The organism is Paraburkholderia fynbosensis, assembly GCF_902859935.1.
GTDB lineage: Bacteria > Pseudomonadota > Gammaproteobacteria > Burkholderiales > Burkholderiaceae > Paraburkholderia > Paraburkholderia fynbosensis.
Genome location: NZ_CADIKI010000007.1, coordinates 114,851 through 345,536 on the forward strand (window position 1 = coordinate 114,851; position 230,686 = coordinate 345,536).

The 230,686-nt window shown below is 62.3% G+C and carries 201 protein-coding genes, 3 tRNA genes and 5 pseudogenes (2 of these 209 cut by a window edge); 101 read left to right on the forward strand and 108 right to left on the reverse strand.

What is annotated here, in order from left to right:
* The 4 genes from HV770_RS13640 to araH all read left to right on the forward strand — a co-directional run.
* On the forward strand, positions 1–414 hold the end of the coding sequence (locus tag HV770_RS13640) for an aldehyde dehydrogenase family protein (protein ID WP_175160334.1). 1,035 nt of this gene lie to the left of the window's left edge; only the last 414 of its 1,449 coding nucleotides appear in the window; its start codon lies beyond the left edge, outside the window; it ends in the stop codon at positions 412–414.
* A gap of 168 nt (positions 415–582) precedes the next feature.
* The gene (locus HV770_RS13645) at positions 583–1,587 is read left to right on the forward strand and encodes an arabinose ABC transporter substrate-binding protein (RefSeq protein ID WP_121316137.1); all 1,005 of its coding nucleotides are present in this window, start codon (positions 583–585) and stop codon (positions 1,585–1,587) included.
* Between the two features lie 107 nt (positions 1,588–1,694).
* Positions 1,695–3,266 (forward strand): L-arabinose ABC transporter ATP-binding protein AraG, encoded by a 1,572-nt coding sequence (araG, locus tag HV770_RS13650; RefSeq protein ID WP_175160336.1) that lies wholly within the window; start codon positions 1,695–1,697, stop codon positions 3,264–3,266.
* A gap of 73 nt (positions 3,267–3,339) precedes the next feature.
* Positions 3,340–4,344, forward strand: coding sequence for an L-arabinose ABC transporter permease AraH (gene araH / locus HV770_RS13655; protein WP_175160338.1), 1,005 nt, complete (start codon positions 3,340–3,342; stop codon positions 4,342–4,344).
* Between the two features lie 285 nt (positions 4,345–4,629).
* On the opposite strand, the gene sap1 is transcribed toward araH, so the two are convergent.
* Positions 4,630–4,968, reverse strand: coding sequence for a surface attachment protein Sap1 (sap1, locus tag HV770_RS13660; protein WP_175160340.1), 339 nt, complete (start codon positions 4,966–4,968; stop codon positions 4,630–4,632).
* Between the two features lie 450 nt (positions 4,969–5,418).
* Positions 5,419–5,961 carry a spermidine N1-acetyltransferase gene (speG, locus tag HV770_RS13665; protein ID WP_175160342.1) on the reverse strand — a complete coding sequence of 181 codons (543 nt, stop codon included), beginning with the start codon at positions 5,959–5,961 and terminating at the stop codon, positions 5,419–5,421.
* Positions 5,962–6,217: 256 nt separating this feature from the next.
* Here speG and HV770_RS13670 point away from each other — a divergent pair, with 256 nt between their 5' ends.
* Positions 6,218–6,397 (forward strand): hypothetical protein, encoded by a 180-nt coding sequence (locus tag HV770_RS13670; protein ID WP_175160344.1) that lies wholly within the window; start codon positions 6,218–6,220, stop codon positions 6,395–6,397.
* Positions 6,398–6,813: 416 nt separating this feature from the next.
* Here HV770_RS13670 and HV770_RS13675 read toward each other — a convergent pair whose 3' ends face one another.
* Both HV770_RS13675 and HV770_RS13680 read right to left on the reverse strand, forming a co-directional pair.
* Positions 6,814–7,239 (reverse strand): HIT family protein, encoded by a 426-nt coding sequence (locus HV770_RS13675; protein WP_175160346.1) that lies wholly within the window; start codon positions 7,237–7,239, stop codon positions 6,814–6,816.
* 71 nt (positions 7,240–7,310) lie between these two features.
* Positions 7,311–8,246, reverse strand: coding sequence for a GlxA family transcriptional regulator (locus HV770_RS13680; protein ID WP_175160348.1), 936 nt, complete (start codon positions 8,244–8,246; stop codon positions 7,311–7,313).
* A gap of 177 nt (positions 8,247–8,423) precedes the next feature.
* On the opposite strand from HV770_RS13680, the gene HV770_RS13685 reads away from it, so the two are divergent.
* Positions 8,424–9,245: an SDR family NAD(P)-dependent oxidoreductase gene (locus HV770_RS13685; RefSeq protein ID WP_175160350.1), complete on the forward strand. Its 822-nt coding sequence runs from the start codon at positions 8,424–8,426 to the stop codon at positions 9,243–9,245.
* 23 nt (positions 9,246–9,268) lie between these two features.
* Here HV770_RS13685 and HV770_RS13690 read toward each other — a convergent pair whose 3' ends face one another.
* A complete protein-coding gene (locus HV770_RS13690) occupies positions 9,269–9,796 on the reverse strand; it encodes an Lrp/AsnC family transcriptional regulator (protein WP_175160352.1) in 528 nt (175 codons plus the stop codon).
* A 152-nt stretch (positions 9,797–9,948) separates the two neighbouring features.
* Here HV770_RS13690 and mdeB point away from each other — a divergent pair, with 152 nt between their 5' ends.
* On the forward strand, positions 9,949–12,681 hold the full coding sequence (gene mdeB / locus HV770_RS13695; RefSeq protein WP_175160353.1) for an alpha-ketoglutarate dehydrogenase: 2,733 nt from the start codon (positions 9,949–9,951) through the stop codon (positions 12,679–12,681).
* Between the two features lie 54 nt (positions 12,682–12,735).
* Here the strand turns inward: mdeB and HV770_RS38610 are convergent.
* The 3 genes and pseudogenes from HV770_RS38610 to HV770_RS38620 all read right to left on the reverse strand — a co-directional run.
* Positions 12,736–13,057: pseudogene (locus HV770_RS38610) on the reverse strand (methyl-accepting chemotaxis protein); the annotation flags it as partial.
* A gap of 111 nt (positions 13,058–13,168) precedes the next feature.
* Positions 13,169–13,492: pseudogene (locus tag HV770_RS39565) on the reverse strand (hypothetical protein); the annotation flags it as partial.
* Positions 13,465–13,668: a hypothetical protein gene (locus HV770_RS38620; RefSeq protein WP_246290899.1), complete on the reverse strand. Its 204-nt coding sequence runs from the start codon at positions 13,666–13,668 to the stop codon at positions 13,465–13,467. The pseudogene HV770_RS39565 and the gene HV770_RS38620, both read right to left, overlap by 28 nt.
* A gap of 57 nt (positions 13,669–13,725) precedes the next feature.
* Here HV770_RS38620 and HV770_RS13705 point away from each other — a divergent pair, with 57 nt between their 5' ends.
* Positions 13,726–14,052, forward strand: a complete 327-nt coding sequence (locus HV770_RS13705; protein ID WP_175160355.1) for an ecotin precursor — start codon at positions 13,726–13,728, stop codon at positions 14,050–14,052.
* Positions 14,053–14,145: 93 nt separating this feature from the next.
* On the opposite strand, the gene HV770_RS13710 is transcribed toward HV770_RS13705, so the two are convergent.
* From HV770_RS13710 to mnmE, 3 genes are all read right to left on the reverse strand, one after another.
* Positions 14,146–14,307 carry a hypothetical protein gene (locus tag HV770_RS13710; protein WP_175160359.1) on the reverse strand — a complete coding sequence of 54 codons (162 nt, stop codon included), beginning with the start codon at positions 14,305–14,307 and terminating at the stop codon, positions 14,146–14,148.
* Between the two features lie 223 nt (positions 14,308–14,530).
* On the reverse strand, positions 14,531–15,736 hold the full coding sequence (locus HV770_RS13715) for a tyrosine-type recombinase/integrase (protein WP_175160360.1): 1,206 nt from the start codon (positions 15,734–15,736) through the stop codon (positions 14,531–14,533).
* Positions 15,737–15,906: 170 nt separating this feature from the next.
* Entirely contained in the window at positions 15,907–17,301 is a 1,395-nt protein-coding gene (gene mnmE, locus HV770_RS13720; RefSeq protein ID WP_175160362.1) for a tRNA uridine-5-carboxymethylaminomethyl(34) synthesis GTPase MnmE, read from the reverse strand.
* 362 nt (positions 17,302–17,663) lie between these two features.
* On the opposite strand from mnmE, the gene HV770_RS13725 reads away from it, so the two are divergent.
* Positions 17,664–18,068: an XRE family transcriptional regulator gene (locus HV770_RS13725; protein ID WP_175160364.1), complete on the forward strand. Its 405-nt coding sequence runs from the start codon at positions 17,664–17,666 to the stop codon at positions 18,066–18,068.
* Positions 18,069–18,228: 160 nt separating this feature from the next.
* Here the strand turns inward: HV770_RS13725 and yidC are convergent, their stop codons facing one another.
* The 4 genes from yidC to rpmH form a co-directional block, all read right to left on the reverse strand.
* Entirely contained in the window at positions 18,229–19,887 is a 1,659-nt protein-coding gene (yidC, locus tag HV770_RS13730) for a membrane protein insertase YidC (RefSeq protein ID WP_175160366.1), read from the reverse strand.
* Between the two features lie 30 nt (positions 19,888–19,917).
* Positions 19,918–20,148, reverse strand: a complete 231-nt coding sequence (gene yidD, locus HV770_RS13735; RefSeq protein ID WP_007180115.1) for a membrane protein insertion efficiency factor YidD — start codon at positions 20,146–20,148, stop codon at positions 19,918–19,920.
* A gap of 115 nt (positions 20,149–20,263) precedes the next feature.
* Entirely contained in the window at positions 20,264–20,743 is a 480-nt protein-coding gene (gene rnpA / locus HV770_RS13740; RefSeq protein ID WP_425497410.1) for a ribonuclease P protein component, read from the reverse strand.
* A gap of 19 nt (positions 20,744–20,762) precedes the next feature.
* Positions 20,763–20,897 (reverse strand): 50S ribosomal protein L34, encoded by a 135-nt coding sequence (rpmH, locus tag HV770_RS13745; protein WP_004198824.1) that lies wholly within the window; start codon positions 20,895–20,897, stop codon positions 20,763–20,765.
* 384 nt (positions 20,898–21,281) lie between these two features.
* Here rpmH and dnaA point away from each other — a divergent pair, with 384 nt between their 5' ends.
* From dnaA to HV770_RS13780, 7 genes are all read left to right on the forward strand, one after another.
* On the forward strand, positions 21,282–22,859 hold the full coding sequence (gene dnaA, locus HV770_RS13750) for a chromosomal replication initiator protein DnaA (RefSeq protein ID WP_217468599.1): 1,578 nt from the start codon (positions 21,282–21,284) through the stop codon (positions 22,857–22,859).
* 220 nt (positions 22,860–23,079) lie between these two features.
* Positions 23,080–24,183, forward strand: a complete 1,104-nt coding sequence (gene dnaN, locus HV770_RS13755) for a DNA polymerase III subunit beta (protein ID WP_121316156.1) — start codon at positions 23,080–23,082, stop codon at positions 24,181–24,183.
* Between the two features lie 113 nt (positions 24,184–24,296).
* The gene (gene gyrB / locus HV770_RS13760; RefSeq protein WP_175160372.1) at positions 24,297–26,768 is read left to right on the forward strand and encodes a DNA topoisomerase (ATP-hydrolyzing) subunit B; all 2,472 of its coding nucleotides are present in this window, start codon (positions 24,297–24,299) and stop codon (positions 26,766–26,768) included.
* Positions 26,769–27,531: 763 nt separating this feature from the next.
* Positions 27,532–29,445 (forward strand): protease modulator HflK, encoded by a 1,914-nt coding sequence (gene hflK / locus HV770_RS13765; protein WP_246290901.1) that lies wholly within the window; start codon positions 27,532–27,534, stop codon positions 29,443–29,445.
* A 43-nt stretch (positions 29,446–29,488) separates the two neighbouring features.
* The gene (hflC, locus tag HV770_RS13770; RefSeq protein ID WP_175160374.1) at positions 29,489–30,553 is read left to right on the forward strand and encodes a protease modulator HflC; all 1,065 of its coding nucleotides are present in this window, start codon (positions 29,489–29,491) and stop codon (positions 30,551–30,553) included.
* Positions 30,550–31,722 carry an SPFH domain-containing protein gene (locus HV770_RS13775; RefSeq protein ID WP_175160375.1) on the forward strand — a complete coding sequence of 391 codons (1,173 nt, stop codon included), beginning with the start codon at positions 30,550–30,552 and terminating at the stop codon, positions 31,720–31,722. Before hflC ends, HV770_RS13775 begins: the two co-directional genes overlap by 4 nt.
* Positions 31,719–33,674: a heavy metal translocating P-type ATPase gene (locus HV770_RS13780; protein WP_217468600.1), complete on the forward strand. Its 1,956-nt coding sequence runs from the start codon at positions 31,719–31,721 to the stop codon at positions 33,672–33,674. Before HV770_RS13775 ends, HV770_RS13780 begins: the two co-directional genes overlap by 4 nt.
* 168 nt (positions 33,675–33,842) lie before the next feature.
* Here the strand turns inward: HV770_RS13780 and HV770_RS13785 are convergent, their stop codons facing one another.
* A complete protein-coding gene (locus HV770_RS13785) occupies positions 33,843–34,187 on the reverse strand; it encodes an SWIM zinc finger family protein (protein WP_343048214.1) in 345 nt (114 codons plus the stop codon).
* A gap of 496 nt (positions 34,188–34,683) precedes the next feature.
* A pseudogene (locus HV770_RS13790) lies at positions 34,684–35,461 on the reverse strand (AraC family transcriptional regulator).
* Here HV770_RS13790 and HV770_RS39425 point away from each other — a divergent pair.
* From HV770_RS39425 to eutC, 4 genes are all read left to right on the forward strand, one after another.
* Positions 35,414–35,542, forward strand: coding sequence for a hypothetical protein (locus HV770_RS39425; RefSeq protein WP_281366218.1), 129 nt, complete (start codon positions 35,414–35,416; stop codon positions 35,540–35,542). The pseudogene HV770_RS13790 and the gene HV770_RS39425 overlap by 48 nt on opposite strands.
* Before the next feature lie 279 nt (positions 35,543–35,821).
* The gene (gene eat / locus HV770_RS13795) at positions 35,822–37,225 is read left to right on the forward strand and encodes an ethanolamine permease (protein WP_175160377.1); all 1,404 of its coding nucleotides are present in this window, start codon (positions 35,822–35,824) and stop codon (positions 37,223–37,225) included.
* A 48-nt stretch (positions 37,226–37,273) separates the two neighbouring features.
* Positions 37,274–38,668 (forward strand): ethanolamine ammonia-lyase subunit EutB, encoded by a 1,395-nt coding sequence (locus HV770_RS13800; RefSeq protein ID WP_175160378.1) that lies wholly within the window; start codon positions 37,274–37,276, stop codon positions 38,666–38,668.
* Positions 38,665–39,462: an ethanolamine ammonia-lyase subunit EutC gene (eutC, locus tag HV770_RS13805; RefSeq protein WP_175160380.1), complete on the forward strand. Its 798-nt coding sequence runs from the start codon at positions 38,665–38,667 to the stop codon at positions 39,460–39,462. The genes HV770_RS13800 and eutC overlap by 4 nt, the downstream gene beginning before the upstream one ends.
* A gap of 31 nt (positions 39,463–39,493) precedes the next feature.
* Here the strand turns inward: eutC and HV770_RS13810 are convergent, their stop codons facing one another.
* Entirely contained in the window at positions 39,494–39,889 is a 396-nt protein-coding gene (locus tag HV770_RS13810) for a DUF779 domain-containing protein (RefSeq protein ID WP_175160678.1), read from the reverse strand.
* A 64-nt stretch (positions 39,890–39,953) separates the two neighbouring features.
* Positions 39,954–41,474, reverse strand: coding sequence for an aldehyde dehydrogenase (gene adh, locus HV770_RS13815; protein WP_175160382.1), 1,521 nt, complete (start codon positions 41,472–41,474; stop codon positions 39,954–39,956).
* 303 nt (positions 41,475–41,777) lie between these two features.
* Here adh and HV770_RS13820 point away from each other — a divergent pair, with 303 nt between their 5' ends.
* Positions 41,778–42,824 (forward strand): helix-turn-helix domain-containing protein, encoded by a 1,047-nt coding sequence (locus HV770_RS13820; RefSeq protein ID WP_175160384.1) that lies wholly within the window; start codon positions 41,778–41,780, stop codon positions 42,822–42,824.
* A 98-nt stretch (positions 42,825–42,922) separates the two neighbouring features.
* On the opposite strand, the gene HV770_RS13825 is transcribed toward HV770_RS13820, so the two are convergent.
* Positions 42,923–45,313: a heavy metal translocating P-type ATPase gene (locus HV770_RS13825; RefSeq protein ID WP_484555941.1), complete on the reverse strand. Its 2,391-nt coding sequence runs from the start codon at positions 45,311–45,313 to the stop codon at positions 42,923–42,925.
* A gap of 80 nt (positions 45,314–45,393) precedes the next feature.
* Here HV770_RS13825 and cadR point away from each other — a divergent pair, with 80 nt between their 5' ends.
* The 6 genes from cadR to HV770_RS13855 all read left to right on the forward strand — a co-directional run bounded on the left by cadR (position 45,394) and on the right by HV770_RS13855 (position 50,950).
* Positions 45,394–45,825 carry a Cd(II)/Pb(II)-responsive transcriptional regulator gene (gene cadR, locus HV770_RS13830; RefSeq protein ID WP_175160388.1) on the forward strand — a complete coding sequence of 144 codons (432 nt, stop codon included), beginning with the start codon at positions 45,394–45,396 and terminating at the stop codon, positions 45,823–45,825.
* A gap of 103 nt (positions 45,826–45,928) precedes the next feature.
* A complete protein-coding gene (locus HV770_RS13835; RefSeq protein ID WP_175160391.1) occupies positions 45,929–46,129 on the forward strand; it encodes a hypothetical protein in 201 nt (66 codons plus the stop codon).
* Between the two features lie 28 nt (positions 46,130–46,157).
* On the forward strand, positions 46,158–47,561 hold the full coding sequence (dbpA, locus tag HV770_RS13840) for an ATP-dependent RNA helicase DbpA (RefSeq protein WP_121316201.1): 1,404 nt from the start codon (positions 46,158–46,160) through the stop codon (positions 47,559–47,561).
* A 315-nt stretch (positions 47,562–47,876) separates the two neighbouring features.
* On the forward strand, positions 47,877–49,031 hold the full coding sequence (locus HV770_RS13845) for a pyridoxal phosphate-dependent aminotransferase (protein ID WP_175160393.1): 1,155 nt from the start codon (positions 47,877–47,879) through the stop codon (positions 49,029–49,031).
* Positions 49,032–49,172: 141 nt separating this feature from the next.
* Complete coding sequence (locus tag HV770_RS13850) at positions 49,173–49,967, forward strand: ABC transporter substrate-binding protein (RefSeq protein WP_121316203.1); 795 nt, start codon at positions 49,173–49,175, stop codon at positions 49,965–49,967.
* Between the two features lie 137 nt (positions 49,968–50,104).
* Positions 50,105–50,950: a helix-turn-helix transcriptional regulator gene (locus HV770_RS13855; RefSeq protein ID WP_175160395.1), complete on the forward strand. Its 846-nt coding sequence runs from the start codon at positions 50,105–50,107 to the stop codon at positions 50,948–50,950.
* Positions 50,951–51,005: 55 nt separating this feature from the next.
* Here the strand turns inward: HV770_RS13855 and HV770_RS13860 are convergent, their stop codons facing one another.
* Positions 51,006–51,593 carry a LysE family translocator gene (locus tag HV770_RS13860; RefSeq protein ID WP_175160397.1) on the reverse strand — a complete coding sequence of 196 codons (588 nt, stop codon included), beginning with the start codon at positions 51,591–51,593 and terminating at the stop codon, positions 51,006–51,008.
* A gap of 465 nt (positions 51,594–52,058) precedes the next feature.
* Positions 52,059–52,688 (reverse strand): TetR/AcrR family transcriptional regulator, encoded by a 630-nt coding sequence (locus tag HV770_RS13865; RefSeq protein WP_175160399.1) that lies wholly within the window; start codon positions 52,686–52,688, stop codon positions 52,059–52,061.
* A gap of 259 nt (positions 52,689–52,947) precedes the next feature.
* Between HV770_RS13865 and HV770_RS13875 the strand changes: the two genes are divergently transcribed.
* Entirely contained in the window at positions 52,948–53,949 is a 1,002-nt protein-coding gene (locus tag HV770_RS13875; protein ID WP_175160401.1) for an NADP-dependent oxidoreductase, read from the forward strand.
* 375 nt (positions 53,950–54,324) lie between these two features.
* Here HV770_RS13875 and HV770_RS13880 read toward each other — a convergent pair whose 3' ends face one another.
* Complete coding sequence (locus tag HV770_RS13880) at positions 54,325–55,203, reverse strand: NmrA family NAD(P)-binding protein (RefSeq protein ID WP_175160403.1); 879 nt, start codon at positions 55,201–55,203, stop codon at positions 54,325–54,327.
* 124 nt (positions 55,204–55,327) lie between these two features.
* On the opposite strand from HV770_RS13880, the gene HV770_RS13885 reads away from it, so the two are divergent.
* Positions 55,328–56,236: a LysR family transcriptional regulator gene (locus HV770_RS13885; protein WP_175160405.1), complete on the forward strand. Its 909-nt coding sequence runs from the start codon at positions 55,328–55,330 to the stop codon at positions 56,234–56,236.
* Positions 56,237–56,584: 348 nt separating this feature from the next.
* On the opposite strand, the gene HV770_RS13890 is transcribed toward HV770_RS13885, so the two are convergent.
* Positions 56,585–57,160, reverse strand: a complete 576-nt coding sequence (locus tag HV770_RS13890) for a TetR/AcrR family transcriptional regulator (RefSeq protein WP_246290902.1) — start codon at positions 57,158–57,160, stop codon at positions 56,585–56,587.
* Between the two features lie 129 nt (positions 57,161–57,289).
* A complete protein-coding gene (locus HV770_RS13895; RefSeq protein WP_175160408.1) occupies positions 57,290–58,750 on the reverse strand; it encodes an efflux transporter outer membrane subunit in 1,461 nt (486 codons plus the stop codon).
* Positions 58,751–58,827: 77 nt separating this feature from the next.
* On the opposite strand from HV770_RS13895, the gene HV770_RS13900 reads away from it, so the two are divergent.
* From HV770_RS13900 to HV770_RS13910, 3 genes are all read left to right on the forward strand, one after another.
* Entirely contained in the window at positions 58,828–59,445 is a 618-nt protein-coding gene (locus HV770_RS13900) for a TetR/AcrR family transcriptional regulator (protein ID WP_175160409.1), read from the forward strand.
* Positions 59,446–59,528: 83 nt separating this feature from the next.
* Entirely contained in the window at positions 59,529–60,644 is a 1,116-nt protein-coding gene (locus tag HV770_RS13905) for an efflux RND transporter periplasmic adaptor subunit (RefSeq protein WP_175160410.1), read from the forward strand.
* On the forward strand, positions 60,641–63,781 hold the full coding sequence (locus HV770_RS13910; RefSeq protein WP_175160412.1) for an efflux RND transporter permease subunit: 3,141 nt from the start codon (positions 60,641–60,643) through the stop codon (positions 63,779–63,781). Before HV770_RS13905 ends, HV770_RS13910 begins: the two co-directional genes overlap by 4 nt.
* Positions 63,782–64,279: 498 nt before the next feature.
* Here HV770_RS13910 and HV770_RS13915 read toward each other — a convergent pair whose 3' ends face one another.
* The 3 genes and pseudogenes from HV770_RS13915 to HV770_RS13925 all read right to left on the reverse strand — a co-directional run bounded on the left by HV770_RS13915 (position 64,280) and on the right by HV770_RS13925 (position 67,769).
* The gene (locus HV770_RS13915; protein WP_175160414.1) at positions 64,280–65,344 is read right to left on the reverse strand and encodes an MBL fold metallo-hydrolase; all 1,065 of its coding nucleotides are present in this window, start codon (positions 65,342–65,344) and stop codon (positions 64,280–64,282) included.
* A gap of 58 nt (positions 65,345–65,402) precedes the next feature.
* Positions 65,403–66,059, reverse strand: coding sequence for a peroxiredoxin (locus tag HV770_RS13920; RefSeq protein ID WP_175160416.1), 657 nt, complete (start codon positions 66,057–66,059; stop codon positions 65,403–65,405).
* 562 nt (positions 66,060–66,621) lie between these two features.
* Positions 66,622–67,769, reverse strand: a pseudogene (locus HV770_RS13925) (ATP-binding protein).
* Between the two features lie 184 nt (positions 67,770–67,953).
* On the opposite strand from HV770_RS13925, the gene HV770_RS13930 reads away from it, so the two are divergent.
* Positions 67,954–70,320: a hybrid sensor histidine kinase/response regulator gene (locus HV770_RS13930; protein WP_175160417.1), complete on the forward strand. Its 2,367-nt coding sequence runs from the start codon at positions 67,954–67,956 to the stop codon at positions 70,318–70,320.
* A 362-nt stretch (positions 70,321–70,682) separates the two neighbouring features.
* Here the strand turns inward: HV770_RS13930 and HV770_RS13935 are convergent, their stop codons facing one another.
* The 3 genes from HV770_RS13935 to HV770_RS13945 all read right to left on the reverse strand — a co-directional run bounded on the left by HV770_RS13935 (position 70,683) and on the right by HV770_RS13945 (position 72,437).
* Positions 70,683–71,246 (reverse strand): Hsp20/alpha crystallin family protein, encoded by a 564-nt coding sequence (locus tag HV770_RS13935; protein ID WP_175160419.1) that lies wholly within the window; start codon positions 71,244–71,246, stop codon positions 70,683–70,685.
* Positions 71,247–71,557: 311 nt separating this feature from the next.
* The gene (locus HV770_RS13940) at positions 71,558–71,965 is read right to left on the reverse strand and encodes an Hsp20/alpha crystallin family protein (RefSeq protein ID WP_175160421.1); all 408 of its coding nucleotides are present in this window, start codon (positions 71,963–71,965) and stop codon (positions 71,558–71,560) included.
* Positions 71,966–71,993: 28 nt separating this feature from the next.
* Positions 71,994–72,437, reverse strand: a complete 444-nt coding sequence (locus tag HV770_RS13945) for an Hsp20/alpha crystallin family protein (RefSeq protein WP_175160680.1) — start codon at positions 72,435–72,437, stop codon at positions 71,994–71,996.
* Positions 72,438–72,682: 245 nt separating this feature from the next.
* On the opposite strand from HV770_RS13945, the gene HV770_RS13950 reads away from it, so the two are divergent.
* The gene (locus HV770_RS13950) at positions 72,683–73,066 is read left to right on the forward strand and encodes a hypothetical protein (protein WP_175160422.1); all 384 of its coding nucleotides are present in this window, start codon (positions 72,683–72,685) and stop codon (positions 73,064–73,066) included.
* Positions 73,067–73,404: 338 nt separating this feature from the next.
* Here the strand turns inward: HV770_RS13950 and HV770_RS13955 are convergent, their stop codons facing one another.
* On the reverse strand, positions 73,405–73,779 hold the full coding sequence (locus tag HV770_RS13955) for a winged helix-turn-helix transcriptional regulator (protein ID WP_175160424.1): 375 nt from the start codon (positions 73,777–73,779) through the stop codon (positions 73,405–73,407).
* A gap of 85 nt (positions 73,780–73,864) precedes the next feature.
* Here HV770_RS13955 and HV770_RS13960 point away from each other — a divergent pair, with 85 nt between their 5' ends.
* Together HV770_RS13960 and HV770_RS13965 are read left to right on the forward strand one after the other, a co-directional pair.
* The gene (locus tag HV770_RS13960) at positions 73,865–74,599 is read left to right on the forward strand and encodes an SDR family NAD(P)-dependent oxidoreductase (protein ID WP_175160426.1); all 735 of its coding nucleotides are present in this window, start codon (positions 73,865–73,867) and stop codon (positions 74,597–74,599) included.
* 72 nt (positions 74,600–74,671) lie between these two features.
* The gene (locus HV770_RS13965) at positions 74,672–75,271 is read left to right on the forward strand and encodes an NADPH-dependent F420 reductase (protein ID WP_175160428.1); all 600 of its coding nucleotides are present in this window, start codon (positions 74,672–74,674) and stop codon (positions 75,269–75,271) included.
* 905 nt (positions 75,272–76,176) lie between these two features.
* Here the strand turns inward: HV770_RS13965 and HV770_RS13970 are convergent.
* Positions 76,177–76,252, reverse strand: a tRNA-Lys gene (locus tag HV770_RS13970).
* 207 nt (positions 76,253–76,459) lie between these two features.
* On the opposite strand from HV770_RS13970, the gene HV770_RS13975 reads away from it, so the two are divergent.
* Complete coding sequence (locus HV770_RS13975) at positions 76,460–76,864, forward strand: PaaI family thioesterase (RefSeq protein WP_168663841.1); 405 nt, start codon at positions 76,460–76,462, stop codon at positions 76,862–76,864.
* Positions 76,865–76,907: 43 nt separating this feature from the next.
* The gene (locus tag HV770_RS13980; RefSeq protein ID WP_175160430.1) at positions 76,908–77,783 is read left to right on the forward strand and encodes a patatin-like phospholipase family protein; all 876 of its coding nucleotides are present in this window, start codon (positions 76,908–76,910) and stop codon (positions 77,781–77,783) included.
* 98 nt (positions 77,784–77,881) lie between these two features.
* Here the strand turns inward: HV770_RS13980 and HV770_RS13985 are convergent, their stop codons facing one another.
* Complete coding sequence (locus tag HV770_RS13985) at positions 77,882–78,895, reverse strand: D-2-hydroxyacid dehydrogenase family protein (protein ID WP_175160431.1); 1,014 nt, start codon at positions 78,893–78,895, stop codon at positions 77,882–77,884.
* A 376-nt stretch (positions 78,896–79,271) separates the two neighbouring features.
* Here HV770_RS13985 and HV770_RS13990 point away from each other — a divergent pair, with 376 nt between their 5' ends.
* Both HV770_RS13990 and HV770_RS13995 read left to right on the forward strand, forming a co-directional pair.
* Complete coding sequence (locus HV770_RS13990; protein ID WP_175160433.1) at positions 79,272–81,128, forward strand: phosphoenolpyruvate carboxykinase (GTP); 1,857 nt, start codon at positions 79,272–79,274, stop codon at positions 81,126–81,128.
* 344 nt (positions 81,129–81,472) lie between these two features.
* A complete protein-coding gene (locus HV770_RS13995; protein ID WP_175160435.1) occupies positions 81,473–82,573 on the forward strand; it encodes a LysR family transcriptional regulator in 1,101 nt (366 codons plus the stop codon).
* Positions 82,574–82,723: 150 nt separating this feature from the next.
* On the opposite strand, the gene HV770_RS14000 is transcribed toward HV770_RS13995, so the two are convergent.
* The 3 genes from HV770_RS14000 to dprA form a co-directional block, all read right to left on the reverse strand.
* A complete protein-coding gene (locus tag HV770_RS14000; RefSeq protein ID WP_175160437.1) occupies positions 82,724–85,387 on the reverse strand; it encodes a DNA topoisomerase III in 2,664 nt (887 codons plus the stop codon).
* Between the two features lie 253 nt (positions 85,388–85,640).
* A complete protein-coding gene (locus HV770_RS14005) occupies positions 85,641–86,018 on the reverse strand; it encodes a thioredoxin family protein (protein ID WP_175160439.1) in 378 nt (125 codons plus the stop codon).
* Between the two features lie 70 nt (positions 86,019–86,088).
* Positions 86,089–87,513 (reverse strand): DNA-processing protein DprA, encoded by a 1,425-nt coding sequence (gene dprA / locus HV770_RS14010; RefSeq protein ID WP_175160441.1) that lies wholly within the window; start codon positions 87,511–87,513, stop codon positions 86,089–86,091.
* 243 nt (positions 87,514–87,756) lie between these two features.
* Here dprA and def point away from each other — a divergent pair, with 243 nt between their 5' ends.
* The 14 genes from def to HV770_RS14080 all read left to right on the forward strand — a co-directional run bounded on the left by def (position 87,757) and on the right by HV770_RS14080 (position 100,661).
* A complete protein-coding gene (def, locus tag HV770_RS14015) occupies positions 87,757–88,260 on the forward strand; it encodes a peptide deformylase (protein ID WP_121316245.1) in 504 nt (167 codons plus the stop codon).
* Between the two features lie 31 nt (positions 88,261–88,291).
* Positions 88,292–89,278, forward strand: a complete 987-nt coding sequence (gene fmt, locus HV770_RS14020) for a methionyl-tRNA formyltransferase (RefSeq protein WP_175160443.1) — start codon at positions 88,292–88,294, stop codon at positions 89,276–89,278.
* A gap of 112 nt (positions 89,279–89,390) precedes the next feature.
* Positions 89,391–90,032, forward strand: a complete 642-nt coding sequence (locus HV770_RS14025; protein WP_175160445.1) for a LysE family translocator — start codon at positions 89,391–89,393, stop codon at positions 90,030–90,032.
* A gap of 100 nt (positions 90,033–90,132) precedes the next feature.
* Positions 90,133–90,990 (forward strand): zinc metalloprotease HtpX, encoded by an 858-nt coding sequence (gene htpX, locus HV770_RS14030; protein ID WP_042327283.1) that lies wholly within the window; start codon positions 90,133–90,135, stop codon positions 90,988–90,990.
* A gap of 329 nt (positions 90,991–91,319) precedes the next feature.
* Positions 91,320–92,759: a 16S rRNA (cytosine(967)-C(5))-methyltransferase RsmB gene (gene rsmB / locus HV770_RS14035; protein WP_175160447.1), complete on the forward strand. Its 1,440-nt coding sequence runs from the start codon at positions 91,320–91,322 to the stop codon at positions 92,757–92,759.
* Positions 92,756–93,355: a DUF4390 domain-containing protein gene (locus tag HV770_RS14040; protein ID WP_175160449.1), complete on the forward strand. Its 600-nt coding sequence runs from the start codon at positions 92,756–92,758 to the stop codon at positions 93,353–93,355. The genes rsmB and HV770_RS14040 overlap by 4 nt, the downstream gene beginning before the upstream one ends.
* Complete coding sequence (locus tag HV770_RS14045) at positions 93,345–95,762, forward strand: sensor histidine kinase (protein WP_175160450.1); 2,418 nt, start codon at positions 93,345–93,347, stop codon at positions 95,760–95,762. The genes HV770_RS14040 and HV770_RS14045 overlap by 11 nt, the downstream gene beginning before the upstream one ends.
* Positions 95,763–96,452 (forward strand): response regulator transcription factor EsaR, encoded by a 690-nt coding sequence (gene esaR, locus HV770_RS14050; RefSeq protein WP_121316251.1) that lies wholly within the window; start codon positions 95,763–95,765, stop codon positions 96,450–96,452.
* Positions 96,453–96,559: 107 nt separating this feature from the next.
* Positions 96,560–96,635: transfer RNA gene (locus tag HV770_RS14055), tRNA-Phe, on the forward strand.
* A gap of 385 nt (positions 96,636–97,020) precedes the next feature.
* A complete protein-coding gene (gene queC, locus HV770_RS14060; RefSeq protein WP_175160452.1) occupies positions 97,021–97,755 on the forward strand; it encodes a 7-cyano-7-deazaguanine synthase QueC in 735 nt (244 codons plus the stop codon).
* Positions 97,756–97,834: 79 nt separating this feature from the next.
* Complete coding sequence (queE, locus tag HV770_RS14065) at positions 97,835–98,467, forward strand: 7-carboxy-7-deazaguanine synthase (protein WP_175160454.1); 633 nt, start codon at positions 97,835–97,837, stop codon at positions 98,465–98,467.
* 8 nt (positions 98,468–98,475) lie between these two features.
* Positions 98,476–98,919 (forward strand): 6-carboxytetrahydropterin synthase QueD, encoded by a 444-nt coding sequence (gene queD / locus HV770_RS14070; RefSeq protein ID WP_121319172.1) that lies wholly within the window; start codon positions 98,476–98,478, stop codon positions 98,917–98,919.
* A 249-nt stretch (positions 98,920–99,168) separates the two neighbouring features.
* A complete protein-coding gene (locus HV770_RS14075; RefSeq protein WP_175160456.1) occupies positions 99,169–99,951 on the forward strand; it encodes an HpcH/HpaI aldolase family protein in 783 nt (260 codons plus the stop codon).
* Entirely contained in the window at positions 99,948–100,661 is a 714-nt protein-coding gene (locus tag HV770_RS14080; protein ID WP_175160457.1) for a tetratricopeptide repeat protein, read from the forward strand. Before HV770_RS14075 ends, HV770_RS14080 begins: the two co-directional genes overlap by 4 nt.
* Before the next feature lie 108 nt (positions 100,662–100,769).
* On the opposite strand, the gene rodA is transcribed toward HV770_RS14080, so the two are convergent.
* The 5 genes from rodA to HV770_RS14105 form a co-directional block, all read right to left on the reverse strand.
* Positions 100,770–101,918: a rod shape-determining protein RodA gene (gene rodA, locus HV770_RS14085; RefSeq protein ID WP_175160459.1), complete on the reverse strand. Its 1,149-nt coding sequence runs from the start codon at positions 101,916–101,918 to the stop codon at positions 100,770–100,772.
* Between the two features lie 10 nt (positions 101,919–101,928).
* The gene (mrdA, locus tag HV770_RS14090; RefSeq protein ID WP_175160461.1) at positions 101,929–104,262 is read right to left on the reverse strand and encodes a penicillin-binding protein 2; all 2,334 of its coding nucleotides are present in this window, start codon (positions 104,260–104,262) and stop codon (positions 101,929–101,931) included.
* A gap of 145 nt (positions 104,263–104,407) precedes the next feature.
* Positions 104,408–104,920 (reverse strand): rod shape-determining protein MreD, encoded by a 513-nt coding sequence (mreD, locus tag HV770_RS14095; RefSeq protein WP_175160463.1) that lies wholly within the window; start codon positions 104,918–104,920, stop codon positions 104,408–104,410.
* Positions 104,917–106,035 carry a rod shape-determining protein MreC gene (gene mreC, locus HV770_RS14100; RefSeq protein ID WP_175160465.1) on the reverse strand — a complete coding sequence of 373 codons (1,119 nt, stop codon included), beginning with the start codon at positions 106,033–106,035 and terminating at the stop codon, positions 104,917–104,919. Before mreC ends, mreD begins: the two co-directional genes overlap by 4 nt.
* Before the next feature lie 159 nt (positions 106,036–106,194).
* Positions 106,195–107,238, reverse strand: coding sequence for a rod shape-determining protein (locus HV770_RS14105; RefSeq protein ID WP_004189550.1), 1,044 nt, complete (start codon positions 107,236–107,238; stop codon positions 106,195–106,197).
* 379 nt (positions 107,239–107,617) lie between these two features.
* Between HV770_RS14105 and gatC the strand changes: the two genes are divergently transcribed.
* From gatC to HV770_RS14130, 5 genes are all read left to right on the forward strand, one after another.
* Positions 107,618–107,917: an Asp-tRNA(Asn)/Glu-tRNA(Gln) amidotransferase subunit GatC gene (gene gatC / locus HV770_RS14110; protein ID WP_074762686.1), complete on the forward strand. Its 300-nt coding sequence runs from the start codon at positions 107,618–107,620 to the stop codon at positions 107,915–107,917.
* A 165-nt stretch (positions 107,918–108,082) separates the two neighbouring features.
* Positions 108,083–109,570: an Asp-tRNA(Asn)/Glu-tRNA(Gln) amidotransferase subunit GatA gene (gatA, locus tag HV770_RS14115; protein WP_175160467.1), complete on the forward strand. Its 1,488-nt coding sequence runs from the start codon at positions 108,083–108,085 to the stop codon at positions 109,568–109,570.
* Between the two features lie 5 nt (positions 109,571–109,575).
* Positions 109,576–111,051, forward strand: coding sequence for an Asp-tRNA(Asn)/Glu-tRNA(Gln) amidotransferase subunit GatB (gene gatB, locus HV770_RS14120; RefSeq protein ID WP_175160469.1), 1,476 nt, complete (start codon positions 109,576–109,578; stop codon positions 111,049–111,051).
* Positions 111,052–111,187: 136 nt separating this feature from the next.
* On the forward strand, positions 111,188–112,027 hold the full coding sequence (locus HV770_RS14125) for a PPK2 family polyphosphate kinase (RefSeq protein WP_175160471.1): 840 nt from the start codon (positions 111,188–111,190) through the stop codon (positions 112,025–112,027).
* 51 nt (positions 112,028–112,078) lie between these two features.
* Complete coding sequence (locus HV770_RS14130; protein ID WP_175160473.1) at positions 112,079–112,858, forward strand: exodeoxyribonuclease III; 780 nt, start codon at positions 112,079–112,081, stop codon at positions 112,856–112,858.
* A gap of 35 nt (positions 112,859–112,893) precedes the next feature.
* Here the strand turns inward: HV770_RS14130 and HV770_RS14135 are convergent, their stop codons facing one another.
* From HV770_RS14135 to argB, 7 genes are all read right to left on the reverse strand, one after another.
* A complete protein-coding gene (locus HV770_RS14135) occupies positions 112,894–114,120 on the reverse strand; it encodes a M48 family metallopeptidase (protein ID WP_246290919.1) in 1,227 nt (408 codons plus the stop codon).
* 14 nt (positions 114,121–114,134) lie between these two features.
* Entirely contained in the window at positions 114,135–115,529 is a 1,395-nt protein-coding gene (locus HV770_RS14140; RefSeq protein WP_175160475.1) for an AmpG family muropeptide MFS transporter, read from the reverse strand.
* Positions 115,530–115,543: 14 nt separating this feature from the next.
* Positions 115,544–116,152, reverse strand: coding sequence for a methionine biosynthesis protein MetW (gene metW, locus HV770_RS14145; RefSeq protein WP_121316265.1), 609 nt, complete (start codon positions 116,150–116,152; stop codon positions 115,544–115,546).
* Positions 116,149–117,294, reverse strand: a complete 1,146-nt coding sequence (gene metX / locus HV770_RS14150) for a homoserine O-succinyltransferase MetX (RefSeq protein ID WP_175160476.1) — start codon at positions 117,292–117,294, stop codon at positions 116,149–116,151. The genes metW and metX overlap by 4 nt, the downstream gene beginning before the upstream one ends.
* A gap of 291 nt (positions 117,295–117,585) precedes the next feature.
* The gene (gene slmA, locus HV770_RS14155; protein ID WP_175160478.1) at positions 117,586–118,293 is read right to left on the reverse strand and encodes a nucleoid occlusion factor SlmA; all 708 of its coding nucleotides are present in this window, start codon (positions 118,291–118,293) and stop codon (positions 117,586–117,588) included.
* Positions 118,260–119,063: a pyrimidine 5'-nucleotidase gene (locus tag HV770_RS14160; RefSeq protein WP_175160480.1), complete on the reverse strand. Its 804-nt coding sequence runs from the start codon at positions 119,061–119,063 to the stop codon at positions 118,260–118,262. Before HV770_RS14160 ends, slmA begins: the two co-directional genes overlap by 34 nt.
* A 256-nt stretch (positions 119,064–119,319) precedes the next feature.
* Positions 119,320–120,219, reverse strand: a complete 900-nt coding sequence (argB, locus tag HV770_RS14165; protein WP_007179687.1) for an acetylglutamate kinase — start codon at positions 120,217–120,219, stop codon at positions 119,320–119,322.
* Positions 120,220–120,483: 264 nt separating this feature from the next.
* On the opposite strand from argB, the gene HV770_RS14170 reads away from it, so the two are divergent.
* The gene (locus HV770_RS14170) at positions 120,484–120,708 is read left to right on the forward strand and encodes a cysteine-rich CWC family protein (RefSeq protein ID WP_175160482.1); all 225 of its coding nucleotides are present in this window, start codon (positions 120,484–120,486) and stop codon (positions 120,706–120,708) included.
* Between the two features lie 54 nt (positions 120,709–120,762).
* Here the strand turns inward: HV770_RS14170 and HV770_RS14175 are convergent, their stop codons facing one another.
* Positions 120,763–122,400: a hypothetical protein gene (locus HV770_RS14175; protein WP_175160483.1), complete on the reverse strand. Its 1,638-nt coding sequence runs from the start codon at positions 122,398–122,400 to the stop codon at positions 120,763–120,765.
* A gap of 129 nt (positions 122,401–122,529) precedes the next feature.
* Between HV770_RS14175 and HV770_RS14180 the strand changes: the two genes are divergently transcribed.
* Together HV770_RS14180 and HV770_RS14185 are read left to right on the forward strand one after the other, a co-directional pair.
* Positions 122,530–123,843 carry an ATP-binding protein gene (locus HV770_RS14180; protein WP_175160484.1) on the forward strand — a complete coding sequence of 438 codons (1,314 nt, stop codon included), beginning with the start codon at positions 122,530–122,532 and terminating at the stop codon, positions 123,841–123,843.
* Positions 123,840–124,382 carry a response regulator transcription factor gene (locus tag HV770_RS14185; RefSeq protein ID WP_121316273.1) on the forward strand — a complete coding sequence of 181 codons (543 nt, stop codon included), beginning with the start codon at positions 123,840–123,842 and terminating at the stop codon, positions 124,380–124,382. Before HV770_RS14180 ends, HV770_RS14185 begins: the two co-directional genes overlap by 4 nt.
* A gap of 142 nt (positions 124,383–124,524) precedes the next feature.
* On the opposite strand, the gene hslU is transcribed toward HV770_RS14185, so the two are convergent.
* The 9 genes from hslU to HV770_RS14230 all read right to left on the reverse strand — a co-directional run bounded on the left by hslU (position 124,525) and on the right by HV770_RS14230 (position 134,133).
* Positions 124,525–125,871, reverse strand: coding sequence for an ATP-dependent protease ATPase subunit HslU (hslU, locus tag HV770_RS14190; protein ID WP_175160485.1), 1,347 nt, complete (start codon positions 125,869–125,871; stop codon positions 124,525–124,527).
* Positions 125,872–125,880: 9 nt separating this feature from the next.
* Entirely contained in the window at positions 125,881–126,417 is a 537-nt protein-coding gene (hslV, locus tag HV770_RS14195; protein WP_175160486.1) for an ATP-dependent protease subunit HslV, read from the reverse strand.
* Positions 126,418–126,869: 452 nt separating this feature from the next.
* A complete protein-coding gene (gene dksA, locus HV770_RS14200; protein WP_012431412.1) occupies positions 126,870–127,289 on the reverse strand; it encodes an RNA polymerase-binding protein DksA in 420 nt (139 codons plus the stop codon).
* 645 nt (positions 127,290–127,934) lie between these two features.
* The gene (locus tag HV770_RS14205; RefSeq protein ID WP_175160487.1) at positions 127,935–129,029 is read right to left on the reverse strand and encodes a CobW family GTP-binding protein; all 1,095 of its coding nucleotides are present in this window, start codon (positions 129,027–129,029) and stop codon (positions 127,935–127,937) included.
* A gap of 200 nt (positions 129,030–129,229) precedes the next feature.
* A complete protein-coding gene (locus HV770_RS14210) occupies positions 129,230–130,432 on the reverse strand; it encodes a class I SAM-dependent rRNA methyltransferase (protein ID WP_175160488.1) in 1,203 nt (400 codons plus the stop codon).
* A 91-nt stretch (positions 130,433–130,523) separates the two neighbouring features.
* Positions 130,524–131,447 carry a tyrosine recombinase XerC gene (gene xerC, locus HV770_RS14215; RefSeq protein WP_175160489.1) on the reverse strand — a complete coding sequence of 308 codons (924 nt, stop codon included), beginning with the start codon at positions 131,445–131,447 and terminating at the stop codon, positions 130,524–130,526.
* A 36-nt stretch (positions 131,448–131,483) separates the two neighbouring features.
* Positions 131,484–132,206 (reverse strand): DUF484 family protein, encoded by a 723-nt coding sequence (locus HV770_RS14220; RefSeq protein WP_175160491.1) that lies wholly within the window; start codon positions 132,204–132,206, stop codon positions 131,484–131,486.
* 58 nt (positions 132,207–132,264) lie between these two features.
* Positions 132,265–133,140: a diaminopimelate epimerase gene (dapF, locus tag HV770_RS14225; protein WP_175160493.1), complete on the reverse strand. Its 876-nt coding sequence runs from the start codon at positions 133,138–133,140 to the stop codon at positions 132,265–132,267.
* Between the two features lie 108 nt (positions 133,141–133,248).
* Positions 133,249–134,133 (reverse strand): lipid A biosynthesis lauroyl acyltransferase, encoded by an 885-nt coding sequence (locus HV770_RS14230; protein WP_175160495.1) that lies wholly within the window; start codon positions 134,131–134,133, stop codon positions 133,249–133,251.
* A gap of 280 nt (positions 134,134–134,413) precedes the next feature.
* On the opposite strand from HV770_RS14230, the gene metK reads away from it, so the two are divergent.
* On the forward strand, positions 134,414–135,601 hold the full coding sequence (gene metK, locus HV770_RS14235) for a methionine adenosyltransferase (RefSeq protein WP_175160497.1): 1,188 nt from the start codon (positions 134,414–134,416) through the stop codon (positions 135,599–135,601).
* A gap of 186 nt (positions 135,602–135,787) precedes the next feature.
* On the opposite strand, the gene HV770_RS14240 is transcribed toward metK, so the two are convergent.
* On the reverse strand, positions 135,788–136,156 hold the full coding sequence (locus HV770_RS14240; RefSeq protein WP_175160498.1) for a hypothetical protein: 369 nt from the start codon (positions 136,154–136,156) through the stop codon (positions 135,788–135,790).
* Positions 136,157–136,615: 459 nt separating this feature from the next.
* Between HV770_RS14240 and HV770_RS14245 the strand changes: the two genes are divergently transcribed.
* Entirely contained in the window at positions 136,616–137,377 is a 762-nt protein-coding gene (locus HV770_RS14245; RefSeq protein ID WP_175160499.1) for a phytanoyl-CoA dioxygenase family protein, read from the forward strand.
* Positions 137,378–137,453: 76 nt separating this feature from the next.
* On the opposite strand, the gene HV770_RS14250 is transcribed toward HV770_RS14245, so the two are convergent.
* On the reverse strand, positions 137,454–137,660 hold the full coding sequence (locus HV770_RS14250) for a DUF3185 family protein (RefSeq protein WP_121316285.1): 207 nt from the start codon (positions 137,658–137,660) through the stop codon (positions 137,454–137,456).
* A gap of 216 nt (positions 137,661–137,876) precedes the next feature.
* Between HV770_RS14250 and mgrA the strand changes: the two genes are divergently transcribed.
* Positions 137,877–138,920 carry an L-glyceraldehyde 3-phosphate reductase gene (mgrA, locus tag HV770_RS14255; protein ID WP_175160500.1) on the forward strand — a complete coding sequence of 348 codons (1,044 nt, stop codon included), beginning with the start codon at positions 137,877–137,879 and terminating at the stop codon, positions 138,918–138,920.
* Positions 138,921–138,998: 78 nt separating this feature from the next.
* Here the strand turns inward: mgrA and HV770_RS14260 are convergent, their stop codons facing one another.
* From HV770_RS14260 to HV770_RS14280, 6 genes are all read right to left on the reverse strand, one after another.
* Positions 138,999–139,184, reverse strand: coding sequence for a hypothetical protein (locus HV770_RS14260; protein WP_042327321.1), 186 nt, complete (start codon positions 139,182–139,184; stop codon positions 138,999–139,001).
* Positions 139,185–139,482: 298 nt separating this feature from the next.
* A complete protein-coding gene (locus tag HV770_RS14265; protein ID WP_425497415.1) occupies positions 139,483–140,763 on the reverse strand; it encodes an MFS transporter in 1,281 nt (426 codons plus the stop codon).
* Positions 140,760–140,900, reverse strand: coding sequence for a hypothetical protein (locus HV770_RS38185; protein WP_217468601.1), 141 nt, complete (start codon positions 140,898–140,900; stop codon positions 140,760–140,762). The genes HV770_RS14265 and HV770_RS38185 overlap by 4 nt, the downstream gene beginning before the upstream one ends.
* Before the next feature lie 51 nt (positions 140,901–140,951).
* Entirely contained in the window at positions 140,952–142,436 is a 1,485-nt protein-coding gene (locus HV770_RS14270; RefSeq protein WP_175160502.1) for an efflux transporter outer membrane subunit, read from the reverse strand.
* Positions 142,437–142,486: 50 nt separating this feature from the next.
* A complete protein-coding gene (locus HV770_RS14275; protein WP_175160503.1) occupies positions 142,487–143,752 on the reverse strand; it encodes an efflux RND transporter periplasmic adaptor subunit in 1,266 nt (421 codons plus the stop codon).
* Positions 143,753–143,852: 100 nt separating this feature from the next.
* Positions 143,853–147,035, reverse strand: a complete 3,183-nt coding sequence (locus HV770_RS14280) for an efflux RND transporter permease subunit (RefSeq protein ID WP_175160506.1) — start codon at positions 147,033–147,035, stop codon at positions 143,853–143,855.
* Between the two features lie 441 nt (positions 147,036–147,476).
* Between HV770_RS14280 and HV770_RS14285 the strand changes: the two genes are divergently transcribed.
* Both HV770_RS14285 and HV770_RS14290 read left to right on the forward strand, forming a co-directional pair.
* The gene (locus HV770_RS14285) at positions 147,477–147,689 is read left to right on the forward strand and encodes a hypothetical protein (protein WP_042327325.1); all 213 of its coding nucleotides are present in this window, start codon (positions 147,477–147,479) and stop codon (positions 147,687–147,689) included.
* A gap of 103 nt (positions 147,690–147,792) precedes the next feature.
* On the forward strand, positions 147,793–148,821 hold the full coding sequence (locus tag HV770_RS14290) for a serine/threonine protein kinase (RefSeq protein WP_175160508.1): 1,029 nt from the start codon (positions 147,793–147,795) through the stop codon (positions 148,819–148,821).
* Positions 148,822–148,962: 141 nt separating this feature from the next.
* Here the strand turns inward: HV770_RS14290 and HV770_RS38630 are convergent, their stop codons facing one another.
* Positions 148,963–149,388 carry a hypothetical protein gene (locus tag HV770_RS38630; protein WP_246290904.1) on the reverse strand — a complete coding sequence of 142 codons (426 nt, stop codon included), beginning with the start codon at positions 149,386–149,388 and terminating at the stop codon, positions 148,963–148,965.
* A gap of 202 nt (positions 149,389–149,590) precedes the next feature.
* Here HV770_RS38630 and HV770_RS14300 point away from each other — a divergent pair, with 202 nt between their 5' ends.
* Entirely contained in the window at positions 149,591–150,331 is a 741-nt protein-coding gene (locus tag HV770_RS14300; RefSeq protein ID WP_175160509.1) for a PepSY-associated TM helix domain-containing protein, read from the forward strand.
* 121 nt (positions 150,332–150,452) lie between these two features.
* Here HV770_RS14300 and HV770_RS14305 read toward each other — a convergent pair whose 3' ends face one another.
* The 16 genes from HV770_RS14305 to HV770_RS14380 all read right to left on the reverse strand — a co-directional run bounded on the left by HV770_RS14305 (position 150,453) and on the right by HV770_RS14380 (position 170,322).
* Positions 150,453–151,475, reverse strand: a complete 1,023-nt coding sequence (locus HV770_RS14305; RefSeq protein ID WP_175160510.1) for an XdhC family protein — start codon at positions 151,473–151,475, stop codon at positions 150,453–150,455.
* Positions 151,448–152,053, reverse strand: coding sequence for an SRPBCC family protein (locus tag HV770_RS14310; protein WP_175160511.1), 606 nt, complete (start codon positions 152,051–152,053; stop codon positions 151,448–151,450). Before HV770_RS14310 ends, HV770_RS14305 begins: the two co-directional genes overlap by 28 nt.
* Entirely contained in the window at positions 152,044–153,384 is a 1,341-nt protein-coding gene (locus HV770_RS14315; RefSeq protein ID WP_246290906.1) for a vWA domain-containing protein, read from the reverse strand. Before HV770_RS14315 ends, HV770_RS14310 begins: the two co-directional genes overlap by 10 nt.
* A 5-nt stretch (positions 153,385–153,389) precedes the next feature.
* Positions 153,390–154,277, reverse strand: a complete 888-nt coding sequence (locus tag HV770_RS14320; RefSeq protein WP_175160512.1) for an AAA family ATPase — start codon at positions 154,275–154,277, stop codon at positions 153,390–153,392.
* A 156-nt stretch (positions 154,278–154,433) separates the two neighbouring features.
* A complete protein-coding gene (locus HV770_RS14325) occupies positions 154,434–155,231 on the reverse strand; it encodes an FAD binding domain-containing protein (protein ID WP_175160513.1) in 798 nt (265 codons plus the stop codon).
* A gap of 22 nt (positions 155,232–155,253) precedes the next feature.
* A complete protein-coding gene (locus tag HV770_RS14330) occupies positions 155,254–157,632 on the reverse strand; it encodes a xanthine dehydrogenase family protein molybdopterin-binding subunit (protein WP_175160514.1) in 2,379 nt (792 codons plus the stop codon).
* A 10-nt stretch (positions 157,633–157,642) separates the two neighbouring features.
* On the reverse strand, positions 157,643–158,152 hold the full coding sequence (locus tag HV770_RS14335; RefSeq protein ID WP_175160515.1) for a (2Fe-2S)-binding protein: 510 nt from the start codon (positions 158,150–158,152) through the stop codon (positions 157,643–157,645).
* 980 nt (positions 158,153–159,132) lie between these two features.
* Positions 159,133–160,524, reverse strand: coding sequence for a branched-chain amino acid transporter BcaP (gene bcaP, locus HV770_RS14340; protein WP_175160517.1), 1,392 nt, complete (start codon positions 160,522–160,524; stop codon positions 159,133–159,135).
* Between the two features lie 293 nt (positions 160,525–160,817).
* Complete coding sequence (gene rqpR, locus HV770_RS14345) at positions 160,818–161,474, reverse strand: response regulator transcription factor RqpR (protein WP_175160519.1); 657 nt, start codon at positions 161,472–161,474, stop codon at positions 160,818–160,820.
* 10 nt (positions 161,475–161,484) lie between these two features.
* Positions 161,485–162,348, reverse strand: a complete 864-nt coding sequence (locus tag HV770_RS14350; protein WP_175160521.1) for a sensor histidine kinase — start codon at positions 162,346–162,348, stop codon at positions 161,485–161,487.
* 441 nt (positions 162,349–162,789) lie between these two features.
* Entirely contained in the window at positions 162,790–163,560 is a 771-nt protein-coding gene (locus tag HV770_RS14355; protein WP_175160523.1) for a ferredoxin--NADP reductase, read from the reverse strand.
* A gap of 664 nt (positions 163,561–164,224) precedes the next feature.
* Positions 164,225–165,184, reverse strand: a complete 960-nt coding sequence (locus tag HV770_RS14360; protein ID WP_175160525.1) for an ABC transporter permease — start codon at positions 165,182–165,184, stop codon at positions 164,225–164,227.
* Positions 165,185–165,222: 38 nt separating this feature from the next.
* Entirely contained in the window at positions 165,223–166,194 is a 972-nt protein-coding gene (locus HV770_RS14365) for an ABC transporter permease (protein WP_425497422.1), read from the reverse strand.
* 58 nt (positions 166,195–166,252) lie between these two features.
* The gene (locus HV770_RS14370; RefSeq protein WP_246290922.1) at positions 166,253–167,818 is read right to left on the reverse strand and encodes a sugar ABC transporter ATP-binding protein; all 1,566 of its coding nucleotides are present in this window, start codon (positions 167,816–167,818) and stop codon (positions 166,253–166,255) included.
* Positions 167,819–168,132: 314 nt separating this feature from the next.
* Positions 168,133–169,152 carry an ABC transporter substrate-binding protein gene (locus HV770_RS14375; RefSeq protein ID WP_175160531.1) on the reverse strand — a complete coding sequence of 340 codons (1,020 nt, stop codon included), beginning with the start codon at positions 169,150–169,152 and terminating at the stop codon, positions 168,133–168,135.
* A gap of 117 nt (positions 169,153–169,269) precedes the next feature.
* Positions 169,270–170,322 (reverse strand): LacI family DNA-binding transcriptional regulator, encoded by a 1,053-nt coding sequence (locus HV770_RS14380; RefSeq protein WP_175160686.1) that lies wholly within the window; start codon positions 170,320–170,322, stop codon positions 169,270–169,272.
* Positions 170,323–170,662: 340 nt separating this feature from the next.
* Here HV770_RS14380 and HV770_RS14385 point away from each other — a divergent pair, with 340 nt between their 5' ends.
* Entirely contained in the window at positions 170,663–171,646 is a 984-nt protein-coding gene (locus tag HV770_RS14385; protein ID WP_175160533.1) for an aldose 1-epimerase, read from the forward strand.
* Between the two features lie 94 nt (positions 171,647–171,740).
* On the opposite strand, the gene HV770_RS14390 is transcribed toward HV770_RS14385, so the two are convergent.
* Positions 171,741–172,538, reverse strand: a complete 798-nt coding sequence (locus HV770_RS14390; RefSeq protein ID WP_175160535.1) for an endonuclease/exonuclease/phosphatase family protein — start codon at positions 172,536–172,538, stop codon at positions 171,741–171,743.
* A 55-nt stretch (positions 172,539–172,593) separates the two neighbouring features.
* Positions 172,594–173,097, reverse strand: a complete 504-nt coding sequence (locus tag HV770_RS14395) for a hypothetical protein (protein WP_175160537.1) — start codon at positions 173,095–173,097, stop codon at positions 172,594–172,596.
* Between the two features lie 293 nt (positions 173,098–173,390).
* Here HV770_RS14395 and HV770_RS14400 point away from each other — a divergent pair, with 293 nt between their 5' ends.
* From HV770_RS14400 to HV770_RS14425, 5 genes and pseudogenes are all read left to right on the forward strand, one after another.
* Entirely contained in the window at positions 173,391–174,368 is a 978-nt protein-coding gene (locus tag HV770_RS14400; protein ID WP_175160539.1) for an AAA family ATPase, read from the forward strand.
* Positions 174,369–174,623: 255 nt separating this feature from the next.
* On the forward strand, positions 174,624–175,049 hold the full coding sequence (locus tag HV770_RS14410) for a DUF4148 domain-containing protein (RefSeq protein WP_175160543.1): 426 nt from the start codon (positions 174,624–174,626) through the stop codon (positions 175,047–175,049).
* Between the two features lie 326 nt (positions 175,050–175,375).
* On the forward strand, positions 175,376–176,482 hold the full coding sequence (locus HV770_RS14415; RefSeq protein WP_175160546.1) for an NAD(P)/FAD-dependent oxidoreductase: 1,107 nt from the start codon (positions 175,376–175,378) through the stop codon (positions 176,480–176,482).
* Between the two features lie 214 nt (positions 176,483–176,696).
* The gene (locus tag HV770_RS14420; RefSeq protein WP_175160548.1) at positions 176,697–177,008 is read left to right on the forward strand and encodes a high-potential iron-sulfur protein; all 312 of its coding nucleotides are present in this window, start codon (positions 176,697–176,699) and stop codon (positions 177,006–177,008) included.
* Positions 177,009–177,274: 266 nt separating this feature from the next.
* A pseudogene (locus HV770_RS14425) lies at positions 177,275–178,253 on the forward strand (MFS transporter).
* A gap of 44 nt (positions 178,254–178,297) precedes the next feature.
* On the opposite strand, the gene HV770_RS14430 reads toward HV770_RS14425, so the two are convergent.
* Positions 178,298–179,815, reverse strand: coding sequence for an amidase (locus HV770_RS14430; RefSeq protein WP_175160550.1), 1,518 nt, complete (start codon positions 179,813–179,815; stop codon positions 178,298–178,300).
* A gap of 250 nt (positions 179,816–180,065) precedes the next feature.
* Positions 180,066–180,767, reverse strand: coding sequence for a dienelactone hydrolase family protein (locus HV770_RS14435; RefSeq protein ID WP_175160552.1), 702 nt, complete (start codon positions 180,765–180,767; stop codon positions 180,066–180,068).
* 274 nt (positions 180,768–181,041) lie between these two features.
* On the opposite strand from HV770_RS14435, the gene HV770_RS14440 reads away from it, so the two are divergent.
* The 5 genes from HV770_RS14440 (at position 181,042) to HV770_RS38645 (ending at position 184,660) form a co-directional block, all read left to right on the forward strand.
* Positions 181,042–182,139: an NAD(P)H-dependent flavin oxidoreductase gene (locus tag HV770_RS14440; protein ID WP_175160554.1), complete on the forward strand. Its 1,098-nt coding sequence runs from the start codon at positions 181,042–181,044 to the stop codon at positions 182,137–182,139.
* Positions 182,140–182,576: 437 nt separating this feature from the next.
* On the forward strand, positions 182,577–183,722 hold the full coding sequence (locus HV770_RS14445) for a branched-chain amino acid ABC transporter substrate-binding protein (protein ID WP_175160556.1): 1,146 nt from the start codon (positions 182,577–182,579) through the stop codon (positions 183,720–183,722).
* Positions 183,723–183,871: 149 nt separating this feature from the next.
* Positions 183,872–184,012, forward strand: coding sequence for a hypothetical protein (locus HV770_RS38635; RefSeq protein ID WP_246290908.1), 141 nt, complete (start codon positions 183,872–183,874; stop codon positions 184,010–184,012).
* Positions 184,013–184,118: 106 nt separating this feature from the next.
* Positions 184,119–184,316, forward strand: a complete 198-nt coding sequence (locus tag HV770_RS38640; protein ID WP_246290910.1) for a hypothetical protein — start codon at positions 184,119–184,121, stop codon at positions 184,314–184,316.
* Complete coding sequence (locus tag HV770_RS38645) at positions 184,313–184,660, forward strand: cupin-like domain-containing protein (protein WP_246290913.1); 348 nt, start codon at positions 184,313–184,315, stop codon at positions 184,658–184,660. The genes HV770_RS38640 and HV770_RS38645 overlap by 4 nt, the downstream gene beginning before the upstream one ends.
* A 55-nt stretch (positions 184,661–184,715) precedes the next feature.
* Here the strand turns inward: HV770_RS38645 and HV770_RS14455 are convergent, their stop codons facing one another.
* Complete coding sequence (locus HV770_RS14455; protein WP_175160558.1) at positions 184,716–185,930, reverse strand: MFS transporter; 1,215 nt, start codon at positions 185,928–185,930, stop codon at positions 184,716–184,718.
* Positions 185,931–186,164: 234 nt separating this feature from the next.
* Between HV770_RS14455 and HV770_RS14460 the strand changes: the two genes are divergently transcribed.
* Together HV770_RS14460 and HV770_RS14465 are read left to right on the forward strand one after the other, a co-directional pair.
* Entirely contained in the window at positions 186,165–186,833 is a 669-nt protein-coding gene (locus tag HV770_RS14460) for a HugZ family pyridoxamine 5'-phosphate oxidase (protein ID WP_175160560.1), read from the forward strand.
* Positions 186,834–187,225: 392 nt separating this feature from the next.
* Positions 187,226–187,528, forward strand: coding sequence for an H-NS histone family protein (locus HV770_RS14465; RefSeq protein ID WP_175160562.1), 303 nt, complete (start codon positions 187,226–187,228; stop codon positions 187,526–187,528).
* Between the two features lie 55 nt (positions 187,529–187,583).
* On the opposite strand, the gene HV770_RS14470 is transcribed toward HV770_RS14465, so the two are convergent.
* The gene (locus HV770_RS14470; RefSeq protein ID WP_175160564.1) at positions 187,584–187,766 is read right to left on the reverse strand and encodes a hypothetical protein; all 183 of its coding nucleotides are present in this window, start codon (positions 187,764–187,766) and stop codon (positions 187,584–187,586) included.
* Between the two features lie 70 nt (positions 187,767–187,836).
* Between HV770_RS14470 and HV770_RS14475 the strand changes: the two genes are divergently transcribed.
* On the forward strand, positions 187,837–189,066 hold the full coding sequence (locus HV770_RS14475) for a cation diffusion facilitator family transporter (RefSeq protein WP_175160566.1): 1,230 nt from the start codon (positions 187,837–187,839) through the stop codon (positions 189,064–189,066).
* A gap of 70 nt (positions 189,067–189,136) precedes the next feature.
* Here the strand turns inward: HV770_RS14475 and HV770_RS14480 are convergent, their stop codons facing one another.
* The 4 genes from HV770_RS14480 to HV770_RS14495 form a co-directional block, all read right to left on the reverse strand.
* Positions 189,137–189,595, reverse strand: coding sequence for an Lrp/AsnC family transcriptional regulator (locus HV770_RS14480; RefSeq protein WP_012431468.1), 459 nt, complete (start codon positions 189,593–189,595; stop codon positions 189,137–189,139).
* A gap of 90 nt (positions 189,596–189,685) precedes the next feature.
* Complete coding sequence (locus HV770_RS14485; RefSeq protein ID WP_175160568.1) at positions 189,686–190,315, reverse strand: 3'-5' exonuclease family protein; 630 nt, start codon at positions 190,313–190,315, stop codon at positions 189,686–189,688.
* Entirely contained in the window at positions 190,312–190,956 is a 645-nt protein-coding gene (locus HV770_RS14490) for an MBL fold metallo-hydrolase (RefSeq protein ID WP_175160570.1), read from the reverse strand. Before HV770_RS14490 ends, HV770_RS14485 begins: the two co-directional genes overlap by 4 nt.
* The gene (locus HV770_RS14495) at positions 190,953–191,090 is read right to left on the reverse strand and encodes a hypothetical protein (protein ID WP_175160572.1); all 138 of its coding nucleotides are present in this window, start codon (positions 191,088–191,090) and stop codon (positions 190,953–190,955) included. Before HV770_RS14495 ends, HV770_RS14490 begins: the two co-directional genes overlap by 4 nt.
* A 497-nt stretch (positions 191,091–191,587) precedes the next feature.
* Between HV770_RS14495 and HV770_RS14500 the strand changes: the two genes are divergently transcribed.
* The gene (locus tag HV770_RS14500; RefSeq protein WP_425497418.1) at positions 191,588–192,190 is read left to right on the forward strand and encodes a septal ring lytic transglycosylase RlpA family protein; all 603 of its coding nucleotides are present in this window, start codon (positions 191,588–191,590) and stop codon (positions 192,188–192,190) included.
* A 142-nt stretch (positions 192,191–192,332) separates the two neighbouring features.
* Here the strand turns inward: HV770_RS14500 and rsmI are convergent, their stop codons facing one another.
* Positions 192,333–193,211 carry a 16S rRNA (cytidine(1402)-2'-O)-methyltransferase gene (gene rsmI, locus HV770_RS14505; protein WP_175160576.1) on the reverse strand — a complete coding sequence of 293 codons (879 nt, stop codon included), beginning with the start codon at positions 193,209–193,211 and terminating at the stop codon, positions 192,333–192,335.
* A 37-nt stretch (positions 193,212–193,248) separates the two neighbouring features.
* Here rsmI and HV770_RS14510 point away from each other — a divergent pair, with 37 nt between their 5' ends.
* From HV770_RS14510 to HV770_RS14555, 10 genes are all read left to right on the forward strand, one after another.
* Complete coding sequence (locus HV770_RS14510; RefSeq protein ID WP_425497423.1) at positions 193,249–193,806, forward strand: YraN family protein; 558 nt, start codon at positions 193,249–193,251, stop codon at positions 193,804–193,806.
* 218 nt (positions 193,807–194,024) lie between these two features.
* Positions 194,025–194,612 carry a phosphoheptose isomerase gene (locus HV770_RS14515; protein WP_121316327.1) on the forward strand — a complete coding sequence of 196 codons (588 nt, stop codon included), beginning with the start codon at positions 194,025–194,027 and terminating at the stop codon, positions 194,610–194,612.
* A gap of 26 nt (positions 194,613–194,638) precedes the next feature.
* Entirely contained in the window at positions 194,639–195,430 is a 792-nt protein-coding gene (locus HV770_RS14520) for a BON domain-containing protein (RefSeq protein WP_175160578.1), read from the forward strand.
* Positions 195,427–195,777, forward strand: a complete 351-nt coding sequence (locus HV770_RS14525; protein WP_175160580.1) for a c-type cytochrome — start codon at positions 195,427–195,429, stop codon at positions 195,775–195,777. The genes HV770_RS14520 and HV770_RS14525 overlap by 4 nt, the downstream gene beginning before the upstream one ends.
* A gap of 74 nt (positions 195,778–195,851) precedes the next feature.
* Positions 195,852–195,927 (forward strand) — tRNA-Ala (locus tag HV770_RS14530).
* A gap of 324 nt (positions 195,928–196,251) precedes the next feature.
* Positions 196,252–197,088: a hypothetical protein gene (locus tag HV770_RS14535; protein ID WP_175160581.1), complete on the forward strand. Its 837-nt coding sequence runs from the start codon at positions 196,252–196,254 to the stop codon at positions 197,086–197,088.
* 172 nt (positions 197,089–197,260) lie between these two features.
* Positions 197,261–197,518, forward strand: a complete 258-nt coding sequence (locus tag HV770_RS14540; protein WP_246290915.1) for a hypothetical protein — start codon at positions 197,261–197,263, stop codon at positions 197,516–197,518.
* Positions 197,518–198,996: a DUF3987 domain-containing protein gene (locus tag HV770_RS14545; RefSeq protein ID WP_175160582.1), complete on the forward strand. Its 1,479-nt coding sequence runs from the start codon at positions 197,518–197,520 to the stop codon at positions 198,994–198,996. Before HV770_RS14540 ends, HV770_RS14545 begins: the two co-directional genes overlap by 1 nt.
* A 46-nt stretch (positions 198,997–199,042) precedes the next feature.
* Positions 199,043–200,320 (forward strand): hypothetical protein, encoded by a 1,278-nt coding sequence (locus HV770_RS14550; RefSeq protein WP_175160583.1) that lies wholly within the window; start codon positions 199,043–199,045, stop codon positions 200,318–200,320.
* Positions 200,321–200,966: 646 nt separating this feature from the next.
* Positions 200,967–201,593, forward strand: coding sequence for a hypothetical protein (locus HV770_RS14555; protein ID WP_175160585.1), 627 nt, complete (start codon positions 200,967–200,969; stop codon positions 201,591–201,593).
* A gap of 629 nt (positions 201,594–202,222) precedes the next feature.
* Here the strand turns inward: HV770_RS14555 and HV770_RS14560 are convergent.
* The 3 genes from HV770_RS14560 to HV770_RS14570 form a co-directional block, all read right to left on the reverse strand.
* The gene (locus HV770_RS14560) at positions 202,223–202,783 is read right to left on the reverse strand and encodes a hypothetical protein (RefSeq protein WP_175160587.1); all 561 of its coding nucleotides are present in this window, start codon (positions 202,781–202,783) and stop codon (positions 202,223–202,225) included.
* Positions 202,773–204,032 carry an HNH endonuclease signature motif containing protein gene (locus HV770_RS14565; RefSeq protein WP_175160589.1) on the reverse strand — a complete coding sequence of 420 codons (1,260 nt, stop codon included), beginning with the start codon at positions 204,030–204,032 and terminating at the stop codon, positions 202,773–202,775. Before HV770_RS14565 ends, HV770_RS14560 begins: the two co-directional genes overlap by 11 nt.
* A gap of 203 nt (positions 204,033–204,235) precedes the next feature.
* Positions 204,236–206,209 (reverse strand): DUF262 domain-containing protein, encoded by a 1,974-nt coding sequence (locus HV770_RS14570; protein ID WP_175160591.1) that lies wholly within the window; start codon positions 206,207–206,209, stop codon positions 204,236–204,238.
* A 501-nt stretch (positions 206,210–206,710) separates the two neighbouring features.
* Here HV770_RS14570 and HV770_RS14575 point away from each other — a divergent pair.
* From HV770_RS14575 to HV770_RS14585, 3 genes are all read left to right on the forward strand, one after another.
* A complete protein-coding gene (locus HV770_RS14575; RefSeq protein WP_175160593.1) occupies positions 206,711–207,736 on the forward strand; it encodes a helix-turn-helix transcriptional regulator in 1,026 nt (341 codons plus the stop codon).
* A 913-nt stretch (positions 207,737–208,649) separates the two neighbouring features.
* Complete coding sequence (locus tag HV770_RS14580) at positions 208,650–210,158, forward strand: hypothetical protein (protein WP_217468602.1); 1,509 nt, start codon at positions 208,650–208,652, stop codon at positions 210,156–210,158.
* Positions 210,149–211,255 carry a coiled-coil domain-containing protein gene (locus tag HV770_RS14585; protein WP_217468603.1) on the forward strand — a complete coding sequence of 369 codons (1,107 nt, stop codon included), beginning with the start codon at positions 210,149–210,151 and terminating at the stop codon, positions 211,253–211,255. The genes HV770_RS14580 and HV770_RS14585 overlap by 10 nt, the downstream gene beginning before the upstream one ends.
* Before the next feature lie 21 nt (positions 211,256–211,276).
* Here HV770_RS14585 and HV770_RS14590 read toward each other — a convergent pair whose 3' ends face one another.
* From HV770_RS14590 to HV770_RS14600, 3 genes are all read right to left on the reverse strand, one after another.
* A complete protein-coding gene (locus tag HV770_RS14590) occupies positions 211,277–211,453 on the reverse strand; it encodes a hypothetical protein (protein WP_175160192.1) in 177 nt (58 codons plus the stop codon).
* A gap of 106 nt (positions 211,454–211,559) precedes the next feature.
* Entirely contained in the window at positions 211,560–212,414 is an 855-nt protein-coding gene (locus HV770_RS14595) for a hypothetical protein (RefSeq protein WP_175160597.1), read from the reverse strand.
* Positions 212,415–212,568: 154 nt separating this feature from the next.
* Positions 212,569–213,894 carry a hypothetical protein gene (locus tag HV770_RS14600; RefSeq protein ID WP_175160599.1) on the reverse strand — a complete coding sequence of 442 codons (1,326 nt, stop codon included), beginning with the start codon at positions 213,892–213,894 and terminating at the stop codon, positions 212,569–212,571.
* A 142-nt stretch (positions 213,895–214,036) separates the two neighbouring features.
* Between HV770_RS14600 and HV770_RS14605 the strand changes: the two genes are divergently transcribed.
* On the forward strand, positions 214,037–214,384 hold the full coding sequence (locus HV770_RS14605) for a helix-turn-helix domain-containing protein (protein WP_175160601.1): 348 nt from the start codon (positions 214,037–214,039) through the stop codon (positions 214,382–214,384).
* A gap of 6 nt (positions 214,385–214,390) precedes the next feature.
* Here the strand turns inward: HV770_RS14605 and HV770_RS14610 are convergent, their stop codons facing one another.
* The 7 genes from HV770_RS14610 to HV770_RS14640 all read right to left on the reverse strand — a co-directional run bounded on the left by HV770_RS14610 (position 214,391) and on the right by HV770_RS14640 (position 219,441).
* Entirely contained in the window at positions 214,391–214,681 is a 291-nt protein-coding gene (locus HV770_RS14610) for a hypothetical protein (RefSeq protein WP_175160603.1), read from the reverse strand.
* Positions 214,678–215,061, reverse strand: coding sequence for a hypothetical protein (locus HV770_RS14615; protein WP_175160605.1), 384 nt, complete (start codon positions 215,059–215,061; stop codon positions 214,678–214,680). The genes HV770_RS14610 and HV770_RS14615 overlap by 4 nt, the downstream gene beginning before the upstream one ends.
* Before the next feature lie 98 nt (positions 215,062–215,159).
* The gene (locus tag HV770_RS14620; RefSeq protein ID WP_175160607.1) at positions 215,160–216,182 is read right to left on the reverse strand and encodes a hypothetical protein; all 1,023 of its coding nucleotides are present in this window, start codon (positions 216,180–216,182) and stop codon (positions 215,160–215,162) included.
* A complete protein-coding gene (locus HV770_RS14625; RefSeq protein ID WP_175160609.1) occupies positions 216,179–217,102 on the reverse strand; it encodes a recombination directionality factor in 924 nt (307 codons plus the stop codon). Before HV770_RS14625 ends, HV770_RS14620 begins: the two co-directional genes overlap by 4 nt.
* A gap of 53 nt (positions 217,103–217,155) precedes the next feature.
* A complete protein-coding gene (locus HV770_RS14630; protein WP_175160610.1) occupies positions 217,156–218,148 on the reverse strand; it encodes a YqaJ viral recombinase family nuclease in 993 nt (330 codons plus the stop codon).
* A gap of 115 nt (positions 218,149–218,263) precedes the next feature.
* A complete protein-coding gene (locus HV770_RS14635) occupies positions 218,264–218,476 on the reverse strand; it encodes a hypothetical protein (RefSeq protein WP_175160611.1) in 213 nt (70 codons plus the stop codon).
* On the reverse strand, positions 218,476–219,441 hold the full coding sequence (locus tag HV770_RS14640; protein ID WP_175160613.1) for a DUF932 domain-containing protein: 966 nt from the start codon (positions 219,439–219,441) through the stop codon (positions 218,476–218,478). Before HV770_RS14640 ends, HV770_RS14635 begins: the two co-directional genes overlap by 1 nt.
* Before the next feature lie 995 nt (positions 219,442–220,436).
* Between HV770_RS14640 and HV770_RS14645 the strand changes: the two genes are divergently transcribed.
* The 4 genes from HV770_RS14645 to HV770_RS14660 all read left to right on the forward strand — a co-directional run.
* The gene (locus tag HV770_RS14645) at positions 220,437–222,830 is read left to right on the forward strand and encodes a DNA phosphorothioation-associated putative methyltransferase (protein ID WP_217468604.1); all 2,394 of its coding nucleotides are present in this window, start codon (positions 220,437–220,439) and stop codon (positions 222,828–222,830) included.
* 416 nt (positions 222,831–223,246) lie between these two features.
* Positions 223,247–225,154 (forward strand): AAA family ATPase, encoded by a 1,908-nt coding sequence (locus HV770_RS14650; protein ID WP_217468605.1) that lies wholly within the window; start codon positions 223,247–223,249, stop codon positions 225,152–225,154.
* Entirely contained in the window at positions 225,151–226,704 is a 1,554-nt protein-coding gene (locus HV770_RS14655) for a hypothetical protein (protein WP_175160616.1), read from the forward strand. Before HV770_RS14650 ends, HV770_RS14655 begins: the two co-directional genes overlap by 4 nt.
* A protein-coding gene (locus HV770_RS14660) for an FtsK/SpoIIIE domain-containing protein (protein WP_175160618.1) crosses the window boundary here: on the forward strand, positions 226,698–230,686 show its 5' portion. The gene runs 1,444 nt beyond the window's last position; the window shows 3,989 of its 5,433 coding nt (coding positions 1–3,989); the start codon lies at positions 226,698–226,700; the stop codon falls past the right edge of the window. Before HV770_RS14655 ends, HV770_RS14660 begins: the two co-directional genes overlap by 7 nt.

Genomic DNA, 230,686 nt, shown 5'->3' on the forward strand with positions numbered 1-230,686 from the left:
GTGCGCATCGGTCAGCAGGAAGGCGCCCAACTGGTGCGCGGCGGCCAGCAACTGGAGCGCGCGACGCGCGGCTACTTCTTCGAACCGGCGCTCTTCATCGGCGAGCCGGAACACCGCATCGCGCGCGAGGAAATTTTCGGGCCGCTCGCCGTCGTGCTGCGCGCGCACGACTACGACCACGCGCTGCATCTGGCGAACGACACCGCCTACGGCTTGTGCGCCGGCATCTGCACGCGCTCGCTCGAACGCGCACGGCATTTCCGCCGCCACGTCCAGAGCGGCCTCGTCACGATCAATCTGCCGACCACGACCGTCGAGCACCACGCGCCCGGCGGCGGCCGCAAGGCGTCCGCCTACGGCGCCACCGACGCAGCGTTCTGGACGGCCGTGAAAACGGCCTATGTCGCGGGCTGATTGCGATGAATGTCACGCATGGCCTTCCACCGTGCCGTTTATCGCACAGCCGCGATCCGATGCGCCGCGCATCCCAAGCTTCATTCGCGCCCCGGCTGACGCCGCCGCGCATGACCCTGCTGCACGCTAACCAAACCAATGCAGCTTTTCAACCTCAGGAGACACGTAATGACCAGCAAGCTTCGCCGTTTGACCCTCACCGCGATGGCCGCCGCCGCCCTCGCCGCTCCGTTCGCCATGCAACTTTCCGCGCACGCGGACCAGCCGCTCAAGGTCGGCTTTCTCGTGAAGATGCCGGAACAGGCGTGGTTCATCAACGAACAGAAAGCCGCAACCGCGCTTGGCCAGAAGGACGGTTTCTCGGTCGTCAACATCGGCACGCCGGATGGCGAAAAAGTGTTGGCTGCGATCGACAACCTCGGCGCACAAGGCGCGAAGGGCTTCGTGATCTGCGCGCCGGACGTGCGCCTCGGACCGGCGATTCAGGCGCGCGCGAAGCGCTACAACATGAAGTTCGTCACCGTCGACGATCAACTGGTCGACTCCACCGGCAAGCCGCTCGCGAACGTGCCGCACCTCGGCATGTCGGCATTCAAGATCGGCAATCAGGTCGGCACGGCGATCTCGGAGGAAATGAAGCGCCGCGGCTGGAAGCCTGAAGAAGTCGGCGCGCTGCGCATCACGAACTACGAACTGCCGACCGCGAAGCTGCGCACCGACGGCGCGACGCAATCGCTGCTGGCCGGCGGCTTCAAGAAGGAAAACATCTTCGACGCCCCGCAGAAGACGACCGATGACGAAGGCGGCTTCAACGCGTCGTCGCCGGTGCTCGCACAGCATCCGAACATCAAGAAGTGGGTGATCTTCGCGCTCAACGAGGAAAGCGTGCTGGGCGGCGTGCGCGCGACCGAGCAACTGCATATTCCGGCGGCGGACGTGATCGGCGTTGGCATCAACGGCGCGGGCGAAGCGTTTGCCGAGTTCCAGAAGAAGGAACCGACGGGCTTCTACGGCACGATCGCCGTGAGCTCGACCAACCATGGCAAGGACAGCACGGAAAACCTCGTCGAGTGGATCAAGGACGGCAAGCAGCCGCCCGCCGACACGCAGACCACCGGCAAGCTGATGGTGCGCAGCAACTGGCAGGACGTGCGTAAGGAACTGGGCATCTAAGCCCGCTTCGAGTCCGCACGTTCGGCGGGCCGGATCGCGCTCACGCGAGACCGGCCCGCGCAGTCGACAGCACGGTAGTTGAGTTGTTCACCGCTTGAGGTTTTCCAATGACGTCCATACCCACCGAGTCTCCCGGCGACGCAGTCGCGCTGTCGGCGCAAGCGCCCTCGCCCGCCTCTGTCTTCGTCGATGACGCGCAACCGTATCTGCAACTCGACGGCATCACCGTGCGCTTTCCCGGCGTGCTCGCGCTCGACCAGGTGTCGCTCGAAGTGCGGCGCGGCGAAGTGCACGGTCTGATGGGCGAAAACGGCGCCGGCAAATCGACGCTGCTCAAGGTGCTGTCCGGCGTGAATCAGCCGGCGGCGGGCACGCTGTCGCTCGGCGGGGTCGTGCAGCAGTTCACCACGACGAAGGCAGCCATCGCGGCTGGCGTGGCGATCATCTACCAGGAACTGCACCTGGTGCCGGAGCTGACCGTCGCGGAAAACCTGATGCTCGGCGCGCTGCCCAATCGCTTCGGCGTACTGGACGAAAAGGCGCTGGTCGCGCGTGCGGTGCGTGAGCTGGAGCGGCTCGGCGAAAAGATCGATCCGTCGCAGCAGGTCAAGAATCTGTCGATCGGCCAGCGCCAGATGATCGAGATCGGCAAGGCGCTGATGCGCGACGCGCGCGTGATTGCTTTCGACGAACCGACCAGTTCGCTGTCGTCGCGCGAGACCACGCAGCTGTTCCGGATCATCCGTGCGCTCAGGGCCGAAGGCCGCGCGATCATCTACGTCACGCACCGGATGGAGGAAGTGTACGAGCTGTGCGACCGCGTCACGGTGTTTCGCGACGGCCGCCGCATCGACACGTTCGAAGCCGGCGCGGGACTCGATCGCGATCGCCTGATCAGCTGCATGGTGGGCCGCTCGATCGCCGACGTGTACGGCTATCGCTCGCGCGAACTCGGCGACGTGCAACTGCAGGTCCAGGATCTGATGGGACGCGGCTTGCGCGAACCGGCTTCGTTCGCGGCGCGCAAAGGCGAGATCGTCGGCTTTTTCGGGCTCGTCGGCGCGGGTCGGTCCGAGTTGATGAAGCTGATCTACGGCGCGGTCAAGCCGGCGGCCGGCGAAATCACGCTCAAGGGCAAGCGCGTGCGCTTCGCCACGCCGCGCGACGCGGTGCGCGCGGGCATCGCGCTGTGCCCGGAAGATCGCAAACAGGAAGGCATCGTGTCGATCGCCTCGGTGTCGGACAACCTCAATATCAGTTGCCGCCGCCATTTCAGCCGCTTTCACGTGCTCAATGGCCGCAAGGAAGCGCAGACCGCCAAAGAATTCATCGGCAAGCTCGCGATCAAGACGCGCAACGGCGAGACGCCGATCGGCACACTGTCCGGCGGCAATCAGCAGAAAGTGATTTTGTCGCGCTGGCTCGCCGAAGAGATCGACGTGTTCCTGATGGACGAACCCACGCGCGGCATCGACGTCGGCGCGCGCAGCGAGATTTACGGACTGTTGTACGGGCTCGCCGAAGCGGGCCGCACGGTCATCGTCGTGTCGAGCGATCTCGCCGAAGTGATCGGCGTCGCGGATCGCGTGATCGTGATGAAGGAAGGCCGCATCGTCGGCGACCTGCCGAAGGCGCAGGCCACGCCGGATGCGCTGATCAAGCTCGCGCTGCCGCGCTGACGCCCCGCTCCACCCACTCGACTCGAACCCGAACAAGCCACTGAATCGCGCTTATTGAAACGGAACAGACATCATGCAGACACCCTCCACCGACTCCCCGACCCCAGCCGTCGCCTCCGCGGGCCTGAGCGCGCGCGCCGCGCGCACCTGGGACCTGATCAACAAGTCCGGCATCGTGATGGTGTTCGTCATCCTGTTCGCGGTGCTGTCGTTCACCGTGCCGGACTTTCTCAGTTCGCGCAATATCCAGGGCTTGCTGCTCTCCGTCACGCTGATCGGCTCGATCTCCGTCACGATGATGTTCGTCCTCGCGCTCGGCGAGGTGGATCTGTCGGTGGCGTCGATCGTCGCGTTCGCGGGCGTGGCGGCATCCACGGTGATCACCGCGACGCATAGCGTGCTGCTGGGCGTCGCGGTCGGTGTACTCGCGGGCGGCGCAGTCGGCCTGGTCAACGGCGTGCTGGTCGCGCGCTACAAGATCAACTCGTTGATTGTCACGCTCGCGATGATGGAGGTCGTGCGCGGCCTCGCGTTCATTACGTCGAACGGCGACGCCGTGATGATTTCCGAAGAGCGTTTCTTCGATCTCGGCGGCGGCTCGTTCCTCGGCATCTCGTTTCCGATCTGGAGCAATATCATCGGCTTCGTGCTGTTCGGCTTCCTGCTGAAGAAGACCGTGTTCGGCAAGAACGTGCTGGCCGTCGGCGGCAACAGCGAGGCCGCCGTGCTGGCCGGCCTGCCGGTGACGCGGATCAAGATCACCGTGTTCGTGCTGCAAGGCCTCGTAACGGGCTTCGCCGGCGTGATGCTGGCGTCGCGCATGAGTCTCGGCGATCCGAAAACGTCGGTCGGGCTCGAACTCGGCGTGATTTCGGCTTGCGTGCTCGGCGGCGTTTCCCTAACGGGCGGCGTCGCGACGATTTCCGGCGTGCTGGTCGGTGTGCTGATCATGGGTTCCGTGCAGGATGCGATGAGCCTGTTGAACGTGCCGACTTTTTACCAATACCTGATCCGTGGCGGGATTCTGCTGCTGGCGGTGCTGTTCGACCAGTACCGCCGCAGCAAGCGCGTGCACTGACGCACGCGGCGGCCGACGCCGTCGCGTCGATTCAAGTGTTGTTCCTGCGCTTTGCGAGAAGGCGTACTGCCGATGCGGATCGAGAATCCGCATCGGCCTTTTTCTGCCTCGCTGAAAAGTACAGCGCACCATGTGGGCATAAAAAAAGCCGGGCATTTCAATGCCGGCTTTTTTTACTCACAGGTTTGCACTCTTCGGCTTTGAATTGCTCGAAGTTTTTCAATGCGCGAGAAACCGCATTCCGCCATTTATTCCAGAATGGCGGCGCGCAGTTCGACGTTCGGTTTATTGCTTGATAAACCGATCGTTTGCCCACAAACCTTGCGTATCGCTATTGCCGGAGTTCACGAATTCGACATCGTGGCCGACCACGCGTACGACCCGGAAACTCGAGTCCTGCGGTGCCGACACGCACTGATATCCGGAGAAAAATTCCTGCATTTTTTGCTGTTCGCCGGCTTGTGCATGCTGGTCGGCGGCGTCGAGTTTATCTTTCGACAGACAACCATAGGCGTTAGCCTTGAACTGGATGGTTTGCTGCGGCTTGATCACGACGTCTTGCGCCTGAACAGTCGCGGCAGCCAAACCCGCAATGGCGAAAACAACGGCGATGCGCATTTTCATATGTTCCTCCGGTGCGGGTTGAATACTCAGGTTAGCTATGTATTTAACTTTAACGTTGAACCCGCACATTGCACTTTAGAAGAACGCCGACGAACGACAAGCACATGTTGTGTGCGGTCGCAACAGTGGCGAATTGTCGCACCTGCTGGCGCAGCGGCTTCGACCGTGCAAGAGTCCAAACGGTGGGCAATAACACGGATAAATAAAACCCGGCGGGAGCGCAGTGCTTTAACAGTCAACCTTTCGCCGCACGCATTCGCGTAAACGCGCAGCGTCAATTAAACGGTTCAATACAATACATAGCGCACTTTGTGCATTGCACACAAAGTCGTTCGACCGCGTCATTCAGAAATGCAAATAACGGTATGCATGCAGAAAATAAACAGTGCCAGGCAAACCATCCCTGCGGCCGCGACCACGCCCCACGCGACCTGCTGCGCGTTCACGCGGTCAGTCGACGTGCTTGCCGGCGTTGAAGAACTCCGACTGGAACATGCACATGCGCAATGCATTGTGATACCGGCCATTGCCGAAAAATTCTTCAATCAGTTCGGCCTCATGCCGGAAACCGCATTTTTCGTAGATATGAATCGCGGCGGTATTTGACTTGTCGACGATCAGGTAGATCTTGCGCAGGTTCAGCACTGAAAACGCGTAGTCGATCGCGAGCTGCGTTGCAACGGTGGCGTAGCCGCGGCCTTGAGCGTGCGGCGCGATGATGATCTGGAATTCGCCGCGCCGGTGGATGTAATCCAGCTCGATCAATTCGACGACGCCGATCGTCTGGCCCACGTTGTCCACCGCGACGAAGCGTCGTTCGCGCAAATCGTGCACGTGCTGATCGTAAAGTTGGGTTAGTTCGGAGAACGTCTCATACGGCTCCTCAAACCAGTAACGCATGATCTTCGCGTTGTTGTTCACTTCATGGACGAAGCGCAGATCGGTGCGTTCAAGTGGGCGCAACGTGAGTTCGCTGCTTCGTTCGGTCGTCATTGAATCCCCCAGAACCGTTAATTTGCATGCGTCTGCGCGCGCGCCCGGCTGTGGCTCGCGCCGTTCCTGCACGGTCTGCCCGATGCAGCTTTGCGTCTGCAAAAAGCGTGCGAACGCGCCCAGAACCGCCAAGGTCGCCCACGCCGGGGAGGGCGGAAGCTTCGGATCGCCAAACGCTAGCTGCCGCCCGTTTCGGTTCGGCGCGGCACGCGCGGTGCTCTACAATGAAATTATGCTCCTGCGATCGGAGGCCACCGTGATCGAGCAATTGATATTGGGCGTATTCCTCGTCGTGCCGCTGCTCATCGTCGCATTTCTTTTTTCGGACGAACTGTGGCAGGAACATCGTCACCTGCATGACATGCGGCCCGTGCGTATGAGGCATCGGCGGATGGACTGGCGGCATCCACTGCGCCGCACCCGAGACCGTCTCTGAAGCGCCGCGGCGCTTCTGTGTGCGGCAGCGCGCAACGCGCCCGCCATGCTTGGAATGGCGGGCCATGAAGTTTCTTGCGCCGGCTGCCGCCAACACGTATTCGAAGGCCGAACATAAGCGCCCGCGGGCATATGTCCAGGAATGAAGCGTCGCCACCACGTGCCGCCGCGCCATTGTGAATGTGTCAACCACCCGCCAAGTGCGGGTTTTTTTATGCCAGCCGAATTTTCATCTCGCCCGGCGCGTTGCATGGCCAAGAAAAAAGCCTGCCGTTGCGGGCAGGCTTAAAAAGAGATCCACACTCGTTGCCTTGAGGCTACAAGGCAGACAACAGTCTAGTCGCGCGACGCGCGCCGCTTGTTTCCGCCGCCATTACACTTGTTACGGCGCGTGACCACACACCCCGGCGCCCGCCCTCAGTCGGCGCGCCAATGCGCGCGAATGCGTTTGGCGAGCGCCTCGAGCGTGTCCGTATCGGCGACATCGCGCGCATGCATGTTCAACGGCTGGCCTTCCCAGCGCGGAATCAGGTGAAAATGCACGTGCCGCACGGTCTGTCCTGCCGCGGCGCCGTTGAATTGGCCGATGAACACGCCGTCGGGATGCAAGGCCGCGCGAACGGCGATCGCGAGCTTCTGCGTCATGCGCATGCTCGCCACCAGCGACGCATCCGACAACTCGAAAATCTCGGCCACCGGCTCTTTCGGCACGACCAGCAGATGGCCGTCGGCTTGCGGCATCAAGTCCATGAACGCCAGCGCGGCATTGTTTTCGGCCACTTTGATGCAGGGCAGTTCACCACGCAGAATTCTTGCGAACGGATTGCTGTCGTCGTAGTTCATCGCGTTTCCTTTCCTGGTTGCAAGTTCGGATCGATATAAGGCAAGCCTGCCGACATTGTCTACTACATCTGTTACAGCGCACGCGCGGCACGCCTGATCGCCTGCGGCGGCTGGCCGTAAGCGCGTAGAAACGCGCGGCGCATGCGCTCGGTGTCGACAAAACCGGTGTCGGCGGCGACCGCTTCCATCGAATGACGGCCTGCTTCGAGCATCGCGCGCGCGGCTTCGACGCGCAACGACTCAATGGCCTTGGCCGGCGACTGCCGGGTTTCGTCGCGAAACGCCCGGCTGAACTGGCGCGGACTCAGGTGCGCGATGTCGGCCAGCTGCTCGACCGTCAACGGCTCGTGCAGATGGCTTTTCGCATACGAGAGTGCGTTCTGGATGCGGTCGGATTTCGGCTCGAGCTCCAGCATGGCGGAAAATTGTGACTGCCCACCGGTGCGCCGGTGATACACCACCAGTTTTTTCGCGATCGCGCGCGACACGTCCACGCCGAGATCGTTTTCGACTAGCGCGAGGCACAGGTCGATGCATGCCGTCATGCCCGCCGAAGTCCACACCGAACCGTCGACGATAAAAATGCGGTCTTCGTCGACCCTCGTCGCGGGAAAGCGTTCTTGCAGGGTGCGCGCGTGAACCCAGTGGGTGGTCGCGTGGCGGCCATCGAGAATGCCTGCCTCGGCCAGCGCGAAGGCGCCGGTGCAGATGCTGGCGGTGCGCCGCGACGCGATGAGCGCACGGTTCAGAAACGCCAGCATGCCCGGCGACGACGGTGCGATCTGCATCGCGCCCGTGACGATCACGGTGTCGTAGGCGGGATCGCCGAAGGCTCGCGTGGCGACCTCGACGCCGGACGAGCTACGCACCATCCCGCCGTGCTCGGAGATGGTCTCCACTTCGTACTCGGGTTGACCGGCTTCCAGATTCGCCAGCTCGAATATCGCGACCGCGACCATATCCAGAATCTGGAAGCCGGGAAAAACGACCACGCCGATGTGCTTCATTGCCATGTCCTGAAACGAGGGAAATACGACATTTGAGACAAAAGACTACGCGCCTAGACTTGTCTCGTCAACAGCGTCTTGCCGGCCGAAAGCGGGCGGCGGCGCAGGTTCACGGCTTGTCTCATTCAACGGATAGGGCAGCGGCGCGACGCGCCACGCCCGCAAGGAGCGCTCCAAATGGCAACGCAAGCAGGCAAAGGCAGCAAAGGGACGGCACTGATAACGGGCGCGTCGTCGGGCATCGGCGCGGTGTATGCGGATCGCCTCGCGCGGCGCGGCTACGACCTGATCCTCGTCGCACGCGACGGTCAACGGCTCAAGGGCCTCGCCGAGCATCTGACGCAGGAAACCGGACGCCACGTGGATACAGTCAGCGCCGATCTGACCGTGAAGGCCGACGTGCGCCGCGTCGAGGAGCGGCTGCGCGCGGACCGCGCGATCACGATGCTGGTCAACAACGCAGGCGTCGGCGCGTCGGCCCCGTTGATCGACTCGGACATCGACGAACTCGAAAAGATGATCGACCTGAACGTGACCGCGCTCACGCGTCTGACCGCGGCGGCGGTGCCCGGCTTCATCGAGCGCGGTAACGGCGTGGTGATCAATATTTCGTCGATCGTGGCCTTGGCGCCGGAGCTCCTGAACGGCACGTACAGCGGCACCAAGGCCTATGTCCTGAACCTGACGCAATCGCTGCACCACGAAGTGGGCGACAAGGGCGTGAAGTTGCAGGCGGTGTTGCCGGGCGCGACCAGCACGGCGTTCTGGGACCGCGCGGGACTGGCCATCGAGAATCTGCCCGCGCAGATCGTGATGAGCGCCGAGGACATGGTGGACGCCGCGCTTGCCGGTCTCGACCAGGGTGAACTGGTGACGATCCCGGCGCTGCCGGACGCGGCCGATTGGGACCGTTTGAACAGCGCACGCCAGCAGTTGCAGCCGAATCTGTCGCACAAGCTGCCCGCGGAGCGTTATACCCGCGCCAAGGCCGCCGCCTGACGACGAATCGCTGGCGGCGCAGTTCACCGCCAGTCCGTCGCCACATCCTCGGGATCGGCCAGCGTCAATCCCGAGGATGGCAACGGCAGCGCCGTCTTGTACCGCACCTGTTTGAGCGCGAAGCTCGAACGGATATTGGAGATGCCCGGAATCTTCGTCAGATGATCGACGATGAACCGCTCGAGCGTCTGCATATCCGGCATGACCACGCGCAGCAGATAGTCGGCGTCGCCCGTCATCAGATAGCACTCCATCACCTCGGGCCGCTCCGAAATCGCCTGCTCGAAGCGCAGCAGCGCGTCTTCCACCTGTTTTTCCAGACTCACCTGAATGAACACGTTGATGCGCAGCCCGAGCGGCTCCGGGTTCAGCAACGTGACCTGCTGCTTGAACAGGCCCAGCTTTTCGAGCGCCCGCACGCGATTGAAGCAGGGTGTCGCCGACAGATTCACCGAGCGGGCCAGATCCGCATTGGTGATCCGCGCATTCTGCTGTAGCTGGCTCAGGATGCCGATGTCGATGCGGTCGAGCCGTCTGGGTGACGTGGTCATAGATGAAATATTCCGTAAGAGGGCCAAAAACCGGAATAAATAGCCTATCGCAGTGGCCGATCACAAGCAAATGAGACGCTCATTTTGCGGACACGTAGTTACCATGGACTCACTCGATCTTGAGCCTGACGCGGCGATGCGGGAGTGATGCCATGACGGATTTGTCCAGTGGTAGCGAGCAGTTGCAGTCGATGAACGTGGAGCGTGTCGACACCGACCCGCAGGAAACCGCCGAATGGCTGGAAGCGCTTGACGCGGTCGTCGCGCATGTCGGCCGCGAACGCGCGCAGTTTCTGTTCGACCGCCTCGCGAGCCACGCGTTGTCGCTGGGTGTCGAATCGACGCGCACCAGCGTCACGCCGTACCGGAATACGATCCCGGCCGACCAGCAGCCGCGCTATCCCGGCAACCTCGAACTCGAAGAACGGCTCGCCGGCGCGCTGCGTTGGAATGCGCTCGCGATGGTGGTGCGCGCGAACCAGGCCTATGGCGAACTCGGCGGGCATATCGCCAGTTATGCATCGGCGGCGGATCTGTTCGAAGTCGGCTTCAACCACTTCTTCCGCGCCCGCACGCCGGACGGCGAGCCTGGTACCGGCGACCTCGTCTACTTTCAGCCGCATTCGTCGCCGGGCATCTACGCGCGGGCTTACCTCGAAGGTTTTCTGTCCGAAGAGCACCTGCGGCACTACCGCCGCGAAATCGCCGGGCCGGGCTTGTGCTCGTATCCGCATCCGTGGCTGATGCCGGACTTCTGGCAGTTCCCGACCGGCTCGATGGGCATCGGCCCGATCAACGCGATCTACCAGGCGCGCTTCATGCGCTACCTGGCCAATCGCGGCCTCGCTCAAACGGCAGGCCGCAAGGTGTGGGGCTTTTTCGGCGACGGCGAAATGGACGAGCCCGAATCGACCGGCGCGCTGTCGCTTGCCGCACGCGAGGGGCTCGACAACCTGTTCGTGATCAACTGCAATCTGCAGCGGCTGGACGGCCCGGTGCGCAGCAACGGCCGCATCATCGACGAACTGGAAGCGCATTTCGCCGGCGCCGGCTGGAATGTGATCAAGGTGGTGTGGGGCTCGGACTGGGACGCGCTGTTCTCGCGCGATCGCAGCGGCGCGCTGCTGCGCGCGTTCGCGCACACAGTGGACGGCCAGTTCCAGACCTTTTCGGCGAACGACGGCGCGTACAACCGCGAGCGCTTTTTCGGCCAGAACCCGGAGCTTGCCGCGCTCGCCGCGCAATTGAGCGACGACGACATCGACCGCCTGCGCCGCGGCGGCCACGACGTGCGCAAGCTGCACGCGGCCTACGCGAAAGCGCTGGCGCATCGCGGCCAGCCGACGGTGATCCTCGCGAAAACGATGAAGGGTTTCGGCATGGGCGCCTCGGGCCAGGGCCGCATGACCACGCATCAGCAGAAGAAGCTCGGCTTCGACGACCTCAAGGCGTTTCGCGACCGTTTTCGCCTGCCGCTCAGCGATGAGGACGTCGAGCAACTGAAGTTTTACAAACCAGCGGAAGACAGCCCGGAAATGCAGTACCTGCATGCTCGCCGGGCGGCTCTCGGAGGCTATCTGCCTAGAAGGCGGCGAGTTGCATCGGCGGGGCTGATCGTCCCGCCGGTGACCTCCTGGGGGCAATTCGCGCTGGATTCGAACGGCCGCGAGATGTCCACGACGATGGCGCTCGTGCGCATGCTGACCGCGCTGCTGAAAGACGCGCAGGTTGGCCCGCGCGTGGTGCCGATCGTCGCCGACGAGGCGCGCACCTTCGGCATGGCGAACATGTTCCGCCAGGTCGGCATCTATTCGCCGCTCGGGCAGTTGTACGAGCCGGAAGACCTCGGCTCGATGCTGTATTACCGCGAGGACACGCAGGGGCAGATTCTCGAGGAAGGCATTTCGGAAGCGGGCGCGGTGTCGTCATGGATCGCGGCGGCGACGTCGTACAGCGTGCACGATCTGCCGATGCTGCCGTTCTACATCTACTACTCGATGTTCGGCTTTCAGCGCATCGGCGACCTGATCTGGGCGGCGGCGGATCAACGCGCGCGAGGCTTTCTGATCGGCGCGACGTCGGGCAAGACGACGCTCGGCGGCGAGGGCCTGCAACATCAGGATGGCTCGAGTCACCTCGCGGCATCGACGATTCCGAATTGCCGCGCGTACGATCCCGCGTTCGCCTACGAGCTTGCCGCGATCGTCGACGAAGGCATGCGCGAGATGGTCGAAGCGCAACGCGACATGTTCTATTACGTCACCGTGATGAACGAAAACTACGCGCAGCCGTCGGTGCCGGGCGGAGATCCGGCCGCGACGCGCGCGGGGATTCTGAAGGGTATCTATCCGCTGGCCGCCGCTCAGGCGCAGCAGGCACAGCGAGAAGCACGGGCGCAGGTGCAGTTGCTCGGCGCGGGTGCGATTCTCGGTGAGGTGATCGCCGCCCAGCAGATCTTGAAAGGCGACTGGGAGATCGACGCCGCCGTATGGAGCGTGACGAGCTTCAGCGAATTGCAGCGCGATGGCATGGCGGCTGAACGGCTCGCGCGTCTGGGCGACACGCCGTATGCACCGTACGTCACGCGGGCGCTCGCGGCATCGCAAGGTCCGGTTATCGCCGCGACGGATTATGTGCGCGCGGTGCCCGAGCTAATCCGGGCGTACGTGCCGCGCCGCTATGTGACGCTCGGCACCGACGGCTTCGGCCGCAGCGACACGCGCCAGGCGCTGCGCGAATTCTTCGAAGTGGATCGCAAGGCTATCGTGTTGGCCGCATTGCAGGCGCTCGCGGACGACGGCGCAATCGAGGCCCGTGTGCTGAATGCTGCGCGCAATAAGTATCGTGGTGATGCGCCGGCCGGCGCCGCGCCGTGGCAGTGCTGAGAAGGCCAATCACCCACTCACCGCCACCTGATTTTTTCCATCCCGCTTCGCGCGATACAAGCCGACGTCGGCGGCTTCGATCAGCGTCGTCACCGGCTCGGCGGCCGACGGCACGAGCGTCGCCTGGTCGGCGACCTTCGTGATGGTGGCGACCACCTGGTCTATGTTGCTGGCCTTCTCGTTGAGGATCGCGAGCTTCGCGTTGACCGAGCCGGCCGCTTCCATCACGAGGCGCATGGTTTCTTCCATGCGCGAGACCGGCGTGGCCGGCGCCCGCGAGTGCCGCCGACTGGCCCGCCACATCCGATACTTCGTTCATGGTGCGCAGCAGGTCGCGCGGGGTCGCGAAGATTTCCCGCGACGTCGCGCCGATCTCGAGCAGCAGCATCACGAGCAACACGATGCGGGTGGTCTCGACCGAACTGCGGACGCTGTCCGTGGCCTGGTCGGAGTAGCGCCTGTTGTCTTCAACCAGCTTTCGCACCGACAACCGGCCGGTTTCCCAGATCGGCGTGAGCTGTGTGTTGGAGATGCGCGCGGCGTTGTCCTTCGAAGCCGGCAGGTTGTTCAACAACGCGGTCCGGATTGGCAGGTATTGCGCGTGCTCCTGGCGGAAATAGTCGAACAGGTCCCGGTCGGTCTGGCGGGAGATGGTCGAGCTGTAGTCGTCGGTCAGCTTCTGAAGCGTCTGCTGGGTGCCTGCAAACGCGTCGCATCGCGCTTGACGGCGTCGGGGTCCGCGTCGACGTAGATCAGACGCTGCGTCACCGAATAGTTCTCGAACTAGGCCGCACGCATCGCGGTGGCGCAGTAGAGGCGGGGCATCGAGTCCTGCTGCTGACTCTTCGCGTCGCGGTCGATCGCGCCAAGTTGCTGGAAAGCGACGATTGCCATTGCCAGCATCACGATCAGCAATTGGCGGTGCGCACGGCGGACGACGTTCGCGAGGGCGTTTGTAACGTAATGTTCCGTTACCACTTGCAGCATCTATTTCTACGCACTCCCTTCACAATCCTTTCCATGGCTGAACGGCGGGAGCTGAAAATGAAAAAGATCGCAGTGGCGTTGGTGGTGGTGGGAAGTCTGAGCATGGCCGGGCAAGCTTCGGCTCACGGTCATGGCGGTGGCGACGTGGTCGGTGCGCTGATCGGCGGTGCCGTGCTCGGCGCGGTGGTGAGTTCCGCTTTGACGCCCGCGCCGGTGGTGGCTTACCAGCAGCCTGTCTACGCGCAGCCGGCTTACCAACCCGCTCCGGTCTATGCGGGGCCGCCGCCGGGATACTGCTATGACCCGTATCAGCGCGGCTATGTCGCTTGCGCTGCGCCGCCGCCGGCACAGTATGGATACGGGCAGCCGCAACCAGGCTGGTGATCGCCCGAGAGCGCGCAATTCCGGCGTGCCGCAGAAAAAAGGCCGTCGCTCGATGCGACGGCCTTTGCATTGAATGCACCGTTCAGCGTTTGCTCAATGTTTCTGATGCAGCCATTCCGCATAGTGCGTATCGAGCCAGCGCTCAAGCCTCGGCGGCTTCGTCGTGCGGTGATAGAGGGACGCCGCCCAGATGGCAAGGCCGATCACGATCATGACGGCCGGCCCCAGCAAATAAGCGATCAACGATTCAGGCATCGGAACCTCCGTATCGGCTTGCATCGATGCTTCAGTTTAGGCGATGGGAATCGGGGAAAAAAGAAACGTGTGAAGCGATTTGGCGGCGGGCTCGATGCCAGACAAAAGCTCACTTTTGAAACCTAGCGGACAATTTTATTTTTGATTCAGATCATTGGCTTGCCGACATCGTTAGTCGAGTTGTGTACCTAAAAATAACCATCGCAAAAGGCGAAAACGTTCGTCAGGCCGGGCGGCTTGCCATACGCCGCGCCGTTTCGAGCTGTTGATCGACGAAGTCCGCCCAACCTTGCACGATTCGACGCTGCTGCACCGCTTCATCCTCTGGCGAGAGAGCGTCGGCATCAAGCGCGGACACGCCATCGAACGTGTCGTCTCCCTGCACGAGTTCACGCACATGGGTCGACGCGGTACGCCGGAAGTCGTGTAGCACGAAATGTTCAACGTCGAGCCCGAGCGCCTTGACCGCCTGATTCAACGTGCTCTTCGCGATGGGCCGATCGTCGCCCCGGACGCTCGGGAATACGAATTTTCGGCTGGCCTTGGCGCGGTGGAGCTCGCGCAGCATCGAGACCGCCTGATGCGGCAAATAGACGATGCGGTCCCGGCCCATGTTCAGACGCGCGGCGGGAATCGTCCACAGCGCGTTGTCCAGATCGAATTCGGCCCACGTCGATTCCACCAGATCCGACTTGCGCACCATCGTCAGCACGAGCAGATGCAGCGCCAGTTTCAGAGGGCGGCGAATGCTCGACGCGTCGATCGCGCGCAGCATGTTGCCGATTTCCGCGCCGGAGAGCACGCGAGTGCGGCTCTCGAAGGTGGCGATCGAGCGCGCCGGAACGACCTCGGCCGGGTTGCCGGTTGCGAGCTGGCGCGCCATCAGATAGGCGTAGAGGCGCTTGACCACGTTGCGTGTGTGGAGCGCCATTTTCGGCGAGCCCCGATTTTTGATCCGCTCGCAGATTTCGACGATGTCATCCGCGGTGACCGCGTTGATCGGCTTGCCGCCAATCGCGGGCAATACGTCCTTGTCGAGCGCGCGCCGGGTGGTGCGGCGATATTCGGCCGATTTGCCGGCCATGGCGGTGGCGAGGTAGAGATCGGCCGCTTCGCGCAGCACCTCCGCCTTGCTTTCGGCTCCGCGATCGCGCCGGGCGGTGGCAACCGGCGAGATGCCTTGCGCGACCATCTCCGCGTATTTCTGCGCCTTGGCCCGCGCGACGCGCAGCGAGATCATCCGGTAGTCGCCGATGGTCGCGAGCGGCTGGCGCGTGCCGTTCAGGGTGTAGCGAAAGCGCCAGACCTTGGTGCCTGTGGTCATGACTTCGATGACGAGGCCGTTGCCGTCCGCGACGCAATAACGGGTAGCGCGCGGTTCGAGCGCGCGAATCTGGGATTCAGTGAGGGGGACAGCGAGGCGGGGCATGCTCGGATCGTTGAGACGGACAGCGGCGATTTTAGCGCTTATGTGTGCTGTGTACCAAAGATTCGGCGATTTTTACGTCAACAACGTTAATGAAGGCACTTGCAATGCGGGACCCTGAAGTCGGGAAAATGCCGACCAGCCGAGCAGTCCCCCGAATTTCAGTCCCACTGCTACTTGCCAATGCAGAATCTGCTGAAAATCACCCCTAGCAGATCATCCGAACTGAACTCACCGGTAATCGAATTCAACTGATCTTGTGCGAGCCGCAATTCCTCGGCGAACAGATCCAGCGCCTGCGAGTTCTGATCCGCGTGGGCGGCCGCCGTCGCCAGATGCTCCTCGGCGGCGCGCAATGCGATCAGATGCCGCTCGCGCGCCAGGTACACGCTTTCCGCGCCGGCCTGCCAGCCGGCGATCCGCAGCAACTCGCCGCGCAATAGCGCGACGCCGTCACCCTGTTTCGCCGACAAGCGCACCTCGCTGAGATCGAGATCCGCGTCGAGTGCTTGGGTCGCCGGCACGAGGCCTGTCAGGTCGGTCTTGTTCAGCACGCGCACCACCGGCACACCGCCCGGAAAGCGCCCGGCGATCGCTTTGTCCTCGGCGGTCATGCCGGTGCGTGCGTCGAGCAGATGCAGCACCACATCCGCACGCTCGATTTCGCTCCAGGTCCGCGCAATGCCGATCTTCTCCACTTCGTCTTCGGTGTCGCGCAGACCGGCAGTGTCGATTACGTGCAGCGGAATGCCTTCGATCTGGATGGTTTGCGCGACCTTGTCGCGGGTCGTGCCCGCGATCGGCGTCACGATGGCCAGTTCGGCGCCCGCCAGCGCATTCAGCAGCGACGATTTACCGACGTTCGGCTGGCCCGCGAGCACCACCGACAAACCTTCGCGCAGCAACGCGCCCTGGCGCGCTTCACTCAGCACGTGCGCGAGGCGCTCGCGAATGCGCGTCAGCTTGCCGCGCGCGTCGGCGGCTTCGAGGAAGTCGATTTCTTCTTCCGGAAAGTCGAGCGTCGCCTCGACCAGCATGCGCAGCGTGATCACCTCTTCGACCAGCGCGTGGATGTCGCGCGAAAACGCGCCGTCGAGCGAGCGGCCGGCCGAACGCGCGGCGGCCTCGGTGCTGGCCTCGATCAGATCGGCGACGGCTTCGGCCTGTGCCAGATCGAGCTTGTCGTTCAGGAACGCGCGGCGGGTGAATTCGCCCGGCTCGGCAAGACGCAAGCCGAATGCGCGGCCGGCGTCGATACAGCGCTGCAGCACGAGTTGCAACACAACAGGACCGCCGTGGCCCTGCAGCTCGAGCACGTGCTCGCCGGTGTAGGAATGCGGCGCCGGAAAATACAGTGCGATGCCCCGATCGAGCGCTTTACCGCTGTCGTCCAGGAACGGGACGTAGCTGGCGTGGCGTGGCGCAAGCGCTTGGCCGGTGAGCGCCTGCATCAGCGGCTGGGCCGCCTCCTGTGCCGCGCGGCCGAACGAAATCCGTACGACACCGATGCCTCCCCGGCCGGGCGCGGTAGCAATGGCGACGATGGGATCGGAATCGGTGGTGAGCATGGGGCGTCGAGAAAAGCGGAGAGAAGGGCGAGACTGCGCCAGTTGAACAGCGCGAGGCATTGTAACGCGGGCGCGGGCGACGACTGCGCAGCGGGGCCGCCATGCGTCTGTCACTGATTCTGACGTCAACTTATGTTTATCTCAAATAAGCTAGGATTATTCCTACATCCTCTTAGGAAAAGCGAAGTGAGACAAGACTGAAGGATGGCTTGAACGCCCACGGTATAAAGAAAAACAGAAAAATTCAAATTACTGAAACGCTTTGCCTGGCGCGGCTCGTAAGCTAAAACTATCTCAAATACGCTCATACTAAGCTTGACTGGTTGTCAACTCGGAGGATACTGAATTGCACAATCTGGCTCATGCCGACCGACAAAGAAAAAGCCGCCTTCGCCAAACGGCTGAAGGATCTGCTAGAGCCGCTCAAGATACGCGGCGGGACTAAACTCGCCGAGCAATTCAACCTTCGCTATCACGGCGAGCGTCCCGTTACGCCACAAACCGCGCACAAATGGTTGACGGGTACGACGATCCCCAAGCCGGACAAGCTGCGCACGTTAGCCGAATGGCTGAACGTCAAGGAGCATTGGCTTCACTACGGACCGCCGCCCGGGTCGAGCAGCAGACCCATGGCGCGTGGCGAGAAATACCCGCCGACGCCGGAAACGATCGAACTCGCTTCGAAGATCGCATCACTGATGCCGAAAGACCGCAACCTGGTCGAGGAGATGATCGAGCGCTTTTACGGCGAAGACACCGAAGAGTAATCGACGAGTCGAGGGCGCCATCCGAGATTCGTGCGCCCATGAAAAAAGCCGCCCGGTTTGCACCGGGCGGCTTTTTTTGTCGCTGCTTGGTCAGTCAGCGTCGGCCTGCTTCAGCCCGACGCGAAGCGGCGGGCTCTGCCGCCGCCTTTCAGCCAGTCCGTCAGGCGGGCTTCACCGACGACTTGCCCATCATGCGCGTGATGTAGTACTGCTGCGCGATCGACAGGACGTTGTTGACGACGTAATACAGCACCAGACCCGCCGGGAAGAAGAAGAACATGACCGAGAACGCGATCGGCATGAACATCATCATCTTGGCCTGAACCGGGTCCGGCGGCGTCGGGTTCAGCTTGGTCTGCAGGAACATCGAGACGGCCATCAGGACCGGCAGGATGAAGTATGGGTCCTGTTGCGACAGATCGTGAATCCACAGAATCCACGGCGCGCCGCGCATTTCCACCGAAGACAGCAGCACCCAGTACAGCGAGATGAACACCGGAATCTGAATCACCACCGGCAGACAGCCGCCGAACGGATTGACCTTCTCGGTCTTGTACAGCTCCATCAGCGCGGCGTTCATCTTTTGCGGATCGCCCTTGAAGCGTTCGCGCAACGCCTGCATGCGCGGCGTGATCGCCTTCATGCGCGCCATCGACTTATAGCTCGCGGCCGACAGAGGGAAGAACACCGCCTTGATCAGCAACGTGAGCAGCACGATCGACCAGCCCCAGTTGCCGACATAGCTATGGATTTTCTCGAGCAGCCAGAACAGCGGCTTCGCGATGATCGTGACCCACCCGTAGTCCTTCACCAGTTCCAGACCCGGCGCGATGCCTTCGAGCATGCGCTCTTCTTCCGGACCCGCGAACAGGCGCGCCGACACGTTAACCGTTTGGCCCGGCGCGATGGTCGGCAGCGGCTGCTTGACGCCCACGCGATACAGCGACGGATCGATCTTCTCGACGTAGATGTCGCGCTTCGCGCCCTGCTGCGGAATCCACGCCGACGCGAAGTAGTGCTGGACCATCGCGATCCAGCCGTTGTCGGCCGCTTGCGCGTAATCCTGCTTGTTCTTGTCGATGTCGCCGAACGTCATCTTCTGGAAGTGATGCTGGTCGGTGTAGACAGCCGGTCCGATGAACGTGTGCGAGAAGCGCGGCGTTTCCACCGGCTGGTCGTCACGCACCAGTTCCATGTAGACCGACGGCGTCACCGGCGTGCTGCCGACGTTCTGGATCTTCGTTTCGACACCGATCACGTAGCTGCCGCGCGTGAACGTGTAGGTCTTGATGACCTTCACGCCACCCTTCTCCGGCGACTCGAAGCTTAGGCTGAACGTTTTCTCGTCGCCCTTCAGTTCGGTCTGCTGATTCGGCATCAGCGTGAAGATGTCGTTGTGGTTCGGGAAATCGCCGCCGAGCAGACCCGTGCGGGCCAGATACGTGTGATTGTTCGTGCGGTCGAACAGCGTGATCACCAAATCTGGTGTCTTGCCGTCGCCCTGCTTGACGAGCGAGAGCCGCGACAACGTGCCGCCGCGGGTGTCGATCTCACCGCTGTAGACGTCGGTGGAGAACTTCACGAGTTGCGATTGCGTCGCCGCCGGCGCGTTGCCGGGCGCGGCTGCATTGGTGGCCGGCAGATCGGCCGGCTGGGTTCCCGGCGTCGTGGTTCCCGGTGCGGCGCTACCGACGGTCTTGGTCGGCGTGGCGCTCGGGAAGAACATCGACGGGCGTCCGTGGTCGCGTTGCCAGTTGTCGAACAGCATGACAGCTGACATGAAAAAGATGACCCATAGGACGGTGCGTTTGATATCCATGCGTTGTCTCAGTGTCGATGGAACGGCGCGTCAGCGCTTTTCAGAAGTGGGAGGCGGGACGAGATCGATGCCGCCCGCGGAAAACGGGTGGCAGCGGCAAATACGCCTGGCGGCGAGATAAGTCCCGCGCGCGGCGCCATGATACTGGATTGCTTCGCGCGCGTAATCAGAACAGGAAGGGTAAAAACGGCACCGGTTGCCGAGCATTGGGCTCACGGCAACCTTGTAAAAACGCAATAAAGCGATGAGTACCGTTTGCATGGCTGATGCGGCCGGACGGCGCCGCGCAACGTGGAGTACCGGGTGACGCCCGTCCGGCGGGGCGGCCAAAGCGGCCTGAACTGCCGAACTTTCAATACGGACGGTCACTTGAGCATCATTCCGTCTTGGGCGCTTCCGCGGGCGGCGCCTCGCGACGGACAATTTCGCGCGCTGCCTTATCGAGCAGCGCCTCGATTTCACTGCGGCACAGCGCCTTCAACGGCGGCGACGAGGCGCTGGGCAAAGCCTTCTTGTCGAAGCGCGTGTGCAAACGCAGCAGCACATCCCAACCGCCGAATTCCGCGCGACGCAACCGGAAGGCTTCACGCGCGATTCGACGTACCAGATTACGCGTGGCCGCGCGCGGCGCATACTTCTTGCCGATCACGAGGCCCAAGCGCGCGTCGTTGCCGGTAGGCCGGCCGTAAACCACGAAGTGCGGGGTGCGGCGCCACGGGCGCAAACGAAAAACGGATGAAAATTCATCCGTTTTCAGTAGCCTGGCGGCTTTGGGAAAGGCGGCGTGCGCTCGCAACGGAACCGAGCCCGGTTGCTGCGCCCCAGCCGCTCCCGCTTCGCCGCGGGCTTCGGTCACAGCGCGCAATCCGCTCGCCTTAGATGGCGAGGCGCTTGCGGCCCTTCGCGCGACGTGCGTTGATGACCTTGCGGCCGCCAGCGGTCTTCATGCGAACGCGAAAGCCGTGGGTGCGCTTGCGACGGGTAACGGAGGGTTGGTAAGTACGTTTCATGTTGCTCTCACTTGATCGAAAAAAAACCGCGCGAGCATCGCTGAAAGCGCAATGGCCGGAGGTTTACTGAAATTGGTTTTCGCGGAACCCGCTATTTAAACCGCTTTTCCGTTGGCCGTCAATAGCTTAGCCAGGTTCGGCCGCAGACCGGGCCTCGTTCGCCAGATGATCCGTCCCTGTGGATAACTCCCTTCCGGGTCCGTTTTGGCGTTAGAATCTCGCCTTACTTCCCAAAAATCCTGCACGCCGCTCCGGCTCGCTTGCCCCGCAAACCCTTGTGGCACAAGCGCCTGGAGCCGTTACGCCTGGCTGCTCAGGGCCTTGTTGCGCGCGCGCGACAAGGGCAGCGGCGACCGCCGTGCACACCATAACGACAGCAACTCGATGAACGATTTCTGGCAACACTGTTCCGCATTGCTGGAGCGTGAGCTTACGCCCCAGCAGTACGTGACGTGGATCAAACCGTTGGCCCCGGTCGCCTTCGACGCCGCTGCGAACACGCTTAGCATCGCCGCGCCGAACCGCTTCAAGCTCGACTGGGTCAAGAGCCAGTTCTCCGGCCGCATCGCGGATATGGCCCGCGATTTCTGGCAAGCGCCGATCGACGTGCAATTCGTGCTGGATCCGAAAGCGGGCATGCGCGCCTTCGCGGCACCGCCCGCGCCGGCTCGTCCGGCTTCGTCCGCGCCGATGGGCGGCGGCCATTCCGGCGGTGGCGCCGCAGTCGACGCGGCGCTCGGCGCCGTGCAGGCGGCGCAAATGGCGCGGGCCAACCATGCCATGGCCGCGCAAAACGCTAACGCCCGCGCGGCTGCCGAAGACGCCGCCGACCTCGATTTGCCGAGTCTCGACGCGCACGAAGCCGCAGCTGCACGCCGCACCTGGCGTCCGGGCCAAAGCGCCGCTTCGACCGGCAGCGGCGAAAACGACTCGATGTACGAGCGCTCGAAGCTGAATCCGGTTCTGACCTTCGACAACTTCGTGACCGGTAAGGCCAACCAGTTGGCGCGCGCTGCGGCGATTCAGGTCGCGGACAACCCCGGCATTTCGTATAACCCGCTGTTCCTGTATGGCGGCGTGGGCTTGGGCAAGACCCACCTGATCCACGCAATCGGCAACCAGCTTCTGATGGAGAAGGCCGGCGCGCGGATTCGCTACATCCACGCGGAACAGTACGTGTCCGACGTGGTGAAGGCGTACCAGCGCAAGGCGTTCGACGATTTCAAGCGCTACTACCACTCGCTCGACCTGCTGCTGATCGACGATATTCAGTTCTTTTCGGGCAAGTCGCGCACGCAGGAAGAATTCTTTTACGCGTTCGAGGCGCTGGTCGCGAACAAGGCGCAGGTGATCATCACCAGCGACACGTATCCGAAGGAAATTTCGGGGATCGACGACCGCCTGATCTCGCGCTTCGACTCGGGCCTCACGGTCGCGATCGAACCGCCCGAGCTGGAAATGCGCGTCGCAATTCTGATGCGCAAGGCGCAGTCGGAGTTCGTCAGCCTGAACGAGGACGTCGCGTTCTTCGTCGCCAAGCATTTGCGCTCGAACGTCCGTGAGCTCGAAGGCGCGCTGCGCAAGATCCTCGCGTACTCGAAGTTCCACGGCCGCGAAATCACGATCGAACTGACCAAGGAAGCGCTGAAAGACCTGCTAACGGTGCAGAACCGGCAGATTTCGGTGGAAAACATCCAGAAGACGGTGGCTGACTTCTACAGCATCAAGGTCGCTGACATGTATTCGAAGAAGCGTCCGGCGAACATCGCGCGGCCGCGGCAGATCGCGATGTATCTGGCGAAGGAGCTGACCCAGAAGAGCCTGCCGGAAATCGGCGAGCTGTTCGGCGGGCGCGATCACACGACTGTGCTGCACGCGGTGCGCAAAATTGCCGACGAACGTAGCAAGGACGCCCAGCTGAACCACGAGCTGCACGTGCTGGAGCAGACGCTGAAGGGCTAAGCGGGCCGGACGGAAAAATCGACCTGTTTATTTCCAAACTCGCCCCCATTTTAGTGAGGCGGTTCCATTTTCAGGCACAATACAGGTTTAACCGCCCGGCGGCCGCGGGCGGATTTCACGCCGTGACGGGCGCTGCGTGGCGCCGGCGGGGAGCCACGGCTGCATGCTGCAAAGCTTACCTGGCAAGGCGCGCAGGCCGTTATATCAACGAAGGAACTCTATGCAACTGGTCAAGACCGAACGCGATAACCTCCTCAGGCCGCTGCAAACTGTGAGCGGCATCGTCGAACGCCGCCATACGTTGCCGATCCTCGCCAATTTGCTGATTACCAAGAACGGCCCTGATGTGTCGTTCCTGTCGACCGACCTCGAATTGCAGATCACCACGCGTGCCGATTTTGGCGTGGGCGGCGATTCGGTGGCGACCACGGTGGCAGCACGAAAGCTCCTCGACATTCTGCGCGCGATGCCCGACGGGCAGGTCACGCTCACTTTGAACGACAAGCGCCTGACCGTGCAATCCGGCAAGAGCCGCTTTGCGCTGCAAACGCTCGCCGCGGACGAATTCCCGACGGTCGCGCAAGCTAAAGACTACGGTGCGAACCTCGTGGTTCCCCAGAAGACGTTCCGCCAGTTGCTCGGCATGGTCCATTTTTCGATGGCCCAGCAGGACATCCGCTACTACCTGAACGGCATGCTGCTGGTGGTGGACGGCGACCAGCTGATGGCGGTCGCTACCGACGGCCACCGTCTGGCGTTCTCGTCGATGAAGATCGAGGGTTCGTTCTCGCGTCAGGAAGTGATCATTCCGCGCAAGACGATTCTGGAATTGCAGCGTCTGCTGGAAGACATCGATGACACACTGAAGATCGACATCGCGCAAACGCAGGTGAAATTCACGTTCGGCCAGGTCGAACTGGTGTCGAAGCTGGTGGAAGGCAAGTTCCCCGACTTCCAGCGCGTGATCCCGAAGTCACACAAGAATCAATTCCTGATTGGCCGCGAAGAACTGCAACGTTCGCTGCAACGCGCGGCAATCTTGACGTCGGACAAATTCAAGGGCGTGCGCTGCATCATCGAGCCGGGCCAGTTGAAGATCATGTCCACCAACGCCGATCAGGAAGAGGCGCAGGAAGAACTGGAAATCGCGTACGACGGCGACAGCGTCGATATCGGGTTCAACGTCACGTATCTGCTCGACGTGCTCGCGAACCTGAAGGTCGACATGTTGCAAGTGAGCCTGGGCGACGCCAGCTCCAGCGCGTTGATCACGATTCCCGAGAACGACGAATTCAAATACGTGGTGATGCCGATGCGCATCTGACGCGTCCAACACCAAGAACACACCAAGGGGCGCAGCGCCCCTTTGGCGTTTTTATGGCGTTTTGAAAAGTCCCGAGCAGCAACCTCGCAGTAACGCAGAACCGGAAAAAATCCATGACTGAAACGAACAATACGCAACCCGACAACAGCTACGGCGCCTCGTCCATTCAGATCCTCGAAGGTCTGGAGGCTGTGCGCAAGCGGCCGGGGATGTACATCGGGGATACATCGGATGGCACCGGTTTGCACCACCTCGTGTTCGAGGTGCTCGACAACTCGATCGACGAGGCATTGGCCGGGCACTGCAACGACATCCAGGTGATCATTCACGCGGACAACTCCATCTCGATCACCGACAACGGCCGCGGCGTGCCGACCGGTCTGAAGATGGACGACAAGCACGACCCGAAGCGCAGCGCCGCCGAAATCGTGATGACCGAACTGCATGCCGGCGGCAAGTTCGACCAGAACAGCTACAAGGTGTCTGGCGGCCTGCACGGCGTGGGCGTGTCGTGCGTGAACGCGCTCTCCGCGTGGCTGCGCTTGACCGTGCGCCGCGACGGCAAGAAGCACTTCATGGAATTCCACCGTGGCGTGCCGCAGAACCGCGTGATCGAAGAGATCGACGGCGTGGCCGTGTCGCCGATTCCGGTGGTGGGCGATACCGAGAACCGCGGGACTGAAGTGCACTTCATGGCCGACGAGTCGATCTTCGGCAATGTCGAATATCACTACGACATCCTGGCCAAGCGCATTCGCGAGCTGTCGTTCCTGAATAACGGCGTGCGCATTCGCCTGATGGACCAGCGCAGCGGCAAGGAAGAAGATTTCGCGTTCGTCGGCGGTGTGAAGGGTTTTGTCGAGTACATCAACAAGAACAAGGCCGTACTGCACCCGAACATTTTCCACATCAACGGCGAGAAGGACGGCGTCGGCGTGGAAGTGGCAATGCAGTGGAACGACAGCTACAACGAAAACGTGCTGTGCTTCACGAACAACATTCCGCAGCGCGACGGCGGCACGCACCTGACCGGGTTGCGTGCGGCGATGACGCGCGTGTTGAACAAGTACATCAACGATCACGAAGTCGCGAAGAAAGCCAAGGTCGAAACGTCCGGCGACGACATGCGCGAAGGGCTCTCGTGCGTGCTTTCCGTGAAGGTGCCGGAGCCGAAGTTCAGCGCGCAGACCAAGGACAAGCTGGTGTCGTCGGAAGTGCGTGCACCGGTGGAAGACGTGGTCGCGAAAGCGCTCGAGGAATTCCTTCTGGAAACGCCGAACGACGCGAAGATCATTTGCGGCAAGATCGTCGATGCCGCGCGCGCGCGCGATGCGGCTCGCAAGGCGCGCGAAATGACGCGTCGTAAGGGCGTGCTTGACGGCGTCGGTCTGCCTGGGAAACTGGCGGATTGCCAGGAGAAGGATCCGGCGAAGTCCGAGATTTATATCGTCGAGGGTGACTCGGCAGGCGGCTCGGCGAAGCAGGGGCGTGATCGGAAATTTCAGGCGATCTTGCCGCTGCGCGGCAAGGTGCTCAATGTGGAGAAGGCGCGCTATGACAAGCTGCTTTCTTCGGAGCAGATCGTGACGCTGATTACCGCGTTGGGTTGCGGGATTGGCAAGGACGATTACAACCTCGAGAAGCTGCGTTATCACCGCATCATCATCATGACCGATGCTGACGTCGACGGTGCGCACATTCGGACGTTGTTGCTGACGTTCTTCTATCGTCAGATGCCGGACATGATCGAGCGTGGGTATATCTACATCGCGCAGCCGCCGCTGTTCAAGATCAAGGCGGGTAAGGACGAGCGGTATCTGAAGGATGAAGCCGAGGTTAATGCTCACATTCTGAAGCTCGCGCTGCAAGGGTCGGAGCTGGTGGCTTCGGAAGGCGCTACGCCGATCACCGGCGATGCGTTGGGCGAATTGGCTCGGGCTTATCTGCTTGCTCAGGCCGTGGTGAATCGTTTGAGCCGGTTGTACGACGCTGGTGCGCTCGAGGCTGTGATGGATGGGGTGGTGGTCGACCTCACGAGTGAAGCTGCGGCCGAGGCTTCCGCCAAGGCACTCGAGGCCAAGCTGCGCGACGACGCACTGAAGCCCGAGGTGACGGTGACCACGATGTATGACCCGGTGCGTGAACTGCGCTCGCTGCGCGTCGCTCGTACTCATCACGGTAATCAGAAGATTTCGGTGTTCGATGAAGAGTTTCAGTTGACTGCGGATTATCAGCAGCTGATCAATACTGCTAATACGTTCAAGGGGTTGATCGGCGTTGGCGCAGTGATCAAGCGTGGTGAGCGGAGTATGGCGGTTAGCGACTTCAAGAGCGCGATGAAGTGGTTGCTGGCTGATGCTGAACGTAACGTTTCCAAGCAGCGCTATAAGGGTCTCGGTGAGATGAATCCTGAACAGCTTTGGGAGACGACGATGGATCCGACGGTGCGTCGTTTGCTTCGTGTGCAGATTGAGGATGCTATTGCGGCTGATGGCATTTTCACTACGCTCATGGGGGATGACGTGGAGCCGCGGAGAGCTTTCATTGAGTCGAATGCGTTGAGGGCGGGGAATATTGATGTTTGAGGGTGTTTGTAGTGCTGAGAAACAGAAATCACTGGACTAGCGCCGGGTTAGCTGGACTCGAATGCACGGAAATGATTAGGTTTTCGTACTTGTCATCAGACAGCACTCAACGTTGAGTCCACGTCGCATGATTTGAGGGAGGCGATCCAGCCGCGGTTGGCTCGGATTGCCCGCTTGAGGAATTCAAAGGGTTACAGGTGAACAGCCTGTAACCCTTTCGCGTTTGGGTGTAGGGCAATCGCTAGGAAGGAGGGTTCGGTCAGCATGGCGGAGGAGCATCAGGTTTAGCATCAGTGGCTTCGCGTAGTTTCGCTGAGGCGGCACAAGCCGGTCCGGCCATATCGCAGAACATGCTTTCGAGCAGCGTGCGCAAATACCCGGTGAAGACACGCGTCTCGTCGTCGGCTCACCAACCATGCGATATGCAATATCTTCGGATGCGGGAAAATGCGCGCGGGTTTCGCATCGTCCGCGCTACCAGTTCCGTCGGGCAACGTTTGCCCCGCGAGAGCAGGACCATCAAACGCAGGCGCGTCACGGCTCGCGTCAAACATTGCACCCGGTATCCAGGTGGCGCACGGATACCGCTATTAACGCAAGCGGCACCCGACAAGAAGCGGTTCACTCCCTGAGCGTCAAGCTGTCGCCCGACAACCTTGAGTTTCCCCACCTGTCGCGTTAAATTGCGCCTCGCAGATCGTGCAAGCCGCCTTCGGCGACGTTGTACCTCACCCGGTTTGTAATTGATTGGTAAGGATTGCTGATGTCAACGCGGGAGAGACGTGAAGAAAGTGACGTGCGCGAGCGGTCGGCCGGACGTAACGATACCTTGCTGCCTGGATGGGTGGCTGCGGCATTGGCAGGCGTGCTGGGCGCCTTGAGCCTGTCGAAGAGCGTGTCCATCGATCTGCGCTGGAGCGCGGTGATGGCGAGTGCATGCCTGAACCTGGTGATCGTCGCGCTCTGGCGCCCGTCGGTAGTGCGCGCACCGGCAGATCCGGAGAAGGAATCGGTCTGGAAGCGAGGCGTAAGTTTCGTGAAGCAAGTCGTCTCGCGCGACGCCGGAAAGCCCGACTTCAGCCACCTCGTGCGCACCCTTCGCTGGCAACCTTGGTGCGTCGCCATGTGCGCCGGTCTGTCCATGACGTTCGCCGCAATGGCGTTCGAGCCCTTGGCCCCTGACGCGCTGATCCACGCGATGGTTGCGCCGTCCCTCACGATCGTCAGCGGCACGGCTGCGCTGGCTCTGGCTTTTCTCACGCTCGTTGCCGAACGGTTTTACGCACACGACGCGCAGCGCTCGCGTGACTCGCTGTCCGCGTCGCTGGCGGGCCTGCTGCGCGTCCTGCTCCTGTGCGCACTCGGGGCGGCTTTGTCGGCTGGATGGTTGGTCTACGCGCATATGACGGCCGATCTGGTCGTGCATGTTGCCGCCGTCTTCTGTGCGGCCATTGCCGTCGAAATGCTGGTGCGTACGCTTCTTCTATGGATCTTCCCGCCGCGCGCCGGTGAACAGACGAGGCATGTGCCATCGAGCCTGCTTGCCGGGCTATTGCATTATCGACGCTCGCCGCTCGCGTCAATCGGCGCCGAATTGCATGACCGCTACGGCATCGATCTGCGCCAGAACTGGGTGCTGCGTAGTTTCATGCGGTTGTTACCCGCCACGATAGTGACAATGGCCGTCTGTGCGTGGTTGCTGACCTCGGTCGCGGTGCTGGGTCCTTCGCAACGCGCCGTATACGAGCGATTCGGCGCGCCGGTGGCGGTATGGTCGCCCGGTCTGCATATTGGCATGCCCTGGCCGTTTGGCAAGGCTCGCCTTGTCGACAACGGCGCGGTGCATCAGATCATCGTCTCGGGAGGGGCAAACGACAGCAGCGTCGCGGCACCCTCCGTCAACGCCGACGGTCCGACGCCCGAGCAGTTGAACCGTCTCTGGGACGTCCAGCATCCATGGGAGACGAGCCAGGTGATCGCCGGCGCCACCGGCGATCAGCAGAGCTTTCAGATCGTCAACGCCGACGTGCGGCTGGATTACCGCGTGGGCTTGAGCGACGCTGCCGCGCGGGCCGCGCTGTACCGGTCGGTCGATCCGGAAAGCACGGTTCGCTCGATCGCCAATCGCGAGGTGATGCACTACCTCGCCTCGCATACGCTACAGGCTTTGCTCGAGACGAGCCAGACCGCCATCGCTGAAAAGGTGCGCAGCGCGGTTCAGCGGCAACTCGATCAGCTCGCGAGCGGCATCGAAGTCGTGGCGGTCGTCATCGAGAGCGTGCACCCGCCAGCGGGCGCTGCCTCGGCTTATCACGACGTGCAGGCAGCGCAGATCCGCGCGCAGGCAAGCGTCGCCAGGGCGCATGGCTTCGCGGCGCAATTGCTGGGCAATGCACAGCAACAGGCGCTCACCGGTGTCGCTCAGGCTTCGGCGCGAGCGGCAGACACGCTTGCGTCGGCGCATGTGCAGCAGATCAATTTTGAAGCCGACACAGTCGCATACCGGCTAGGCGGACCGGCCTTTGCATTCGAGTACTACCTGGCCCGCTTGCAGCATGGGTTGCAGAACGCGCGCATCACGGTGATCGACGACCGGCTGGTCGCCGACCGGCGCGCGACCCTCGATCTGCGCACTTTCACGGCCGGCGATCTCGCTGGCTTTCCGCACAGCAACTGATGCGCACGCCACACGCCGGACAGGCTGTTCTCAAGGTGACTTCATGAGTTTGTTCCATTTGCATACCGATGGCCACGGGCATCACCAGCACCACCACCACGATCAAGGCAACGCACAGACCGGTCGCGGCGGTCCGTTCTACGTGCGCGTCCTGCTTGCGGCGCTATGCGTCGTCATCGCGATTGCCGTGGCGAGTTTCATTTCGGTGCGGGCGGGCGAGGCCTCGGTGATCACGCGCTTCGGGCAACCCGTGCGCGTGCTGCTCGAACCCGGTCTCGCGTGGCGTCTACCCGCGCCGATCGAGGCAGCGGTGCCGGTCGACCTGCGCCTGCATACGACATCGAGTGGCTTGCAGGACGTGGGCACGCGTGACGGTTTGCGCATCATCGTGCAGGCCTACGTCGCGTGGAAAGTCGCTGCGGATCCGAACGACGTGCGCCGCTTTGTTCGGGCCGTGGGCAACCGGCCCGACGAGGCCGCGCAGCAGATTCGCTCGCTGCTCGGTTCGTCGTTGCAAACCACGTCGGCCGGCTTCGACCTGGCGTCGCTCGTCAACACGGATCCCTCACGGGTACGCATCTCCGCCTTCGAGGACGCGCTGCGCAGTCAGATCGACGCGCAGCTTTACTCGGCCTACGGCGTGCATGTCGTTCAAGTGGGACTGGAGCGCCTGACGTTGCCCGCGGTGACACTCTCGGCGACGGTCAGCCGGATGAGCGCGGAGCGCGAGACGGTTGCCGCGCAGCGTACTGCAGACGGCAATCGCGAGGCCGCGCAGATCCGCTCGGACGCGGACCGCGATGCCCGTCTGGCGGTTGCCGACGCGAACGTCAAGGCTGCGCAGATCGAAGCGCAGTCCCGCCAGGATGCCGCCGCCATCTATGGCAACACCTATGCCGGCAATCCGCGCCTCTATACGATGTTGCGCTCGCTCGACACGCTCGACTCCGTGGTCAGCGCCAATACGAACCTGATTCTGCGCACCGATGCGGCGCCGTTCCAGGCGCTGGTGCAGGGGCCCATCGACCTAGGAGCCGAGCCGTCGCGGCAGACGGGCGCGGGCATGGTGTCCGCGTCGGCGTCGAAAAAATCCAGGGCCGCGCGATGACCACGGACAGCAGCTTGCCGCCGCTCGGGCCCGGCACACAGGCAGTCCGGCTGTCCTTCTGGTTTGTGGCAGCCGTGGCCGTGCTGGCCGCATGCGCTTGGGCCGGTTCGAACATCCGGCGCATTCCGCCCGACAGCCGCGCAGTCGTGTTGCGCTTCGGTGCATTCGTTCGCACCCAGGACGCCGGACTGCTGATTGCCTGGCCACGTCCGTTCGAGTCGACCTTGATGGTGCCTGGCAGTGCGCGCGTGCTCGAACAACGCATTCAGTCGCTCGAACGCGATCCGCGTGCGCGCGGCGCGGATGCCCATTTGCCGCAACTGCCGCCCTTGTCGGAAATGGAGGGCACGGCGGGGCCGACGGATTTGCCGCCTATGCGGGCCGACGGCGTGGCCCCCCTCCTTCAGCCCGAACCAGAACCTGATGCCGTGCCGTCAGCCGGTGCGCTGTTACCCGATGCGCTCGCCGGCTCGGGCTACCTGCTGACCGGCGACAACGGCGTGTTGCAGTTGCATGCGACGCTGTATTACCGGGTGATCGATGCCTACGCCTATGTCCTGCAAAAAGACCGGCTCGATGCCGCGCTGGAGCGGATCGTGTCGGCGTCAGCGGTCGCGGTTGTGGCGCAGCGCAACCTCGATGCGATCCTGGTCGCGCGGCCGGAACGGCTGTCGGCAGATCAGCAACTGGCCGTCGAGCGTGAGCGCTTGCGCGGCGATCTCGCGCAGGAAATCGAGCGGCATCTGCGGCAACTCGATGCGCAGCATGCGGGACTCGGCGTCGAAGTTGCGCGAGTCGATGTCGAGGCCGCATTCCCCGCTGCCGCCGTCAGTGCGTTCAATTCAGTTCTGACCTCGTTGCAGGTGGCCGAGCGCAGCATGGCTGAAGCGCGCACGGCCGCCGAGAAGACCCGGCAGGATGCCCAGCAGGACGCGGACCGGATCGTGCAGAACGCCCAGGCGAACGCGGTTGAACGCGTCGCCACTGCACGGGCGAAAACCTTGACCATTCAGCAACTGGAAGCGCCATTACGCGACCATAGCGACCCGGGCCTTCTCGCGCGCGTCTATCGGGACCGGGTGCAGTTGATCCTCTCGAAAGCGGCGAGCGTGACGACCGTCGATCCGCACAACACATCAAACCTGATCCTGCCGGGGAATGCGAGATGAGCGCGAGAATCGGGCACGCAGCACATACTGACGACCACGCGTCGCACGCGAATCACGCCGACGGCCTCACTCAGGGCACGCCGATCGCCTTGTCGGTAACCGAGCAGCGGGCGATGACGCGGCACATCGGGCTTGCGCTGCTGGCCGGCGGCCTGCTGGTGTTGTCGACAGCATGGCGTGCGCTCGCCCCGGCGGATGTAACGCTGGCGCAGATACTCGCCGGACTTGCGTCGCTGGTCGTGGCCGGGCCGGTGTTCGCCGGCGCGTGGCATAGCCTCAGGTCGCCCAGTCTGCACGGCGTGACCGACCGCCTGATCGCGCTCGCGATGCTGGCCGCGTGGGCCGTCGGAGATATGGCCACGGCCGCCTTGTTGCCGATTGTCATGACGCTCGGCCATGCGCTCGAAGAACGCAGCGTACTCGGCTCGCAGGAGGCGATCCGGGCCCTCGGCCGGCTGGCGTCGGGCAAGGTGCGGCGCATCCGGGCAGACGGTTCGATCGAAGAAGTGCCCTACGACGCGCTGCAGGCCGACGACCAGATCGAAGTGGTGGCCGGCGCACGGATTCCCGCCGACGGCGTCGTCCAGCACGGCCAGTCGAGCGTCGACAATGGACCGATTACCGGCGAGTCTGTGCCGCTCGACGTCGTGCCGGGCACGGCCGTTTTCGGCGGTGCAATGAATCTCGACGGTCCGCTACGCATCGACGTCACGCACGCGGGCAAACACTCGACGCTCGGCAAGATCATCGAATTGATGCAGCGAGCCGAGCAGGCAAAGCCACCGATTACGCAGATACTCGAACGCTACATGGGCGCTTATCTGTGTCTCGTCCTGCTGATCGCGGCCATCGTCTGGTTCGCGTCGGCGAATGCGTCGGCGATGCTGGCGGTCATCGTCGCAGCGTGCCCGTGCGCGCTCGTGTTGGCCGCTCCGTCCACGGCCATTGCCGGGATCGCCGCGGGAGCCCGGCACGGCATCCTGTTCCGGAGCGCTGCGTTTGCCGACAAGTTCGCGCAGATCGATTCGCTGGTGATCGACAAGACCGGCACGCTGACTTACGGCGAATTGCGCGTCGAGAAGGTGTTGCTGGAACCGGGCGTCGATACTTCGCAGGTGCTGGAACTGGCGGGGCGCCTTGGCGGAGGCAGCGCGCATCCGGTGAGCCGCGCGCTGGTGCGCTATGCGGCGGATGCCATTGCGGGCCTCGAAGAGGCGCCGCTTGAACTTGCGCGCGAACTGGGAGGCCTCGGCATCGTCGCCGATACTGCTGAAGGTGTCGCCGTGCTTGGCCGCCACGGCTTGCTCGCGGACTACGTGCAGGCTTTGCCGCAACCGCCGCGCGAGATCGACGGTCCCTGTGTGGGACTCGCGTTGAACGGCCGCTTGCTGGCGTGGTTCGCTTTCGCCGACGCGCTGCGCGCGGAGGCGAAGGACGCGCTCGCCGAATTGCGGGAGCTCGGGTTGACGCGGCAGACTCTTCTGACCGGCGACCGCGAACCCGTTGCCCGGAAGCTCGCTGCGCAAACGGGTATCGGGATCGTCGTCGCGCAGGCCTTGCCGCATGACAAGCTTGACTATGTCGTGCAGGAGATGGCGGCCGGCTATCATCCGCTGATGGTCGGCGATGGCCTGAACGACGTCCTTGCTATCAAGGCGGGGCCTACCAGCGTTGCAATGGGCGGGCGCGGCATCGACATTGCGGTGGCCTCGGCCGATGTTGTCCTGCTCGGCGACGATCTGCGACGTATTGCGACAGCCGTGCGGCTCGGCCGGCGCTGCGTGCATACGGCAACCATCAATGCGGTGATCGGTCTGGCCTGGACGGTCGCGGTGATCGTGCTGGCGGCGACGGGCGCGTTGGGCGCCGTGTGGATCGCGCTGCTACATAACGTCGGCACGTTCATTGTGATCGCCAACGCGGGACGGCTGCTGCGAATGGACGACAGATAACCGTCGCGAGAGTTTATGAGTTTCGTCTTTCGTTAGCCGTTGATAATTCGCGGCACCGATGGTAGAACGCAGCCCGCCGGGCCTGTAAGTAGAGATACTTATGGGCCCTTTTCTCTATCAGTTGGCACTTGTTGCGAGGAGTAACGACTTAGCATCCCTGTTCCACGGTTATCTCGGCCAAGGAAACTGCGTTGTGGATGTCGGCCCGTCAAAGTCTGACGTCAAATTTTCGAGCCAGGAAAGTGCAACGGCAACAGCCTGCTTGCAGAACACGCCTTCGTCGCCTACCGGACAGCTGCATTCATACGCGAGTTCGCCATCGTCGACGGCGAGTTCAACCCAGTAACGGTGCGTGCCTCTCACGGTGGCGCGAACAGCGTCATCGCGCTCATCCAGGCGGGAGACGACACCATCGTGAAAATAAGCCTTGCCGCGCGCAAACGTCTTCGTAGCCGCGAGCGACTGGACTTCGGCAAGAGTGAGAACCTCGGAAAGCTCTGCAGAGCGGGACATCGGTTGACCGGTGAAAAACGGACAGTGCCGCGACGGGCGGCGCACAGACACGATGATACGGCGATGAGCAAGGAGGCGCCCGATTCCGAACGTGTGGGTTGGGCTCGCGAAATTGCATGGCGAAAACCCAGGCAGCCGGGGAGAGAACCTCCCGCCAACGCCCCCAAACTTATCCACACACCCCTTTGGACAACTTTTGTAGAAACCCCCTGGCACCTTGTGGGCGAAACCTTGATAAGCCCGCAGGTTAACCAAGCCGCACAAAAGTTTTCCCTGGCTCCTGCCTCCTGTCCGCCCTTACTGCGCAGACTTATGGTTTACGCAGCCCATTGATGCGTAAACGAAGTTTCAAGTTATCCCCAGCCAGGGGCGATGCTTGTTAACTATTACTACGTATACATATACAAAGACTATAAAAACCAGAGAGGCGTCCGGAAAGCGCGCTGCGTATACATGCATAAGCTTCCACGAGCGCGTTCACAAACGCGGTCAACCGTCAAACCAACGGTAAACAGATCTCGGTAACCAGATCCGCAGGCGCAGTCTCCTTCGGGCTATTCAGATACTCCTCTAACACCGGCGCGTCCGCCGCTTCACGCCCCGACTGCACGAGCCACGTCCCGTACAACCACTCGTACGCCGCCGGCAGATCGCTATACGGACCCTTATGCCGCAACACCGCGTATTCCCCGCCTTTAACATGCGCGACTGAAACCGGTGGACTCACCGTCACCGCCACTTGCAGCGGATGCGGCAACGACACCCCAGCCTTGGAGCGCAACGCGTTTTCATCGACCACATCGGGATCATCGAAGAAAATCCCGATCATTCGCATCTCCGCCGCCAGCAAGTTATGTTGAGCGAGCCACCCGAACAAAGCATCGAACGCTTTGCTGATTTGCATATATGGCCCCACGTGATCCACCGACAAAACCTCAATCGGCTCCACATAACGAATCACCACTTCGCGCATCGTCATTTGACCGTCTCCTGAAAGCGCCGGACGAAGCCGGCAATGCGTGCCTTGCTTGCGATACTGCGCCGGCGGCACGCCCAACACCGCGCGAAAAGTGCGCGAAAAAGACTGCAAACTGCTGCAGCCCGATCGCTCGGCGATCTCCGCAATCGCCATCGAACCGTTCGCGAGATACCCCCGCCGCGCGATGCAACCGCAAGCCGCGAACCGTTGTCGCGACCGTCTCGCCATACATCGCCTGATAAATCCGATGCCAGTGATACGGCGACAGGCACGCTATGCCAGCGAACCGCCCGATATCGAGCGGCTCGTCGAGATGATCGTAAATAAGATCGAGCGCGCGTGCGAGCCGCGTTTCGTATCGAACCCGATCGTCTGATTCGTTCATGAATGACCTTGCCGACAAAGAGCGGCACATACGGAAAGAGAAAAGTACCACGCCCCCGTTTACCCAATCCTGCGAACTTCACGCCAGACTGCAAAGCGCAGTTAAGCGCCCGTTAACACCCGAACGCACCGACAACTTTGCCGAATTTCGATAACACCCCCGAATAATGGCTCCCTACCATCGGCTGAAGCCTGTCGGCCCATGCACCGCAAAGTCTTGCGGCGTCGAGCAAACCGCGTCAATGCACACACGCGAACCCAGGAGCATCCGATGAAGCCAGCTTCCAATCAGCAGTCGATCGGTCAGGCCATGCATCACGAGCTGAAGCAGACGCTCGGCACATGGCAGCTATGGGGCATTGCCGTCGGCCTCGTCATTTCCGGCGAATATTTCGGCTGGAGCTATGGCTGGGCGAGCGCCGGCACGCTCGGCTTCGTCATCACGGCCATTTTCGTCGCCGCGATGTATACGACCTTCATCTTCAGTTTCACCGAGCTCACGACGTCGATTCCACACGCGGGCGGCCCCTTCGCGTACGGACGCCAGGCATTCGGTCCGACCGGCGGTTATCTCGCGGGCGCGGCAACGCTCGTCGAATTCGTATTCGCGCCACCGGCCATCGCTCTCGCCATCGGCGCTTATCTGCATGTGCAGTTCCCCGGACTCGAACCCAAACACGCTGCAATGGGCGCGTATCTCGTGTTCATGGCGTTGAACATCGCCGGCGTCCAGATCGCCGCGGCGTTCGAGTTGTGCGTGACGCTGCTCGCAATCTTCGAACTGCTGGTCTTCATGGGCGTCGTGTCGCCGGGTTTCCGCTGGTCGAACTTCACGACGGGCGGCTGGGCCGGCGCGAATACCTTCAGCATGGGCTCGTTCCACGGCATGTTCGCGGCGATCCCGTTCGCGATCTGGTTTTTCCTCGCGATCGAAGGCGTGGCGATGGCGGCCGAAGAGGCGAAAAACCCGAAGCGCTCGATTCCGATCGCCTACGTCACCGGCATTCTGACGCTGGTCGTGCTCGCAATCGGCGTGATGGTGTTTGCCGGAGCGGCCGGTGACTGGACCAAACTGTCGAACATCAACGACCCGCTGCCGCAAGCGATGAAATTCATCGTCGGCGAACACAGCGGCTGGATGCATATGCTGGTGTGGCTCGGCCTGTTTGGACTGGTCGCGTCGTTTCACGGCATCATCCTCGGCTACTCGCGGCAGATCTTCGCGCTGGCTCGCGCGGGCTATCTGCCGGAGTGGCTCTCGAAGGTGCATCCGCGCTTCAAGACACCGCATCGCGCGATTCTCGCGGGCGGCGTGCTCGGCATTGCCGCGATCTACAGCGACGAGCTGATCCAGTTCGGCGGCCAGACGCTGACGGCAAACATCGTGACGATGTCGGTGTTTGGGGCTATCGTGATGTATATCGTCAGCATGCTGGCGTTGTTCAAACTGCGCCGCAGCGCGCCGAACATGGAGCGCCCGTATCGTGCGCCGCTGTTTCCGTTCTTTCCGGCATTCGCGTTGGTGGCGGCGGTAATCTGTCTGGCGACGATGGTCTACTTCAATTTTCTGGTGGCGATCGTGTTTGCCATCTTCCTCGCGCTGGGCTACGTATACTTCCTGTTGACCCGCCATCAACGCGAGGCGGCGCCAACCGACGCCTTGCTCGAAGAATGACGTGACGAATCGAGCCGCTGTGCGAGCAGCGGCGATGGAGTCGTAAGCATGAGCTACACCGAGTCGATCGGCAGCCGCAAGTATCGCTTCGCCGATCTGAAGACGCTGATGGCGAAAGCTAGCCCGCAGCGCTCCGGCGATCAACTCGCGGGCGTCGCGGCAGCGAGCGAAGAAGAACGCGTCGCTGCCAAAATGGCGCTCGCGCAGGTGCCGTTGCGCACCTTCCTCAATGAAGCGTTGATCCCGTACGAGAGCGATGAGGTCACGCGTCTCGTGATCGACGATCACTCGCCGCAAGCGTTCGCCGAGATCTCGCATCTGACGGTCGGCGATTTCCGCAACTGGCTGCTGAGCAGTTCGACCGATGCGGACACGCTCACGCGTATCACCGCCGGTCTCACGCCGGAGATGGTTGCCGCTGTGTCGAAGCTGATGCGCAACCAGGACCTGATCCTGGCGGCGCGCAAACGTCCGGTGATCACGCGCTTTCGCAACACCGTCGGCTTACCGGGTCACATGTCGGTGCGTCTGCAGCCGAATCATCCGACCGACGACGTCAAAGGCATCGCGGCTTCGATGCTCGACGGCCTGATGTACGGTTGCGGCGATGCGATGATCGGCATCAACCCGGCGAGCGATAATCTCGCCGCGATCACGAAGCTGTTGCTGATGATCGACGAATTTCGCGAGCGCTATCAGGTGCCGACGCAATCGTGCGTGCTGACGCACGTCACCAACACGATTGCCGCGATAGAAAAAGGCGCACCGGTCGACCTGGTGTTTCAATCGATCGCGGGCACGGAGAAAGCGAACGCGGGCTTCGGTATTTCGCTCGCGCTGCTGCAGCAAGCGTATGAAGCGGGACTGTCGCTGCAACGGGGCTCGGTCGGCAACAATCTGATGTACTTCGAAACCGGGCAGGGCAGCGCGTTGTCGGCCGACGCGCATTTCGGCGTCGACCAACAGACCTGTGAAGTGCGTGCGTACGCGGTGGCGCGCAAGTTCAATCCGTTCCTCGTGAACACGGTGGTGGGCTTCATCGGCCCCGAGTATCTGTACGACGGCAAGCAGATCACGCGCGCCGGGCTCGAAGACCACTTCTGCGGCAAGCTGCTCGGCGTGCCGATGGGTTGCGACATCTGCTACACGAACCACGCCGAAGCCGATCAGGACGACATGGACAACCTGCTGACGCTGCTCGGCGTCGCGGGCATCAATTTCATCATGGGCATTCCGGGCGCGGACGATGTGATGCTCAACTATCAGAGCACGTCGTTCCACGACGCGCTGTATGTGCGCAACGTGCTCGGTTTGCGCCGCGCGCCGGAATTCGAGGAGTGGCTGGAGTCGATGCAGATCACCGACGCACGCGGTGCCTTGTTGAGTGCGTCGCCGCAGCAACCGCTGCTCGAAGGCGCGCGCGACTGGATGGGCATCGCATGAGCGACTTCCTCGAAAAGAACCCATGGAACGCGCTGCGTGAGTTCACCAACGCGCGTATCGCGTTGGGCCGCGCAGGCAGCAGTTTGCCGACTGCGCCGTTGCTCGCGTTCAACCTGTCGCATGCGCAGGCGCGCGACGCGGTGCATCATCCGCTCGATGCCGATGTGTTGCACGAGCAGTTGCGCGCGCAAGGCTTCAAGACATTGGATGTGCATAGCGCGGCGCCCGATCGTGAGCATTATTTGCGGCGTCCCGATCTGGGCAGGCGCTTATCGGAGGAGAGTCGCGTGATGCTCGCAAAGACGCGGTGCGCGCCGAGCGATGTGGTGTTCGTGATTGGCGATGGTCTTTCCGCGTTCGCCGCATCGAAGCAATCGGTCCCGCTGCTGCAAGCCGTTTGCCCGACACTCGCGGATTGGACAATCGGCCCGGTGGTGGTGGCACGGCAGGCACGCGTCGCGCTCGGCGACGAAATCGGCGAGTTGCTCAACGCGAAGATCGTGGTAATGCTGATCGGCGAGCGGCCTGGTTTGAGTTCGCCTGATAGCCTCGGCATTTATCTGACGTACGCGCCCAAGGTGGGATGCAGCGATGCGCAACGCAATTGCATTTCGAATGTGCGCCCGGAAGGACTCGACTACCCGCTGGCCGCGCACAAGTTGCATTACCTGCTGACGCATGCCCGTCGCCTGGGACTCACCGGCGTCGGCCTGAAAGACGACAGCGATGCGCTGCTGGCAAGCACTCCAGCAACGCCCGCTATCGGCGACGATTCAAACAAGGCCGCGACGTAACCTACGACGTAAGCGACCCGGGCATCAGCCCTCAGGCATCAGCCCGTTCCACCGGATGAATTTCAAGCCACGCATTCTCGTCGTCTTCGAAGAGCCGGGAGCGCGTGAGAAACCGCATGCCGCTCGGGCGCTCCAAAGAAAACATCCCGCCATTACCGGGCACCACGTCGATGATCAGTTGCGTGTGCTGCCAGTATTCGAATTGCGATTCGCTCATGTAGAAGGGCACGTCCGCGATCGTCCCGAGTTTCACATCGGACCCGCCGACCATGAACTCGCTGCGGGGAAACATCATCGGCGCGCTGCCGTCGCAGCATCCGCCGGATTGATGGAACAGCACCTGCCCATGTTCGGCGCGCAGCTTGCCGATCAACTCGACAGCGGCAGGCGTCGCGATCACGCGGGCGACTTCTTTCTCATCGGCCATCATATGCCCTCGCTGAAAAGAGCGAGCCGCGCAATGCGGCCCGCCCCGGTCGGACCGCGCACGTTTAGAAGAACCCGAGCGGCTTCTCGCTATAGCTGACGAGCAGGTTCTTGGTCTGCTGGTAGTGATCGAGCATCATCTTGTGATTCTCCCGGCCGATGCCCGATTGCTTGTAGCCGCCGAACGCCGCATGCGCCGGATACGCGTGGTAGCAATTGGTCCACACGCGGCCCGCCTGGATTTGCCGACCGAAGCGATAGGCGCGCGTGCCATCGCGCGTCCAGACGCCGGCGCCCAGACCGTAGAGCGTATCGTTGGCGATTTCCAGCGCTTCGTCCTCGGTCCTGAAGGTCGTGACCGATACCACCGGCCCGAAGATTTCCTCCTGGAAGATGCGCATCTTGTTGTGGCCGCGGAACACGGTCGGCTTCACGTAATAGCCCTTGCTCAGCTCACCGTCGAGCGTGTTGCGCTCGCCGCCGATCAGACATTCTGCGCCTTCCTGTTTGCCGAGGTCGACGTACGAGAGGATCTTTTCGAGCTGCTCCTGCGAGGCTTGCGCGCCGATCATCGTCTTGCTGTCGAGCGGATGCCCTTGCGCAATCGCGGCGACGCGCTTCAACGCACGTTCCATGAAGCGGTCGTAAATCTTTTCATCGATCAGCACGCGCGACGGACACGTACACACTTCGCCCTGATTCAGCGCGAACATCGTGAAGCCTTCGAGTGCTTTGTCGAAGTAGCTGTCGTCGGCGTTCATCACGTCGGCGAAGAAGATGTTCGGGCTCTTGCCGCCGAGTTCGAGCGTCACCGGAATGATGTTCTGGCTCGCGTACTGCATGATCAGACGGCCAGTCGTGGTCTCGCCGGTAAACGCGATCTTCGCGATGCGCTTGTTCGACGCGAGCGGCTTGCCGGCTTCGAGACCAAAGCCGTTCACCACGTTCAGCACGCCCGCGGGTAGCAGGTCATGGATCAGTTCGACCAGCACGAGAATCGAAGCGGGCGTTTGCTCAGCGGGCTTCAGCACCACGCAGTTACCGGCGGCCAGCGCTGGCGCGAGCTTCCACACCGCCATCAGGATCGGGAAATTCCACGGGATGATCTGACCGACCACGCCGAGCGGTTCGTGAAAGTGATAGGCGACAGTGTCGTCGTCGATCTCGGAGATCGAGCCTTCCTGTGCACGCACCGCGCCGGCGAAGTAGCGGAAGTGATCGATCGCGAGCGGAATATCGGCGGCCATGGTTTCGCGCAGCGGCTTGCCGTTGTCGATCGTCTCGGCGACCGCGAGGCGTTGCAGATTCGCTTCCATCCGGTCGGCGATGCGGTTCAGGATGTTCGCACGATCCGCCGTGGAGGTTTTGCCCCATGCGACTTTCGCACGATGCGCGGCGTCGAGCGCGAGTTCGATATCGGCTTCGCGTGAACGCGGGATCGACGTGAAGGGCTCGCCGGTGATCGGCGACACGTTGTCGAAGTACTCGCCGCCCACGGGCTTCACCCATTCCCCGCCGATAAAATTCGCATACTGCTTCTTGTACGGGAATTCGGTGGTCAGAAACTGCATCTCCGCGTGATTCATCTGTGTGCTCCTCACATGTTTGAATGGGCTATATCCGGCGCGATATACCGCTCGGCCGTGACAGCCTAGAGCCAGAAGTGTGCCATGCACCGCGCCGGTGACCCGTGCACGCGCAGCAGGCATCGGCGCACGGCATCGTGCGCAGCGCTGTTCAGGCCAAGGCACTGGAGCGTTTCGTTTCTGACCAGTGTGTGCCGTCCTGTTCACGAATTGAACAGGGCGCGCGGGCGAGAGCGCGACAAGTGGGTTCGGCATGGGACTTGCCTTCCTGTTCTCTTTCGCTTCCGTTTGCGCAGGTCCGGTATGACGACCGATACCCGAGACGACCGCCTCATCAATCCGACGCTCGCGCCGCAGCCAAGCTTCCGCGTGCAGACGCGCGTCGCTCATGACGCCGATGAACAGGCGGGCAATCTGCACGGCTGGAACCAGACTTATGACCAGTTGACCGCGGGCTGCTTCGTCGGCGAACTGACGGAGCTGTGTGTCGATCACATGCAGGTGTTCGTCGAGACGACGAGCCACACGTTGCGGCAAACCTGCGAGGTGCAGAAGGACGCGTACTGGTTCGGTATCCCGACTTGCACGACGGCTTCGGGCCGCATCGACGCGCAGGTGATCGCCGGCGACGCGCTCGCGTTTCGTCCGGGCGGCGTGGAGTTCGAATTGCTGACCTCGGCGGGCTACGAGATTTTTGGCGTAGTGGTGAAGGGCGAGGTGCTGCGCCGCTATGCGGCGGACGTGGAGCGTGTCGGTCTCGCCGATCATATGCCGCACAACGAAGTCGTGCCGATCGGCGTGGCGCGCAAGGCGCGCTTATGTGCGTCGCTGCGTCAATTGCTCGACGACGGCGCGGCGAGCGGCGCACCGTTGTCTGCGTTCGCGCGCAACAATGTGCAGGCGTCGGTGCTGGCGTCGCTGTTCGACGTCGGCGCGTTGCCGGCGGCGCAGCCGGTTGCGATGCCGGCGCGGCCGCGTCGTCAGTCGATCGTGTCGGAAGCGCGCGAGTACGTGCTGGTCCATCGCGATCGCGCGGTCAGCGTGCCGGAGTTGTGCGAGCGGCTGCATGTGAGCCGGCGCACGCTGCAGTACTGCTTTCAGGACGTGCTCGGCATGGCGCCCGCCACCTATCTGCGCGCGATTCGTCTGAATGGCGCGCGGCGCGATCTGTCGAATGCATCGCGCGAATCGCGTTCGGTGCAGGATGTCGCGGCGGCTTGGGGCTTCTGGCATCTGAGCCAGTTCGCAACCGATTACCGCAAGCTATTCGGCGTGCGCCCGTCGGAGACCTTGAAGGCGGCGGTGAGCGTTCGCCACGGCATGGCAGAAGCAGGTTCGTTCGCTCACTAGGCGCGCGGGCGGCACGCGCGCAGCGGACAGGCAGCGGTCCCGCCGTTCAGGCGCCAGCAACACGCGCCTCGTATCCGCGCGCAACTCACGTGCGCAACTCACTTGTGCAACAGACGCAGCCCGTTCCCCACCACCAGCAGGCTCGCGCCGACATCGGCGAACACCGCCATCCACATCGTGCCGAGACCCATCAACGTCAGCACGAGAAACACGCTTTTAATGCCGAGCGCCAACGCGATGTTCTGCACCAGCACCGCATGCGTCGCCTTCGACAGACGGATGAATTGAGGAATCTTGCGCAGGTCGTCGTCCATCAGCGCGACGTCGGCGGTTTCGATCGCGGTGTCGGTGCCCATCGCGCCCATCGCGAAGCCGATGTCGGCGCGTGCCAGCGCGGGCGCATCGTTGATGCCGTCGCCGACCATGCCGACCGTTGCCCCGTCAGCCGACCATTGGGCGACCGCGTTCAGCTTGTCTTGCGGCAACTGGTCGCCGCGCGCTTCGTCGATACCGACCTCCTGCGCGATCGCCGAGGCGGTGTGCCGGTTGTCGCCCGTGAGCATCGCCGTGGCGACGCCGAGCTGCCGCAATTCGGCGATGGCGGCGCGGCTCGTCTCCTTCACCGTATCCGCGACGGCGAAGAGCGCGAGCACGCGCTCCGGGTTCATCAGCATCACGACGGTTTTGCCTTCGCCTTCGAGCGTGTCGAGGCGCGCTTCGAGCGACGCCGAGCAGCGGCCGAGCTCTTCGACCAGCCGATGATTGCCGAGCCAATACGGCGCGCCGTCGATAGTGCCGCGAACGCCGCGCCCCGCCAGCGCTTCGAACGCATCGACCGTGAGGTGGGCCATGCCGTCGCTTTGCGCCGCCGCCGCTATCGCCATCGACACCGGATGATCGGAGCGCCCCGCGAGACTCGCCGCGAGCGCCCGGCAACGGAGCGCGTCTGCCATGCCGCCGACGCCGCGTAAGTGCTCGAACTCGGTCTGCGCCGGTTTGCCGTGCGTGATCGTGCCGGTCTTGTCGAGCGCGAGCCGGGTGAGCTTGCGGCCCTGTTCGAGGTAGGCGCCCCCTTTGATCAGGATGCCCTTGCGCGCGGCGGCCGCGAGCCCGCTGACGATGGTCACCGGCGTCGAGATCACGAGCGCGCAAGGACAGGCGATCACCAGCATCACCAACGCCTTGTAGACCCACTCGTGCCACGCTCCGCCCAACAGCAACGGCGGCACGAGCGCGACGGCGAGCGCGATCGCGAACACGATCGGCGTATACACCCGCGCGAACCGGTCGACGAAACGTTGCGTCGGCGCTTGGGCGCCTTGCGCTTCTTCGACCGCGTGGACGATCCGTGCGAGCGTCGTGTTGCTGGACCCGGCCGTGACGCGATAGTCGAGCGAGCCCGCCTGGTTGATCGTGCCGGCGAACACGGCGTCGCCGATGGTTTTGTCGACGGGCAGGCTCTCGCCCGTGATCGGCGCCTGATTCACGCTGGAGCGGCCCGCGACGACCTCGCCGTCGAGCGCGATCCGCTCGCCCGGCTTCACGCGCACCACCGCGCCGAGCGGGATCGCATCGAGCCTCGTGAGTTGCCAGCCGCCATGGGGTTGCCGCACGCTCGCCTGCTCCGGCGTGAGTTGCATCAAGCCTTGGATCGCATGGCGGGCGCGGTCGAGCGACTTCGCCTCGATCAGTTCGGCGATCGTGAAGAGCACCATCACCATCGCGGCTTCCGGCCATTGGCCGAGGATCAGCGCGCCGCTCACCGCAATGCTCATCAACGCGTTGATGTTCAGGTTGCCGTTGCGGATCGCGAGCCAGCCCTTGCGGTACGTTGTGAGGCCGCAGGAGGCGATCGCGAGGATCGCCAGACCCGCAGCAAGCCAGGCCGGTGCGCCGAGCCAGCCAGCGGCCTCTGAGCCCGCCGCGGCGGCCCCGGCGAGCGCGAGCGGCCACCACGGCCTGGGCGGTGCGGGCGAAACGGCGGAGGGCGCTGTGCCGGAGGCGGTGTCCGCGAGTTCGGGTGTGAAGTCGAGTGAGTGGAGCGCGGCGAGGATCGCAGCAAGTGCATGCGGCGCGTGGACGACCGTCAGCACACGCTGCATCAGATTGAAGTCCATGCTGCGCACGTGGGGCATGCGGCTGAATTTCTTGCGGATCAGCGCTTCCTCGGTCGGGCAATCCATCTGCATGATGCGGATCGCGGTGCGCATATCGTCGCCGACGGCTTCGGATCGCGGCAGCGCGATGGCTGGCGGGATCGCGGTTGCGGGTGTGCAGCAATCGCCGGCGGCATGGGTGTGATGGGCGGGTCGATCTGCATGCGCGTGGCCATGATCGTGGCAATGGCCGTCGCGGTGCTCGTGCTCTTGCCCACAACACTCCTCTCGTCCGTGTGCATCCTCATGCGCATGAGCATGCCCCTCACGCCCATGAGCACAGCCTTTCCCCTCTTCAAAACGGTCCGCTTCGGATTCGCTGACTTGACGCATTGGTGGCTTCCTGGTTCGATTTGTGGTCTAGTAAACACCTTGAAGCCACTACAAGGTCAAGGCCGCTATCCGGAGGGTCCATGAAAATCGGCGAATTGGCGAAAATCGCCCATTGCACGACCGAAACCATCCGTTTCTATGAGAAAGAGGGCCTGTTGCCCGAGGCGGATCGCACCGAGGCCAATTACCGCAGTTACACGGCGAAGCACGTCGAGCGCTTGCGCTTTATCCGCAATTGCCGCGCGCTCGACATGACCCACGACGAAATCCGCGCGTTGCTGCTGTTAACCGACGCGCCGGCGAACGGCTGCGGCGGCATCAATACGCTGATCGACGAGCACATCGCGCACGTCGACACGCGCATCGACGAACTGAAGCAGCTGAAACTGCAATTGACCACGTTGCGCGAGCAATGCCGCGGCGAACAGGCCGTCGAAGACTGCGGCATCGTGCACGGCCTGAGCGAAATGGATGTGAGCGCGCCGCGTGCGCGCCATACGCATCTGGGCTGAAGCGTTCCGGCCGCATCGCGTGATCGAGCGCGGCGACCCCTTCATGGCCGGGCCGTTCGTGCGGCCCGCCCGATAAACCCCCGAATCCAGTTGGAGAATCAACGTGTTTACCTGTAGAAATCAGTCCTGCGACGCGCAGTGGGAACTGTCGGACGTCGTCATCAAGAACGAAGGGCAGGGGCTGCTGTTCCGTTGCCCGATGTGCGGCGCGCGCAATTACGTCGAGCGTTTCGACGGCGAAGACGGCTCGGTGCTGTACGAACAGATCGAAGGCCGCCCCGCCCCTGGCCCCCTGGCCGACTAGTCTCCAGCCAATAGCGAACCCTCACCCTATGAACAGTCCCACCACCGCCGGCGCGCCGTTTAGCGCATTGCCGCTGCCGGACGCGACCCTCGCGAACCTGACGCAGCTCGGCTACGTCGAGATGACGCCGATTCAGGCCGCGAGCCTGCCGATCGCGCTCGCCGGCCATGATCTGATCGCCCAGGCGAAAACGGGCAGCGGCAAGACCGCGGCGTTTTCGCTCGCGCTGCTCGCGCGCCTCGACGTACGCAACTTCGCCGTGCAGGCGATGGTGCTGTGCCCGACGCGCGAACTCGCCGATCAGGTCACGCAGGAAATCCGCCGCCTCGCGCGCGCAGAAGAAAACATCAAGGTGCTGACGCTGTGCGGCGGCACGCCGATGCGTCCGCAAACGGCCAGCCTGGAACACGGCGCGCACATCGTGGTCGGCACGCCGGGCCGCATCATGGATCACCTCGAACGCGGCAGCCTGCCGCTGCAAGCGCTGAACACGCTGGTGCTCGACGAAGCCGACCGCATGCTCGACATGGGTTTCTTCGACGATATCTCGACCGTCGTGAAGCAATGCCCGAAAGAGCGGCAAACGCTGCTGTTCTCAGCGACATACCCCGAGGGCATCGTCAAGCTGAGCCAGCAGTTCCTGCGCAATCCGAAGGAAGTGAAGCTCGCCGAGCGGCACGACAACACCAAGATTCGCCAGCGCTTCTATGAAGTGACCGAAGACGAGCGCCTGCATGCCGTCGGTCTCCTGCTCAACCACTATCGCCCGGTGAGCACGCTCGCGTTCTGCAATACCAAGCAGCAGTGCCGCGATCTGCTCGACGTGCTGCGCGCGCAAGGTTTCCATGCGCTCGCGCTGCATGGCGAACTCGATCAGCGCGAGCGCGATCAGGTGCTGATCCAGTTCGCGAATCGCAGCTGCTCGGTATTGGTCGCCACGGACGTCGCCGCGCGCGGTCTCGACATCGCGCAACTCGAAGCGGTGATTAACGTCGACGTAACGCCGGACCCGGAAGTGCACGTGCACCGCATCGGCCGCACGGGCCGCGCCGATCAGGAAGGCTGGGCACTGAGCCTCGCGAGCATGAACGAGATGGGCCGCGTCGGCAGTCTCGAACAGGCGCAAAAGCGCGACGTCGAATGGCACAAGCTGTCCGAACTCACGACGACGAGCAAGGAGCCGCTGCTGCCGCCGATGGAAACGCTGCAGATTCTCGGCGGCCGCAAGGAAAAGATCCGCCCCGGCGACGTGCTCGGCGCGCTGACCGGCGAGGCGGGTTTCGCGGGCTCGCAGATCGGCAAGATCAACGTAACGGAGATGTCGACCTACGTGGCGGTGGAGCGCAGCATCGCGCGCGACGCGCTGCGCAAGCTCAGCGCCGGCAAGGTGAAGGGCAAGAAGGTCAAGGTCCGTCTGATGGACGACGCCTGATAGCGCCCGCTATCAGGACAAGGCAAGGGGTGGCGGCATTCGCGGCCGCTCCCTTCGCGCATCACATTACGTCATACCTGCGCTTTATTCCGGGTACTTTTCGCGGCCCGGTTTCTTCCCCAAGGCTTTGATCCGATTGGCTTCACGCGGCGCGGCGCGCGTTCGCGCGCGTCATGACGTAAACGCATGCCGCGCATGACAAAGTTTCGATTGTGACGGTTCTTTGGCTGATGCCTAATCACCAGACCGGAAAGGCGGCCGCACTGTCGGTGCGTCCTCGAATCCGCAGCTGGATGAAGATAGGGAGATAGCCTTATGCAGAGCGCCATGCAAGCCCGCTCGAAACTGCCTGACGTGGGCACGACGATTTTTACCGTGATCGGCCAGCTGGCCGCTCAATACGATGCGCTGAACCTGTCGCAGGGCGCACCGAATTTCGCGCCGGACGCGAAACTGGTCGACGGTGTCGCGCAAGCGATGCGCGCTGGCCATAACCAGTACGCGCCGATGGCAGGCATTGCCGCGTTGCGCGAAGCGCTCGCCGACAAGGTCGAAACGCTGTATGGCGTGCGCTACGACCCGGTCGGCGAAGTGACCGTGATCGCCAGCGCGAGCGAAGGGCTGTATTCGACGATCAGCGCACTGGTGCATCCCGGCGACGAAGTGATCTACTTCGAGCCGTCGTTCGACAGCTATGGTCCGATCGTCCGGCTGCAAGGCGCGACGCCGGTGGCGATCAAACTCTCGTTGAGCGACTTCCGCGTGGACTGGGACGAGGTCGCTGCCGCGATCACGCCGAAGACCCGCATGATCATCATCAACACGCCGCACAACCCGACCGCTACCGTGTTCAGCGAGGCCGACATCGCGCGGCTGAAGGCGCTCACGCGTAACACCGATATCGTGATTCTCGCCGACGAGGTCTACGAACACGTCGTGTTCGACGGTGCGAAGCATCAGAGCATGGCGTGCGACGCCGAGCTCGCGGAGCGCAGCGTGATCGTCTCGTCGTTCGGCAAGTCGTATCACGTGACCGGCTGGCGCGTCGGCTATTGCCTCGCACCCGCCGCGTTGATGGACGAGATTCGCAAGGTCCATCAGTTCATGGTCTTTTCCGCCGATACCCCCATGCAGTACGCGTTCGCCGATGCGCTGGCCGATCGCGAAAGCTATCTCGGCCTGTCCGCGTTCTATCAGAAAAAGCGCGATCTGCTCGCGCACGCGCTGCGCGAGTCGCGCTTCGAATTGTTGCCGAGTGAGGGCAGCTTCTTCATGCTTGCTCGTTTTCGCGGCATCTCCGACGAAAGCGACAGCGATTTCGTGCTGCGCCTGATTCGCGATGCGCGCGTCGCGACGATCCCGTTGTCCGCGTTTTACACTGACGGCACGGATTCCGGTTTGATCCGCCTCAGCTTCTCGAAGGACGACGCGACACTGCTCGAAGGCGCGCGGCGTTTGTGCGAGATCTGAGCGCGCTGACGAGCGCGGGCCGCAGCACTGGCTGGTTTTTTGAACGCAGTATGATCGTCGCGCCTCGTTACGCCGCCGTGCATCGCATGCTGCGGCGCGGGCGATACGGCGAAATCGGAAGAAGAAAGGAAGGGATTCGCTATGAAGTTGCTCAAGCCTCTATTGGCGCTGGCCTGCGCATTCGCGTCGCTCGCGGCGTCGTCCGCCGCGAGTGCCGCCGACACCGCGACGCTGCGCTTCGGCGTCGAAGCGCAGTATCCCCCGTTCGAATCGAAAGGCCCGAACGGTGAATTGCAAGGGCTCGATATCGACGTGGGCAATGCTGTCTGCGCCGCCGCGCACATGACGTGCAAGTGGGTCGAGACCTCGTTCGACGGATTGATTCCCGCGCTGCAGGGCCGCAAGTTCGACGCAATCAATTCGGCAATGAACGCGACCGAGCAGCGTCGGCAGGCGATCGATTTCACCACGGTCGTGTATCGCGTGCCGACGCAATTGATCGCGCGGCGCGACAGCGGCTTGCTGCCGACACCCGAGTCGTTGAAGGGCAAGCGGGTGGGCGTGTTGCAGGCGTCGATTCAGGAGACCTTCGCGAAGACGCATTGGGAACCGGCGGGTGTGACCATCGTGCCGTACCAGGATCAGAATCAGGTCTACACGGATATGGCGGCGGGACGTCTGGACGCGACGCTCGTGCTCGCACCTGCGGGACAAACGGGTTTTCTGTCGAAGCCCAACGGCAAGGACTATGCGTTCGTCGGCCAGCCGGTGCGTGACGACAAGATTCTCGGCAGCGGCATCGCGTACGGGATTCGCAAGGGCGATACGGCGCTGCGCGATCAGTTGAACGCGGCAATCGCGAAGGTGCAGGCCGACGGGACGGTGAAGACGCTGGCGACGAAATATCTCGGCAATATCGATGTGAGTGCGAAGTAAGTTATTGCTCCATGCGCCTACGCACGCGCGGTGATGTTGGCGCTCTCGCGGTGTTGGCTTGTTGACGGCGTGTTTGACGGCTACGATACGTAGGCCTCGCTTTGGCGAGGTCTATGCAAGCATCGGAGAGCACGCGGATGAGCGGAATCACAGAGGCGGCAAGCCACGTCAAGAGCGCTTCTGCGCCGAAGTTCTGGCGCAGCGACGCGCTGCCGTTCATCGAAGCACGTTCCATCGACGACGGCCGCGAGGTCTGCTATGCCAAACACTCGCACGAGACGTTTTCGATCGGCGCTGTGACCGGCGGCCGCAGCGTGTATCTGAATCGCCATGCGCGCGAGTGGATCGGCGCCGGTGCAGTCGTAATGATGAATCCCGACGACGTGCATGCGTGCAACCCGATCGCCGACGAGCGCTGGTCGTATCGCATGCTGCATGTCGACGTCGAATGGTTCACGGGGCTGCAACACGAACTGGGCTTCAACGAGAACCGCGCGTTTTGCGCGTTCTCGCAGACCATGACGCTGGATGCGGCGTTGTTCGATGGCCTGAACCGGCTGTGCGCGATTCTGGTCGACGACGATGCCGACACGCTGCGCAAGGAAAGCGCGGCGATCACCTTCTTTTCCGAAGTGCAACGCAAGCTGAATCCGGCGTCCTTGCCGGATCGCGACGCAAGCCGGCAACTGGTGCGGGCTGCGGAATTCATCGCTGAAAACTGCACGCAATCGCTGACACTCGAAGACATTTGCGAGGTGGCGGACTTGTCCGCGTCGCATCTGATTCGCGTGTTCAAGCAACGCTACGGGATGACCCCGCACGCTTATTTGATCAACCGGCGCATCCAATACAGCCGCGCGCAACTCAGACGCGGCCGTCTGATCGCGGATGTCGCACTCGATGCCGGTTTCGCCGACCAGGCGCATTTGCAGCGGACGTTCAAGCGGCTGGTCGCGGCGACGCCGGGGCAGTATCGCACTTGACCTCGACTTTGACTTTGATCTGGCGAATGCACTGAGCGGTGCACAGCGCGGTGCCTCACTCCATCAGCAGATATAGCGCGCTGGCCGCAAGCAGCGCCGCCATCACGCGATTGAACCGCCTGACCCGCTCCGGTTCCTGCAAGTATTTGCGCAGGAACGTGCCCGCGTAGGCCCAACTCGCAATCGACACGTAGCAGATCACGAAGTACAACGCGGTGAATTGCCAGACGAGGCCCCCGTCGCCGTTGGCCGCATAGGCGCCCATGCCGGCCAGCGACGCGAGCCAGGCTTTCGGATTGAGCCATTGCATCGCCGCGCCATGGGCGAAGGACGGGCCGCGAGACGGTTTATCCGTGCCGAGACGGCCGTCGTCAACCGCGAGCGTGTACGCCATGTAAAGCAGGAAGGCGATGCCGGCCCATTTGATGATGTCGATGAGATTGGGGAAATGGGTGAGCAACTCATGCAGACCCAGTCCGATGAGCAGAAGCAGCGCGGTGAAGCCGACGGTCGCACCGCTCACGTGCCGCATGCTAGCGGCGAGTCCGTGCCGGGCGCCCGCGCTGAGCGCGACGACGTTCACCGGGCCGGGGGAAATGGAGCTGGCAAGCGCGAAGGCAGCCATGGAGAGTAAGACGGTCATCAGATGCCTCGGTACGTGAGCGCGCCGCGCAGGAATGGCGACGGTCAACGGTATCGGGCGAAGGGGTGGGGTGTATTGAAGGAAATTGCTTTGTGGGAGGAGAGCGCTTGAAGGGCGCTAGAAAAGCAAAAAGCCCGGTCGCGAGGACCGGGCTTTTTGCCTTTGAATCTTTGGTGGGGTGTGAGTGACTCGAATACTCGACCGACTGACTCATGCAGACTGATTTCCCTGATGTTTGCCTGCGTGGTGCCTACACGGGAAAAGAATGAGCAAACAGAGCTTCACAGCGGCTCGGCTCGACAGCGGATGGCCTGGTCAGCCGTTCGGCTCCATTCGCGGGCAAGGCGGCGGCGCGTGCTGCCCCGCCGCGCAGGATCGCCGACGCTCTCGCTTATGTGCTCCCGCCTGGCTTGCGTACTTTCGCAGCCGACTCTCGGACATTTCGATGTGCCACCTGTGACTGCATCATTCCGGCCTTGCCGACGCGCCGCTACCGTGATCGCGCGTAGATTCGCCCGCGCTCGCCGACGGGCTCATTGACGTCAGAATCTCGTCGCGGCAAACCGCAAGGATTTCGTCGGCCAGCGGCGAATCGTCCGGGCAGGCGCGCGACATGACAATGGCACCGACCGCGTGCGCCAGTATGTCGAGGGATCTGGCTCGCGCCTGGCTTGGGTCCACACCGTCCAACGCATTACCCTCGGGGCTCAGCGCAGCCAGCAGGCTCTCAATGCCGGCCGCGAACGTGGCCCGAACAGCTTGCGGCTGACGCGCGGCATCCCCGCCCAGTGCGGCCATCGTGCAACCGGTTGCGCGGGCGTCGCGGTGCTCGCGGGAAAGGTAGTACCGCACAAACTCAGGCGCATCCACATCCTCGCTCAGCGCCACGGTCTGCGCGATGCCGCAGGCCGCCGATTCCGCCATCAGATCGGCCTTGGAGCGGAACTGCTTGTAGAAGCCGCCGTGGGTGAAGCCGGCGGCGGCCATCAGATCGGCAACGCCAACCCCGTCGTAGCCGCGCTCCCGAAACAGCCTGGATGCCGTCTCGACGACGCGCTCCCGGTTGGCCTGCGCCTGTGCCTTGGTGATCTTCATGTGTTGACCACTGTGAGTGCATATCTGCGAGGGCTTCATTATACATTGATGTCGATCGTCATCAAAACCTTGACATGTTGGATTATGATCATCATTATTGACCGGCTACCAACCTAGGAATCTGGCGCAACATGAGCGACACGACGCTTTTCGAGCCCTACGCCCTCGGCCGCCTGACACTCGCCAACCGCTTTGTCATGGCACCACTGACCCGCAATCGCGCAAGCGCAGGGCTACCCAACATTGGATGTAGAACACCATGAAAGCGCTCACCTTCAAACGCTATGGCAAGTCACCCGAGATCGGGTTCGCCGAAGTGCCTCGCCCCACGCTGAAGCCTGATGAACTGTTGGTCCAGGTCCACGCGGCGGGGCTGAATCCAATCGACAACATGATTCCGGCAGGAACGTTCAAGCTCCTCCTCAAGTTCGAGTTGCCCGCTACGCTGGGCAGCGATATTGCCGGTGTTGTGACTGAGGTCGGCAGCCGTGTGACGCGTTTCAAGCCGGGCGACGCAGTCTTTGCCAGCCTCTTCGATCTCGGCAGGGGCTCGATCGCCGAATTCGCGGCGGTGCCGGAGAGCGTCGCCGCGTCGAAGCCGGACAATCTCGACTTTGTGCAGACTGCGGCCGTTCCGATGGTCGGGCTCACCTCCTGGCAGGCGTTGAAGGAGCGCGCCAATCTCCGAGCTGGCCAGAAGGTGTTCATCCCTGCCGGGTCCGGAGGTATCGGCACGTTTGCGATCCAACTGGCAAAGCACTTCGGCGCCAGGGTGGGAACGACCACCAGTACGGGCAACGTCCCACTAGTAACCGGTCTGGGCGCGGATGAGGTCGTCGACTATAAAAAGCACGAATTCGAGAAAGTGCTGCGCGGCTACGACGCGGTGCTTGGGACGATCAGAGGTGATGCGATTGAAAAATCCATAGGCATCCTCAAACCGGGGAGCAAGATTGTGTCTCTCATCGGCCCGCTCGACGCAGCGTTCGCCCGTGCTCGCGGGCTAAACTTTATTCTGAGGTTGGTATTCGGGCTAATGAGCCGCAAGATCGTGCGGCTTGCGAAAACGCGGGATGTAGCCTATTCATTTCTCTTCGCGCGTCCCGATGGAACGCAGCTCGCCGAAATTGGCGAACTGCTTAAGTCAGAAAGCGTTCGTCCAGTGATCGACAAGGTCTTTCCGTTTGAGCAAGCGAAGGAAGCGCTTGAATACCTGGCCCAGGGACGCGCCAAGGGCAAGGTCGTCGTGAGGATCAGGTGAGCTGCGCCGACGCCCGAATGTCTGAGCAAAAAAGCGAGCGAATGAGGTTTGTTGGCCGCCCACTGCCTGATACGATCACCATGAATTGGCCGAAACACCTCGGGTATCGACTGACGACACGCGACCTGAGCGATCATTCGACTGGAACCCGCGAACGCCCCACTTTTCGTTGGACTACTGCCCGATGCGGTCGACCGGCGACGATCTTCAACGGTCGGAGAGCAGACTTCCAGTACGCGGGCGCCAGCGCGGGTGAATCTGCCGAGGGCGGCTTTCGTAGCACGCTGCCATACGACGGAACGCCGCCGTGTAACGCAATCTTGAGGCGGCGATCTGACGCGTTGGAATCGAGGCGCCGCCTGCATGGTCGCTGCTTTAACTCGATGCCCATTCTTTCGCGGTTGCTTCCGCGAAATCCCGGTACGAACGGGGCGCGCGGCCCAATAACGCAGCGAGCGCGTCGATTTCCGTCGATGTCGCGACTGCGCCGTCCTGCTGGTAGCGCCGCATCATCAAGCGCATGTCGTACGCGAGCCAGTCCGGCGTTACCTGCTTGAGCCGCGCTTCGAGCGCATCGAGATCGTCGCCCGCGTAACGGATGGGGCGTTGCAAGACGTCCGCCCAGATCGCGAGGATCGAATCTGCCGTGAGCGCATCGGGACCGACGAGTTCGAACGTCACGCGAGGCAAGGATGCGGCGGATCGCTCGCGGCGCAGCAGTTCGCGCGCGGCTGCGTCGCCGATGTCGCGCACATCCACCATCGAAATACCTTTACCGCCGATCGGCATGGCGTAGATGCCGTGCCCGAGCAGCGCCTCTTTCTGACGGACATCGTTCTGGATGAAGTACGCGGGACGCAACACCGTCACGGGTAAATCCATCCCTTCGATCATCCGTTCGACCGTGTGCTTACTCGCGAAGTGCGGCACGTCGACGTATTCGGCGCCCTTGAATACCGACAGATAAACAATGCCCTTCACGCCCGCTTCGCGCGCAATACTCATCGCCTGAAGCGCTTGCGTCAGTTCGTCGGCTGCGTTGGGCGCGAGCAGGAATAGTGTGTCGATGCCTTTCATCGCCACGCGCATTGCGGCGATGTCGGAGAGTTCGCCCTTGATCGGCACGACGCTGCCTTCGAACTTCGCCTTCTCCGGCGAGCGCGTGAGCGCGCGCACGTGTGCCCCTTCGTTTTGAAGATGCGCGATGACTTGCGAACCGACGACGCCCGTGGCGCCTGTGACCAGAATTGTCATGTTGTTTGTCCTTGGGTACGTGAAGGGCCGTCGTTTGTCGGCCCGGCAGAAACAACGATAGCCGTTCCATGCGCGGGCCGAAAGCCCGATAATCGAGACCGTCTGTCTCATCAGTGGAACGTCTATGGATCTCGCCGCTTTAGCCGACTTCAACGCCGTAGCCGAACATAAGGGCTTCGGCCCAGCGAGTCGGGCGCTCGGACGCCCCAAGGCGACGCTTTCGCGTCACGTCGCAGAACTCGAAACGGATCTCGGGGTGCGTCTCGTCGAACGTGGCTCGCGCATGCTTCGGCTGACCGAGGAAGGTCACGCGCTCCATGAACGCACGCGAGGCCTGCTCGCAGAGATCGTCGAAGCGGGCGAAGCTGTCGCCGCGCGCGCGCCGGTGCCGAGCGGGCGATTGCGTGTCAGCGCGCCACTAGTATTCGGTCAAGTCGTGCTGAGCCGCATCGCATCCCGATATGCGTTGGCCCATCCACAAGTGGAACTGGAGATCGTCGCCGAAGACCGCATCGCCGACCCTGTACAGGACGGCTTCGATCTCGTGCTACGCATCAATCCGCCGCAGGATGCGCTGCTCGTCGGACGATGCATTGCGACGGACCGCCGTGTGCTCGTCGCGCCACCCGGTCTGTCGATTCCGCGCGCGCCGAGCGATTCCCGAGCGCTCCTCGAATTGCCTGCGATATTGATGAGCAATACGCCTGTCAATGCGCGCTGGCAGATCGAAATGAAGAACGGCATAACTCGCACGATCGCGCCCGCGCCGGTCTTGCGCATGTCGTCGTTACTGATGGTGCGTGAAGCCGTGCTCGACGGTGCGGGCGCCGCGCTGCTGCCGGGTCTGCTCGTCGAGCAGGACGTGCATGCGGGGAAGCTCGTGCAGCTTGGTCTCGAAGCAGGTCCGCCCGTCGAGATCTGGGCACTCTACAGTTCGCGGCGATTACTGAGTGCCAAAGTGCGAGCGTTCATCGACACCTTGCAGCAGACAGGAAGTTTGCGGCCGACCTCGGGCGCTGGCTTCAGGCAGTAATGCAAAGCATCGAATGAGGCAATGAGGCAGCATGGACGCTGCACGGATAAAGTCCGACCAGAGGAGATCGACGGAGCGGCTTGAAAAGCTGATACGAAGCGGCCATTCTGGCAAAAGGGTCGAACGCCGCAAACCGGCCGATATTCGACTATTTGACGGTGCGCAACCGGTTCCCGGTCCAGCATTCGTCGAAGACCTTATTTCGGGGGGCAATCTTCCCGGGTACATCGAGCACAGTTATCAGCTCGCGCTTAGTTCCCGCTGTCGCCGCACTCGCGCGTCTCGCAAAGACGTGTCTCTTCGAGTTCTTCCAGCACGCTATCGAGGTCGACAGCTCGCGTGAACAGACTAGGTTCGAGTCAAGACTGATGCGTTGCAGAACATCCTCGTAAAAACGTGGCACAAAGTCGCTTCGGCCGAAGCGTCCGACAGATCATTGGGCATTGTCATGTTGAAGCAGAGGATGCCGTCGATCAATGCGATAACGGCGAGCGCGTGGTCGGCGAAAGGGCCCGGCAACTGTATGTTGAGGCGCTTGCATAACTGCTCAATGAAGTACGCGACCATGTCGCGCTTTTGCAGGCATAGCGCATGCACATGTTGTCGGAATGTCGCGTCACGCATGGCATGCAAACGTGCCTCAGCCCAGACGATGTAGTTGTTATCGTCGCGATAGCACTGCGCGTATAACAAAGTGAACTGTTCTTGCAGGTTTTCGCTGGACGGCGCGGCGTCTCGCAGCGTCTGCAAGTTTTTTTGCATGTTCTGGTGATCGAGACGGAGCAGTTCGACGAATAGATCGCTCTTGCTGCTGAAGTTCGAGTAGAACGCGCCGCGGCTATAGCCGGCCTGGCCTACGATATCTTCCACGCTAGTCGCAGCAAACCCTTTTTCGGCGATGCTCGACGCTGCTGCGTCGAGCAAGCGCCGCCGGGTTCGCTCGCGGCTTTCCGCTCGCGTCATTCGTTTGTGTGGCATGCGGCGAAGCGCTCATATGGCAAAGAACGATGGCCAGATCCACGCTCCTGGCAAATCGTTGGGTGCTTAGGGTTGCTATTTGATAGCGACCGCTTCGGATTCGCGCGGTTGCCATCCGCCGCCGAGCGCCTTGAAGGCAGCAACGGCTGCGCGTGCGGATTCCGTTTGCGCCTGCACCCGCTCATCGGAGGCGCGTAGCAGGTTCTCGTCGGCCTGCAAGACTTCGATCAGGCTGACGACGCCTTTTTGATAGGCCGCGAACGAGGCCGCTCGCGCCCGGCCGAGCGAGTTCACTCCCTGGCCGAGTACCACCGCCTGTGCCTCCCGCTTGACGAGTGCCGAGAATGAGTTCTCGACGTCTTCGGTTGCGTGAAGCGCGGCGAGCCGATAGGCGGCCAGCACTTCCGCCTGCTGCCCCTTGGCCTGCTCGATCTGCGCATTGATGCGGCCGAAATCGAACAGACGCCAGCGCAGCCCCAGCACGCCAGCGGCCTGATTGGCGCCGGTACTGAACAGGTTGCCGCTGGCCACCGAGGTGGCGCTGCCGAGCAGTCCACTGAGCGACACCTTGGGGTAATACTCGGCGACGGCCACGCCGATGCGCGCGTTCGATGCAGCAAGGCGACGCTCGGCCGCGATCAGGTCGGGCCGGCGCCTGAGCAACTCTCCCGGGGATCCGGTGTCCGCGATCCGCGGGGCGACCGGGATGTCACCTGCGTCGGACAGTTCGGCTCGATGCGTGCCGGGCTGTGAACCCAGCATTACATCCAGCGCATTCATCGCTGCATCCAGACCCGCCTCGAGGACCGGGACGGATGCCTGAACCTGGGATAGCGCACCTTCGGCCTGGCTCACCTGGAGGTCGGCCGCCAACCCTTTGCTATACAGGAGGTTGATGGTCGAAAGCAGATCCTGCTGCGTTTGAACCTGCTGTCGGGCAACCTTCAGACGGGCCTGCAATCCACGAATCGTGATGTAGATATCGCCAGTCTGCGCCGCCACTGCCAGGCGCGTGGCCGCCGCACCGGCTTCCGAAGCCTGGTATTCGGCAAGTGCCGCTTCCCGCCCGCGACGCAGGCCACCAAACAAATCCAGTTCCCAGCTCGCGTTGAAATTAGCCTCGTAATCATTGCCGTAGCGGTCGAAACCGGGCGTGGAATTCAGGACTCGCCCCAAGGGGGTTTCGACCGACTGGTAGACGCGCGCCGCCTGCCCGCTGACATTGCCGGACGGCAGCAGCGCGGCATTCGCCGCGCCAAGTCCCGCGCGCGCCTGCGAGACGCGAGCGGCGGCCTGGGCGAGGTCCAGGTTCTGTTCCAGCGCGAGCGTGACGAATCGTGTCAGTTCAGGATCATCGAAACCCGTCCACCACGTGACAAGGTCGGCACTGGCCGCCGCGTGCCGGTGATCCACGGCGGCCTGGCCCTGAAACTGCTCGGGCATGGCTATATTGGGCCGGACATAATCGGGGCCTACTGCGCAGCCAGCCGACAGACTGGCGACAATAACCGCGGCAAGGATAGGTTTGGGTAGCATGAGCGTCTTCGCAAGATTCCAGTGGTGACTATAATACCAAATAGTCACTGGTTGTCCATTCCTGTATGCTATACCCCATGAAAAAAGCCACCACTTCCCCTATCCCGGCGCGCGGCCCCGCTGACCACGAGGTACGGGATCAGATCGTTGTCGCCGCCACCGAACACTTCAGCCGGTATGGCTACGAGAAAACGACGGTCTCAGACCTCGCCAAGGCGATCGGGTTTTCCAAGGCCTACATCTACAAGTTCTTCGAGTCCAAGCAGGCCATTGGCGAGATGATCTGCGCGAACTGCCTGAACCAGATCGAAACCGAGGTCAGGGCGGCCGTCACACAGACCGACCTGCCGCCGGAGAAGCTGCGGCGGATGTTCAACGTCTTCACGGAAGCGAGCCTCCGTCTGTTTTTCCAGGACCGCAAGCTTTACGAGATTGCCGCATCGGCGGCCACGGAGAACTGGCAGGCGGTGCTTGCATATGAGGAGCGCGTCCAGAAGTTACTGCGGGACGTCCTCCAGGAGGGTCGGCAGAGCGGGGATTTCGAGCGCAAAACCCCCCTCGATGAGACTGCGATGGCGATCTATCTGGTGATGCGCCCCTACCTCAACCCAATGCTCCTGCAGTACAGCTTCGATTACACCAAGGTCGCGCCTGCACAACTGTCCAGTCTCGTGCTTCGCAGTCTGTCGCCGTGATGGAAATCTTGGTTGTGACTATTGACTAAATTGGTCACTAGAACCATAATGAAAGCCCTGATCACTCTGCCAATGGGTCTTTCATGCTCCGGCGTCGCCTTGCTACCTCTACAGTCGTCTGTGCACTGCCCCTTGCGCTAGCCGCCTGCGGCGCGAAAGCACCGCCCGATCCGCGCACCGAAGCACCCTTGGTGCGCACCGCCATCGCTCAGGCGGCGATCCCGGCCTCCCGTTCGTTTACCGGAACCGTCGCCGCGCGTGTGCAGAGCGAGCTGGGATTTCGCGTCTCCGGCAAGGTGCTCGAGCGGCTGGTGGATGCCGGGCAAACCGTCAAACGCGGCCAGCTGCTGATGCGCCTCGATCCCATCGATCTGAGGCTTGCCGCGCAGGCCCGGCAGGACACGGTCACCGCCGCGCGAGCTCGGGCGCAGCAGACCGCGCAAGACGAAGAGCGCTACCGCGACCTGCGCGGCACCGGCGCGATATCGGCATCGGCCTACGACCAGATCAAGGCGGCGGCCGATGCCGCCAAGGCCCAGCTCAGCGCGGCCGAGGCTGATGCCGACGTTGCGCGCAACGCCACGGGTTATGCCGGGCTGGTGGCGGACGGCGATGGCGTCGTGATGGAAACGCTGGCCGAACCGGGCCAGGTCGTCAGTGCCGGCCAGCCCGTGGTACGCCTGGCCCACGCCGGGCGCCGCGAGGCTGTCATCCAGCTACCCGAAACTCTGCGCCCCGCCATCGGCTCGGTCGCCCAGGCCACGCTGTTCGGCAACGGCGACGTCAGCGTGCCGGCGACGCTGCGTCAGCTTTCGGATACGGCGGATCCTCGTACCCGGACCTTTGAAGCGCGGTATGTGTTGCAGGGAGAGCTGGCCGACGCCCCACTGGGCGCCACGGTGACAGTCCAGATTCCGGACGCGCGTTCCGCGGTGCAAGGCGGTTTGCAGGTGCCGATCGGCGCGCTGTTTGACGCGGGCAAGGGACCGGGGGTGTGGGTCATCAACGGCGAGCCGGCAAAGGTTGCCTGGCGGCCGGTTGCGGTCGAACATCTGGACGACGATAGTGTACGCGTCGCCGGTGAGATCAAGCAAGGCGACCGGATCGTCGCGCTGGGCGCGCAGCTGCTGCGCGAAGGCGAGCCGGTCCGCGTGTCCGGCCAGGCCGTCGCGATGGCGAGCGAAGGAGCACGTCCGTGAGCGAAGGCCGTTTCAACCTGTCGGCGCTCGCCGTGCGTGAGCGCTCCATCACCCTGTTCCTGATCTGCCTGATTTCACTGGCCGGGCTCGTTTCGTTCTTCAAGCTGGGCCGGGCGGAAGACCCCGCGTTCACGGTCAAGGTGATGACCATCATCACCGCCTGGCCGGGAGCCACGGCGCAGGAAATGCACGATCAGGTCGCCGAGAAGATCGAAAAGCGCATGCAGGAGCTGCGCTGGTACGACCGGACCGAGACCTATACGCGACCAGGCCTCGCCTTCACGACCTTGACCCTGCTCGACAGCACGCCGCCGTCGGAAGTACAGGAACAGTTCTACCAGGCCCGCAAGAAGATCAGCGACGAGGCAGCCAACCTGCCGGCTGGCGTGATCGGGCCGATGGTCAACGACGAATACTCAGACGTCACGTTTGCCCTCTTCGCACTGAAGGCCAAGGGCGAACCGCAGCGCCTGCTGGTGCGCGATGCGGAGACGCTGCGCCAACGCTTGCTCCACGTGCCGGGCGTGAAGAAGGTCAACATCATCGGCGAGCAGCCGGAGAGAATCTATGTCGAGCTCTCACATGACCGGCTGGCAACGCTGGGCGTGAGCCCCCAGGACGTGTTCGCCGCGCTCAACGGTCAGAACGCCCTGACGCCGGCCGGCTCCGTGGAGACCAAAGGTCCGGAGGTGTTCATTCGCCTGGACGGTGCCTTCGACAACCTGCAGAAGATCCGCGACACGCCGGTCGTCGCGCAGGGCCGCACGCTGAAGCTGTCGGACATTGCGGCCGTTACGCGTGGTTATGAAGATCCGGCGACGTTCATGATCCGCAACGACGGCGAACCTGCACTGCTGCTGGGCATCGTCATGCGCGACGGCTGGAACGGGCTCGATCTCGGCAAGGCGCTGGACAGCGAGGTCGGCGCGATCAACGCTGGGCTGCCGCTAGGCATGAGCCTGACCAAAGTCACCGATCAGGCCGTCAACATTCATTCGGCAGTCGACGAGTTCATGGTCAAGTTTTTCGTTGCGCTGCTGGTGGTCATGCTGGTGAGTTTCTTGAGCATGGGCTGGCGGGTGGGCCTCGTCGTTGCCGCGGCCGTACCGCTGACACTCGCGGTGGTGTTCGTCGTGATGGCCGCCACCGGCAAGAACTTCGACCGCATCACGCTCGGCTCGCTGATCCTCGCGCTCGGCCTGCTCGTGGACGACGCGATCATCGCGATCGAAATGATGGTGGTAAAGATGGAGGAAGGCTACAGCCGCATCGCCGCCTCCGCCTATGCGTGGAGTCATACGGCCGCGCCGATGCTGGCGGGCACGCTGGTGACGGCCGTCGGCTTCATGCCCAACGGCTTCGCGCGCTCCACGGCCGGCGAATACACCAGCAACATGTTCTGGATCGTCGGCATCGCACTGATCGCATCGTGGGTCGTCGCGGTGGTCTTCACGCCCTACCTGGGTGTGAAGATGCTGCCCGACTTCAAAAAGGTCGAAGGCGGTCACGACGCGATCTACGACACGCCGCGCTACAACCGCTTCCGTCAGCTGCTCACGCGTGTCATCGCGCGCAAATGGCTGGTCGCCGGTTCAGTCGTTGGCCTCTTCGTCCTGGCCATCCTCGGCATGGGCGTGGTCAAAAAACAGTTCTTCCCCATCTCCGACCGTCCCGAAGTGCTGGTCGAGGTGCAGATGCCCTACGGCACGTCGATCTCGCAAACGAGCGCCGCCACGGCGAAGGTCGAAGCGTGGCTCGCGAAGCAGAAGGAAGCCAGGATCGTCACCGCGTACGTCGGGCAAGGCGCGCCACGCTTTTACCTGGCGATGGGGCCGGAACTGCCCGATCCGTCGTTTGCCAAGATCGTGGTGCGCACGGACAGCCAGGAAGAGCGCGACGCATTGAAGCAGCGACTGCGTCAGGCAGTCGCCAACGGTCTCGCCTCCGAGGCGCGCGTGCGGGTCACGCAACTCGTATTCGGTCCATATTCGCCGTACCCGGTGGCCTACCGTATCTCCGGCCCGGACCCGGACAAGCTACGCGGTATTGCGAAAGAAGTTGAGCAGGGGATGGAGGCAAGCCCGATGATGCGCACCGTCAACGCTGACTGGGGTACGCGCACGCCCACGCTGCACTTCACGTTGCAACAGGACCGTTTGCAGGCGGTGGGGCTGACATCCAGCGCCGTGGCGCAACAACTGCAATTCCTCCTGACTGGCGTGCCTGTCACCGCCGTCCGTGAGGATATTCGAACCGTGCAGGTCATCGCGCGTTCGGCCGGCGATGTTCGTCTCGACCCGGCGCGGCTTGGCGACTTCACGTTGGCTGGCGCGAACGGGCAACGCGTTCCGCTGTCGCAGGTGGGCAAGGTCGACGTGCGCATGGAGGAACCGATCATGCGCTGGCGGGACCGCGCGCCGACGATCACGGTACGGGGCGACATTGCCGACAACCTTCAGCCGCCGGACGTATCGACGGCGATCACCAGGCAGCTTCAACCCATCATCGCCAGGCTTCCGACTGGCTACCGTATCGAAGAAGCGGGCTCCATCGAGGAATCGGCTAAAGCGACGAAAGCCATGCTGCCGCTCTTCCCGATCATGCTGGCGGTTACGCTCATCATCATCATCTTCCAGGTGCGCTCGATCTCCGCAATGGTGATGGTGTTCCTGACCAGCCCGCTGGGCTTGATCGGCGTGGTGCCGACGTTGATCCTGTTCCGGCAGCCGTTCGGCATCAATGCGCTGGTCGGTCTCATCGCGCTATCGGGCATCCTGATGCGCAACACGCTGATCCTGATCGGGCAGATCCATCAGAACGAGCACGCCGGACTGGATCCGTTCCATGCGGTCGTCGAAGCCACCGTGCAGCGTGCCCGCCCGGTGATCCTGACGGCCATGGCGGCGATCCTCGCTTTCATCCCGCTGACCCATTCGGTGTTCTGGGGAACCCTCGCATACACGCTGATCGGCGGTACGTTCGCCGGGACGATTCTGACCCTGGTCTTCCTGCCGGCGATGTATTCGATCTGGTTCAAGATTCGACCCGAGAGTAACGCTGGCTTGCGCAAAGATCGGCATGAGCACGCGCAGCCTTCCGAGCAAACGCTGCAGGACGCGCTCGACGCGGGCAGTTAAAAAACGCGCATCAATTCACCTGAAGGGAGCTGTTCCTGTCGAATTCCACAGTTGTCGTTGTTACCGGCGTGTCATCGGGGTAGCCCACGTGTAAAGCAGCACGACTTTAATTGGACTGCGCGAGGTTTATTGGAGATACGTGGCTGACCCGAGTGGTGAGGCTGGCTTCCGCTACATGGCACACCATCGGCGGTTTGGGCTGTTGGGGGATGAGGAATTCAACCCATTCCGATACCCGTTTTTCTCTCCCGAGACCGGTTCGATTTCGTCAACCGATCGCCGACTCGATACCGCAGCCACCATGCACATGCAGCAAGGGCCTAGCGGCCTCGAGCGGGCGACGTTTGTGGAGTTACCGCCAAGGTGGTGCACCGTCGGGTCACAATCTCATCGCACGCTCACGTAGTATCCACCGCAGCCTTTCGCCCTGACTCGAGCTGAGTGGCGAGTCTGGCGTGCGGTCCTTGCCGTTCTGGCCACGTCGGTCAATACAGACTGTCAAGCGCTGCCCGACGCCGCGGGCAGTCCCTCTGTGTTCCAACGCAGCATGCCGCCGGCGAGGTTGGCCACCTTGCCGAAGCCTGCCTTGGTCAGCAGCACGCTAGCCTGGGCCGAGCGGACCCCCGAGCGGCACACGACCACAACCGGACGCTCGCGATCCAGTTCATCCAGCCGGCTCATCAACTGCGAGAGGGGCATCAGCTTTGCACCTGGCAGGTGGCCCAGACGATCGATGAACTCCCGCGCCTCGCGCACATCGACGATCTGTAGCGTCGCCCCATACTGCAGCAGTGCCATGGGCTCGATCTCCCACACTCCACTGAAGCGCAGCGTCAACGGCGCCCAGTCTGGCGCTTGCGCCGCTGCCGCGTCGCCCTCTGGTTGTCCGCAACGCAGGTTGGCGGGCACCGCCGCGGCCATCAGCTTGGGATGGGGCAAATTCAGGTTGTCCATATAGCCAGTGAAGTCGCCGACATCCACGTCGCCGCCGAGGCGTGGGTTGAAGCGCCTCTCCTCGGCCACGCTGGTGACGGTGATGCCGCGATAGTCGTGCGCAGGATAGAGCAGGCAGTCGTCGGGCAGTGTCAGGATCTGCTCGCGCACGGAAGCGAACAGCTGCTGTGGGCTACCTTGCTGGAAATCGGTGCGGCCACAGCCGCGAATCAGCAGGCTGTCGCCGGTAAAGGCCATGCTCTGGTCGTCCAGAACATAAGTCAGGCAGCCATTGGTATGGCCGGGCGTTGCGCGTACGGTGACATGGCGCCTGCCGAAGTCGATGCGATCGCCGTGCCGCAGCGGCCGGTTCACTCCCTCGGCGCCGACGACTGCGGCGAGTGCGATCAGGCTGCCGCAAGATTGACGCAAGCGCCATGCGCCGGTTACGTGGTCGGCGTGTACGTGGGTGTCGAGCGTAGTCGGCAGCCGCAGGCCCAACTCCTGCAGCAGCGCCATGTCCCGCGGCACCTGCTCGTACACGGGGTCGATCAGCAACGCTTCGCCGCTGTCGCCCAGCAAGTAGGTATAGGTGGAGGAGGCAGCGTCGAAGAGCTGGCGAAAGATCATCGCGGACCTCCGAGGGAGGAAAGGCAAGACGGCCCGACACGGGCCGCCTTGCCTGTGTTCAGTCCGGCTGCCGGGTGGTGCGCAAATACGGCTTGATGGTCTTGAAGCCGGGGAAGGACTGCTCCGCCTCTTCGTTGCTGACGGCGGGCGTGATGATGACGTCCTCGCCCTGCTTCCAGTTGACCGGCGTGGCCACCTTGTATTTCGCGGTCAGCTGCATCGAGTCGAGCACGCGCAGGATTTCGTCGAAGTTGCGGCCAGTGGTCATCGGATAGGTCAGCATCAGCTTGATTTTCTTGTCGGGCCCGATAATGAAGACGGAGCGCACGGTGGCGTTGGTGGCCGCGGTGCGCCCCTCGCTCGTATCGCCCGCATCGGCCGGAAGCATGTTGTATAGCTTGGCCACGGCCAGATCGGTGTCCCCGATCATCGGATACTTGACGGCGGCTCCCTGAGTCTCTTCGATATCTGCGGCCCATTTGGCGTGGTCTTCGACCGCATCGACCGAGAGGCCGATCAGCTTGGCGTTGCGCCGTGTGAACTCCGGCTCGATCTTCGCCATGTACCCCAGTTCAGTGGTGCAAACCGGCGTGAAATCCTTCGGGTGCGAGAACAGGACGGCCCATTGATCCCCAATCCAGGCGTGGAAATCAATGATGCCCTGGGTGGTGCGCGCAGTGAAGTTGGGAGCGACGTCGTTAATACGAAGCGACATATTGCCATCCTGTGAAGTAGTGGGTTATGCGGAAGACCTGATTCAGGCGTGCAACCCCAATCGATCGGAGACGAGCGACCCGTGATTTGGAAAAAAGGGCCAAGTATATCGGTCATCACTCGCGAACCTAATTCACCCTCAGCGAAATCTAGCCGAGCTCCCGCTTTGCCGGCGGCGGCCTTGGAAACGAAGACATCCGAACGAGGATTACGGGCGCGACATCAAACTGCGTCTGTTCGGCAGCGCACGGAATCGCCCGCTAACTCGACTTCGATGAGAGGGCTGTACCCTTGGAAACGGCTGGTGCAAGGGCGAAATTTCGGACGGCGATTCAGGGTCGCGCATTGTTGATCGCGGCCGGGAATGATTTATCGGTCGATGCTCTTTTGCGTGAGGCACTGAGCGGCCCAGGAAAAACCATCCGACACACTACGACGATTACACAGCGCTACCGCTAACACTGTCAAGCGACATTCCTGGGACAGAAGGTCATGCACGCGCGCGTTTCGGGTTTTAGGTGAAATGGAGGAGCAGGATGTGGGCGGCCTCAGTAAGTCTGAAGTTACCTGGCGTTAGCGCTCTCAATCTGTATGTCGGGGCCGCGACGAGGTAGCCGAACGGCGAATACGGTTTCCGATGCGTCGGAGCGTGCGTCTACTTCGCCGCCGTGAGCACGGAGATCTCTCGGGTAATGTAGAGCCCCAGACCGAGGCCGTCCTGCGACCCGGCGCGGCTTTGGCTACCCGCGCCGCGCTCGAGCGGTTCGAATATGCGACGAAGGGCGGACGGCGGTATGGCCGGCCCGCGGTTCCTGACCTCGATCGATATCTCCGAATCCCCACCGCTGAGCGCCATCTGCACTGCGGCTGTCGGCTATCCGTACTTGATCGCGTTGCCCACCAGGTTGCCGAGCGCCTGCTGGTCGCCGGCCGTCGCAGACTGCCCGGGTGTCCCCTGTCACACCGAATTCGATTCTTTGCGTTCCGTGCGCAGCCCGTAGCTGGTCCAGTTCGTCGGCGACCAGAGCCGCCACCTCAACGGGAGCAGGCGCTACCCGGATACCGAGACCGAGCTTCGTGCGGCTGAAATCCAGCATGTCATCGAGCAGTCCCTGCATCCGCGCTCCGCTTCTGATCAACCGTGCCGCGGCGGCAGAGATTCCCTGGCCATCGTTGAGTTTTGCGAGATGGTACGCGGTCATCTGGATCGTCTGCAGGGGACTGCGCATGTCATGCCCGAGCATGCCCAGGAGCAGGTTGCGCGACCGCTCAACCTGACTGCTGAAAAAGCTGACCGACTCGCTCAGCGCCTGATCGATCGCTTCGTTAAAACGGACCAGTCGTCCAGTTTTCGCGTTCAGCCTCGCTGCCGTTCAGCCAGAGCCGCAGCACGGCAGCGCGCAGCGCGCGGTATTCCGCGCACAGCTGGTTGATATCGAAGCCGTGCCGCGCGCGTAGCACGGCATCAGTCTGCGCGGCCGTTTCCGGCGCGCTCCAATGCGGGCGCGAGACCTCTCCATTTGTCGATCTGCGCCTGTATCGTCTGCGGCATCGTCAGGTCTGAGGCGATCGCCTCGAGGATCTGGCCGGCATGGTCACGCAGTTCCAGAGAAGTCATTCCCTGCGCCGCAGGCAGCAAGGTGGCGGCGAAGCTCTCCCATTCGGCAAGAATCGCTTCCTTTTCGTTTGAGATAAATTGCGACAATCGCACGGTTTTCCTGAGCTTGAGTGCTGACGACGGCCCGCTGCGAGGCACCAGCTTTCTTGACGATCGAACCCAGCGCCGAGGCGGCAGATGTACACCTGGAAAAGTAAGCCGACGCCGGGCTCGCTTATTGCTGATAGGTCGGATTTAATACCGCCGCGCCGCTGACCGGCGTTACCAGGTTGATCAGATGAACCACGTTGACCCGCAATCCGACGCCTTCAGCTCTGCGTGGCTCCGGCTTTGGGCCGAGTCTACTCAAGACTACTCCATCTTCGCCCTTTCTCGCGAGGGTACTGTGCTCACATGGAACCCGGGCGGCGAATGCATTCAGGGCTATCGCCCCGACGAAATTATAGGTCGGTCGTTCTCCCTTTTTTACCCAGAGGCCGAGCGTGCGGCGGGCGCGCCCGAGGCCGCCCTGCGCGCCGCCACCGAGGGCGGGCGTTACGTCGCGGAGGGCTGGCGAGTGCGCAAGGATGGCACGTCGTTCTGGGCGAACGTCGTCATGACACCGCTGCGCGACGGCGGCGGCGAGCTTATCGGTTTTGGCAAGGTTGTGCGCGACGTCAGTGACAAGAAGGCCGCTCACGACGCGGTGCTCGAAAGCGAGCGCAGCTTCCGTCTTCTGGTCCAGGGTGTGACCGACTACGCCATTTTTATGCTGTCGCCCGACGGGCACATCACGAGCTGGAATGCCGGCGCTCGACGCATCAAGGGGTACGCCGAAAACGAGATTGTCGGTTCGCATTTTTCCCGGTTCTACACCCCGGAGGATGTCGCGGCGGGCGTCCCCTTCCGGGGCCTGGACACGGCACGACGGGAGGGACGTTTCGAGGCCGAGGGGTGGCGCGTGCGCAGCGACGGAAGCCGTTTCTTCGCGCATGTCGTGATAGACGCCATTCATGAAAACGGTGAACTGGTCGGATTTGCAAAGATCACGCGCGATATCACCGAGCGACGGCGCGCCAGCGAGCAGCTCGAGCAAACGCAAAAAGCCCTGTTCCAGGCACAGAAGATGGAAGCCCTGGGCAAACTGACGGGCGGTGTGGCGCACGACTTCAACAATGTCCTCCAGGTAATGCGGGGCAATCTGGAACTGCTCGAAAGCCGGCACGGCCGCGACGACTGGAGCGCTGAGCGGCTAGGTAACGCGCTTGACGCGGTTGATCGCGGCGCGAAGCTCGCGTCACAGCTGCTGGCCTTCGGTCGCCAGCAGCCCCTCGAGCCCGTCGTCATCAACCCCGCGCGTCAGCTTCAGGCGCTGGACGACCTCTTGCGGCGGGTACTGGGCGAGAGGGTCGAGATTGAGTCCGTCGTTGCCGGCGGCCTATGGAATACCATCGCCGATCCCCATCAGCTTGAAAACGTGATACTGAATCTGGCTATCAATGCGCGCGACGCGATGCCGGACGGCGGTAAGCTCACCCTTGAACTCGCCAACGCGACGCTTGACGATGAGTACGTTTTAGCGCTTGCCGACGTCTCAGCTGGGCAGTATGTGATGCTGGCTGTCACGGACGCGGGGACGGGCATGAGCCGGGAAGTGATGGAGCGCGCTTTTGACCCGTTCTTCAGCACGAAGCCGGAGGGCCGGGGCACGGGCCTCGGCCTGAGCATGGCCTACGGCTTCGTCAAGCAGAGTGGCGGCCATATCCGGCTCTATAGCGAGGTCGGTGAGGGAACGACCGTCAAGATCTATCTGCCCCGCTCAACCGGCACGGCGGTTGAAGCCAGACGTAGCACCGGCGGCGTCCTCAAGCACGGCAGCGAGACCATCCTCGTCGTGGAGGATGATCTGAAGGTCCAGTCGACAGTCGTTGAACTTCTCAGCGGTCTCGGTTATGCGGTACTCAAGGCCAACGACGCCGAGCAGGCGCTGACCGTCGTGGCGAGCGGCGTACATATCGATCTGCTGTTTACCGACGTGGTGATGCCCGGCGCACTGCGCAGTCCGGAAATGGCCAGAAGGGCAGTCCAGATGTTGCCTGGGCTGAAGGTGCTTTTTACGTCGGGTTATACCCAGAACGCGATCGTGCATGGTGGCCGGCTCGATGCCGGCGTGGAACTGCTGAGCAAGCCCTACAGCCGTCGGCAGCTTGCCGCCAAGGTGCGGCAGGTACTCGGTAACAGGAACATCGAAGCAACCGGAGCGGGTGCGGCCCGTACGCGTCCACGGGAGGGCGTCGGGCCAGCCGGAAACGGTGAAGGCCTGCGCATCCTGGTCGTGGAAGACGACGTTGCGTCGCTCGACGCAACCTGTGAGCTGCTGATGTTGCTCGGGATGGCTCCGCAGCGCGCAGAAAGCGCGGCGGCGGCGCTCAATGCATTGGATGCGGACGACTATGACGTCCTGTTCACGGACGTCATCATGCCCGACATGTCGGGCACCGATCTCGCGCGGCGCGCGGCTTCCGCACACCCGGCACTCCGGATTATTTTCGCTTCCGGAAACGTTGTCCCGGAGCATGAGAGGTTCGACTTCGAATGGTCGGCGCTGCGCAAGCCCTTCACGCTTGATCAGTTGCGCGCCGCGTTGCAGCCGGCCGACAGCTGACGGACGCAGCGCCGTGCCGCTGATGACACGCGGAGACACTGGGCAACTGAAAGGACTGGCTCCGCAGCGTGCGAAGTCGCCCGGCGGTAACTGTAGTTCTACTGCGGAGCGAGAATTGCCGTCGATACCTATCAAACTGTGCGTGAGGCCGCTACGCAAAAGAGTGCGGATTCATGGCGAACTGCCGTCGCCATTGGTCTCGTCCCCGGTCCTGATGCCTAGTTTGCGCCCCTTCGTGGTCGCGAACTACTCCGGCCCATTCTTTTCTGGCGAACAGCGCGCCGACACTGTCGCGCTTGCGTCCGTCCATGAGACGAAGTTCGGAATCGGCCTTGATGACGGGGCTCAGGCTGGCGTCCGGGCTAGCCGATATCAATCGTGCGGCCCACGGACCGCGGTGGCTCTGATTTCGGCACGGTCAACGTGAGCACACCATTGTCGAACTTTGCCAGGGCATGATCGGGGTCGGCGTTCTCCGGCATCGGGATCGTACGAACGAAGCTGCCATGGGCGCGCTCGAGCCGGTAGCATCCGTCTTCCTCGCTGCGCACATCCTGCCTTTTTTCACCGCGCAACACGAACGCCCCATCGTCGACGGTGACGCTCACATCCTCCCGCTGCATGCCGGGCAGCTCGACGGTCACACGCAAGACCTTTCCTTCGTCGACCACGTCGATGCGCGGCTGGAAGCGCGACGAACTGAAGTCCCCGAACCATCGTTCCAGTGCGCCGCGGCCCGCGAACGGGTCGTGAAAAAACTCCTCCACGACGCGCCACGGTTCGCGCATGAACAATCTCGGTATGTCAGGCCAGGAGGCGCGCCACGGGTCGGTGGCCGGCTGGCCTTCCGGGCTGTCTGCATCGGATTTGCGCGCGGCGCCGCGAAGGAATTTAAAAGGATTCCATTTCTTCTGGTCAGTGTTCATCGTAGGATTCTCCTTAAGGCACGTCTGGCAGGAGAGCCGGATGCCGGTCATTTGGCGGAAACAGTGGCGTGAACGTTGATGTTTCCGATTGCCCGTACGCGGCTGCCGTGGTCGCCTCGCCGTCGACGCTCCTGGCCCGCGCGGCGAACGGGCCGTCCGCGGACCGGCGTAGCAGCATTGGCGACATGCTGACCGGGGATTCACTCCGGCGTCCCCGACGGCTGTCCTGCATCCTGGCCTTCACATCGGACGGCGGCGGCCTGGTGGCCGCCACCGGGTTTTCTCCTGTCGTTGTCACCCGTCTGCCGGGTTCAGTCCGTCCGGACCTCGATCCGGCGCGGCCGGGCTTCGTCGCGGCGCGGTATCGTCAGCCTCAGCACGCCGTCCTTCAGGTTTGCGTCGATTTTCGTTGGGTCGAAGTCAGCGCCAAGAGCGAACGCCCGCGCGAAGTGAGGCTGGCGGATTTCGGCGTGATGCAGACGCAGCCCCTCCGGCGTGGGTACCACCGCCTCTGCCTCGATGTACAGGTTGCCATCGTGCACCTTTACATCGAGCCGGTCCTTAGTCACGCCGGGCAGATCCGCCCACAGGGTGATGCCCTGGCTGTCCTCGAAGATGTCCACGGGCGGCGTTAGCGTGATCCGGCGTTGTGACTGCTCGTCTTCGCGCCGCGCCACCGCCTTTTCGTCTTTCCTGGCAAGTTCTGTGGTGTCGTTCATGATGTCCTCCTCAGTTCTGCGACGGGTTTCATTGAACGGTGATGGCTCGCGGCTTCGATGTTTCCCGCTTGCCGATACTCACGGTCAGGCAGCCATTGGTGTATTGCGCCTTAACGTTGTCGGGGTCCGCGTGCTGCGGCAGTTCAATGACGCGCCGGAAAGCGCCGACGAACCGCTCCTGCGCATAGGCACGTGTATCGTCGCCGGCCGCTTCGGGCTGTGCGGTCCGGCGCTCGCCGCTAATGGTCAGCAGCCCCTTGTCAATCGACACATCAAGGTTGGCCGGATCGATACCCGGCGCGAACGCGACGATCTCAATCGAGTCGTCAGTCGAACCGATGTTGACCTGTGGGAACGCACCGGAGCGCCCGGAACGGATGCTGGACGGGAAGCCGCCGAAGAGGCTCGCCATCTGCCGTTGCAGACGGTCGAGTTCGCCGAAAAGGTCGGTCCCGGAATAGAGATCACTCATGGTCATTTCCTCCTTCAGACCAGCAGGAAGACGAACCGGCCTACGCGCTCCAGTTCGTCTGCCGTGCTGCGGGCAAACAAATAGAAACACGCAGCGCGCTGGACTACTCGCGCGACTGCCTGAGCGGAATTTAAGATAGGAATCCTGCGCGAAAATTTCAAGAGGGTGTCGCCACTTTTTGTCCTTGAATTTGGCCGGCCGCATCCCTACCTCTTCGACACCCCTGACGACCATGCGAGGACACCATGGAATTCGAATATGACTGGCTGACACTGGGACGACACCGGATCCGGCTGCGCTCAACAAAGGGTTTCCCGACCGAGACGATGCGCGCGGCGGTCGAAGTAATCCGGCTGGCGATCGACAACAATATGAGCGCGCGTGCGCGCCTGGTTGAAGTGGTATTTCACCGGGAATCCGCTTACGAGATTGCTGTCGGCACCACCTTTGCCGACGACCGACTTTGCGCGCCGCAACTGGAAGCGGCGGTTGCGACGGTCCTGGGTCTGCAGCCCGCGCAGATCAATATTTTCGTGACCGTAGTGACGCAGGAGGAGGTTGATCTGCACTTCGGTGTCTACGAAAGAATGCTGGCCGAAAAGCTTGGCGTGGTGCCGCCGATCCAGTGATCGCACGACAGCCGTCCGCCGCCAGCAAGGAGCAATGCACAGGCTTCTTTACGGAAAGAAGGGGCCGCCGATGCCGTCTTACCGCCGACTATCCCTCATGTAAGGCGCGCTCCCCAATTGTTTGGAAACTCGTCTATGAGTAATGTCCTCAATCACATGATGACTGGCGTTAAAGAAGGCAATCGGAGCTGATGGAAATGGTCGGTTGCCGCCTTGCTGAATGGCGGTTTGCTGCTCGTCAGTAGGCGTTCCCGATAGAGTGCAAGGGAACGCTCATGGCCGTATTCGGGCCGACGGCGAGCGCACCAAACCGACCAAAGCGCACGGTCGATTTGCAATCACGGCGATGGTTGTCCCGAAGCGTCGCGCTTGGCGAAGATGCTTGCCATTTCCGCCGCATTCTCGGTTCCCCAGGTGCACAGCGGGACGATCGCGTCGGCCAGGCTGCGACCGAGCGGGGTCAGCGCGTAGTCGACACGCGGCGGCACCTCCTTGTAGTCGGTCCGCGCTAGCACTCGATCGGCCTCCAGATCCTTCAACTGCTGGATCAGCACCTTGTCGCTGACGCCTTGTGTCAAGCGCTTGAGCTCGCCGTAGCGCTTCGGGCCGTCGCGCAAAAAAAACAGGATCAGCGGTTTCCACTTGCCCGAGATGATGCGCAGCGTGGCGTTGAGCCCACAGCCGGTATCGCAGTTTTGAGAGGACGTCGTCATGTTTTGGTACTTACCAAAAAGTGCATACTTGTCCTAATGTAATCAGGTCTGGATACTTGTGCAACCCCAACAAAGGATCCATGACATGACCAGACTGAATGGAAAGACCGCCGTGATCACCGGCGGCGCTACCGGCATCGGCCGCGCCGCGGCACAGCGCTTCATCGAAGAGGGCGCCTTCGTCTTTATCTTCGGCCGCCGACAAGAAGCGCTCGACGCCGCTGTGGCCGACCTCGGGCCCAATGCCCGCGCGGTGAAAGGCTCGGTCTCCGAGCCGGCCGACCTCGACCGACTCTACGCGGCCGTGAAGGCCGAGCGCGCAACCCTCGACATCGTCTTCGCCAATGCCGGGGCCGGAAGCCCGCTTCCGCTCGGCAAGATCACTGCCGAGCACATTGACGATATCTTCAATACCAACGTGAAAGGCTCGATCTTCACTATCCAGAAGGCGTTGCCGCTGATGGGCCGAGGCGGTTCGATCATCCTGACCGGATCGAGCGCCGGCACCACGGGAGCCCCGGCATTCAGCGTCTATAGCGCGAGCAAGGCCGCAGTGCGCAATCTCGCGCGGACCTGGGCGGAGGACCTGAAGGGCACTGGCATCCGGGTCAACGTACTGTCGCCTGGGCCGACGGCGACCGAACTGGCGAAGGAGGCACTAGGCGAGGAAGGCATGAAGGCCTTCGCCTCGATGAATCCGCTGCAGCGCATGGCCGATCCGGCGGAGATCGGGGCGGTCGCTGCTTTTCTCGCGTCGCAGGACAGCAGCTTCATGACCGCCAGCGAGGTCGCCGTCGATGGTGGCCTGGCGCAAATTTGACGCGCCGCGCCCGGCCGGTCACTCCGTTCGGTATTCGGAGCCCGTAGGGCGTGGTGAACCAAAGGAGAATATATGAGCTTTGCAATTATCGGTTTTGGCAAGGTCGGCCAAGCTCTTGCAAAGGCGTTTGCCCGTAGCGACATCGAAGTATCCGTTGCAACCACGCGCGACCCCGAAAGCTTTGCATCCGAGGTGGCCGCGATTGGACCTGCGATCATCCCCAAAAAACTGGCGGACGCCGTCAAAGCGGACATCATTTTTTTGGCTGTCCGTTTCGAGTCGCACCGGGAGGTCGCGAAGGCGCTGCCCACCTGGCAGGGGAAGACCATCGTCGATGTGACCAATGCCTACGGCGTGCCCCCTGAGGAATTGGGAGGACAGCCCTCTTCCAAGGTCGTCGCGCACGCCTTCACTGGCGGAAGACTGGTCAAGGGCTTCAATCATTTGGTCGCTGCTGTGCTGGGCCAGGATCCGGCCGTACACGGTGGTAGGAGAGCAGTATTCCTATCGAGCGACGATGACAGCGCCGCAGCGGAGATTGGTGCGCTTGCGGAAAAACTTGGTTTCGCCCCGATCCCGCTGGGCGGGCTTTCGGAAGTCGGGTTGCTTGTCCAGGCGCGCGGGAATAGCTGGGGTCGATTGATCTTCAAGGACTTGGTCAAGTTCGACTAGTTAATCGTGATCGTGGATCTCGACGCGATCCTGCTTCGCAAAAATGGAGCAGCCACTGTCTAATTGAAGCGCGGGCGCCGCCGGCGGTCGAGGTCGCGTCCGATCCGCAGCGGCCCTTGAAATATCTATTTCGTGCGGCCGAAATTCGAGCAATAGCGGCAAATGAGCGAGCGCTCGTGGACCGCATAGTACCGTTGCACCGCTATGCGCGTGTGGGCCGGTCAATTGACGGGTGCGGCTTCCGGAAACGTCCATGCCCCGCTGAGGATCTCAGCACGTGGACGGTAGAGCCGCACCGTGTAATTCCATCCGGCAACAGTCGGTAGGCAATTCTCGACCTGGTCATTGGCGTGTCCGCGCCCGGCGCGCCGACCGCTGCAAGCGTTGCCGAACCGGTCAGAGAGATCACCTCTATACGTTGCGCGCCGCGAAGGGGCGCAACCCACTTGTGTGTGGGCCAATACGCTGACCGAGACGCTGGACCTGTTCATCGCCTTGATGGGGCATCGAGCAATGAGAGCTTCTTATGCAATCTTCCTGGTAGCGTCCGAGCGCTTCGCGCATGTGGTGCGCTCTGACTTCGATCGGTCGGTCGAGGTACAACCCTGAGTCCATCTCGCCTTCTATGCGACGAGCCCATTGCTGCGCATGCTGCTTCGTGTCGAAGTCGGTTGAACCGGCCTGTAGCCGCATCGACGGACCTCTGCACGCCAGTAGGCGCCGCGTTCGCTGATACATGCCATTTTCAAGCTCCAGAGACATTGATGAGATGCTTAGTCCGGATTCTCGAACTCCGGCAGATTTCCGGCAAAGGCGAGTTTTTGACGCCGCTACGCGCTTGCTACAGACGAAAAAAAAGCACCGCGATCGCTCGCAAGTGCTTGATTTCCAGCAGCAGAATTCTTTGGTGGGGCGTGAGTGACTCGAACACTCGACCTACGGATTAAGAGTCCGCTGCTCTACCAACTGAGCTAACGCCCCCAACAGAAGCGAAATTATGCAGTAACTTTTTGAGCTTGCCAAGCCCCCCTTTAGTAAATTTCTTAAAAATATTCGCGTCGGCAGATGGGAGCCATTCCCCTCGATGGCGCCACCAGCGTGAACAAGGCGCGGCGCTGATCGTCCCGGTATCATGTCGCGGACACCTCACCGCGCGAAGCGTCGCGCGGCTTTCGACCGGGGACTGCCATGGATGAGAAAGAAATTATCGAGTTGCTCGACCGCATCCTCGCGCCATGGGTCCGTGCGCTCACGCTGACCCCGGTCAAAGTCGATGAAGAAAGCGCCACACTGCGCCTGCCGTTTTCCGGCGGCCTGCGCCATGCGGGCGGCGTGATCTGCGGCCAGGTGTTCATGGCGGCCGCCGACACGGCGATGATCGTCGCCATTTCGGCCGCGCTCGGCGGCTTCAAGCCGATGAGCACGGTGTCGCTGAACATCAACTTCATGCGTGCGGTCCGCAAGGGCGACGTGCTGATCACCGCGCGCGTGCTGCGCATGGGCCGCAATCTGGTGTTCGGCGAAGTCGAATTGTTCGATGAAACCGGCAACATGGCCGTCCACGCCACCACGACGTACGCGCTGCTCGACTGAGACAGAAACAGCGCGGCAAGCCGCACGAGAGGAAAAACCAGGAATGTTCGATCAGGTCGTATTCGCCGGTGGCGGCAACCGCTGCTGGTGGCAGGCGGGTTTCTGGGACGTGGTGCAGCCGGAGTTACAGGTCCGGCCGCGCGTCATTACCGGCATTTCGGCCGGCGCCGCGACCGCGTGCATGCTCTACACGCGCGACTCGGGCTGGGTCATGCGCTATTACCAGGACGCACTGCGCCACAACACCCGCAACGCTTACTGGGGCAACCTGCTGCGCGGCGAGTCGGTGTTTCCGCACTACCGGATCTACCGGCAGGCGCTGCTCGACATCTACGGCGAGAAGTTTTCGACGCTTGCCGGCGCGCCGGAAATCCGCATCGGCGTCTCGCATCTGCCGCGCTGGCTGGGCGCGCGCAGCGCAGTCGCCGCGGGCCTGATCGCGTACAACATCGAGAAATACGTGCGCAAGACGCTGCATCCGACCTTGGGTCAGACGCTCGGCTTTCATCCGGAATTCGTGCGTGCGCAGGATTGCGCGAGCGTCGAGGATCTCGCGGATCTGATCCTGCAATCATCCAGTACGCCGCCGTTTACGCCGGTTCTGCGGCGCAACGGCCGGCCGGTGCTGGACGGTGGCATGGTCGACAACGTGCCGGTCGGCGCACTCGACGCGAACGCCCCCGGTAACGTGCTGGTGATGGTCACGCGCCTCTACCCACGGCCACAGATGTTCGTCGTGCCGCACGGCGCGCAGCAACGGCTTTACGTGCAGCCGTCGCGCAAGGTGCCGATTTCGAGCTGGGATTACACGAGCCCTTCGCAGATGACGCATGCCTACAATCTCGGTCGCGCCGATGGCGAGACCTTCCTCGAGCGCGTACCCGATCTGCTGGAGGCTGGCGCGCACGAAGCGCGCTGAGTCGAGCTGAGCTGCGCGGATGGGTTGCGCGTGAGGTCGCGTACCGGCCGGCCACCAGGCGCCGGCAATCGTCGCCGGCAGCCAGTCAACGCCCAGCCTTACCGCCGGCGCCCGCCCTGCAACGCTTCCGGATTCGCGACGCTGGCGGTATCGCCGGCGTCGAACGCCAGAATGTTGTTGAACGCCGCGGTGAAATACTGCTCGTAGCTCTCGCGTTCCACATAGCCGATGTGCGGCGTGCAGATCACGTTCTCCATTCGCAGCAGGCTGTAGCCCTGCAGGATCGGCTCGCTTTCGTAGACATCGATGGCGACCATCCCCGGCCGGTTGCGCGACAGCGCGCTCACCAGCGCGTTTTCGTCGAGCAGTTCGGCCCGGCTCGTATTCACGAGCAAGGCGGTCGGCTTCATGCGCATCAGGTCTTCCTGCTTGACGATGCCGCGCGTGTCGTCGTGCAGACGCAGGTGCAAGGACAGCACGTCGGTCTGCTCGAAAAGCGCTTCGCGGCTCTCGGCCACGCCATACCCGTCGGCGCGAGCAGCTTCACGCGAATGCTCGCGGCCCCAGATCAGCACGTTCATGCCGAACGCCTTGCCGTAGCCGGCGACCAGACGGCCGATCTTGCCGTAACCCCAAATCCCCAGCGTTTGACCGCGCAGCACCTGGCCCAGACCGAAGTTCGGCGGCAGCGCCGACGTCTTCAGGCCGGATTGCTGCCAGGCGCCTTGCTTAAGGTTAGCTACGTATTGCGGAATGCGGCGCTGCGCCGCCATGATGAGAGCCCACGTCAGTTCGGCCGGCGCGAACGGCGAGCCGGTGCCTTCCAGCACGGCGACACCGCGCTCGGTGCAGGCCGGAAGATCGATGTGGCCGGCCACTTTGCCGGTCTGGCTGATCATGCGCAAACGCGGCAATTTGTCGAGCAGTTGCGAGTTGATTCGGGTACGTTCGCGAATCAGGACGAGCGCGTCGACTTCGGCGAGACGGCTTGCGAGCTGGCCGAGTCCGCGCACGGTATTGTTGAAAACTTTGACTTCGTGATCCGCCAGCAATTGAAAGCAGTCGAGCTTGCGAACAGCGTCCTGGTAGTCGTCGAGGATGGCAATCTTCATGGTATGTGTCTTGCGGCGCACCATGACGGTGCGGAACCGAGTGTTATGCTCACTGTCCCTCCATGTGACTTAGGTCACATGCCGGTGTGGCAGGATGCCTTACCGTAGATGCTGCTGCAAAGTACAACAGCACCACGCCAAGGGCAAATTGAAATCGTTTTTAACAGTTTGTTGCGTGTTGAGGCAAGCCGCTTTACAGACGGTTGCAGAAGCCCGTCAATAGGGCGCCTCCGCCAGACAGACTGGATGGCTCAGGATGACCTGCGCAATTGCGCGTCGGGTAGTCGACACCTCGCGTGATGAATTGAATGCCTCTCGCATGCAGCGTCGCCGGGCTGGTACCGTTTTTCTATTGCTTTCAAACGGAGACAGGTCGATGAATCATCCCTCATTCGAAGGACAGCCAGCTATCGAGGCGCCAGCGTGGGTCAAGAACCGCAAACTGATCGACTGGGTCCGGCGGGTTGCCGCGATGACCAAGCCGGCCAGGATCGTCTGGTGCGACGGCTCGCAGGAGGAGTACGACCGCCTTTGCGCACAGATGGTCGAAGCGGGCACCCTCAAGAAGCTCAATCCAGCGAAACGTCCCAATTCTTATCTGGCATGGTCCGATCCTTCCGACGTCGCGCGCGTCGAGGATCGCACCTTCATCTGCTCGCAGCGTGAGGAAGACGCGGGTCCCACCAATAACTGGATCGCCCCGGACGACATGCGCGCCACGCTCGATGGCCTGTTCGACGGTGCGATGCGCGGCCGGACGATGTACGTGGTGCCGTTTTCCATGGGGCCGCTCGGCTCGCCGATCGCACACATCGGCGTCGAGTTGAGCGACAGCCCGTACGTCGCGACCAACATGCGCATCATGACGCGCATGGGTCGCCAGGTGTACGACGTGCTGGGCGAAGAGGGCGACTTCGTGCCGTGCGTCCATTCGGTCGGCGCGCCGCTCGCGGCGGGTGAGAAAGACGTGTCCTGGCCGTGCAACAAGACCAAGTACATCGTCCATTTCCCCGAATCGCGCGAAATCTGGAGCTACGGCTCGGGCTACGGCGGCAATGCGCTACTCGGCAAGAAGTGTTTCGCGCTTCGCATCGCCTCGACGATGGGCCGCGCCGAAGGCTGGCTCGCCGAACACATGCTGATTCTCGGCGTGACGTCGCCGCAAGGCCGCAAGCATCACGTCGCGGCGGCGTTTCCGTCGGCGTGCGGCAAGACCAACTTTGCGATGCTGATTCCACCGGAAGGCCTGAACGGCTGGAAAATCTCCACGATCGGCGACGATATCGCCTGGATCAAGCCGGGTAAGGATGGCCGTCTGTACGCGATCAATCCCGAAGCGGGATATTTCGGCGTCGCGCCGGGCACGAGCGAAAAGACCAACTTCAACGCGATGGCCACGCTGAAGGAAAACGTCATCTTCACGAACGTCGCGCTGACGGACGACGGCGACGTCTGGTGGGAAGGCATGACCGACGAGCCGCCCGCGCATTTGATCGACTGGCAGGGCATGGACTGGACGCCGGCCAGCGCGAAGGAAAGCGGACGCAAGGCGGCGCATCCGAATGCACGCTTCACGGCGCCGGCCTCGCAATGTCCGTCGATCGATGCGGACTGGGAAAATCCGGCGGGCGTCCCGATCAATGCATTCATCTTCGGGGGCCGCCGTTCGACCACCGTGCCGCTCGTCACCGAAGCGCGTAACTGGGTCGAAGGTGTCTACATGGCGGCGACCATGGGCTCCGAGACGACCGCCGCCGCCGCCGGCCAGCAGGGCGTGGTGCGCCGCGATCCGTTCGCGATGCTGCCGTTCTGCGGCTACAACATGAGCGACTACTTCAGCCACTGGCTGAAAACCGGCGAGCGTCTTGAAAAACTGAACGCCAAGCTGCCGAAAATCTTCTGCGTCAACTGGTTCCGCAAAGGCGCGGACGGCAAGTTCGCCTGGCCGGGTTTTGGCGAGAACATGCGCGTGTTGAGCTGGATGGTCGGCCGGATCGAAGGCACGGCGCAGGGCGAGGAGCACGCTTTCGGCGTGTCGCCTCACTACGAGGACATTGACTGGAGCGGGCTGGACTTCAGCCGTGAGCAGTTTGAGCAGGTGATCTCGGTCGACGACGCCGCGTGGCGCAACGAACTCGCGCTGCATGCGGAGCTATTCGACACATTGCGAAATGGTTTGCCCCCCGCTTTGACGCAGGCCAAAAAGGCGCTCGAAGGGAAACTCGCAGCTTGAACATGTGAGTGTTCACTTCGTGACCCAAGCCGCCTTCGGGCGGCTTTTTCTTTGCCGATTGGCCCCCGCTCAAGGATTTTTTCTGATTTCGCAATGCCGAAGCGACCTTTACGTCTGTTCGAACAAAAAAGCCTGTACTAGCTGCGCCGCAGCAAATTGTTTCTTTTCACGGAACAATTGACGGTCATGCCCCACATTAGGGAATACAGTCGCACGAAAATTGACAATATTTCATGTTTCGCGGGCAACTTCTGCACGATTTCGCGAGTCGTAGGAGAATTCCAAGTTCGCTGCACTGGTTTTCACCAATTGTCAGGAAGCTGTAACACGGCAGGAGTTGTCCTATGGATCATTTGCAGTCGATGCGAGTTTTCGTCAAAGTGGCGGATCTCGGCAGTTTTGCCCGCGCTGCGAGCGCGATGGATATTTCCAACGCGGTCGCCACCCGTCACGTTGCCGATCTCGAAGGCCGTCTTGGTACGCGGCTGCTCAATCGCACAACCCGAAGCTTGTCGCTGACCGAATCAGGTCAGGTGTATCTCGAGCGTGCGCGCCAGATTCTCGACGAACTGGAAGACGTCGAACAGATGGTGGTGGCACGTAATCACGAGCCGGTCGGCACGTTGCGAATCGTCGCACCGGTCGTCTTTGGTTTGCATAATCTCGCGCCCGTGCTTCAAACGTACGCGGAGCGCTATCCGAAAGTCATCCCCGATGTCACGCTGGTCGACCGCCAGGTTGATCTCGTCGAAGAAGGCTTCGACGTCGGCGTGGTGATTGCGCGGCAAATGCGCAGTGCTAGCATCGTCACGCGGCGCCTGACCACCGGCTGTATGACCGTGTGCGCGACGCCGGCCTATCTGGAGAAGCACGGCACGCCGACACGTCCCGAGCATCTGCTGGAGCATCCGTGCCTGAGTCTGCCCTCCGAATACTGGGGCGACGAGCGAGTGTTCACGGGCCCGGAAGGCGAAGTGCGCGTGCGTCCCTCGAACGTCATCGTTGCGAATAACACGGAAATGCTGCGGCAGTTTGCGCTGCTCGGCATGGGCCTCGCGATTCTGCCGAGCTACCTGATCGGCCGCGACATGACACGCGGCAGGCTGGTGCGCTTGCTCGGCGATTACCGCTTGCCGCAGGTGGAGATCAACATCGCCTATCCGAGCCGTCGTCACTTGCCGGCGAAGGTGCGCACGTTCATCGATCATCTGGTCGAGCACTTCAACCAGACGCCGAACAGCGTGCTCGGTGAGCAATGGATCAAGGACGGCCTCGAGCGGCCCGTTACGTCGGCGGCGTTCGATTCCGCGGACTCCATGCCGCCGGAAGCGTTCGATGGCGCGGAGCCGCTGTCGCGGCTGCTGGACAGCGAGCTGGCACCCGTGCCGAAGACTTTGACAAAGACGACGAATCGCACCCGGCCAACGGCTTTGTCGCCGCTGTAACGGTTGGGACGACAGAAGACAGCAACGCAGGCGTATGCCTGCGGACATTAAAAAGGCGCAGTCACCGAAAGTGACTGCGCCTTTTTTATGGCAAGCGCGGATTAGACCTGCCGGACCAGAAACGTCTTCCGGCGCGGCTATCAGCTTGAATCAGGAGCCGGTTTTACGCGCTACCGCCTTCTTCGCGGGCGCTTTCCTGGCTGCTGCGGTTTTGCTCGCAGGCGCTTTCTTCGCCGCAGCCTTTTTAGCGGCGGGCGCAGTTTTCACCGCCACTGCCGTTTCTCCATCGTCCGGCTCCGGCGCCGCCTTCGCAGCCGATTTGGCCGCCGCGGTCTTCGCGGCAGTCTTCGCCGACGGCTCTTTCTTCTCGAATTCGAAGCCGATCTTGCCGTCGTTCTGCTTGACGAGGAACGCCTTGAAGTTACGTCCGGTGCGCGACGACTTGAAGTTCGTCAGCAGGTCCGTGCGGCCTTCTTCGAGCAGCTTGGCCATCTGCTCGCGGGCAATTTCCTGTTGCAGGATCACCTTGCCCGAGCGGAAGTCGCAGGTTTTCGGGTTGGCGACCGAGTTCTCGCAGACGTAGCTCATGCCGTGTTCGAACACGCGAGCCTTGCACTTCGGGCAAGCGCCCACCGGCTGCTGATCCGAGAAGTCAGGCGGCTCACCGTCTTCGCCGCCCGCATCCTGGCCGAAATCGAACTCGAGCTTGTAGTTCTTGATCTCGTCGTCCAACGACAGCTTGAGGATCGCCGAGAACGGCCGCCCCATTTTGCTGCGGAAGCCCGACAGCGGTCCGATCGTCTTGTTCTGCAGGAGTTCTTCGACTTCTGGAATTTCGAACTGGCGTCCGCCCGGAATCTTCGAAATCGAAAACTCGCATTTCGAACAGGCGAAACGCCGGTAGTTCTCCTTCACCTGACCGCCGCAATTCGGACACGGCGTCTGCAACGTCGCGTAATCGCCCGGGATCGTGTCGGAATCGTATTCCTTCGCGCGCTTGACGATGGTTTGCGTCATGCGTGCGATTTCCTGCATGAACGCATCGCGAGGCAGGTTGCCGCGTTCCATCTGCGAGAGTTTGTATTCCCACTCGCCGGTGAGTTCAGGCGCGGTCAGCTCTTTCACGCCGAGGCCGCGCAACAGCGTCATCAACTGGAAGGCTTTAGCGGTCGGAATCAGATCGCGGCCTTCGCGGATCAGATACTTTTCACCGAGGAGACCTTCGATGATGGCCGCACGCGTAGCCGGCGTGCCAAGCCCCTTGGCCGCCATCGCTTCGCGCAACTCGTCGTCTTCGACAAGTTTGCCCGCACCTTCCATCGCCGACAGCAAGGTCGCTTCGTTGTAGCGTGCAGGCGGCTTCGTCACCAGTTGCTGAGCGGCGATCTTGTCGGTCTTGACCTTCTCGTCCTTTTGCACCGGTACGAGGTTCGCGTCTTCACCGCTGATTTCGCGGCCGTAGACCTGCAACCAGCCTGGTTCGACGAGCACCTTGCCTTCGGTTTTAAAGTGATGGCCGACCACTTGCGTGATCCGCGTCGTCACCCGGTATTCGGCGGCGGGGAAGAACACCGACAGGAAGCGCTTCACGACGAGGTCGTAGAGCTTCTGCTCCGGCTCGGACAGATTCTTCGGCGCTTGTAGCGTCGGGATGATTGCGAAGTGGTCGCTGATCTTCGAGTTGTCGAAGATGCGCTTGTTCGGCTTCACCCAGCCCTTGTCGAGCACCTGCTTGGCAAACGGCAAATAGTTGTTGCTTTCCTTGAGCATGCCGAGCGTTTGCTTGACCGTATCCATATAGTCTTCCGGCAGCGCGCGAGCGTCGGTCCGGGGATAGGTCAGCACCTTGTGCTTTTCATACAGCGCCTGGGCGAGGCCCAGTGTGTTCTTCGCCGAGAAGCCGAAGCGGCCATTGGCCTCGCGCTGCAAGCTGGTCAGGTCGAAGAGGGCCGGCGACAGCTGTGTGGACGGCTTCGATTCTTCGGTCACCGTGCCGATCTGGCCGCGGCAGGCGGCGACGATCGTTTCTGCCGCGGGCAGCGCCCACAGACGCGAATCGCGCTTTTCCGGGTCGAACTCGTCGCGCTTGAATTTCGGATCGAACCAGCGGCCTTCGTAGAAGCCGCCCGCACAGACGAACTCCGCCTTCACTTCCCAGTAGTCGCGCGGCACGAAGCGGCGAATCTTCTCTTCGCGCTCGACGACGATCGACAGCGTCGGCGTCTGCACCCGCCCGACCGTGGTCAGAAAGAAGCCGCCGCCCTTGCTGTTGAACGCGGTCATTGCCCGCGTGCCGTTGATGCCGACCAGCCAGTCCGCCTCCGAGCGGCAGCGCGCCGCATCGGCGAGCGGCTGCATCTCTTCGTCGCTGCGCAGACGGGCGAAGCCGTCACGGATGGCGCCGGCCGTCATCGATTGCAGCCACAGACGCTGCACCGGCTGCTTGGCTTTGGCGTGCTGCGCGATCAGGCGGAAGATCAGCTCGCCCTCGCGCCCCGCGTCGCATGCGTTGATCAGACGGTCGACGTCCTTACGCTTGAGCAGCTTGGTCAGCACCTTCAGGCGCGACTCGCTCTTGGCGATCGGGTTCAGATCGAAATGTGGCGGAATGACGGGCAGATTGGCGAAGCTCCACTTGCCGCGCTTGACTTCGTAGTCTTCGGGCGCGGCAATTTCCAGCAGGTGGCCGACTGCCGAGGAAAGGACGTAGTCGTCGCTTTCGTAGTACTCGTCATGCTTGGTAAAGCCGCCCAAAGCGCGCGCGATGTCGTTCGCGACGGAAGGCTTTTCGGCGATGATCAGTGCTTTGGACATGACTCGATGTGAGGTTGGTGGATCCGGGTTGATGGCCTTGAGTGCGCCATTTAAGCGCGCGACCCTCGTTTGCGACCTTTGCGACCCATTGACGACCGCTTTATAGCACACGGCGCGAAGGCGGCGTGTCAAGTGCCTTGAAAGCGCGCCATCATAATTGCGCGCTCAGACGTTGGGCAAGCTGCGGAAAACCTGCTGTGTAGCGCTTTCAGCACGCTCTCGCAGCGACAGTCGAGCGGCGGCGCCGCCGCGTTCAGGCGAGTGTCAGCGCGGGCCGCAGCTTCGGCGCGCCGGTGATGCCAGGCACGGCCGTCAGGTCCAGCAACATCCGCTCCACAATCGACGCCTGTGGCAAAACCGTACCGAAAAAGCGTGTTGTGACCGAGTCTTCGATCAGGATGGTCGGGAAGTTCTCGACATCCAGGTCGTCGAAGCGATCCGCATGGGTTTCGATGTCGATCCATGCGAAACAGATATCGGGATGCCGGTCGGCCAGTTTGTCGAAAGCGTCCCGATAATCACGGCAGGTCCCGCACCATTCCGCGCATAGGCAGGCCACGAACAGCGTGTCGGGCTCGTTGACGCGCTCGGCGATCCGGTCTTGGTCGGTGTCGAGATTCAGCGCGGGCATGTGGTGGGTTCCTTGCGTACTTTGTCAGGTGCTTTGGCGCGAATGTAGCATGGGCGATGCCGAAGGGTGGTCAACCCTGGTCCGCGCGAGTTCGGCTGTGGCTGGCCCGCATGAAACGGCCACCGGGCAGCAAGGTCACCTGTCCGGCAAGTTCCAGTTGCAGCAACGTGGTTTGCAGGGCCGAGTCCTCCATCTCGGTGCGGGTGGCCAGGATTTCAAGCGTGGTGGGCGAGTGGCCGAGCGCCGCGAGGAGTCGCTGCGCATCGGGAGTGGCCGGGGTCAGGGGCGGCGCGGGCGGTTCTGGCGTTGCGAAACCGGCGCGGGCCGCTGCTTGCTGCGCCGCCGCGGGTCGTGGTTTCAGCGGTGTTCCTGCTGCTATCGACAGCGTGGTCGAGTCAGGCGCGGCCTCCGAGCCGGCACATACCGCTGCGCTCGTGTCTGAACTCGCCGATTTCGAGTGATTCACATCGCCGGCCGGCGCGGTTGCCAGCGTGGGCTGAAGCTTTGCCGAAGCGCCGACTGGCGGCGTATTCCGCGAATCGACGCCATCCTGAAGCACAGTCTGCGTTGAAGCCGGCGCAGCACGAACCGCCGGCCGCCTGGCAAAGCCCAATTCTTCCAGCACTTCCTCGGGCGATTCCACCAGCTTTGCGCCTTGCTTGATGATCCGATGACATCCGCGCGACAGCGGCGCGTGAATGGAGCCGGGCAACGCGAAGATGTCGCGTCCCATTTCATTGGCGAGCCGCGCGGTGATCAGCGAGCCAGAGCGCATCGCCGCCTCGACGATCACCACGCCGCTGGCCAGCCCGGCGATCAGGCGGTTACGTTGCGGAAAATTGGCGGCGCGCGCGGGCGTGCCGAGCGGCCACTCCGAGAGAATCGCGCCCTGCACCGCGATCTGCCGCGCCAGCGCATGATGCGCCGCCGGGTACACGAGATCCGCGCCGGTACCGATCACCGCGACCGTGCTGCCGATGCCTTCCAGGCCGCCCCGATGCGCGGCGCCGTCGATGCCGAGCGCCAGTCCCGATACGATGACCACACCTGCAGCCGACAGCTCGCGTGCGAAACGCTCCGCGTCTTCGACGCCTTGCGGCGTCGCGCTGCGGCTACCGATGAGAGCGACCGCTCGCGTATGCAGCAGATCGAGCCGGCCTTTTATATATAGAAGTGGCGGCGGGTCGGGCATGGTCAGCAGTGCGGGCGGGTACGCGGGATCGTCGAGTGTCACGACCTGATTGCCGGGCAGCTCGCGCCATGCGATCACCGCGTCGAGCTGGGCGTCGAATTCGGGGCCCGGCGGCGCGAGCGCGGCGCGCGCTGCGGCTTCGCCGGCGACCCCGGCCAGGGCTTGCGGCGATTGACCTAAAATCGCTCCCGGCAATCCAAAAGCGCTTAGCATCAAGCGCAGCGCCGCGGGTTTCAGCCCCGGTGCGAGCGACAGCCGCAGCCACGCGGCGAGTTCGATGTCGGTTGCGGGCAAGGTGTGCATTGCGAGTCGCTCCTTCTGCAGGGCCAGCGGGCAGGCGGGCGCCATGCTAAAATTTTCATCATCCGAAATAACCGCAGCGCCGCGCCCACCCGCGCGAGCCCGTCGTCTAGCGCATGTGGCGCGTTGAATCGAACCGGTTCGACACCATCTATCCTCGGCGCAATACGATGGGCCCACAACCTGGCCGAACGGCCAACGCGAACCCTTCCACGGTCAGCGGCGCCTCAAATCACACTCGAAATCATGGCTTTACTGAATATCCTCAACTATCCGGACAAGCGTCTGCACAAGGTTGCGAAGCCGGTCGAACAGGTCAACGACCGGATTCGCCGTCTCGTCGCAGACATGGCGGAGACCATGTATGCAGCGCCCGGCGTCGGCCTCGCCGCGACCCAGGTGGACGTGCACGAACGCGTGATCGTGATCGACGTATCGGACACGCACGACCAGTTGCTCGCGTTCATCAATCCGGAAATCCTCTGGTCGAGCGATGAGCGCAAGCTCTCGGAAGAGGGTTGCCTCTCCGTGCCGGGCATTTATGACAACGTCGAGCGCGCCGAGAAAGTGCGTGTGCGCGCCTTGAACGAGAAGGGCGAAACCTTCGAACTGGATTGCGAAGGGCTGCTCGCCGTGTGCATCCAGCACGAAATGGATCACCTGATGGGCCGCGTGTTCGTCGAGTACCTGTCGTCGCTGAAGCAGACGCGTATCAAAAGCAAGATGAAAAAGCTCGCCCACGCCATGTAATGCGCGTTCACCTCGTCTATCGTCCCCGTTCATGAGTCATTCGTTGCGCGTCATCTTTGCCGGTACGCCGGAGTTCGCTGCGGCCGCGCTGGCCGCGATTCACCGTGCCGGTTTTCCGGTGCCGCTCGTGCTGACCCAGCCTGACCGGCCCGCTGGGCGCGGGATGAAATTGCAGGCGAGCCCCGTCAAGCGCTACGCGCAGGAGCACGGGCTCGAGGTCGCGCAGCCGCCTTCGCTGCGCCGCGCTGGCAAATACCCGGCGGAAGCCGCGACCGCGATCGAGCAGCTGCGCGCCACGCCACACGACGTCATGGTGGTCGCCGCCTACGGCCTGATCCTGCCGCAGGAAGTGCTCGATATTCCACGGCTTGGCTGCATCAACATTCATGCGTCGTTGCTGCCGCGCTGGCGCGGTGCGGCGCCGATCCATCGCGCGATTGAAGCGGGCGACGCGCAAACCGGCATCACGCTGATGCAGATGGACGTCGGCCTCGACACCGGCGCGATGATCTCCGAAGCACGCACGCCGATTTCCGCCGACGACACCACCGCCACGCTGCACGACCGTCTGGCGCAGGATGGCGCGAAGCTCATCGTCGACGCGTTGCTCGAACTCGAGCGCAACAGCAAGCTGACATCGACCCCGCAACCGGCGGACGGCGTGACCTACGCGGAAAAAATCGGCAAGCAAGAAGCCGCCCTCGACTGGCGCCGCCCGGCCGAGGTGCTTGCGCGCCAGGTGCGTGCGTTCGATCCGTTCCCCGGTGGCGTGGGCACGCTGGAAGACGGCAGCTCGGTCAAAATCTGGGCCGCGATTCCCGCTCAGGCCCAAGGCAACAGCGCGCCCGGCACGATTACCGAAGTCTCAGCCGACGGCGTGATCGTGGCTTGCGGCGAAGCCGCGTTGCGTTTGACGCAATTGCAGAAACCTGGCGGCAAGCGCCTGCCGGTGCGCGAATTCCTCGCGGGCTCGACGCTCGCCGCGGGACAGCGCTTTCAACTTCCCGAAGCAAAGTAACAGCTCGCGCATGTCTTGAAAATCAGCCGTTCGGCCGATGTTCAAGACCGCCGCCGCAACCCTGCCGCGCGTTAGAATCCTCTATGCAGTCGCCCAAATCCCGAGGTTTTCAATGTTCGGCATTACCCATTTCGAGTTTTTCGTCGTTGCTGTCTTCCTTCTGAACGTGACGCCCGGTCCGGACACGGCGTACATCGTCGGGCGCAGCGTCGCTCAAGGCCGTGGCGCGGGTCTGATGTCCGCACTCGGCATCTCGGCGGGCTGCTGTGTCCATTCGCTTGCGTGCGCGTTCGGTTTGACCGCGCTGCTGGCCGCCTCGACCACGGCGTTCACCGTCATCAAGTTCGCCGGCGCGATTTATCTGATCTACCTCGGCGCACGCCTGATTTTCGCCAAACCTGCAGCGCGGACGGCGGTGGGCGACGCACGCGCGGCCGATGCACCCAAGTCGCTGAAGCAGCTTTTTCTGCAAGGCTTCTGGACCAATGTGCTGAATCCCAAGGTCGTGCTTTTCTTCGTATCGTTTTTCCCGCAGTTCGTGACAACCGGCAGCGAACACAAAACGTTCGCGTTCCTCACGCTCGGCGCGGTGTTCGTCGTGATGAGCATGCTCTGGAACAGTTTCGTCGCGTGGATCGCGGGCAGCGTGACGCAGCGCTTTTCGGGCAAGCCTTCGGTGAAGAAGTGGCTGGATCGGAGCGTCGGCAGCGCGTTCGTCGGCCTCGGCATCAAGCTCGCCACCGCATCAAGATGATTGAATTTTCTCCATCCGTCCTTATCTAACGTTTCGCTTACAATCAGGCGCCGCGTTCTAGCGGCGCAGAGATGGAGCCCACGTTTTAGGAGTTGCAGACATGTTCAATTGGGTCAAAACCGCGATGTTGATGGCCGCGATCACGGCCCTTTTCATCGTGATCGGCGGGATGATCGGCGGGTCGCGCGGCATGATGATCGCGCTCGTGATTGCCCTCGGGATGAATTTCTTCTCGTACTGGTTTTCGGACAAGATGGTGCTGCGCATGTACAACGCGCAGGAAGTCGACGAAAGCAGCGCGCCGCAGTTCTATCGCATGGTGCGCGAGCTTTCCACGCGCGCCAACCTGCCGATGCCGCGCGTCTACCTGATCAACGAAGATGCGCCGAACGCCTTCGCCACCGGCCGCAATCCGGAGCACGCGGCGGTCGCTGCCACCACTGGCATCCTGCGCGTGCTGTCCGAGCGCGAAATGCGCGGGGTGATGGCGCACGAACTGGCACACGTCAAGCACCGCGACATTCTGATTTCGACCGTGTCGGCAACCATGGCCGGCGCCATTTCCGCGCTGGCGAACTTCGCAATGTTCTTCGGCGGCCGCGACGAGAACGGTAATCGGTCGAATCCGATCGCGAGCATCGCCGTCGCGTTGCTGGCGCCGCTCGCGGGTGCGCTGATTCAGATGGCGATTTCACGCGCGCGGGAATTCGAGGCCGACCGTGGTGGCGCGCAGATTTCCGGCGACCCGCAAGCGCTCGCTTCGGCGCTCGACAAGATCCATCGTTACGCGAGCGGGATCCCGTTTCCCGTGGCCGAGCAGCATCCGGCCACCGCGCAGATGATGATCATGAATCCGCTGTCGGGCGGCGGCATCGCGAATCTGTTCTCGACGCACCCGGCCACGGAGGAACGCATCGCGCGTTTGATGGAAATGGCGCGCACTGGGCGCTTCGAGTAACGCCGAGTGACGTGACGGAAGAAGGCGGGCCTGCGGGCCCGCCTTCTTCATTTCAGGCACCGTAAGAGGGCGCATGCCGAAGCGTCGCCGGATGATTTAACAAAAAATCTCAGATAGCACCACCCGGCGAATTCGCTTCACCTCTTTGCTGCCGTTGCAGCGAACCCACGGTCGCCGCTACGCTCGCACGATTAGCCTATGATTGCCCGCCCCAGCTTTGCCATGACTCCACCGTTGCCCACCCAGCCGCGGCGGCCCCCGCCCCACGCCACGCTACAATGTGTGCTGAATGCGCCGCGCGCACCGTGCGGCCTGTCTTTGCCTCTTTCATGACATCAAAGCCTTCTTCGCGTTCTGCTTCTCCGTCGGCACGTCCGCGAGAATCCCGTTTGTCGATGTTGCATCTCGCGCCCGAATCGCTGGGTTTCGCGCTCGACTGTGCCGCCCAGGCTGTCGGCGCCGTGCGTCTCGGCGCGGCCTTGCCGGCCGCGCTGCAATCCGTCTTCGTGTCCGCGCCTGAGGGCAGCGCCGCCGCCGCGCGCGGTGCGGTGCAGGACATCGCGTACCGCACGATGCGGCGCCTCGCGACCGCCGAATGGCTGATCGCGAAGCTGGTGAAGAAAGCTCCGCCGCCGCACGTCGGTCATGTGCTCGCCTGCTCGCTCGCGCTGCTGGTCGATGATGAAGCGAGCGCCGCCTACACGCCGTTCACCGTGGTCGATCAGGCGGTGAGCGCAATCACTGCACGTCGGGAATTCGCGTTCGCGAAGGGGCTCGTCAACGCCGTGCTGCGTAGTTTCCTGCGCGAGCGCGAGACACTGCTGAGCGCCGCGCAAGCCGACGAAGTCGCACGCTGGAACTATCCGGCCTGGTGGATCGACGCGGTCAAGCGCGCATGGCCCGACGCGTGGCAAGCGGTGCTCGCGACCGGCAACACGCAAGGCCCGCTCACGCTGCGTGTGAACGCGCGCCGCTCGACGGTCGATGCCTACCTGCAAGTGCTGCAGAGCCATCACATCGCCGCGAGCCGGGCCGGCGACTACGCCGTCAGGCTCGACACGCCGATGCCGGTGGACCGCATCCCCGGTTTCAGCGATGGGGTCGTCTCGGTGCAGGACGCCGGCGCGCAGCTCGCCGCGCAATTGCTCGGCGTGCGTGACGGCATGCGCGTGCTCGACGCGTGCGCGGCGCCAGGCGGCAAGACCGGCCACCTGCTCGAACTCGCGAATCTGCAGCTCGTGGCGCTCGAAAGCGATGCGTCGCGCGCGCGCCGCATCGGCGAAAACCTGCAGCGGCTCAAGCTCGAAGCGGAAGTGCGCATCGGCGATGCGGGCACGCCCGCGAAGTGGCACGACGATATCGACCAGCCGTTCGATCGCATCCTCGCCGACGTGCCGTGTTCTGCATCGGGCATCGTGCGGCGTCATCCGGACATTCGCTGGCTGCGCCGCGCGTCCGATATCCCCGCACTGGTCGCAGAACAGCGCCGCATCCTCGATGCGCTCTGGCCGCTCGTGAAGCCAGGCGGCGAGTTGCTCTACGTTACGTGTTCGATCTTTCCCGAAGAAGGCGAATTGCAGGCGCAGTGGTTTGGAAACAAGTATCAGGATGCGGTACGATTGGACGCGCCAGGGCAACTTTTACCTTCAGTCGCCCGCGCGCCCGCCGATACCTCGGCCGGTTCCCATGCCGGACAATCCGCTGACGACAGCGCCGGCGCGAACTCAGACCACGACGGATTTTTCTACGCGCGCTTTCAGAAACGGTGACCATCAAACGCTTCTTCCCGCTTCGGCTCGCTGCCGTGCTCTGGATCGCGCTGGCCGTATGGCTTGCAGCGCCGGGCGCGGCGCACGCTGATTCGATCGCGGTGCAGCGCGCGTCGCTGCAAGCCGACAGCAGTGGTTGGAGTCTCGACGCGCGTTTCGACTTCGAGCTCAACAGCAATCTCGAAGATGCCGTCAACAAAGGCATTCCGCTCTATTTCACGACCGACTTCGAACTGAGCCGGCCGCGCTGGTACTGGTTCGACGAGCAGCCGGTGAGCGTGTCGCAGAGCATTCGCCTGTCGTTCCAGCCTCTGACGCGCGAATACCGCGTATCGAGCGTGTCGTCCGGCGGGTTGCAGCTCGCCTTCGGCACGCTCAAGGATGCGCTCGCCGTGATCAAGCACGTCACCTCATGGCATGTGATCGAGCGCAATCAGGTGCGCGTCGGCGAAACCTACAACGCATCGGTGCGCATGCAGCTCGACATCGCGCTGATGCCCAAGCCGTTCCAGATCGACGCGGTGAACAACCGCGACTGGAACCTCGCCTCCGAATGGAAGCGCTTTACCTTCACGGCGACCGAACGTGCTAAATAAAGTGCGCTCAACCACCAGCGTCAGCAGCATCGTCGTGCGCGTGCTGGTGTCGACGGTCGCGGTGACGGCCGTGCTGCTGCTCGTGCTGCTGGCCGCCGCGAGCGCGAATACCGAATTCTTCGACCGCTATTACCAGTGGCTGTACGGCGCCAATGTCGCGGTCGCGATGATCTTTCTGCTGGTCGTGGCGACGCTCGTCATCCTCATCATAGTGCGGCTGCGCAAGGGTAAGTTCGGCACGCGGCTGCTCGCGAAACTCGCGTTCTTCATGGCGCTGGTCGGCGTGGTGCCGGGCGGCATCATTTACGTGGTCTCGTATCAATTCGTGTCGCGCAGTATCGAGTCCTGGTTCGACGTCAATGTGGAAACTGCGCTCACGGCCGGTCTGAATCTCGGGCGCGGCATGCTCGACGCGTCGCTGTCTGACCTGCAGACCAAGGGCCGCCTGATGTCCGAGCAGATCGCCAGCGCGGGCGCCGCTGGCACCACGCTCACGCTGTTGCGTCTGCGCGATCAGTTCGGCGTGCAGGACGCGATCATCGTCGAGCCCACGCGCAGCATGTCGGGCGCGACTCCGGACATGCATGTGGTCGCACAGGCCTCCAGCAATTACGCGATGCTCGTATCGAACGACCTGCCCACGCCGCTGATGATCGAACAGGCGCGCGGTCGCGGCTACGCGGCGATCGAAGGCGAAGTGGACGGCGATCCGCAAGCGCATGGCAGCAAGGGCGTACTGCGCCTGCGCGTCGTGCAGCGCATCCCCGACTCGAACGCTTCGCTGTTGCAGCCGGCCGAACGCTTCCTGCAACTCACGCAGCCGGTATCGCCGTCGCTCGCGCATAATGCGGACGCGGTGCAGCGCGCTTATCGCGAGTACCAGGAGAAGGCGCTTGGCCGCACGGGCTTGCGCAAGATGTACATCGGCACGCTGACGCTCGCGCTGTTTCTCGCCACCTTCATCGCGATGATGCTCGCGCTCGCGCTCGGCAATCAACTGGCGCGGCCGCTGTTCCTGCTCGCGCAGGGCACCAAGGAAATCACCGAAGGCGATTACACGCCGAAGCGCGAAATCAAATCGCGCGACGAGCTGGGCTTTCTCACGCAGTCGTTCAACGCGATGACGCGGCAATTGTCCGAAGCGCGCGCCGCGGTCGAGAACAACCGCATCGCGCTCGAACATTCGAAGGCGTATCTGGAAAGCATCCTCGCGAATCTGACCGCGGGTGTGTTCGTGTTCGACCGGCAGTTCAGGCTCACCACCGCGAATCGTGGCGCCGAGCGGATTTTCCGTCAGCCGTTCCAGACCGTCCTCGGTTCGTCGCTCGATCAGATCGGCGCGTTGAGCGAATTCGGCGGCATGGTCCGCAAGGCGTTTGCCGATCGCGAAGCAGCAAGCGGCGACGGTCACGATGATCGTGGCCACTGGCAGCAGCAGTTTTCGATTCAGGTGCCGGGCGAAACCGAACCGCTCACGCTGCTCGTGCGTGGCGCGCGCCTCGTCTCGGCGACGGACCGCGATGCCGAAGACATGCAGACCTCCGGCTACGTCGTGGTGTTCGACGACATCTCCGACGTGATCTCCGCGCAGCGTTCGATCGCATGGGGTGAAGTCGCGCGGCGGCTCGCGCATGAGATCAAGAATCCGCTCACGCCGATCCAGCTCTCCGCCGAGCGCTTGCAGATGAAGCTCGCCGACAAGCTGTCGCCATCCGACGCCGACGTATTGAAGCGCGGCGCGACTACGATCGTCAACCAGGTCGCCGCGATGAAGCAGATGGTCGACAATTTCCGCGACTACGCGCGCACGCCTCCGGCTGTGCTCGCGCATCTGCAGTTGAACGATCTGGTCAGCGAAGTGCTCACGCTGTACGGTATCGAAGAAGGCAAGGGCGCGATCCAGGTGGAACTCGCCGCGTTGCCCGCGATTCGCGGCGACGCGACGCAATTGCGACAGGTGATTCACAACCTGCTGCAGAACGCGCAGGATGCGGTAGCCGATGTCGAGCATCCGCGTGTGTTGCTCGAGACGAGGACAGTAGAATACGGAGACCCCGACACGGAAGGCAAAGTACGCGTCGCGGTGCGTCTGACAGTATCGGATAACGGACCGGGGTTCCCCGCGCGCATCCTCACGCGCGCATTCGAACCTTATGTGACGACCAAGGCCAAAGGTACGGGTCTGGGTCTTGCAATGGTCAAGAAGATCGTCGACGAGCATGGCGCGCGCATCGACATTCGCAATCGCATGAAAGCCGGCGACGTGATCGAAGGCGCGCAGATTTCGATCCTCTTCCTTCAACTGGCGGACGATGCCGCGGCACCTGGTACAGGGCCGCGACCGGCGCACGGCAGCGGTGCGTCGCAGGGAAAGACAAAAGCAACAGTGCAGACAAGGGCAGCGTAAATGGCAACCATCCTGGTGGTAGATGATGAAATGGGCATCCGGGAATTGCTCTCGGAGATCCTGAGCGACGAGGGGCATGTCGTGGAGGCCGCTGAAAATGCGCAGGAAGCGCGCGAGTTCCGTTTGCGCCAGGCGCCGGACCTCGTGCTGCTCGACATCTGGATGCCCGACACCGACGGCGTGACCTTGCTCAAGGAATGGGCGGCGCAAGGGCAACTGACCATGCCGGTGATCATGATGTCCGGTCACGCGACCATCGATACGGCGGTCGAAGCGACCAAGATCGGCGCGCTCAATTTCCTCGAGAAGCCGATTGCCCTGCAGAAGCTGCTGAAGGCCGTCGAGCAGGGCCTCGCGCGCGGCAATTCGGCCGGGGCGCTCGGCGGTGCAGCGGCCAAGCCGGTGCTACCGGTGAGCGCGTCAGCGGTGGCGTCGTCGGCCGCGTTGCCGATGTTGTCCACCGACGGCATGGGCAGCGGCGCGCTGGCCGCGCAAACGGCATCGATCTCGTTCGACATTCCGTTGCGCGATGCGCGCGATGCGTTCGAGCGCGCGTATTTCGAATATCACCTTGCGCGTGAGAACGGCAGCATGACGCGCGTGGCGGAGAAGACCGGTCTCGAGCGCACGCACTTGTATCGCAAGCTCAAGCAGCTCGGCGTCGATCTCGGCAAGAACAAAGGGGAGTGAGGACGTGTGTGAGCACGGCGTTCACGCGTGGCTTCCGCCTCGACATATTTTTTTCAGGAAGGGGCTTGTCATACTGAAGACCCCTTGATATCATTTCGTTCTTCGTTGGCCCGGTAGCTCAGTTGGTAGAGCAGCGGATTGAAAATCCGCGTGTCGATGGTTCGATTCCGTCCCAGGCCACCAGGATTCAGCCCCAGGAAATCGCAAGATTCCTGGGGCTTTTCCTTTTCTGACGGGTATTCGTGGCTTCGGCTTGCGCGTACGCTGCGCCAGGGCGCAGCTCGGCGGCATTCGGCGTCGCGTGATAAAATCGCGCCAGTTCAAGGACTTGCGCGCAGGCAAATGTGTCACCTGCGTCGCGCCTGGATGCCGCGCGGCACAGGCCGCCATCCGCCCCGAACCCTTCGCCCGACGATTAACGGTATAAGCGCCCAGCGACTCTGCCTGCAGAAGGCGCGGCCTATACTGCTTTGGGCCGGCAGCAGTGCCGGCACGCGTCGCGCCGCGTTGCTCGCATGGCGCACCTCGCGCAGCGCGACGCGGCACTCATCATTCACGGAGTTTCACGGTGATCCGCAAAGACGCTAAGCGTAGCGCTCTCGTGCTGTTTTCCGGCGGCCAGGATTCCGCCACGTGCCTTGCCTGGGCGCTCGATCGTTACGAGACGGTCGAAACGCTCGGCTTCGATTACGGTCAGCGTCATCGCGTCGAACTCGAATGCCGCGAAGGATTCCGTCGGGGTGTCGCGCGAGCGTTTCCGGCGTGGGCCGAGCGGCTCGGCGAAGACCATATGATCGATTTGTCGGTGCTCGGCTCGATCAGCGATACCGCGATGACGCGCGAGATCGAGATCGAAGCGACGGCCAACGGTTTGCCGAATACGTTCGTGCCGGGCCGCAATCTGATGTTCATGACCATCGCGGCGGCGATTGCCTACCGGCGCGGTTTGCAGGTGCTGGTTGGCGGAATGTGCGAGACGGACTTCTCGGGCTATCCCGATTGCCGCGACGACACGATGAAGGCATTGCAGGTCGCGCTGAACCTCGGCATGGACACGCGCATGCTGCTCGAAACGCCGCTGATGTGGCTCGACAAGGCCGACACGTGGCGCCTCGCGCACGAGCTGGGCGGCGACGAACTGGTCGAACTGGTACGCATCGAGACGCACACCTGCTATGTCGGCGAACGCGCCGAACTGCATGCGTGGGGCTTCGGCTGCGGCGAGTGTCCGGCATGCCGCTTGCGCAAGCGCGGCTACGAGGCGTACCTAGCCGGCGAGAAGGTCACTGAGCCGCCGCTCTGACAAACGGCGCACGACGCAACAACGCAGTCAGCAACGCAACGCAGCCCATCATCTTCAGGAACACAAGGCAGAAAGCAGCATGAGTTACGCGGTCAAGGAAATCTTCTACACGTTGCAGGGCGAGGGCGCGAATGCCGGGCGTCCCGCCGTGTTCTGCCGGTTTGCCGGCTGCAATCTGTGGTCGGGCCGCGAGGAAGATCGTGCGCAAGCCGTGTGCCGTTTCTGCGATACCGACTTCGTCGGCACCGATGGCGAGAACGGCGGCAAGTACCGCAGCGCCGAAGACCTGGTGCAGATGATCGCGTCGCATTGGCCGCAAGGCGAGGGCGAGCGTTTCGTGGTCTGCACGGGCGGCGAGCCGATGTTGCAGATCGATCAGCCGCTGGTCGACGCGCTGCATGCCGCGGGCTTTGAGATCGCGATCGAAACCAACGGTTCGTTGCCGGTGCTCGACACGATCGACTGGATCTGCGTGAGCCCGAAGGCCGACGCGCCGCTCGTCGTGACCAAAGGCAACGAACTGAAGGTCGTGATCCCGCAAGACAACCAGCGCCTGTCCGACTATGCGAAGCTCGACTTCGAGTATTTTCTCGTCCAGCCGATGGACGGCCCGTCGCGCGATATCAACACCAAGCTCGCGATCGAGTGGTGCAAACGCCATCCGCAATGGCGCCTGTCGATGCAGACCCACAAGTATCTGAACATTCCCTGATTGCCGTGCTGACGATTACACGAAAACTTGAATTCGACGCGGGTCACCGCATCCCCGATCACCGCAGCCAGTGCCGTAATCTGCACGGCCATCGGTATGTGCTCGAAATCACGCTGCAAGGCGATCTGGTCGACACCGAAGGCGCGCCCGATCGCGGCATGGTGATGGACTTCGCCGACGTGAAATCGCTTGCCAACGAGCATCTCGTCGACAGGTGGGATCACGCGTTCCTCGTCTACGAAGGCGACACGCAGGTGCGCGGCTTTCTGGAAAGCATGGCGGGCCACAAGACGGTGGTGCTCGACCGCATTCCAACCGTGGAAAACCTTGCCGCTGTCGCGTTCGATATTCTCGCGAACGTGTACGACGCGCACTACGGCGTGAATCTGCGCCTGCACAAGGTGCGTCTGTACGAGACACCGAATTGCTGGGCCGACGTGGTCCGCGACTAGACCTCGAGGCGCAGCTGCGCGCCCATGGAAAGTCCCCTTCGGGGACGGCCTGACCTCCGCGTTATTGACACGGTATGATCGCTCCGATAACCACACGGAGCGAGACATGCCGGTCACCGCATTGCGTCGCAACAGGCATCCAGGCCGAACCGGCGTGCGCCATCGTCTTTGTTCCTGCCGGGCCCACGAGCCCGGCCTGCTTTACCGCGTTTCAGGCGATCCCTGCGATCGCCGTCACGGAGCGCGGCGATGAGCACTTTCACCAATCCCCTCAAGCAACGTCTGGCGGAAGCCGATCCGCTGTTCGGCCTGTGGCTGTCGCTCGGCAGCGACGCCGCCGCCGAAGCGCTCGCGCACGCCGGTTTCGATTGGCTGCTGATCGACATGGAGCACGCGCCGAACGATAGCGGCGACGTCGCCTCGCAACTGCGCGCGATCGCCGCCGCGCATCTGCCGAGCGAGCCGGTGGTGCGCGTGCCGGCCAGCGAAGGCTGGCTCGTCAAGCGTGTGCTGGATGCCGGTGCGCGCACGCTGATGTTCCCCAACATCGAATCCGCCGACGAGGCGGCCCATGCCGTGCGTCTCACGCAATATCCGACCGCCGGGGCGCTCGACGGCCAGCGTGGTGTCGCCGGGGTGGTGCGCGCGTCGGGCTACGGCATGCGGCGCGATTACGTGCAGACGGTCAACGCGCAGATCGCGACCATCGTGCAGATCGAGTCGGCGCGCGGCTTGCGGGAGGTCGAGAAGATCGCGGCGACGCCGGGTGTCGACTGCCTGTTTGTCGGACCGGCCGATCTGGCCGCGAGCCTCGGCCATCTCGGCGATTCGAAGCATCCCGACGTGCAGGAGGCGATGGCGCGGATCGTCAGCGCTGCCGACAAAGCCGGCATCGCGGCCGGCATTTTCGCCATGGACGTCGCGAGCGCGAAGCAGCATCGCGATGCCGGTTTTCGTTTCATCGCGCTGGCCGCCGACGTCATGTGGATGTTGCGCGCGACCCGTCAGGCGTTGCAGGAGGTGAGGTCATGAAGTGCAGGGTGCAGGCAGTCGTCGTGCAGGCGGTGGTCGCGGCGGCGTTGCTGATAAGCGGCGTGGCGAGCGGGGCGGCCTATGCGCAGGACCGGGTCGCGAAGTCGGACGATCCACAGACGCAAACCGCGGTGGCCGACTACAACGCCGGCAACCTGGGTGCGGCGCTTGCCGAGTTTCGCAAGGCCGCCGAGCGCGGCAGCCGGCTCGCCGAATTCAATTACGCGATGATGCTGCTCAACGGTGAAGGCACCCCGGTCAATGTCGACGAAGGCAAAAAGTGGCTGCGCAAGGCCGCCGACGCGAACATGTCACATGCGCAATACGTGTACGGCAAGATGTACGACGATGGCGAGTTCGTCGGGCGTGACCCGGTCGAGGCGCACCGCTGGTTTCTGAAGGCCGCGCAACAGGGCCACGTGCAGGCTGAGCTCGCGTTGGCCAACCAGTTTCTCGACGGGCGCGGCACCGAGCGCGACAACAAGCAGGCGTTCGTCTGGTACAAGAAGGCGGCTCAGGGTGGTGACATGACCGCGCAATACGTGACCGGCTCGTTCTACGAGCGCGGCGGCGACGGCGTGGACAAGAATCTGAACGTCGCGCGCGCCTACTATGCGGCAGCGGCAGCGCAGGGCGATCCGGCGGCGCGTCTGAAGTATCAGCAGCTCAGCGCGCAACTGCGGGATCAGAAAGAAGTGGAGCCGCAGTAAATGAAAAAGGGGCGCTGCCGTGGACGGTGCGCCCCTTAAGCATTTTGATTCTTCGTTCAGGCCTGCTCCAGCCAGCGTCAAACTTCGACCATGGCCTCGCGCGCCGCGCTAACTCTGCATCAGCCGCTTCTGCCGCGCAACGCTCATGATGAGGCCGATCGCGACCCCCAGCGTCGTCAGTGCGGTGCCGCCGTAGCTCATGAACGGCAACGGCACGCCGACCACCGGCAAGATCCCGCTCACCATACCGATATTGACGAACGCGTAGGTGAAGAAGGCCATCGTCAACGATCCGGCCAGTAGCCGCCCGAACAGTGTCGCGCCGTTCGCCGCGATATACAGCCCGCGCGCGATCAGCAGCATGTAAAGCGTAAGCAGCACGACCCCGCCGGCCAGGCCGAACTCTTCGGCGAACACCGCGAAGATGAAGTCGGTGTGTTTCTCGGGGATGAACTCCAGATGCGCTTGCGTGCCCTTCAACCAGCCTTTGCCGAGCGGCCCGCCGGAGCCGATTGCGATCACCGCCTGAATGGTGTGGAAGCCCTTGCCGAGCGGATCGGAGGTCGGATCGAGCAGGGTACAGATGCGGTGCTTCTGGTAGTCGTGCATCAGCGGCCACTGCACCTCAGGCTGACAGATCTTGTCCTGAAACGCCGCAATCGAAGCAACCGCGATCACGCCGGCAATCAGCACCGGCACAATCAGTTTGAAACTCAGGCCCGCGAAGTAAATGACGAAGAAGCCCGCCGCGAACACCAGCACGGCCGTCCCCAGATCGGGTTGCTTGGCGATCAGACCGACCGGCACCGCGAGGATCAGAAGACCCACCAGATAGTCGTACCAGCGCATCACGCCTTCGCGGCGCTGGTAGTACCAGGCGAGCATCAGCGGTGTGGCGATCTTCAGGATCTCCGATGGCTGGATCACCACGCCGACATTGATCCAGCGCTTTGCGCCCTTGCGCGTGAGGCCGAACATCGCCACCGCGACGAGTAACGCGATCCCGAACGTATAGAGCGGGACCGCGAAGCGCATCAGCGTGGTGGGCGGCACATTGGCGAGCCCCCACATCAGCACGAACGTCAGCAGGATGTTGCGCAACTGGTCTTCCACACGGCCGGGGACATCCAGACTCGCGCTGTACAGCGTGACGATGCCGACGCACAACAGCAGAAACACGATCAGGGCGAGCGGGCGGTCGAAGCCCGCGAACATCTGCTTGATGCGCTCGAGCCAGGCGCGCTTGTCGAATTGCATGCCTTTCTCCTTACTCGTCGATGCCGCCGGTAGCCGGCTGGCGCGGCGACGTGGCCTCGGTGGCGTCATTCCGCGACGGGGCGGGGCGCGCGACGGCGGTCGGCGTCGGGTCGCTGGCGGGACGGGGTTGATGCGGAGCGCCGGATTTACGCGGCGCCGGTTTCTTCGCGGCGGCGGACACAGAGGCGGGCATGGCCGCCGACGCACCTGTCGCCGCTGCGGCGGAAGCCGCTGCCGGCGCGGACGCGGGATTCGCGGCAGCAGAAGACGCCGCTGCCGCAGAGGCTGCCGCCGCTGCCGAAGCCGCTCCGGGCATCGGCAACGCGGTGAAGCCTGCGGCGATTCTGACTGGCTGCGCGCCTTCCTGCGGTGTCGGTGCGTCGCCGACCTGCGGCGCGGACGCGTCCTGGGTCGCCGATGCCGCCGCTGCGACGGCCGCCGCCTCGGCGCCCGGCTTGTTCTTGCCGACGAGGTAGTAATCGAGCACCTTGCGCGCAATCGGACCGGCCGACTCCGCACCCCAGCCGCCGTTTTCGACGATCAGTGCGAGCGCGATCTTCGGTTGCTCGGCGGGAGCGAACGCGATGAACAGCGCATGGTCGCGCAGATGCTCGGCGATCGCGTGACCTTTGTAGTTCGCACCCTGCAGCGAATAGACCTGCGCCGTGCCCGTCTTGCCGGCTGCCTGATACTGTGCGCCAATGAACAGTTTGGACGCCGTACCGTTGGTCACGACGCCTTCCATTGCGCGCTTGATGATGTCGATGTCCGACTGCTTTACCGCGATCCTGTCGCTCGGATCGCGCACCACCGCGCGGGTGTCCTTCGTGATCGGATTTTCGATGTCGCGCACGAGGTGCGGCTTCATCACGACGCCGTTGTTCGCGAGCGTCGCGGTGGCGTGCGCGAGCTGCAGAATGGTGAACGAGTTGTAGCCCTGACCGATGCCCAGGCTGATGGTCTCGCCTTCATACCAGCGTTGCTGTTCGGGCTTACGGTACGCCTTGCGCTTCCATTCCGTCGACGGCAGGATGCCGCGCGCCTCGCCCGAGATGTCGATGCCGGTGATCTGGCCGAAACCCCACGGCTTCATGAAGTTGGCGATGTTGTTGACGCCGAGATCGTGCGCGAGCATGTAGAAATACGTGTCGTTCGACACGACGATCGCGCGGTTCATGTCGACCCAGCCCTGGCCCGAGCGCACGTCGTTGCGGAACGTGTGGCCACCGAACGTGTACGAGCCCGGATCCTGGAAACCCCAGCCTGGCGTACGTTTGTGCAGCGTCAGCGCGGCGAGCGCCATGAACGGCTTGTAGGTCGAGCCCGGCGGATAGGTGCCGTGCAGCGGCCGGTTCAGGAGCGGATGGTCGGGCGAGTTATTCAGCTCGTCCCAGGTTTGCTGGTCGATGCCGTCGACGAAGGAATTCGGGTCGAAGCTCGGCGCCGACACGAACGCGAGCACGTCGCCGGTTGCCGGTTCGATGGCGACCAGCGCGCCGCGGCGGCCGGCGAACGCCTGCTCGGCGACCTGCTGCAGGCCGATATCGAGCGACAGCACGAGGTTGTTGCCGGGCGTCGCCTGGGTGCGCGACAGCGTGCGCACCGGCCGGCCGCCGGCCGTCACTTCCACTTCCTCGAAGCCGGTCTGGCCGTGCAGTTCGGTCTCGTAGCTCTGCTCGACGCCGATCTTGCCGATGTAGTCGGTGCCCTTGTAGTTGTTTGCGTCCAGACGCGGATCGTAGTGGTCCGGATCGCTGTCGTTCTGGTCGCTGGCGTCGTCGATACGGTCCTGGTCGCGCTGCGAAATCCGGCCGATGTAGCCGATCACGTGCGCCGCGGTCTCCCCGAGCGGGTATTGGCGGAACAGGCGCGCGCGCACTTCGACGCCGGGGAAACGGAAGCGCTGCGCGGTGAAGCGCGCGACTTCATCGTCGGTCAGGCGGGTGCGAATGGGCAGGCTTTCGAAGTTCTTCGAATCTTCCTGCAGCTTCTTGAAGCGGCGGCGGTCACGGGCATCGATCGACACCACGGTCGCCAGATTGTCGATCACGTTTTCGAGCGAGTCGTTCAGCTTCGACGGCGTGATTTCGAGCGTATAGGCCGAGTAGTTTTTGGCGAGCACCACGCCGTTGCGATCCGTGATGATGCCGCGGTTCGGCACGATCGGCGCGACGGAGATGCGATTCTCATCGGCCTGCAGCGAATACTTGCTGTAGTGCCAGACCTGCAGGAACAGGAAACGGAAGCCGATCAGCCCGAAGCAGACGAACACGAACAGGCCCGCCGCCGCGACGCGCAGGCGGAACTTCGAGAGCTGTTGCTGTGTGTCCTTGAATTCGGTCATGCGATTCTGCAAAAGGCCGGACGACGGCCATCATGAGTGTGCGCCTGATCCGGCCGGAACCGGAGGGCATGAACAGCGATGTGCGTCGGGCGGGCCAGCGGATGAATTCCGTCGGAACGGAACGGCCGGCGGGCCCGATGCGGGATCAAATGGGCCGCGTATCGTCCGGATCGGCCGGGCGGCGTTGCGGCATCAACAACAGCACGCTGGCGATCGGCCACAGCGCGGCTTCGACGAAACCGTCGATCAGGTAACCCCAGCCCGGAAACGCCGCCCCAGTCAGCAAGCGGATCACGAACGGCACCAGCTGCGCGACGACCAGCAGCGGCATCACCGCGAAGGTCTGCACGCCGAGCGACATCCACAGCACGCGGCGGTGGATCGTGATCGCCCCGTACGACAACAGCGTGTACGCCAGCGCGTGCTCGCCGAGCAGGCTGGCGTTGTGCACGTCCATCAGCAAACCGAGGAAAAATGCGATGCCCATGCCGACTTTGCGCGGCTGGTGCACGTTCCAGAACAGCAGCACGAGCGCGACGAAGTCAGGCACGCCGATGAGGCGCCCCCATGGCATCAGGTTCAGCAGGAATGCCGCAGCGAGACTGAAGGCGATGAAGTACGGATTGACCGGCTGCAGGATGTATTGCGGACGATTCATGGCTTGGCTCCCGACGCAGCTTGTGGCTTCGCGCTCTTCTCGCGGACCGGTTTCTTCTCTGCGGCGGCGGACTTCTTCTCTGCGGCGGCCGGTTTGGCGGGCGTTTTTTCGACGGGCTTCGCGGTGGATTTCTCAGTCACGGGCTTCTCGGCCGCTTTTTCCCCCGGCTTGGCGGCGGATTTATCCGCTGCGCCCTTGCCGTCGGCCGATTTGCCGGCCTTCTTCTTCGCTTCCTTCGCGGTGGTGGCCGCGTCGGGCTCTTCCGGCGGACGCGGCGGCACGTCGTTGACGTAGTGCAGCACGAGCAGTTGACGCGCGCCGCGCACCGGCGCGACCGGCAGGCAGACCACGCGCGCGAACGCCGTGTCGGCCTGTTTGTCGACCCGCACGACCTTCGCGACCGGCAGTCCCGGCGGATACACGCCGTCGAGCCCGCTGGTGACGAGTTCGTCGCCGGTTTGAACGTCGGCGCTGATCGGCACGAAGCGCAGGTCGAGCGTATCGCCCTTCGGCGTACCGTAGATCACGCTGCGCAAGCCGGTGCGCACGATCTGCACGGGCACCGCCTGATCCTTGTCGGTGAGCAGCGTGACTTCGGCCTGCAGCGGGAACACGCGCGTCACCTGGCCGATCACGCCATCTTCGTTGACGACCGGCGAACCGTTCTGGATGCCCTGTTGCGCGCCGCGCCCGATGACCACCTTCTGCGTGAACGGATCGCGCGTGTCGTACTGGATTTCAGCAGGCAGCGATTGCGTGGTCGAGCGCTGCGACAGTTGCAGCAGCGCGCGCAAATGGGCGTTTTCGGCGGCGAGTCCGGCGGCGGTATTGGCTTGCTGCGAAAGCTGCAGGTCTTTCGTGCGCAGCTTGTCGTTCTCGCTGCGCAGTGTGGCGCTGGTCACGGCCAGATCGGCAGCGCCCATGAAGATGTCGCGCGGCACCAGAGCCGCGCGTTGCAACGGATAAAGACCCGCGCCGAGCACGCCCCGAACGATTTCGAGCGTCTGGAAGCGTGCATCGGAGATCAACAGGGCCAGCGCCAGCACGACAAAAAATAGCAGTCGTGCCAGTGCGGAAGGACCTTGCTTGAACAGGGGCGGCGGACTGTATTCCATGGTCGGCGCCGGGGGCGTGAACAGTTGAATGAGACGGCGGCGCGCGACGGACGCGTGCTCAGCGCGCGGCGGCTGGTTGGCCCAGCCGGTGACAAACACAAACCGGCCCGCAAGGGGCCGTGTGCCAGATCCGCGCTACTGACATGGAGAGGGGCTCGCTTACTCGTACGAGAAGATGCTGCCGAGCTTGTCCATGCGTTCGAGCGCCATGCCCGAGCCGCGTACGACGCAGGTCAGCGGGTCTTCGGCGACGAGCACCGGCAGGCCGGTTTCTTCGGCGAGCAGGCGGTCCAGATCGCGCAGCAATGCGCCACCGCCCGTGAGCATCATGCCGCGTTCGGCGATGTCGGCACCGAGTTCGGGCGGCGTTTGTTCCAGCGCGATCTTCACCGACGACACGATCTGGTTCAGCGGATCGGTGAGGGCTTCGAGAATTTCGTTGCTGGAAATCGTGAAGCTGCGCGGAATGCCTTCCGACAGATTGCGGCCCTTCACTTCCATTTCCTTGACTTCGGAACCCGGGAACGCGGAGCCGATTTCCTTCTTGATCGCTTCGGCGGTTTGTTCGCCGATCAGCATGCCGTAGTTGCGGCGGATGTAGTTGACGATCGCTTCGTCGAACTTGTCGCCGCCCACGCGCACCGAGCCCTTGTACACGATGCCGCCGAGCGAGATCACGCCGACTTCAGTCGTGCCGCCGCCGATGTCGACGACCATCGAGCCGGTTGCTTCCGACACCGGCAGGCCGGCGCCGATTGCCGCGGCCATCGGCTCTTCGATGAGATAAACCTGCGACGCGCCCGCGCCGTGTGCCGCTTCCTTGATTGCGCGGCGCTCGACCTGGGTCGAACCGCACGGCACGCAGATGATGATGCGCGGCGACGGCGAGAACATGCGCGATTCGTGAGCTGTCTTGATGAACTGCTTGATCATCTGCTCGGTGACGGTGAAGTCGGCGATCACGCCGTCTTTCATCGGGCGGATCGCCTCGATGTTGCCCGGCACCTTGCCGAGCATCTGCTTGGCTTCCTTACCGACTGCCTGGATGGTCTTCTTGCCGTTGGGACCGCCTTCCTGGCGGATCGAAACCACCGACGGTTCGTCCAGCACGATGCCTTTGCCACGCATGTAGATGAGCGTGTTGGCAGTGCCGAGGTCAATCGCCAGATCGTTGGAGAAGTAGCTGCGAAGAAAACCGAACATTCAAAATCCTGTCTCGCTGGGGGCCGGGCCTCGCAACGTTTGCGTAGGGCGGCAGCGGAAAAATAACAGCTTCAACCGGGCGGACACTACGCCACTTGAGCTTGAAACTGCGAGGGAGTCTACCGGAGGCCGTTGCGAAGCCAAATCAGAAAATCCGAACGATCTTTGGGAATTGTTCGGAAAGGACTTGGTAAGTCGGTCCGGGTTTGGGTCGAACGCGTAATGATACCTTATAATTTTGGATGTTTTGAAGGAAACGGAGGGCACTTTTTGCCCCCGCCGACCCCCTTTTTCGGGGTTGTCCTATTGCCTCGTAACTTGCTGTCGCAGCGTCGTTTTTTTCGTGCTGCGACGGTCCACCACAATTTCCGGTGACTGCATGGCTCTGACCCTGACCGATGTTAAACGGATCGCGCATCTCGCGCGGCTCGAACTGGCCGACGCCGACGCTGAGCACACGCGTGCTCAGCTCAATGATTTTTTCGGCCTTGTCGAGCAGATGCAGGCGGTCGATACCACCGGCATCGCCCCGCTTGCCCACCCGATCGAGCAGATCGAAGACGTCGCGCTGCGCCTGCGTAACGACGCCGTGACCGAAACGGTCGAACGCGAAGCCTTCCAGCGCCCGGCGCCGGCCGTTCAGGACGGCTTGTATCTCGTGCCGAAGGTGATCGAGTAAGACCCGCGCTGCAGGGCCGGCGTGGCTTGCCAGCCTGCGGCGTGCCGCCCCGCACGAGCGGCGCGCGCGCCCACCGCGGGCTTCCTCGCCCCGGTTTGCCGGCGGGTAGCCCGACGCCTCCCCGGCAGCGTGACCGCGCTGCCGCGCTTTCCAGGATAAAACGCAATGCATGAAAAAAGTCTGACCGAACTGCGCGCCGCATTGGCGGCCAAGGAATGCTCCGCAGTCGAACTGGCGCAGCTGTACCTGAAGCGGATCGACGCGGCCAATGGCCTGAACGCGTTCATCCAGGTCGATCACGAATTGACGCTCGCGCAGGCGAAAGCCGCCGACGCGCTGCTCCACACCGGCCATGCCGGTCCGCTGGTCGGCCTGCCGATCGCGCACAAGGATGTGTTCGTCACCAAGGGGTGGCGCTCCACCGCCGGCTCGAAGATGCTGGCGAACTACGAAAGCCCGTTCGATGCCACCGTGGTTGCGCGTCTGCAGAACGCCGGCATGGTGTGCGTGGGCAAGACCAACATGGACGAGTTCGCGATGGGCTCGTCCAACGAGAATTCGTACTTCGGCCCCGTGCAGAATCCATGGGATCGTCAATCGGTGCCCGGCGGTTCGTCGGGCGGCTCGGCGGCGGCGGTGGCCGCGCGTCTCGCGCCCGCCGCGACCGGCACCGACACCGGCGGCTCGATCCGTCAGCCGGCGTCGTTCTCCGGCATCACCGGCATCAAGCCGACATATGGCCGCGTGTCGCGCTACGGCATGATCGCGTTCGCGTCGTCGCTGGATCAGGGCGGCCCGATGGCGAAGAGCGCCGCGGACTGTGCGACGCTGCTCAACGCGATGGCCGGCTTCGACGAGCGGGATTCCACGAGCCTCGTGCGCGACGACGAAGACTACACGCGCTATCTCGGCAAGCCGTGGCAGGACAGCGGCGCGGACAAGCCGCTCGCCGGCCTGCGCATCGGTCTGCCGAACGAGTACTTCGGCGCCGGTCTCGCCGACGACGTGCGCGCCTCGATCGACGCCGCCCTGAAGCAGTATGAAGCGCTCGGCGCCACGCTGGTCGACGTCTCGCTGCCGAAAACCGAACTGTCGATTCCGGTGTACTACGTGATCGCGCCGGCCGAGGCCTCGTCGAACCTGTCGCGCTTCGACGGCGTGCGCTTCGGCCATCGCGCCGCTGAATATCGCGATCTGCTCGACATGTACAAGAAGTCGCGCGCCGAAGGTTTCGGTCCGGAAGTGAAGCGCCGCATCATGGTCGGAGCATACGTGCTGTCGCATGGCTATTACGACGCGTACTACCTGCAGGCGCAGAAAATCCGCCGCATCATCGCGCAGGACTTCCAGGAAGCGTTCAAGCAGTGCGACGTGATCATGGGACCCGTTGCGCCGTCGGTAGCGTGGGATCTCGGCGCGAAGGGCGACGATCCCGTGCAGATGTATCTGGCCGACATCTACACGCTGTCGGTGAGCCTCGCCGGTTTGCCGGGCATGAGCGTGCCGTGCGGTTTCGGCGCGGGCGCGAATGCGCAGCGTCCGGTGGGTCTGCAGATCATCGGCAACTATTTCAATGAAGCCCGGATGCTGCAGGTGGCCGACGCGTTCCAGCGCGCCACCGACTGGCACCGCAAAGCACCGGCAGGAGTGTGAGCACCATGACCAAACAATGGGAAGTCGTGATCGGTCTGGAGACCCACGCGCAACTGTCGACTCAATCGAAAATTTTCTCGGGCGCGGCCACGCAGTTCGGCGCGGCGCCGAACACGCAGGCTTGCCCCGTCGACCTGGCCTTGCCGGGCACGCTGCCGGTGATGAACCGCGGCGCGGTCGAACGCGCCATCCAGTTCGGTCTCGCGATCGGCGCGACGGTGGCCCCGCGCAGCATCTTCGCGCGCAAGAATTATTTCTACCCTGATCTGCCGAAGGGCTATCAGATCAGTCAGTACGAAATCCCCGTGGTGCAGGGCGGCCAGGTGACGATTCAGGTGCCTGCCAATGAGAAGGCGGGCAAGCAAGCGTACGAGAAGGTCGTCAACCTCACGCGCGCCCATCTGGAAGAAGACGCCGGCAAGTCGCTGCACGAAGACTTCGCGGGCATGACCGGCATCGATCTGAATCGCGCGGGCACGCCGCTGCTGGAAATTGTCACCGAGCCGGAAATGCGCAGCGCGGCCGAAGCGGTTGCGTATGCGAAGACGCTGCACACACTCGTCACGTGGCTCGGCATCTGCGACGGCAACATGCAGGAAGGCTCGTTCCGCTGTGACGCGAACGTGTCGGTGCGCCCGGTCGGTCAGGCGGAATTCGGCACGCGCGCCGAGATCAAGAACCTGAACTCGTTCCGCTTCCTCGAAGAAGCGATCCAGTACGAAGTGCGCCGTCAGATCGAGTTGATCGAAGACGGCGGCACGGTGGTGCAGGAAACGCGTCTGTACGATCCGGACAAGCGTGAAACGCGCTCGATGCGCAGCAAGGAAGACGCGCACGATTACCGCTATTTCCCCGACCCCGATCTCATGCCGCTCGTGATCGACGCGGCGTGGGTCGAGCGCGTGAAGGGCGAGATGCCGGAGCTGCCGGAAGCGATCCAGCAGCGCTTCGTGTCGCAATATGGCCTCACGCCCTACGACGCCAACGTGCTGACGTCGAGCAAGGCGATGGCCGCGTACTACGAAGCGGTGGTCGTCAAGGTCGGCCCGGCCAACGCGAAGGTCGCGGCGAACTGGCTGATGGGTGAAGTGTCGTCGCAACTGAATCGCGAAGGGCTGGAAATCGACGCGTCGCCGGTGTCGTCCGCGCAACTTGCGCTGCTGCTGCAACGCATTGCCGACGGCACGATCTCGAACAAGATCGCGAAGGAAATTTTCCTCGCGATCTGGGAAGAGAAGGCCACCGACGAAGCCGCGGCCGATCGCATCATCGAAGCGAAGGGCCTCAAGCAGATTTCGGATACCGGCGCGCTGGAAACGATCATCGACGAAGTGCTCGCCGCGAACCAGAAGTCGGTCGAGGAATTCCGCGCCGGCAAGGAAAAGGCGTTCAACGCGCTGATCGGTCAGGCGATGAAGGCGACCAAGGGCAAGGCCAATCCGGCGCAGGTGAACGAACTGCTGAAGAAAAAGCTGTCCTGAGTTGAACAAGCGCCATCTGGGCGTTTTCGCCCGGACCATCACGGGCTGTTGCCGGAAACGAAAGTGGGGCAACGGCCCGTTTCATTTTGCAGGCTCGTTTTTTCGAACCGCTGAACGCAGATCATGGAGTGTGTGGATGGCGAAGCAACCCGAACTCGACGATTTCCGCGTGCCGTATTTCGACGACGGCAAGAAAAAAATCAAATTCTCGCTGGACGATTTCGATACGGCTGCGAAGCCATTTTCAACCGGCTCGAAAGATGCGGACCGCGAGCGGCTCGCCGAGATCGGTGCGCTACTCCAGACCCAGCAGGAGTGCCTGCACGCGCAGCAGAAGCGTCGTGTGTTGCTGGTGCTGCAAGGCATGGACACGAGCGGCAAGGACGGCACGATCCGCGCGGTATTTCACGACGTCGATCCGCTCGGTTTGCGCATCGTGCCGTTCAGGGCGCCGACGCCGGTGGAACTGGCGCACGATTTTCTGTGGCGCGTGCATGCGCATGCACCCGCCGCCGGCGAGCTGACGATCTTCAACCGCAGTCACTACGAAGACCTGCTAGTGCCCACCGTACGCGGCGAACTGGATGAGCAGGCGTTCGAGCAACGCTGCTGCCACATTCGCCAGTTCGAGGAGATGCTTGCGTATAGCGGCACGACTATCGTCAAGTGCATGCTGCACATTTCGAAAGACGAACAGCGTCAGCGTCTGCAGGCGCGTATCGACGACCCGAGCAAGCACTGGAAATTCGACGTGGCCGATCTCGACGCGCGCAAGCAGTGGGACGCGTATCAGTCGGCGTATCGCGACGCGCTGGCGGCGACGTCGACCGACTACGCGCCGTGGTACGTCATTCCCGCCGACTCGAAGACGCATCGCAATGTGATGGTCGCCGAATTGCTGTTGCGCACGCTGGATGCGCTGAAGCTCGAATACCCGCCTCCCAAAGAATCGCTGAAGGGCGTCAAGGTCGAGTGAGACCGGCTGCGCCCCCTGGCTCCAGAAACGAATCGAACATAAAGGAACGACATGTTGCGTGTGATTACCGCCAACCTGAACGGCATCCGCTCTGCGGCGAAGAAAGGCTTTTTCGACTGGTTCGGCGAGCAGAACGCCGACGTCTTGTGCGTGCAGGAAATCAAATGCTCGCAAGACGACATGACGCCGGAATTCATGGCGCCGCACGATTTCACCGGCTATTTCCAGCACGCGGTGAAGAAGGGCTATAGCGGCGCGGGCGTGTACACGCGTCACGAACCGGACGAAGTGGTGATCGGCTTCGGCAGCGAAGAATTCGATCCGGAAGGGCGCTATGTCGAGCTGCGCTTCGGCAAGCTGTCGGTGATTTCGGTGTATGTGCCGTCGGGCTCGAGCGGCGACGAGCGCCAGCAGGCCAAGTACCGCTTCATGGACGAGTTCATGCCGCATCTCGCCGAACTCGCGAAAGAGCGCGAAGTGATCGTGTGCGGCGACGTGAACATCGTCCACAAGGAAATCGACATCAAGAACTGGAAGAGCAACCAGAAGAACTCGGGTTGCCTGCCGGAAGAGCGCGCGTGGCTGACCAAACTGTTCGACGAAGTGGGTTACGTCGACGTGTTCCGCACGCTCGACCAGCGGCCGGAACAGTACACGTGGTGGAGCAATCGCGGTCAGGCGTACGCGAAGAACGTCGGGTGGCGGATCGACTATCAGATCGCGACGCCGGGCATCGCCGGCAAGGCGAAGCGCACCGACGTGTTCCGCGATATCAAGTTCAGCGACCATGCGCCGCTGACGGTCGATTACGATCACAAGGTCAAGAAGTAAGCACCTTCCGTCCCGCGTCGCTCAATATCCGTCTGTCAATCGCGGATCGGCTTGCTGCGCGGACGGCCCATGCCCGCGTAATCCGGTAGCGCGTCAACGCTCTTGCCGATCGCCTTCGCATAGAGCGGCAGCATGTCCGGCAAGCGCTTGATGATGTCCTGACGACGCGCCGGCGTGTACGGATGCACGTAGATGAAGCCGCGCTCGCGATCGCCGCGCGTTGCTCGCGCGAGCTTGTCCCACAGCGTGACCGCCGCGCGCGGATCGAAACCGGCGCGTGAGGCGATGTCGCTGCCAATCACGTCCGCTTCGGTTTCGTCGGTGCTCTCGTACTTCATTTCCAGCAGGCGCGAGCCGATGCCGAGCGGCGCAGCGCCGAGGTCGGCCAGCCCGAATAGCTGCGGGATCGTGCCGGTCGAATCGAGTTGGCTCGCCTGGAGCTGGCCGAGCCGTTCGCGTGCATGCTCGCGCAGCGCGTGCGCGATCTCGTGGCCGATCAGCATGCCGAGCTCGTTGTCGTTCAGACGCCCGCGGTCGAGCAGCCCGCCGTAGACGACGATCTTGCCGCCCGGCAGACAGTACATGCGGATATCGGGCGAGCGCACCACCTCCACATCCCACTTCCAGTTTTTGGCCCGCTCGTTCCATTTCAGCGAGTACGGAATCATCCTGTCGACGATCGACCGTACGCGCGTGACGTGCGCATCAGCCTCGCCGTACAGGCGGTTGGCGTGCTCGGCGCCGTACGCAATCTGGCTGAACTCTTCGGCGGCTTGCGCCTCGAGCATCGGCGACGGAATCAAATTGCGGAACACCATGTAGCCACCGAAACGCAACTGGGTGTTCGGGGTGTACGAGAGCGGCGACGCGGGCGGCGCGGAAGTCGCCGCAGGCGTTTTCGCGGTGACGGGCGGTTGAGCCGGCGGTGTCGCGGAGGTCGGTGCGGTGGTGGCGGGCGTGCTGCCGGTGTTCGGGCTGCTCGTCGCGTTGTTCGCGCCCGGTGCTGCCGGGGTCGGGTTCTCGGCCCCGGCCGTAACCGCCGCGGACTTCGCCGTAGGTGCGGTTGCCGGACCCGTCGCGGTGAGCGGTGCGGCGGCTGTGGCCGCGCTGGCGCTGGCCGCCGGTGCGCTTGCCGCGTATGCGCCCGACGGCATGGCCAACGGGAGGCCGCTTGCCGAGCCGAGGGCGCAGGCCGCATACAGCACTGCGCGCCCCGCTTTGAGCGACGGAACCCAGGTCGCGCGCAAACGCCGCGCACGCATTGAGCGTTGCGTCGTCACGAGCGGGTTCTCCACGGCGCGATGCGCAACAGCAGCAGCATGCCGGGCAACGCCAGCACCGTGCACGCGATGAAGTAGTCGAACCAGCCGATCTGCGCGACCACATAACCGCTCGCCGCCGATGCCAGCGTGCGTGGCACCGACGCGAGGCTGGTGAATAGCGCGAACTGCGTGGCCGTGTAGCGCGGGTCGGTGGTGCTGGCGATATACGCGGTGAAGGCCGCCATCGTCAGACCGGTGGTGAAGGTCTCGAAGCCATAGACCAGTGCGAGCGCGACCGAGCGCGGCTCGAACTGCACGGCCCAATCGATCCCGACCAGTGCGAGCAGCTTCGTCGTCCCCTGGCTGAGCCAGACGGCGATGTCGTAAATCTCGGCAAGACCCGGCGATGCCGGACCGAGATGCGCGAGCCACGCGAAGCCGAGCGTCGACACCATTTGCAGGATGCCGAAGATCCACAAGCCGCGGCCAATGCCGATCTTCATCAGCCAGATCCCGCCGACGATGCCGCCCGCGAGACTCGCGCCGAACGCGGTCGTCTTCGCGATCACACCGATCTGCGTGCGCGAAAAGCCGATGTCGAGGAAGAACGATGTGGACAGCGTGGTCGCCATCGTGTCGCCGAGCTTGTAGAGAAAGATGAAGCCGAGCACGAACAGCGCGCCGCGCCAGCCGTCGCGCTGAATGAATTCCCGGAATGGCTGCACGATCGCTTCGCGCAGGTTCTTCGGCGGCTTGCCGTGCACTTGGGGCTCGCTGACTACCAGCGTCATCACCATGCCCGGCAGCATGAATGCCGCCGTGACGATGAACACGGTGGTCCACGGCAAATGGTCGGACAGAATCAGCGCGAGCGAGCCAGGCACCAGCGCCGCGATCTTGTAGGCGTTCACATGGACGGCATTGCCGAGGCCCTGCTGCGTGTCGCTCAGCAGTTCGCGCCGGTACGCGTCGATCACGATGTCCTGGCTCGCGCCGAAAAACGCGACCAACGCCGTCAAAGCCGCCACCGTCCAGATCGAATCGCGCGGCGACACGAACCCTAGCGCCGCGATGGCGCCGGCCACGAGGATCTGCGTGACGAGCATCCAGCCGCGCCGCCGGCCCGGACGCCAGCCCGGAAAGCGCGGCATGTAGCGGTCCATCAGCGGCGCCCAGATGAATTTCCAGGTGTACGGGAACTGGATCAGCGCAAAGAGGCCGATTTCCTTCAGGTTGACGCCTTCGGAGCGAAGCCATGCCTGCACCAGATAGACGAGCGTGAATAGCGGCAGGCCCGACGTAAAGCCGAGAAAGACGCAGATCAGCATGCGCGTATTCAGGAACGCGCGCCAGCCGGGATGTTCTTCGTGAGCGTTAAGTGCAGGCGCCTCGTGCGGCGGGTTCGACATGTGGATAACTTGCGTTAGCTTTTCTTGACGCGATAGACCGCAAGACTACCACGCCAGTTCACGCCCCAGCGCACGGTCTGCCCGTCGTGCAGTACCACGCGGTCGAGAATTTCGATGCCGACTTCCGGTGCGAGCGCTTCGAAGTCCTCGATGGTCAGCACCCGCACGTTCGGCGTGTTGTGCCATTGATAAGGCAGCGACTTCGACACCGGCATGCGCCCCTGCAGCACCGACAGCCGATGCGCCCAGTAACCGAAATTCGGAAACGACACGATGCATTCCTTGCCCACCCGCACCGTCTCGCGCAGGATCGCGGCAGTTTGGTGAATGGTTTGCAGCGTCTGCGACAGAATCGCGAAGTCGAAGCTGCCGTCTTCGAACAGGCGCAGGCCGTCTTCCAGATTCTGCTGGATCACGTTGACGCCGTTTTGCGTCGACGCCAGCACGCCCGCGTCGTTGATCTCGATGCCGTAGCCCTGCACGTCGAGTTCTTCGGTCAGCAGCGACAGCAGCGAGCCGTCGCCGCAGCCGAGATCCAGCACCGTGGCGCGCGGTTCGACCCAGCGGGCGATGGCGCGGAAGTCCGGGCGCAGCGCCAGGTAATCGAGTGCTCGCTGGTTCATGCGTTCACCTCGTTCGCAATACGTTCGTAGTAGGCGCGCATCACGTTGTGATAGCGCGCGTCGTCGAGCAGGAAGGCGTCGTGGCCGTGCGGCGCGTCGATCTCCGCGTAGGTGACGGTGCGCTTGTGGTCGAGCAGCGCCTTCACCAGTTCGCGCGAGCGGGCCGGCGCGAAACGCCAGTCGGTCGTGAAGCTCGCAATCAGATATTTCGCCGTGGTGTGTGCGACCGCTTTGGTCAGATCACCTTCGAAAGCTTTGGCGGGATCGAAGTAGTCGAGCGCGCGCGTGATCAGCAGATACGTATTCGCGTCGAAGTAGTCAGCGAACTTGTCACCCTGGTAGCGCAGGTACGACTCCACTTCGAACTCGACGTCGAAGTTGAAGTTGTACGCGTCCAGTGCGCCTTCCGCGCGGCGCAGCGAACGGCCAAATTTCTCGGCCATGTCGTCGTCCGACAGATACGTGATGTGGCCGATCATCCGCGCGACGCGCAGGCCGCGCTTCGGCTTCACGTTGTGCGCGTAGTAGTTGCCGCCGTGGAAGTCCGGGTCCGACAGGATCGCCGAGCGCGCGACCTCGTTGAACGCGATGTTCTGTGCCGACAGCTTCGGCGTGGATGCGACCACGATGCAATGCGCGACGCGCTCCGGATACATCATGCTCCACGCGAGCGCCTGCATACCGCCGAGGCTGCCGCCCATCACCGCGGCGAATCGCGTGATGCCGAACTGATCGGCGACGCGCGCCTGGGCGTTGACCCAGTCTTCGACGGTGACGACCGGAAAGGTCGCGCCGTACGGGACGCCGGTTGCCGGGTCGATACTCATCGGCCCGGTCGAGCCGAAGCACGAGCCCAGGTTGTTCACGCCGATCACGAAGAACTTGTCGGTGTCGAGCGGCTTACCCGGGCCGACCATGTTGTCCCACCAGCCGACGTCTTTCGGGTTGTCCGCGTACACACCCGCGACGTGGTGCGACGCGTTGAGCGCGTGGCACACCAGTACCGCATTGCTGCGAGCGGCGTTGAGCGTGCCGTAGGTCTCGACCATCAGGTCGTAACCGGTCAGCGAGCTGCCGTTCTGCAGTTGCAGTGGCTCGGTGAAATGCATTGTTTGGGGAGCGACGATACCGATCGATTCCATTCATTCCGCCATTAAAAAAACAGGCGGCTAGATGGCGTCGGCGAAGCACGGAGGAACGACTGTGTGCGCGGCTGACGACCTCTTTAGCCGCATTTATAGTGAACCGCGGGAGTATTCCAGCGGTTCGCGCGCCCGCAATCGAGTCAGCAAATCGGCGCGTGATGAGTGTTCAGGGTGATCCGGATCGCGGTCCCGGATGCATCGAAGGGCCGCGTTCAGGCGCAAAGTATAGCGGAAAATTTCGTGCGACATCATCGCCGGCGCACCCTCGCGCGGTGCGTGCCACGCGGATTACTGAAGGATCAGCAGCAGTTGTGCGTCGGCGTGTTCGGCGGGCATCCGGGCAAAACCGCTGCGCACATAACGATGCCAGCGGCCGATGATGTAGCTCAACAGCAGGCTCGCACGGATCGCGGGATCGTAGCCGGCAGGCAGCGGGGCGGCAGCGTGTGCGGCGTCGTTCGTCCCTTCGCTGGCGTGCGCATCCGCTTCCGTCTGCGCCAGCCGCAAACACTGCTTCAGCGATGCCTCGACGCGCTCCAGCATCTGGTTGACGCGCTCGGTCAACCGTTCATGCTCGCCGACCAGCGCCTCGCACGTCAGCACGCGTGTCATACCGGGGTTCTTCGCGGGGAAATTGAGCAGCATCAACGCGATGGCGCGTGCTTGCAGCACGCCGTTGCTTTCCTTGTCGGCGATCTGGTTGATGAGGCCAAAGAGCGTTTGCTCGATGAACTCGATCAAGCCTTCGAACATTTGCGCCTTGCTGGCGAAATGGCGGTACAGCGCGGCTTCGGACACACCGAGCCGGGCGGCAAGCGCCGCCGTAGTGATCTTTTCGCTTTTCGGCGCTTCCAGCATTGCGGCGAGCGTCTGCAGAATGTGCACGCGACGCTCGCCCGGCTTCAGACGCTGCGCGCGCTGGGTGGCCGCTGCATTGGCCGGCGCAGTGGCTTCGTGTTCGGCTAAGGCTTCGTCAGGTTTGTCGATCGGCTGCATGGCTGTCGTCCCGGCTGCTGTCCCTTCCATCGAACCGAGCGGCTGCCCAGTCGTAGCGATTTTAACGAACGAATGCACCGGTCGACATAATGCGGCCGGCCGGTGCCCGGCAGACGCGTCGGCACGCCCTCCGCGTGCGGCTTGCGCGGCAGATGCCCGGTGATCCACACCGTGCGGATGCCGAGACGCCGATAGTTCTTCAGATGCGAGCGCGTGTCTTCGACGAGGATCGCATCCTTGAGCGAGACATGGGCGTCGTGCATGGCCTTGCGCAACATCGCGTGATCGGGCTTGGCGCGCCAGCGCCGGCGATCGCGCATATGCTCGATGGCGATCACCTGCTCGAACAGACGCTCGATGCGCAATTCGGCCAGCACCGCGCGCGCATACGCCTCAGGCGCGTTGGTCAGCACGATCTTGCGGCCCGGCAACGCCGCGACGAGGCGCGCAAGGCCGCGTTCGTGACGGATCATCGAGCCGAGATCGGGGAATGTGTGCACGACCTTCAGGAAGTCGATCGCGTCGAGCGGATGGTGGCGCGTCAGGCCAAGCAGCGCTGCGCCGTAGCGCTGCGTGTAGCCGGTGCGCAGACGGTTGGCTTCGTCGATGTCCACCTGCAGCGCGTCGATGATGTACTGCGTCATGCCGTGGTTGATCGCCGGGAAGATGGCGTGCGAGGCGTGGTGCAGCGTGTTGTCGAGATCGAACAGCCAGACCGGCTTGCCGCCTGCGATATGCGGACGACGGCGGCGAGAAGTGGGGGTGCGCATGGTGGAGAACGCCGTTCAGGCGCGGACGGTCGCTGCTCGCGGCGAACGTGGAGCGTTCGCGATGCGGGTGGCGGGAGAGAAGAAGAGTGCTGGCCGGTGTGCCACGAGCGCGCTTCGAGAGTGGTTGCGCACGCCGGACACCGCGCATTTGTCGGGCAGTGTGCCCGGCTGCGCAGCGTAACCGCACGGCACACATGACGCGCCGTTGCGACGCGCCGTGTGTGCCGGGTTTGATGCTGGAGTCAATGCGCAGGCATCAATGCGAGCGGATCATCGTGCCGAACGGCTGTTCGGTGAGAATCTCCAGCAGCACCGAGTGTTCGATGCGGCCGTCGATGATGTGCACCGAGCGCACGCCGCTCTTCGCCGCGTCCAGCGCCGACGATATTTTCGGCAGCATGCCGCCGGAGATCGTGCCGTCGGCGAACAGGCCGTCGATTTCGCGAGCCGACAGATCGGTTAGCAGATTGCCTTCCTTGTCCATCACGCCCGGGATGTTGGTCATCATGACGAGCTTTTCGGCGTTCAGCACGACCGCCAGCTTGCCGGCGACCAAATCGGCGTTGATGTTGTACGACAGGCCGTCTTCGCCGAAGCCGATCGGCGAGATCACCGGAATGAATGCGTCGTCCTGCAGCGCCTTCACGACCGCCGGATTGATCGCCTCCACTTCACCCACCTGGCCGATGTCGACGTACTGGCCCGGGTTGTCGCGATCCGGCATCAGCATCTTGCGTGCGTGGATCAGGCCGCCGTCCTTGCCGGTCAGGCCGACCGCGTGGCCGCCGAAGTGATTGATCAGCGTGACGATGTCCTGCTGCACTTCGCCGCCGAGCACCCATTCGACGACTTCCATCGTCTCTTCGTCGGTGACGCGCATGCCCTGAATGAACGTGCCCTGTTTGCCGATCTTCTTCAGCGCCTGGTCGATTTGCGGACCGCCGCCGTGAACGATCACCGGATTGATGCCGACCAGCTTCAGCAGGATCACGTCGCGCGCGAAGCCCTGCTTCAGACGCTCCTCGGTCATGGCGTTGCCGCCGTATTTGATGACCACGGTCTTACCGTGATACTGGCGGATGTAGGGCAGCGCCTCGGCCAGGATTTCAGCCTTCAGGGTGGGCGCGATCTGCGAAAGGTCGGGAAGCTCGGACATGGCGGCAGGCTCAGGCACGGAACAGTTAAAACAGGGCGAATTGTACAGGAGTGGCGCGCTGCAACAGGGTTTTCGATAGCTGCGCGCGCCGCGGGCGGCGTGGCCTTTGCGCACTGCGCAACGGCAGGCCGCAGGCTTCGCTCGACCATGAAGCTTAACGCGCTCACGTGACGTTCGTGAATTGGCCGAATGGACGACTCACGCGGGCTCGCCAGTCGTGGCATCATCTCCTGATCGATGCCTCGGCGCACGTCCCAGCCCGTCATGAAACCGTCCGCTTCCCGTTCGACCAACAGCCCGCGCTGTCCGCGCTGCGGTAATGCGTTCGATTGCGGCAAGCATGCGCAGCCGTTCGAGTGTTGGTGCCGCGAGATGCCGTCGTTACCGGCGGACAGGCTCGATCCGGCGCGCCCCTGTCTGTGTCCCGAATGTCTGGCCGGGGAGATTGCGCAAGCGGCTCATGCGGGACCGGGTGCCGGCTCGGCCTGATCTGGCTGTAGCACGCGGCGAGGCCGGCGCTCCGTCGGCGAAACGCCGCAGAGCTTAGGCCGTGCGATGTTGGGCAGCCAACGTGCGCAGGTCGCGGGAGACCGCTTCCAGCGGCGGCTCCCATTCGCCGAACCGCGGCTGCCGGTACAGCGTCGCGCTCGGATACCACGGGCTGTCGTTGCGTTCGAGCAGCCAGACCCAGTGCGGATTGACGTCGAGCAGCACCCACGTGCGCTGGCCGAGCGCGCCGCTCAGATGCGCGACGGACGTGCACACCGTGATGACCAGATCGAGTTCGCTGACGAACGCGGCGGTGTCGTCGAAAGTCGCGAATTCGGCGGTGTGGTCGGTCATCGGCAGACCGGCCGCTCGCGCGGCGGTCACGTCGGCGTCCGCGCCCGGTTGCAGCGAGTAGAACGCCACGTCCTGCATGCCGCCGAAATGGGCCGCGTAGCGTTCCCATCCGACACGCCGGAACGAATTGCGCTGATGGCCAAGGCTGCCGGTCCACGCGAGTCCGACCTTGAGCCGCGATTCCCCTCCGAGCCGCTTGCGCCACGAGTCGCGCGCCGACGCTTGCGCAAACAGATACGGCGAGGCAGCCGGAATCGTTTCCTCGCGCGTCTCGAACATCAATGGCAGGCTGAGCAGCGGAATTTCATAGTCGAACGGCGGTAGCGTTTCGACGCCTCCACCGGCGGAGTATTCGTCCACATGGCTGCCGAGGCTGCGCGCAAGCAGCGCGCCCATGTGCGGAAACGAATTCCACGACAATCGGCCGCCCTCGCGATGAACACGCTCGGCCAGCATCGGGATATAGCGGCTGAATTGCAGCAGGTCGCCCATGCCCTGTTCGCCCCACACCAGCAGAGTCTTGCCCGCGAGCGGTTCGCCACGCCAGGCGGGCGCCGGCATCTGCGGACGGCCACCGCGGAGTTCCTGCGAGCCGTCCCAACGCGCCTCGTGCGACAGCCAGCCGTTCGCGTACTCGCCGCGCACGAGTTGCAGCATCCCGAGACCGGCGCGCATCGTGGCGTCATGCGGCGCCAGCGTGCAGGCCGTTGTCGCGGCGTGTTCGGCTTCGCTCCAGCGTTGCGCTTCGCGTAGCGCCAGCGCATAGTTGTTGTGCGACAGCGGGCTGTGCGGCGCGCATTGCACGGCGCGTGCGCCCGCTTCCAGCGCATGCGGCAGATCCATGCTCAAGCGATACGTGTTGGTGAGATTGATCCAGCCGTCGCCATTGCCGGGTTCGTCGCGAACCGCGCTTTCCAGCAACGCCCGTTGTTCGTCCAGGTCCCCGCCGCTGAGTATCAGCGCGGCGGCGAGATTGTTGCGCAATTGCGGCAAGGTCGGTTCGATGGCGAGCGCGCGACGATACGGGGCGACGGCTTCGCGATGCAGATTGGCGATCTGCAGCGCGAAGCCGAGACGAAAGTGCGTAAGAGCGCGATGCGGATCGAGTTGAGCAATAATGGCGGCGAGCTCGATCGCGTCGCGCTGACGATGCTGTTCGGAGAATCTTGCGATGAGTGCGGCGAGCGAAGCGTCGTCGAGTGGATGCAGCTGCGCCGCCGCCTCGAAACAGGCAGCCTCCGTTGCCGCGCTACCGCTTTCCCTCGCTGCGGCGGCATCGCGCAAATAATTCAGGAAAGCTGATGAGGCGTCGGCTTCGCGGTCGGAGGTAGGCGGCATGGAACGGTTGCGCGGCGCGGGCGCCGATGACGAAAGACCGGACCATACGACGCTGTCGCAAAAGCAATATGTTACCGGCGGCACCGCTGCAAAGTAAGTCGGAGTATTCCGAACGGGTGGATTAAAGTGATGCACCGTATAACCAACACCGGCCGGGTCAATCTTGGCCATCTGTTCTGGCTGCGCAGCCTCGCCATCATTGGTCAGCTCATGACGATCGCATTCGTGCAGATCTTCATCGGCGTGAACCTGCCGCTGCCCGCGATGCTGCTCGTGATCGCGCTCGAAGTGCTGTTCAACGCGCTCACGTGGTGGCGCGTGTCGCAGCAACGGCCCGAGTCGAACATGGAATTGTTCGGCCAGATCTGGGTCGATCTCGGCGCGTTGTCCGCGTTGCTGTTTCTCTCCGGCGGCACCACGAATCCATTCGTTTCGCTCTACCTGCCGTCGCTCGCGATTGCCGCCGCAGTGTTGCCGTGGCAACTGATGGCATGGCTCGCGGCGTTCGCCGTGACCTGCTACGCGGTGCTCGGTTTCGATTCCGTGCCCCTCAATCTCGACAACCCCGCAAACCTCTTCGACTACTACCGCGCCGGCATGTGGGTCAACTTCATGGTCAGCGTCGGGCTGATTGCATGGTTCGTCGCGCGTATGTCGCGAGCGCTGCGGCTACGTGACGCAGCGCTCGGAGAAGCGCAGCAGCGCTTGCTTCAGGACGAACGCGCGGTCGCGCTCGGCGTGCAGGCCGCCACCGTCGCTCACGAAATAGGTACGCCTCTGTCTACAATCGCGATGTTGTCCGAAGAATTGCGCGACGCGGCACGCAGCGACAAAGGGCTCGCACCGTACAGTGCCGATCTCGAACTGCTCGAACAGCAGATGACGTTATGCACGTCGGCGCTGGCCCGCTTACGCAGCCGCGCGTCGACGACAACCAATCGACAGCCGGTCGGCGAGTGGCTCGAATCGTTTGCCGAGCAGTGGCGCCTGCGTCATCCGCATGTGAAGTTCGAACGGGTCGGCGCACCACCCGCGGACGTCAGTCTCGACGACACGGTGGCCGTCAGCCAGATCCTCACGATCCTGCTCGACAACGCCGCGCGCGCGAGCCGCGATCACGTGACGCTGTCGTGCGCGCTCGATCCACGCGGCGAGAAAGTCGTGTTCGAAGTCTGCGACGCGGGCCCCGGGATTCCGGCTGCACTGCGCGGCTCCCTTGGCGCGACGCCGGTGGACAGCACACAGGGCGGTCACGGTGTCGGCCTTTATCTGGCCTTCTCGGCGGCGTCGCGTCTGAAGGGTTCGATCGAGCTGACCGACGTCAGCGCGATCAAGCCGCGCGGCACGCGTGCGGTGCTGAAACTTCCGCTCGCCGGCGGGCGCAAATTTTCTGGCGCGGGCCGTCAAGGCGCCACGCCATCCAACACGGAGAAACAGGCATGAGCGAAAAGAATTTTCTGGTGATCGACGACGATGAGGTGTTCTCCGGCATCCTCGCTCGCGGTCTGACGCGGCGCGGTTACACGGTGAGCGAAGCGCACAACGCGGACGAGGCGATCAAGCTGGCGAACCAGCAGAAGTTCAGCCAGATCACGGTGGATCTGCACCTCGGCAACGACTCGGGCCTGACGCTCGTCGCGCCGTTGCGCGATCTGCAGCCCGACGCGCGCATGCTGGTGCTGACCGGCTATGCGAGCATCGCCACCGCGGTGCAGGCGGTGAAAGACGGCGCGGACAACTACCTCGCGAAGCCCGCCAACGTCGAGACGATCTTATCGGCGCTGCAAACCGAAGCGAGCGCGCTGCAAGCGGAAGAGGCGATCGAACATCCCACGCCGTTGTCGGTGGCGCGTCTGGAGTGGGAGCATATTCAGCGCGTGCTGGCCGAACACGGCGGCAATATTTCGGCCACGGCGCGGGCCTTGAACATGCATCGTCGAACGTTGCAGCGCAAGCTGGCGAAGCGGCCGGTCAAACAGTAAGTCGTTCTACTTCGACGTAAGCAATGTGACAAAGGAAAAACGGGCTGCCTTCGATTAAGGCAGCCCGTTTTTTTGTGCGTCAGATTTGATCTGCGTCAGCCAATATGAACAACCTGACGCAGCATGTGCATGAACACGGATATCACAGCACGTAACGCGACAGATCTTCGTCTTCCGCCACTTCGTTCAGCGCGCGATCGACATACGCCGCGTCGATCTGCACGGCTCTGCCCGAGTGGTTGCCCGCCGAGAACGACACCTCTTCGAGCAGTTTTTCGATGACCGTGTAAAGACGCCGCGCGCCGATGTTCTCGGTCTTCTCGTTGACCGAGTAAGCGATCTCGGCCAAGCGCCGAATCCCGTCGTCGGCGAATTCGAGATGCACGTCTTCAGTGGCGAGCAGTGCCTGATACTGCTTGACGAGGCTCGCATCGGTCGACACGAGGATCGATTCGAAGTCGTTCACCGACAGCGAGTCGAGTTCGACGCGAATCGGAAAGCGGCCTTGCAGTTCGGGAATCAGATCGCTCGGCTTGGCCAGATGAAACGCGCCGCTCGCGATAAACAGAATGTGATCGGTCTTCACCATCCCGTACTTGGTGTTGATCGTGGTGCCTTCGACGAGCGGCAGCAGATCGCGCTGCACACCCTGGCGGGACACTTCGCCGCCGCCGGCTTCGCTGCGCGACGCGATCTTGTCGATCTCGTCGAGGAACACGATGCCGTTCTGCTCGACGTTCTGCACCGCCTTGGTTTTCACCTCTTCGTCGTTGAGCATCTTGCCGGCTTCTTCGTCGGTGAGCACCTTCAGCGCTTCCTTCACCTTCATCTTGCGGCGCGCCTTCTTGCCGCCGCCGATGTTCGCGAACATCGAACGGATCTGCTCGGTCATGTCTTCCATGCCCGGCGGCCCCATGATGTCCATGCCCGCTTGCGGCTGTTCGATGTCGAGTTCGATTTCCTTGTCGTCGAGCAGGCCTTCACGCAGACGCTTGCGGAACGTTTGACGCGTGGTGCTGCTTTCGTCGGCGGTGTCGGCGGCGCTCGAACTCGCACCGAAACCGACCGGGCGTGCGCTCGGCAGCAGGATGTCGAGAATGCGGTCTTCAGCCTGGTCGCCGGCCTTGGTCCGCACTTTGCGCATTTCCGTTTCGCGAGTCTGCTTGACCGAAATCTCGATCAGATCGCGCACGATGCTGTCCACGTCGCGGCCCACATAACCGACTTCGGTGAACTTGGTGGCTTCGATCTTGATGAACGGTGCATCCGCGAGCTTCGCCAGACGCCGCGCGATTTCGGTTTTGCCGACGCCGGTCGGTCCGATCATCAGAATGTTCTTCGGCGTGATTTCCTGGCGCAGCGGGTCTTCGACCTGCTGACGGCGCCAGCGGTTGCGCAGCGCGACGGCCACGGCTTTTTTCGCGCGGCCTTGGCCGATGATGTGTTTGTCGAGTTCGGAGACGATCTCGGCAGGGGTCATTGTGCTCATCGTGGGTCCTTACTCGATCGTCTCGATAACGCGGTTGTGGTTCGTGTAGATGCACATGTCGCCGGCAATCTCCAGCGACTTCTCCACGATTTCGCGGGGCGACAGCTCGGTGTTGTCGGTGAGCGCTTTCGCGGCGGCCTGCGCGTAAGCGCCGCCCGAGCCGATCGCGCAGATGCCGCCTTCCGGATCGAGCACGTCGCCGTTGCCGGTGATGACGAGGGTGGTGGTCGCGTCGGCGGCGATCAGCATCGCTTCCAGACGACGCAGCATGCGGTCGGTGCGCCAGTCTTTCGCGAGTTCAACGGCGGCGCGCGTGAGGTTGCCCTGATGTTTTTCCAGCTTCGCTTCGAAGCGGTCGAGCAGCGAGAAGGCGTCGGCCGTGCCGCCGGCGAAGCCGACCAGAACCTTGCCGTTATAGATGCGCCGGACCTTCTTGGCACCGCCTTTCATGACGATGTTGCCCAGCGTCACCTGGCCGTCGCCGCCGAGCGCGACCTTGTCGCCGCGGCGGACGGAGACGATCGTCGTGCCGTGAAATTGCTCCATATGCGTTCCTCTTTGCAAAACGGGTAGGACGCGGCAGCGCGACGCGCTACCGCATGAATCCTGAAAACGGACGGCGCGCGACGCTGTAATTCGACTGGTCGGCGCGCGCTCGTGCAGCGCATGTTCGATTTATTTTAGGGCGTGCGCGGTCATATCAAGAGCTGCCGAATGGCATAAGACAAAAAACCGGGGATTGGGTGCGTGCGCGGCAATGGTGCAGCGGCGGGCGGTGCGAACGGGCAAGTTTCGCCGCGAGGCGCCTCATGCCGCGAAAAACGCCGAGCGTCGGATGTCGAACCGCATCGCCGAAACCGAACAGCGGCAGGCATGAAACCGCTTCACAATGCGGCACACGACTGCGTCGCACAAAAGAAAAAAGGCGCACGTTTCACCGTGCGCCTCTCGACGAAGCAGCGTGTCAGGGCGCGGAGCCGAAGCCGCGCCACAGGCTTTCAGTCGCCGAACAGCTTCTGGCGCAGTTCGCGGCGTTCCTGCGCTTCGAGCGACAGGGTTGCCGTGGGCCGCGCGAGCAGACGCGGAATGCCAATCGGCTCACCGGTTTCCTCGCACCAGCCGTAGTCGCCGGAATCGATGCGCGCGATCGATTGCTGCACCTTCTTCAGCAGCTTGCGTTCGCGGTCGCGCGTGCGCAGTTCGAGCGCATGCTCTTCCTCGATCGTTGCACGGTCGGCCGGGTCCGGCACGATTACGGTTTCGCGCAGGTTTTCGGTCGTCTGGCCGGCATTGCGGAGAATGTCCGCCTGCAGCTGTTCGAGCTTGTTCTTGAAGAAGGCGAGCTGATCCTCATTCATGTAATCCTTGTCGCTCATCTTCAGGATTTCGGCTTCGGTCAAGAGTCGTTTCGTCGTCATCTGGCTTACTTCTTCAATGTGAGGCAAAACTCTTACATAGTGCCCGCACTTTCGTATTGCCCGCAAAGGCGCCTCGAGGACGCGGAAGCGCGAAGGCGGGCACGAACGGTGGACTGTCGTGACGCCGGAGCGCCTGGCGCCCACACGCCGGGCGTCGCAACGCCAATGCGGGGCCGAACTCCTCTGGAAACCGATTCTCAAATGCTCCTGAGGTATTGCTTGCCGGCAGCGCACCTTGTCAGGCAGTGCCGGCCGGCATGATCGGCGTAGTACCCGGACAAGTTTTTTCCGGCGCCGCTTCAGGCCCGGCGCGACCTACGCGCTGACCGGGCAATTCGTTGTCATTCTCCAGTGGGGACGTATTGTAACTGAATCACAATCCGGTACCGCAACTAGCGAAAATCTCCTTACAGCGCACCGATATCCCGAAAATATAACGCGCGCACGACCAAAAAGCGATGGTCGTGCACGTATTAATACAGCAGGGTTTTCACGCGCTTTTCATTCGCGTGACTTGTTCGGGCCTTGCAACCTGACGTCGGGCGCATTCGGCAGATGATTAGCGCCACGCATACGGCGACATGTGGCGAGCGCAGCAGCGCGGCGTGTGCCGCGCCGCTGCCGCAGCACGGCAAGCGCCCGCGCTTAGGCGAGACAGGCGTCCAGGCCGTCGGTGATCAGGTCTTGCGGCAGTTCGATGCCGATGAACACCATCTTGTTGGTCTTCTTCTCGACCGGCTGCCATTTCGCGGCCAGATCGCTGCCCATCATCTGATGCACGCCTTGGAATACGACCTTGCGATCGACACCCTTCATGTACAGCACGCCCTTATAGCGCAGCAGGCGCTCGCCATAAATCTGCAGAATGCCGCCGAGAAAATCTTCGAGCTTGTTCGGATCGAACGGACGATCGTTGCGGTACACGAACGACTTGATCTTGTCGTCGTGATGCGCATGGTGGTGGTGCGCGTGATCGTGGCCTTCGTGGTCGCAATGGCCGTGGTCGTGATCGCAGTTTTCGTGATCGTGGTCGGCGTGCGTATGGCCGTGCTCGTCATGCGCGTGAGCGTGGTTGTGGGCGTGCTCGTCTTCGGCGAGGAAGTCCGGGTCGATTTCCAGCTTCGAATTCAGGTTGAAGCCGCGCAGATCGAAAATTTCCTTGATGTCCGCTTCGCCGAAATTGACGACCTTGATCGCCGCCTTCGGGTTCATGTGCAGCAGACGGTGGCGCAGATCGCTCACGTGCTTTTCGTCGACCAGATCGGCCTTGGTGATGAACAGGCGGTCGGCGAAACCGACTTGACGCTGTACCACTTCGTGTTCGTCCAGTTGATGGTTCGCGTGCTTCGCGTCCACCAGCGTGATGATCGCGTCGAGCAGGAATTCGCTGGCGATCTGGTCGTCCATGAAGAACGTCTGCGCGACCGGGCCCGGATTCGCGAGACCGGTGGTTTCGATCACGACGCGGTCGAAATCCACTTCGCCCGCCTGTTTCTTCGCCGCCAGATCGCCCAGCACGCGCGACAGGTCGCCGCGAATCGTGCAGCAGATGCAGCCGTTGCTCATCTGGATGATCTGCTCGCTGGTGTCCTGCACGAGGATTTCGTTGTCGATGTTCTCTTCGCCGAACTCGTTTTCGATGACGGCGATCTTCATGCCGTGTTTTTCGTTCAGGATGCGCTTGAGCAGGGTGGTTTTGCCGCTGCCGAGAAAGCCGGTCAGGATGGTGACTGGGAGCATGTTGGTCGCCTGTAGTTCGTGAAACGGTGCGTGATCGAAAGCGTAGCCGGGCGCGGCGACCGGATGGCGCGCAGCCCTGTCTAGCCGGTTATTGAACCATATCTGTCAAGCCCGCGCTGACGGCCGGGGTTCGCGCCCGCTGGCGCCAGCGCCGCCCGCGCGCAAAACGAGCCTGAAAAATAGGCTCAAATTATGGGCGATCAGGCGATTTGCAACAGCAGACCCTTCAGGTATTCGCCCTCCGGGAACGCCGTGAGCAAGGGATGATCCACGCCCGCGCCGAGGCGCTTGAGAATGCGCGCATCGACGCGCGCGTCGGCGGCCGCGCTGGAGACGATCTTCTGGAACAGTTCGGAGTCGATCGCGCCCGAGCACGAGTAGGTGAACAGCAAACCGCCCGGGCGCAGCAGCTTCAGGCCGGTCAGGTTGATGTCCTTGTACGCGCGCGACGCGCGGTCCACGTGTTCGCGCGACGGCGCGAATTTCGGCGGATCGAGCACGATCAGGTCGAAGCGCTCGCCCTCGTCGTACAGGCGGCGCAGCGTCCTGAACGCGTCGGCATCGAGCCAGGTGGCGCGTTCGGCGTCGAAGCCGTTGGCCGTTACGTTCTGCTGGGCGAGCGCCAGAGCTTCGCCCGACGAATCGATCGACACCACCCGCTTCGCGCCACCCTTCAACGCCGCCAGCGAGAAGCCGCCGGTGTAGCAGAAGCAGTTCAGCACCTCGCGATCCTGCGCGAGCTGCTGCACTAGCAGGCGGTTGTCGCGCTGATCGACGTAAAAGCCGGTTTTGTGGCCGTTGCGCACGTCGACGTGATAGCGCACGCCGTTTTCGCTCGAAATCAACGCATCCGATGGCGCCTCGCCCGCCAGCACGCCGGTGATCTGTTCGAGTCCTTCCTTCTGGCGAATCGACACGTCCGAACGTTCGTAGACATTCGGGCAGCCGGTCGCGCCGACCAGCGCCGCGACGATTGCTTCCTTCCACGCCTCGACGCCCGCCGCCATGAACTGGCAAACCAACTGACTCCGCTGGCCTGGGTCCGCGGCGACGTAATGATCGACGATCAAGCCGGGCAGGCCGTCCGCTTCGCCGAAAATCAGCCGTACCGCGCCGGTGTCGTGCACCATCGTCTGACGATGCGCGAGCGCGCGCTGCACGCGGCGCTTGAAAAACGCATGATCGATCGGCTCGGTTTCGTCGAAGCTCCACACGCGCGCGCGGATCTGCGAATGCGGACTGTAGGCGGCGCGCGCGAGAAAGCGGCCGTCGTGCGCGCGCACCAGCACGGTTGCGCCGGGCGCGGGATTGCCATCGACGCGGTCGATCGCGTTGGCATAGACCCACGGATGGCGGCGCAGCAGCGATTTTTCTTTCGACGGTTTGAGCGTAACGGTATTCATCAGGGTGTCAGCAGAGCAAGGGGCCGGGTGGCAACGCGCACGCAGCGAGTGAAGCGAAAGCGCAGGAGACTACAAGCCGCAATAAGCGGCGTCAGTCGCGTTTTTTGGCGCGCGGATGCGCCTGGTCGTAGACGTGGGCGAGGTGCTGGAAATCGAGCGCGGTGTAGACCTGGGTAGCGGTGATGCTGGCATGGCCGAGCAGTTCCTGCACGGCGCGCAGATCGCCGCTCGACTGCAGCACGTGCGTAGCGAACGAATGCCGCAGCACGTGCGGATGTACGTTGGCGGGGATGCCCGCGACCAGCGCCGCGCGCTTCACGCGCTCACGCACGACATTCGGCGACAGGCGGTTGCCGCGCGCCGACAGAAACAGCGGATGCGGATCGTGCTTGACCATCTGGTCGCGCACCGCGAGCCATGCGTTCAGCGCGTCGAGCGCCTTGCTGCCGACCGGCACGATGCGGCGCCGGTTGCCCTTGCCGAGCACTTCGACTTCGGCGGAGTCCAGCTTGAGCCAACCGGCAGAGCGGTAGCCGTCGGCGTCGGCGAAACGGGCGTCGAGGCCGACCAGTTCAGCGAGACGCAGACCGGACGAGTAAAACAGTTCGAGCATCGCGTGATCGCGCAACCCTTCGGGCGATGCGACGGGCGGCGTTTCCATCAGGCGCGTGGCGTCGTCGACGGACAGGGCCTTGGGCAGCGTCCTCGCCTGCTTCGGCGCGCGCACGGTGGCGACCGGATTGGCCGGCAGTTCGACGCGGCCTGCGAGCCAGCGATAAAACGCGCGCCACGCGGACAGCCGGTGGCTGATCGAGCGCGCCGTCAGACCGCCCGCATGCGCGCGCGCTACGGCGCCGCGAATGTCGACGGCGCTCAGGCTTTCGAGCGGCCGACCTTTGGCCAGCAGCCTGAGTTCTTCGAGTTCGTGCGTGTAGCTGCGCAGCGTATGCGCCGAGAGCCGCCGCTCATGTTCGAGGTTCGACAGATACGCGGCGATCGGGTCGGCGGCGGTCACGGTAGCGGGCTCGGGCGCGTGCGTGCGGGCGCAGGCTCAGCGCGGCAGCAGACGGCTCAGCGCGGCGCTCGCCAGCGCGCCGATCTGCGTCAGGAAATCGGTGGCCATGCCGTCGTGGAAGCGGCGCGCATCGGCCGAGCCCATCACCAGCAGACCGAAGGTGGGCGCCTCTTCGTTGGCCTCCGGGTCGCGCAGCGCGAGCAACGCAATCGATTCGGTGACGTGCGCCGACTCGGACGTGGCATTGCCGCCCGCGCTCTCGTCCGCCACCGCGCCGACTGCCGGAGTTAGCCACTGCGCGGCTTCGAAGCCGGTGTTCGCGCCGCAGTACGGCGTCGTGAGACTGCCCGCGAAAATGCGCACTTCCTCGCCGACGTGGCGCGCGAAGTCGGCCTGAGCGTAAGGCTCGGCCACGTCCCACACGCGCAGCGCGGCCTGCGGCACGTCGAAAATCTCGCGCAAACCGGTGGCGATCGTGCGCGGCAGCGCGTACGGATCGCGCTCGGCCATCACGCGGATGGTCCAGCGGTTGAATTTCGACGCGATGCTGTCGTTCTCGTGGCCGTAACGCAGCAGTTCGGCGAGGCGTCGTTCGAGATGCTTGTTCTTGTCGCGCAGCATTTCCATCTGCCGTTCCTGCAGCGACACCGCGGCTTTGCCGTGCGGGTTCCCGAGCCGGATGGTCGCAAGCATTTCCGCGTGTTCGGCGAAGAATTCGGGGTTGGCAAGCAGGTATTCGGCGACTTCGCGATCGTTCATGGTTTCGGCTAAAGGACTACGGGACGACGCCCCGGGGGCGGCGCATCGGTCAATGAGTTTAAGCGGCCAACGAGTCGGCCAGTTCGATCTCGCCTTCGAAAACGGTGGCGGCGGGGCCCGCCATCAGCAGCGGTTCGCCTTCGCGGGTGCTGTCCCACGTGATCGTCAGCTTACCGCCGTGCGTATGGACCAGCACCGGTGCGTCCAGCAGCCCGCGCCGGATGCCTGCCGCAACTGCCGCGCAGGCGCCCGTGCCGCACGCGAGCGTTTCGCCCGCGCCGCGTTCATACACGCGCAGCCTGATCTCGCTGCGGCCGACGATTTGCATGAAGCCCGCATTCACCCGCTGCGGGAAGCGCGCATGGCGTTCGATCACCGGGCCTTCGACCAGCACCGGGAACGCTTCGACGTCGTCGACCACCTGCACGGCGTGCGGATTGCCCATCGACACCACTGAAATCCAGCGCGTCGTGCCGTTCACGTCGAGCGGCCAGAGCGTGTCCGCGCCTTCGCGGCGCCCTTCGAGGCCCTTGATGGCGAACGGCACGCGTTCCGGGTCGAACACCGGCGTGCCCATGTCGACCAGCACTTCACCGTTGTCCTGCACGGTCAGCGTAATGATGCCCTTCTGCACTTGCACGCGCACGCTGCGCCGATCGGTCAGGCCGCGGTCGCGCACGAACTTGACGAAGCAGCGCGCGCCATTGCCGCAGTGCTCGACCTCGCCGCCGTCGCAATTGAAGATGCGATATCGGAAATCGACGCCATCCACGGTGGGCTTTTCGACCAGCAGCAATTGATCGGCGCCGACGCCGAAGTGCCGGTCCGCGAGCGCGCGCACCTGCGCCGGGCTCAGGTTGACCGGTTGGGTGAAGCCGTCGAGCACGACGAAGTCGTTGCCCGCCCCGTGCATCTTGGTGAATTTCAGTTTCATCGCGCTATTGTAAGTGACGCACCGGCAGGTGAGCCGAACGCCGCGTTATTTCCGCGTTCGGGCGGCTTGTCCGGCTGGCTGCGCCGGCGTCGTTCAGCTCGATCCGGGTCAGTACACGCTCGGCACGCCCGGCGGCCGGGTCTTGAAGCGCTTGTGCACCCAGTAATACTGCTCGGGCAGCAGCGGAATCTGTTCTTCGAGGAAGGCGTTCATGCGCCGCGCGTCCTCGTCGTCGTCGCCGGTGGGATAGTTGTCCCAGGGCTTGAACACCTTGAGGCGGTAACCCTTGTAGTTCGGCAGCACTTCGCCGATGAACGGCACGACCTGCGCGCGGCCGACCTTCGCGAGACGCCCCACCGCGGTCAGCGTGCAGGTCGGCACGCCGAAGAACGGCACGAAGGTGGAATTGCGCGCGCCGTAGTCCATGTCGGCGCCGAGCATGACCGGCTTGCGTTCGCGCAGCCAGCGCAGCACGATGCGCGCGCTGTCGGCGCGGCTCGCCATGTCCGCGCCGAAACGCGCGCGCGCCGCTTTGGCGATCTCTTCGAGTTCCGGGTTCGACATCGGCTGATACAGTGAGCCGCATTGACGCTTGAGCGAGTAGTTCAGGAAGATCGACCCGGCCTCGATGCCGACGAAGTGAAAGCCGAGAAACAGCGTAGGCGGCAGGTTCGGGTCCGTCAGATCGATCGCGCTGTCGAGCTGGATCAACTTTTCGAGTTTTTTCGCCGAGCCGAACCACTGCACGCTGCGTTCGATGTAGCTGCGGATCGCGTGGCGGAAGTGTTTCTGCGCGACATCTTCGCGGCGCTCGTCGCTCCACTCGGGAAAGCACAGCGTCAGGTTGGTGTGCACGATGCGCTTGCGGCGGCTCGGAATCTGATAGAGCAGCCAGCCGAGCCCGTCGCCGAAACGGGCGACGAGGCCATAGGGCAGCAGTGCAAAAAGTTTCAACAGCCCGATCGCGAGCTTCGCGCCATAGCGGCTCAGCATGCCGCCTCCAGGAAAGAAGAGGCACTGCGCACGACGGATTTCAGGAAAGCGGAGAAATTGACGTAATACCGCACTCGTGGACACTCTGTGACAATCAAAGGAAGTCGCTATAATAAGGGCTTCGCCGAGTTAATAGACAACTTGCGGGGCGAAGCTGGCGGGTGCGATCCATGTGATATGCGCCGGCCGGTCAAGGTAATCCGCTAAAGCGTCGCCGCTTCAGGCTCCCGAAGCTGGCTACGTGAAACTCAACCGTAACCACCAAACAGGAGTCTGCAACGTGGCAAACGACTATCTCTTCACTTCGGAATCCGTCTCCGAAGGCCATCCCGACAAAGTCGCGGATCAAATCTCGGACGCGATTCTCGATGCGATCCTGGCGCAGGACAAATACTCGCGTGTCGCAGCAGAAACGCTGTGCAACACGGGCTTGGTCGTGCTGGCCGGTGAAATCACGACCACGGCGAACGTCGATTACATCCAGATCGCGCGCAATACCATCAAGCGCATCGGCTACGACAACACCGATTACGGCATCGACTACCGCGGCTGCGCCGTGCTCGTCGCGTACGACAAGCAATCGCCAGACATCGCCCAGGGCGTGGACCGCGCGCACGACAATAACCTCGATCAAGGCGCCGGCGACCAGGGCCTGATGTTCGGTTACGCGTGTGAAGAAACGCCGGAACTGATGCCGTTGCCGATCCACCTGTCGCACCGTCTGGTCGAACGTCAGGCGAATCTGCGCCGCGACGGCCGTCTGCCGTGGCTGCGTCCGGATGCGAAGTCGCAGGTCACCGTGCGTTATGTCGACGGCAAGCCGCATTCGATCGACACCGTCGTGCTGTCCACGCAGCACTCGCCGGACATCGATCTGGACACGCTGCGCGAAGCCGTGATCGAAGAAGTCATCAAGCCGACGCTGCCCGCCGAACTCATCAAGGGCGACATCAAGTTCCTGGTGAACCCGACCGGCCGTTTCGTGATTGGCGGTCCGCAAGGCGATTGCGGCCTGACGGGGCGCAAGATCATCGTCGATACGTACGGCGGTGCCGCGCCCCATGGCGGTGGTGCGTTCTCGGGCAAGGACCCGTCGAAGGTCGATCGCTCGGCGGCCTATGCAGGCCGTTATGTCGCGAAGAACATCGTGGCCGCCGGCCTCGCGTCGCGCTGCCTGATTCAGGTGTCGTACGCGATCGGCGTTGCGCAGCCGACTTCGGTGATGGTCAACACGTTCGGCACAGGCCGCGTGTCCGACGCGACGATCACGCGTCTGGTGCAGGAGCATTTCGACCTGCGTCCGAAGGGCATTATCCAGATGCTCGACCTGCTCCGCCCGATCTACGAGAAGAGCGCGGCCTATGGTCACTTCGGCCGCGAAGAGCCGGAATTCACGTGGGAAGCCACGGACAAGGCGCTCGCGCTGGCGGAAGCCGCCGGCACGGAACCGGTTGCCGCGCTCGCCTAATAAGCACGCGCTGCCCGCTTCAAACAAAAACCCCGCCGGCGTGAGCCGGGCGGGGTTTTTTATCGCCTATCGCGTAGTGCGTCGCTGCTTCGTCGCGCGATTACTTCGCGTCATGGGAAACCGCCACGCGCGTCTGTTCGAAAACCGCGCTAGCAGATTGCGGCGGGGTGCTGTCCAAGCGCCGTCTTAACGGCTCGCAAAGGCGAACACGAACCAGCCGCTGCTGCTGCTCGTCGACATGCGGCGCGGGCGGCGGCTCGTATTCTGCCGCACGACAACCGGTGCGCGTTGCGCGGCGGTGAGCCGCAGCGGTGTCGGTTTGCGCAGCAGCGTGCGCAGCGAGAAGCGGCGTGAACTGCCTTGCAGGCGCAGTGCTGAGAAGAATGTATGGAACCACGTGCGAATGCCGTCGACCGCTTTGGCATCGCGCCACTGTTCGCCCAACGCGCGGGTGCGCGTGGCGTGGTGACGCAGCGCGCGCACGACGTGGCGGCGCGCGGGGCGCGCCGCTTTGAGTGCGGCGCGGGTAAGACGGGTGCTCAGAAGAGTATGCATGGCTTCACAGGTAGGCAACGTGTCGCGCGACGGAAGGTGCGCCGATAGCAGCACCAAACATGCCAAAGGCGGTGTCTCGAGGGACGGCGCGAAAGCCCGGAATTCGTCGGAAAAAAGCACGGAGCTCGGCGGCGCGGGCCTGCGCGGCCTGCGCACGGCGCAAAAGTGCGGGAGCGGCGATCAACATGCGTGCAGGCTACACGTGATTCATGACGCCAGAAAGTCGGGTTTTTACCCTGCGAATACGGGTTATTACGAAGATGGAGTGCAACGCACGCCTGCGCGGCGGGCACGCCGCGGTCGATTATCGTGCGCGTTTGCCCCGTCGCTGTGCCGCACCGGCGTTCCTGCGCGTGAAAGTCGTGCGTCAGGCTGCGGCGCGTTGGCGCGAAACTGCGCGCAGCGCGATCGCGCCCGTTTTACAATCGAGCATCGGCTAGTCGACTGTAACGGATCACCATGTCATTCCATTCGAAGAAAGAGCAAATTCAGACGTTGCGGGAGCAGGGCTTCGTCGTGGTGCCCGGTTTGGTGTCGCCCGAGCGTTGCGCCGAATTGAAGCAGATCGCGCAGCAGCAGTTGCAGGAAGCGGCGGCGCCGATCGAATTCGAAGCGGATCTGCAGTACCCCGGCGCGCCGTCGTCGAAACACGCGCCGGGCGGCCATACGGTGCGGCGGCTGTTGGATGCGTATGGGCGCCATCCGGCGTTCGCGCGGTGGGCGACCGCGCCGGAAATTCGCGGCTGGATGGAGTTGTACTTCGGTGAAGAGCCGCGCCTGTCGCGCGCGCATCACAACTGCATGATGACCAAGCATCCCGCATACGGCAGCCTGACCGGCTGGCATCGCGATGTGCGCTATTGGTCGTTCGAGCGCGACGATCTGGTATCGGTGTGGCTCGCGGTCGGTTCGGAAACGGTCGATAACGGTGCGCTGTGGCTCGTGCCGAAGTCTCACAGCGAGCCGTTCACGTCCGACCGGTTTGACGAAGCCAAATTTTTCCGCTCCGACCTCGAAGAGAATCAGGCCTGGATTCGCGCGGCGGTGTCGCCCGAACTGAAGGCCGGGGACGTCGTTTTCTTCCACTGCAACACGCTGCATTCAGCGGGCAAAAACCTCAGCGATCAGGTGAAGTTTTCTCTGGTGTACACGTATCACGGCGCGAGCAATGTGCCGTTGCCGGGCACCCGTTCGGCTGCGAAGCCTGAAGTGGCGTTTTAGCTTTTTATCGTTGGCGGCGCTCGTGTGCGTTCATTTCATGCGATCGAACGCCAGGCGCCGCACCGTCCATCAGCGCTTACCGTTTGCGTCCGGACAGCGCGATTCCCGTGACTCCGGCGAGCGTGGCGATCACCCCGGCCACGATCAGCATGATCGCCTTGTTGCTCGGCGAGCCGGTGAACACGCGCGCGACGTCACTGCTCACCGAATTGAACGCCTGTCCGCCGAAATACAGCAACACGATCCCGCCGACGAGCAGCGCGAATGAAATAGCCTTCGTCATGCATTCCTCCCATAAGCTTCGACCGGCCAAAGTGTAGGGGACCCGCAAGCCATCGTCCATCCCGCATACTGGGCGTCTGCACGCATCGCGTCGATTGGCTACCATAGCGCTCTGGCTGCACTTCGCATAAACCTAATAAAGCAGCCCGCCTCTCGCAACGTGTGATCGCCTCACGCCCGCATTGACCGGGCGACTTCACCAACAAGGACACTAGCAATGGCTTACGAAGCAGCTTCCGAACGCTATTCGGACATGCAATACCGCGTCTGCGGCAAGTCGGGTCTCAAACTGCCGGCGCTGTCGCTCGGCTTGTGGCACAACTTCGGCGACACCACGCCGATCTCCACGCAGCGCGACATCCTGCGCACGGCGTTCGATCTCGGCATCACCCACTTCGACCTCGCGAACAACTACGGGCCGCCGTACGGCAGCGCGGAGACGAACTTCGGGCGTTTGTTCAAGGACGATTTCAAACCGTATCGCGACGAGCTGCTGATTTCGTCGAAGGCCGGTTGGGATATGTGGCCGGGTCCGTACGGCCAGGGTGGCGGCTCGCGCAAGTACGTGCTCGCGAGTCTCGATCAGAGCCTGCAACGCATGGGACTCGACTACGTCGACATCTTCTATTCGCATCGTTTCGATGCCGACACGCCGCTCGAGGAAACCGCCGGTGCATTGGCGAGCGCCGTGCAGCAAGGCAAGGCGCTGTACATCGGCATTTCGTCTTACTCGGCAACCAAGACGCTCGAAATGACGAAGCTGCTCGCCGAGTACAAGGTGCCGCTGCTGATCCATCAGCCCGCGTACAACATGCTCAACCGCTGGATCGAGCATGAGCTGCTGGATACGCTGGAGAAGGTCGGTGCGGGCACGATCGCCTTCACGCCGCTCGCGCAGGGTTTGCTCACCGGCAAATACCTGAATGGCGTGCCGGACGATGCGCGCGTCAACAAGCCGGGCGGCGGTTCGTTGAAGCAGGAGCATTTGAGCCCGCAAAACATCGAGCACGTGCGCAAGCTCAACGACATCGCGCAGCGTCGCGGACAGAGCCTCGCGCAAATGGCGCTGGCGTGGGCATTGCGCGATCCGCGCGTGACGTCGGTGCTGATCGGCGCGAGCCGCGCGGAGCAGGTGCGCGAGAACGTCGGTGCGTTGAAGAACCTCGCGTTCACGAAGGATGAACGGGCGGAGATCGACCGCTACGCGACCGAAGGCGGAGTCAATCTGTGGGAGAAGCCGTCGACGGATCAGGCAATCTGATCATCGCGACCCGCACCCGCAGAAAGCCGATAGGCAGAAGCGAAAAAGCCGCCCGTGAGGCGGCTTTTTTACTGTGCGCTACACCAACGCCGGCAGACCTTCAACCAGCGCGACTGCGCACATCACGCCGATCAGTGCACCCAGCACACGCAGCGCGTTGTGCCGCATTTCCGTTTTGCAGGGTAGCGCGCCGACAAATAGCGCGCCCGCGAGCGCCATCGGAATGACGAGGATGAAATCGCCGATCGTGAAGTAGGTCGTCATATTCGTCTCCAATGCAACATGGTTGCTATGTATTGGTCGCGAAGGGACGGCTCGATCTGCCGGAGTCATTCACCGCCCCCGCTCGATTTGAGTATAGAAGACCGTTAGATCGGCGTAGCAATGACGCGCGGCGCCGCGGCGACTTTTCGCAAGGCGCTGAATGCGCTGTGACAAGGCTCCCCACGATTGGCGCAGCGCAGCAAACAGATTGAAAAAAATGAAGTGTTTGCTTACGCGGGCCTTACTTTTTGGCGGGATTCAATGCGCAATGGGCGGCGGCGTGAACAGATTCGAGCTTTTAGGCGGCCGCCTTTTCGCGTCCGCGCAAACGCCTCGCCGCAACGAGCCCGATGACGAGCAACGCGCCGACGAGTCCCGCGACGCCATTCCATCCGTGACCGGCCCACACGTGGCCGCCGTATGAACCGACCACGCTCGAACCAATGTAATACGCGAGCAGGTAGAGCGCGGCGGCCTGGCCTTTCGCGTCCTTGGCGAGGCGTCCGACCCAACCGCTCGCCACCGAGTGCCCGGCGAAAAATCCGAACGTGACGCACGCGATGCCGGTGGCGATCATCGCCAGCGGATGCAGCATGGTGAGGGCGAGACCGAGCAGCATCAGCAGCAAACTGCCGGTGAGCACGCGCGCGCGGCCGAACGTATCGGCCATGCGTCCCGACCATGGCGACGCGATCACACCCGTCAGATACACGACGAAGATCGCGCCGATTTCTGTTTGATTCAATCGATACGGCGGCGCGAGCAGCCGGTAGCCGATGTAGTTGTACAGCGTGACGAAGCTGCCCATCAGCACGAAGCCGAGCAGGAACAGCAAGGGCAAACCCGGCCGCGTGAACTGCTTAAGCAGCGCGGTGCGGTGATGCGCGAAGCCGAGTCCGCGCCGCGGCACGAAATGACGCGACGGCGGCAGCAGCGCGCGAAACGCGAGCATCGACAGAAGGCCGAGCACGCCGATCGTGCCGATCGCCATGCGCCAGGAAAACAGATCCGCGACGACGCCCGTGATCACGCGTCCCGCCATGCCGCCGATCGCCGTGCCGCCCACATAAAGCCCCATTGCAAGACCGAGACCGTCGGGATGCACTTCCTCGGCGAGGTATGCCATCGCGACGGCGGGCACGCCGCCGAGCGCGAGACCGAGGAGCGTGCGCAGCACGAGCAACTGATGCCACTGCGGCGCGATCGACACGCCGATCGTCAGCAACGCGGACACGGTCAGCGACAGCGTCATCAGCTTGTGACGGCTCCAGCCTTCGGAGACGAAGCCGGCGACGAACACGGCGAGCGCGAGCGCGGCGGTGGTGAGCGAGAGCGATAAGCTGCTTTGCGCGGGCGTCACGTCGAACGCCGCGGAAAACGACGGCAGCAATGGCTGCACACAGTACAGCAGCGAAAAGGTCGCGTAACCGGCGAACAGCAGTGCGATGCTGGCACGCCAATAGGCGCGGCTGCCGCGTTCGAGGTAGGGAATGTCGGGCACGGCGGAAACGCTGGGAGAAGCAGACGAAGAAGGAACAGCCGAGGTAGCAGTCCGCTGGGATTCCGGCGGCGGGGTCACGAAAAAATCTCCTTGGGGAAAGCGAAACGCGCAAAAAGAGTTAAGGATACGCTGAAATAGAGATGCAGGCCGGCGCGATGCGCGGCTTCGCCGCCGTGAAGCGTCATGCTTGCATGAGTGCTCAGCAGGCGCAGCACGGCCGTTGACGCAGTAAAGCCCGCTCACTGAAACCGATAGCTACCCGGGCGCTACCCCTGCGCCGCTGCCTCGCTGGCCGGCGGCGACGGATGCACGATCTGCCCGTCGCTCGGCAGCGTCGACGCATCCCAGCCGCCGCCGAGCGCCTTGACCAGCGCGACGCTCGCGGCCATCCGGCGGCGCGCGATCGACACCGCATTGCGCTCGTTGGTGAGCGCCGTCGTTTGCGCGACGACCACGTCGAGATACGTGATCGCGCCGTTTTTATAGCGGTCCGACACGACCGCCAGCGCGCGCTGCGCGGCGGCCACCGCGTCGTCCTGCGCGGCGGCTTCCTGTTCGAGCACGCGCAGCGCGGCGAGATTGTCCTCGACCTGGCCGAATGCGGCGAGCACCGTTTGCCGGTATTGCGCGACGCTTTCGTCGTAGTGCGCGCGGGCCTGTTCCTTCGCGGATGCGCGTCCGCCGAAATCGAGCAATGTGCCCGCGAGAGCCGGCCCGAGCGACCACAAGCGGCTCGGCGCGAGCAGCCATTGACTGTAGTTGGTCGCTTCGAGCCCGCCCGTCACCGACAGAATCAGGTTCGGGAAGAATGCCGCCGTCGCCACGCCGATCTGCGCGTTCATCCCGGCGACCTGCCTTTCCGCGGCCGCGATGTCGGGCCGCCGTTCGAGCAGCGCGGACGGCACGCCCGCTTGCGCCACCACGGGCACGGCCGCGAGCGGCGCGAGCGGCAGCGAGAAAGTGGAGGGCGGCTGGCCGATCAGGATCGCGATCGCGTGTTCGAGCTGCGCGCGCTGCACGCCGAGGTCGAGTGCTTGTGCTTCGGTGGTTTTCAGTTGCGTCTGCGCCTGTGCGATGTCGGCATCGGTGGCGATGCCGCCGGCGTAGCGATGCTGCGTCAGATCCAGCGCTTCGCGATAGGCCTTGATCGTGTCATCGAGAAGCTGGCGCTCCTGATCGAGCCCGCGCAGTTCGAAGTAGTCTGTCGCGAGTTCGGCCTGCATCGACAGAAGCACGGCTTGCGTGTCGGCGGCGCTGGCCTGCGCCTGCGCTTTCGCGCCTTCGACGCTGCGCGACACGCGGCCCCACAGGTCAGGTTCCCACGACGCGTCGGCCTGCACGAGGTAGTCGTTCAGCGTGAGGCCGGCGGTCGATTTGTGCAGCACGTTTTCCGAGGATCGCGCGCGCGAGTAGGCGGCATTCGCGGTGACCAGCGGGAAGAAACTCGAACGATATTGCGCGACCGTGGCGCGTGCGGCGCGAAAGCGCGCTTCGGCCGCCTGCACGTTCTGGTTCGCGCCTGCGACCTGCTGTTCGAGCGCATCGAGCGATGGGTCCGCGTAGATGCTCCACCAGGCGCCGCGCGTCAGCGTGTCGGCGGGTTGCGCTGGCTTCCAGCCGGTGCCTTCGAGTTCCTTGAAGGTGGCTGCGGCGGGTGTGAGCGGCTTGACGTAGTCGGGGCCGACGGTGCAAGCGGTGAGGGTGATGACCAAGGTCAGTGCGCATGCTGACGCGCCCATGAAAACGGGCATGAGGACGCACCCGGGCGTCGCCGTCATGCTGCGGTGTGCTGCTCGCGCGGTCATGACGATGCACTCGCAGCCGCCGCCGAAGCGCCAGGCGCTCCGTCACCACCCGCCCCCGCACCCGAAGCACCCGCCGCCCCTTCTGCTTTGCGCGGCACGATCCGCACAGGCGCGCCGTCGACAATCGAGTCCTGCGGATTTAAAATCACCTGCTCGTCGCCGTGCAGCCCGGACGCAATCGCAACCCGCGTGCCGAAGTCAGTCCCGAGCGACACCGGCAGCAGCTTCACCTTGCGTTGCGCGTCCACGGTCGCGACCTTCACGCCATCCGGGCGGAACAGCAAAGCGTTGCCCGGCACCGTGAACGGCGTCGCGCCCGCGCCCAACGCGAAATGCACCTGCGCATAGGCACCCGGGAGCAAATCGCCATGGCGATTGTCGACATCGACTTCGACCAGCATGGTCCGTTGCTGCTGATCGACAGCGCCCGCAGTGCGCGCCACCGTGCCCGGATAACGCCGCGACGGCGTTTCGGTCAGCGTGAGAAACGCTGTCTGCTGGGCACGCACCTGTTGCGCATAAGCCTGCGGCACATTCACATACACGCGCAGCCGATCCGCCTGCGCAACATGAAACAGCTCCTTCGCGGGCCCACCCGCGCTGCCCGCGTCGATCAACGCGCCGACGTCGACGTTGCGCGCCGTCACCATGCCGTCGAACGGCGCATACACCTTCTGGAACGACTGCGTCTTCTCCAGACGCGCGACGTTGAAACGCGCCGCGTCGAGCGTGGCTTTCTTCGCGAGCATGTCGCCGACCTTCTCGTCGGTCTCCTGCTTCGACACCGATCTGCTCTTCAGCATCTCGCTCCAGCGATCGGCGGTGCTTTTCGCGAGCGCATAGTTCGCGTTGGCGTTCGCGAGATCGGCGCGGGCAGCGCGCAGTTGATCGTCCACTTCCGGCGTGTCGATTTCCGCGAGCAATTGACCGCTTTTCACGCGCGCGCCGATGTCGGCGTACCACTTTTTCAGATAGCCGTTGGTGCGTGCGTAAATCGGCGTGTCGAGAAAGGCCTGCACGTTGCCGGGCAAAACGAGATCGAGTCCGGCCGACGACTTCTGCGGGCGCACGACTTCGACGCTCATCTGCCTCGCATGCTCGGCGTCGCGTTCGAGCGCCGCGTGCGCACTGTGACGCGACCAGAGGCCTTGGGCTGCGAGCGCGATCATCACCACGGCCACCACGACGACGAGCCAGCGCGTGCGCTTCGCTTTCGCGGGATCCCGCGCGCTGCCGGAACCGTCTGGACGTTGTGCTTCCATCAAACTTCCCCTATGTATTTGCGCGGGCAGTCGACGCTGCCTCTTGTGTTGCATGCGGTGTCGCGCATCGTATCGCGTGGCATGTGTATCGCTTCTTGCCTCATGGCTTGCCCACCACATGCCCGGCCGCCCGCTGACGACGCGCCGCGAGCCGCCGGTAGATCATCGAGAACACCACCGGCACGAAGATCAGCGTCGCCAGCGTACCGACCGTCAGCCCGCCGATCACCGCGCGCCCGAGCGGCGCATTCTGCTCGCCGCCTTCGCCGACACCGGTCGCCATTGGCACCATGCCGATCACCATTGCGAGCGCCGTCATCAGCACCGGACGAAAACGCGTGAAGCCCGCTTCGATTGCCGCACGGGTCGCGTCGCCATGTTCGAGCAACTGTTCGCGCGCGAAACTGATCACCAGAATCGAATTGGCGGTGGCGATGCCGATACACATGATCGCCCCGGTCAGCGCGGGAATCGACAGGGTGGTGTGCGTGAGAAACAGCATCCACACGATGCCCGCGAGCGCACCCGGCAGCGCGGTGATGATGATGAACGGATCGAGCCACGACTGAAAGTTCACCACGATCAGCAGATACACCAGCACGATCGCGAACACGAGACCGGCGAACAGGCCCGAGAACGAATCGTTCATGGTCTGCACCTGGCCGCGGATTTCGATGGTCGAGGACTTGGGCAAGTCGGCGCGGGCTTCGTCGACGATCTTGCGGATGTCGTCGGAGACGCCGCCGAGATCGCGGCCGTCGGCCGTGCCGAAAATGTCGATCGTGGTCTGCGCGTTGTAGTGCGTGAGCACCGCGTTGGCGGCTTCGCGCGTCATGGTGGCAAGCGAGCCGAGAATGTTGGTGCGGCCGTTCGCGTTCAAAGGGATGTTCGCGAGTGATTGCAGTGAATCGATCGTGTATTGCGGTGCTTCGGTGATCACGTTGTAGCTCACGCCATTGCGCGGATTGAGCCAGAACGTCGGCGTGGTTTGCTGGCTGCCGGACAGGGTGATCAGCAGATTGCTCGCGATCTCGCGTTGCGAGAAACCGGCTTGCTGCGCGCGCGTGCGATCGACGTCGATGAAGATGCGCGGCAAGTCGGCGGGCTGTTGGATGCGCACATCGGCCAGACCCGGCACCGTGCGCAAACGGTGCAGCAAGTTCGCGGCGAACACGCGATTGCCGGCCACCTCGCGGCCGACGATCTGAATGTCGATTGGCGACGGCATGCCGAAGTTGAGCGTCTGACTGACGATATCGGCGGGCAGGAACGCCAACTGCACGCCGGGGAATTCGTCGGTGAGCGTGCGCCGCAACGTGCGCACGTAATCGGCGCTCGGATGATGATCGGGATTCAGCGTGATCAGCACGTCGGCATCCGAGGTGCCGATCGTGCCCGTGTTGCTGTATGAGAGGTTGATGCCCGACACCGGCAAGCCGATGTTGTCGATGATCGAATGCAGCTCGCCCGCCGGGATCAACTGACGAATCCGCATGTCGACGCGATCGGTCAGCACGGCGGTTTCCTCGACCCGCATGCCGGTTTTGGCACGCAGATGCAGTGCGATCGTGCCGGCGTCGACGGCCGGGAAAAAGTCACGCCCGAGGAACGGCATCAGCAGCATCGACGCGCCACAGCCAAGCAGAAACAGCGTTACGAACAGACCGGGCCGCGCGACGCGCGCTTCGAGAAACACGCGATAGCGCTGGCGCAGACGCGCAAAGCCGCGTTCGAAAGCGTAATGCACGCGCATGAACGGATTGCGCGTCTGCGCGGGCGCGTGATGCAGGTCGGCCGGTTTGTGGTGATGACGCAGCAGATATTTCGCGAGCGTCGGCACCAGCGTGCGCGAGAAGAAATAGGACGCCAGCATCGCGAACACCACGGCTTCGGCGAGCGGAATGAACAGATAGTGCGCGACGCCCGTGAGCAGAAACATCGGCACGAACACGATGCAGATCGACAGGGTCGACACCAGCGTCGGAATCGCGATCTGATGCGCGCCGTCGAGAATCGCCTGTTCGAGCGTCTTGCCCTGTTCCAGTTGATGGCTGATGTTTTCGATCGCCACCGTCGCATCGTCGACCAGAATCCCGACCGCGAGCGCGAGCCCGCCGAGCGTCATGATGTTGATGGTTTCGCCGAGGATCGACAGCGCGATGATCGACGTGATCATCGACAACGGAATCGACACGAAGATGATCAGCGTCGCACGCCAGCTGCCGAGGAACAGCAGAATCATCAGACCGGTCAGGCACGCAGCGACCAACGCTTCACGCAGCACGCCCTGGACCGACGCGCGCACGAACAACGATTGATCGGCGACGGGATCGATATTCAGCGACGCGGGCACGAGATTGCGCAGCGTCGGCATCATCGTCTTGATGCGGTCGACGATATCGAGCGTGGACGTGTTGCCGCTTTTGTTGATTGTCAGCAGCGACGCGCGCTGGCCGTTCACGCGCACGATGTTGGTCTGCGGTTGAAAACCGTCGCGCACATGCGCGACGTCGCGGATATAAACGGTGCCGTTGGCCGTCGAGCGGATCGGGATGTTGTTCAGACCGGCCAGCGAATCCGGGCTGCCGTTCATTTCCACCGAGTATTCGGTCGAGCCGATTTTCGCGGTGCCCGACGGCAGGATCAGATTCTGCGCGGTGACCGCGTTGACCACGTCGAGCGGCGAGAGATTGCGCTCCTGCAACTTGCGCGAATCGATATCGACCATGATCTGCCGCTGCTTGCCGCCATAGGGCAACGGCGCCGACGCGCCGGGTACGGTGGCGAGCTGCGTCTTCAGAAAGTTGTTGCCGAAGTCGTACAGCTCCTGCTCGGTGAGCGACGCGGACGACAGCGCGAGCCGCAGGATCGGCACCGTCGACGCGTTGTAGCGCAGGATGAACGGCGGCGTGATGCCAGGCGGCAGCGAGCGCAACTGCGCTTGCGACAGCGCGGTGACCTGCGCGAGCGCTTCGTTGATATTGGCGTGCGGCTGGAAAAAGATCTTGATGACCGCGATGCCGTTCAGCGAGGTCGATTCCGTGTGTTCGATATCGTTCACCGCCACCGACAATCCGCGCTCGTAGTTGAGCACGATGCGCTTTTCCATCTCGTCTGCGGGCAGGCCGTTATACGACCAGATCACCGAGAGCACGGGAATGTCGATGTTCGGGAAGATGTCGGTCGGCGTGCGCAGAATCGTGAGCGGCCCGACGATCAGCAGGAGCAGCGCCAGCACGACGAAGGTGTAGGGACGGCGCAGCGCGAGACGAACGATCCACATGGCTAGCGTGCCCGCTCGAAAGCGCGAACGGCGCTGCCGTGCGCGCACGCGACGCGGCGGCAACGCTGAATATGGCGCGCGCGGCGACGCAGACTGTGGCGCGATGAGGGCATGGTGCGCGGATTAAACGAATCGCCCTGACGGTGCACGTTTTTGATATCCCACCCCAGCAGGGTTTATGATGGTCTCGTTACGAGGCTTCACGCCCAGATCATCGGTCGCGCGCAGCGTAATTGGAATAGGGCGAAACGACGGGTGAACAGCCTTTAATTCGCGCTTTCCAACGGCACGTAAAACGGGAACAATGACTCGAACCTCTCACGCAAATCACGCGCAGCAGATTGGGTGCGTACGCAACGTTGGCGGCGAAGCGGCGCTTTTATCATCACCTTGACCGGCATGAAATCATAAAGTCGGCTACGGGAGAAACGGGGAAACATCATGCAAATCGGTTCCATTGTCCGATCGGTGCATATCGCCGTGCCGCAAGGCGCGCGCGGAATCGTCATGCGCATTCTTGGCGACATGGCCATGGTGGCGTGGTACGCCGGCGAGCCCGGTGCATCGCCGCATCTGAATACTGAACCCTTTTTTCTCGAAGACCTGATCGACACCGGCGAGCAGGTTCGCCCGTCGAGCGCACAGATGCACTGACGGCATGTTGCTGTCGAAGTGCAGGCGCGTTGTAGCTGAGTTGTAATCCGTATCGTGAGCCGTCGCTCTCGTCTTTGACGGCGGCCCGGCGCACAATGCGGGCATGAACGACGACAACCTCGACTCCCAAGACGGCGCGCAGAGCGCTGTGCCTTTCGCCCGGCTCCAGCCGGAAATCGTGCTCGACGCGCTCGACAGCGTGCTCAGCACGATCGGCGTGCGCACCGATGGCCGCATGCTGCCGCTCAACAGCTACGAAAATCGCGTGTACCAGGTGGGCGTCGAAGACGGCCCGCCCGTGGTCGCGAAGTTCTATCGTCCCGAGCGCTGGAGCGATGCCGCCATCCTCGAAGAACATGCGTTCGTCGCCGATCTCGCCGCTCGTGAGATTCCGGCGGTGCCTGCGCGTACGTTGGACGGCCGCACGCTGCATACCTTCGACGGTTTCCGCTTCTCGATCTTCGAGCGCCGCGGCGGCCGCGCGCCGGATCTCGACCGGCGCGACACGCTCGAATGGCTGGGTCGTTTCATCGGCCGCATTCATGCGGTCGGGCAGACGCAGGACTACGCCGAACGGCCCACGCTCGACATCCAGACATTCGGCTATGAGCCGCGCGACTTCCTGCTCGCGCAGCACTTCGTGCCCGACGACGTGCGCACCGCATGGGAGACCGTAGTGAACCTCGCGCTCGAAGGTGTCGAGCGCGCGTTCGAACGTGCCGGCGATATCCGGATGTTGCGCATGCACGGCGACTGTCATCCGAGCAATGTGTTGTGGACCGACGCGGGCCCGCATTTCGTCGACTTCGACGACAGCCGCATGGGTCCTGCGGTGCAGGATCTGTGGCTGCTGCTGCCGGGTGAGCGCGCGGAGGCCTCGCGTGCGCTCGCGGATCTGCTCGCCGGTTACGAAGACTTCTGCGAGTTCGAGCCGCGCGAACTGTATCTGGTCGAAGCGTTGCGCACGCTGCGGCTGATTCACTACCAGGCGTGGCTCGCGCGTCGCTGGGACGACCCGGCATTTCCGGCGGCGTTTCCGTGGTTCAACACGCAGCGCTATTGGGAAGACCGCATCCTCGAAATGCGCGAGCAGATCGGCGCGATGCAGGAAGGGCCGCTCTGGCCGGTTTAAAGGTTCGCGCCGCATGCGATTGCGCATGCCATTCGCGAACGGTCCGAACATGAGGCGGAGGCGGCTGACCGCTGGCCCGCACGTGGCCGCACGGTGCGAGACAGGGGTTTGATGTGCGCATCGCCGCAGCGATTCCGGCAGCTACGTAGGGGCTGCAGTGCGCGTGCAGGCGGGCAAGCGTTTCAAGGGCTTTGCCTCCGGCATGTCGAGCACCCGAAAGTTGACGGGCAATTCGCCTGCCTCGTTGTTCACGCGCGGCGTCATCGAGTTGAGCTTGCCATAGGAGCCGTGGGCGTTGACGGAGAAGGTCTGGGTTTCGCCCTCGTTGGCATAGGGATCGTCCAGCCTTGCCGGCGTATTCGCGCTCTCGACCGGAAGGCCGGCGAGCCAGCCAAAGCGGCAAGGCAGACCACGGAGAAGAGTCGCATAGCAGGCAGGTATCCGAACGGCAACGTTGACGGGCTCTGCGCTTCGAGTCCGTTTGCGCCGGGTGGATGTCGAGCCGCTGTCACACATGGAAATAGAGCGCGGATTGAGCAAACCGCTTAAATTTGTAATGATAGCCATTCTCAATTGAAAGGCATCGCCAGCTATTTGTCACATTTCTCCTCCTCTGTGACTGCCAGCCAGCCTCTCGACCGGACGACCAGGACTGCAAGCCGGGCCGTCCGGCCCCTTCCCCGAATAATTTTTATAGCCGCTGCCGGTGAGCGCAGGTGATCCGCCGCGCGCCGGCGACGCAGCAACCCACTGCGCCTGGAGCCTGGATGTGAATGCGCCTGATTCGATCGAAGTGAAACCCGCTGCCGCAAACAGCACCCAGTACACCGTCCATACGCCGGAGTGCGGCCATCATCTGATGGACGATGCCGAGCAGGCCGCGCGGCGCCAACGTTCGCGGCGCGCAACTTTCATCAAGTGGCTGCGCAAGGTGCATGGGTGGGTCGGTCTATGGGGTGCGGTGCTGGGTTTGATGTTCGGCGTGACCGGTTTTCTGCTGAACCATCGCGGTGGGCCGCTGAAGGTGCCGACAGGCGAGCCGCAGGTCGAGGAAATGCAGATTCCCGTGCCGCAAAAACCGCTGCATTCGCCGATGGAGATGGCGAAGTGGCTGAAGAAAGAGCTGAACATCGACGGCAAGCCGGGGCGCTCGCGTCGCGAGCCGGCGCATCCGGTGGCGTGGGGCGATCGAAGCACGATGCAGCCGGAGTTCTGGCAGGTCGGCATCATGGGGCCGTCGCAAAGCATGCAAGCCGAGTACTGGGTCGGCAACAGCTTCGTCTCGGTGAAGCGCACGCAGAACTCGTTTCTTGCCACGATGAACAATCTGCACAAGGGCGTGGGCTTGAGTGTCGGCTGGGTGCTGTTGATCGACACGATTGCGGGCAGCCTCATTCTGCTGTCGCTGACCGGTGTGTTGCTTTGGACCGAGTTGAATAAACGACGCGTGGTGGGCGTCGTGCTGATCGGCGGGTCGGTGATCGCGGCGGTGGTGTGCGGGTTGACGTAAGCAGTTGAGCGGCACGGCTGACGTGCGCAGCGCAAACGGGCCTGCGGCCGCGGCCTCTACCGCGCCGCGTCACCACTTCGTCGTCACCGCCAGATCGCAACGCCTCTCTCAGAGACTTCCACTAAACGCTACATGCCGCGCCACCAGAAGCAGCGATCTCCCGTGCCGCCTTCGCACCTTCCACCTGCAGCAGCGTAGGCAACGAAACGCCGTTCTTGGCGGCCGTCACCTCGGCGAGAATGGACACGGCGATCTCAGGCGGCGTCCGGCTGCCGATATAAATCCCGACCGGCCCATGCAACCGCGCCAACTCGGTCTCGTTCAGATCGAACTCCTTTAGCCGCTCGCGGCGCGCCTGATTATTCCGGCGCGACCCCAAAGCACCGACATAAAACGCCGGTGTCTTCAGCGCCTCCATCAGCGCGAGATCGTCGAGCTTCGGGTCGTGCGTCAGCGCGATCACCGCGCAGCGTTCGTCGAGCTTCATGTCGATCACGGTGTCGTCCGGCATCGTCCGCACGATTTTCGTGCCGGGGATGTTCCACTCCTCGGTGTATTCCTCGCGCGGATCGCACACCGTCACCTGATAATCGAGCCCCACCGCGATGTGACACAGGTAGCGCGACAACTGCCCCGCGCCGATCACCAGCATCCGGTAGCGCGGGCCGTGAATCGTCAACAGCCGCTCGCCGTCGAAATGCACGCCGTCGGTCGCCTGCGCGTCGCCGAGCCGCACCGAACCCGTGGTCATGTCGACATCGCGCACGACGAGCCGGCCGTTCTCCACGGCGTGGCACAGTTCGGCGATACCGCTTTGTTTCGTCAACGGTTCGAGCACCAGCTGGATCGTGCCGCCGCAAGGCAGGCCGAAGCGATGCGCTTCCTCGGCCGTGATGCCGTACTTCACCGCTTCCGGATGCGTCTGCTCGATGCCCCTATGCCGCACCCGGTCGATCAGATCGTCTTCGATGCAGCCGCCCGACACCGAGCCCACCACGAGCCCGTCGTCGCGCACCGCGAGCATCGCGCCCTCGGGACGCGGCGACGAGCCCCACGTCTTCACCACCGTCACCAGTAGCGCGCGATGTCCTTCTTCCAGCCAGCGTGCGCTGGACTTCAGGACTTCGAGATCCACGCTGTCCATGATCGTTTCCTTTTCGTTGCGTCTGCGTCTGCGTCGGCACCGGACTCGGCAGCCGACGCGTCATTCGATTCCGTACCGGTCTGTGCGGCAGCGGCCTCGTCGCCGTCGGCGGGCGCGGCACTGTCGCCCCCGCCCTCTCCCGCGACCTGTACGCCGAAGCGTTTGAAGAACTCGCCAGCAATTTTACGCGCCGCGCCGTCGACGAGCCGCGAGCCGATCTGCGCGAGCTTGCCGCCGACCTGCGCGCTCGCCGTGTAGGTGAGCTTCGTCGCGGCGTCGCCGTCGGGTTCGAGCGTGACGCGCGCGTTGCCTTTCGCAAAACCCGCCGCCCCGCCCTGGCCCTCGAACACGATGTTGTACGCGTTCGGCGCGTCGATATCGGTCAGCTGCATGCGGCCCTTGAAGCGCGCCTTCACCGGACCGACGGCGGCGCTCAGCGCCACCAGATACGCGTTCTCGCCATCCGGGTCGATGCTTTCGCAACCCGGGATGCAGGCGCGCAGAACCTCCGTATCGTTCAGCGCGTCCCAGGTGCGCTGCTGCGCGATCGGCAGTGTGTGGGTTTCGGTCAATTCCATGAGGTTGCTCCTGCGGTTGTCGTGGCGGCGCGGGTTGGGCGCGGCGCGCGCGTGAGCTGCGCGAGATCGCGGCCGAACGCAGCCAGACTGTCCAGATTATGAACCGGGCGATGCGCATCGACATACGGCAGGATCGCCTGCACGCCGCGCGCCTTCGGAGAAAAGCCGCTGAAACGCAGCAGCGGATTGAGCCAGACGATGCGGTGCGCGAAGCGGCGCAGACGCGCCATCTCGATGTCGAGCACGTCGATCGCTTCATGGTCGAGGCCGTCGGTGACGAGCAGCACGGTGGCTCTGCCGGTCAGCACGCGACGCGCCCAGCGGCGGTTGAACTCGGCGAGCGCCGCGCCGATCCGCGTGCCGCCCGACCAGTCGAGCACCTGGTCGGTGAGCGTCGCGATCGCCACGTCGGGGTCGCGCTCGCGCAGCGCGCGCGTCGCGTTGGTCAGGCGTGTGCCGAACAGGAACACCTGCAGACGTTCGCGCGACTGCAGCAGCGCGTGGCAGAAATACAGCACCGCGCGCGAGTAACTGCTCATCGAGCCGGAAATGTCGAGCAGCAGCACGAGCGGCGGCTTGCGCTCGACCACCGCGCGATATTTCCACACCGTCCAGTCGCCGCCCGCGCGCACCGCGTGCCGCGCGCTCGCGCGCAGGTCCGCATGGGTGCCGTGCGAGGCGGCCTTCAGACGGCGCGTCGGCTCGGTCGCGAGCGGCAGCCGCTGGCCGCGGATCAGATGGCGCAAGCTGCGCCACTCATCTGCGGAAAGCGTGTCGAAATCACGATGACGCAGCCGCTCTTCGGCGCTGAACGTGACGTGCGCGTGCAACTCGTGCTGTTCGGTTTCCTGCGGCGTCCTGCTATGCGGCGACGGCGGCGCGCGCACGGCCAGCGCATCGGCGAGACGGTTGTTGCGTTTGGGCGGCGGCAGACCGTCGCGGACTTTCGGCAGCAGCAGCGCGCGCAGCTTGCCTTCCCAGTCCGGATCGCGCCAGAACAGATCGAATGCCGCGTTGAACAGGTCACGTTCGTCGGGTGCGGAGACCAGCAGTGCGGCGAGGGCAGAGCGCACGTCGTCGCGGCGGCCGAGATCGATCCAGTGCAAGGCGGCGAGCGCGTCGACGGCTTGCGCGGGCGACATCGGCAGACCGGCGCCGCGCAATACGCGCACGAAATGGACGACGTTGCGGGCGAGCGTCGGCGTGTCGCCGCGCGGCACGGCGCTCACGCCCGAAGTCGCGCTGACGATTCGCGCGGCTGGCAAACCCACTCGCGGGTTTGAGTCGGAAGCGTCGCTATCGCTGTCGCCGCTGTCGGTTCGGTTCGTCATGCTGGCTATCCGGGCGCGGTGAGGCATTGCGCAATCTGCGCGGCATCCACGCGCGCCAGATCGTCTTGATACTTGAGCAGCACGCCTAACGTGTTCTGCACCGATTGCGGATCGAGCTCCGTCACCGACAGCGCCTCCAGCGCGCGGCACCAGTCGATCGTTTCGGCGATGCCCGGCGCCTTGAACAGATCCATGCCGCGCAGCCGATGCACGAAGTCGACCGCGCGCCGCTGCAACTGCACCGACGTCTGCGGCGCACGCGCGGCGACGATCTCCAGTTCGCGCTCGCGCTCCGGATAGCCGATCCATTGATACAGGCAGCGGCGTTTCAACGCGTCATGCACTTCGCGCGTGCGGTTCGACGTCATCACGACGAGCGGCGGCTGCGCCGCGCGCACGGTGCCGTATTCGGGAATCGATACCTGGAAATCCGACAGCAGTTCCAGCAGAAAGGCTTCGAACGGTTCGTCGGCGCGGTCGATCTCGTCGATCAGCAGCACGCGCCGCGCGCCGGGATGATGTTCGTCCGGCATCAGCGCTTGCAGCAGCGGCCGCTTCAGCAGGAATTCGCCGCGATACAGCGTGTCGTTATCAGGGCGCTCGCCGGCGGCTTCGGCCAGCCGCAGCGCCATGATCTGCCGCGGATAGTCCCACTCGTAGAGCGCGCTGGCCGTGTCGAGGCCTTCGTAGCATTGCAGCCGCAACATCGTGGTGCCCAGCATGCCGGCAGTGGCCTTGGCGAGCTCGGTCTTGCCGACGCCCGGCTCGCCTTCGACGAACAACGGCCGCTCCATGCGCAAGGCGAGATACAACGCGGTCGCCAGTTCGCGGCTGGCGAAATAGCGTTGGGCAGCGAGTTGCGCGAGGGTGTCGTCGATCGAAGCTGGCTGCATGGCGGTCCTGAATCTGCGCGCTCCGGTGGGTGAAGCGCGACGCCGGTGAAACGCGAAGCGGCGCGGCGCACTCGCCTCGCGTGGTTTGGCGAACGGGACGGCGCTGACGTGCTCAGGCAAACAGCACCACACGTCAGCCGCCGATAGCAAGGATCGCTAAGCGTTCGCCTTCGTTACCGCGCGCGCGGCCAGCACCGGGATCAGATGCGCGCGGTACTCGGCGCTCGCGTGCATGTCGGTGTTCAGATCGCCGGGCGGCACGCTGACCCCGCGCGCGGCGTCCGGCGTGAAATTCGCCGACAGCGCGCTCTCCAGTTCCGGCACACGAAATACCGCAGATGCCGCGCCCGTCACCGCGACGCGCACGCCGCTCGCGAACTTCGCGACGAACACACCGACCAGCGCGAAGTGCGACGCGGGATTGCGGAATTTCTCGTAGGCCGCGCGCTCGGGAACCGGAAACTCGACGGCGACGATCAACTCGTCGGACGCGAGCGCGGTCTCGTACATGCCGACGAAGAAGTCGCTCGACGCGATGCGCCGCCGCTCGGTGACGATGGTCGCATCCAACGCGAGCGCCGCCGCCGGATAGCAGGCGGCGGGGTCGTTGTTGGCGAGCGAGCCGCCGATCGTGCCGAGCGCGCGCACCTGCCGGTCGCCGATATGCGCGGCGAGATTCGCGAGACCGGGCGACACGCGCCGCAATTCCGCGTGATCCGCGACGTCGGCATGACAGACGGCTGCGCCGATCGTCACCTTGCCCGCGTCGACGGTGATCGACTTGAGCGCGGGAATCCGCGTCACGTCGATCAGTTGCGACGGCTGCGCGAGACGCAGCCGCATGGTGGGCAGAAGGCTTTGGCCGCCGGCCAGAAATTTCGCGTCGCTGTCGGCGGTGAGGAGGGCGGCGGCCGCTTTGGGATCCGTCGCGCGTTGATACTCGAATGAATACATGTCGAATGCTCCGCTCAGGATCTCAATGGGTTTGGGCTGTGCGAATCGCGGACCACACGCGATGCGGCGTCGCCGGCATTTGCAGATCGGTCACGCCGAGCGGCGCGAGCGCGTCGATGATCGCGTTGATCACCGCCGGCGGCGAGCCGATCGCGCCTGCCTCGCCGCAGCCTTTGACGCCAAGCGGATTGTGCGTGCACGGCGTGCCCTTCGAGGTTTCGACGGTGAAGTCCGGCAGATCGGACGCATGCGGCATCGCGTAGTCCATGTACGAGCCGGACAGCAGCTGGCCACTGTCGTTGTCGTACACGCAGCGCTCCAGCATCGCCTGGCCGATACCCTGCGCGAGCCCGCCATGCACCTGGCCTTCGACGATCATCGGATTGATCACGTTGCCGAAATCGTCGACGGCGGTGAACTTCTGGATGCGGCACACGCCCGTTTCAGGATCGACTTCGATCTCGCAGATGTACGCGCCCGATGGATACGTGAAGTTGCTCGGATCGTAGAACGCGCTTTCTTCGAGGCCCGGTTCGAGCACGTCGAGCGGATAGTTGTGCGGCACGTACGCGGCGAGCGAGATTTCGGCGAATGCCTTCGTGCGATCGGTGCCCGCGACGCGGAACACGCCGTCCTTGAACTCGATGTCTTCGGCTGCGGCTTCCAGCAGGTGCGCGGCGATTTTCTTCGCCTTCGTTTCGATCTTGTCGAGCGCCTTCATGATCGCGGAGCCGCCGACAGCGATCGAGCGCGAGCCATACGTGCCCATGCCGAACGGAATCCGGCCCGTGTCGCCGTGGACGATCTCGACGTTTTCCAGCGCAATGCCGAGCCGGTCGGCGACCACTTGCGCGAAGGTCGTCTCGTGTCCCTGGCCGTGACTGTGCGAGCCCGTAAACACGGTGACCGACCCGGTCGGATGCACGCGAATCTGTCCGACTTCGAAGAGACCGGCGCGCGCGCCCAATGCACCTGCGATATTCGACGGCGCGAGACCGCACGCTTCGATGTAGCACGAGTAGCCGAGCCCGCGTCGCTTGCCGTTCCTTTCGGATTCCTGCCGACGTGCTTCGAAACCTTTGACATCCGCGAGTTCGAGCGAGCGGGCGAGGATGGTCTCGTAGTCACCGGTGTCGTAGGTGAGGCCGACCGGCGTCGCATAGGGAAACTCGCGGATGAAATTGCGGCGGCGGATTTCCGCCGGATCGAGCTTCATGTCGCGCGCGGCGGTTTCGACGAGGCGCTCCACGACGTAGGTCGCCTCGGGGCGGCCCGCGCCACGATAGGCGTCGACCGGTACGGTGTTGGTGAAAACCGCTTTTACTTCTGCATAGATCGCGGGCGTCGCGTACTGGCCGGCGAGCAGCGTCGCGTACAGGATGGTCGGCACGCTCGACGCGAACGTGGACAGATACGCGCCCATGTTGGCGATCGTGTGGATGCGCATCGCGAGGAACTTGCCGTCCGCGTCCATCGCGAGTTCGGCTTTCGTCACATGATCGCGGCCGTGCGCATCGGAGACGAATGCTTCCGAGCGCTCGGCGGTCCATTTGACCGGGCGGCGGATCTTCTTCGAGGCCCACGTCAACGCGACATCTTCGGCGTACAGAAAGATCTTCGACCCGAAGCCGCCGCCGACGTCCGGCGCGATCACGCGCAGTTTCGATTCTGGCAGCGACAGCACGAACGCGGCCATCAGGAGACGCTCGACGTGCGGATTCTGATTCGCGACGTACAGCGTGTAGCTGTCGTCCTGCGCCGAGTAGCTCGCATTGACCGCACGCGGTTCGATCGCATTCGGAATCAGCCGGTTGTTGACGATGTCGAGCGTGGTGACGTGCGCGGCTTTGGCGAACGCGGCGTCGGTCGCGGCTTTGTCGCCGTGGCCCCAGTTGTAGCAGACGTTGTCCGGTACTTCATCGTGAACCGCGGGCTGGCCCGGATCGGCCGCATGCGCGGTGTCGACCACGGCGGGCAGCACGTCATAGTCTACCTCGATCAGTTCGGCGGCGTCTTTCGCGGCCTTGATCGAATCGGCGATCACCAGTGCGACCTGATCGCCGACGTGGCGTGCTTTCGTATGCGCGATGATCGGATGCGGCGGCTCGTTCATCGGCTTGCCGTCGGTGCTGTGGATCAGCCACCCGCACGGCAGCCCGCCGACGTTCTCCGCGGCCATGTCCGCGCCGGTGAAGATTGCGACCACGCCCGGCGACTGTTTGGCCGCGGAGATGTCGATGCTGTTGAGCTTCGCATGCGCATGCGGCGAGCGCAGGAAGACCGCATAGGTTTGCTGGGGCAGGACGATGTCGTCGGTGTATTGGCCGTTGCCGGTCAGAAACCGGTAGTCTTCCTTACGTTCGACCGAAGCGCCGATGAGGTGAGTGTCGGGTGCGTTCATCGTCGGCTCCTCAGGCGGTGACCGGAGCGGCATTGGAGGTGGCCGTGCCGGAGGACTTCATGCCCTCGGCGCCTTCTAGCACTGCCTTGACGATGTTGTGATAGCCCGTACAGCGGCACAGATTGCCGTCGAGCTCCGCGCGCACGTCTTCGCCGGTGAGTTCCGGCTGACGCTCGACGAGCGACACCGCGCTCATCACCATGCCGGGCGTGCAGAAGCCGCATTGCAGACCGTGGCAGTGTTTGAAGGCGGCTTGCATCGGATGCAGCGTGCCGTTCTGCGCGAGCCCTTCGATGGTGGTGACGTTCGTGCCTTCCGCTTGCACCGCGAGGATGTTGCAGGACTTGATCGCGCGGCCGTTCAGGTGGACCGTGCAGGCGCCGCACTGTGCGGTATCGCAGCCGATGTGGGTGCCGGTGAGGCGGAGTTGATCACGCAGGAACTGGACAAGCAGGGTGCCGGGGTCGATTGAGGCGCTAATGGGCGCGCCGTTCACCGTCAGACTGATGCTGATCGCCATGAAGTGTCTCCTGATGGGGATGAGACCGGACCTTTGTTTTCTTGCCTTCAGCTGCCTGTTCGTGGGGTCCGATAAGGGTGCTGCGGTTTTTATGAGTCTGCCGAAAAGTAAAGCACAAATCGGGCGGGCGCGCTATGAGGGGAAGTGTGCGAGCCGGTTTTGTTTTTTTGTTTGTCTGGATGTTGGGCTTTCGTTGAATTCGCTGCGCGTCATTTCTTGGGGTTTTGGCCTTTCCTTGATGTCGCGCTTGAGGTGTTGGCCTTTCCTTGATGTCACGGTGGTCTATTGGTGTTGCCCCTGTGCGGGGCGGCACTTACTTTCTTTGCCGCCGCAAAGAAAGTAAGCAAAGAAAGCGGCTTCACACCGCCAGCTCATAAGCGGGTCCCCTGGCTTGGAGGAGGTAGTGGAACATCTGGAATCGGTGCGCCCGCACATTCCACGCGAGTGACAAAGCCGTCATCCGCTCCCACTCCGCACTGCGTGCGTCGCGGATCGGTCTGCGAGGGAAACCAATGGCTTTGGTGGTGTGCGGTGGGTCTATCGGCTTCGCCCCGGCGAGGCGGCGCAAATGACGCGTATTGGGTAGGAGGCGTCCCGGAGGAAAAAAACGAATGGAGACAACTGGCTCATGAAGGGCCGGCCTTCAAGGCTTCAGGAAGGGCACGCGCCGGAAAAATGAGCTGGCGGTTTCAGGAATGACCGCGTCGGCGCGCGAAGCGTCGCCGGAAGAATGACTGCCTTGTCACCGAGGCTGAATGTGCGGGGGCACTGATTCCAGATGGACCACTGCCCCCTCCAAGCCAGGGGACCCGCTTAAGAATTAGCGGTGTGAAGCCGCTTTCTTTGCCTACTTTCTTTGCGGCGGCAAAGAAAGTAGGTGCCGCCCCGCACAGGGGCAACGCCAATAGACCACCGTGAACTCAAGGAAAGGCCAACACCCGAACAGCACACCCAAAGCACCGCAAAGGCAAAAAGAAACCTCACTTCGCGAGTTTCGAATTCCGCCGCGAATACCCAAAATAAATGACCATGCCGATCAAAAGCCAGACACCAAAAGCAGCCCAAGTCACACCCTCAAGATTGAGCATGAGAAACAGACACGACGCCACAGCCAGAATCGGCACCACCGGCACACCCGGGCAACGAAACGCCCGCGGCAACTCAGGATGCGTCTTCCGCAAAACAAGCACCGCAATCGACACCATGGAAAACGCGGCCAAGGTGCCGATATTGATCAGCTCGGCGAGCACATTCAACGGTACCAGCGCGCCGATCAAGCCGAAGAAAATCCCCACGAGCCACGTCGTGAAAAACGGTGTCGCAAAGCGCGGATGCAGCCGCGAGAGTCGCGCCGGCAACAGCCCGTCACGCGACATTGCGAAGATGATCCGCGTCTGACCATAAGCCATCACCAGAATCACCGTCAGCATGCCGAGCACGGCGCCAAGGTCGATAAATCCGGCGACCCACGTCTGCCCCGCTTCCTGCAAGGCGTACGACACCGGGTGCGAAATATTCGCGAACTTCGCCGACGGCACGATGCCCGTAACCACCGCCGCCACCGCCACGTACAACACCGCGCACACGGCCAGCGACGCGATGATCCCGACCGGCAGATCTCGCTTGGGATTTTTCACCTCTTCCGCTGCGTTCGACACCGAATCGAAGCCAATGAACGCGAAGAACATGACCGCGGCCGCGCCGAATACGCCGCTCCAGCCGTTCGGCATGAACGGATGCCAGTTGGCCGGGCTCACGTGGAAAACGCCCACGCCGATCACCAGCAGCACCACGGTCACCTTGATCGCGACCATGATGTTGTTGATCCGCGCGGATTCGCGAATGCCGATCGACAGCAGCGCGGTGATCACCATCATCACGAGGAACGCAGGCAGGTTGAACAGGGTCTCGTGGCCGGGCAATGCGCCCGGCGCCGCCGTCAGCGCGACCGGCAACGACACGCCGAAGCCCGACAATAAAGATTGCAGATAGCCGGACCAGCCCACCGATACGGCGGACGTGGCCAGCCCATATTCGAGCATCAGATCCCAGCCGATGATCCAGGCGGCCAGTTCGCCGAGCGTCGCGTACGAATACGTGTAGATGGAACCCGCGACCGGAATGGTCGACGCGAATTCGGCATAGGCGAGCGCGGCGAAGCCGCACGCGAGTGCCGCAATCAGGAACGAGATCATTAGCGCCGGGCCGGCTTGGACGGCGCCCGTGCCGGTCAGCACGAAAATGCCGGTGCCGATAATGGCGCCGACACCGAGGAGAGTCAGATCGAGTGCGCCGAGCTCTTTCTTCAAGCCGGCGTTCCGAGCGCTTGCCGCGATCATGTGCTCGACGCTCTTTTTGCGAAATAGGGACATTGGCGTGGGTCTCCAGTAGTGCACGCGTGTTGCGCGCCGAATGTCGGGGAAACCCGCGATTTTAGCGGATGCGCGTCGCCGTATTATTGTGGGATAGACAGCGGAGCGCCCACCCTGCGGGCGGAAACTCCCGGCCGGAGGGGCTTCGCGCGTGGCGTTCATGCGCAGGACGCATACCGGCAGCAAAGCTTTCGCTCGATGCTCGAATAATGGGGAGGGAATCTTTCTCTTGCAAACGCGCCGGCATCGGTTCGCTATTCAGCCGGCAGGGAAACGCGCCAGCGCAGGCGGGCTCAGCCGGCCATCGCCGGGTTCAGATCGACGAGGCGGTTACTCATCACATAGAACGTGAGTTCGGCGTTATTGCGCAGCTTCATTTTCTCGAGCAGCCGCGTGCGGTACACGCTGACCGTCTTGACCGACAGCGACAGCGCCGCCGCGATATCCGTCAGTCGTTTGCCCGACGCGAGCATGCAGAGCGTCTGATATTCGCGATCGGAGAGCTTTTCATGCGGCAGCTGTTCGCCGTCGAACGACACGTAGTCGGCCAGCGCTTCGGCCATCGCCGGGCTCACGTATTTGCGGCCGGCCGCGACCTGCTGGATCGCGGCGATCATCTGCGCGGCGTCGACCGTCTTCGACAGATAGCCGGCGGCCCCCGCCTTCAACGCGCGCACCGCGTACTGGTCCTCACGGTACATCGAGAACATCAGCACGGCCACGCGCGGCGCCTTGCGCTTGAGCCGCTTGAGCACTTCGACGCCGTTCATGTCGGGCAAGGAAATGTCGAGCAGCACGACGTCGTAGCTCTGCAGGCCGACGGCGGTGAGGGTGTCGGCGCCGCTTTGCGCCTCGATGACTTCGCGCGCCACGCCGCGGTCGAGCAGCAATTGGCGAACGCCCTGGCGAACCACGGCGTGGTCGTCGGCGATCAGGATGCGCAGGCTCATGACGGCGCGCTCACGATTGCAGCGCGCGCTGCTCGGCGCGAGGCGCGGGCGCGAGCATCGCGTCCCACGCAAAGCGCGCCTGCACCCGCGTGCCGCGCGGCGTGCTGGCGTCAGCGGCGCGGTGCGGGCCGCTGCGCCGGGCGCTGACGCGCAGCGTGCCGTCGAACGCGGCGCAACGCGCCTGCATGCCGCTTAGGCCGAAATGACCGCTTTGACCGGCATGGCCACGGCGTCGGCGGGCGTTGCGCGTGAGCCCGATCCCATCATCGCTGATGAGCAGCGTGAGGTGACGACGGCTCGTCTCGATGCGTACGTCGGCGGATTCGGCGCGGGCGTGCTTGACGATGTTATTCAGCGCTTCCTGAGCGACGCGGAACACGGCCAGCGCCGCGTCGGGAGGCAGGCGCGTGAGACGCGCGTCGGCGGCGCAGACGAAGCTCGTGCGCAGTTGCGTGCGGCTGGCAAAGTCGCTGGTCCAATGCGCGAGCGCCCCGACGATGCCGGCTTCCAGCGACGGCGCGTGCAACTCCGCGACGGCCTGGCGGCTCGCGGCGCACACCGCGTCGAGCGAACGGTTGGCGACGGCGAGCGCGGCGGCGCATTGCGACGGCGCGTGGGCGGGCAGCCAGGTTTCGACGCCGGCCAGCGCGAAGCGCGCCGCGGTCAATTCGGCACCCAGGCCGTCGTGCAGTTCGCGCGCCACATGATGGCAGGCGGTTTCGTGCGCCTGAACCAGTTCGGCCGACAGTTCGCGCACCCGCGCACGCAGTTGCGCGAGCTCGCGCTCGACTGCCGTGGACGGCGCGACGAATCCGTCGCGGGCCGCTGACGGGGAAAGCTGGGCGTTGAACGGGACGACAGTCGACGTATCCATGAGTTTCCTGTCAGGAAGCCGTACGGGCAGCGAAGCGGGTGCGCATCCGCGCCGCGAAGACGAAAGAACGCATGGAATCTCGAGCCTCCGGGTGTGGCCGTTACGCATAGCACGCGACGGGTAAAACGCCGTGGTGCGAAGTAACGAAATTTACATTCAGTAACATCAAGATCGGGCCACGAAAAGTCTGTGGAATTGCCTTATCGTGCGCCGGGATGATATCTCAAAAAAAGAAAAAATGCAGTCGCCCCAAGGGTTAGCGCTTATATCTCATGCAGTGCTTGATGTTGATCAAGTTCCAATAAGGCACATATATGTAGGAAGAATACCGACGCGAAATGTCAAATTTACGGCGCGAATTTGTAACTGGCAACAAAAAAGGAGCCCGGAGGCTCCTTTTTGTCGGATCTGCGCCGCAAGCGGCGAAAAGCAGTGTGCGGCTTAGCCGACGAACGCCTTTTCGACCACGTAGTGACCCGGCGCGTTGTTGCTGCCTTCCTGGAAGCCCAAGTCGTCCAGCAGCTTGCGCGTGTCGCGCAGCATGTGCGGGCTGCCGCACAGCATGATGCGGTCGTTTTCGAGCGAGAAGCCCGGCACGCCGAGGTCGGCGAACAGCTTTTCGGTTTCGATCAGCTCGGTGATGCGGCCGCGGTTTTGGAATGCTTCGCGCGTGACCGTCGGGTAGTACAGCAGCTTTTCCTGCACCAGTTCGCCCAGGTGCTCATGTGCCGGCAGATGGTCGGTGATGTATTCCTTGTACGCCAGCTCGTCGACGAAACGGCAAGTGTGCGTAAGCACGACGCGCTCGTAACGGTCGTAAATGTCCGGATCTTTAATGATCGACATGAACGGCGCGAGGCCCGTGCCGGTGGATAGCAGCCACAACGTCTTGCCCGGCAGCAGGTTGTCGACCATCAGCGTGCCGACTGGCTTCTTGCCGATCAGCACTTCGTCGCCGACTTTCAGATGCTGCAAACGCGATGTGAGCGGGCCGTCCTGCACCTTGATGCTCAGGAATTCGAGATGTTCTTCGTAGTTCGCACTCGCGAGGCTATAGGCGCGGATCAGCGGCTTGCCATCGACTTCGAGGCCCACCATCGTGAACTGGCCGTTTTCGAAACGGAACGACGGATCGCGCGTGCAGGTGAAGCTGAAAAGCGTATCGGTCCAGTGATGGACGCTCAGGACGGTTTGTGAATTCAGGTTGCTCATGGCTTCTTGGATAGTGCGAAAACAAAGGCGGCCAGTCGTTTGAGCCGGCCGGCACGGCAAGGGCGATGCTGCGCTCACCCGTGGACGGGAGTCACGCGCAATCTGCTATTTTACCGCGCCCGGAGCCGAAGGGCGGTGGCGCGACGGTTGAGCGTGGTGATGCGGGTTGCCGAACCTGGAAACGGCGGCACCGGCTGTCGAAACAATCGGGCGCCGCGAACGACGTTGGCGTGAAAGCGGCCGCGCTTCAGCAGGGGTACGGCGACGGGCGAAAAAGTCGCGCTAGGCCGCTGCCATCTGCCGTCCGGCATGCGCCGGATAGGCGCGCAGCGCGGGCAACCTGGTCAGGATCATACCGAAACGTGGCGTGCGCTGCAGCATTGACCCTGCTGAGAAAACTGGCAAATGGGGCGCAGGAAGGGGAAATCAGGTGGCCGGTGGATGGCAGGGCGTGAGCGCGGGGACTTTCTAGCCTGCATGGCCCGGTGTGCGATTTTTTGGTACACGAACGTGGACTCGGCGCGTCACGAGTTGACTTAGACGTAGGTCAGGCAAGGATCCGTTTATTTCCCAGTGCGATGACGCCGAGCAAAGTGAGCGACGGGACCAAATCGCCCGAAACCGCCCACAGCCTCACCTTGAAGTTGCCAACTCACCCGAGAGCCTACGCCGGCGCCGCCACCCGCTTTTTCCCGCGCTGTTTGAGCACTCGCGCCTGCAGGACGATCACCAGCAACAGGAACACGCCACGAATCACCGACTGCCAGTATGCCGACAAGCTGATGAAACCCAGCCCGTTTTCAAAGTTCAGCAGGTTGAAGACGAGACCGAGCAGCAGCACGCCGGCAATCGTCATCGCGACCGAGCCTTCGCCGCCGGTGAGCAGCGTGCCGCCGAGCACCACGGCCGAAATCGCGAACAGCTCCCAGCCGACGCCTTCGTTCGGCTGTCCCGCGCCGAACTGCGCGGCGAGGATCACGCCCGCCATGCCGGCGAGCAGCCCGCTCACCGCATAGGCCATCACCAGTGTGCGGTCGACGTTCAGCCCCATTAGTCGCGCGGCTTCCTCGCTGCCGCCGATCGCCAGCGAATGCCGCCCGAAACGCGTGCTGCGCAACGCGAGCCAGCCGGCCACGGCGGTGACCGCCGCAACGATCCCCGGAATCGGCAGGCCGAACAGATCGCCTTGGCCGAAGTTGCCGAAGTTCGATTCGGACGCAATCGACACCGCATCGTTCCTGCCGAGCAGCAGCGCGACGCCGTGTGCGCCGAGGCTCGTCGCGAGCGTCACGATGAACGGCAGGATTTTTAGCCGCGTGATGATGAGCCCGTTCAGCACGCCGGCCGCGAGCCCCGCCGCGCAGCCCGCCAGCACCGCGACCCAGCCGCCGTACACGCTGGTCAGCGCGGCGACGACGCTCGCGAGCGCGGCCACCGTACCCACCGACAGATCGATGCCGCCGGTGATGATCACGAAGGCCATGCCGATCGAGATCAGCGCGAACATCGAGTTGTAGCGCCAGAACGACGTGATGTTGTACGCCGAGCCGAAATGCTCGTAGCGCACGAGGCCGAAGACGACGAGGGCCGCCAGCGCGAGCAGGATAGGAAGATTCTTTTTCATCGCATGAGTCCGGGAGTGTCCGTAAGCTGCGTCAGGCGTTAGCGCGCGCGCCGTTGCACATAAACGGCCGCGACGATAATGCCGGCCTTCACCACCAGCGCCGCCGCGTCGGGAATGCCGTGCGCGAGCAGCGTATAGCGCAGCAACTGGATGATCAGCGCGCCGATCAGCGTGCCGCCGATGTACGCCTTGCCACCCGTCAGCGCGGTGCCGCCGACGGCGACCGCGGCGATCGCATCGAGCTCCACCCCGAGCCCGACCACGTTCGCATCGGAAGATGAATTCACCGAGATCGAGATCAGGCCGGCGAGACCCGCGAGCGCCGCGCACGACGTGTACGCGATCAGCTTGACGCTGGCGGTCGGCACGCCGCACAGGTACGCGGCTTTTTCGTTGCCGCCCGTGATCAGCAGGTACTGCCCGAACAGCGTCTTGCGCACGACCCACACGAACACCGCGACCAGCGCCAGCATCAGCAGCACCTGGAACGGCACGCCCGCGACCTTGCCGAGCGCGATCCACTGGAAAGCCGGCGTGTTGAACGCCTGCAGACTGCCGTCGGTGACGACCTGCGCGATGCCGCGTCCGGCGATGAACAGCACCAGCGTCGCGACAATCGGTTGCACGGATAGCCTCGTCACCAGCAAGCCGTTGAACACGCCGCACAACGCGGCGGCGAGCACCGGCAGCACGAACGCGAGCGCAATGCCGCCGGGCCCCGGTATGTTGAGGAACAGCATCGGCGCAAGCGCGCCGGAGATCGCCATCGATGCGCCCACCGACAGATCGATGCCCCCCGTCGCCACTACCAGCGTCATGCCGATGCCGACGATCACGATCGTCACCACCTGGGTCATGTTCACGTTGAAGGTTTGCAGCGACCAGAAGTGCGGCGTGAAGATCAGATTGAACAGCACCATCGCGAGCAGCACGATGACTTCGCGCTGCATCGCCAGGTGCCGCCATTTCTGCACCGTGCTCGCCGGTTTGGCGCGCGGCGCGGCGCTCATGGCCGAGGTGGCCTCGCCGTGTCGCGGCGGTTCCGTTTGCAACGATTCGGTGTGCAGCTTAAGCGCCATGACGGTCGCCCTCCAACGCGTCTTCGATATGGGCGGCGTGGGCCGCTTCCACCAGTGGCGAATGTCCTTCGCTGCCGTAGGCGATGGCGTCCATGATCGCGGTCTCGCTCATGTCGGCGCCGTTCAGCTCGGCGACCGTGCGGCCGTCGCGGATCACCACCGCGCGGTCGGCCACGGCGGTCAGCTCTTCCAGTTCCGATGCGGAGAGCAGCACTGCCAGTCCCGCGTCGCGCAACTCGCGCACGATCTTCGCGACGTCGGCTTTGGCGCCTACGTCGATGCCGCGCGTCGGTTCGTCGAGCAGCAGCAGCGACGGCTCGGCGGCGAGCCAGCGCGCGAGCAGCACCTTCTGCTGATTGCCGCCCGACAGCTCGCGGATCGGCTGATCGGCGGAGCGCAGCTTGATGCCGAGCGACGCGATGAAGCGGTCCACGATCGCCTGCTGTTTCTTCACGTCGACCACGCCATTCTTCGCGAGCGTGCGCAGGCAGACCAGCGTGAGGTTGTCGCGCACCGACAGTTCGGGGACGATGCCTTCGCCCTTACGGTCTTCGGTGAGGTACGCGAGGCCGCGCGCGATCGCGTCCTGCGGCGACTTCAATGTAACCGCCGCGCCGCCGATCGACAGCGAGCCGCGCTCCAGCGGATCGGCGCCGAACATCAGCCGCATGGTCTCGGTGCGGCCCGAGCCGAGCAGGCCCGCGAGACCCACCGCTTCGCCCGCATGCACGTCGAGCGACACGTCGCTCACCTTCGGATGCGCGCTCAACTGCGACGCGGCGATCGCCTGCTTGCCGCGCCGCGCGAGGTTCGCTTCGCGCGAGGCGGTGTCTTCCTGCACGACGGCGGCGAGTGTGCGGCCGAGCATCGTCGTGACGAGTTGCAGCTTGTCCATCTCGGCCATCGTGCTTTGCGCGACCGTCTGGCCATCGCGCATCACGGTGACGCGGTCGCACAGCGCATAAAGCTCGTCGAGCCGGTGCGACACGAAGATCACCGCGCGACCGTCGTCACGCAATTTGCGCACCACGGTGAAGAGCAGTTCCACTTCGCGTTCGTCGAGCGACGAGGTGGATTCGTCCATGATCACCATCTTCGCGTCGGACGACACCGCGCGCGCGAGCGCCACCATCTGCTGGATCGCGGTCGAATAGCGGCCGACCGGTTTCTTCACGTCGATCTGCAGGCCGAACGATTCGAGCAGCGCGCTGGCGCGCTGCTGCACCGCGCGCCAGTCGATCAGACCGAAGCGGCGCGGCTCGCGGCCGAGGAAAATGTTTTCCGCGACCGAGCGGAACGGCACCAGGTTGATCTCTTGATAGATCGTGCTGATGCCCGCTTCGCGCGCCTGCTTGGGCGTGCGGAAATCGACTTCGCGGCCTTCGAAGCGCACGCTGCCCGAACCGCGCCGATAGGCGCCGGTCAGGATCTTGATCATCGTCGATTTGCCGGCGCCGTTCTGGCCGATCAGCGCGTGCACCTCACCCGCGGCGACACTCAGATTCGCGCCGCGCAACGCGGGTACGCCGCCGAAGCTGATGCCAATGTCCTGCATCTCGAGCAGCGGCGCGCGGGTAAGGGGGGAGTGGGGTGTCTCTTTGCCGGATTCCGTCACGGGGAGTCCTCCTGATGCGGGTGCTGCGTAGGCTGCACGGCGAAGCGCCGTGCGCGTGCGGACTTGATGCTGAGGCGCAGCCGAATCGATGCGTCGAGACATGTTACGCCGCATAAAAGCGAAGCGACGGTCCGTGCAATCACGGGCGCGTCGCTTCGAACCCTTCCCGTCACCCGCCGACCGCGCAAGTATCTTGCATCGAGAGGAGACGTCTCAATGGCGGGTGATTTCCTGCTGCAACGCTAGCTGCTCTATCAATAGCCGTACTGCATGCTCTGCTGCACGTTGCTCTTGTCGTAGAAGCGGTCGGAGACCTTGACCCAGGTCGGGATCTTTTCGCCCTTCGCGTAACGCTGCGCGACGTCGCAGGCGAGGGGGCCGAAGAACGGGCTCGACTGCACGCTCGCGCCGAGTTCGCCGGCGGCGATCGCGTCGAGGCCGCCCTTGGTGCCGTCGATCGTCACGATCTGGATGTCCTTGCCCGGCTGCTTGCCGGCTGCCTTGATCGCGGCGATCGCGCCAAGCGCCATTTCATCGTTGTGCGCGTAGACCGCGGTGACGTCCGGATGCGCCTGCAACAGCGTTTCCATGACCTGGCGACCCTTGTCGCGCGCGAAGTCGCCGCTTTGCGACGCGATGATCGTCATGCCCGGATTTTTCGCGACGACTTCGTCGAAGCCCTTCTTGCGATCGTTCGCGGCGGACGCGCCGGTCGTGCCTTCGAGTTCGATGATCTTCGCCTTGCCGCCCGTCGCCTTGATGAGCCAGTCGGCGGCGCGATGGCCCTGATCGATGAAGTCAGAGCCGATGAACGTGATGTAGTCGCGGCCAGCAACGGCAACCGACTGATCGACATTGCGGTCGACCAGGATCACCGGAATGCCGGCCTTCTTGGCCTGCAGCACGACCGGTGCGAGCGGCTTCTCCTCACGCGGCGGGAACACCAGCAGATCGACGTGCTGCGCGATCATGCTCTGGATGTCGGAGACCTGTTTGGAGTTGGAGCCGTTGGCGTCGGTCATCACGACCTGCCAGCCGCATTTCGCGGCGACGTCCTTGAAGCTCTTGGTTTCCGCGAGACGCCACGGGTTGTTGCTTTCGGTCTGCGCGAAACCGACCTTCAGCGGAGTCTTGGTGGACAACTTCGGCAATGCGTCGTCGGCGTGCGCGGTGGCGACGCCGAAACCGATTGCCAGTGCCAGCAGCGAACCTGCCAGCGGACGAATCTGCTGCCTGCGCGCGAGTTTGCGCGACTGCGTGTTGTGCGACGCCATGTCTTCCTCCAGTACCTGGTGAGGTAGGTTGTATTTGCTTTTTGTGTTGCACCTGATCGGTCAGCGCTATTTTTGCCCGACCGGTGTGCCGATTATTCCATCAGGAATTATTATCGGTCAATCACTAATAATATTAGTTATTGGCTTTTTTGCCTCGGTAATTACCCTCACCGAGGCGCGTTCGACGAGCGGCCCATCGAGCTTGACCATCCGGTGCCGCACCGGCGCGCCGGCGGCGCGGTTGTGCTCTTCCTGCAGCAGTGTTTCGACGGCCCAGCGTCCCAGTTCGTAGTTCGGCAGCACCACGGTCGAGAGCGGCGGGTGCGTATGGCGGGCAATTTCCTGGTCGTCGTAGCCGAGCACCGAGACGTCTTCCGGCACGCGCAGACCCAGTTGCTTCAATGCTTCGATGGCACCGATCGCGGTCAGGTCGTTCGCGCAGAAAATCGCGGTCGGCGGATTGGCCTCGCGCATCAGCGAGAGCGTCAGTTCGAAGCCGAGGCCCGAGCTCCAGTCACCGTCGCGCACGAGTTCCGGCGCGAACGGCAGGTCGGCGGTGGCGAGTGCGGTGCGGTAGCCCTTCAGGCGGTCTTTTGACGCATCCTGCCACGGCTCGCCGTTGATGTAGCCGATCCGCCGATGGCCCGCTTGCAGCAGGTAGTCGGTGGCCAGATGGCCGCCCGCGACTTCCGCCGGCACCACCGACGAAAACCCGCCCTCGCTCGTGTAGCAGTTCAGCAGCACGGTCGGCACCTGCGAGAGCGCTGCCGGCGGCGTCACCTTGCGCGTGTAGACGGTCGCGTAGATCACGCCGAACACATGCGGGTTCGCGAGGATCGTGTCGAGCACCTGCTTTTCGATATCGGCGTTGCCGTGTGTCGAATAGACCGCCAGCATCTTGCCGCTCGCATAGGCCGCGTCGCGCGCGCCGTCTGCGTTGACGACCGGGTGCGGGCTGGTGGAGATTTCGTCGGCCAGATAGACGATCAGGTTGCGCTCGTCGGTCGAGGCCGCGACCGGCTCGCGCAGCGACAGCCGGTAGCCGAGATCGTGCGCGGCTTTGAGCACCTTGTTGCGGGTGGTTTCGGAGAATTTCGCGCCGGTCGCGTTGTTCAGCACGAGCGAAACAGTCGATTGCGACACGCCGGTGAGCTTGGCGATGTCGGTCATGGTCGGACGGCGTTGAGTCGATTTTTTCATTGGGCGGGCCGCGCGGTTGGCGGCGCAAAAGCTAAGGCATGCCGTGGGCATCGTGGTGCTGACGGTACCACTAATAATATGCGCGCGGCAACGCGCGCTAACCCGCCATTTGGGAGGACTCGATGAACGCCCGGAACCCATCCTTACGATAAATTTATTACTAATAATATTGACCGAAGCGCTTTGTCGTGCGATTCTCGGTCGCGCGGACCTCGACCGTCCGCCGGCCGCGCGTTGTGCGCGGCATGCCATAGGAGACACTGATGCGCGTTTTTGCCGTCATCCGCTCGAGGCCCTGCCTTTTCTGACCATGCGCGACGACGTTTCCTTGAATCCGATCCGGCCGCTTTCCACGGAGCTTGCGTGGCTCGACGATCCAGCGCTTGCGGCTTCGCTCGTCAGGTTGACGGCAGGCGCGTTGCGGGCGGTGATCGCGCCGGCCGTGGGCGGCGCGCTTGCGGCCTTCTACGAGGCCACGCCCCAGGGCCCGCTGCACTGGCTGCGGCCTGCTGCGCCCGCGGCGTTCGAACAACGCGATCCGCTTCGGATGGCGAGTTTCCCGCTGTTCCCCTACTGCAACCGGATTCGCGACGCGCGTTTCGAATTCGGCGGCGGCACCGTCGACTTGTCCGGCAACGACGAGCGCTTCGCGCATGCGCTGCATGGCAACGCGTGGCGGCGTCCGTGGCAAGTAGGCGCGCGCACAGACAGTTCGGTTGAGCTGTACTTCGAACATGAGCCCGACGCGCAGGTGGCCGGCGACTGGCCGTTTCGCTATCGGGCGCAGCAACGCATCGAGTTGAGCGGGGGCGAACTGCGCATCACACTGTCCGCACAAAACCTGGCCGAGCGGCCCATGCCGTTCGGCATGGGCCATCACCCCTACTATCCGCGTACCGCGCAGACCCGCGTGTACGCCGAGGTACAGGCCATGTGGCATGCCGACGCGGACGTGCTGCCGACGCATCTCGGCCCGCACCCCGCGGTCGACGCGCTGCGTGAAGGCATGTCGCCCGATGCGTTCGACCTCGACAACAACTTCGCCAACTGGACGCGCGAGGCAACCATCGCATGGCCCGACGAACACCGCCGCCTGACGATGACCGCCGACGCGCCGTTCGATCATATGGTGGTATTCGCACCAGCCAACGATCCCCAACTGTGTGTGGAGCCGGTAACCAACACCACCGACTGCTTCAATGCGGTCGGTATGCGTGATCAGGTGGGCGGGTGTGTGTTGCAGCCGGGTGAGGAGATTGCCGCGACGCTGAAGTGGACGCCGCAACGCGGGTAGCGTCGTATTGCGCTGCGCGCGCTGGCAGCAATGAGCGTTGAGCAAAACAAACGGGCGGCCCAGGCCGCCCTTTTACACGTGAGCCCGCCCGCGCTTATTCAACCCGCAAGCGAGCCATATACGGCAAGTGATCCGACAGCCACGCGGTTTCCTGCGTCGGCTGGATCCATTCGACCGGTTGCATGCCGCGCACGAACATCTTGTCGAGTGCGAGCGCCGGCGAGAACGCCGGGAAGGTGCGGCCCGCTTCGCCGAGCAGCGTCGCCACTTCGTGCAGTCCGTGTTCGCGAAACAGCGGCACGGAGTCGTTGCGCCAGTCGTTGAAGTCGCCGGCCAGCACCAGCGGACCATCGGGCGCTTCCTTCGCGATCCAGTGCGCGATCCAGTTCATCTGCCGCAAGCGCGCCGGGCGTGTGAGCGCGAGGTGCGCGCACAGCAGCGTGACCGAATGTCCGCCGAAGGTCGCCCGCGCCACCAGCAAACCCCGCTTTTCGAAGCGATGCGCGGAGATGTCCCAGCGTCCGCCGAGATCGAGCGGATGCGGCGACAGGATTGCGTTGCCGTGCCGCCACGACGGCTTGAACACGTTCGGCCCGAGCGCCACTTCGAGTTCCAGCGAGCGCGCGATTTCAGTGGCCTGGCAATGCCAGACATCGTTTAGAGGATCGCCGAGCGGCGCGCCGAAACTGCTCGCGAGGACTGGCGACGGCATGCGCCGCGCCATCGCTTCCTGCAAAAAATAGGCGTCCGCGTGAGTCGACTGGACCCAGCGCTGCATCGCCTGCCAAGCCTGAAAGCCGAGCGGCGTGCGGCCCTTGTGCAGGTTCCAGCTCACCGCGACGAAATCGTTCGGCGCGAGGTTTTCGCGGATCAATTCTTCTGGGTTTCGCATGCCGCGTTATCCACGTGTTCTGATTGAAGGCCGGGTTGGTTGCGCGTTGTTTGCATCACTTTCCATTGCTGACGCTGTCCGCGAGACTTGCACGCACGCGGTACACGAGATTTGGATTGGCGTTGACGATGGTCCAGCTCGCCCACTGACCGGGCGTCACCATCAGACCCGGATGGCTCGCGTTCACCTGGCGCGGCTGCGGCGGGAGCTTGCAGCCGATGTCGGTTTGCCGGGCGGTGGGATCTTCGAGCGTTTCCTGCGCGTCGATCGACAGCATGATCTCGTTCGCGTCCGCCCGTAACGGCGAGATGGTCAGCGTGCGCGACAGATCGAGGTTGCCGGCGGGCTGGTCTTTGCAGCCGACGTTATGCTGCACCATCCTGTGATGCGTATCCGTGCGTGCCTGGCCGACCGTGGTGGTGCCCTCGAACGCGTCGATCTGCTGACCGTCGCTCAGCACCTGCAACTGCCATTGCACGACCTGCTGCGCGGGCGGTTGTTGTGCATTCGCAAGCAACGAAGTCCCAAGCAGCACGGCGACGATACTGGTTTTCCACATAGAAGGAATCTCCGGCTCAACCTCGGCCTGTATGGTCAGGGAGCCATCTTACCTCTGATAGCTGCAACGGTTTTCTGACACCTCATCGGGAGCCGCGTTCAGCAACAATACATTGCGGGCACCGTTGGCAATTGCAAGGGCGCCTGTGTCGGGCCGTGGCCGAAGGGAAGCGCATCGTTAGCAGCAGAGCAGCAGGACTGCTGGCTTGCACGCGAATATGTCGTCGTTACACTGGACTTGAAACGGTGCCCGTGAGGCACCGCCGCAGCAGGACCAGCCAGACGGGGTGAGCGATGACAACAGCAATGGTCAAACAGGAAATCGCCGTGGCGTCTTTCAGCCGGGTGTACGACCTCGATCAGGTCGAGACCGCGTTGAACGATCTCGGCGACGGCGCGAACGAGGCGCTGCGCGCAATGTACGAAAAGATGCTGAAGACCGGCAATCTGCGCTTCTGCGTCAAGCCGAACCGGATGCCGTCAATCGACGATCTGATCGCCGCGCTGCCCAATTTTTCGGCGCCGCTCGACGACATTCGCAAGCAGGTCGCGCTGTGTCTCGAAACCGAAGACCGGCTCGAACTGATGCCGATCCTGCTGCTCGGCGACCCCGGCATCGGCAAGACGCACTTTGCGAAACAGTTGGCGCGCCTGCTCGGCACCGCTTATCAATACGTGGCGATGAGTTCGTTGACGGCGGGCTGGATTCTGTCGGGCGCGTCGTCGCAATGGAAGAACGCGAAACCGGGCAAGGTGTTCGATGCACTCGTGAACGGCAGCTACGCGAACCCGGTGATCGCCGTCGACGAAATCGACAAGGCCACCGGCGATTCGCAATACGATCCGCTCGGCGCGTTGTACGCGCTGCTCGAACACGACACTGCGCAGAGCTTCATCGACGAATTCGCGGAGATTCCGATCAATGCGGGCAACGTGATCTGGATCGCGACGGCCAACGACGAGCGCTCGATTCCCGAGCCGATCCTGAACCGGATGAACGTGTACGAGATTCCGCCGCCGGATCACGACGGCGCGCGGCGCATCGCGCAAGCGATCTACGACGAGATCCGTTCGGCGCACAACTGGGGACTGCGTTTTCCAGAAGCACTGGGCGAAGGCGCGCTCAATGCGCTGAAGCTCGCTTCGCCGCGTGAAATGCGCCGTGCGATTCTGAATGGTTTCGGCGCCGCGCGAATCGACGGGCGCGACCGGATCGAAGCGGCGGATATTCGTCTGGACCACGGAAACCGACGAAAACCGATCGGTTTCTGAGCATTTTTGCCCTTTTGTCCCCTAAAGCCGCCTCCGGGCGGCTTTTTTCCAATTCAACAAGGGAATCTCTGCTTGAAACGGAGGCAATGCCGCAGCAATTGTTGCTCTTTTCGAGACGCTAAGTTGTTTTCAATCGATCTAGTTTTTCAATAGTCAGGGAATACACTGAGGGCCAACAAGATGACGGCTGCGCAACGAATCAGACGCCATCGCGCAACGCACAGAACCCACCATCAACGACTATTGGAAACCATCATGAGAACCGCTTCTTTCGCTCTGCTTTTCTCTGCGGCCATCGCTGCACCGGCTTTCGCGAGCGGCTATGGTCCGGCGACGTCGTATCGGCCGGAGGTCGCCACGTACACGCAATCGAGCGGCGTCACCCGTGCGCAAGTAAAAGCTGAAGTGGCGCGCGCTCGCGCAGCCGGCGAACTGAACCAGAATCCGTACGCGCCGGTTTCGGCCGACAGCGTGAGCGCCACGCCCGACAACGGTCCCAAAAGCCGTGCCGAGGTAAAGGCCGAGTTGGCCGAAGCACGCACGAGCGGTCAATTGAATCTGAATCCGAACGCGCCGGCCTATGCGCAGCAAGCCGCACTCGACAGCTACGCCGCGCCGCGCGTGCAGGTGACGAGGGGCCTGGTCGCTGCGTCGCATCGCCCGGTGAACACGCAGAACTGAGCGGTGTGGTGGCCTGCCTCTGTCCGGCGCGTCGGTCGCGTTCATCGCCTTCGTCAGATACAAGAAGCGAGCACCAGGCGCTTCGACGGCGTACACTGAATCAGTCCGGCCGGTACGTTTGAGACGCGCTCAATACCGAATGCCCGCAGTCGCTCCGACTCGCGGGCATTTCTGTCTGTACGGCGTCGTACAATTTTGCGTAGCGGTTGCGAAAGGGCAGGTGCGTTCGACAGCGAGCGGTGAGTGGCGCGCGATCTTCGCATCCTGTCTTCCTCTCTATCGGATGAACGAGGCAGTGCGCGGCGAAGCCGGCCGCGTCAAGGGACATGGACCAAATCGAATGTGTAGTGATCGGCGCGGGCGTGATCGGTCTTGCAGTGGCACGCGCGCTGGCAGCGCGCGGACGCGAGGTGATCGTGCTGGAGGCGGCCGAGGCGATCGGGGTCGGCACCAGTTCGCGCAACAGCGAAGTGATTCACGCGGGCATCTACTATCCGCGCGGTTCGCTGAAAGCGGCGCTCTGCGTGCGCGGCCGCGAGATGCTCTACGACTATTGCGCCGAGCGCAACGTCCCGCATTCGCGCTGCGGCAAGCTGCTGGTTGCCACCTCGCGCAACCAGATTCCTCAGCTCGAAAGCATCATGGCGAAGGGGCGCGACAATGGTGTGCTCGATCTGTTGCGGATCAGCGGCGATCAGGCGCAAGCCCTCGAGCCGGCGCTCGAATGTGTCGAGGCGGTGTTCTCTCCGCAGACGGGTATCGTCGATAGTCATCAGTTGATGCTGGCGCTGCAGGGCGATGCCGAACGCGACGGCGCGGTGTGCGCGTTTCACGCGCCGGTGACCGCGATCGAGGCGAACAATGGGCGCTTCGTCATCACCGTCGGCGGCGACGCGCCGACCACGATCAGCGCCGGCTGCGTGATCAACAGCGCCGGTCTGCATGCCAATGCGCTGGCGCGCAAGATCCGCGGACTGGACGCGCGTCACGTACCGCCGCTCTATCTGGCGCGCGGCAACTACTTCAGTATCTCGGGACGCGCGCCGTTCACCCGGCTCATTTATCCGATGCCGAACGAGGCCGGCCTCGGCGTGCATCTGACCATCGACCTCGGTGGCCAGGCGCGCTTCGGTCCCGACGTCGAGTGGGTCGATGCGATCAATTACGACGTCGATCCACGTCGCGCCGAATCGTTCTACGCGGCGATTCGCGCGTACTGGCCCGCGCTTCCCGACGACGCCTTGCAACCCGCGTACGCGGGTATTCGCCCGAAGCTCTCGGGCCCGGGCGAACCTGCTGCCGACTTCGTCATTCAGGGGCCGGCCGCGCACGGCGTGCGTGGACTCGTCAATCTGTTCGGCATCGAGTCGCCGGGCTTGACGGCGTCGCTCGCGATTGCGCAGCGGGTATGCGAGTTGAGCGGGCGCGCCTGACCGGGTCGCGCTCACGCGATGTCGGAGTGCGGCCGCGGGCTTGCGCAAGCCATCTTTATTTCATGCGGCACCGCCTCGCACGGTCATCGAGCGAGGCGTAGTAGCAATTCGGTTATCTCTATCATTTGGGCCATCACGCGCGACGGCTTCATTGCTATGCTTGGAGACCGCTGTCACTAGAACGGCGATCAGTTCATAAACGGAGTAAGTCCCCATGAAATCTTCCCGTCGTACGTTTTTGATCACCAGCCTCGGTGTAGCTTCCTCCTTCGCTTTGTCGCGGCAGGCTTTCGCGGATGCACCGAAGGTCGCCGAAACCGACCCGACTGCGCAAGCGCTCGGCTATAAAGAAGACGCGAGCAAAGTCGATAAGGCGAAGTTCGCCAAATATGCCGCGGGCCAGGACTGTGGCAACTGCAGTTTCTTCCAGGGCAAGGCCACCGATGCCTACGCCGGTTGCCCGATGTTCGCGGGCAAGCAGGTCTCTAGCAAGGGTTGGTGCAGTGCATATAACAAGAAGGCGTAGGCACGTTTGAACGTGGTACTTGGCTGGTGACACACAAAATGCGCCGCAACATCGCGGCGCTTGATCGAAGCCCGCGTGTCGAGGCGTCTTCCGTGATTGCGGCAGACGCCTTTTTGCTGCTTGAAAACAGCTTGTGCGCTCTTTACACGCCAAGGCGATCACACCGCCGCAAGCGCGGTCTTTGCTCTCGCGCCTTGACGCGTCCTCACGCGCGACGGCGTTCGCTACGACCTATGTCGAGCATTTTTCGCAGGCTGGAGATTTGCATGGCACCCGCGTCGAGAAGCCTCAATACACGTGCCGTCGTCGCAGCGGTCATCGGCAATGCGCTCGAATGGTACGACTTCACCGTGTTCGGATTCCTCACGGTGGTGATCGCGAAATTGTTCTTTCCGGCCAGCAACGACTACGCGTCGTTGCTGCTGAGCACCGCGACTTGCGGCGTCGCTTTCGTGATGCGGCCAATCGGCGGCATCGTGCTCGGACTTTACGCGGATCGCGCGGGACGCAAGGCGGTGTTGTCGCTCGTGATCGCGCTGATGACGCTCGGCATTGTGCTGCTCGCCATTGCGCGGCCGTATTCGGCGATCGGCATCGGCGCGGCGCTGATGATCGTGCTCGGGCGGCTGTTGCAGGGCTTTTTCGCCGGCGGCGAATTCGGCAGTTCGACGGCCTTGCTGATCCAGGCGCGGGCCATTCTCCAAACGCGGCTTCTACGGCAGTTGGCCGATGGCGAGCCAGGCGGCGGCGCTGCTGCTCGGTGCGGTGGTGGGCGCGCTGATTACGCGCGGCTTGCCGCCCGACGCGTTGAAATCCTGGGGCTGGCGCGTGCCCTTCATTTTGGGTTTGATCATCGGGCCGGTCGGCTTGTACATCCGCCGGCATCTTGCCGAGTCTGAAGCCTTTCTGCTCGCGCAGAAAAGCGCGCCGCGCGCCACGCTCGGCGAAGTCTTCAGGAGCCATAGCCGCGACGTGTTGTGCGGACTCGGCTCGGTGATCGCGCTCACCGTGACGATCTATGTGCTGATCAGCTATCTGCCGCGGCTTATCGCTCGCCTACAACGTCGCAGTGATGGTGTTCGGCGGGTTTGGGCCGTTCGGCGTGACGTGGCTCATCGAAACGACTGGCTCACCGCTTGCGCCGACTTATTACGTGATGGGCCGGTTGGCGCCGTCGATCGTCGGGTGGCCTGCATTCCGGCCAAGCGACACGTGGATCTGGATGCGCAGCGCAAGACGGCCTGAAGCGCGGCCCATCGAAACCCCGCCGACGTGGCTCGCCGCTTTCTCTAACTCCGCGCCTTTATCAACGGCGGCCGCTTGTCGAACCACGGCCTGGCTGCTTCGAGCTGTGCCGCGAGCCGCAACAGAGTCGCTTCGCCGCCAGTGCGCGCAGCGAATTGCACCCCCACCGGCAAGCCGCGCGCATTCCAGAAAAGCGGCACCGACATCGCCGGCTGGCCGCTCAGGTTGAACAACTCCGTGCATCCCGCCCACGCGAAGGCCTTGTTCGACGCGTCCTGCAGCAGCCGTTTCAGCAGCGCTTCGAGCGGCATCGCGGTGACCGCACGCATCTGTATCCGTTCGGCGGGAGTCGGCTGCATTTCACCGATCTTGATCGGTGGCGCGGCGAGCGTCGCGCACAGGATCGCGTCATAGCGGTGCAGTAGATCGGTGAGGCGCTCGGTAATGCGGCGCTGTTCTTCGAGCGCGCCGGGCAAACCGCGCTCACCGAGCTTGCGGCCGACATGCGCCATCGCCCACGTCGAGATTTCGAACTCCGCGCGCAGCGGCTTGTGGCCGCTGATGCGCTCGGCGTTCAGCACCAGGTCTTCCGCCGTCACGGACCACAGCGTGAGGAACGCATGGCGGACCGCCGCGAAATCGATGCCGAGCGAAACCGGCTCGATGTTATGGCCGAGCGAGTGGGCAAGTTGCGCGGCATCTTCGAGTGCGGCGCGCGAATCGGCGGAAAGCGCCGGCGCCAGCATCGGGTCGGTGACGTAGGCGATGTTCAGCGGCTTGCACGGCTCGCGGCTTGCGCCCAGAAAGGTGCCGGGTGCGCCGAGCGGCCGGTCCGCGTTGCCCGCCAGCAGATCGAGCAGCAACGCGCTGTCGCGCACGCTGCGCGAAATCCCAAGATCGATGCCGAGTTCGCCGGCGCCGGGAGGGGCTGCGCGCGGCACGCGTCCGCGCGAAGGCTTCAGGCCGAACAGTCCGCAGCACGAAGCCGGAATGCGGATCGAGCCGCCACCGTCCGACGCATGCGCGAGCGGCACGATGCCGGCGGCCACCGCCGCCGCCGCGCCGCCGCTCGAACCGCCTGGCGTATGGTCGAGATTCCACGGATTGCGGCACGCGCCGAATAGTTCGGGCTCCGTATAAGGCATCTGGCCGAGTTCGGAGGTGCTGGTCTTGGCGAAGATGTTGAGGCCGGCTGCTTTCGCGAGCGCGACCACCGGTGCATCCTGCTCCGGAATGAAGTGGCGGTAATGGCGGCTGCCCATTGCCATGCGCAGTCCGGCGACCGGCGCGCCGAGATCCTTGATCAGAAAGGGCACGCCGGCCAGTGCGATCTGCACGCTCGTGCTCTCTGGAGCCTGCGCGCCGTTGGTTCTGTTCGCGTCGTCGCGTGACGCGCGATGTCGGGCTGCATCGTAGTCTTTCAGGACAATCGCATTGATCGCGGGATTGACGGCTTCGGTGCGTGAAATCGCGATGTCGATCAATTCGCGCGCGCTGGCCTGGCGAGTGCGCACCAGTTCGGCGAGGCCGATGGCGTCGTGGGCGAGATAGTCTGATTGCACGGCGGATGGGTCCTCGCGATCGAGTATGAATTCTGCCGGGTGCCTGTGTATGGAATGAATCCGTATTGCTGGGCTTCCCGTTGCCCGGGTTGATCGTCACGCATGGAAAAAGACGGCGTGTCGCCGACACGCCGTCTTTGGGAGAGTAACCGAGTTCCAGTGACGCGCGAGCGTTTGTCACGCGGATTCGACAGCGCGCACCATGTGCGCGAAGCCAGAATGCGCGATTCAGAATCGCGCGGTGCCGGCATCAGTACAGACGCTCACCGAGGAACGTCAGCGTGCGGCCATGCGCCAACGCCGACGCGCGCTGGTTATACGACACGCGCTCCGAACAGTTAAAGCCGTGATCGGCGTTCGGATAAATGTAGAACTCGACGTCGCTGCGGCCGGCGAAGCGTTCCTGAATCTGACCGACATCCGACAGCGGAATATGCGCGTCGAGTTCTCCGTAGTGGAACTGCATCGGCACCCTGATGTTCGGCACGTGATCGAGCTGGTTCTGGATGCCGCCGCCGTAGTAGGCGACTGCGCCGTCGACCGAGCCTTGCGCCGCGGCCAGATACGCGAGCCGGCCGCCGAAGCAGTAGCCGATGGCCGCAACGTTGCCGGTGACTTCCGGCATCGCGCGCAATGCCGCTGCGGCTGCGCCGATGTCGGTCACGGCCTGGTCGACGTTGGTCTTCTGCATTAGTTCGATGCCCTTCTCGCGATCCGCGCCGTCATACGTCAATTCGACGCGCGGCTGCACGCGCCAGAACACGTCCGGCGCGAGCGCGACGTAGCCGTCCTGCGCGTACTGATCCGCGATCGAGCGGATATGGCCGTTCACACCGAAGATTTCCTGAATGATGATGACGGCCGGACCTTTGCCGCCTTTAGGCAGCGCAAGGTAGCCGCCGAAACTGTCGTCGCCGGCGGGGATGTCGATCCATCGGGAAGTCGTGCTCATGCTGTTCTCCATTGGGCCTGCGTGAGATTGCGCGAGGCCCGTCTTAACGAAATGCCAGAGGCCCGAATGCCTCAAGCGGCAGTTAGTGTGCCATCAAAAGAACCGCCTTGCAGCACGGCTGGGCGCGGGTTGGCGAGCCGCGCCGCGCGGCGCTGTTCTCGTAAGGCGAATGAAACATTCTTGATAATTCATTTTTCCATCGTGGTTCGCGTCTGTAGAGTCGGCTTGTCGGCTCGCCCCTGTCGCGAGCGTATTGCCGGAAAGGGAATAGATCATGAGTGAAGGCAGTTTTGTGACGTCGTTTGCGCAGCGTTTTGAAATGCGGGTGCCGGTGGTGCAGGCGCCGATGGCCGGCGCAACCACGCCGGCGATGGCGGCGGCCGTGTCGAACGCGGGCGGCCTCGGCATTCTCGCGGGCGCGGCGTTGTCGCCCGAGAAGATCGCGGGCGAAGTCGCGGCGATTCGCGCGCTGACCAATCGTCCGTTCGGCGTGAATCTGTTCGTGCTCGAGCCCGCCGCGCCCGACGCCGCCACCGTGCGGCGCGCGCTCGCAGCGATCGATCCGTTGCGCGCCGATCTCGGCTTGCCGCCGGGCCAGCCGCTCGAGCGCTACGCGCCGGACTTCCGCGCGCAACTGGACGTGCTGATCGAATTGCGCGTGCCGGTGGCGAGTTTCACATTCGGTCTGCTCTCCGCCGATGACGTCACACGGCTGCATGCGAATGGCCTCTATGTAATAGGCACTGCGACGCACGTCGCCGAGGGCGTGGCATGGCGCGACGCCGGCGTGGACGCAATCGCCGCGCAAGGCGCCGAGGCCGGCGCGCATCGCGGCACCTTCATCGGCGCATTCGAGGACGCGTTGATCGGCACCATGGCGCTCGTGCCGCAACTCGTCGACGCGACCGGACTGCCGGTGCTGGCCGCGGGCGGCATCATGGATGGACGCGGCATCGTCGCCGCTCTCGCGCTCGGCGCGCAAGCCGCGGTGATGGGCACCGCGTTCCTCACCTGTCATGAAAGCGCCGTACCGCAGGCATGGAAAACCCGCGTACGCGCGATGTCCGACACGTCGACGTCGGTCACGCGCGCGATCACCGGACGCCATGCCCGCGGCATCCGCAATCCGTTAATGCAACGTTTGAGCGAAACGATGGATAGGATCGCGCCGTATCCGGTGCAAAACGCTTTGACGCAGGAACTGCGTCAAAGCGCGGGCCGCGCGCAGAACGCCGATTATCTTTCGCTCTGGTCGGGCCAGGGTGCACCCTTGGGCCGGGTGCGCCGCGAAGACCTCGGCGCCGCCGAATTGATGGCACAACTCGAGCAGGAATGGCGTGCCGCGACGACACGGATCGCCGCATTCAAATAATGATTTGGCGGCACTTCCGGTGCGCTTCGCAATCGATTGCGAAGCGCTTAAGTTTGAAGCACAAAAGCGGTTCGAATCACTAACGTTTTTAGCCGCGCAAGTGTCAAACCGCCCCTTTTAGAATAAAGCCTCACCTGGCGGAAACCCGCATGGGTCGGCACTCTCCAGCTAGTCAAGCAAGCCCGCACGGGCCCCTGTGGGATAAACGCTATTAGTGTTCATCCCACTTTCTCAAAAAAGTCCCACAAATTAATTTGATCACCTACACTTGCGCGCAAGTACGCTTTGCCGCCTGCCACAAACAGTCCGGCAAACGTGCTGGCCAAGTGCATGAACGATGCAACCGGCGTGATCGTCCACGGGACTGAGCGACACGTGTTGGGGAAGCGGGGGCACAGGCGATTACGTTGTTTTTGGGACCGAAACTGGAGACTTACATGAACATCAAGATTCAAAAGCTGTTGCCGATCAGCGCTGCGGCGATGCTGTTCGCGACGTTGGCAACATCGGCTGCAGCGGACACGGTCGTCAAGATCGGTCACGTTGCGCCGTTGACCGGCGGTATCGCTCACCTGGGTAAAGACAACGAAAACGGCGCGCGCCTGGCAGTTGAGGAAATCAACGCCAAGGGCCTGACGATCGGTGGCCAGAAAATCACGCTGCAACTCGATGCGCAAGACGATGCGGCCGACCCGCGCACGGCAACTCAAGTCGCACAGAAGCTGGTCGACGATAAGGTCGTCGCCGTCGTCGGTCACTTGAACTCGGGCACGTCGATTCCTGCGTCGAAGATCTATAGCGATGCGGGCATCGTGCAGATTTCGCCGTCGGCCACCAATCCGGCCTATACGCAACAAGGCTTCAAGACGACGTACCGCGTCGTCGCGACCGATGCGCAGCAAGGTCCGGCACTGGCCAACTACGCGGCGAAGGGTCTGAAAGTGAAGAGCGTCGCGATCGTCGACGACTCGACCGCTTACGGCCAGGGTCTCGCGAACGAATTCGAAAAGACTGCCAAGTCGCTGGGCCTGAACGTGATGTCGCATGACGCGACGAACGACAAGGCCGTCGACTTCCGCGCGATTCTGACGAAGATCAAGGGCGAAAACCCGGATGCGATCATGTACGGCGGCATGGACGCCACCGGCGGCCCGTTCGCGAAGCAAGCCAAGCAGCTTGGCCTGCGCGCGAAGGTGCTGGCAGGTGACGGCGTCTGTACCGACAAGCTGTCGGATCTGGCTGGCGACGCAACCGACAACATCGTCTGCTCGGAAGCCGGTATGGCGCTTGAAAAGATGGCTGGCGGCCCGGCGTTCCTCGCCAAGTATCAGAAGCGTTTCGGTCAGCCGATCCAGATCTACGCTCCGTTCACGTATGACGCGGTGTACATCATCGTCGATGCGATGAAGCGTGCCAACTCGACCGATCCGGCGAAGATCCTCGCAGCGATGCCGGCCACCGACTACAAGGGTGTGATCGGTGAAACCACGTTCGACTCGAAGGGTGACCTTCAACACGGCGTGATCTCGCTGTACAACTACAAGTCGGGCAAGAAGACGCTGCTCGATGTGGTGAAGATGTAAATCCGCGCGATCGAAGACGGTTTATTGGCTGTCTTCGGTCAACTGGTTAAAAGGCACGCATGCCGTCAGGCATTGCGTGCCTTTTCTTTTGGGCGTTGGCATTAGAGACTCACGGTTGCGCACCGGCCCACGCCACGCGCGAAATCGACGTGGCGCTCGAGAGTCCGTATTTTCATGGGCCCGCACGCTTGCGCAATCGTTTGCGCAAACGCGAGTGGATCTGGTCGGTGTATGGCGCGCTCGACAGCATGCGCGCGGCAAACGGCGTTATCGAGCGGCGCGAGCGTTGATCGGCGATAAATTCTTCGAGCCGTACTACTTTCAGAACCAGCCGCTCATCAACACCGGCGCATTTGATCCTCGGCCCGCGCGTGTTGTGGCAACGCCGAAATCGAGGTGCAGTTTGACCGCGCGTCGGATGCCAACTACGAGAACAATCAGCCGAAGCTCGAGCGGAGGATGCGTTTCGCCGACTATGTCGATCTCGTCGAACGCCGCAGTCCGACCAACGATTTCTACATGACCGCGAATAGCACCTCGCACAATCGCGCGGCAGGGTCAAACGGGTGCGATCATCCGACACGCCGCATATGACGAACCATCTCCATTGCTACTCACAGGTGGACGGCAGCGCAATCGACTACGAACGTTTTCCGTCGATGCGCAACCCGCATCTGCTCCAATGCGCGCTCGCGCCCGGCGAATGGCTGTTTGTGCCGATTGGCTGGTGGCATTACGTGGAAGGACGTATCACGAACTATGACGTGGGCGGAATGCTGGCTGTTTTGAATCACGGCGTTCAGGCATTCGCTTCGAAACGCCGCCATCCTGTCATATACGACCCACGACGAGACAGGCTGAGCGTGCAGTGCAGCTTTTTGGGCGGCCGATGTGTCGAGGAGCACCTCGGCAAACAGGCCGCGCGTAACGTAACGTGAGCCGGTGGTCTCCGTATGGCTTCACAGGCGCCTAAGTCGCCGCCGCGCTTCGGCGTCAGATTTTCAGGCGCCGCAGCACCTTCGGACCGGCAACCGCGATCGCCGCGGAACACACGGCGACGACCGACAAGCCGATCGTCAGATTAGTCAGTTGCGTCACCGCGCCGATGATCACGGGCCCGAGCAGCAACCCGAAGTACGCGAGCCCCGCGACGTGCGCAAGCCCTTCGGCCGCGTGCACGCCCTTCACGTTCGCCGCGGCCGCGAACAGCACCGGCATCATGTTCGCGAGGCCAAGGCCGATCAGCGCGAAGCCGATGAGCGCCGCGATCGAATTCGGCAGCAGCAGCGCGTCGACCATGCCGGCACAGGCGAGCGTCGCGCTCAACATCACCAGTTGCGGGGCGCCGAAGCGGGCGCGCACCGCGTCGCCGGCAAATCGTGCCGCCGCCATGCCGCCCGAGAAAGCCGCGTACGCCGCGCTCGCGAGCGCGGGCGTAGCCAGCACGACGTCGCGCATATAGACGGTGGCCCAGTCGTACATCGCGCCTTCCGCGATGAGCGCGACCAGCGCAATCGCGCCGAGCGCCCACAGCGCCGGCGAGCGCCAGCGGCTCGCGCGCGGCGTGGCAGAGTCCGGGTGCTCGGCGTGCGGCACGTGCGGCAACACGGACGGGCAGGCGCTCACGAGGACCAGCGCGCTGACCGCGGCGGCCAGCGCCAGATGCAGCGCCGGCGCCATGCCGCGCGACAGCAACGCGCCGCCTGCGGCCGCGCCGAACATCCCGCCGACACTGAACATGCCATGCAGCGCCGACATGATCGGCTTGCCGAGCGCTTTCTCCACGGCACTGGCTTCGGCATTCATCGCGACGTCGAGGGTCGCCATGCCCGCGCCGAAGATGGCCAGCACGACCAGCAGCATCCAGTAAGCCGGTACGACCAGAATCAGCGCGGCGCATACCGCCATCACGAGGCCGCCGGCGAGGCAGGCGCGGCGTGTGCCGACCCGCGCGATCCACGAAGCATTCGCCGCCATCGCGCCGATCGAGCCCCCAGCTACGGCCAGCAGCGCGAACGAGAGCAGCGCCGCGTTCAGATGGAAGCGGTCGCGCACCGTGGGCACATGCACCCCCCACGACGCGTACATCATGCCGGCGATGAAGAACACCGCCATCGTGGCGTAGCGAGCCCGCTGCCGAGCGGTGTCGGACAGATCGCGGTGAGCGGCGGGGAGCGCGGCAAATTCGGCGGATTGGTGGTCGGGCACGGAAGTCTCGTGGAAGGCGGCCGCGAGGCGAAAAGCCGCGTGGGGGAAAGCGCGTTGAAAGCGGATTTCCGATTCTATCGAAGCGGGCTGTCTTATGCTTGGAAGGCGGGCGCCCGATATTGGCGATTATTCGGCGCCGACGTGACAGGCGGTGCGAGCAGTTCGTCGTCCTCGTTGCGTGGGTCCGTCGCGGCGATTCGCCATCCATCCACCCCTTTACCGAGGTATGCGCTCTTGAACATTCCCGCTCATGCTCCGCTGCATCTGTTGCACACGGCCGCTGTTGGCACGCTCGCCACGCACGCGCGCCAGCCGGAAGGTTTTCCGTATCCGTCGATGCTGCCGTTCGCTCCAGACGCGCGGCACCGTCCGACGATTCTGGTGAGCCGGCTCGCTGAGCATACCCATAACCTGCACGCCGACCCGCGTGCCGGGTTTCTGGTCGTCGACGCCCCCGACGGCGACGTGCTGAGCGGACAGCGCGTGACGCTGCTGGGCACCTTCGAACCCATCGATTCGACCGCGGCAATCGTGCAGCGCTATTTGCGGTATCACCCGGATGCCGAGCGCTATCTCGTCCTTGGGGACTTCACCTTCTGGACGATGAAGCTCGAACGGCTGCGCTACATCGGCGGCTTCGGGGCGATGGGATGGCTGAGCGGCGCCGAACTCGACGCGCTGCCGCCACTCGGCCTCGATGAGGAGAATGCGCTCATCGAGGAATTCAACCACGCTTACGGCGGCGCTGGCGCGTTTCGACTGCTCGGCGTCGACCGATACGGCGCGGATCTGATGCTCGCGGGCGCGCGCAAGCGGCTCGCCTTCGACGATGCCAGGCTGAATCCCGAAACCTTGCATATGGCGCTTGAAGTCTGTATCCAGCGCGCCAGGCAGATTAGTTGATCGCAGTTTTGGTAAAAACCCCTTGCGTCAATTAAAGGGTTCTGTTGCCTCTCGAAAAAAATGCGCGCCAGATGCTCATACCAAAGTTCTCATGGCATGAAATGTTTGGTGCCCGCCACTGTCTGAAATTTCATATTTTGATAAATAATCACATAGATACGATGGACCATTCGCGCTTCAGTGACGTCCGAAATCAGTCGTTCGAAAAGAAAGCGTAAGGACGCAAGGTTGCACGAAATTTTTTGAAACGAATTTGGATTAATTTTTCATGCTTGCTTTTGTGAGTTTTGTATTTTGTGTTAATCTCGCCAACAAATTCCGAGGCATGAACACCTTCAAAGGGCAAGCCGGCTTAAGACTGGCAGTCATTTATCCAAACTACAAGGGAACCTATGTCTTCCTACAAAGAACTACTCGCACAGCGCGAGAAGCTTGAAAAGCAGATCGAAGAAGCGAAGTCGCGTGAATACGCAGAAGTATTGAATGAGATCAAGCAGAAAATGGCCGACTACGGCATCTCGCTCACTGAACTCGGCGGTGGGCGCGCAGCGAAGGGCACTAAAGCCGCGCGTCCGCGCGCGGGCGTCGCGCCGAAGTATCGCGACCCGGACACCGGCAGCACGTGGTCGGGCCGTGGCAAGCCGCCGCGCTGGATCGCAGGTCTGGACCGTGAGAAATTCTTGATCCAGAAGTAATGCCCGTGGCGGGCAAAGTACCGCCTCGGCCTGCTGGTAATACGAATAGATTCAGTCAGTTGCGCTTAGTGCGCGCTGATCTGGCCAAAGAAAGCCGCGTACCGTTCAGGGCGCGGTTTTTTGTTTGGCGCGGGCATATTTGTGCGGTTTTTGCCGCATCCACTCCGGACGTTGAACGCGAATGCTTTTCGTTTAGATAAGCATATGATTTAAAAGGAAATTTTTCGATTTTCATCATGCACTTCGAACTGCCGCGGGTAGAATATGGGGACGCACATTTTTCACCTCATTTTTCACCCCTTTCCACGATGCCTTCTGCCGCCACCACCCAATCGACCGAGAAACATAGCGTTGCGCGCAAAAGCACGTTTGTGAGTATTGCGCTCAATGCCGTGTTGATGACACTGCAAATCGTCGTCGGGATGTTTGCGCATTCTCAGGCCCTTGTTGCCGATGGTGTCCATTCGCTTGCCGATCTCATTTCCGATTTTGTCGTGCTGTTTGCCAATCGGCATAGCGGCGCGAAGCCCGACGCAGACCACAATTACGGACATAGCCGTTATGAAACGGTTGCTTCATTATTTTTGGGCGCGTCATTGATAGCGGTAGGCGTCGGCATGTTATGGCGCGCCGGCACCCGCCTGGCCGATTTGCAAAGCATTCCCGCCGTGCACGCGAGCGCGCTTGCGGTGGCTGTGCTGGTGCTGATTTCCAAAGAGAGCCTGTTTCGCTACATGCTGCGTGAAGCGCAGCGCGTGCGCTCGGCCATGTTGATCGCAAATGCATGGCATGCGCGCTCCGACGCGGCGTCGTCGCTGGTGGTGGCGATCGGCATTGTCGGGAGCCTTGCCGGTGTGCGTTTGCTCGATCCGATTGCGGCGGCGATCGTCGGCTTCATGGTGGCGCGCATGGGCTGGCAGTTCGGCTGGGACGCGCTTCAGGATCTGTCCGACCGGGCGCTCGACGAAGCCGCTTCCGCCGACGTCCGCGCGCTCCTGCTCGCGACGCCCGGCGTGCGCGAAGTGCACGAAATGCGCACACGCAAGATGGGCGACTTCGCGCTCGTCGATGCGCACATCCTGGTCGATCCGCTGATCTCCGTCTCCGAAGGACATTACATTGCCGAATCGGCGCGCCTGCGCGTGCTGAGCGACAACCGGGTACTCGACGCGCTGATCCACGTCGACCCGGAGAACGATGCGGTGACGCATCCGCCCGTCGATCTGCCGACGCGGGAGCGGGTGGTCACGGAGGTCAACGCGGCGTTGGGGGCGTGCGGTATGCAGGCCGCGGCAGTCAATATTCACTACCTGAGCACGGGACTCGACGTGGAGGTGGTGCTGCCTGCGGGGCCGTCGCGCACTTCGGACGGTAAAAGCGGCGCGCCGACGCTCGGCCAGATCGATCTGGCAGAACTCAAGCGTCGTTTGGGCGCCCGCACGCTGGAGGTGTTGCAGGAGTTGGAAGTACGCCCGGCAAAAAACGGCGGCGCGGCAGCCAATCATGCCAAAGCCGCGGAATCGCACGGCACCGTTTGATGACCGGACCGAGGGGCGTCGATAAAACAGCCGCCGCATACGCAAACGGCAGCGCGCCCCAATCAGGCGATCACAGCGGCAATTGCGTATCGAACTTGATTTCGCGCAGCACGACGCTCGTGCGCACTTGTGCAACGGCCGGAATCTTGAAGATACGTTCGTGCAGAAAGCTGTCGTACGCTTTGATGTCGGGCGCGACGATCTTGAGGATGTAATCGGATTCGCCGGTCGTGCTGTAGCACTCGGTGACTTCGGGACAGGTGGCGATTTCGCGCTCGAACTGTTCGACGCCGCCTTCGGTATGTCGCGTCAGGTGGATATGCGCGAGCGCGCACACATGCAGTCCGAGCTTTTCCCGGTCGAGCAACGCCGTGTAGCGCTGGATGACACCCGATTGTTCCATGTCCTTGATGCGCCGCCAGCAAGGCGTGCTCGACAGGCCGACCTGGTCGGAAATCTCTTGCACGGAACGGCGGGCGTCCAACTGCAGCAAGCGCAGGATTTTTTGTGAGAACGTATCGAGTGTCAACTGCGCCTCCGTTTGCGTCGCCGTATCAACGCATGGTAGAGGGCGCGAAAACGAAACGCAATGTAAAACGGCCTCGACGAGGGAGATCGACTAATTTGCCGGTTCCTCAGCGGCGTTTTGTCCTGAGCCGTCCCCATCTTTAGCCGCCCCGAGCAAGGCGGCCTGACTTGCACGCAGGTCTTTGAGCATGTTGCAAAAAAGCGCGCCCTGTTCGATCGCGTCGTCCAGCGCGACGTGCGTGTGCGGATGATCGTCGAACCAGTGTTTCGGGAAACGCGGCTTGATGTTCTTGCGGTAAGGTAGGCCGGTCATCGCGAACGCGAGCGTCTTGATGTCGAGCGCCGACCACGAAAACGGGCAGCGGCCGACGAACCGCATCATGTACCAGAACATGTACGTAAAATCGAAGCCGGCCGGCATCGCCACGAACACCGGCTTTCCCGGCAACGCCTCCACCCAGTCGACGTAAGCCGTCAGCGCGGCTTGGGCCGGCTGCAAATCCTTGCGGCAGGCCGCCCAAGCGTCGGGCTGGGTCTTCCACCACGCTTCCTGCACAGGATGCGGCGCGGCGCCTTCAAGCAATTCTAGATTCGCCGAGAAGGTGGCGATCAGTTGCTTGTCTTCGGTGTACGCGGCGGACGCGAAGCTGAGCATCGAATGCGGGCCGGGGATCGGGCCGTCTGCTTCGACATCGGTGCTGACGTAGATTTCGCTGCTCATGCTTGCACCCCGTCGGCGACGTACGGATTGGTGCGCCGTTCGGCGCCGAATGTAGAAGTGGGACCGTGGCCCGGCACGAAGGTGACGTCGTCGCCGAGCGGCCAGAGTTTTTCGCGGATCGAGCGCACCAGGTCCGCATGATTGCCGCGCGGAAAATCCGTGCGGCCGATCGAGCCGGCGAACAGCACGTCGCCTACCAGGGCGAGCCGGTGGGCGCGGCTGAAGAACACCACGTGGCCGGGCGTGTGCCCCGGGCAGTGATAGACCTCGAGTGTCTCGTCGCCGAACTGCACGGTGTCGCCGTTGTCCAGCCAGCGATCCGGTTCGAATGCGTCGGCGGCGGGAAAGCCGAACCGCGCGCTCTGATCCGGCAGCTTGTCGAGCCAGAAGCGCTCGTCGGGATGCGGGCCTTCGATCGGCACGCCGTAGTGCGCGGCGAGCGTCTTCGCGCCGGCGCAATGATCGATGTGGCCGTGGGTCAGGAAAACTTTCTGGACCATCACGTTCTGCCGCGCAACCTCGCCCTGGATGACATCGAGGTCGCCGCCCGGATCGACGACGGCCGCGCGTCCGGTCGCCTCGCAAACGAGCAGCGAGCTGTTCTGCTGGAACGGCGTGACGGGGATCAAGGTGACTTTCATGAAGGACGGCGCCGCTGGAAAAACGTTGATTGTACCGGCGTCTCGCTCGTGCCCGCCGAGCCGTTGAAGCCCGCTGGACCGGCTTTTGTCTGCTCATTTTTGCGGCGAATGTGAAAATTCATCAAGCTTTTCATGTGCTTGGCGTCTCAAAATTTTGTTTTAGGTATAATGGACCCCATGCACAGGTCACTGTGTTGTCACACGGCGATGCGTCCCCATCAAAAACGGGTACGCGGATCGCCATTCAAGTATGGGCTGTCGCGTTTGTCGACGGCCATCAAGTATCGATGCGTTCGATGCACACGTCTTGCCCAGCCAGGCGCCACGCGCCTGCTACGGACTTAACTGCCGTGACGCTGGGTGGGGCCTACGCCGCCGTTCCTGTGCGCTGAGTTGCGCGCGCAAGAACGTGTTTGCCACGTTCGATGGCGGCATGTGGGGTCTGGTCAGGCTGCCGGGGACAGGTTGCGCCAGACGTGAAAATTAACCGTGCGGTAGCGGCTGAATGAGCCGCATCCGGGCTTGACGTACTGCGCTCGTCTGCGCGGCGCGTTGTCGCCCATTGCCGCCGGAGTCGCAGACAACACGCACAACATTTCGCGTGATGCGGCTCGACAATTTGATACGTCTTATGAAAACTCGGTTCACCCGCAGTCTGGGGACTCTTTTTGCCTTTTTTGTGCTGGCCGGCTGTGCCACGCCGCCAGGCGCCAGCGACACGTCCGCACACGATGTGCCGCGCAGCACGAAACCTGCGCAAGCGAGCACCTTTGGACCGCAATCCTACGGTAGCGCGCCCGCCTCCGGCCCGGCTGCCCAAGGCACGCCGTTGGCCGACGCAAAGCCGCTGACGGACGACGGCGCGGATGTGTCTGACTTCCATCAGACGGGTCGCGCGTCGTGGTATGGTCGTTTCTTTCACGGTCGCCGCACCGCTAACGGCGAACGTTACGATATGCACGCACTGACGGCCGCCCATCGTACGCTGCCGCTCGGCTCGTATGTGCGCGTAACTAATCCGGCCACCTCGCGCTCGGTCATCGTGCGTATCAACGATCGTGGTCCGTACGCGCGTGGTCGCGTGATCGATCTGTCGGCTGCCGCTGCCGCTGCGCTCGACATGCGTCACGCCGGGACCGCGAGCGTGCGGATCGAAGGTTTGACGCAGCAGGAAGCTCGCGCCGAACTCAACGAAACGCTGGCGTCGAGCTCGGATTCGAACGCCGACAAATGATGTAGGCGCGTCTGACGCGCCTGCAGCGTCCCGCAACACGGCGGCCTTGCACGCAGTCCCCGTCTCGGCAGAAAAACAAAGGGCCGCGCAGTTCAGAACTGCGCGGCCCTTTGTTTTTTCCGTTCCTTTTTGTCCGTTCGTTTTACTCGTCGTCGGCCTTCAGCGCCAATGCGCGCGTGTACAGCGCGTTGCGCGACGCGCCGGTGATCGCAGCCGCCACCTTCGCCGCACTGCTCACCGTCAACTCTTCCAGCAGGATGCGCAGGAGCGCGTCGTGATCGTGTTCGCCGGCGGCTTCCGGCGATGCGCCTTCCACCACCAGCACGAATTCGCCGCGTTGCCGGTTCGGGTCGGCGGCGAGCCACGTTGGCCCTTCGGCCAGGGTGCCGCGCTGCAGCGCTTCATGTAACTTCGTCAGTTCCCGCGCGATCAGCAGCTTGCGCTCGCCGCCGAAAGCGTCCGCCAGTGCCTGCACCGTTTCGATAATCCGGTGCGGCGCTTCGTAGAACACCATCGCGTGTGGATGCTGCGCGAGCGTCTGCAACGTCGCGGCGCGGGCCTTCGCTTTCGGCGGCAGGAAGCCGAGGAACGAGAACGTCGCGACCCAGTCGCCGGCTGCGCTTAGCGCCGTTGCGAGCGCGCTTGCGCCTGGCAGGGGGATGACCGGAAAGCCGGCGTCACGGACCGCATCGACGAGTTTCGCGCCGGGGTCCGAAATGCCCGGCGTGCCTGCGTCGGACACGTAGGCCACGCGCTCGCCCGCTTGCAGATGCTCGATCAGACGCAGTGCCGCGGCCCGCTCGTTGTGTTGATGCACGGCGACGAGCGGCTTCGAGATTCCGTAGCGCGCGAGCAGTTGGCCGGTGTTGCGGGTGTCTTCGGCAGCGATGCGGTCCACCAGTCCGAGCACATGCAACGCGCGCAGGGTCACGTCGGCGACGTTGCCGATCGGCGTGGCCACCACATACAGCGCGGCGGCGGGGTACTGCTGCCCTTGTGCAAGTTCGGAGAGAGGAGTCATGAGGCAGAAGACGCAAACAGACGGAATGAGGCCGCCATTGTGCCACGCGGGGTTGCGCGGCTCAGGTGGGGAAGGCGATTGGCGCGGCGGTCGGACTGCGAGCGGGCCGGCGAGTGCGGGGACAGGAGCCAAGGCGCAAAGGAATGAAGCGTCGGCGACCGTGGTGACTACTGTCACGCCGGCAACGACATCCCTCGCAGCACCCACACCCTACAACTTTTCCAAACCCAGTGGGTCCAAGCTCGTCGGCGCGGCTTTCGAGGCGCGTGCGCGAGAATTCCTGCAACGCCAGCGCTTACGGTTCGTCGCACACAACGTGTCGTGCAGGAGCGGGGAGATCGATCTCGTGATGCGCGATCGCGACGGCGTGCTGGTGTTCGTCGAAGTCCGCGCGCGTGCGCAGCGTCGCTACGGCGGCGCGGTGGCTAGCATCGGTTGGCACAAAAAGCAGCGCATCGTGGGCGCGGCGCAGCACTACCTGGCGACGCGCAGTCACGGTTCGCAGGATCAGCCCGTCTGCCGTTTCGACGTGATTGCTTTCGACAGCGGCCGGCTCGTCTGGCTGCGCGATGCGTTTCGGGCCGACGAAGTCTGACGCCTTGCGCGGAGAACGCGTGTGAGTGCGATAAACTTGCGCTCGCGTGCGGGCCGTGAGGCAACGCCGACAACACGGCGAACCGCGCATTGCGCGATGCTTTTTGCGCCCACGTCCTGTGTTGCCGGCGAGGTTCATCGGCGTGGCGCGACTTCGCAATACGACTTCACAACACGGCCGCGCAGTGCGGTCCATTCGCGGTAGAAGATAGAGACTCGATGTCAGTCGAACGCATTCAACAACACTTCCGCGACAGCGCGGCAGTCAAACTCGAAGCCCTCGAAACCCTGTCGATGCCGATCGCCGCTGCGATCGATACGATGTTCGGCGCGCTAGCCAATGGCAATCGCATTCTCGCATGCGGCAACGGTGGCTCGGCGGCCGACGCCCAGCATTTCGCAGCGGAACTGATCGGTCGGTTCGAGCGCGAGCGGCCAGGCTTGCCGGCGATCGCGCTGAGCACGGACACGTCCGTGCTGACCGCCATCGCCAACGACTATTCGTTCGAACAGATTTACTCGAAGCAGGTCTGGGCGCTCGGCCAACCGGGCGACGTGCTGCTCGCGATCACCACCTCCGGCAATTCCGCGAACGTGCTTGCCGCGATCGAAGCCGCGCACGAGCGCGAAATGATCGTGGTCGCGCTGACCGGCAAGGGCGGCGGGCGCATGCAGGAAGTTTTGAGCGATACCGACATTCATGTGTGCGTGCCGTCCGACCGGACCGCGCGCGTTCAGGAAGTGCACTTGCTGACCATCCATTGTCTATGCGACGGCATCGATGCCATGTTGCTGGGCGAAGACTGAGACTGATTTCGAAGGAGAGCTAGTTGATGAGCGTATTCCGCATCAAGAAGACACTGGTGAGAACCGTGCTGGTGGTTGGGTTCGCGGCGGGGCTGTCGGCAACCTTGCAGGGCTGCTTTCTCGCTGTCGCCGGCGCGGCGGGCGGCGGCGCTCTGGTCGCGACCGACCGGCGCACGCTCGGTGCGCAGACCGAAGATCGCGAGTTGCAGGTGAAGGCGCTGTCGCAGATCAGCCAGAATTTGCCAGATAGCGCGCACGTCAACGTGGCGGTGTTCAACCGCCGTGTGTTGCTGACAGGCGAGGTGGCGGGCGACGCGTCGAAGCACCGCGCCGAAAGCATCGTGCGCGGCTTGAACAACGTCAGTACGATCGTCAACGAACTGGCGATCATGCCGGCCAGCTCGTTCTCTTCGCGCACCAACGACACGTATCTTGAAACGCGCGTGAAGACCGCGCTGATCGCGGAGAAGAATATCTCGGCGAACAACTTCAAGGTGGTGGCCGAACGCGGCTCGGTGTATCTGATGGGGCTCGTCACGATGGATGAAGGCAATCGCGGCGCCGACGTCGCGAGCCGCGTGCCGGGTGTCGTCCAGGTCGTGAAGGTGTTCCAGTACATTCAGCCGCAGGAAGCCGCGGCGGCCGCCACTGCGGCAGCCACGGCACCGGTTGCGGCATCGCAGCCGGATGCGGGGGAGCCGACGGTCGGCGCGATTCCTGATTCGTCGGTGAGCGCGCGGCCGCTGGAACAGCAGGCGCCTGCGCCGGTCAGCAATTCGAATTCGGTGCGTCCGGGTAACCCGAAGGCTGTGCCATGAGGCGTGGTGTTGTTGTCGTCGCCGCGCTGATGGTCGGCGCGGCGACGGGGCTCGTTGCGACGGCGGCATGCGCTGCTCCCGATGCGCAGCGTGGCCGGACGGTCGCCAATGCGAATGCCTGCATGGGTTGTCACGCGGTGGACCGCAAATTGGTCGGTCCGTCGTTTCAGCAGATCGCCGCGAAGTACAAGGGCGATGCGCAGGCGCCGGTGAAATTGGCTCGCAAGGTTAAAGAGGGAGGCTCCGGCGTGTGGGGCATGATTCCGATGCCGGCACATCAATCGATGAGCGACGCGGATATAAGGACGGTCGTGGATTGGGTGCTGGCGGGGGCGCCGGAGAAGTGATTGGAGGGGTTACAGGCCAGCCGTTTGGGGCTTGGCAAAAGAGAAAATGGCTGTGCTAGAATTGTTCGCACGTCGGGGGGGTAGCTCAGCTGGGAGAGCGTCGCGTTCGCAATGCGAAGGTCGGGAGTTCGATCCTCCTCTCCTCCACCAGCAAAATCAAAGGGTTACGGCAGATTTGCCTGTAACCCTTTTGTGTTTCTGCGGGGCGTGTAACCGCTGTGTAACTGGATTCGGTCTGCTTAGATCTACCTCGACCCATCATCCAACGTGACCTTTCTGGTGCGGCAGAAACACGCGGCAACGAGTTCGATGAGTTCATCATCCTCGCTCACTTCAAGGAAGTGTCTTGTCACTAACGGGCGCTAGCGGCACAGCCGGTTGATCTCGTTGCACGTCGATTCCACGGAAACTGCTGACCTTGATCACCGTCTTGCGGTAGGCTTGCGGGTCCGCAACCTTACAATATCTTGCAGTATGACCACGGGAAAACACAGCCAGTCTCCAGAAAAACGAATGGCGTTCTTGGAGCGGGTGGAGCACTACGTCAACAAGAGCCCGATGTGGACGCCCGCTGAAGGCGCTTTGTTGGTCAATGGCGTCATGCCGCCTCCCAAAGGCTGCAAGGAGATTCCTGGCGATGCGGCACAGCTTGAAGACCCTGTGCGGCCCGCAACCCAGAGCCAATTGCTTGGTGCTCGCTCGTTGCTGGACAGGTATCGCAGGGACGTCGATAACGGCGCCGCCTCGCAGGCTGAACGCATCACCTCCGATGAATTCCTAGAATGGTGCAAGGATGGCGACTTCCTTGCGACATGGACGCCGAAGCTAGCGGAATTCTTGAGGCACCTCTATCTTCCCGGCGATGCGTACAACCAGTATCCACAAACAGTGGAGGATGAGCTGGCCATGTGGCGGATGGTCATGGCAGCGAAGGAGATGCAGAGCGCGCTTATCTCCCATGCGCGTGCGGCGGGGCCGTCTCCTGTTGGAGTCGTTCCCCCGAGTCTGCAGGCAGACGTCGGCTCCGTGACCGAGGCTGTATCCCGCGCATCCTTGCGGGTTGAAACGATTGGCTTGAAGCGACGTGAACAACAGATCAGGACCATTTTGGCTGGTGCTAGGGAGTTGAAATTCGATCCCCTGAAAATCCCGAATAGGGGGAAGCAAGAGCTCCGGGTATGGTGCAAACAAAATCGTCTCGACCTGTTCGGTAACGGTGATGATCCATTTGACGATGCATGGAAAGAGGCCCGCAAGCGCAACCTCGTCTCTATGGCCAATCAGGCCCTCTTTGCTGCGGGGAGGCGGTAGGGGAAAAATACCCGACGTTTCGCCCCTTGAAACCCCACTAGGCCCCCACTCCATGATGTCAATGCCGATTTACGACGCCACGCATGGCGGAGCGTTTCGGCGTTGACTGCGGATATCGGCACGCGGGCAGCGCCTGAACACGACTCCATGCCTGGCCTCTTTGGAGTCCAACATGGTCCCGCAAAACAATCTCGCTTCCCTGACGCCGCAAGGCATTCCGCTGATTCTTCCGACCGATTGCTTTACTGCAGATCCGGTGAACAGCTTCACCGACGATACGGAGCAGTTTGCGGAACTGAACGGAGTGAAAGCGCAATCGGTCCGCAAACGGTATGCACAGACCGGTAGCTATTTCGGCATCCAGCCACTGAAGCTTGCGAATCGCCGCCTAAAGTGGCCGCATGTGTTCGCCGCTAAGGGGGTGATTTGATGGATCACAACGCCCTCATTTATCCGAATGCCGCGCCTGGTCTACTAGGCCGCATGCTTGCCCGCTTCGGTGACACGCACAAGGATGCTGCCGGCCTTGGCCCGCAAATGCAAGGCATGATCGCCCTCGGCGCGTCAGGCATCGCCAAAGTCGAGCACGACTACGACGGTCATCAATTGTCCCTATGCAGTGCCCATGGCGTTATTGCGGCCGCTAGCTCCGGAAAGTCCTATCACTCCCGTATAGCTCTGCGCTCGGCACAAACATTCAGAGACGCGATACGCAAAACCATGCGGGAGGAGCGCCTGACAAGGAGGACTGAGCGTGACATATGGATCAGCAAATATAGCGCCACCAAGAGCAAGGTCGGTCTAGAGTTTGCGAATGGCGGCGATGCTATTGGTCATGTGCAAACCTTGCATGATCTCGCGCGCGACGAGCCTGCGCTTCCGGTCGAGATGGCTCTGACGATGACAGACACGACGCGCACCGCCTTAATAAAGCAGCTCAGCCTTTGCCCCGTAGGCGGTCTCATCACGCCAGAGGGTGGTCAGGTCTTCGACAAGTGGCGCTCTGACGACTTCCCAACAGTCAATAGCGCGCTGGAAAACGAGCCGTTAGCCCTCAACCGTGTCAAGGACGGCCTGATACAAGCCGATCCATATTTGACCATCATGCTGCCCGTGCAGGACACGAAATTCAACGAATTCCTTGCCCGCCACGGTGCGCAATTCTTCGGCTCTGGCTTGGGCTGGCGGTTCTTATTTTCGATCATCCCCGAATCCTGGGTTGGCACGGAAACCAATCGTCCGCTGACCGATGAGGATCTTGCACTGCTCAAGTGCTACCACGACCGCAGTTATGCACTACTCGGCATGATGGATGCCAGTGTTCGCGCCGGCCTGTCGAACATGGGTGTGAAGGTGTTGAATCAAGCTGCCAAAAGCAGGATGGCAGAGTACCGTCGCCAGCTACGTGAACTGGATCGTTGTGGGCAGTACGCAGCTTGCTCGAGTTTTATCGGAAAAATGCCGGATCATGTCCTGCGCATGGCAGGGCAGTGGGCTGTCTTCGAAGATGTTGAAGGCGACATTCCGGCCGAATACATCGAAGCTGCAATCCAGGTGGTCATGTATCACCTCAATGTGCACCGCCTGCTTCAGGCCAAGCCACCGCGCGAACGGCAGGAAGCGAACGATGCGGATCTCCTGCTTGGCGTTCTGCACGATGCCATTCGCTACGGTCGCCCGCCAACCCGTTCGGAATTGATGAATCTGGCCTTGAACGCTGGCATTAGTTCGGCGGCGCGTTTCGGCAATGCGCTGGGTTTGCTAGGTTCCGAGAAGAAAGTCGAGGTGTCCCGTACCGGCCGCGTGAATCTCGTTCTGTCGAATCAGGCGCAGCGCGCGCCGGATACGACTCGACGGATTGTCTCGCCGATTCCGCGCAATATGGATGGCCGTTTCGACGCTATGTAAATCGTGGGGGGAAAGTATCCCCCTATGTTTTCTTCAAGGATTTCCTATGTCCCTTCCCAATCAAGGCCGTCGCCAGACCTCGAAGCAGGTCGCGCTTGCCGAAGCCCTGGCGCGGGCCGAGCGTCGCAGCGAACACGATGTTGTGGCTTATCTAAATACCATGTTGCATTTTGCTCCTGGAACCAGTGGCGATGCTTTTCTCGTCGGAAACGATGTTCGCCGACATGCCGGATTGAATACTTTCTTGTCGGAGGCAATTCCATTCGATCCAGACGAGCTTCGTATTGTCATTAGCCGTGGTGTACCTCAAGGCGACCGTATATGGCGGCATTTCCCTTTGGTGGCCGATTACTTTCGAGCCTACAGCGCCGATTTTGCGGATAGTCCACTTCGGTCTATTTTTTTCGACGTCGTGTCACATGACAAGTATTGGCGTGGCCCTTGGTGTATTTTCGACAGACAGGCTGCGGCACTCGAAAAAGATTACCATCGTGCCGCGACCTCGGCATTTATTGGTCTGATAGACAATATGCGAATGACGGCCCTAGCGAAAAAAATCTGGCGTCAAATGGAGCAATGGTCGTTTCCGGCAAACGGCAATGTGGTGCGCGCGAATGATTACGCAGCCTATCTGTTCAATCGTTGCCCTGTGGTCTCGGTTGCCGAGTGGGAGATGTGGTATCCGAAAAGCGCTATTACTGACGCTAACGACGCAGCCGATCGAAAAATCGCGCTCGAATACCAACAGGATCAGGACCGTCAAGCCAAACTGGCGGGTATCAAAATTGACGCGGTTGATACGGAAACGCAGGTGAATGCGATGCCCGTTTTACCGATCGACGTGCTGGCACGTGATCTGCGGATAATCTTCGAAAATTTGGGTAATAAGACTTCACTCTCGAAGTTCAAGATCGGCCACGCTTGCAGTATCGAGTGGTCAAGAGTCGTCGGGCATTCGGTCCATCTGATGATGTTTTTCGATGGCAGCGAAGTGGTCGATCCGGCATCGCATGCTGACCTGCTCGGAGACTACTATGCCGAGGTGACTCAAGGCCGCATGGCCTACGTCAACTGTAATCGGCAGAATGATCGATATCCGGAGGCTCGCTTGATTCATGCCAATGACGAACAGGCGCGCAGCGCCCTATTACGTCGGCTGCTGCTTTGGGCGCAGAAGGAGCAATTCCTTCGTGTGAAGGCGTCGTCGGGTTTCAGAACGTTCCGGACGGGCGACATTCCTCCGCTGTGGCGCGCGCCCCCCCCGAAGGGCGCCGTGTCCAAAGTACCTGATGAGGGGGGAGCTACTTTGGACATCCCCGTTTAGCGGCGGCAGGGTGAGTTTATGGCTCTCAGTGTTCGGCGCGACGAATCGATGGCAGCTCAAGCCGATCTGAATTGACTGGCTTGTCTGGCTGGTTTCGTGAATGCCGAGGTTGCGCCGGCACCAACGCCGAAGACAAGTATTGTGTCGCGAGCTATTTGAGGATCGGCTCACCTGATGGCGAAATAGAAGCTCCTGTCCGAAGTAGCCCCGTCTCTGCGGGTACTTTGGACACGGGCTTTTTTTTGCGGTCAAACGTGGCGTAGAGAAGACGTGAGTGGAAAACGGTGCGAATAAATTTTTGATATTTTCATTCGCGATTCGTTGCATATTTGGGGGAAGAAAAAATCCATATAAACGCAATAGTCTATCGATGCCATATAGGGCTAGTGTGGTTCTTTCATTGGTTTAGTGGTTCATCAAAAACTGCAGTCCCTATGTAATAAGTTTGACATGAGATGTTTTATAAAGTAAAAATATTCAATATCCATCTAAGAGAAGCATTTAAATTAACAAGACGTAGGCATTATAGGCTACGTCTATTGGTGATGAGTTTCCAGTCTTGAGCCATCTATTCAAAACGATATCCAATCAATAATTTTCTATCGCATGACTTGATCTGTTGGCACAACAACCAACGAGGTCAATCATGTTCGATAGCAGCAAGAAATACTGGTTTGATAAGAATGATGATCCATGTACCCAGAAACGCAAGAAGCAACGCTATATCAGAAACCGGATAACGGGTCTGGACTTTGAAGATGAAATGTTTGATGAACGAAAGAGCTATCAGATACTTTTCATCACTCTGAACGTCAAGGAGCTATTCCGCGATGATGTTGGCTTCAGAACGATGCAGCGATTTCGCCGTAAGTTATTCCAGCGGATAAAGGATGCCACCCGTGGAATTCTGCGTGACATACACGGACTTTGTTGGCGACAGGAAAGTGGTGGCAGGGGTGATGAGAACCATCACCTCCATCTCGTTGTATTCGTTCGTGCAAGCCGGAGAGATCACGTGACTGCATGCGAAGAGCTAGGCTTGGAGTGGCAGCGCATTACACATTGGGGAGATTTTCACAGCGGCAACCGTTATGCCCATTCGTACAGGAACAAATGGGGCGTAGCAGTGGGTTATGTCCACCGCGATGACGATGAGAAACGTGAGGCGTTACGCAAGCTCATCGGTCTGTATATGGCCAAGGTCACGCAGGTTCCTATCGATTGCGATGAGGACGACAAGCTGTTCGGCACTCGGAAATCTACCGCCGAGTAGCGCTACTCGGCCTCGGGGGAAGGATAACCAACCATATGCAGGGTCAGAGGTTGGCAGGCGACAGCTCTATTCGTTCTCTTGCTTGTGGTGGCACAACGTGCTCTATAGCCCGCAAGATCGGGCGTTTGCCGAGTTCGAACGCGAGCGCGAATTGCAGTGGCACGGACGCACGTTTGGCACGTCGAGACTTGACTGAAAGCTTCCACTTCACTTGACGGACTAGGTTTCGGAGTTTAAGGGGCGGAGGCGAACTGTCCTCGCATGAAAACCTTCTGCACGGCTGGAACCCCCGCTGGTCATAGGTTTCAGGGGGGGCGACGCAACCTATGGGTGCAAGCTCTTAGCCAGCTAAAGCGGCGGATGGCCTAATCAGCTGTTCGACTCCAAACCCCCCTTACCAAAACGCAGTCGCCACTTTGAGCGGTCCAGAGAAGGCAGGTCGCGCACCTCGATTTCCGAATCGGCCGCGCGCTTGTAGACGGCGACGGATCACGCGACGTTCGCCGTCTTGCTTTCTGAGCGGCTATCGTCGGCGCGCCGATTCCGCAACTGCCAGGGCGGAGACCGGTCACAACCGGACCTTGGGGCTGCCTTGATGAACTGCCATTCCTCCGGAGCAGCCGGTCACTTTACATTTCTCGTCGCGAGTGCGCCAAGTCGAATATCACAAGCGTGCCATCTTCGCGCTCGCCCCAATTCGCTCGCTGGTTTAGCTCCACTCGCAGCATCTTGCTTGCAGCATACTCGCCAAGCGCATGGAGTGCATCGGCCAGTGAGTCAGGATACTCATCCCCCACTTTGCGATCACGTAGGTTCGCGGCCGCCATTATCAAGCCATACGGATGATGCTTGCCGATCTCCTGCACGTTGATGTGGTTCGCAATGGCGAGAGCCTTCAGCGAGAAGACCTCCGGGAGTTTCTCCATCAGGACCGCGTGGAAGGGGCCAGCATCCCCCTGCCCCTGATTAACCGCATGCTTGACGACTTTAGGAAAGTGCGAGTTGGTGCCGGAAAAGTGGAGAAGCGCTGCATAGTCGGCTTCGGATCGCGTTAGCTTGACAACAAAGCCTGCGTCGTCGGCGTCCAGAACCAGCGCAAAGGAGCCTCCGCCGACTTTGGATTGCTTGGCAAACGCCGCCCTCACCCACACCTCCGCGTGCCGCGTCGGCGCTACGTCATTAATATCCATGTACACGGTCCGTACCCGACAGAAGGTGCCCGTAAAGGTCGAACACACTCTCGTCGACCCAAACGAGGCGCAAGTGCTCGTCAAGGCGGATGAGGTCGTTGTCCAGCGCGCGGTGCAAATCAGCGCGCAAAAGAATCCCATCGTCTGCACTGTTTTGACCGACCGACCAGTTCCGGCCAGGCAGGTGCGCTGCGTCCAGCAATTGGCCCACCGTGCATCCCGTAAGAGCGCAACGATCGTTGAATCGCTCGAACAGCGCCCGACGGAATGCGAATTGATCGGGGCGAATTGGGGCGCGTGTGAAGCGCTTGCCAGTGTTGCTTCCGTGGTTAGTGGGCGAGTCCTGAGCCGATTGACCATTTCCGGCGTTGTCTGTTTCCGCGGCCGGACTGATGTCGGCGAAAATCTCCTCGCCAATGCGATGCAGTGCGGTCATTTTGTAAAGCGCGACCGTGTCGCCCGACTTACGGTTTTCAGCAGCTTCGGCGCGATGACCGAAGACAACATATGCGGTCAAATATTGTCCGGCGTCGATCTCCTCGACCCGCTGTCTCCAGGTAGAGATGCCCGTGCCGGAGGCGTAGAGGGCTCCCCTGTTGGGCTCGCCCGGCCAAATGCGTGCGACGCCGTTGTCAAAATCGGCTTCCTCAACCCAAGAGAGATGAACGATTTCGCGTTCGCGATAAGCATACCCATCGCGACTGAATCGCTCGAACCCGAGCCGTTCGAGCTGGGCGGCGGCGTGCGGCAGATCTTCACCTACGTGGTCCAACGTGCCGAGAGCTTGACGATTCATTTCCCCGAGGCGCGCGCGCGAAGCATCCTGTGCTTTTTGCGAAAAGAACTCCGGGTGATCGAGGACCGTTCGCTCAAACAGAAGATGCTCGAATCCGGCAGCCTTTAGCTCCTTGTATCCGCTGCTTTCATGCGCGCTCTGAACAATTGAATCGGCGAACGACAACAACGTGTGCTTGCGCGACTTGAGTTTCGGGATGGAGCGATTTGGCCGGTTATTGAACATCCAGACGGCGGCCAGGCCATCGACTATTTTCTGCTCGACGGTGCTAAGAGGTTCCCCTGTATATTCGATGGCTGCGATCACCATCTCTTTGTAAAACGACAGCTCGCGTTGCACGAATGCGCGTTCGACCTCAGCGGTCATGCGGCCGAGCCGGACAACGTTTTCACGTAACGAGCTCAGCAACGCGCGTGAGTCAACCTTGTCGATCTGTTCAAAAACGTCAGCCAATTCGCACTTCCTTTACTTGGTTCACGCGTCGAAGAAATGCGGGAACGTTGCACGCGGTCAGCGTCTATGCAGGGCAGGAAGGGCGCTGCACATGCGCAGTCCTCGTTCCGCGCCCAACGTCGACCGAGCGAGGGCGAGCCCTAATTCACCCAAACGGATTTGGAGATGACGCGGCGCAAGTTGAGCGCCGCGCCAGCCACTCGTCAAATCCGATAGTCTTTCAGCATCGCATTGGAAAGCACGTCCCCGCGGGCGAGAATGTGATTCTCGTTCCACGCGTCGGTGGTCGCAAGGCAAAGGGACCTGTTGCCATGGCGGTAAGCGACCTCATTTAGCACCATTCCGTTTTGGTAGCCGATGCTTGCCTTCTCGCCAGCCACCGTAACGGTGGTCTTCTTCTGTTTGTCCGGGAATGCCGCGTCCGAGAGGTTTGAGTTGTAGGCGGACAGGGTCAGGTTCCCCAACAAGTGTGCATGCTCATCCTGGATGGTTGCCGCCTCGTCCTTGTCCCCATCGGCCAACATTTCAGCCCACGCCTTTTTGAGCGGTGTTCCTTGCGGCAGCACATGCTCGATCGTCCAAACATAGCGGCCCTTTTCGTCGCGACGCCAGAGATCGACGAATTGCTCTTTGGTCATTCGGGTTTCCGCGTATCGACACAGAAGATAGCGGGCCATGCTCGGGTTATACCAATACAGGTGATCTTTGAGCGCGCTTTCAAGATCCTCATCGGAGGCGGGCGCGTCGCCGCGTGGAGCGTTTAGCATCGCGTCGCGGACGAAATCGTAGGTGATCACAGCCTTCGAGTGCGACACAACCGCCTCGGATTTCTCGATGAGATCGACGAACAGCGCGTCCAAACGGTTGGTCGCTGGCACGCCTGTCAAATTGCGTCGAACGAAGAAGCGAGCCAGCAAGTCGATGACTTTATCGACGTCGGTGGCTGAGCATTTTCCTTTCGACTCGCGGTCAAAGAGGTAAAGCAGGAACTGATAGCTCGGCCGCGCTTCGATGTGTGCAAGGTTGATCAGCCGTTGCTGCCTGCTGGCGGATAAATTCGCATCTTCTGGATTAGTTATGGCGCCATAAAACACGGCGCGCGCCGCTAAGTCGTCCAGCAGCGTCTGGGCGTCATTTTTGATTAATTGATCGAAAATATCGATAAGCTTGGATTTTGTGGCGCGGTTTGCGCGCGGGACGCGCCTGCCGGGCTCGAACTGAAAAGCATTATAGAAATGGCGCAGATAGCTCTCGTGCAGGCCGGTCTCGGAACCGAGCCGCTCCGTCATCGCTGACCAAGTCTCGAAGGCTTCGTCGATTGATCCCGGCGTCTGCCGTTCGAGCGCAGCGAGCATCGCATTTTTGATGATGTCCAAGGCCGAGAGCGGAACGCCGCGATTATTGATCGCTTCGAAAAGACGGAACGCGTCCGATTGGCTTGCCACCTTGATGTGGATGAACACCAAAGAGTTGATGCGCTGCGTGAGCAGCTTCAAGGTTGCGATGTCGTCGGGAAGCTCGTCGGTCAGATAACGCAAGCACTTGGCGACCCGCCTATTGCCCCAATTCCTAGGCTGCTGAATGTCAAGCGCAGGCAGTATTCCAAAATGAGCGAGAGCGTAAAGATAATCGTCTCTATTGGAGTCTTGCGAGGACGGCAGAAGGCGACTGAAATAGTCAGTGCGTCCCTTGCGTCCGACGAAGAAGTCGTTCGCGATGGAGCCACCTGACGGAGAAGGGGGAAGCGTTTCCTCTTTCTGATAACGCTTCTCGCGCACGACTTTGCGGCGGATATCGTCGGCGATTTCTTTCAGGTCTGAGCGGTCATCTTCGTCGAGTTCGGAGTCGTCTCCTTGGTCTGTGGCGATCGTATAAATCTCATTGAGCTTCGTCCAAACAGCAACGAGGAGGCAGGAAATAGTGGTGAGGCGTTGCTGACCGTCAATGAGCTCGAAAATGCGTGGCTCACCAGGCGCCCCGGAACTGACGTCGACGCAAATGACCGAGCCCATGTAGTGACCGTCACCGTCGTTTGCGTCGTCGTTGATATCGTCCAAAAGTTGTTGCCAGTCATCTGCCGTCCACGAATACGGTCGCTGATATTTGGGTATCCGGTAACTTTCTTGGGTGCCCTCGATTGTCAGAAGCTTGCTTAATGGTTGTTTTGACGGTTCCATTTTTGTCGTTTGATGGTCTCAAAGAATTTAATCGCACTCGCGTCCCGCAACAAGAGAATATCGCAGTCGAGGGCCTAGGCAAAGCAGCGTCGACGACTGGTCCATTGTTGTTTGTGACGAGTGTGGATGAGGGAGGCGCATGCTCGAATTTGACCGTCAGGAGCTCTTTGTTTCTACTCAATTCGCATGATTTCGTGTGGACGCCTTGGTGACGCCGCCGTATGCCTTGTCGATCTGTGCGAGCTCGTCTTCTCTGATTGCTCGAAGCGGGCGGGCTCTTGGTGCAGGCCATGAGGTGTGGTCATCACAGCGTCGGCGGAGGCAAGTTGCCGAAACGGCATAGCGAGCGGCCTGGTCAGCTGTTCGGTTCCAAACCCCTCATTTGTGGAGGTCTGCCTTGGGCCACCAAAACGTCGAACATGCAAAGCTCAAGAACTGGGTCAGTTTGCCGTTAAAAGAAAGATAGCCAATCGACCGTTTCTCCGGATTCCCTTCCCCGATATGCTGGATCGAGAAATCTTGCAGGTTCTGCCCGATGCTGGCAGAGACGAAGAACCGCTTTCCACTCCCGATGTGCATCGCAAGCTTAGCGTTACGCTGCTCGACCCTCCGGTTGTGAAGACCGTGCAGCGCCGGCTGGAGGAAATGCTGAAAGACCGTTTGGTTGAGGTGAGGCTACACGGGCGCGCTAAGTACTGGAGAAAGGTTGCAGGCGCAAGCGGTCTCGCTGCCAAAGCTGGGGGTATGATGACGCACGATGAGGCGTTGGCCCTGCAGACCTTGCGGCGCTTTGCAGCTTGGCGAATTCCAACGTTGGTAGCGGAAGCGCTCACTCCGCTGTTCGATGTGGCTGGCAAGCGACTCGCCTCAGTCAAAAGCGAGCATGAAGGCCGCTATCGCAAGTGGATCGAAAAAATTGAGGTCGAGACCGGAACCTTTGCGCTGCGATATCCCGAAATTGATGCCGATATCTTCCGCGCGGTGTCGCAGGCACTGTTTAATGAGCAGCAGCTCGAAATGGTCTATCAGCCGCGGGCCAAGGCCGACAACGCCGATGCGAAGATCGTTCACCCGCTTGGACTCGTTGAGGTTGGCGGCCTAGTTTATCTGGTAGCGGCTATGTCGCGACATCCAGAGCCGGCGATGTACCGGCTCGATCGCCTAACACGCGCAGCTATGCTGCCCGGATCGTTTTCATGGCCACGCGGATTCAAGCTGTCGGATTACGTGCGGGAGCAGCGCCAGTTTGATTTCATGGTTGCAGGCAAGATTGACCTGAAGCTGCGGTTCAGGCGGGGTACGGGCAACCACCTGCTTGAAGCACCGCTGTCCGATGATCAACGGGCTACCCAGATTGGTGATGTATTGGAAGTGTGCGGTACGGTGCCGTCGAGCCAGCGGCTGCGATGGTGGTTGAGAGCGTTCGGGCCAAACGTCGAGGTTCTTCAGCCGGCGAGTCTTCGAGATGAATTGGCGGCAGAAGCACGGGAACTGGGCGCGATTTACGGTGGGCAGGGCGCATCGTAATTGTCGGACACGATTTGTCCTACGAGGCGAATATCCTGAGAAGACAGCACAACGGTGCTGTTTTACTGAACCCAAATCGGAGAGCGCTCATGTTTAACAATTCCCCGCTGCAACATCTAGCCGCGTTTGCAATCGTTTTCGTTTCCGCAGTATTGGGAACCGCGGCAGTTGGGGCATATATCGATTCAGTCAAGGCCGACATACAGCGCGGATAACCTCGTATGCAGCTGATGGCGGGTACTGGATGGCCCGCAACACAAACGCACTCCGCCGGACACAAGATGACTGCACCTCCTGCACCTTTTATGCTGCGATGTGGCAAATGCGAATGGAAACATACCTTCACCCCGCGCAGCGATGTACTTGTACCGAACAACGACATTCGCTCACATTGCCCTCGATGTGGCTCGCTTGCATTGGCGCGTGTGGAGCCGAATATTATTGAACGGATATCTGGGAGGTGTCGGCAAATCTGGTCGCGTATATGACTTGGGACACTTATGAGGCAAGTGTTCCAGCAGTGTTGGATGAGATTAGGTGCCTGCGCGTAGATCTGGAAGTATTTGAGAAGCTGGGGCCGGCATTTGATCTGGCTGCGGAATCGTGTCAGAGCTTTGGGCTGGAGGGAGTGTTTTTTCTGCGGATGCTTGATGTGATGAGGTTGTGACGACATCTACAGTCGCCGGTCGGGGACGCCCCGATAGCACGCGCGCTGTGCGGGGTAACGAACCTGTAGCCGAAGAGGTGATCGGTTTCGCATATTCTTCCCGATGGCAGGAAGGCGTTCCGCGGGGGGATTGGTACGTCGAGCTTAGGCGAAGCCCAGCTCGTTACTCGCGTTTTGCATGCGGCGATCTACGCGTGGATTGAAAAAATAGTGGCGGGCGAGGGTCTGTCCAATCAGAGGTGCGGCATGGCTTACGAATTGAATGAATCCATCATGGATCTTCCCGCGCTCAAAGTGCACGATGAAACCATCGAGGTAGTGTATGACTTCCGCGTGGCTCCCGTCGATGCGGTCTCGCCGGAGTTTTCCGCCTCGGAGCAGATCCTTGCTGGTTTGGGGCGCGTTGAGAGCGAGATTTGGGCTGCGCGAGATCGGGCCGATACACTCGACCAGGAAATTGACCGCCTCACCAACCACGCGGATGGCATTGATAACCTGGTGGCCGTAGGCAGCGGCTTGCTGGCCGGTCTGATCGATGTCTTGTGGGTGGGCGAATTCGACTTCAAGCGTGGTAAGGCTTGGAGTAACCGCACAGTAAACGACTTCGTCATGAAGGTCGCCAAAGAGCAGGGCTACGAGGGGGAGCGGCTGGACGGCGCCATCAAGCACCTGGAAAAGAATTTCAAAATTCCCAGCGACAACATCTGGAAAGGCCAAGATGCAGGCATCACGCCTAAAAGTCATCACCTTGATGACCTAGCGCACCACCCTACTCCAATAGGGCTGTTCTTTTCTATTCTGACGCAGTTCACGAAGAAGGGGTATTTTCAGAATGGTGAAGGCACCTTTTTGCCCATCAGCGTCGATGAAAAGGGTTTGGAACTGATTGGCTCCGATTTTCCGTCAAAGATATTCTGCGGTACGGTCAATTGGTTTTTCCACTTGGTGAGCGACATGTCTGGCAGCAACAAGACTGCGGGCGAAGGTATGGGCATCCCTGGTCCTATCATGTCTCTGCTCAAGGAACTCGCGACCGTTCCGGGTTTGAACAAAACTGGCTTGCCTAAAAAGCTAAAAAAGGCCTTTGAGAAAGGGAAATTCGACCTGCGCTCTGAATTAGCTGTTGCACACGAAGTGGGGCGCCAGGCGATACCCGTGTTGATTAACGAAGTGCTGGTTCGTGCTTTTTACTTTATTCGCCGTTTGGTTACCGAAGTAAAGGCAAAGCGCTCGTTCGAGGGAATCGAGTGGGAAAAAACCCTGCCGTGGAAAAATCGCACAATAGTGCGGATGCTGACCATCGCAACCGGCACCTTTACGGCCGTGGACCTCGCTGACGCAGCCATCCGAGCGGCATTGAAATCTGGCGATTTGGCGACCTTTGGGGCGCAGCTGCTGCTGCGGGTTAACTTCGTGGGTGTCGGCCGCTTCGTGGTCGCTGTGTATAGCGACGTGTCGATGGGCTCTCAACGGGAGAGGCTGCGGGATGAGCGTATCGCGATGTTGAGCGAGCAACTGCATTGGGCCAATGCCAAGGTGGCCTATTTGCAGGCCGATGTGTGGCAGACATCTGAACACACGGAAACCAGCTTGCGGGAAGCCGAGCAGATGATGCACCAATCCATCGATATCTTTGCACGTACTTGGGAGGAAAATCGTATCTCGTTACGCCAGATCGGCCAGATGCGGGCTGATATCCAAGCTCACAATCCTCGACTCATTAACGACATTCAGGACCTCCTTAAGTGGGGTTGATTGGTATGAACGCCCATCCAGAAATGCAAGACAACGTTTCCGAAGGACAAGAAGTCCGGCTCACCGTCGACGAAAAGACGCTCCCTGAACTCATCCACGGCCAAATTGGAAAGCTCAACGAGCTGGATGCCGGGGTCAAGAAGGCACTCGATGCTGCAGGGAAAGCCGAACAACGTGCCAAGGCCGCGCGCGCACAGTCAGCTGAATGGAGCCTTTTCGGAGACAAGAAAAAGGAAGCCATCGAAGAACTGCAGAAAGCAGGTGTCGAGCTGGCTGAAGCGGTACAGTTAGGGACCCAAGCGCAGAAGCTTTCGTTCGAATTTCAGGCACGTCTTATAGAGGTTACCAAGTATCTCTTTACCCTGGGGGTAAGCAACATTGCCGCTAATCGTGCCGTGGTACGCGAGTTGAAAATGCGCCTGAGCGGTGCGTCAGCGGAGGAACTTTCTGATTTGGCGCAGCAGGAAGTGATGTCGGTGATTCGGCAGTTGCAGGAGCAGGAAGACTTGCTCAAAAAACAAGAGCAGGTGAAGAATGCGCTGACTAGGCACGACTCCAAGATCACCCATCTGCTGACTCTGAATGATGAACTGGCTCTCAGCTTTAAGAACCAGGACGAGCAGCATCTTGTCCTGGCCGGCAAAGTCGACTCGATGAGCCAAATCTCGAAGCAGCAGCAAGATGATGTTTTGAGTCTACAAAAGCAGGCCGCCGCTCAGCAGACAGGGCTGGGAACGCTTGCCGACGCACTGACCCAAACGCACTCCAAAGCAGAAGAGGCCGCCGCGAATATGCTGGCGCGGGCCGAGGACTTGGATGTCCGGTTCAAGGAGCGGGACGCGCAGCAGCGTGCCCTTGCCAGTACGATCCATGCCATGGAGCAGGTCTCGAAGTCGCAGCAAGAGGACGTCTCGGCGTTGCGGCAGCAGGTTCTGTCGCAACAATCGGATCTGGACAGGCTTACCACTGCACTTGCCGAGGCGGGCGCACATGCAGAACGGGCGAAGACGAGTCTGCGCTCAACCTTAAACCTGCGAGCAGCCCTGTTGGTCATCTGGGCAACAGTGGTGCCTGTGGCCCTTCACTTTCTGCGATGAGGCCTCTTAGTGGGCGTCGGGCTAGCTAAGGCTGCCGCGTAGCGCAGACAGAACGACTTGCCGCCCTAACGCCGCAAGAGCGAACTTGGCCGTGTATTTGTCGAAGACGTAGACAGCCGACAGCGGCACCGCTGTGACCACTATTCGGAAATCCTGAAAACGCCCGAGAAAACAGGCTTTTTTCGATTTTTCGCTCATCGTGTTGGTTGCTGAGCCAACGATCCGACATGCCAGCGTTGTGGGGGATTGCAAAAAAATAAAGCCACCTATCCCGTGAGAGGTAGGCGGCCTCCAGGCTCCCGAGTTACTGCGATGCCGATGGCTGCTGACCCGACGCGATATTGTCGGGGACGTCGAGCGCATAGTGAACGTGGTCGTCGCCCCTGTGACTGAGCAAATCCTTCATTGTCTTTTGCCAGTCCCGGTTGAGTTGCGTGGTACTGCGATCCTGCTTCACAAGTTCGACGCCGGACCATGCGGGTACGGCTTCGTCGTCCCGGACATGCCACTGAAATATCTCGCTTGCCTGGGTTATGCCGCCGTATGTCTTGTCAATCTGAGCGAGCGTTTCTTTCTCCTGCTGCTCGAAACGAGAGCGCTCCTGTTGTACGCCGGTCTGGTTGTTCCGGGCATCATCCAGTTCCCGTTGTGCCCGCTCGACGGCGGACTGGGCCACTTCCATCGCGCTTGCGCTGTTGACGATGCCCTGTTTCAGCGCCTGCGGGTCTTTCGGTATATCTGCACCCGACGGCGCGTCATTAGCCTGCAACTGCGCGAGCTGACTCTGGGCATCGGCAAGCTGTTTTTCCAGTCGCTCGGGACTCTCGATGCTCTTGGTGGTCTGGTCGAGGCCATGGTAATAGCCTTGGAAATCGCGCTGCGCATCGCTGATCTTCTGCTGACGGAATGCGGAAAGCAGCGCCGCCCCATTCTTCAGCTCGCAGCGGTATTCCACGACCGTCCGGTTCGTGTCGTCCTTGAACGTGTGCCAGCTATCCTTCTCGCATGAGGCCCGATTCGAGATAGCCGTCTCGTAGGTATGGGTCGAGTCCTGCGGAACGGTTGCAGCCTTGACCGCGTCGATTTCGGAATGGCCGCAGCCGGCCAGTGCCGCGCTCAGGAACGCCGCCGAAGCAAGAGTGGTGAATTTCGTTTTCATCGGTAACAAAGTAGATGGGGGAGCGGCGCACACAGCACGATAAAATCGCGCTCGCCAGATGAAGAAAGCGCAGCCGGCCGGAACAACCAGCCGCTGCGCTGGGAAAGATGCCGCCGCACCCGATCGGAGCATCGGGGCGCGGATAGCTGGATGCTTACCGCGACAATCCGATCGTCACGTACTTCGTGTCGGTATCGAACGTGAGCGGATCGTCAGTGCCCGTCGTGCTGTTGATCGTGATGTAGGCATACCGTGCGGCACCTGTCGAATCGGTGTACTTGTAGACCTTGGCATGCTCTACCGAATGGTTGGCCAGGTCGGGAGCGCCAGCCGCAGTGAGTGCCTGCACGATGCTCACCGGAGCGTCCGTCTGACCGTCATTTCCCGTGAACGTGACGATCCCGTTGCTGGCGAACGTCGCCGTACCTGACTGCGTACAGTCCTCTACTTCGTCGAACGTCTTGCCGTTCAGTTCGCTCAGGTCGGTCACCTCCACCATATCGCTCGACACATAGACGTACTGGCCCGGCTGACTGGCCGACACAGATCCAACGCCGTTGGCAGTGCACAGCTCACCGACGCGGTTGCCAAGGACGCTCACGATGGCAGTGAATTTGCCGCGAGTCGCGAACGAACTGACATTGCCGCTCGCATCGAGATTCGCCTTGGCAACGTACGGGCCACGGTTCGGATCGGCGATAGCGATACCGAAGGTGTTGTCGAGATTGAGCGAGGTGCCCATCGGTGTCGCGGTGATGCCCGGAGTCGTATAGGCAATCGCCGAGTAAGGCGTCTTCGTCATCGCCGTGCCAGCCTGCGTGTGCGTGACTGCATCGGCTTGCGTCAGACCCGCGGCATCGAGCGCCGCCGCATACTGGTCGAGTAGTGCGTCATTGGCATCGCCCGCGCTGAATTGAGAATTCAGCGGATTGAAGCCGCTCGCAATTGCCAGCTTGCCCGGCAGGGTTGCGATCGCAGTCTGGACCTTCGTGAGCGCGCTCGCCAGGTTGTCGGCCGTAATCGCGCTTGACAGGGCGCTCGACGTAGCGGCATCGAGTGCCGACGCGTTTCCATTACCCAGCACGCCGACGATCAGATCGGTGAGCGGCGTAACGTTGGTCGTGCCGGGTGCGGCGGCGACCGAGTGCAGCGCCGACGCAAGGGCCGCACCGTTCGCCTGGCCACCGGCGACCTGCGCGACACACGGGTAGTCCGCCGACTTCAGGGTAACGGAATAGGTGCCATCGGCGGCGGTCGTGGCTGAAGCCGCTGCACCGGAAGCGCATTTGAGCGACAAGGAGCCGCCGACGATCGGCGCGCCAATCGCAGCGGTGCCGCTCGTGGTGACGGTTGGGGTCGTGTCGCCCGCGCTATTCGTACCCGAATTGCTGCCGCCCCCGCCACAGGCGGCGAGCGCCGCGCACAGGGATGCCCCAAGCGCGAATCCGGCGATTCTCTTGTTGATCTTGTTTTTGTTCACTGCGAGGTTCCTTTTCAGGTGGCTGATGAAGAAAGGTGACAGGGAATATAACGGCATTCATCCTTAAAAGTTTAATGTCACCCTGTAAAGTCCTTAAGTTTTTAAGGGTGTAGCCCAACCATTCAGGTTGAATGGAGAGGGTATGAATCAAGTCGATCTGGACCAGCTCGCCCTAGTGATAGGGCGGGCGATTGCGAAACATCGTGTGGCAAGCGGCTTCACGCAGGAGCAGGTGGCCGAGGCGCTGGGTATCGGCAACGAGGCTGTCTCACGCATGGAGCGCGGACTGGTGATGCCAACCGTCGCGAGACTGGTGGAACTGGCCGAACTGTTCCAGTGCAACGCGGCTGACCTGCTGACGGAAGCAAGTAGCCGCACCAGCGATCAAGCGAAGTACGTCGGGCAGTTGCTCTCGAAGCTCGGGGGCAATGACCGGACGATGGTGGTGGAGATTGTCGAGCGGCTGGCCGGACGACTCGCGAAGCGCTGATGTCAGTTAGTAGTCGTCGGGCAGCAAAATCGTCGTGACCGAGCGGTCGGCTTCCGTAATGATCCAGACCTTCCGGCCACCAGGCAGGTCGTAGCTCGACAGCAGGCGTTTGCCCGTGAGCAGCGCCAGTTCGTTCGCAGTCTGGTCTTCGACCGGAAGGCTGCCCCAATCGCCATGAATATGACGGGCGAGTAGTAAGATTGCCGGTATGCCTGCCGCTTCGAGTGCTCCTTCGGCTGCTGGCGTGATGGCGGGACGGCCCATCGGAAAACGAGGTCCATTCGCGTAGCGGCTCATGCGCGGCGCTCCTGCACGTAGCTGGCGAAAGGCCAGACCGGATAGCGACGACTCGTAGGCCGCTCCGGGCGCGCGACACTATCGGGCACGACGTCATCGAGATGTTCGATGGTCGTGCTCGATCTATCCCACTCGGTGATAACCAGGATGCGGGTCTGGTCCGGCAGGCGGTAGAGCGAGATCAGGCGCAGGCCAGCCGAGATTGACAGGTCGTTCTGCTGGCGGTCTTGGTCGGACACCGTACCCCAGTCGCCCGCGACATGCCTGAGCAGGACGCTCACGACCGGAATGCCGTTCGCATTTAGCGCTGTGAGCGCGCCTGACGTAGCGAGCAGACGCCCGGGACGGAAAAGCGGTTTGAGCCACATAGGCTGATTCATGGTGATTTCTCCAGAAGACGGACGAGCACGGGCCTCCGGATGAACCGGATAACGTGATCGCGAAAAGAAGGTAGGAAGTGGACGCGCTCGCGTCGGGGTCAGGACTTGAGCGGTCCGATCTGGCGGCGCAGGGCTACAGCCTTCGCCTGCGAGCATCCCAGGTGGCGGCGAATGTCGGCAACAGTGGGCCGCACCAGGCCATTGGCGATGTCTCGCACGAGTTGCTTCAGGTGGTTATCTATTAGGTCAGATGCCGACGGCGGCGGACTGGTCGCCAATGTTTCGCGACTATGGGTTCCGTCGGGGTGACTTACCGTGACCGGCGTAACGGCTGGATGAGACGCGTTTGCGACTGATGTGATCGTGGGCGGAGTCGTGTCAAAAGAACCCCTTACTGTCGCGACTTCGGGCGTCCTGGCGCCCATCGCGACAGGCAACGACGACGGTCGAAGTGCTACCGCCCACAGCAGGCACGCTACACCTTCCAGCACGGCGGCGAACAGTGACCCGAACAGCAGGTCGATACGGGAGGCGGAGACGCCCAGTAACGCGGCGAGTCGTGACGTGACCGGATCGGCGCGTAACGCGTCGCGTCGGGCGGTGACCCGGTCGTCGGTGGCGTGCTGACGTCGAATGTCGTCCGCTTCGGCGTTCAATGCGTCTACCCTGGCGGCGAGCGATGTGCGACGGGCCTCCAGCGTGGTGCAGATACCAGTGCAGTAACGCGCATTGACCGTGGCGAGTTGCGCTGTCGCGACCGCACGTTCCGCCATGACGTTCGTGAGACTGCGACCGGACGTCTGGACCGGCACAGTCGGGACCGCCAATACCCGCAGGTCACCCGCATGCTGCTGGGACGTCACGAAGAAAACCGTATGGCCGATACACGCGGTCATCAGACACGCGCCCCATAACGCGCTACCTGTGACGCGAACGAGGAACGACGATTCCCTGAGCAACGCCGGTAACAGGTGCGCGCTGGTGACGAGCACCAGACCGATTGCGACCCAGGCAAGTCGTTCCTGGAGTAACCCGCCGCGCTGCCAGCCTGCCAGAACGGACAGACTGAGCGTAGTCGTCGTCGCCACGACGGCCAGAACGAGGGCAATGCGACGAGTCATGCAGCCTTGCCGCCGAGCTGTACGGCCTTGCGCTCCATCTTGTCGCGCAGCGTTGACGGTGTCGAGCCGCTTGTTACTGGCGGAGATGGAGGGAAGTTGTTCGGCGCGTCACCAGAAGTCTCTTGTGGGTAGAACTCGTCGACGACTGCGCCACCATCCTCGATACTTTCCTCGAACGCCCCGTTACTGAATCCGGCATGCGCAGCAGTATCGAGCGCCGCCTGGTCGAAGCCCGACGCGCGGCGACGCGCATCGAGTTCGCGCGCCCCAACGATGGTCTCTTCGAGCGTACTTCCGCTACGCACGTTGAGGTCCACGTAGTAGATCGCCGAGCGGTAGCTTTGCGTCGTTGATTTTCCTCGCAGCTTTAGCTCCAGTGGCAGACACGAGAGCAGATTGCCCGACACTGCACTGAAGTAATGCAGACGCGCGGCAAGTGTCCTAATTGAGTTGAAGGAGGTCGTTCTAAAGACGAAGCTCCCGAGTTCATCCTCGTCGCCGATTGCGACGTTCAGCCGCCCGAAGGGTTTGCAATTGCCTGCCTGTCCGAACGCGCAGGCATCCGGTGTCGGACAACCCATGCCGGTGATGCCGCCTTCCGTGACCCGCCTGCAAGTCTCGCCGTTCCCTACACAGACGGGGCGGCCGGTATCCCGGTCGAACAGCGAATACTCGGCCCGAAGGTTGAGGCTAGGATCGTTAAACAGGAAGCGCACGGGGATCGCGCGTAGCTTGCCTGTTGTAGCCTTGCGCAACGATTCGTTTAGCGGATGCAACAGCCAGTCTCCTCTTTGCTGCACCTGGGTTGTGATCGTGAACGCGTCGTCTTTCTCGGGGAGTCGCTTCCCGTTCTTCTCGACAATTCTGCCAATCGATATACGGCCGATAACGGGAGGCGTAATACTGAGGCCCTTGAGCATGCTGGTTCTCCGGTAGATAAAGGAAAGAAATGGGAAAGCTGCGGCGAAGAAATTCAGACGGATACGAGAAACCGGCGCGAGCCGGGTTTCGTGAGAGCGTACTGCGACGAGAACTCAGGGTGATCGACAAGCAGGCGTTTGAGATCGACGCCAGAGCCGTCTCTGCTGCGTTTGAACGACACCGAACCGGTCTCAAATAGCGCCCGGTCGGCTTCGCGCATTGCCTGCTGTATCGTCTGCTTGAGCACCGCTTCCTGTGTCTCGCGTTGCTCGATGTCGGCACGTACCGCAACCAGATCAGCGAACACCGACGACAAACGCCGGTCATCGCTAAAATCAACCGTTCCGCCCGCGCCGGGATATAGGCAGCGCAATGCGCGATCGGCAGATTCCGAACCGTCCGCAGGCGGTGGTGTATCGGTTTCGACGTATTGCCAGAACGCAGCTTCGAGTTCGATCAGACGAGCAATGACCTCGTCGTCACGTTCGATGCGATGGACTTCGAGCGCCTGGCCGCACAACAGCACGGCCACATCAGCGGCACGTTTGCCAGTCACGGCAAGTTGGTGCTGAACCTGGAGAATCACATATTCCGGTACACCATCACGCCACAGCCGGGCGCCGAACTCGCCCGCCGTCTTGCATTCGAGAACCTGCACGCCGGGTACGCCCACGATCTCGCGATCAAGGTTGGCCAGCATGAACGGGATGGTCGGGTGACGAAGTACCGCATTGACCCTGCGGACGCGGTTGCCCGTTTGCTGCGTATAGGCGGCAGCAACGATCGGCTCTAACAGGTTTCCCCAGTAGGTTGGGGATTTGGTGTCGCCGGAATCGGGTCGTGGGAGTCCGTCGCCCCGTCCGGTCTTGTCAAGCCAGAGCTCAAGGGCACTTGTGTAGGGATTCAGGCCGACCGCCGCTGCGGCGTCTGATCCACCAATGCCCGTGCGGCGCACGGCGAGCCAGTCTTCGCGGCTCAGATCGTGAGTGCTGACCAGCCTCAGCGCGGGACCCCGCGAGGCCGCTGCCGCTTCGAGGTTTTTCATATGACCTCCGGAAAAAGAAAAGCCCGGCAGGCGAACCTGACCGGGGCATGGTGGTGTGATGATGGATTGGCGAAAGATGAGTGAATACGGGAGCCTGTAAAGCGCGGGGATAAAGTCACGTCAGGTTTGGCTGTGTGCGCGCCACTGCGTCCTGCAGGGCATCGAAGGAGTAGGTGACGAGCTCGCCGTTTCCGAGGTACACGGTCGTGCCTTGCGCCCTGATCTGCAGAACTGTGGCGTAACGGCATCCGAACCGTAACCCTGTTCCACGCGGAATCTGGATCCTTACGCCGACCGCGAGGACCGGTGCGTCGTCGAGGCCGTTCATCACACGACAAGCCGCAGCGCTTCATCCCAGGCTCTCTGCTTGAGGGCGGCACCGGTACCGAACCATGCAGCATCGCGCCGATGATCTTCGCTGCGAGCGCGTCGATGGTGATCGCAATATTCCGTCACCGCATTCAGAAGTCCGAAGGCTGTACCGGACGCCGATGCAAGCGTAGCTCCCATGCCCTTGCCGGCATACAGTGACTGCACGGCCTTGATGGCGGAATCGTTGGTAGCCGGCACTGGCTGACCCGAGCCGACCGGATACGTCAGCACTCGACGTAAGAATGCTTCCGCAGCTGTATCGTTGACCTTGCATTCGGACAGGGCTTTCATCCTGGCTATGAATCCGTCCCAGCTGGAAATCGCTATGCCAAGCTGACGCTTGACTGCTTGGGCGTCGAACTGGCTACGGTGCGGCACCTTCACGGCCCCTGCCGAATCGCCGAGCGCGATTTGCAAGGTGTTGTTACAGACGACTCGCACGGAAGTAAATTGAGCTGTTGTAGCCAAACTGCCGTCGCATGAGGTCGAGAGCAACAGATAGCCGTTCACGGTGTCCTTGCCTTCGAGCGACACGGACTGGCCGGTACGGGCCAGCGCCCAAAGCTTTTTTCCGTCTTTGAGTACCCCAGCGGTTTCAAGGTGGTAGCCCCCCGCCTCGACGAGATCGCGGTAGAACTCAATCAGCTCAATGGGTTGCACAACCGCATACCTCGCAGACACTACGGACAACGGCATTTTGGTATCGGACCGGTAAAGCACCTTCTGCTCGGGGAAGGCGTGGATTGAGCCCAGGTTGGAACCGGCACTACCGGAGACAAAGCGGACTTCGGTTTCCTCGATACGCCAGTTCATACCTGCCTGCTGCACCCAGACTTCGAGCGGCTGATTGGCGGACAGCTGGTTGCCCAGACCGTGCCAGGGCGTTTCGTCGACATAGGCCATTGATTGAACGAGATGCATGATTGATGTTCCTGATTAAGAAGGTGAGAAACAGACGGCACAAATGCGTATAGCCCTTACGGGCTATACGCATGTCATCGAATAGCGGGATGAGAAAAACGGAAGAGCTGACGGGTTAGGACGACTGTTGCTTGCTGAAGGCATGGCCGCACTCTTGGCACTCGTAGTTGTCGAGCACGTGCGTGTCGATCTGCTCGCCTACGGCAGAACCAGCGGCGCAACCGGCAGCTCCTCCGACCAAAGCTCCTAGAAGTGCGCCGGCTAGTCCTCCGAAGATCGATCCGACCGGGCCTGCGACCATGCCGAGGGCCGCGCCAGCTTCGGCGCCGCCGAGTGCAGCAGCGGCACTGCCGGTGGCACCAGCCGCAGCACCGACGGCACCACCGGCCTTACGGGCGTAGTCGCGAGTGGCAATGCGAGTGGAGTTACAACGTGGACAGGAAAGCGAATAAATGATATCGACCTCATCAAGGGTTAGAGCAACGGCACGGCGTTCGATCGTTTCGAGGGCCTGCTCAATGAGGTGATATATGTTTGAGACTTTTTAGAATATGGGGACGGGCAACCGCAATACACGCCTCCATTAAAGTGTGCGTGTCAAGTTCCGGGGCCGTTCCAGCGAAATCGTGCGTGTCGGTCGCAAGTCATCCAGAGTAGTCTTCAATTTCATCGGCCGGTCGAGCACTTATGTCGTCTTGAAGCGCGTTATCCTATTGTCAGGCCGACCTCTACGGAGTGCGCGGCAAGCGCGCACGACCGGCGGCTCCCATATCGAGACTTACGACATGAGCGTGATAACAATCAGGGAAAATCTTCTGACGCATCTAGATGCTGGGATCGGAAAGGTCGTCGCGAGCGACGCATATTTTCACGTGTCTCTTCTGGATCGCCTTCCAGACACGTTGCGGCGCAGTATAAGCGAGGGTATTTCGCTGACTAGCCTGACTCCCGGGAGCGATTTCAACGTTATCCGGGTAGGACTCTCGATGTCGAATATGTCCCTGCTCGACTACCCGGGGTTCTTCGACGAGGCGTTTCCCGTGCTACAGCGCAGCTGGTCTGTCGATCTAGATCATAAGAAGTACCGATTTCGGAGCTACGAATCGTCAATCAACCCTCCGATCTTGCATCGTAAGGAATTACTCATAGCCCGCGATCACCCGCGCTGGGAAGCTTTCAAGGAGTTGACCGATGTGGCTGAGCAGATCGGGCTATTCGATGATCCAGCTCGTATTGGCTTCCGCCAGACATTTGAAGCTCTGATCAGTCAACGTGGCTACCTCTTAGCGGATCATGAGCTCGTGCCGATTGCAAACCACGAACCGGAGGACTCGCAGAGCGCGAGCAGTAGCGGTCTAATAGAACGCCATCGCACTGCGTTGTCTCGATACAGCTTCTCGGCACCAATACAGATGCTTTCGCGCTTTGGATTTCTCGACGGGACGCGCTCGCTGTTCGACTACGGTTGTGGCCGAGGGGACGATATAAGAGGACTCAAGGGGCTCGGCATTGACGCAGCGGGCTGGGATCCGCATTACGCGAATGAGCAGCCGATTACATCCGCATCAATCGTTAATCTTGGGTTTGTCATAAATGTGATCGAGAATGTGGCTGAACGTGAACTCGCTATTAGAAAATCTTACTCTCTATCGGATGAGATTCTTGTCGTATCAGCCATGCTTTCAAATCAGGATTCTGTCCGCGGTGTTCCCTACGGTGATGGCGTCCTAACTTCGAGAAATACTTTCCAAAAGTACTACTCGCAATCGGAATTAAAGGCCTTCATCGATCGCGTCACGGCGAACGACGCCATAGCGGTTGGGCCGGGCGTATTTTTTGTCTTCAAAGATAAGGATCAGGAGCAGCGTTTTCGTTTTGCTCGAGTCAAAAGTAAGCGGCGAATCGTCCCGCCCATGTCCTTGGCGCGTCCAATGGCTCGAGCCTCTGCAGAAAATCCTGTTGCTAAGCGCCGGACAAATCGCTTCGAGCTGTTGTACGAGCGCCATCGGGAGTCTCTCGATGAACTCTGGCGACTTTGCCTGACGCTCGGTCGTGATCCGGTCAGACACGAATTGCAGGGGCTGCAGCAAGAGCTTAGCGAGTTCGGATCGATCGCTGCCGCGATCAGGTTTCTCAAAGAGACAAAGGAAGATGCCGCGCTCCGCCTTGAGCAGGCGGCCTCCTCGCGCACCGATGATCTCTGCGTCTACTTCGCGTTACTGCAATTCGACAAGCGTGCCCCATACAGCAGACTCGAGCCCGAACTCCAGGCTGACGTGAAAGCATTCTTCGTCAGTTATCCTCGAGCACTTTTCGCTGGCAAAGAGCTACTGTTCAGCTTGGCAGATGTGGCGCAGATATCTAGTGCGTGCATTCGCGCGGCGGAGGAAGGTCTAGGATGGCTGGAGGACGGTGTTTCTCTACAGCTCCATACGGGTCTCGTTGATCGACTGCCTCCAATCCTGCGAGCCTATGTTGGTTGCGGTACGGTTCTTTATGGCGATGTCACGAGCGCAGATCTGTTGAAGATTCACATTTCATCTGGAAAGCTGACGATGATGAAATTTGACGATTTTTTTGGATCGCCTTTGCCGCGAATGATTCAGCGAGTAAAAATTAATTTGCGTAAGCAAGAATTGACCATTTTCGATTACGGGGATGACTATCCTGAGCCGTATCTATACAAGAAATCCCGCTTCCTTAACGAGGAATCCCCTTTTTTTGCCGAGCAAGTGTTGTTTGAGTCTACGCTGGATGAGTTGGGGATGTTGGACTTTGATGGCTATGGACCCAATGCGGAGGCGTTTAATAAAAAAATCGATGAGAGGAGATTGGCTATTGATGGCTATAAACTGATTCGATCTAAATCGATTCCATCATTGGACCAAAAGTGCGGGCGTTATTTAACGTTTCGAGAATTAATTGAGTGCGGCGAAACGCAGGCGGCATTAGATATCGAGAATATGCCACTTGAGCCAGAAAGCTTTAACGCGATCTTTGATCTGGCTTCCCACGTTATTGACCCAGTTATCGAGTACTTTGGTATGGTGAAGCTGACGTTTGGCTTTTGTTCTCCGGCGTTGGCAACGAAGATAAGCGGGCGTATTGCGCCAAAGTTGGATCAACACGCTGCACACGAGAGAACGCGTCGTGGCGGACATATTTGTGACCGTCTCGGCGCGGCGTGTGATTTCCTCGTCGAGGACGAGGATATGGCCGTCGTTGTCGAATGGATCATAGATAACGTGAAGTTTGACCGCCTGTATTTTTACGGTGGCAAGCGGCCCATTCACATCAGCTATAGTCCGACGCCAGCCCGACAAGTGATCGATATGATCGAGATTTCGGAGGGCAGGTTGGTGCCGAAGCGCCGCCGCATAGGCATCTGACTAGGCCGCCGTCGAGGCAGAGCAAGGCTGCATGAGAAACATGACCATGTCGTACTGTTTCGTGCATAGAGGCATGAGCATGCGGCGCTGAAAGAGCCTCTGAGCGAGTAACATCTGCGGGTTCGACGCTGTGCAACGATGCGAACCTATGAAAGAATTGCCATTTCCGGCCGATAACAATGTACGACTGCGGGGGATTCAAAATGCATAAGGAGATATTGTTTGCGCCGTCGTCTTTACGGCGGCGGCAAGATGCTTCGGGGCTACTGAAATCCTGTTAGTGAACGTCCAATTGGCAGCCCTTTTGCATTCGCCGGTTGATATTTACAACTTATACCTCGTCGCGCTCATGGCTCCGCGGCCGCACGGGCGCGTCTATATCCGGCGTTGCGTCAGGTAACCCGAGGGAGACCAACATGATTGATTCTGAACAGCATGGGGATGCGAGCTCGTTTGCACTGCCCTCAGCAGCTTGGGTTCGGTTTCTTCGAAGCTATGGCCCGACACCGAACAACTTAACGATGTTCGATGAATACGTGGCAGGTGCGCTCGCAAGGGCCAAGGTGCAGCCCATCGACTTATCGACGCCGTTGCTGGAGGCGATGGTTGAGCATGTCGCTTCCAAGGTCCCGGGTTCTATCTTGATCGCGGGTACCGCAGGCGACGGCAAAACCTATCACTGTCGCGCGTTATGGACGAGGTTGGGCGGCGATCCGAAAGAGTGGTCGAGCAAGGGCAACATCAAGGAGCTCAGACTTGCGGACGGTCGTTTAGCTGTTTTTATAAAGGACCTCTCCGAATTTAACGGCGAGGAGAGCGATCTGCCGTTGCAGCGGCTTGAAAAGTCTGTATTGGGAAGCGACGACTCCGAGGTGGTTATCTTGGCTGCTAACCACGGCCAACTGCTCGACCGCTTGCGTGATTTGGGCAAGCGACAAGACCGGACACATCCGCTTCGCAAGCCCCTGCAAGAGCGATTTTTGCAAGCGGGTCCGGCACCCCATCGGCTCGCAGTATTCGACCTTAGCCGCACAACTAGTCGAAAGACGCTCGAAGAAATCGCCAAAGCGGTAGCAGGCCACCCCGAGTGGGAAAATTGCAAGCGTTGCTCGCTCAAGGCAGCAGGTAAGGTCTGCCCCATCGACGAAAACCGTCGCCGGCTCCTCGGTGAATCCGATGGCGGACAGCTTGCACACCGTTTAGGTGATTTGATCGAGATCGCGCGCCTCAACGGACTTCATCTTCCCGTTCGCGACCTGCTTGCTCTGTGCTCGAACATGGTCTTGGGCTACTCGGATGCTAAAGATGCCAAGGAGAACCTGATGACCTGCGCGGATGTGGCCAAAATCGTAGATGGCGGCGACATCGGCAAAGCGAGTATCTACGCCAATGCATTCGGGGCAAACCTGCCTAAGCGGAGAGCTTCTGATCGTCCCGTCTTCAAGGCGATGGCCAGCTTCGGCGTAGGGGAGGAAACTACCAACGCCGCTGACGGCCTCTTGGTCTACGGGAAGGACGATTCTCGACTTCAGGCCGACTTTGATCGGCTAGTTGGTGGCGACCAAGTTTACGGAGCAACCTCAAATTTTCGTGCTGCCCAAAACACGTATTTGGAGGGGTACGAAGGCGCTCGTCTGGAAGGCGGCTCGTCCGAGTTCTTGGAGATGCTTGAGGCACAGCGCCGCAGGCTCTATTTCACCGTGCCGGATGCCGAGACCGGCTATCCCCGCTGGTCGATGACCGCTTTCCACTTTGCTGGCGACTACTTGGAGATGATCGAATCGTTGAGGTCTAAGAAGCCCGTCAGCGAAACGGTCCGGGGGCGTATCACCAAGGGACTCAACCGGGTCATGACAGGCTTGCTTTTGGAAAATGTCGACCGTATCTTCATTGCCAGCTCCGGGGGCTTCACGCAAAGCCGCGTTAGCGTGCTCTGCGACCATGAGACGCCATCCCGCCGGCAGGGTGGGGTTGGCATGGCAATTAGGCTTGACGAAGAGACTAGCCGTCCGCAGCTTGATGTTTCGCTCTCGCCCGGTCCGGGCAATTCCGCTGTCTTTGACCTCACGCCTATCCGTCACGAGTTCCTGTCGCGTGTAGCCGCCGGCGCGTTGCCAGCGAGCTTCTCTAACGAGTGCCATGAAGATCTGTTGGCCTTTAAGGCGAAACTGCTGCGAAAGGCGGAGATTGTTCGCAACGCAAGGCTCGCCGGCGACGACGACGAAGTCGCTGGAGAGGCGTCCGCGCTCACGCTAAATTTCATTGACATCGAACCGGGAGGCCGTGGCTTCGCTCGTCCCGTAACTGTGAGAGCCCCAGTATGAGCGAGATCATCAAGCGCCCAGAGATCAAGAGCGTCGACTTTTGCGTCGACGAGAACATTTGGGGTCACCGCCTTTACGACGAGCAGCTTCCGCATTTGACTGTGCTTGAGTTTTTGGGCGTACTCGGTTCGAACCTGGGCAGGCCTTTACGCCCTCAAGAGGGTCTGGGTGGCGCGGTCAAATTTCAACCGCAGCGTCAAATCCGGCTACGCGGCTTACTCTTCAACAACCCTTATGTCGAATCCATCTCCGAAAGCGCTCTACCGGACGCGGAGAAATGGAAGCAGTGGTTTGAGAAGTTTGACCAGGGCAAGACGGGCAACGGCGACGATGACATGGCCTACCTGCGTCACTCGTTCTCTAATTTTGACGATTTTGCCAAGTCCATCGAGCTGTTGCGCTCCTCGTCGTTCGAGTCCCGTAGCAACAAGCGTTGGAGCTCGAAGTTCGTCTTCCCTTTTGGTCCCGACGCCCTCTACGAGGACTTGGAAATAGACTCGCGCGGGAAGATGAGCAATGACCGCCGCTTTTTCGCGCGCACTGGCGAGCTGCTCTATCTAATGCTCTCGAGAGCGAAACGGGGAGCGGAGCTCGGCGACACCTTGGCGAGGCGCCTATTCGACCGTGAGGCTCCGATGAATCGGCTGGCGCGTTCACTGCAAGGTATACCTCAGCTAGCTGACGACCCACGGTCTTCCGGATATTTGCCCGAGGTTGCCAACGCGCGTTTTGATCAAATTTGTGAAGACTGGCTATCCATTCTCGGCAGGGACATGCCGATCTACGATGCCTTGGAGCACCTGATTTCCATCTCAGGCCTCAATATGCTCCTTTACTTCCTCGAGCGGGCCAAGCGGATCGCGGGCGACGACGATCCTGTTGAGATCGTCTGCGAAATCGTTTCCAAGGAGCGCACGAAGGTTAGAGCACTCTCGGGCGATAGCTACCAGTTCAACCAGGGGTTGCCCGCTAAGGCAGTGCGCGCATATGTCGAGTCGATTCGGCAGGATCCCTTCTGGAGCAACGCTGCCTCGAGCGAATTCCCGGAGGCTGAGCGAGTGAAGCTTATGCGCGAACGTTTCCAGTGGCCGTCACTAGATGGGGGCGACGACGAGGACTACACCGGAAAGAGTCCAGACGTCCTTGTCGGAGATCTCATTGAGCTCGCACTCGCCCGCCACGAACAGCACGTCGGGAAGATTCACGCGTCGTGGTCGCGTGCGATCGGACTCAGTTCGCGACGGCTGTCTCGCCGAACAAGGTACGCCCCCAATGACAGATTGCTTAAGTCGATTGTGGTCGCCATCGTGGAAGATCGCATGCAATTTGATGAGTTTCTTGCCGAAGCCAAGCGGCGCTATGGCCTAGTGTTGGGTGACGCAGAAGGTGTGCGCTTGGTCGATGCCAAGCTAGTTGACCAAGAGGAGCTCAGCGAGAACCGAGACAACCTGGAAGCCAGACTTGTTGGATTGGGTTTGGTCCGCAGGCTTTCTGATTCCTGCTCGTTTGTTGAAAATCCGTTCGCGTTCAAGGGAGAGGCGGAATGCTGACCGATCGCATCATTGGGCGCGTCGGCGCAGATATCCTCGCCAAGCGCATTTCGAATCCTGACCAGCCGGGTGATTCGGCGGCGCTCTTTCGGCTTGACAAGCTCTCGGCTGGCCAAATCGCTGCAGTGGCGCGGGCAGTTTTGGCCAATCCTGAACTACTCGCCCGCGTGGAGCTTATGATCCCGGAGGCGTTGGTCGAAAGCCAGGGCCTCCCAGCAGAGATCTTGATCCCTCACAACGCAGGGTATGTACGCAACAACGCTGTAACTTCCAAGGCGGCAATTCTCACCGCCAATGGGAACGAACACAACCTTGCAGACACACTGGGCCATGTAATGGCCATTGGCGCCAAAGAAATGCGCGCCAATCCGGAGCCGTGGGTTGAGGCTTCGTTGTACGCGGGCGGCCTCTCGCCGGTCCCAGACGACCGTGCAGTATTTCATGCAGCGATTGGCGGACTGCTTTCCTCCTCCGAACTTTCGCTTGTCCAGCTTGGCGAATTTTGTTCCGACATTGTTGAAGCCATGTCTACCCGAGGCTTGGCCATCCGCGACGCGGTCGGTTTCGCACTGCCTCGAGCGGGGCTTCCTAGAGACAGCTCTTTTTTCTCGAACGCCAAGACGTTCGGGGTGACACGCAAGCCTTGGCAGAAGGCCTTCATCAAACTTTTCACGCAGCGTGCGCCACTGCTCAAGAAGCTTCGGCAGAACGGGCAGTTGCTCGACCCTGAAGAGCTTTTGGAGCGCATCAAAGCTAACGAGTCGGATATCGCCGATGGTGCGCGACAGGCCTTGGAGGAATTCGCTGCCGCTCCCGCTGGCGATCTTGAAGCGGCAACGGCACTGGCGCAATTCGAATGGGAAAGTGACGGCGTCTACTTGGCCTTCGACAAGCCCAAGGAAAAGCAGTTTGGTTTGGCGGACTCTACGATCCGGTTTTTCGACCATGACTGCGATCAGGAGAATTCCCTTGATGACGAGAGCCGCACACTCCTTGATGACCTGAAATCACGCGAACGCCGTTCTGACTTTAACGAGGAAGACGAGGAATTCTTCGTTAAGCATCGTCGATTGATCGAGCAAGACGCGAAGCTCTGCGCCCGTTGGGAAAAGGCGTTGTATGGCAAACCCATCGAGTGCAATGACTTCTTTGACGGCTTCGCACGTGTGGTCAATAGTCTACATGCGGGCCTGCGTGATCCAGAGGGTGAGCGCATCTTGCGCTTTACTGTCACCAAGGGCCGGAAGGAGTGGCGCGAGCGCTTCAATTACGACGCTGGAACGTACTTCTCTGCGATGTACCGCGGTTTGAAGGAGCTGATGGGCTCCAGGGCGGATTGGAAGGTTGAGCGGCTTGGCAACGCGAACTTGCCAGACCCACTCTTTGACTACGAAGCCTTTTTCGCCAAGGAAAAGGAACTGCGCAACGACAAGAAGAACAAGGTCCGACCGAACGCTTCGCTTTCTCGAGCAGCGTTGCAGATCAAGTTCGACGTCGCATTGGTGCAGGTTGCCGATGGCAAAGAAACGATTTTGGCCAAGACTCAACTCCTGTGGAGCTACAAGCCAACATCGATAGGCTTATCGATGGTTGCCGACATGCGCCGGCTCCTTGAGAAGGGCGGCGTCGGTTGCACTGAGGTTTCGCGCAGGCTCGTGAGCAAGAAAGGCGGCGTCCAGAACGTCTCGCTGCTCGACACCGGGACCTTGGAGGCTACCTATTCGACGGATGCCGGCTCGCTAGTTCCCGCGGCCAACAAGCTGCGCAGCCTTCGTCAGGACATAAAAGGGCGAATTAAGGAGCTTTCGGAAGATAGCCGGATTACGCCACGGCAACGCGATGAGATTCGAGGCGCGTGGGACGTGTTCGAAGAGCAGTACATCAAGGCGATGGAGGACTTCGTGTCCACGGGCGTCCATGGCGAGGCCGTTATGCGTCAGGCGGAGTCCTTTGGTGCACTCCTGACGTCCTTGATGGCTCATGCGCGCGGTGATGTTTGCCGTTCGCTCTTGGTCTCCGAGGTCCTCTCGGTTGGTACAGTCCGTGTGGCCGGCGACAATCCCGCGTTGATTATCCCTCCGTGGCATCCTGAGCGCATGAAGGCGCTGGCGGTAAAGTCCCGGCGCGTGGCGGGCTTCGCCACTCACTTGCTGTCAAGCGACAGCATTCTTTATGGCGACCGCGAAATCTTCATGCGGGAGCTCTCCGACGAGATTGCGCACCCGTTTTATCCCGAGATCGCTATCCTCAAACGCACAAGTACATCAGCGCTCGTCTCGGAAAGCAGCACGGTCAACGGCTATAGTCTTTTGGAGTCGCCCACACGCGGCACCGAAGACGCGATGACCGATGTCGAACCAGCCGCCGCCGCGAAGCAAGCACGCGAGCTTTTGGAGCGCTACGTTGGATTGCAGCCGCATGAGGCCTCCAATCTGAGCGTAGTGCTCTACAACGCAGATGCCGCAGAGTTGCCCCTGGCGACTGTACGGGAGCTCGCGTCGATTCAAGCCGATGGAAAGCTCCAATGCAGCGTGTCGGTGCGCCACTCGGATCCGGCAAAGCTTCGAAGCGTTTATGGCGAACTGGTGAACAAGGCTGGCGATGATCCAGATCTGCCAGTGGTTAGCGAGACGAGCGACAATTTCATCTCGAAATTGCGCATTTCCGTGACTCCGATTTCGGCTACTCCTGGCGAAAGTGAGCAGGGATTTAAAGCCTTCGACGTGGCTTTCTTGCATGACGTGGTCGCTCGTGCGGCACAGACGGATTGGCTCCCGGTTGCGTGGACAAACGACCGTCCCAACTTGGATCATGCCCCATCGCGATTGTCCTATCGTAGCGTCTCGGGCGAGAACGAACTCAAATCGACGACATTTTTGACCTGCCCTTGGCAGACCGCGTCGGGCTGGGCTTACGTCTCCGCCGTTGCGGCGGTCGACCGCGACACTGATGCGTCGCCCGACGAGAGATACCTGCCCGCGCGTCGTATCTCGCTTCAAAGCGCCGCCTTGGCCGGTATGATCAAGGACGCGCACGATCTAGCAGAATGGGTGGCAACCTACGATGAGCTGCTCGATAAACGTCAGCTCCAACACAACAACATCACGGTGGTACGCTACCGTCGTGGCTCCACCAACGGCCGCAACATGATCGTCAGCTCGACCTCCGAGCTACGGCTACTCGGCGTGCTTGTACGCCGTCGCTTGGAAGAGCTGAATCTTCAGCTCGATCCCGAACAACTTGAGGCTGCTGCCGCCAAGGCGAAGCGCGACGCGCTTTCTGTCTCCGGTGACATTGTGCTTCGCGCGGCTAAGCGTGGTGTCTCTGCAGGCGAAATGATCGGCTTGGTCCTCAGCCGCTACTTGCTCGCGGAGGAGTTCAAGGCTTCCGCCGCTGGTGGTCAAATACTGACTGCATACTTTCTGCTCGACGACTATGCGAGCTGGCTGTCGCAACCTGAAAGCCGCATCGCCGACATCCTCGCGCTTAATGTCGAGGAGCGAGACGATGGAATCCGTGTCGTTATTTCGATCGTCGAGTCGAAGTATGTTGGAGCAGACGGACTAGCTAAGGCCCGCCGAGATTCTAAGGACCAACTCCTGGCAACGTTGAGCATGTTCCGGGAGGCTCTCTTTGGCGCCCCGGGGCGCCTCGATCGTGACGTGTGGCTCGCTCGCTTGGCGGATATGCTTATCGACGCCGAGATCCCGCCAGGCATGACGGGACTCATGGAGCGGGCAAGGGTAAAGCTGCGCGAAGGCGACGTGGAGATTTCGCTCCGCGGCTACTCACAGGTCTATGTTCATACCTCGGATGCAGGCTCCGCGTCTGCCTCCGACCAAGAGCTGCTCGACGACGCCGAAGGCGTTCAAGCTTGGCAGGAAGTTTTTGACAGGCATGATCTGCGCAAGCTTGGCGAGGCCTATGCGAAGGGGAATGGCGGTTTCGAAGCCAGGGCTGGACTCGGCCCCCACCAACCATG

Coding starts and splice junctions, on each gene's coding strand:
- HV770_RS13645 (WP_121316137.1), top strand. CDS start 583: ATGACCAGCAAGCTTCGCCGTTTGACCCTCACCGCGATGGCCGCCGCC.
- araG (WP_175160336.1), top strand. CDS start 1,695: ATGACGTCCATACCCACCGAGTCTCCCGGCGACGCAGTCGCGCTGTCG.
- araH (WP_175160338.1), top strand. CDS start 3,340: ATGCAGACACCCTCCACCGACTCCCCGACCCCAGCCGTCGCCTCCGCG.
- sap1 (WP_175160340.1), bottom strand. CDS start 4,968: ATGAAAATGCGCATCGCCGTTGTTTTCGCCATTGCGGGTTTGGCTGCC.
- speG (WP_175160342.1), bottom strand. CDS start 5,961: ATGACGACCGAACGAAGCAGCGAACTCACGTTGCGCCCACTTGAACGC.
- HV770_RS13675 (WP_175160346.1), bottom strand. CDS start 7,239: ATGAACTACGACGACAGCAATCCGTTCGCAAGAATTCTGCGTGGTGAA.
- HV770_RS13680 (WP_175160348.1), bottom strand. CDS start 8,246: ATGAAGCACATCGGCGTGGTCGTTTTTCCCGGCTTCCAGATTCTGGAT.
- HV770_RS13685 (WP_175160350.1), top strand. CDS start 8,424: ATGGCAACGCAAGCAGGCAAAGGCAGCAAAGGGACGGCACTGATAACG.
- HV770_RS13690 (WP_175160352.1), bottom strand. CDS start 9,796: ATGACCACGTCACCCAGACGGCTCGACCGCATCGACATCGGCATCCTG.
- mdeB (WP_175160353.1), top strand. CDS start 9,949: ATGACGGATTTGTCCAGTGGTAGCGAGCAGTTGCAGTCGATGAACGTG.
- HV770_RS38620 (WP_246290899.1), bottom strand. CDS start 13,668: ATGCTGCAAGTGGTAACGGAACATTACGTTACAAACGCCCTCGCGAAC.
- HV770_RS13705 (WP_175160355.1), top strand. CDS start 13,726: ATGAAAAAGATCGCAGTGGCGTTGGTGGTGGTGGGAAGTCTGAGCATG.
- HV770_RS13710 (WP_175160359.1), bottom strand. CDS start 14,307: ATGCCTGAATCGTTGATCGCTTATTTGCTGGGGCCGGCCGTCATGATC.
- HV770_RS13715 (WP_175160360.1), bottom strand. CDS start 15,736: ATGCCCCGCCTCGCTGTCCCCCTCACTGAATCCCAGATTCGCGCGCTC.
- mnmE (WP_175160362.1), bottom strand. CDS start 17,301: ATGCTCACCACCGATTCCGATCCCATCGTCGCCATTGCTACCGCGCCC.
- HV770_RS13725 (WP_175160364.1), top strand. CDS start 17,664: ATGCCGACCGACAAAGAAAAAGCCGCCTTCGCCAAACGGCTGAAGGAT.
- yidC (WP_175160366.1), bottom strand. CDS start 19,887: ATGGATATCAAACGCACCGTCCTATGGGTCATCTTTTTCATGTCAGCT.
- yidD (WP_007180115.1), bottom strand. CDS start 20,148: ATGCAAACGGTACTCATCGCTTTATTGCGTTTTTACAAGGTTGCCGTG.
- rpmH (WP_004198824.1), bottom strand. CDS start 20,897: ATGAAACGTACTTACCAACCCTCCGTTACCCGTCGCAAGCGCACCCAC.
- dnaA (WP_217468599.1), top strand. CDS start 21,282: ATGAACGATTTCTGGCAACACTGTTCCGCATTGCTGGAGCGTGAGCTT.
- dnaN (WP_121316156.1), top strand. CDS start 23,080: ATGCAACTGGTCAAGACCGAACGCGATAACCTCCTCAGGCCGCTGCAA.
- gyrB (WP_175160372.1), top strand. CDS start 24,297: ATGACTGAAACGAACAATACGCAACCCGACAACAGCTACGGCGCCTCG.
- hflK (WP_246290901.1), top strand. CDS start 27,532: ATGTCAACGCGGGAGAGACGTGAAGAAAGTGACGTGCGCGAGCGGTCG.
- hflC (WP_175160374.1), top strand. CDS start 29,489: ATGAGTTTGTTCCATTTGCATACCGATGGCCACGGGCATCACCAGCAC.
- HV770_RS13775 (WP_175160375.1), top strand. CDS start 30,550: ATGACCACGGACAGCAGCTTGCCGCCGCTCGGGCCCGGCACACAGGCA.
- HV770_RS13780 (WP_217468600.1), top strand. CDS start 31,719: ATGAGCGCGAGAATCGGGCACGCAGCACATACTGACGACCACGCGTCG.
- HV770_RS13785 (WP_343048214.1), bottom strand. CDS start 34,187: ATGTCCCGCTCTGCAGAGCTTTCCGAGGTTCTCACTCTTGCCGAAGTC.
- HV770_RS39425 (WP_281366218.1), top strand. CDS start 35,414: ATGCCAGTGATACGGCGACAGGCACGCTATGCCAGCGAACCGCCCGAT.
- eat (WP_175160377.1), top strand. CDS start 35,822: ATGAAGCCAGCTTCCAATCAGCAGTCGATCGGTCAGGCCATGCATCAC.
- HV770_RS13800 (WP_175160378.1), top strand. CDS start 37,274: ATGAGCTACACCGAGTCGATCGGCAGCCGCAAGTATCGCTTCGCCGAT.
- eutC (WP_175160380.1), top strand. CDS start 38,665: ATGAGCGACTTCCTCGAAAAGAACCCATGGAACGCGCTGCGTGAGTTC.
- HV770_RS13810 (WP_175160678.1), bottom strand. CDS start 39,889: ATGGCCGATGAGAAAGAAGTCGCCCGCGTGATCGCGACGCCTGCCGCT.
- adh (WP_175160382.1), bottom strand. CDS start 41,474: ATGAATCACGCGGAGATGCAGTTTCTGACCACCGAATTCCCGTACAAG.
- HV770_RS13820 (WP_175160384.1), top strand. CDS start 41,778: ATGACGACCGATACCCGAGACGACCGCCTCATCAATCCGACGCTCGCG.
- HV770_RS13825 (WP_484555941.1), bottom strand. CDS start 45,313: ATGCGTCAAGTCAGCGAATCCGAAGCGGACCGTTTTGAAGAGGGGAAA.
- cadR (WP_175160388.1), top strand. CDS start 45,394: ATGAAAATCGGCGAATTGGCGAAAATCGCCCATTGCACGACCGAAACC.
- dbpA (WP_121316201.1), top strand. CDS start 46,158: ATGAACAGTCCCACCACCGCCGGCGCGCCGTTTAGCGCATTGCCGCTG.
- HV770_RS13845 (WP_175160393.1), top strand. CDS start 47,877: ATGCAGAGCGCCATGCAAGCCCGCTCGAAACTGCCTGACGTGGGCACG.
- HV770_RS13850 (WP_121316203.1), top strand. CDS start 49,173: ATGAAGTTGCTCAAGCCTCTATTGGCGCTGGCCTGCGCATTCGCGTCG.
- HV770_RS13855 (WP_175160395.1), top strand. CDS start 50,105: ATGAGCGGAATCACAGAGGCGGCAAGCCACGTCAAGAGCGCTTCTGCG.
- HV770_RS13860 (WP_175160397.1), bottom strand. CDS start 51,593: ATGACCGTCTTACTCTCCATGGCTGCCTTCGCGCTTGCCAGCTCCATT.
- HV770_RS13865 (WP_175160399.1), bottom strand. CDS start 52,688: ATGAAGATCACCAAGGCACAGGCGCAGGCCAACCGGGAGCGCGTCGTC.
- HV770_RS13875 (WP_175160401.1), top strand. CDS start 52,948: ATGAAAGCGCTCACCTTCAAACGCTATGGCAAGTCACCCGAGATCGGG.
- HV770_RS13880 (WP_175160403.1), bottom strand. CDS start 55,203: ATGACAATTCTGGTCACAGGCGCCACGGGCGTCGTCGGTTCGCAAGTC.
- HV770_RS13885 (WP_175160405.1), top strand. CDS start 55,328: ATGGATCTCGCCGCTTTAGCCGACTTCAACGCCGTAGCCGAACATAAG.
- HV770_RS13895 (WP_175160408.1), bottom strand. CDS start 58,750: ATGCTACCCAAACCTATCCTTGCCGCGGTTATTGTCGCCAGTCTGTCG.
- HV770_RS13900 (WP_175160409.1), top strand. CDS start 58,828: ATGAAAAAAGCCACCACTTCCCCTATCCCGGCGCGCGGCCCCGCTGAC.
- HV770_RS13905 (WP_175160410.1), top strand. CDS start 59,529: ATGCTCCGGCGTCGCCTTGCTACCTCTACAGTCGTCTGTGCACTGCCC.
- HV770_RS13915 (WP_175160414.1), bottom strand. CDS start 65,344: ATGATCTTTCGCCAGCTCTTCGACGCTGCCTCCTCCACCTATACCTAC.
- HV770_RS13920 (WP_175160416.1), bottom strand. CDS start 66,059: ATGTCGCTTCGTATTAACGACGTCGCTCCCAACTTCACTGCGCGCACC.
- HV770_RS13930 (WP_175160417.1), top strand. CDS start 67,954: ATGAACCACGTTGACCCGCAATCCGACGCCTTCAGCTCTGCGTGGCTC.
- HV770_RS13935 (WP_175160419.1), bottom strand. CDS start 71,246: ATGAACACTGACCAGAAGAAATGGAATCCTTTTAAATTCCTTCGCGGC.
- HV770_RS13940 (WP_175160421.1), bottom strand. CDS start 71,965: ATGAACGACACCACAGAACTTGCCAGGAAAGACGAAAAGGCGGTGGCG.
- HV770_RS13945 (WP_175160680.1), bottom strand. CDS start 72,437: ATGAGTGATCTCTATTCCGGGACCGACCTTTTCGGCGAACTCGACCGT.
- HV770_RS13950 (WP_175160422.1), top strand. CDS start 72,683: ATGGAATTCGAATATGACTGGCTGACACTGGGACGACACCGGATCCGG.
- HV770_RS13955 (WP_175160424.1), bottom strand. CDS start 73,779: ATGACGACGTCCTCTCAAAACTGCGATACCGGCTGTGGGCTCAACGCC.
- HV770_RS13960 (WP_175160426.1), top strand. CDS start 73,865: ATGACCAGACTGAATGGAAAGACCGCCGTGATCACCGGCGGCGCTACC.
- HV770_RS13965 (WP_175160428.1), top strand. CDS start 74,672: ATGAGCTTTGCAATTATCGGTTTTGGCAAGGTCGGCCAAGCTCTTGCA.
- HV770_RS13975 (WP_168663841.1), top strand. CDS start 76,460: ATGGATGAGAAAGAAATTATCGAGTTGCTCGACCGCATCCTCGCGCCA.
- HV770_RS13980 (WP_175160430.1), top strand. CDS start 76,908: ATGTTCGATCAGGTCGTATTCGCCGGTGGCGGCAACCGCTGCTGGTGG.
- HV770_RS13985 (WP_175160431.1), bottom strand. CDS start 78,895: ATGAAGATTGCCATCCTCGACGACTACCAGGACGCTGTTCGCAAGCTC.
- HV770_RS13990 (WP_175160433.1), top strand. CDS start 79,272: ATGAATCATCCCTCATTCGAAGGACAGCCAGCTATCGAGGCGCCAGCG.
- HV770_RS13995 (WP_175160435.1), top strand. CDS start 81,473: ATGGATCATTTGCAGTCGATGCGAGTTTTCGTCAAAGTGGCGGATCTC.
- HV770_RS14000 (WP_175160437.1), bottom strand. CDS start 85,387: ATGTCCAAAGCACTGATCATCGCCGAAAAGCCTTCCGTCGCGAACGAC.
- HV770_RS14005 (WP_175160439.1), bottom strand. CDS start 86,018: ATGCCCGCGCTGAATCTCGACACCGACCAAGACCGGATCGCCGAGCGC.
- dprA (WP_175160441.1), bottom strand. CDS start 87,513: ATGCACACCTTGCCCGCAACCGACATCGAACTCGCCGCGTGGCTGCGG.
- def (WP_121316245.1), top strand. CDS start 87,757: ATGGCTTTACTGAATATCCTCAACTATCCGGACAAGCGTCTGCACAAG.
- fmt (WP_175160443.1), top strand. CDS start 88,292: ATGAGTCATTCGTTGCGCGTCATCTTTGCCGGTACGCCGGAGTTCGCT.
- HV770_RS14025 (WP_175160445.1), top strand. CDS start 89,391: ATGTTCGGCATTACCCATTTCGAGTTTTTCGTCGTTGCTGTCTTCCTT.
- htpX (WP_042327283.1), top strand. CDS start 90,133: ATGTTCAATTGGGTCAAAACCGCGATGTTGATGGCCGCGATCACGGCC.
- rsmB (WP_175160447.1), top strand. CDS start 91,320: ATGACATCAAAGCCTTCTTCGCGTTCTGCTTCTCCGTCGGCACGTCCG.
- esaR (WP_121316251.1), top strand. CDS start 95,763: ATGGCAACCATCCTGGTGGTAGATGATGAAATGGGCATCCGGGAATTG.
- queE (WP_175160454.1), top strand. CDS start 97,835: ATGAGTTACGCGGTCAAGGAAATCTTCTACACGTTGCAGGGCGAGGGC.
- HV770_RS14075 (WP_175160456.1), top strand. CDS start 99,169: ATGAGCACTTTCACCAATCCCCTCAAGCAACGTCTGGCGGAAGCCGAT.
- HV770_RS14080 (WP_175160457.1), top strand. CDS start 99,948: ATGAAGTGCAGGGTGCAGGCAGTCGTCGTGCAGGCGGTGGTCGCGGCG.
- rodA (WP_175160459.1), bottom strand. CDS start 101,918: ATGCAATTCGACAAGCGCGCCTGGCTCGAGCGCATCAAGCAGATGTTC.
- mrdA (WP_175160461.1), bottom strand. CDS start 104,262: ATGACCGAATTCAAGGACACACAGCAACAGCTCTCGAAGTTCCGCCTG.
- mreD (WP_175160463.1), bottom strand. CDS start 104,920: ATGAATCGTCCGCAATACATCCTGCAGCCGGTCAATCCGTACTTCATC.
- mreC (WP_175160465.1), bottom strand. CDS start 106,035: ATGGAATACAGTCCGCCGCCCCTGTTCAAGCAAGGTCCTTCCGCACTG.
- HV770_RS14105 (WP_004189550.1), bottom strand. CDS start 107,238: ATGTTCGGTTTTCTTCGCAGCTACTTCTCCAACGATCTGGCGATTGAC.
- gatC (WP_074762686.1), top strand. CDS start 107,618: ATGGCTCTGACCCTGACCGATGTTAAACGGATCGCGCATCTCGCGCGG.
- gatA (WP_175160467.1), top strand. CDS start 108,083: ATGCATGAAAAAAGTCTGACCGAACTGCGCGCCGCATTGGCGGCCAAG.
- gatB (WP_175160469.1), top strand. CDS start 109,576: ATGACCAAACAATGGGAAGTCGTGATCGGTCTGGAGACCCACGCGCAA.
- HV770_RS14125 (WP_175160471.1), top strand. CDS start 111,188: ATGGCGAAGCAACCCGAACTCGACGATTTCCGCGTGCCGTATTTCGAC.
- HV770_RS14130 (WP_175160473.1), top strand. CDS start 112,079: ATGTTGCGTGTGATTACCGCCAACCTGAACGGCATCCGCTCTGCGGCG.
- HV770_RS14135 (WP_246290919.1), bottom strand. CDS start 114,120: ATGCGTGCGCGGCGTTTGCGCGCGACCTGGGTTCCGTCGCTCAAAGCG.
- HV770_RS14140 (WP_175160475.1), bottom strand. CDS start 115,529: ATGTCGAACCCGCCGCACGAGGCGCCTGCACTTAACGCTCACGAAGAA.
- metW (WP_121316265.1), bottom strand. CDS start 116,152: ATGAACCAGCGAGCACTCGATTACCTGGCGCTGCGCCCGGACTTCCGC.
- metX (WP_175160476.1), bottom strand. CDS start 117,294: ATGGAATCGATCGGTATCGTCGCTCCCCAAACAATGCATTTCACCGAG.
- slmA (WP_175160478.1), bottom strand. CDS start 118,293: ATGCAGCCGATCGACAAACCTGACGAAGCCTTAGCCGAACACGAAGCC.
- HV770_RS14160 (WP_175160480.1), bottom strand. CDS start 119,063: ATGCGCACCCCCACTTCTCGCCGCCGTCGTCCGCATATCGCAGGCGGC.
- argB (WP_007179687.1), bottom strand. CDS start 120,219: ATGTCCGAGCTTCCCGACCTTTCGCAGATCGCGCCCACCCTGAAGGCT.
- HV770_RS14170 (WP_175160482.1), top strand. CDS start 120,484: ATGAAACCGTCCGCTTCCCGTTCGACCAACAGCCCGCGCTGTCCGCGC.
- HV770_RS14175 (WP_175160483.1), bottom strand. CDS start 122,400: ATGCCGCCTACCTCCGACCGCGAAGCCGACGCCTCATCAGCTTTCCTG.
- HV770_RS14180 (WP_175160484.1), top strand. CDS start 122,530: ATGCACCGTATAACCAACACCGGCCGGGTCAATCTTGGCCATCTGTTC.
- HV770_RS14185 (WP_121316273.1), top strand. CDS start 123,840: ATGAGCGAAAAGAATTTTCTGGTGATCGACGACGATGAGGTGTTCTCC.
- hslU (WP_175160485.1), bottom strand. CDS start 125,871: ATGAGCACAATGACCCCTGCCGAGATCGTCTCCGAACTCGACAAACAC.
- hslV (WP_175160486.1), bottom strand. CDS start 126,417: ATGGAGCAATTTCACGGCACGACGATCGTCTCCGTCCGCCGCGGCGAC.
- dksA (WP_012431412.1), bottom strand. CDS start 127,289: ATGACGACGAAACGACTCTTGACCGAAGCCGAAATCCTGAAGATGAGC.
- HV770_RS14205 (WP_175160487.1), bottom strand. CDS start 129,029: ATGCTCCCAGTCACCATCCTGACCGGCTTTCTCGGCAGCGGCAAAACC.
- HV770_RS14210 (WP_175160488.1), bottom strand. CDS start 130,432: ATGAATACCGTTACGCTCAAACCGTCGAAAGAAAAATCGCTGCTGCGC.
- HV770_RS14220 (WP_175160491.1), bottom strand. CDS start 132,206: ATGAACGATCGCGAAGTCGCCGAATACCTGCTTGCCAACCCCGAATTC.
- dapF (WP_175160493.1), bottom strand. CDS start 133,140: ATGAAACTGAAATTCACCAAGATGCACGGGGCGGGCAACGACTTCGTC.
- HV770_RS14230 (WP_175160495.1), bottom strand. CDS start 134,133: ATGCTGAGCCGCTATGGCGCGAAGCTCGCGATCGGGCTGTTGAAACTT.
- HV770_RS14240 (WP_175160498.1), bottom strand. CDS start 136,156: ATGCATACTCTTCTGAGCACCCGTCTTACCCGCGCCGCACTCAAAGCG.
- HV770_RS14245 (WP_175160499.1), top strand. CDS start 136,616: ATGTCATTCCATTCGAAGAAAGAGCAAATTCAGACGTTGCGGGAGCAG.
- HV770_RS14250 (WP_121316285.1), bottom strand. CDS start 137,660: ATGACGAAGGCTATTTCATTCGCGCTGCTCGTCGGCGGGATCGTGTTG.
- mgrA (WP_175160500.1), top strand. CDS start 137,877: ATGGCTTACGAAGCAGCTTCCGAACGCTATTCGGACATGCAATACCGC.
- HV770_RS14260 (WP_042327321.1), bottom strand. CDS start 139,184: ATGACGACCTACTTCACGATCGGCGATTTCATCCTCGTCATTCCGATG.
- HV770_RS14270 (WP_175160502.1), bottom strand. CDS start 142,436: ATGCCCGTTTTCATGGGCGCGTCAGCATGCGCACTGACCTTGGTCATC.
- HV770_RS14275 (WP_175160503.1), bottom strand. CDS start 143,752: ATGGAAGCACAACGTCCAGACGGTTCCGGCAGCGCGCGGGATCCCGCG.
- HV770_RS14280 (WP_175160506.1), bottom strand. CDS start 147,035: ATGTGGATCGTTCGTCTCGCGCTGCGCCGTCCCTACACCTTCGTCGTG.
- HV770_RS14285 (WP_042327325.1), top strand. CDS start 147,477: ATGCAAATCGGTTCCATTGTCCGATCGGTGCATATCGCCGTGCCGCAA.
- HV770_RS14290 (WP_175160508.1), top strand. CDS start 147,793: ATGAACGACGACAACCTCGACTCCCAAGACGGCGCGCAGAGCGCTGTG.
- HV770_RS38630 (WP_246290904.1), bottom strand. CDS start 149,388: ATGGCTATCATTACAAATTTAAGCGGTTTGCTCAATCCGCGCTCTATT.
- HV770_RS14305 (WP_175160510.1), bottom strand. CDS start 151,475: ATGGACAGCGTGGATCTCGAAGTCCTGAAGTCCAGCGCACGCTGGCTG.
- HV770_RS14310 (WP_175160511.1), bottom strand. CDS start 152,053: ATGGAATTGACCGAAACCCACACACTGCCGATCGCGCAGCAGCGCACC.
- HV770_RS14315 (WP_246290906.1), bottom strand. CDS start 153,384: ATGACGAACCGAACCGACAGCGGCGACAGCGATAGCGACGCTTCCGAC.
- HV770_RS14320 (WP_175160512.1), bottom strand. CDS start 154,277: ATGCAGCCAGCTTCGATCGACGACACCCTCGCGCAACTCGCTGCCCAA.
- HV770_RS14325 (WP_175160513.1), bottom strand. CDS start 155,231: ATGTATTCATTCGAGTATCAACGCGCGACGGATCCCAAAGCGGCCGCC.
- HV770_RS14330 (WP_175160514.1), bottom strand. CDS start 157,632: ATGAACGCACCCGACACTCACCTCATCGGCGCTTCGGTCGAACGTAAG.
- HV770_RS14335 (WP_175160515.1), bottom strand. CDS start 158,152: ATGGCGATCAGCATCAGTCTGACGGTGAACGGCGCGCCCATTAGCGCC.
- bcaP (WP_175160517.1), bottom strand. CDS start 160,524: ATGTCCCTATTTCGCAAAAAGAGCGTCGAGCACATGATCGCGGCAAGC.
- rqpR (WP_175160519.1), bottom strand. CDS start 161,474: ATGAGCCTGCGCATCCTGATCGCCGACGACCACGCCGTGGTTCGCCAG.
- HV770_RS14350 (WP_175160521.1), bottom strand. CDS start 162,348: ATGGATACGTCGACTGTCGTCCCGTTCAACGCCCAGCTTTCCCCGTCA.
- HV770_RS14355 (WP_175160523.1), bottom strand. CDS start 163,560: ATGAGCAACCTGAATTCACAAACCGTCCTGAGCGTCCATCACTGGACC.
- HV770_RS14360 (WP_175160525.1), bottom strand. CDS start 165,184: ATGAAAAAGAATCTTCCTATCCTGCTCGCGCTGGCGGCCCTCGTCGTC.
- HV770_RS14365 (WP_425497422.1), bottom strand. CDS start 166,194: ATGAGCGCCGCGCCGCGCGCCAAACCGGCGAGCACGGTGCAGAAATGG.
- HV770_RS14370 (WP_246290922.1), bottom strand. CDS start 167,818: ATGCAGGACATTGGCATCAGCTTCGGCGGCGTACCCGCGTTGCGCGGC.
- HV770_RS14375 (WP_175160531.1), bottom strand. CDS start 169,152: ATGGCGTCGCACAACACGCAGTCGCGCAAACTCGCGCGCAGGCAGCAG.
- HV770_RS14380 (WP_175160686.1), bottom strand. CDS start 170,322: ATGACCGACATCGCCAAGCTCACCGGCGTGTCGCAATCGACTGTTTCG.
- HV770_RS14385 (WP_175160533.1), top strand. CDS start 170,663: ATGCGCGACGACGTTTCCTTGAATCCGATCCGGCCGCTTTCCACGGAG.
- HV770_RS14390 (WP_175160535.1), bottom strand. CDS start 172,538: ATGCGAAACCCAGAAGAATTGATCCGCGAAAACCTCGCGCCGAACGAT.
- HV770_RS14395 (WP_175160537.1), bottom strand. CDS start 173,097: ATGTGGAAAACCAGTATCGTCGCCGTGCTGCTTGGGACTTCGTTGCTT.
- HV770_RS14400 (WP_175160539.1), top strand. CDS start 173,391: ATGACAACAGCAATGGTCAAACAGGAAATCGCCGTGGCGTCTTTCAGC.
- HV770_RS14410 (WP_175160543.1), top strand. CDS start 174,624: ATGAGAACCGCTTCTTTCGCTCTGCTTTTCTCTGCGGCCATCGCTGCA.
- HV770_RS14415 (WP_175160546.1), top strand. CDS start 175,376: ATGGACCAAATCGAATGTGTAGTGATCGGCGCGGGCGTGATCGGTCTT.
- HV770_RS14420 (WP_175160548.1), top strand. CDS start 176,697: ATGAAATCTTCCCGTCGTACGTTTTTGATCACCAGCCTCGGTGTAGCT.
- HV770_RS14435 (WP_175160552.1), bottom strand. CDS start 180,767: ATGAGCACGACTTCCCGATGGATCGACATCCCCGCCGGCGACGACAGT.
- HV770_RS14440 (WP_175160554.1), top strand. CDS start 181,042: ATGAGTGAAGGCAGTTTTGTGACGTCGTTTGCGCAGCGTTTTGAAATG.
- HV770_RS14445 (WP_175160556.1), top strand. CDS start 182,577: ATGAACATCAAGATTCAAAAGCTGTTGCCGATCAGCGCTGCGGCGATG.
- HV770_RS38645 (WP_246290913.1), top strand. CDS start 184,313: ATGACGAACCATCTCCATTGCTACTCACAGGTGGACGGCAGCGCAATC.
- HV770_RS14465 (WP_175160562.1), top strand. CDS start 187,226: ATGTCTTCCTACAAAGAACTACTCGCACAGCGCGAGAAGCTTGAAAAG.
- HV770_RS14470 (WP_175160564.1), bottom strand. CDS start 187,766: ATGATGAAAATCGAAAAATTTCCTTTTAAATCATATGCTTATCTAAAC.
- HV770_RS14475 (WP_175160566.1), top strand. CDS start 187,837: ATGCCTTCTGCCGCCACCACCCAATCGACCGAGAAACATAGCGTTGCG.
- HV770_RS14485 (WP_175160568.1), bottom strand. CDS start 190,315: ATGAGCAGCGAAATCTACGTCAGCACCGATGTCGAAGCAGACGGCCCG.
- HV770_RS14490 (WP_175160570.1), bottom strand. CDS start 190,956: ATGAAAGTCACCTTGATCCCCGTCACGCCGTTCCAGCAGAACAGCTCG.
- HV770_RS14495 (WP_175160572.1), bottom strand. CDS start 191,090: ATGAAAAGCTTGATGAATTTTCACATTCGCCGCAAAAATGAGCAGACA.
- HV770_RS14500 (WP_425497418.1), top strand. CDS start 191,588: ATGAAAACTCGGTTCACCCGCAGTCTGGGGACTCTTTTTGCCTTTTTT.
- rsmI (WP_175160576.1), bottom strand. CDS start 193,211: ATGACTCCTCTCTCCGAACTTGCACAAGGGCAGCAGTACCCCGCCGCC.
- HV770_RS14515 (WP_121316327.1), top strand. CDS start 194,025: ATGTCAGTCGAACGCATTCAACAACACTTCCGCGACAGCGCGGCAGTC.
- HV770_RS14520 (WP_175160578.1), top strand. CDS start 194,639: ATGAGCGTATTCCGCATCAAGAAGACACTGGTGAGAACCGTGCTGGTG.
- HV770_RS14525 (WP_175160580.1), top strand. CDS start 195,427: ATGAGGCGTGGTGTTGTTGTCGTCGCCGCGCTGATGGTCGGCGCGGCG.
- HV770_RS14535 (WP_175160581.1), top strand. CDS start 196,252: ATGACCACGGGAAAACACAGCCAGTCTCCAGAAAAACGAATGGCGTTC.
- HV770_RS14540 (WP_246290915.1), top strand. CDS start 197,261: ATGGTCCCGCAAAACAATCTCGCTTCCCTGACGCCGCAAGGCATTCCG.
- HV770_RS14545 (WP_175160582.1), top strand. CDS start 197,518: ATGGATCACAACGCCCTCATTTATCCGAATGCCGCGCCTGGTCTACTA.
- HV770_RS14550 (WP_175160583.1), top strand. CDS start 199,043: ATGTCCCTTCCCAATCAAGGCCGTCGCCAGACCTCGAAGCAGGTCGCG.
- HV770_RS14555 (WP_175160585.1), top strand. CDS start 200,967: ATGTTCGATAGCAGCAAGAAATACTGGTTTGATAAGAATGATGATCCA.
- HV770_RS14560 (WP_175160587.1), bottom strand. CDS start 202,783: ATGGATATTAATGACGTAGCGCCGACGCGGCACGCGGAGGTGTGGGTG.
- HV770_RS14570 (WP_175160591.1), bottom strand. CDS start 206,209: ATGGAACCGTCAAAACAACCATTAAGCAAGCTTCTGACAATCGAGGGC.
- HV770_RS14575 (WP_175160593.1), top strand. CDS start 206,711: ATGCTGGATCGAGAAATCTTGCAGGTTCTGCCCGATGCTGGCAGAGAC.
- HV770_RS14580 (WP_217468602.1), top strand. CDS start 208,650: ATGGCTTACGAATTGAATGAATCCATCATGGATCTTCCCGCGCTCAAA.
- HV770_RS14590 (WP_175160192.1), bottom strand. CDS start 211,453: ATGAGCGAAAAATCGAAAAAAGCCTGTTTTCTCGGGCGTTTTCAGGAT.
- HV770_RS14595 (WP_175160597.1), bottom strand. CDS start 212,414: ATGAAAACGAAATTCACCACTCTTGCTTCGGCGGCGTTCCTGAGCGCG.
- HV770_RS14605 (WP_175160601.1), top strand. CDS start 214,037: ATGAATCAAGTCGATCTGGACCAGCTCGCCCTAGTGATAGGGCGGGCG.
- HV770_RS14610 (WP_175160603.1), bottom strand. CDS start 214,681: ATGAGCCGCTACGCGAATGGACCTCGTTTTCCGATGGGCCGTCCCGCC.
- HV770_RS14615 (WP_175160605.1), bottom strand. CDS start 215,061: ATGAATCAGCCTATGTGGCTCAAACCGCTTTTCCGTCCCGGGCGTCTG.
- HV770_RS14620 (WP_175160607.1), bottom strand. CDS start 216,182: ATGACTCGTCGCATTGCCCTCGTTCTGGCCGTCGTGGCGACGACGACT.
- HV770_RS14625 (WP_175160609.1), bottom strand. CDS start 217,102: ATGCTCAAGGGCCTCAGTATTACGCCTCCCGTTATCGGCCGTATATCG.
- HV770_RS14630 (WP_175160610.1), bottom strand. CDS start 218,148: ATGAAAAACCTCGAAGCGGCAGCGGCCTCGCGGGGTCCCGCGCTGAGG.
- HV770_RS14635 (WP_175160611.1), bottom strand. CDS start 218,476: ATGAACGGCCTCGACGACGCACCGGTCCTCGCGGTCGGCGTAAGGATC.
- HV770_RS14640 (WP_175160613.1), bottom strand. CDS start 219,441: ATGCATCTCGTTCAATCAATGGCCTATGTCGACGAAACGCCCTGGCAC.
- HV770_RS14645 (WP_217468604.1), top strand. CDS start 220,437: ATGTCCCTGCTCGACTACCCGGGGTTCTTCGACGAGGCGTTTCCCGTG.
- HV770_RS14650 (WP_217468605.1), top strand. CDS start 223,247: ATGATTGATTCTGAACAGCATGGGGATGCGAGCTCGTTTGCACTGCCC.
- HV770_RS14655 (WP_175160616.1), top strand. CDS start 225,151: ATGAGCGAGATCATCAAGCGCCCAGAGATCAAGAGCGTCGACTTTTGC.